Origin of the sequence: Asticcacaulis aquaticus (assembly GCF_028550415.1) — a bacterium.
Taxonomy (GTDB): domain Bacteria; phylum Pseudomonadota; class Alphaproteobacteria; order Caulobacterales; family Caulobacteraceae; genus Asticcacaulis; species Asticcacaulis aquaticus.
Window position 1 is genome coordinate 1 of record NZ_JAQQKX010000007.1, and the last position, 192,632, is coordinate 192,632.

175 protein-coding genes, 1 tRNA gene and 1 rRNA gene are annotated in these 192,632 nt (G+C 62.2%); 57 read left to right on the top strand and 120 right to left on the bottom strand.

The window, feature by feature from the left end; all coding sequences use genetic code 11:
- Positions 1-115: 115 nt before the first annotated feature.
- Both phhA and PQU92_RS09715 read right to left on the bottom strand, forming a co-directional pair.
- On the bottom strand, positions 116-982 hold the full coding sequence (phhA, locus tag PQU92_RS09710; RefSeq protein WP_272748022.1) for a phenylalanine 4-monooxygenase: 867 nt from the start codon (positions 980-982) through the stop codon (positions 116-118).
- Positions 983-984: 2 nt separating this feature from the next.
- A complete protein-coding gene (locus tag PQU92_RS09715; RefSeq protein WP_272748023.1) occupies positions 985-1,293 on the bottom strand; it encodes a 4a-hydroxytetrahydrobiopterin dehydratase in 309 nt (102 codons plus the stop codon).
- A 179-nt stretch (positions 1,294-1,472) separates the two neighbouring features.
- Here PQU92_RS09715 and PQU92_RS09720 point away from each other — a divergent pair, with 179 nt between their 5' ends.
- Together PQU92_RS09720 and PQU92_RS09725 are read left to right on the top strand one after the other, a co-directional pair.
- A complete protein-coding gene (locus tag PQU92_RS09720) occupies positions 1,473-1,787 on the top strand; it encodes a metalloregulator ArsR/SmtB family transcription factor (RefSeq protein ID WP_272748024.1) in 315 nt (104 codons plus the stop codon).
- Positions 1,780-2,757, top strand: a complete 978-nt coding sequence (locus PQU92_RS09725) for an SRPBCC domain-containing protein (protein ID WP_272748025.1) — start codon at positions 1,780-1,782, stop codon at positions 2,755-2,757. Before PQU92_RS09720 ends, PQU92_RS09725 begins: the two co-directional genes overlap by 8 nt.
- Before the next feature lie 132 nt (positions 2,758-2,889).
- On the opposite strand, the gene PQU92_RS09730 is transcribed toward PQU92_RS09725, so the two are convergent.
- From PQU92_RS09730 to PQU92_RS09740, 3 genes are all read right to left on the bottom strand, one after another.
- Positions 2,890-3,195: a winged helix-turn-helix domain-containing protein gene (locus tag PQU92_RS09730; protein ID WP_272748026.1), complete on the bottom strand. Its 306-nt coding sequence runs from the start codon at positions 3,193-3,195 to the stop codon at positions 2,890-2,892.
- A gap of 4 nt (positions 3,196-3,199) precedes the next feature.
- A complete protein-coding gene (locus PQU92_RS09735) occupies positions 3,200-3,808 on the bottom strand; it encodes a hypothetical protein (RefSeq protein ID WP_272748027.1) in 609 nt (202 codons plus the stop codon).
- A 97-nt stretch (positions 3,809-3,905) separates the two neighbouring features.
- On the bottom strand, positions 3,906-4,505 hold the full coding sequence (locus PQU92_RS09740; protein WP_272748028.1) for a hypothetical protein: 600 nt from the start codon (positions 4,503-4,505) through the stop codon (positions 3,906-3,908).
- Positions 4,506-4,677: 172 nt separating this feature from the next.
- Here PQU92_RS09740 and PQU92_RS09745 point away from each other — a divergent pair, with 172 nt between their 5' ends.
- Positions 4,678-6,861 (top strand): prolyl oligopeptidase family serine peptidase, encoded by a 2,184-nt coding sequence (locus PQU92_RS09745; protein ID WP_272748029.1) that lies wholly within the window; start codon positions 4,678-4,680, stop codon positions 6,859-6,861.
- 235 nt (positions 6,862-7,096) lie between these two features.
- Positions 7,097-7,492 carry an MliC family protein gene (locus PQU92_RS09750; protein WP_272748030.1) on the top strand — a complete coding sequence of 132 codons (396 nt, stop codon included), beginning with the start codon at positions 7,097-7,099 and terminating at the stop codon, positions 7,490-7,492.
- Positions 7,493-7,526: 34 nt separating this feature from the next.
- Here the strand turns inward: PQU92_RS09750 and PQU92_RS09755 are convergent, their stop codons facing one another.
- From PQU92_RS09755 to PQU92_RS09765, 3 genes are all read right to left on the bottom strand, one after another.
- Positions 7,527-8,747, bottom strand: coding sequence for a hypothetical protein (locus PQU92_RS09755; RefSeq protein WP_272748031.1), 1,221 nt, complete (start codon positions 8,745-8,747; stop codon positions 7,527-7,529).
- A 108-nt stretch (positions 8,748-8,855) separates the two neighbouring features.
- Positions 8,856-10,043 (bottom strand): hypothetical protein, encoded by a 1,188-nt coding sequence (locus tag PQU92_RS09760; RefSeq protein ID WP_272748032.1) that lies wholly within the window; start codon positions 10,041-10,043, stop codon positions 8,856-8,858.
- A gap of 52 nt (positions 10,044-10,095) precedes the next feature.
- Entirely contained in the window at positions 10,096-11,049 is a 954-nt protein-coding gene (locus tag PQU92_RS09765; RefSeq protein ID WP_272748033.1) for a response regulator, read from the bottom strand.
- Between the two features lie 141 nt (positions 11,050-11,190).
- Between PQU92_RS09765 and PQU92_RS09770 the strand changes: the two genes are divergently transcribed.
- The gene (locus tag PQU92_RS09770) at positions 11,191-11,613 is read left to right on the top strand and encodes a Tat pathway signal protein (RefSeq protein ID WP_272748034.1); all 423 of its coding nucleotides are present in this window, start codon (positions 11,191-11,193) and stop codon (positions 11,611-11,613) included.
- Positions 11,614-11,645: 32 nt separating this feature from the next.
- Here PQU92_RS09770 and PQU92_RS09775 read toward each other — a convergent pair whose 3' ends face one another.
- The 4 genes from PQU92_RS09775 to PQU92_RS09790 all read right to left on the bottom strand — a co-directional run bounded on the left by PQU92_RS09775 (position 11,646) and on the right by PQU92_RS09790 (position 15,313).
- Positions 11,646-13,250, bottom strand: coding sequence for a peptide chain release factor 3 (locus tag PQU92_RS09775; protein WP_272748035.1), 1,605 nt, complete (start codon positions 13,248-13,250; stop codon positions 11,646-11,648).
- Positions 13,251-13,546: 296 nt separating this feature from the next.
- Positions 13,547-14,230, bottom strand: coding sequence for a PAQR family membrane homeostasis protein TrhA (gene trhA, locus PQU92_RS09780; RefSeq protein ID WP_272748036.1), 684 nt, complete (start codon positions 14,228-14,230; stop codon positions 13,547-13,549).
- Between the two features lie 299 nt (positions 14,231-14,529).
- Positions 14,530-14,919, bottom strand: coding sequence for a hypothetical protein (locus tag PQU92_RS09785; protein WP_272748037.1), 390 nt, complete (start codon positions 14,917-14,919; stop codon positions 14,530-14,532).
- A 64-nt stretch (positions 14,920-14,983) separates the two neighbouring features.
- Positions 14,984-15,313 carry a DUF1491 family protein gene (locus tag PQU92_RS09790; RefSeq protein ID WP_272748038.1) on the bottom strand — a complete coding sequence of 110 codons (330 nt, stop codon included), beginning with the start codon at positions 15,311-15,313 and terminating at the stop codon, positions 14,984-14,986.
- Between the two features lie 178 nt (positions 15,314-15,491).
- Here PQU92_RS09790 and PQU92_RS09795 point away from each other — a divergent pair, with 178 nt between their 5' ends.
- Positions 15,492-16,424 (top strand): hypothetical protein, encoded by a 933-nt coding sequence (locus PQU92_RS09795; RefSeq protein WP_272748039.1) that lies wholly within the window; start codon positions 15,492-15,494, stop codon positions 16,422-16,424.
- Here PQU92_RS09795 and PQU92_RS09800 read toward each other — a convergent pair.
- Complete coding sequence (locus PQU92_RS09800; RefSeq protein WP_272748040.1) at positions 16,421-18,223, bottom strand: sensor histidine kinase; 1,803 nt, start codon at positions 18,221-18,223, stop codon at positions 16,421-16,423. The genes PQU92_RS09795 and PQU92_RS09800 overlap by 4 nt on opposite strands.
- Before the next feature lie 195 nt (positions 18,224-18,418).
- On the opposite strand from PQU92_RS09800, the gene PQU92_RS09805 reads away from it, so the two are divergent.
- Positions 18,419-19,240 (top strand): sensor histidine kinase, encoded by an 822-nt coding sequence (locus tag PQU92_RS09805; RefSeq protein ID WP_272748041.1) that lies wholly within the window; start codon positions 18,419-18,421, stop codon positions 19,238-19,240.
- Between the two features lie 38 nt (positions 19,241-19,278).
- Positions 19,279-19,692, top strand: a complete 414-nt coding sequence (locus PQU92_RS09810; protein WP_272748042.1) for a SufE family protein — start codon at positions 19,279-19,281, stop codon at positions 19,690-19,692.
- Between the two features lie 11 nt (positions 19,693-19,703).
- On the opposite strand, the gene PQU92_RS09815 is transcribed toward PQU92_RS09810, so the two are convergent.
- From PQU92_RS09815 to PQU92_RS09845, 7 genes are all read right to left on the bottom strand, one after another.
- Entirely contained in the window at positions 19,704-20,081 is a 378-nt protein-coding gene (locus tag PQU92_RS09815; protein WP_272748043.1) for a hypothetical protein, read from the bottom strand.
- A gap of 123 nt (positions 20,082-20,204) precedes the next feature.
- Positions 20,205-20,585 (bottom strand): helix-turn-helix domain-containing protein, encoded by a 381-nt coding sequence (locus PQU92_RS09820; RefSeq protein ID WP_272748044.1) that lies wholly within the window; start codon positions 20,583-20,585, stop codon positions 20,205-20,207.
- A gap of 206 nt (positions 20,586-20,791) precedes the next feature.
- Positions 20,792-21,298 (bottom strand): motility/cell cycle regulatory protein MopJ, encoded by a 507-nt coding sequence (mopJ, locus tag PQU92_RS09825; protein ID WP_272748045.1) that lies wholly within the window; start codon positions 21,296-21,298, stop codon positions 20,792-20,794.
- A 212-nt stretch (positions 21,299-21,510) separates the two neighbouring features.
- Entirely contained in the window at positions 21,511-21,939 is a 429-nt protein-coding gene (locus PQU92_RS09830; RefSeq protein ID WP_272748046.1) for a Ros/MucR family transcriptional regulator, read from the bottom strand.
- A 596-nt stretch (positions 21,940-22,535) separates the two neighbouring features.
- A complete protein-coding gene (locus tag PQU92_RS09835) occupies positions 22,536-24,983 on the bottom strand; it encodes an ABC transporter permease (protein ID WP_272748047.1) in 2,448 nt (815 codons plus the stop codon).
- Positions 24,983-25,663: an ABC transporter ATP-binding protein gene (locus PQU92_RS09840; protein ID WP_272748048.1), complete on the bottom strand. Its 681-nt coding sequence runs from the start codon at positions 25,661-25,663 to the stop codon at positions 24,983-24,985. Before PQU92_RS09840 ends, PQU92_RS09835 begins: the two co-directional genes overlap by 1 nt.
- Complete coding sequence (locus tag PQU92_RS09845) at positions 25,660-26,958, bottom strand: efflux RND transporter periplasmic adaptor subunit (RefSeq protein WP_272748049.1); 1,299 nt, start codon at positions 26,956-26,958, stop codon at positions 25,660-25,662. Before PQU92_RS09845 ends, PQU92_RS09840 begins: the two co-directional genes overlap by 4 nt.
- A 117-nt stretch (positions 26,959-27,075) precedes the next feature.
- Here PQU92_RS09845 and PQU92_RS09850 point away from each other — a divergent pair, with 117 nt between their 5' ends.
- Both PQU92_RS09850 and PQU92_RS09855 read left to right on the top strand, forming a co-directional pair.
- A complete protein-coding gene (locus PQU92_RS09850) occupies positions 27,076-27,624 on the top strand; it encodes a response regulator (RefSeq protein ID WP_023461766.1) in 549 nt (182 codons plus the stop codon).
- Positions 27,614-28,828: a sensor histidine kinase gene (locus PQU92_RS09855; RefSeq protein WP_272748050.1), complete on the top strand. Its 1,215-nt coding sequence runs from the start codon at positions 27,614-27,616 to the stop codon at positions 28,826-28,828. The genes PQU92_RS09850 and PQU92_RS09855 overlap by 11 nt, the downstream gene beginning before the upstream one ends.
- Here PQU92_RS09855 and PQU92_RS09860 read toward each other — a convergent pair.
- Positions 28,825-29,736, bottom strand: a complete 912-nt coding sequence (locus PQU92_RS09860; protein ID WP_272748051.1) for an SMP-30/gluconolactonase/LRE family protein — start codon at positions 29,734-29,736, stop codon at positions 28,825-28,827. The two genes, PQU92_RS09855 and PQU92_RS09860, sit on opposite strands and share 4 nt — an antisense overlap.
- Positions 29,737-29,788: 52 nt before the next feature.
- Entirely contained in the window at positions 29,789-31,273 is a 1,485-nt protein-coding gene (locus tag PQU92_RS09865) for an SEL1-like repeat protein (RefSeq protein WP_272748052.1), read from the bottom strand.
- A 198-nt stretch (positions 31,274-31,471) separates the two neighbouring features.
- Here PQU92_RS09865 and PQU92_RS09870 point away from each other — a divergent pair, with 198 nt between their 5' ends.
- The 6 genes from PQU92_RS09870 to PQU92_RS09895 all read left to right on the top strand — a co-directional run bounded on the left by PQU92_RS09870 (position 31,472) and on the right by PQU92_RS09895 (position 38,668).
- Positions 31,472-33,838 carry a glycoside hydrolase family 2 TIM barrel-domain containing protein gene (locus PQU92_RS09870; RefSeq protein WP_272748053.1) on the top strand — a complete coding sequence of 789 codons (2,367 nt, stop codon included), beginning with the start codon at positions 31,472-31,474 and terminating at the stop codon, positions 33,836-33,838.
- 50 nt (positions 33,839-33,888) lie between these two features.
- Positions 33,889-35,553, top strand: a complete 1,665-nt coding sequence (locus PQU92_RS09875; RefSeq protein ID WP_272748054.1) for a GH39 family glycosyl hydrolase — start codon at positions 33,889-33,891, stop codon at positions 35,551-35,553.
- Between the two features lie 27 nt (positions 35,554-35,580).
- A complete protein-coding gene (locus PQU92_RS09880; protein WP_272748055.1) occupies positions 35,581-36,360 on the top strand; it encodes an alpha/beta hydrolase in 780 nt (259 codons plus the stop codon).
- A gap of 7 nt (positions 36,361-36,367) precedes the next feature.
- Positions 36,368-37,567 carry a hypothetical protein gene (locus tag PQU92_RS09885; RefSeq protein WP_272748056.1) on the top strand — a complete coding sequence of 400 codons (1,200 nt, stop codon included), beginning with the start codon at positions 36,368-36,370 and terminating at the stop codon, positions 37,565-37,567.
- A 9-nt stretch (positions 37,568-37,576) separates the two neighbouring features.
- On the top strand, positions 37,577-38,353 hold the full coding sequence (locus PQU92_RS09890; RefSeq protein ID WP_272748057.1) for an SDR family NAD(P)-dependent oxidoreductase: 777 nt from the start codon (positions 37,577-37,579) through the stop codon (positions 38,351-38,353).
- Positions 38,354-38,431: 78 nt separating this feature from the next.
- Entirely contained in the window at positions 38,432-38,668 is a 237-nt protein-coding gene (locus PQU92_RS09895; protein ID WP_272748058.1) for a hypothetical protein, read from the top strand.
- 36 nt (positions 38,669-38,704) lie between these two features.
- On the opposite strand, the gene PQU92_RS09900 is transcribed toward PQU92_RS09895, so the two are convergent.
- The 4 genes from PQU92_RS09900 to aroA all read right to left on the bottom strand — a co-directional run bounded on the left by PQU92_RS09900 (position 38,705) and on the right by aroA (position 42,341).
- Positions 38,705-39,394, bottom strand: coding sequence for an ATP-binding cassette domain-containing protein (locus PQU92_RS09900; protein ID WP_272748059.1), 690 nt, complete (start codon positions 39,392-39,394; stop codon positions 38,705-38,707).
- On the bottom strand, positions 39,391-40,068 hold the full coding sequence (gene modB / locus PQU92_RS09905; RefSeq protein WP_272748060.1) for a molybdate ABC transporter permease subunit: 678 nt from the start codon (positions 40,066-40,068) through the stop codon (positions 39,391-39,393). The genes PQU92_RS09900 and modB overlap by 4 nt, the downstream gene beginning before the upstream one ends.
- Positions 40,065-40,808 (bottom strand): molybdate ABC transporter substrate-binding protein, encoded by a 744-nt coding sequence (gene modA / locus PQU92_RS09910; RefSeq protein WP_272748061.1) that lies wholly within the window; start codon positions 40,806-40,808, stop codon positions 40,065-40,067. The genes modB and modA overlap by 4 nt, the downstream gene beginning before the upstream one ends.
- 261 nt (positions 40,809-41,069) lie before the next feature.
- The gene (aroA, locus tag PQU92_RS09915) at positions 41,070-42,341 is read right to left on the bottom strand and encodes a 3-phosphoshikimate 1-carboxyvinyltransferase (protein ID WP_272748062.1); all 1,272 of its coding nucleotides are present in this window, start codon (positions 42,339-42,341) and stop codon (positions 41,070-41,072) included.
- A gap of 168 nt (positions 42,342-42,509) precedes the next feature.
- Here aroA and PQU92_RS09920 point away from each other — a divergent pair, with 168 nt between their 5' ends.
- From PQU92_RS09920 to PQU92_RS09940, 5 genes are read left to right on the top strand one after another with little or no spacing between them, the layout of a single operon-like run.
- On the top strand, positions 42,510-42,752 hold the full coding sequence (locus PQU92_RS09920) for a FeoA family protein (protein ID WP_272748063.1): 243 nt from the start codon (positions 42,510-42,512) through the stop codon (positions 42,750-42,752).
- A complete protein-coding gene (gene feoB / locus PQU92_RS09925) occupies positions 42,752-44,581 on the top strand; it encodes a ferrous iron transporter B (protein WP_272748064.1) in 1,830 nt (609 codons plus the stop codon). Before PQU92_RS09920 ends, feoB begins: the two co-directional genes overlap by 1 nt.
- A complete protein-coding gene (locus PQU92_RS09930; protein WP_272748065.1) occupies positions 44,578-44,787 on the top strand; it encodes a DUF6587 family protein in 210 nt (69 codons plus the stop codon). The genes feoB and PQU92_RS09930 overlap by 4 nt, the downstream gene beginning before the upstream one ends.
- Before the next feature lie 46 nt (positions 44,788-44,833).
- Positions 44,834-45,445 carry a plastocyanin/azurin family copper-binding protein gene (locus tag PQU92_RS09935; protein WP_272748066.1) on the top strand — a complete coding sequence of 204 codons (612 nt, stop codon included), beginning with the start codon at positions 44,834-44,836 and terminating at the stop codon, positions 45,443-45,445.
- Complete coding sequence (locus PQU92_RS09940) at positions 45,442-46,674, top strand: outer membrane beta-barrel protein (protein WP_272748067.1); 1,233 nt, start codon at positions 45,442-45,444, stop codon at positions 46,672-46,674. Before PQU92_RS09935 ends, PQU92_RS09940 begins: the two co-directional genes overlap by 4 nt.
- Here the strand turns inward: PQU92_RS09940 and PQU92_RS09945 are convergent.
- From PQU92_RS09945 to PQU92_RS09960, 4 genes are all read right to left on the bottom strand, one after another.
- Entirely contained in the window at positions 46,671-48,062 is a 1,392-nt protein-coding gene (locus PQU92_RS09945) for an efflux transporter outer membrane subunit (RefSeq protein WP_272748068.1), read from the bottom strand. The genes PQU92_RS09940 and PQU92_RS09945 overlap by 4 nt on opposite strands.
- Before the next feature lie 224 nt (positions 48,063-48,286).
- Positions 48,287-50,254, bottom strand: coding sequence for a MacB family efflux pump subunit (locus PQU92_RS09950; RefSeq protein ID WP_272748069.1), 1,968 nt, complete (start codon positions 50,252-50,254; stop codon positions 48,287-48,289).
- 12 nt (positions 50,255-50,266) lie between these two features.
- On the bottom strand, positions 50,267-51,472 hold the full coding sequence (locus PQU92_RS09955; RefSeq protein WP_272748070.1) for an efflux RND transporter periplasmic adaptor subunit: 1,206 nt from the start codon (positions 51,470-51,472) through the stop codon (positions 50,267-50,269).
- Positions 51,473-51,689: 217 nt separating this feature from the next.
- Positions 51,690-53,750 (bottom strand): PAS domain-containing hybrid sensor histidine kinase/response regulator, encoded by a 2,061-nt coding sequence (locus PQU92_RS09960; protein WP_272748071.1) that lies wholly within the window; start codon positions 53,748-53,750, stop codon positions 51,690-51,692.
- A gap of 475 nt (positions 53,751-54,225) precedes the next feature.
- On the opposite strand from PQU92_RS09960, the gene PQU92_RS09965 reads away from it, so the two are divergent.
- Together PQU92_RS09965 and PQU92_RS09970 are read left to right on the top strand one after the other, a co-directional pair.
- Complete coding sequence (locus tag PQU92_RS09965) at positions 54,226-56,115, top strand: putative bifunctional diguanylate cyclase/phosphodiesterase (RefSeq protein ID WP_272748072.1); 1,890 nt, start codon at positions 54,226-54,228, stop codon at positions 56,113-56,115.
- A 132-nt stretch (positions 56,116-56,247) separates the two neighbouring features.
- Positions 56,248-56,481, top strand: coding sequence for a hypothetical protein (locus tag PQU92_RS09970; protein ID WP_272748073.1), 234 nt, complete (start codon positions 56,248-56,250; stop codon positions 56,479-56,481).
- Here PQU92_RS09970 and fahA read toward each other — a convergent pair.
- The 6 genes from fahA to PQU92_RS10000 form a co-directional block, all read right to left on the bottom strand.
- Positions 56,478-57,743, bottom strand: coding sequence for a fumarylacetoacetase (gene fahA / locus PQU92_RS09975; RefSeq protein WP_272748074.1), 1,266 nt, complete (start codon positions 57,741-57,743; stop codon positions 56,478-56,480). The two genes, PQU92_RS09970 and fahA, sit on opposite strands and share 4 nt — an antisense overlap.
- Positions 57,740-59,176 (bottom strand): homogentisate 1,2-dioxygenase, encoded by a 1,437-nt coding sequence (gene hmgA, locus PQU92_RS09980; protein WP_272748075.1) that lies wholly within the window; start codon positions 59,174-59,176, stop codon positions 57,740-57,742. Before hmgA ends, fahA begins: the two co-directional genes overlap by 4 nt.
- A gap of 300 nt (positions 59,177-59,476) precedes the next feature.
- Positions 59,477-60,796 carry an NCS2 family permease gene (locus tag PQU92_RS09985; RefSeq protein ID WP_272748076.1) on the bottom strand — a complete coding sequence of 440 codons (1,320 nt, stop codon included), beginning with the start codon at positions 60,794-60,796 and terminating at the stop codon, positions 59,477-59,479.
- A 322-nt stretch (positions 60,797-61,118) separates the two neighbouring features.
- Positions 61,119-62,030 (bottom strand): 5'-methylthioadenosine/S-adenosylhomocysteine nucleosidase, encoded by a 912-nt coding sequence (locus PQU92_RS09990; RefSeq protein WP_272748077.1) that lies wholly within the window; start codon positions 62,028-62,030, stop codon positions 61,119-61,121.
- Between the two features lie 58 nt (positions 62,031-62,088).
- The gene (locus tag PQU92_RS09995; protein WP_272748078.1) at positions 62,089-64,068 is read right to left on the bottom strand and encodes a methyl-accepting chemotaxis protein; all 1,980 of its coding nucleotides are present in this window, start codon (positions 64,066-64,068) and stop codon (positions 62,089-62,091) included.
- 137 nt (positions 64,069-64,205) lie between these two features.
- A complete protein-coding gene (locus tag PQU92_RS10000) occupies positions 64,206-64,382 on the bottom strand; it encodes a hypothetical protein (protein WP_272748079.1) in 177 nt (58 codons plus the stop codon).
- Between the two features lie 227 nt (positions 64,383-64,609).
- On the opposite strand from PQU92_RS10000, the gene PQU92_RS10005 reads away from it, so the two are divergent.
- Positions 64,610-64,813 carry a hypothetical protein gene (locus PQU92_RS10005; RefSeq protein ID WP_272748080.1) on the top strand — a complete coding sequence of 68 codons (204 nt, stop codon included), beginning with the start codon at positions 64,610-64,612 and terminating at the stop codon, positions 64,811-64,813.
- Positions 64,814-64,899: 86 nt separating this feature from the next.
- Here the strand turns inward: PQU92_RS10005 and PQU92_RS10010 are convergent, their stop codons facing one another.
- On the bottom strand, positions 64,900-65,853 hold the full coding sequence (locus PQU92_RS10010) for an EF-hand domain-containing protein (RefSeq protein WP_272748081.1): 954 nt from the start codon (positions 65,851-65,853) through the stop codon (positions 64,900-64,902).
- Positions 65,854-66,296: 443 nt separating this feature from the next.
- Here PQU92_RS10010 and PQU92_RS10015 point away from each other — a divergent pair, with 443 nt between their 5' ends.
- Positions 66,297-67,052, top strand: a complete 756-nt coding sequence (locus PQU92_RS10015; protein WP_272748082.1) for an EF-hand domain-containing protein — start codon at positions 66,297-66,299, stop codon at positions 67,050-67,052.
- Between the two features lie 318 nt (positions 67,053-67,370).
- The gene (locus PQU92_RS10020) at positions 67,371-68,129 is read left to right on the top strand and encodes a prephenate dehydrogenase/arogenate dehydrogenase family protein (protein WP_272748083.1); all 759 of its coding nucleotides are present in this window, start codon (positions 67,371-67,373) and stop codon (positions 68,127-68,129) included.
- Positions 68,130-68,469: 340 nt separating this feature from the next.
- On the opposite strand, the gene PQU92_RS10025 is transcribed toward PQU92_RS10020, so the two are convergent.
- Positions 68,470-70,254 carry a cation:proton antiporter domain-containing protein gene (locus tag PQU92_RS10025; RefSeq protein ID WP_272748084.1) on the bottom strand — a complete coding sequence of 595 codons (1,785 nt, stop codon included), beginning with the start codon at positions 70,252-70,254 and terminating at the stop codon, positions 68,470-68,472.
- Positions 70,255-70,703: 449 nt separating this feature from the next.
- Here PQU92_RS10025 and PQU92_RS10030 point away from each other — a divergent pair, with 449 nt between their 5' ends.
- Positions 70,704-72,845, top strand: coding sequence for a M13 family metallopeptidase (locus tag PQU92_RS10030; RefSeq protein WP_272748085.1), 2,142 nt, complete (start codon positions 70,704-70,706; stop codon positions 72,843-72,845).
- A gap of 230 nt (positions 72,846-73,075) precedes the next feature.
- Here the strand turns inward: PQU92_RS10030 and PQU92_RS10035 are convergent, their stop codons facing one another.
- Positions 73,076-73,510 carry a helix-turn-helix domain-containing protein gene (locus tag PQU92_RS10035; protein WP_272748086.1) on the bottom strand — a complete coding sequence of 145 codons (435 nt, stop codon included), beginning with the start codon at positions 73,508-73,510 and terminating at the stop codon, positions 73,076-73,078.
- A 110-nt stretch (positions 73,511-73,620) separates the two neighbouring features.
- Positions 73,621-73,857: a hypothetical protein gene (locus PQU92_RS10040; RefSeq protein WP_272748087.1), complete on the bottom strand. Its 237-nt coding sequence runs from the start codon at positions 73,855-73,857 to the stop codon at positions 73,621-73,623.
- A 321-nt stretch (positions 73,858-74,178) separates the two neighbouring features.
- Here PQU92_RS10040 and PQU92_RS10045 point away from each other — a divergent pair, with 321 nt between their 5' ends.
- Entirely contained in the window at positions 74,179-74,805 is a 627-nt protein-coding gene (locus PQU92_RS10045; protein WP_272748088.1) for a TetR/AcrR family transcriptional regulator, read from the top strand.
- Between the two features lie 350 nt (positions 74,806-75,155).
- Here PQU92_RS10045 and hisS read toward each other — a convergent pair whose 3' ends face one another.
- The gene (gene hisS, locus PQU92_RS10050; protein ID WP_272748089.1) at positions 75,156-76,667 is read right to left on the bottom strand and encodes a histidine--tRNA ligase; all 1,512 of its coding nucleotides are present in this window, start codon (positions 76,665-76,667) and stop codon (positions 75,156-75,158) included.
- A gap of 112 nt (positions 76,668-76,779) precedes the next feature.
- Between hisS and PQU92_RS10055 the strand changes: the two genes are divergently transcribed.
- Positions 76,780-77,307 (top strand): hypothetical protein, encoded by a 528-nt coding sequence (locus tag PQU92_RS10055; RefSeq protein ID WP_272748090.1) that lies wholly within the window; start codon positions 76,780-76,782, stop codon positions 77,305-77,307.
- 34 nt (positions 77,308-77,341) lie between these two features.
- Here PQU92_RS10055 and PQU92_RS10060 read toward each other — a convergent pair whose 3' ends face one another.
- From PQU92_RS10060 to ubiG, 3 genes are all read right to left on the bottom strand, one after another.
- Positions 77,342-78,364 (bottom strand): DUF4167 domain-containing protein, encoded by a 1,023-nt coding sequence (locus PQU92_RS10060; RefSeq protein ID WP_272748091.1) that lies wholly within the window; start codon positions 78,362-78,364, stop codon positions 77,342-77,344.
- 377 nt (positions 78,365-78,741) lie between these two features.
- Positions 78,742-79,620, bottom strand: a complete 879-nt coding sequence (gene prmC / locus PQU92_RS10065) for a peptide chain release factor N(5)-glutamine methyltransferase (protein ID WP_272748092.1) — start codon at positions 79,618-79,620, stop codon at positions 78,742-78,744.
- 147 nt (positions 79,621-79,767) lie between these two features.
- On the bottom strand, positions 79,768-80,574 hold the full coding sequence (gene ubiG, locus PQU92_RS10070; protein ID WP_272748093.1) for a bifunctional 2-polyprenyl-6-hydroxyphenol methylase/3-demethylubiquinol 3-O-methyltransferase UbiG: 807 nt from the start codon (positions 80,572-80,574) through the stop codon (positions 79,768-79,770).
- A 146-nt stretch (positions 80,575-80,720) separates the two neighbouring features.
- Here ubiG and PQU92_RS10075 point away from each other — a divergent pair, with 146 nt between their 5' ends.
- The 7 genes from PQU92_RS10075 to groL all read left to right on the top strand — a co-directional run bounded on the left by PQU92_RS10075 (position 80,721) and on the right by groL (position 92,061).
- Positions 80,721-81,977, top strand: a complete 1,257-nt coding sequence (locus PQU92_RS10075; protein WP_272748094.1) for an aspartate kinase — start codon at positions 80,721-80,723, stop codon at positions 81,975-81,977.
- A gap of 152 nt (positions 81,978-82,129) precedes the next feature.
- Positions 82,130-83,815 (top strand): methyl-accepting chemotaxis protein, encoded by a 1,686-nt coding sequence (locus PQU92_RS10080; protein WP_272748095.1) that lies wholly within the window; start codon positions 82,130-82,132, stop codon positions 83,813-83,815.
- Positions 83,816-84,031: 216 nt separating this feature from the next.
- Positions 84,032-85,720, top strand: coding sequence for a methyl-accepting chemotaxis protein (locus PQU92_RS10085; protein ID WP_272748096.1), 1,689 nt, complete (start codon positions 84,032-84,034; stop codon positions 85,718-85,720).
- A 241-nt stretch (positions 85,721-85,961) separates the two neighbouring features.
- Complete coding sequence (locus tag PQU92_RS10090) at positions 85,962-87,440, top strand: methyl-accepting chemotaxis protein (protein ID WP_272748097.1); 1,479 nt, start codon at positions 85,962-85,964, stop codon at positions 87,438-87,440.
- 254 nt (positions 87,441-87,694) lie between these two features.
- The gene (gene ptsP, locus PQU92_RS10095; RefSeq protein ID WP_272748189.1) at positions 87,695-89,896 is read left to right on the top strand and encodes a phosphoenolpyruvate--protein phosphotransferase; all 2,202 of its coding nucleotides are present in this window, start codon (positions 87,695-87,697) and stop codon (positions 89,894-89,896) included.
- Between the two features lie 187 nt (positions 89,897-90,083).
- Positions 90,084-90,374, top strand: a complete 291-nt coding sequence (groES, locus tag PQU92_RS10100) for a co-chaperone GroES (RefSeq protein ID WP_023461702.1) — start codon at positions 90,084-90,086, stop codon at positions 90,372-90,374.
- A 43-nt stretch (positions 90,375-90,417) separates the two neighbouring features.
- Positions 90,418-92,061, top strand: coding sequence for a chaperonin GroEL (gene groL, locus PQU92_RS10105; protein ID WP_272748098.1), 1,644 nt, complete (start codon positions 90,418-90,420; stop codon positions 92,059-92,061).
- Positions 92,062-92,228: 167 nt separating this feature from the next.
- Here groL and PQU92_RS10110 read toward each other — a convergent pair whose 3' ends face one another.
- From PQU92_RS10110 to PQU92_RS10140, 8 genes are all read right to left on the bottom strand, one after another.
- The gene (locus PQU92_RS10110) at positions 92,229-92,612 is read right to left on the bottom strand and encodes a DUF3916 domain-containing protein (protein WP_272748099.1); all 384 of its coding nucleotides are present in this window, start codon (positions 92,610-92,612) and stop codon (positions 92,229-92,231) included.
- Between the two features lie 158 nt (positions 92,613-92,770).
- A complete protein-coding gene (locus tag PQU92_RS10115; protein ID WP_272748100.1) occupies positions 92,771-93,142 on the bottom strand; it encodes an endonuclease domain-containing protein in 372 nt (123 codons plus the stop codon).
- A 164-nt stretch (positions 93,143-93,306) separates the two neighbouring features.
- Positions 93,307-94,332, bottom strand: coding sequence for an alpha/beta fold hydrolase (locus tag PQU92_RS10120; protein WP_272748101.1), 1,026 nt, complete (start codon positions 94,330-94,332; stop codon positions 93,307-93,309).
- Positions 94,333-94,434: 102 nt separating this feature from the next.
- A complete protein-coding gene (locus PQU92_RS10125; RefSeq protein ID WP_272748102.1) occupies positions 94,435-94,995 on the bottom strand; it encodes a DUF3916 domain-containing protein in 561 nt (186 codons plus the stop codon).
- Positions 94,996-94,997: 2 nt separating this feature from the next.
- Complete coding sequence (locus tag PQU92_RS18885; RefSeq protein ID WP_368407102.1) at positions 94,998-95,273, bottom strand: type II toxin-antitoxin system RelE/ParE family toxin; 276 nt, start codon at positions 95,271-95,273, stop codon at positions 94,998-95,000.
- 9 nt (positions 95,274-95,282) lie between these two features.
- Complete coding sequence (gene relB / locus PQU92_RS10130) at positions 95,283-95,564, bottom strand: type II toxin-antitoxin system RelB family antitoxin (RefSeq protein WP_272748103.1); 282 nt, start codon at positions 95,562-95,564, stop codon at positions 95,283-95,285.
- 123 nt (positions 95,565-95,687) lie between these two features.
- Positions 95,688-96,164 (bottom strand): SRPBCC domain-containing protein, encoded by a 477-nt coding sequence (locus PQU92_RS10135; RefSeq protein ID WP_272748104.1) that lies wholly within the window; start codon positions 96,162-96,164, stop codon positions 95,688-95,690.
- Positions 96,161-96,505 (bottom strand): ArsR/SmtB family transcription factor, encoded by a 345-nt coding sequence (locus PQU92_RS10140; protein ID WP_272748105.1) that lies wholly within the window; start codon positions 96,503-96,505, stop codon positions 96,161-96,163. The genes PQU92_RS10135 and PQU92_RS10140 overlap by 4 nt, the downstream gene beginning before the upstream one ends.
- A gap of 194 nt (positions 96,506-96,699) precedes the next feature.
- Between PQU92_RS10140 and PQU92_RS10145 the strand changes: the two genes are divergently transcribed.
- Together PQU92_RS10145 and PQU92_RS10150 are read left to right on the top strand one after the other, a co-directional pair.
- Entirely contained in the window at positions 96,700-97,098 is a 399-nt protein-coding gene (locus PQU92_RS10145; protein ID WP_272748107.1) for a hypothetical protein, read from the top strand.
- A gap of 3 nt (positions 97,099-97,101) precedes the next feature.
- A complete protein-coding gene (locus PQU92_RS10150) occupies positions 97,102-97,650 on the top strand; it encodes a hypothetical protein (RefSeq protein WP_272748108.1) in 549 nt (182 codons plus the stop codon).
- Between the two features lie 78 nt (positions 97,651-97,728).
- Here the strand turns inward: PQU92_RS10150 and PQU92_RS10155 are convergent, their stop codons facing one another.
- Positions 97,729-99,579, bottom strand: a complete 1,851-nt coding sequence (locus PQU92_RS10155) for a polysaccharide lyase family protein (protein WP_272748109.1) — start codon at positions 99,577-99,579, stop codon at positions 97,729-97,731.
- A 130-nt stretch (positions 99,580-99,709) separates the two neighbouring features.
- Here PQU92_RS10155 and PQU92_RS10160 point away from each other — a divergent pair, with 130 nt between their 5' ends.
- Positions 99,710-100,084, top strand: coding sequence for a hypothetical protein (locus PQU92_RS10160; RefSeq protein WP_272748110.1), 375 nt, complete (start codon positions 99,710-99,712; stop codon positions 100,082-100,084).
- 34 nt (positions 100,085-100,118) lie between these two features.
- Here the strand turns inward: PQU92_RS10160 and PQU92_RS10165 are convergent, their stop codons facing one another.
- From PQU92_RS10165 to ppc, 9 genes are all read right to left on the bottom strand, one after another.
- Positions 100,119-101,711, bottom strand: a complete 1,593-nt coding sequence (locus tag PQU92_RS10165; protein WP_272748111.1) for a sodium/sugar symporter — start codon at positions 101,709-101,711, stop codon at positions 100,119-100,121.
- A 96-nt stretch (positions 101,712-101,807) separates the two neighbouring features.
- A complete protein-coding gene (locus PQU92_RS10170; protein WP_272748112.1) occupies positions 101,808-102,854 on the bottom strand; it encodes a LacI family DNA-binding transcriptional regulator in 1,047 nt (348 codons plus the stop codon).
- Positions 102,855-102,879: 25 nt separating this feature from the next.
- Complete coding sequence (locus PQU92_RS10175; protein WP_272748113.1) at positions 102,880-103,509, bottom strand: bifunctional 4-hydroxy-2-oxoglutarate aldolase/2-dehydro-3-deoxy-phosphogluconate aldolase; 630 nt, start codon at positions 103,507-103,509, stop codon at positions 102,880-102,882.
- Positions 103,510-103,570: 61 nt separating this feature from the next.
- Positions 103,571-104,545 carry a glucokinase gene (gene glk, locus PQU92_RS10180; RefSeq protein WP_272748114.1) on the bottom strand — a complete coding sequence of 325 codons (975 nt, stop codon included), beginning with the start codon at positions 104,543-104,545 and terminating at the stop codon, positions 103,571-103,573.
- A 1-nt stretch (position 104,546) separates the two neighbouring features.
- Positions 104,547-106,361: a phosphogluconate dehydratase gene (gene edd, locus PQU92_RS10185; RefSeq protein WP_272748115.1), complete on the bottom strand. Its 1,815-nt coding sequence runs from the start codon at positions 106,359-106,361 to the stop codon at positions 104,547-104,549.
- Between the two features lie 25 nt (positions 106,362-106,386).
- The gene (gene pgl, locus PQU92_RS10190) at positions 106,387-107,160 is read right to left on the bottom strand and encodes a 6-phosphogluconolactonase (protein ID WP_272748116.1); all 774 of its coding nucleotides are present in this window, start codon (positions 107,158-107,160) and stop codon (positions 106,387-106,389) included.
- Complete coding sequence (gene zwf / locus PQU92_RS10195) at positions 107,153-108,556, bottom strand: glucose-6-phosphate dehydrogenase (protein WP_438263819.1); 1,404 nt, start codon at positions 108,554-108,556, stop codon at positions 107,153-107,155. Before zwf ends, pgl begins: the two co-directional genes overlap by 8 nt.
- Before the next feature lie 356 nt (positions 108,557-108,912).
- On the bottom strand, positions 108,913-109,260 hold the full coding sequence (locus PQU92_RS10200) for an endonuclease domain-containing protein (protein WP_272748190.1): 348 nt from the start codon (positions 109,258-109,260) through the stop codon (positions 108,913-108,915).
- A gap of 195 nt (positions 109,261-109,455) precedes the next feature.
- The gene (gene ppc, locus PQU92_RS10205) at positions 109,456-112,128 is read right to left on the bottom strand and encodes a phosphoenolpyruvate carboxylase (RefSeq protein WP_272748118.1); all 2,673 of its coding nucleotides are present in this window, start codon (positions 112,126-112,128) and stop codon (positions 109,456-109,458) included.
- A gap of 434 nt (positions 112,129-112,562) precedes the next feature.
- On the opposite strand from ppc, the gene PQU92_RS10210 reads away from it, so the two are divergent.
- Complete coding sequence (locus PQU92_RS10210; protein WP_272748119.1) at positions 112,563-113,189, top strand: hypothetical protein; 627 nt, start codon at positions 112,563-112,565, stop codon at positions 113,187-113,189.
- Here PQU92_RS10210 and PQU92_RS10215 read toward each other — a convergent pair.
- Entirely contained in the window at positions 113,186-113,590 is a 405-nt protein-coding gene (locus PQU92_RS10215) for a group III truncated hemoglobin (protein WP_272748120.1), read from the bottom strand. The two genes, PQU92_RS10210 and PQU92_RS10215, sit on opposite strands and share 4 nt — an antisense overlap.
- 136 nt (positions 113,591-113,726) lie before the next feature.
- Between PQU92_RS10215 and PQU92_RS10220 the strand changes: the two genes are divergently transcribed.
- The 3 genes from PQU92_RS10220 to PQU92_RS10230 all read left to right on the top strand — a co-directional run bounded on the left by PQU92_RS10220 (position 113,727) and on the right by PQU92_RS10230 (position 115,835).
- Entirely contained in the window at positions 113,727-114,320 is a 594-nt protein-coding gene (locus PQU92_RS10220; protein WP_272748121.1) for a hypothetical protein, read from the top strand.
- 124 nt (positions 114,321-114,444) lie between these two features.
- A complete protein-coding gene (locus PQU92_RS10225) occupies positions 114,445-114,942 on the top strand; it encodes a hypothetical protein (RefSeq protein WP_272748122.1) in 498 nt (165 codons plus the stop codon).
- A 137-nt stretch (positions 114,943-115,079) separates the two neighbouring features.
- Positions 115,080-115,835, top strand: a complete 756-nt coding sequence (locus PQU92_RS10230) for a sensor histidine kinase (protein ID WP_272748123.1) — start codon at positions 115,080-115,082, stop codon at positions 115,833-115,835.
- Here PQU92_RS10230 and PQU92_RS10235 read toward each other — a convergent pair.
- The 30 genes from PQU92_RS10235 to PQU92_RS10380 all read right to left on the bottom strand — a co-directional run bounded on the left by PQU92_RS10235 (position 115,832) and on the right by PQU92_RS10380 (position 144,235).
- A complete protein-coding gene (locus PQU92_RS10235; protein WP_272748124.1) occupies positions 115,832-117,073 on the bottom strand; it encodes a dicarboxylate/amino acid:cation symporter in 1,242 nt (413 codons plus the stop codon). The genes PQU92_RS10230 and PQU92_RS10235 overlap by 4 nt on opposite strands.
- Positions 117,074-117,189: 116 nt before the next feature.
- Positions 117,190-118,428 (bottom strand): caspase family protein, encoded by a 1,239-nt coding sequence (locus PQU92_RS10240; protein ID WP_272748125.1) that lies wholly within the window; start codon positions 118,426-118,428, stop codon positions 117,190-117,192.
- A gap of 99 nt (positions 118,429-118,527) precedes the next feature.
- The gene (locus PQU92_RS10245) at positions 118,528-120,036 is read right to left on the bottom strand and encodes a Do family serine endopeptidase (RefSeq protein WP_272748126.1); all 1,509 of its coding nucleotides are present in this window, start codon (positions 120,034-120,036) and stop codon (positions 118,528-118,530) included.
- Positions 120,037-120,186: 150 nt separating this feature from the next.
- A complete protein-coding gene (locus tag PQU92_RS10250; RefSeq protein WP_272748127.1) occupies positions 120,187-120,834 on the bottom strand; it encodes a cytochrome c-type biogenesis protein in 648 nt (215 codons plus the stop codon).
- Positions 120,831-122,810 carry a heme lyase CcmF/NrfE family subunit gene (locus tag PQU92_RS10255; protein ID WP_272748128.1) on the bottom strand — a complete coding sequence of 660 codons (1,980 nt, stop codon included), beginning with the start codon at positions 122,808-122,810 and terminating at the stop codon, positions 120,831-120,833. The genes PQU92_RS10250 and PQU92_RS10255 overlap by 4 nt, the downstream gene beginning before the upstream one ends.
- Positions 122,807-123,304 (bottom strand): cytochrome c maturation protein CcmE, encoded by a 498-nt coding sequence (gene ccmE / locus PQU92_RS10260; RefSeq protein ID WP_272748129.1) that lies wholly within the window; start codon positions 123,302-123,304, stop codon positions 122,807-122,809. Before ccmE ends, PQU92_RS10255 begins: the two co-directional genes overlap by 4 nt.
- A gap of 169 nt (positions 123,305-123,473) precedes the next feature.
- Positions 123,474-124,547, bottom strand: coding sequence for a c-type cytochrome biogenesis protein CcmI (ccmI, locus tag PQU92_RS10265; protein ID WP_272748130.1), 1,074 nt, complete (start codon positions 124,545-124,547; stop codon positions 123,474-123,476).
- Between the two features lie 56 nt (positions 124,548-124,603).
- Entirely contained in the window at positions 124,604-125,968 is a 1,365-nt protein-coding gene (locus PQU92_RS10270; protein ID WP_272748131.1) for a hypothetical protein, read from the bottom strand.
- Between the two features lie 90 nt (positions 125,969-126,058).
- A complete protein-coding gene (locus PQU92_RS10275; RefSeq protein ID WP_272748132.1) occupies positions 126,059-127,483 on the bottom strand; it encodes an ATP-binding protein in 1,425 nt (474 codons plus the stop codon).
- Positions 127,484-127,663: 180 nt separating this feature from the next.
- Positions 127,664-128,344 carry a response regulator transcription factor gene (locus PQU92_RS10280; protein ID WP_023461668.1) on the bottom strand — a complete coding sequence of 227 codons (681 nt, stop codon included), beginning with the start codon at positions 128,342-128,344 and terminating at the stop codon, positions 127,664-127,666.
- A gap of 81 nt (positions 128,345-128,425) precedes the next feature.
- A complete protein-coding gene (locus PQU92_RS10285; RefSeq protein WP_272748133.1) occupies positions 128,426-128,797 on the bottom strand; it encodes a hypothetical protein in 372 nt (123 codons plus the stop codon).
- A 270-nt stretch (positions 128,798-129,067) separates the two neighbouring features.
- Positions 129,068-130,051, bottom strand: coding sequence for a DnaJ C-terminal domain-containing protein (locus PQU92_RS10290; protein WP_272748134.1), 984 nt, complete (start codon positions 130,049-130,051; stop codon positions 129,068-129,070).
- 59 nt (positions 130,052-130,110) lie between these two features.
- Complete coding sequence (locus PQU92_RS10295; protein WP_272748135.1) at positions 130,111-133,740, bottom strand: baseplate multidomain protein megatron; 3,630 nt, start codon at positions 133,738-133,740, stop codon at positions 130,111-130,113.
- Positions 133,741-133,860: 120 nt separating this feature from the next.
- The gene (locus PQU92_RS10300; protein ID WP_272748136.1) at positions 133,861-134,307 is read right to left on the bottom strand and encodes a C40 family peptidase; all 447 of its coding nucleotides are present in this window, start codon (positions 134,305-134,307) and stop codon (positions 133,861-133,863) included.
- The gene (locus PQU92_RS10305) at positions 134,300-134,953 is read right to left on the bottom strand and encodes a phage/gene transfer agent baseplate hub protein (RefSeq protein ID WP_272748137.1); all 654 of its coding nucleotides are present in this window, start codon (positions 134,951-134,953) and stop codon (positions 134,300-134,302) included. Before PQU92_RS10305 ends, PQU92_RS10300 begins: the two co-directional genes overlap by 8 nt.
- Before the next feature lie 189 nt (positions 134,954-135,142).
- Positions 135,143-135,754: a DUF2460 domain-containing protein gene (locus tag PQU92_RS10310; RefSeq protein WP_272748138.1), complete on the bottom strand. Its 612-nt coding sequence runs from the start codon at positions 135,752-135,754 to the stop codon at positions 135,143-135,145.
- A gap of 11 nt (positions 135,755-135,765) precedes the next feature.
- A complete protein-coding gene (locus tag PQU92_RS10315) occupies positions 135,766-136,284 on the bottom strand; it encodes a phage tail tape measure C-terminal domain-containing protein (protein WP_272748139.1) in 519 nt (172 codons plus the stop codon).
- On the bottom strand, positions 136,274-136,462 hold the full coding sequence (locus PQU92_RS10320) for a phage tail assembly chaperone (RefSeq protein ID WP_272748140.1): 189 nt from the start codon (positions 136,460-136,462) through the stop codon (positions 136,274-136,276). The genes PQU92_RS10315 and PQU92_RS10320 overlap by 11 nt, the downstream gene beginning before the upstream one ends.
- The gene (locus PQU92_RS10325) at positions 136,455-136,754 is read right to left on the bottom strand and encodes a GTA-gp10 family protein (protein ID WP_272748141.1); all 300 of its coding nucleotides are present in this window, start codon (positions 136,752-136,754) and stop codon (positions 136,455-136,457) included. The genes PQU92_RS10320 and PQU92_RS10325 overlap by 8 nt, the downstream gene beginning before the upstream one ends.
- The gene (locus PQU92_RS10330) at positions 136,744-137,151 is read right to left on the bottom strand and encodes a phage major tail protein, TP901-1 family (RefSeq protein WP_272748142.1); all 408 of its coding nucleotides are present in this window, start codon (positions 137,149-137,151) and stop codon (positions 136,744-136,746) included. Before PQU92_RS10330 ends, PQU92_RS10325 begins: the two co-directional genes overlap by 11 nt.
- Positions 137,152-137,262: 111 nt before the next feature.
- Positions 137,263-137,730: a DUF3168 domain-containing protein gene (locus tag PQU92_RS10335; protein WP_272748143.1), complete on the bottom strand. Its 468-nt coding sequence runs from the start codon at positions 137,728-137,730 to the stop codon at positions 137,263-137,265.
- Positions 137,730-138,053: a hypothetical protein gene (locus PQU92_RS10340; protein ID WP_272748144.1), complete on the bottom strand. Its 324-nt coding sequence runs from the start codon at positions 138,051-138,053 to the stop codon at positions 137,730-137,732. The genes PQU92_RS10335 and PQU92_RS10340 overlap by 1 nt, the downstream gene beginning before the upstream one ends.
- Complete coding sequence (locus PQU92_RS10345; protein ID WP_272748145.1) at positions 138,050-138,319, bottom strand: head-tail connector protein; 270 nt, start codon at positions 138,317-138,319, stop codon at positions 138,050-138,052. The genes PQU92_RS10340 and PQU92_RS10345 overlap by 4 nt, the downstream gene beginning before the upstream one ends.
- 192 nt (positions 138,320-138,511) lie before the next feature.
- Positions 138,512-139,720 (bottom strand): phage major capsid protein, encoded by a 1,209-nt coding sequence (locus tag PQU92_RS10350; RefSeq protein ID WP_272748146.1) that lies wholly within the window; start codon positions 139,718-139,720, stop codon positions 138,512-138,514.
- Between the two features lie 141 nt (positions 139,721-139,861).
- Positions 139,862-140,272 carry an HK97 family phage prohead protease gene (locus tag PQU92_RS10355; protein ID WP_272748147.1) on the bottom strand — a complete coding sequence of 137 codons (411 nt, stop codon included), beginning with the start codon at positions 140,270-140,272 and terminating at the stop codon, positions 139,862-139,864.
- The gene (locus tag PQU92_RS10360) at positions 140,269-140,493 is read right to left on the bottom strand and encodes a hypothetical protein (RefSeq protein ID WP_272748148.1); all 225 of its coding nucleotides are present in this window, start codon (positions 140,491-140,493) and stop codon (positions 140,269-140,271) included. Before PQU92_RS10360 ends, PQU92_RS10355 begins: the two co-directional genes overlap by 4 nt.
- Positions 140,486-141,673 (bottom strand): phage portal protein, encoded by a 1,188-nt coding sequence (locus PQU92_RS10365; protein WP_272748149.1) that lies wholly within the window; start codon positions 141,671-141,673, stop codon positions 140,486-140,488. The genes PQU92_RS10360 and PQU92_RS10365 overlap by 8 nt, the downstream gene beginning before the upstream one ends.
- Before the next feature lie 44 nt (positions 141,674-141,717).
- On the bottom strand, positions 141,718-142,905 hold the full coding sequence (locus tag PQU92_RS10370; RefSeq protein WP_272748150.1) for a DNA-packaging protein: 1,188 nt from the start codon (positions 142,903-142,905) through the stop codon (positions 141,718-141,720).
- A complete protein-coding gene (locus tag PQU92_RS10375) occupies positions 142,853-143,281 on the bottom strand; it encodes a hypothetical protein (protein ID WP_272748151.1) in 429 nt (142 codons plus the stop codon). Before PQU92_RS10375 ends, PQU92_RS10370 begins: the two co-directional genes overlap by 53 nt.
- Before the next feature lie 486 nt (positions 143,282-143,767).
- Positions 143,768-144,235: a YcgN family cysteine cluster protein gene (locus PQU92_RS10380; protein ID WP_303657355.1), complete on the bottom strand. Its 468-nt coding sequence runs from the start codon at positions 144,233-144,235 to the stop codon at positions 143,768-143,770.
- Between the two features lie 269 nt (positions 144,236-144,504).
- On the opposite strand from PQU92_RS10380, the gene PQU92_RS10385 reads away from it, so the two are divergent.
- Positions 144,505-146,337, top strand: a complete 1,833-nt coding sequence (locus PQU92_RS10385) for an ABC-F family ATP-binding cassette domain-containing protein (RefSeq protein ID WP_272748152.1) — start codon at positions 144,505-144,507, stop codon at positions 146,335-146,337.
- A 262-nt stretch (positions 146,338-146,599) separates the two neighbouring features.
- Here the strand turns inward: PQU92_RS10385 and PQU92_RS10390 are convergent, their stop codons facing one another.
- Both PQU92_RS10390 and PQU92_RS10395 read right to left on the bottom strand, forming a co-directional pair.
- Positions 146,600-147,130 (bottom strand): DUF2846 domain-containing protein, encoded by a 531-nt coding sequence (locus PQU92_RS10390; RefSeq protein ID WP_272748153.1) that lies wholly within the window; start codon positions 147,128-147,130, stop codon positions 146,600-146,602.
- 38 nt (positions 147,131-147,168) lie between these two features.
- Complete coding sequence (locus PQU92_RS10395; protein WP_272748154.1) at positions 147,169-147,795, bottom strand: hypothetical protein; 627 nt, start codon at positions 147,793-147,795, stop codon at positions 147,169-147,171.
- A 530-nt stretch (positions 147,796-148,325) separates the two neighbouring features.
- On the opposite strand from PQU92_RS10395, the gene PQU92_RS10400 reads away from it, so the two are divergent.
- A complete protein-coding gene (locus PQU92_RS10400; RefSeq protein WP_272748155.1) occupies positions 148,326-149,549 on the top strand; it encodes a hypothetical protein in 1,224 nt (407 codons plus the stop codon).
- 11 nt (positions 149,550-149,560) lie between these two features.
- Entirely contained in the window at positions 149,561-150,646 is a 1,086-nt protein-coding gene (locus PQU92_RS10405; protein ID WP_272748156.1) for a DUF2336 domain-containing protein, read from the top strand.
- 2 nt (positions 150,647-150,648) lie between these two features.
- Here PQU92_RS10405 and PQU92_RS10410 read toward each other — a convergent pair whose 3' ends face one another.
- The 4 genes from PQU92_RS10410 to PQU92_RS10425 form a co-directional block, all read right to left on the bottom strand.
- On the bottom strand, positions 150,649-151,113 hold the full coding sequence (locus tag PQU92_RS10410; RefSeq protein ID WP_272748157.1) for a hypothetical protein: 465 nt from the start codon (positions 151,111-151,113) through the stop codon (positions 150,649-150,651).
- Positions 151,114-151,358: 245 nt separating this feature from the next.
- On the bottom strand, positions 151,359-152,129 hold the full coding sequence (locus tag PQU92_RS10415) for a hypothetical protein (RefSeq protein ID WP_272748158.1): 771 nt from the start codon (positions 152,127-152,129) through the stop codon (positions 151,359-151,361).
- A 9-nt stretch (positions 152,130-152,138) separates the two neighbouring features.
- A complete protein-coding gene (locus PQU92_RS10420; protein WP_272748159.1) occupies positions 152,139-152,840 on the bottom strand; it encodes a hypothetical protein in 702 nt (233 codons plus the stop codon).
- 106 nt (positions 152,841-152,946) lie between these two features.
- The gene (locus tag PQU92_RS10425) at positions 152,947-154,971 is read right to left on the bottom strand and encodes a M3 family metallopeptidase (RefSeq protein ID WP_272748160.1); all 2,025 of its coding nucleotides are present in this window, start codon (positions 154,969-154,971) and stop codon (positions 152,947-152,949) included.
- 188 nt (positions 154,972-155,159) lie between these two features.
- Between PQU92_RS10425 and pelA the strand changes: the two genes are divergently transcribed.
- Together pelA and PQU92_RS10435 are read left to right on the top strand one after the other, a co-directional pair.
- A complete protein-coding gene (gene pelA / locus PQU92_RS10430) occupies positions 155,160-156,446 on the top strand; it encodes a pectate lyase (protein ID WP_272748161.1) in 1,287 nt (428 codons plus the stop codon).
- 80 nt (positions 156,447-156,526) lie between these two features.
- Positions 156,527-159,007 (top strand): prolyl oligopeptidase family serine peptidase, encoded by a 2,481-nt coding sequence (locus PQU92_RS10435; protein WP_368407103.1) that lies wholly within the window; start codon positions 156,527-156,529, stop codon positions 159,005-159,007.
- Here PQU92_RS10435 and PQU92_RS10440 read toward each other — a convergent pair.
- Positions 159,004-160,344: a hypothetical protein gene (locus PQU92_RS10440; RefSeq protein ID WP_272748162.1), complete on the bottom strand. Its 1,341-nt coding sequence runs from the start codon at positions 160,342-160,344 to the stop codon at positions 159,004-159,006. The two genes, PQU92_RS10435 and PQU92_RS10440, sit on opposite strands and share 4 nt — an antisense overlap.
- A gap of 217 nt (positions 160,345-160,561) precedes the next feature.
- Positions 160,562-161,443 (bottom strand): LysR family transcriptional regulator, encoded by an 882-nt coding sequence (locus tag PQU92_RS10445; RefSeq protein ID WP_272748163.1) that lies wholly within the window; start codon positions 161,441-161,443, stop codon positions 160,562-160,564.
- A gap of 283 nt (positions 161,444-161,726) precedes the next feature.
- On the opposite strand from PQU92_RS10445, the gene PQU92_RS10450 reads away from it, so the two are divergent.
- The 5 genes from PQU92_RS10450 to PQU92_RS10470 all read left to right on the top strand — a co-directional run bounded on the left by PQU92_RS10450 (position 161,727) and on the right by PQU92_RS10470 (position 168,299).
- Positions 161,727-163,331: a carboxyl transferase domain-containing protein gene (locus PQU92_RS10450; RefSeq protein WP_438263818.1), complete on the top strand. Its 1,605-nt coding sequence runs from the start codon at positions 161,727-161,729 to the stop codon at positions 163,329-163,331.
- A 2-nt stretch (positions 163,332-163,333) separates the two neighbouring features.
- Positions 163,334-164,110, top strand: a complete 777-nt coding sequence (locus tag PQU92_RS10455; protein WP_272748164.1) for an enoyl-CoA hydratase/isomerase family protein — start codon at positions 163,334-163,336, stop codon at positions 164,108-164,110.
- A gap of 171 nt (positions 164,111-164,281) precedes the next feature.
- Positions 164,282-166,045 (top strand): acetyl/propionyl/methylcrotonyl-CoA carboxylase subunit alpha, encoded by a 1,764-nt coding sequence (locus PQU92_RS10460; protein ID WP_272748165.1) that lies wholly within the window; start codon positions 164,282-164,284, stop codon positions 166,043-166,045.
- A 60-nt stretch (positions 166,046-166,105) separates the two neighbouring features.
- Positions 166,106-167,266 carry an isovaleryl-CoA dehydrogenase gene (locus PQU92_RS10465; RefSeq protein WP_272748166.1) on the top strand — a complete coding sequence of 387 codons (1,161 nt, stop codon included), beginning with the start codon at positions 166,106-166,108 and terminating at the stop codon, positions 167,264-167,266.
- Positions 167,267-167,399: 133 nt separating this feature from the next.
- Positions 167,400-168,299: a hydroxymethylglutaryl-CoA lyase gene (locus tag PQU92_RS10470; protein ID WP_272748167.1), complete on the top strand. Its 900-nt coding sequence runs from the start codon at positions 167,400-167,402 to the stop codon at positions 168,297-168,299.
- A gap of 35 nt (positions 168,300-168,334) precedes the next feature.
- Here the strand turns inward: PQU92_RS10470 and PQU92_RS10475 are convergent, their stop codons facing one another.
- The 7 genes from PQU92_RS10475 to PQU92_RS10505 form a co-directional block, all read right to left on the bottom strand.
- A complete protein-coding gene (locus tag PQU92_RS10475; RefSeq protein ID WP_272748168.1) occupies positions 168,335-169,105 on the bottom strand; it encodes a CAP domain-containing protein in 771 nt (256 codons plus the stop codon).
- Between the two features lie 141 nt (positions 169,106-169,246).
- On the bottom strand, positions 169,247-169,948 hold the full coding sequence (locus PQU92_RS10480; protein WP_272748169.1) for a CAP domain-containing protein: 702 nt from the start codon (positions 169,946-169,948) through the stop codon (positions 169,247-169,249).
- A 98-nt stretch (positions 169,949-170,046) separates the two neighbouring features.
- Positions 170,047-170,928 carry a 3-hydroxyisobutyrate dehydrogenase gene (gene mmsB, locus PQU92_RS10485; RefSeq protein ID WP_272748170.1) on the bottom strand — a complete coding sequence of 294 codons (882 nt, stop codon included), beginning with the start codon at positions 170,926-170,928 and terminating at the stop codon, positions 170,047-170,049.
- 193 nt (positions 170,929-171,121) lie between these two features.
- Positions 171,122-172,171, bottom strand: coding sequence for an enoyl-CoA hydratase/isomerase family protein (locus tag PQU92_RS10490; RefSeq protein ID WP_272748171.1), 1,050 nt, complete (start codon positions 172,169-172,171; stop codon positions 171,122-171,124).
- Between the two features lie 105 nt (positions 172,172-172,276).
- Positions 172,277-173,389 carry an acyl-CoA dehydrogenase family protein gene (locus PQU92_RS10495; RefSeq protein WP_272748172.1) on the bottom strand — a complete coding sequence of 371 codons (1,113 nt, stop codon included), beginning with the start codon at positions 173,387-173,389 and terminating at the stop codon, positions 172,277-172,279.
- Between the two features lie 177 nt (positions 173,390-173,566).
- The gene (locus PQU92_RS10500; RefSeq protein ID WP_272748173.1) at positions 173,567-174,607 is read right to left on the bottom strand and encodes a Glu/Leu/Phe/Val family dehydrogenase; all 1,041 of its coding nucleotides are present in this window, start codon (positions 174,605-174,607) and stop codon (positions 173,567-173,569) included.
- Positions 174,600-178,019, bottom strand: coding sequence for an indolepyruvate ferredoxin oxidoreductase family protein (locus PQU92_RS10505; RefSeq protein ID WP_272748174.1), 3,420 nt, complete (start codon positions 178,017-178,019; stop codon positions 174,600-174,602). Before PQU92_RS10505 ends, PQU92_RS10500 begins: the two co-directional genes overlap by 8 nt.
- Positions 178,020-178,194: 175 nt before the next feature.
- Between PQU92_RS10505 and PQU92_RS10510 the strand changes: the two genes are divergently transcribed.
- Complete coding sequence (locus tag PQU92_RS10510) at positions 178,195-178,674, top strand: Lrp/AsnC family transcriptional regulator (protein ID WP_272748175.1); 480 nt, start codon at positions 178,195-178,197, stop codon at positions 178,672-178,674.
- 128 nt (positions 178,675-178,802) lie between these two features.
- Here the strand turns inward: PQU92_RS10510 and PQU92_RS10515 are convergent, their stop codons facing one another.
- On the bottom strand, positions 178,803-179,909 hold the full coding sequence (locus PQU92_RS10515) for a CaiB/BaiF CoA transferase family protein (protein WP_272748176.1): 1,107 nt from the start codon (positions 179,907-179,909) through the stop codon (positions 178,803-178,805).
- Positions 179,910-180,017: 108 nt separating this feature from the next.
- Positions 180,018-181,181 carry an acyl-CoA dehydrogenase gene (locus tag PQU92_RS10520; RefSeq protein WP_272748177.1) on the bottom strand — a complete coding sequence of 388 codons (1,164 nt, stop codon included), beginning with the start codon at positions 181,179-181,181 and terminating at the stop codon, positions 180,018-180,020.
- A gap of 224 nt (positions 181,182-181,405) precedes the next feature.
- Between PQU92_RS10520 and hppD the strand changes: the two genes are divergently transcribed.
- The gene (gene hppD, locus PQU92_RS10525; protein ID WP_272748178.1) at positions 181,406-182,470 is read left to right on the top strand and encodes a 4-hydroxyphenylpyruvate dioxygenase; all 1,065 of its coding nucleotides are present in this window, start codon (positions 181,406-181,408) and stop codon (positions 182,468-182,470) included.
- Here the strand turns inward: hppD and PQU92_RS10530 are convergent.
- From PQU92_RS10530 to glpK, 4 genes are all read right to left on the bottom strand, one after another.
- On the bottom strand, positions 182,467-183,027 hold the full coding sequence (locus PQU92_RS10530; RefSeq protein WP_272748179.1) for a class I SAM-dependent methyltransferase: 561 nt from the start codon (positions 183,025-183,027) through the stop codon (positions 182,467-182,469). The genes hppD and PQU92_RS10530 overlap by 4 nt on opposite strands.
- A gap of 203 nt (positions 183,028-183,230) precedes the next feature.
- Positions 183,231-184,292, bottom strand: coding sequence for a potassium channel family protein (locus PQU92_RS10535; protein WP_272748180.1), 1,062 nt, complete (start codon positions 184,290-184,292; stop codon positions 183,231-183,233).
- Between the two features lie 83 nt (positions 184,293-184,375).
- Positions 184,376-185,857, bottom strand: coding sequence for a glycerol-3-phosphate dehydrogenase/oxidase (locus PQU92_RS10540; protein WP_272748181.1), 1,482 nt, complete (start codon positions 185,855-185,857; stop codon positions 184,376-184,378).
- Positions 185,850-187,334: a glycerol kinase GlpK gene (glpK, locus tag PQU92_RS10545; RefSeq protein ID WP_272748182.1), complete on the bottom strand. Its 1,485-nt coding sequence runs from the start codon at positions 187,332-187,334 to the stop codon at positions 185,850-185,852. The genes PQU92_RS10540 and glpK overlap by 8 nt, the downstream gene beginning before the upstream one ends.
- Before the next feature lie 113 nt (positions 187,335-187,447).
- Here glpK and PQU92_RS10550 point away from each other — a divergent pair, with 113 nt between their 5' ends.
- Together PQU92_RS10550 and PQU92_RS10555 are read left to right on the top strand one after the other, a co-directional pair.
- Entirely contained in the window at positions 187,448-187,987 is a 540-nt protein-coding gene (locus PQU92_RS10550; RefSeq protein WP_272748183.1) for an NADPH-dependent FMN reductase, read from the top strand.
- The gene (locus tag PQU92_RS10555; RefSeq protein ID WP_272748184.1) at positions 187,984-188,256 is read left to right on the top strand and encodes an Rdx family protein; all 273 of its coding nucleotides are present in this window, start codon (positions 187,984-187,986) and stop codon (positions 188,254-188,256) included. Before PQU92_RS10550 ends, PQU92_RS10555 begins: the two co-directional genes overlap by 4 nt.
- 22 nt (positions 188,257-188,278) lie before the next feature.
- Here PQU92_RS10555 and PQU92_RS10560 read toward each other — a convergent pair whose 3' ends face one another.
- The 6 genes from PQU92_RS10560 to rrf all read right to left on the bottom strand — a co-directional run.
- A complete protein-coding gene (locus tag PQU92_RS10560; protein WP_272748185.1) occupies positions 188,279-189,409 on the bottom strand; it encodes an ABC transporter permease in 1,131 nt (376 codons plus the stop codon).
- Positions 189,410-189,498: 89 nt separating this feature from the next.
- Positions 189,499-190,419: an ABC transporter ATP-binding protein gene (locus PQU92_RS10565; RefSeq protein WP_272748186.1), complete on the bottom strand. Its 921-nt coding sequence runs from the start codon at positions 190,417-190,419 to the stop codon at positions 189,499-189,501.
- Entirely contained in the window at positions 190,416-191,342 is a 927-nt protein-coding gene (locus PQU92_RS10570) for an HlyD family secretion protein (RefSeq protein ID WP_272748187.1), read from the bottom strand. The genes PQU92_RS10565 and PQU92_RS10570 overlap by 4 nt, the downstream gene beginning before the upstream one ends.
- On the bottom strand, positions 191,339-191,971 hold the full coding sequence (locus PQU92_RS10575) for a TetR/AcrR family transcriptional regulator (protein ID WP_272748188.1): 633 nt from the start codon (positions 191,969-191,971) through the stop codon (positions 191,339-191,341). The genes PQU92_RS10570 and PQU92_RS10575 overlap by 4 nt, the downstream gene beginning before the upstream one ends.
- A gap of 161 nt (positions 191,972-192,132) precedes the next feature.
- Positions 192,133-192,209, bottom strand: a tRNA-Met gene (locus PQU92_RS10580).
- A gap of 319 nt (positions 192,210-192,528) precedes the next feature.
- Positions 192,529-192,632, bottom strand: a 5S ribosomal RNA gene (gene rrf, locus PQU92_RS10585); the annotation flags it as partial.

A 192,632-nucleotide genomic window follows, 5' to 3' on the forward strand; every position in this document is an offset into this window, starting at 1 on the left:
TGCCGACCATTGCGCGTCACTAAGCCAGAACTCATGAGCCATAGCTTATCTCCTCGAATAAACGAAGAGAATCAATGTTTGCACCTTAAATCAATAGGATGATTAGGTTTTAAACCTAGAGCATATGATATTCCCCCGTACCCGCGTGAAACACGCGGTCGTCGGGCTCGATCCGACCCGGTGTCAGATCGGGCAAACCCTCAATCGCCGCATACACCGGGCCGAAATCGGTCTGCGCAAACTCCATCAGGGCATCTACCGAGGGCAGAACGAAATAACCCTCCTGAAAATCGTCGATGCGGTAGGTCGTGCGCATGACGCGCTTGAGATCAAATCCGATACGGTTCGGCGACGGGCTTTCCAGTGCAAACGCCGTCTCAGTAAAGGACGACAGAATCCCTGCCCCGAAGATACGCACGCCCTCCCCCTCCTCGACCAGTCCGAACTCGACCGTGTACCAGTAAAGCCGCGCCAGGCGGTCGAGTACCCCCAGCTTTTCGGCGCGCAAGCCGCCCTCACCATAGGCCTGCATGAAGTCAGCCATGGCCGGATTCATCATCATTGGCACATGCCCGAACAGGTCGTGAAAGACGTCAGGCTCCTGCAAATAATCGAGCTGATCCGGCGTGCGGATGAACTGCCCGGCGGGAAAGCGGCGATTGGCGAGGTGATTGAAGAAGACGTCGTTCGGCACCATCCCCGGCACGGCGACCACCGTCCAGCCGGTCCGTCGCTGCAACACCTCGCTCAATTCGTCGAAGTCGGGAATGGCGTCCGCCGTAATCGGCAACTGGCTCAGGCCATCCATATAGGCCGCGCAGGCCCGGCCCTTGATGCGCTGCATCTGCCGCTCGAACAGGGTGCGCCAGACGCCGTGTTCCGAAGCCGTATAGGCGGCCCAGTCCTGCGGGATCGTCCAGTCGGGCCGCTCCGGCACATAGCCGCCGACAATACCGTGTTTAGCCGCCGTCTGGTCCAACATGCCTAGTGTCCTTTGAACTGAATGGCCGCCGCGTCGATGGCTTCGGCCAGGGCGATGTCCTTGTCACTCAGGCCGCCGGTGTCGTGGGTCGTCAGACGGATCGACACCCTGTCGTAGACATTCGACCATTCGGGATGATGATCCATCACCTCGGCCACGCCCGCCACCTCGGTCATGAAGTCGAAGGCGGCGCTGAAATCAGCGAATTTCAGGTCGCGCAAAACCGCCTTGCCGTCGGCAATGCGCCATAACGGCAGGGTGTTGGCGAGGTCGGCGACCTGATCGGCGGTCAAGGGCACGGCTGAGGTCATAAACACTCCTTAGGAACCAAGTTTATCCCGCCTGAGACAAAACATATTCTTATTTCACGGCCGCGCAAAGCCTTACGCGGAACAGGATTTCGTTATCCCGGCGTGAAGCGGAAAATCTATTCGGGCGCCGAACTTCATTTTTAATTTGACTTAATTAAGTTATAACTTAATTATTAGGCATGGACAGTTTCACCGCCCTCGCCGATCCGACGCGCCGCCGGATCATCGAACATCTGGCCGCCGCGCCGCAACTACCGGCGGGCGATATCGCCGCGCGCTTCACTTTGTCGAAACCGGCGATTTCGCAGCACCTCAATGCGCTGAAAGCGGCCAATCTGGTGACGGTCGAGGTGCGCGGTCAGCAGCGCATATACCGCCTCAATCGCGAGGGACTGGATGAGATGGACCAATGGATCGCCCGCACCCGCGCCCACTGGACGCGGGCGCTGGATACGCTTGAAACCCTTTTGATGACGGAGAATCCGCATGAATGATTTTGTGCCCCGCCCTGAGGGCAAGCTGTTCGAGAATGGCACGCTGGTCTTCGAGCGCCTGCTACCCGGCCCGATCGAGCGCGTCTGGCGCTATGTGGCCGAGGGCGACCTGCGCAAAAAGTGGATCATGGCGGGTGACATGACGCGCACGGGGACGGCGACCATGACATTCGACCACACCTCTCTGTCCGGCGAAGTCGCGCCCGACCGCTTCGCCGCCATGCGTCAGCCGGTCAGTTTCGATGTCGAGGTACTGGAGGTCGATCCACCGCACCGCCTAACCTTTACCTGGCCGGAAGAGGCATCGACCGGCATCGTAACCATTGAACTGTCACCCATCGGCGACAAGGTGTTGTTGCGCCTGACGCACCGCCATCCGGACTTTGATCGCGCGGCGGCCTTCAACCATATGGGCGGCTGGCATACGCATCTGGGGCTTCTGGAGGATGCGCTCTCTAGTGCCAGACCGCGTCCGTTCTGGACCTATTTTGCGGGTGTCGAAGCCGACTATCTGAAAGCCTTCGGTGACAAGGATTTCAACACGGTTGCCGTCAGCGTCGAAAAGACATTCAAGGCTTCTGCCAATACCGTCTTTGCGGCATGGCTCGACCCCGCCCTGATCGCGAACTTCATCGTCGGACCCGACGTGCGCGACGAGCGCCTTATTCATGTCCAAACCGACCCGGTGGCAGGCGGTGCCTTCTCGTTCAAGGTCGAGCGTAACGGCGAAATCATCGACCATATCGGCCATTATTACGAGGTCGTTGCCCCTACCCGCCTGAGCTTCAGTTGGGGTATCGCCGGGGTCAGCGATCCGCGTGACAGCCGCGTCAGCATCGATATCGTGGCGACTTCCGAAGGTTGCCAGCTAACCCTGACACACGACATGGCCGCGCAATGGGCGGACTATGCCGAGCGGACGCAACAGGGCTGGACGTTCATGCTGGAGAAGTTGGGAGAGGCGATTTAAGTCCCCTCTCCCCGTTTACGGGGAGAGCCGGGCTCCCGGTGGCGGCTAGGGTGAGGGGCCACTTTCCTTTGTGTGACTCGCCCCTCATCCGACCTTTCAGGCCACCTTCTCCCCGCTCGCGGGGAGAAGGGATTAACCCGCATCGTCAATCAGTTTACGCATGGCCTCAAGATAGGCCACGAACGCCTTGCGCCCGCTTTCCGACAAGGTGATCGTGGTCAGCGGCTTCTTCCCTGCAAAGGTCTTTTCGACCGTCACATAGCCCGCCTCTTCCAGCTTGCGCACCTGAACCGAGAGGTTACCGTCGCTTGACTGGGTCTTGGCTTTGAGCGTGGTGAAATCCGCCGACCCGGCTGTCGACAGGTACGCCATGATCCCCAGCCTCAGGCGTCCGTGGATGACGTCATCCAGCGCCTCGATATTAAAGTCTTCAGGCATGGGATCAGCCCTTTTCGGCGCGCATCAGGATCAGGCCGGGGATGGTGGCGAACAGGGTAAGAGCCACCGCATAGGCCAGCATCTGCACCGCCTGATGGCCCAGCAGGCCCAGCACCGGCGCGCCGATCAGGCAACCAAAGGCCACCAGACGGAGCCAGCCCTGCCCCGACATGATCGAGGCCACCCACCAGCCGATACCGTAGAGCAGCAGGATCATCGGCGCGATCAGGGTCGTCAGGACTTCGATGGCCTTCATCTGGCTACCGACGGCGGTCAGGGTCAGAAACAGGGCGAAGATCGCCATGCCGACGCCGGACCATGCCGCAGAAATCGCGCGATTCATAGCGTTTTGACCGTATTTGCGACGCCCTTCGGCGATTTTCAGCCCACCCAGCACGGCATAGACGGCGACCGCGACGAACCACAGCAAGCTGATGAACCACGGATTGGGGATGGGCACGATACCCAGCATGATGCCGTAGTGGATCAGGGCGGCGGTCGAGAAGCAGACGCCGGCCCAGAACAGATTACCGCCGTTCATCACCGGCATACGGCTGCCGTCTTCGGCCAGCGATTTGAGATAGTCGAGTTGATCGTGCAGTTGCGAGGACATGGGATTTTCCTAACCGGATTCGAATAGATTTTTGCTTGGTCGCGATATTATTGCCAAAAACCCCGGAGAAGCATCTTGGCACTTTTTGGCATATCGTTTAGTTACGATTTTGCAGGATGAGAATAAGACCCGGCACCGCGGCCAGCCCAAAGAGCACGCCCGCATAGGCCAGCGACTGCCAGGCCTGACCGGCAAAGATGACAACCGCCAGCAGACCGGCAGCGGCCAAAAGACCGGCCACAGACAAACCGTTGAAGCCGCCATTCCCGCTCATGCGGGCGGCCATATGCCAGCCGAGTGCATAGAAAAGAAGGGCCACCGGCCCCGGCACGAACGGCATCAGAGCCGTCTGATGCAGATAGCCCAGCACCGACATGATGATCGTCACCGTGGCGAAGGCACTGAGGATGACCATGCCCCACGCCTTGCGAAAGCGCTTGACCTCCGGACGGGCGCGAAAGGCGGCAGGACTGCCGATCTTCAACACAAAGGCCGCCATGATGAAGGTGACCAGCGCCGCCATCCACATCATCCCGAACACCGGGCCGGGAATAGTCGCGTATCCGGCTTTGAAGGCGAATTGCACGACATTCATGCTGCCGAAGATCAGCCCGGCCCAGAACATGGGCGAACCATCGATGAGATTGGTGCGGGCCGGAGCCAGTGAGGCGGGCGCGGTAAGCGTGGCGGTGGACATGATCGATATTCCCTGAAAGAACCAATAGCCACGTTATGAATGAAGTACTTTATTTTGTAAAGTTCTTTATTATGGCCCTTTATTACAATTCCTTCATGTTCGTTCGCCGCCCCTTGCCAAGGGCCGCTACCCCGGTGTTAGTTTCATCCATTACCAACCGGGAAAGCCGTACATGCTCTCTTCTTTTTCGCGCCGCGCCTTGACCGCCGCCGCCTCGCTTCTCATCTTAGGGGCCCTGCCGCTCAGCACTCAGGCCCAGATGACGAACATCACGACGACCGCCAAACAGACCCCGACCAATCCGAATATCGCGAAGGCTGACGTCGCCGATCCGCGGCAGTATCTGGAAGAGGTCGAGGGCGAAAAGGCGCTGGCCTGGGTCAAGGCCCAGAACGAACGCAGCCTGGCCCACCTCACCGCCGATCCGCGGTTTGCGCAAAATCAGGCCGACATGCTGAAGATCGTCGAGGCGACCGATCGCATCCCCTCGCCGTCCTTCTCGAAGGGCGGTCACGTCGACAATTTCTGGCAGGACAAGGACCATGTGCGCGGCATCTGGCGGCGCATGAAGAAGGTAATGTATCTCGGCGGATCGAATAGCTGGGATACGATCCTTGATTTCGACGCTCTCGCTAAGGCCGAAGGCAAGAACTGGGTTTATAAGGGCGCCTCGTGCCTGCCGCCCGAAGAAACGCGTTGCCTGATCAACCTGTCGAACGGCGGCAAGGACGCCGTGACCGTGCGCGAATTCGACGTCAAAACCAAGACCTTCGTCGAGGGCGGCTTCTCGCTGCCCGAAGGCAAGCAGGTCGTGACGTGGAAGGACGCCGACACGCTTTATGTGGCGCGCGAATGGACGCCAGGCGAAGTGACTCCGTCGGGCTACGCCTTTGTGACCAAAGCCCTCAAGCGCGGTCAGACGCTCGATCAGGCCGTCGAAATCCATCGCGGCGACAAGTCCGACATGATGGCCTATCGCACCGTGATCCGCGACGTCGCCGGCAGGTACGTCATCGACATCGCCGAACGCCGCCCAACCTTCTTCGAGGTCGACACCACCTACTATACCGACAAGGGCGAGGTGAAACTGCCCCTGCCCCTGACCTCGGAAATGAACGCCTATTACAAAGGTCAAGCCGTCTTTTCGCTGAAGGATTCGTGGACCAGCGCCAAGGGCACCGTGTTCAAGGAGGGCTCTGTCATCGCGTTCGACCTGTTCGCCGCCTTGAAAGACCCGAAAAACCTCGAACCCGTCGTCGTCTTCGCGCCGAACGACCATCAGAGCGTTCAGGGCATGGGCCAGACGAAAAACCGCCTTGTGCTGCAAGTCCTGTCGAATGTCACCGGTCAGGTCATGGTCGTCAATTACGAAGGCGGTAAATGGTCGCTGACTCCGCTGCGCTTACCGGAAAACTCAACCCTCAGCCTGGGCTCGCTCGACGACGAAACCGATGAACTCTTCGTCTGGTCTTCCGGTTACCTGCAACCTTCCAGCCTCTACCTCGCCGACGCTGGCTGGGGCACCGTAACCAACCTCAAGGCCAGCCCGCAACGCTTCAATGCCGAAGGCCTCAAGGTCGAGCAGCACTGGGCGACCTCGAAGGACGGGACGAAGATCCCCTACTTCCTCGTCATGAAGAAAGACACCAAACTCGACGGCAATACGCCGACGCTGCTGTATGCTTACGGCGGGTTCGAAGTGTCGCTGACCCCGTCCTATTCGGGCGGCATCGGCAAGCTGTGGCTGGAAAAGGGCGGTGCCTATGTGCTGGCCAATATCCGCGGCGGCGGCGAATTCGGTCCCAAGTGGCACGAAGCCGGTCTGAAAACCCATCGTCAGGTCATCTATGACGACTTCCAGGCCGTGGCCGAAGACCTGATCAGGACGAAGGTCACCTCGCCGCGTCGCCTCGGTATCATGGGCGGCTCGAACGGCGGGCTTTTGATGGGCGTGCAACTGACCCAGCGGCCTGACCTGTGGAATGCCGTCGTGGTGCAGGTGCCACTGCTCGACATGATGCGCTTCCACACCCTGCTGGCCGGGGCCTCTTGGCAGGGCGAATACGGCCGTCCGGACGACGCCACCGAAGGCGCGTTCCTCAAGACGATCTCGCCCTATCACAACCTAAAGGCAGGCGTGAAATACCCTGAGCCGTTCTTCGTCACCTCGACCAAGGACGACCGCGTCCATCCGGGCCATGCGCGTAAGATGGCGGCGCTGATGGAGGATATGGGCCTGCCGTTCCTCTATTACGAGAACACCGATGGTGGTCACTCGGCGGCGGCCAACCTCAAGGAAACCGCCAAGCGGAACGCGCTGGAATATACGTATCTCGCGCAAAAGCTGATGGACTAATCCCCGTCAAACTTACCAAACAGAAACGGCGGCAGGATCACCTGCCGCCGTTTTCGTTACCGCCCTTTTTCCTGCCTACGAAGTGGGGAGCGGGGCACAGACTGTTAATATTGAGCAAGCCGCACCGTGATCGTTTCCTTATTTCCGGACTGATACGACTAAGCATCGTTTTTAGTCGCGCACTGTTTCCGAAAACCGGTTCCCACTTTTCGGCGTGCGCTTTCGGAGACCTCCCATGCGTAAAACCGCCGCCATCGCCCTTCTGGGGGCGCTTTCGTTCACCGCCCTTGCCGCCTGCTCCAAACCCGAAGCCCAGCAGGCCGTCGAAGAGGTTCAGGAAACCGCCGGGGAACTGGCGTCCGACGCCGGTCAGGCTATGTCGTCCACCGCCGCCGATTTTGCCACCTCCGACCCAATTGCCTATACCTGCGCCATGGGCACCTCGCTGTCGGTCGTCTTCTCGGACAAGACCGCCGAGGTCACCATCGTCAGCGATTCCAATCGCAAGGTGTCCCTGACCGAAACCCCGTCCAGCGACGGCACGCTCTATCAGGCCACGGGCTACAGCTTCAAAACCAAGGGCAACGATGCCTGGTGGGGAGCCAAGGAAGAGAGCTGCACGAAGTCGTAACTTGCCCCTCCCCTCTCCCCCAAGGAGAGGGAGTTTAAGCCGCCGGTATCTGGGCGCGCATGAAGCCCGAGGTCGTCATGTTGAACGTCGGGCGCTCCTCGAACAGGTGATTGAGCCCGCTTTCGAAATCCATCAGCACGTCGGCATATTCGATCGCCTTCATCGGCTTGCCGGTCTGGATCGCCTTGTTCATGCGGAAGGTCCAGAACGAGGAAATATGATCCAGCGTGCCGATGATTTCGCCCAGCTCTGTAAAAAGCCCCGACCCGTTGAGCAGAAAGCGCTTGAACGGGCCGGGCTTGCTGCGCGACACGAGGTCCGAATAGGCCGTGTCGTAGATTTTCAGCACCTCGTAGGCCTGGTTGAGCGCCTTGGCCATGCCCTTGGCAAGGCGAATCCGCGCCTGTTCCAGATAGTCCTTGACTCGGTCGTCGCGCATCCCCGTCGGCTGATAGGTCCCGATACCGGACAGGACGACACGAAGCTGGTCCTGTAGCTCCAGATAGCGCCACTTGTAATAGAGGAACCCGCGCCAGGCGAAGATGCCTTCGGTGAACTCGTGCTCGGTCATGCGGAAGGTCGTCTTGAGCGGCATCAGTTCGCGGTCCAGCTCGTCCGACAGGATCTTGTTGCCCAGCTTCATCGAAGCACCGGAATAGTGCTCGCCCAGCGCCGTATTGACCAGCCGCTCGATCTCGTTCGAGGTGAAGCGCATCATGCGCCCCAGATCGGCCGGTGACAGCGCCAGATAGATGCCGTCGGGCCGGAACCCCTGCCGCGCCAAAGTCTCGCGCACCAGAAACGGGTCGAGCGACGGCAGCCGATCCAGCAGGCGCAGGATTTTCATGTCGGGGTTCTTGTCGAAATCGTCGATCGACAGATATTGCCGCGCCAGATGCTCGAACCCCACCTGCCCGATATAGATGCTCGATGCCCCCAGCCGCAGGTCGAAGTGGTCGTAGGGCAAGATGATCTTGGTCACGGTGCGGCGGCTGCCGTGATAGAAGTGCCGCTCGTTCAGGCGCAGGGTGTGCTTGAGGATGATGCAGCGATTGAGCAGCGACGACTGGAAAAACGGGTTCTTGCCATAGTCGGCGTCCTTGTAATGGCGGCGATAGACGCGCGACAGGTTCAGCACGCGCCCGGTGGCCGCCGATTGATTCAGGTTGGCCAGATTACGATATTCGCGGATCACGCGCGTCTGGTGATCCGGCGGCAGGATTTTCGTAATATTGCGTTTGAAGCTGGTCGCCATGGGTAAACCCTAACCGAAATCCGATTACGGACCGTGAACGGATAGGGTTAATCAAGCGCATCCCAAAAAGTGTGCAGCGGTTTTTGGATCAGATGCGCGTCAGAAAAATTATTCGATCCCAGAGCCCAGAATCATCAGGCTGTCTTCGAAGTCCATCAGCACGTCGGCATATTCGATCGGCGACAGGCGCTGCTGCGTCGGACCACCGGCCATGCGGTAGCTCCAGAACGAGGCGATATGGCCGAGGATGCCGATGTTTTCGCCCAGCTCGAAGAACAGGTTCGGCCCGTCGAGCAGGAAGCGGCGGAACGGCCCGGCGTTTTCGCCTTCGACCAGCGCATGATACGCCTGATCGTAGATGTTCAGCGTGCGGCCCATATTGGAAATCGCGTGCACGATCCGGCGCGCCAGCCGGGGGCGGGCCTCCTTGAGATAATCGCGCACCGGCTCTTCCATGATCCCGGCGGGTTGATAGCTTGCCAGCCCGTCGAGGACGCGGCGCATCTCTTCCTGAAGCTCGATATGGCGCCATTTGAAATAGAGGAAGCCGCGCCACGAAAAGATGCCGTCGGAGAACTCCTCGTCGCTCATGCGCAGGGTGTGACGCAGCGGCCAGAGTTCCTTGTCCAGTTCGTTGGCCAGAATCTTGCCGGCCAGCTTCATGCCGGCCCCGCCGACCAGCGCGTCACCGAAGGCCGTCATGACCAGACGTTCGATCTCTTCGTTGGCGAAGCCGATCATGCGCTGCACGTCGTAAGGCGAGATTTTCAGGTAGCAGGCCCCCGGACGGAACCCATGCCGCGACAGGTGTTCACGCACCAGAAACGGATCGAGCGACGGCAACTGATCCAGCAGGCGCAGGATCTGGACGTCGATGTGCGACGAGACGTCGTCTATGTTGAAATGCGAACGGCAGAAGGCGTCGAATCCGATCTGGTTGACCATGATCGAGCGGCCGCCCAGCTTGAGGTCCAAGGGGTCGAACGGCATGATGATCTTGGTCGCGGTGCGCTTCAGACGCGAAAACAGGTCGCGTTCATTGGCGCGCAGGGTGTGCTTGATCAGGATGGCCTTGTTCAGCTGCGAGTCACGGAAGAACGGCTTCAGCGCATATTCCTTGTCGCGCGACGACGTGAGCGCGATGGCCGACAGGTTCAGCACCCGGCTGGTCGAGGCCGTTTCCCCCAGATTGGCCAGATTGCGCACGTCGCGGGAATTGTTGTTCTGCTTGTTCTGCTCACCGTGGCGCCCCTGTATCAGAGCCCGTGCCTGTTCATACGCTGCCACTGCATTCATCGCGATAGCCTTCCGGACGTATTCCGAAAAGGCCCCCCTTAGCGGATACGCGTTAAATTATGTATCGTGAGCGCGCTTCCGGTCCGATCAGATCGGCGTGCGCCCGGGTCTTGCGTTTCGTCACCAGGGTATCCAATTGCCGGATGATGGCCAAAGCCTCTGGCGTGTCCTCATTTCGCAAATCATTCAAACGCTTGATGGCGTCCAGATGCACGTCGAGGACTTCGGGATCGGTGTCGTCCCCGAAATATGACACATAATCCTTTAAAGAACGTGTAGCTTCGGCCACCAGTTTAAGGCGAAATGCGGTAGCCCTATGCTCGGCCGCCATGGCGCGTTCGACCATGTAATCGAGGGTTTCACGGTGCAGTCCGCCGCGCGCCGCCAGAAGCGCCCGCAGGCCTTCGAGCTCTACGGACAGAGTCTGCTGATACATTTCGCGGAACTGACTGTCGGCAGCGCGTTCGATATCGTCGCCGCGCTTGAGCAGGCCCTTATAGGTGCTGTCGTCGATCCGGCGGCGGCACGGCCCGACATAGCCGGACGAAACGACGAAGGGGCGCGGCTTGCGCAGGCACGAATTGACAGCCCGCAGGAGGCTTGAGGTCGAAAACGGCTTGACGACGAATTCGTCCGCCCCGGCATTGCGCGCCTCGGTCACGTCGCGCGATCTCTGGCGCGCCGTCAACATGACCACCGGCATCTTCGGATTGGGGAAGCGCTCGTCAGGCGTCACCGCCGCCCGTCTCAGCGAGCGGATAAGATCGACGCCCGACATGCCGGGCAGGCCCCAGTCGACGATCATCAGGTCGGGATTATGCGCATTGATCCGGTCGATAGCCTCTTCGGCATTGCGCGCCTGAATCAGGCGGATGTACCCCGCGCCCCGCATCAGTTCCAGAACCATGCGGCGCAGACCATCATTGTCCTCGACGACCAGCACGTTGATCGTCGCGGGATTAGCCTTGGGCAGCAGGGTAATGTCTGTACTCTGGGATTTTCGCATTCTGGCGGCTTGAACCTTTGTTGGGCACAGGTTACCGCCAAACACTTAACTCAGTATTTAAGCCAATGATTTTATATAGTTAATTCAGATTAAGCATAGGGATCAATTCATTATAAACGATAGTTTGCTAGGGTTTACGCCATGAACAGACGCGATTTTCTCCGACTTCAGATGGGCGGCTTCACGGCGGCCACCGCAGGCATCATGCTACCGCGTGCCGCCGAAGCCTCCGGCGCACCCAAGAAAAAGGGCGGCGGCGCCGACTTTACTCAGGTGCCGCTGATCACGGTCTTCACGCAGGGTCGCGGCGGCAAGCACGGCACCCTGAGCGTCGAGGTCGGGCTGGACGCGCAGAAGAACGAGAAGGTCATGGACATGATCTCGAAGTCGATGCCGCGTCTGCGCGACGCCTATTCCGGGCGTTTGCAGGCCTATGCGGCGGGCCTGAACCCGACGTCCCTGGTCGATCTCGACTACATCACCCGCGAATTGCAGAACGCGACGGATACGGTGCTCAGGCAAAAGGGCGCGAAGGTTCTGCTGGGCAGCGTCTTGCTGGCTTAATTCCTTCTCCCTTGCGGAGAGAGGGAAAGAATCTACCCCCGCTCTTTCGTCCTCAAAAACGACACGTCCGGATAGCGCTCGGCGACGTAGTTGATTTCCCACGCCGACTTGCCCAGAAACACCGGATACTCGTCGATATCCGTACCCATGGCACTCCGGTGCTTGCCCGCGAAGTCCTCGATCTTGGCCGCGTCGCCGCCCAGCCAGCGCGCTTCGGCATAGGGCGACGGCTCGAACACGCAATCCAGCCCGTATTCGTTGGCCAGACGGTCGGCCATGACCTCGAACTGAAGCTGGCCCACCGCACCGACGATGAAGTCCGAACCGATCGACGGGCGGAACAACTGCGTCACGCCCTCTTCGGCCAGCGATTCCAGCGCCTTTTTCAGATGCTTGGCCTTGAGCGGGTCCTTGACGCGCACCCGTTGCAGGATTTCCGGTGCGAAGTTCGGCAGGCCCGCAAAGCGCACCGCGCCCGATTCCGACAACGAGTCTCCGACGCGCAGGACACCGTGGTTCGGGATGCCGATCACGTCGCCACCAAACGCATCTTCGGCCAGTTCGCGGTCGGAGGCAAAGAACATGATCGGCGCGTTGACGCTCAGTTGTTTGCCGGTGTTCTGCACCTTCAGCTTCATGCCGCGCTGGAACTTGCCCGAGGTCAGCTTGAGCATCGCAATGCGGTCGCGGTGGTTCGGGTCCATATTGGCCTGTACCTTGAACACGAAGCCGGTGACTTCCTTTTCCGTCGGATCGACCAGGGTCTCGACCCCGGCCTTCGACGCCTTGACCTTTTTCGGCGCGGGCGCGAAGTCGCCGATGGCCTTGAGCAGTTGATTGACGCCGTAATGGCGCAGCGCCGAGCCGAAAATGACCGGCGTCATATGGCCTTCGAGGAAGCTCTCGACGTCGAACGGCTTGAACCCGCCCTCGATCAGTTCGGCGGTGTCTTTCAGTTCGGCCAGTTCACCGGCATCGAGCCAGCCCTTCGCCACGGCCTCATCGACGGGGGCCGGGTCTTCGTGACCCTGATCGTATTCGGCGCCTGAGTCGCGCCTGGTGAACGGATAGAACAGACCGCTGCCCAGCTCGATCATGCCGCGGAAGCGGTTACCCGACCCGGCAGGCCAGTAGAGCGGCGACGGATCGAGTTGCAGTTTCGACGCCACCTCGTCCAGCAAGGCCAGCGAATCCTCGGCTTCACGGTCCATCTTGTTGATGAAGGTGATGATCGGGATGTCGCGCAGGCGACAGACTTCGAACAGTTTCAGGGTCTGCGGCTCGATCCCCTTGGCGGCGTCGAGCACCATGATGGCGGCGTCGGCGGCGGTCAGGGTGCGGTAGGTGTCTTCGGAGAAGTCTTCGTGGCCCGGCGTGTCGAGCAGATTGAACATCTTGCCGTCATGCTCGAACGTCATCACCGAGGACGAGACCGAAATGCCGCGTTCCTTTTCGATCTTCATCCAGTCCGAGCGCGTGCGGCGGTTTTCACCCCGGGCGCGGACCTGACCGGCGGCGCGGATCGACCCGCCGGCCAGCAGCAGGTGCTCGGTCAGGGTCGTCTTACCGGCGTCCGGGTGCGAGATGATGGCGAAGGTACGGCGGCGCGGCGCCTCGGTGACGGGAGTGTTGCTCATGCCCGTGCGGATAAGGCTTTGCACAACAAAAGTCAAAGGCGGAGACGACGGCGATGTCCGCACACGCCCTGCTCACGATCCTGTTCGCGCTTGTAACCTGAGTTGATTGAGCAGTCGCGAAACAAACCTTGCTTTTCGTTGCAGCGCAAACTAAATTGAGGATGTTCGGCGCTTCGGCGCTGATTGCCCTTCCTGGGCGTTTCCTCCCTGTAAACTTGGCCGCGCCGCAATGCGCGGCCGTTTTTTTTGCGCTACAGGGCAAGCTGCATGATGCGTCATGGTTAGGCAGAGATAAATTACCGCCCGACCAGCACCACACCGACCAGTACCGCGACCCAATGCAGGGTCGCGCCGGTCAGGACATGGCCGTGCCAGATGGCGCGGCGGAACTTCAGCTTTTTCATCATGTAGAAGATGGTCCCGACGCTATAGACCACCCCGCCAAGCGCCAGCAGGATCATGGCGGCGGGCGGAACTTCGCGCAGCATCGGCTTGATGGCGATGACGATCAGCCAGCCGAGAATGATGTACAGCACGACCCAGAAACTCTTGCCCAATCCCGGCAAGAACAGCTTACCCGCCATGCCCAGTACGGCCAGCGACCACACGGCGATCGTCATGCCCCACGCCCAGGCGCCGTCGAGCGACTGCGTGGTGAACGGCGTATAGCTGGCGGCGATCATCAGGAAGATACCGGCGTGATCCAGTCGCCGCAGGAACGGCTGCAAGTTAGGTCTGGCGAAATTATAGGCCGTCGAAAAGGCCAGCATGGCGATCATGCCCAGCGCATAGATGGTGATGGCCGCGACCTTGCCCAGCAGGCCGTGATTGACCGCCAGCCCCAGCGCGACTCCGCCACCGAACAGGGCAAAGGCCAGCCCCGCCACGTGCACGATGAAATCGGCGTGGCGCGCCCACAGGGTGGGATAGTGCGGCAAAGGCGGCAGGGACGGCATGTTCATGGAAGCAAAATCGCGCATCTTGACGTAATCGTCAATTCAACATTGGTTGAGCTTTGTTGTAGCCGATTGCCGCAAGGGAAGCGCAAGGGCACTTTTGTGGATCGGTCTGCGCACGGCTTAACCGGCCAAAAGGCCCCCCACCGTCACGCCATCGCTAACGCTCGGCGCGCCACCTCCCCCACAAGTGGGGGAGTATGAAGGTAGCGCGCTCCGAACCAAAACCGGGAGATTTGAGTCGAGCAGCAGGAGCCTAGCGCCGCAGGTACACTTGTACCTGCAAGCGACGGCGACATACTGATCGGCCAAAGACCCCGGTTTTAAGCGGCGCGGCGGTGCCAGACGGCGTCGTCTACCTTGCTGTAGTCGAGTTCGCCCTTGACCTGTTGCTGGTACATCATGCCCATGGCCATTTCATTGAGCGACTTGAAATCGGCGGCGACCTCTTCGGCCTTGCCGCGATTGCCCTGATTGAAAAACTGGGCGGCGTTGACGCGCGGCAGTTTCATGTGGATCAGGTAACACAGGCGGCGGGCGCGTTCGGGATTGAGGCGGTGGGCCTGCGGGTTCTCGGCGAACATTTCCTTACCCAGCTGGGCGATGTAGTCGATGCTCAGGGCCTCGAAGCGCTGCGCATCCAGCGGGTGCATCATGCGCGCGGGTTCAATGTCGAGGACGATATCGTTGAGCAGGAAATACAAAACCAACACCTTCTGTGCGTTACTTGCCCTCACTTTCGCACAGAGGGTTTGAAATCCCGTTTAGGAACAGGGTTTACAAAAGCTGAATCTTTTCCGTCAGGAAATGGCGGCCTTCGGTATCTTCGATCTCGACAACCCACAGGTCGGAGTCGAAGCGCCGCTCGCGCTCTATATAGGTTTCAATGGCGTCGGGATCGTGCGAGGCAATGGGTTTGATCCATTGCGTTTCGTCACCGGCATTGGCCTGACGCAGGATAAAGGTCTCGCGATCGCGCAAATGGGTGATCTTGAGGACGACCGCTCCAGCCTGGGCGTCGCCGCGTTTCAGCACATAGGCGAAGGCTCCGGCCATTTCGGCCCGGCGGATCAGGGCGGACACCCATAGATCGGTCGACAGCAGCATTTTGTCGTTCTGCCTTTGCTGAATAAAAAGCAGAAAAATATCGACGGGCCGCCCCGAGATATTTTTCTTCGATATGAGCCATAAAAAAGTACCCGGCCCTGCCGGGCAACTTTTTTATGAACAAGCCTTAACCCTGTTTGCTCACGGCGATTTAAGCCTGTTTGTCTATAGTCGCGGCATGAAGAAATGTCGAACCCTGCTTGCGCTCCTGCTGATGACCGCCCTGAGCCACCCGGCGACGGCGCAGGACGTCTCGCTCGACACCATGGTCAAGCGTCAGTTCGTCACGGCGGCCAATACGCGCTGCCAGTGGTTTGACGGGCCGACCGCGCTCGCCCTGAAGGCCGGGATGCTGCAAACGCGCAACTCCGCCCTCAATCACGGTGTCGCGCCCGATATCGTCTATGGCGCACTCAGCAAAGCCAAGACCGCCGCCGCCCGGGCCGACTGCCGCAACCCGGCGCTTCTGGCCGAGGTCGAGACGATGAAGGGCGCCTATAAGGGGTTCGTCACCCATAACCGCCTGACCCTGCCCGGTCTGCGGGCCCAATGGCAAGCCGACCGCACTCAGATGCGCGACGAAAAATGGCGACTGGTCCAGTATCAGCAGACCGGCGATGTGGCCTTGGCCATAGGCCTCTACGGTACCCTCACGCGACAGACTCTGAGCGTCATGGTGCAGTTTCCCGATGGCCGTCAGCCCTATGCCGCGCGCCTGATCGTGCGCGATCCCTATTACCGGTCGAACGGCCTGATCAATCGCGAAGCCTACGCCGTGTCGGCCAGGATGCCCGCCGGGTTTTCGACCTACGACCTGAGCGTCCCGGCCATGCAGCGCCGTCAGACGAGCATCGCCCTGACCGATGCGCCGCGTGTCAATCTGGCCGGGTTTACGGTCGAGGGCAAATATGCCGGCCATCAGGCAAAGCGCGACACCGTGCGCTTCGACTTCCCCATGCGCACCACCACGGCCATCGCGCGGCTCGATCCGCGTGAGGATATCGTGGTAGCCTTCGACTTCGACACCGGCACGCAGTATGCGCGCTTCGAAGCGGGGGATTTCGTGCCGGGACTGGTCTTTGTGACCCTTCCGTCACCTTATGGAAACTAGCTTTTCGGCGGGCGGATCACGAAATCGCTGCCGCTGAGGTCGGGGGGCGTATAGAGCCGGTCTTCCAGAGGACGGGGCGTTTCGGGCGACACGGCGACCGGCGCTTCGGGCGCGACCGGCGGCGACACCGGCGGGCTAAGCGGCAGTTCCGGCTGATCCGAATGGGCGGCGATCGGCAGGAACAGGCTGACGCTGGTCCCCTTGCCCAGCTCGCTTTCCAGACTCATCCGCCCCTTGTGCAGCCCGGCCAGAGCCTGAACCAGCGACAGACCCAGCCCCGTCCCCAGCACGCGCTGTTCCATCGGCCCGGTCTGTTCGTAGGGCTTACCCAGACGTTGCAGGTCCTCGGCGGCGATGCCGATGCCGGTGTCGGTGATCTGAACGTCGATCCCGTCAGCACCGGCGTCGGACAGGATCAGGGTGACGCTGCCGCCACGCGGCGTGAACTTCACGGCGTTGGACAACAGGTTCAGACACATCTGCTTGAGGGCGCGCTTGTCGGCGGTGACTTCGACCGGCGTCGGCGGCAGGACCGAGCGCACCGCAACCCCCTTGTCGTGTGCCGCCGTGAAAATCAGGCGCAGCGCGCCCGAGACCGGTTCTCGGGCATCGAAGGTTTCAAGCGACAGGTCGTAACGCTGGGCTTCGATCTTCGACATGTCGAGCACGTCGTTGACGAGGTCGAGCACGTGCTGACCCGACTCCCAGATCAACTGCGCATATTCGGTGTATTTCTCCGACAACGGCCCGAACAGTTGCTGGCGCATGATGTCGGAGAAGCCGATGACGGCGTTGAGCGGGGTACGCAGTTCGTGGCTCATGCTGGCCAGGAAGCGCGACTTGCCCTGATTGAGATTCTCCGCCTCGAAGCGCGCGCTTTCCAGCGCCTCTTCGCGGGCATGGTGCAGCGACGCGTCGGCCAACACGCCGTACAACCGTCCGTCGCTGCCGCGGCGCAGGCTCAGGCGGACATAGTGTTCCAGCGCCGCATGCGGCATGAAGCCCGTCTCGGCGCGGCCATTGACCCTGGCCTCGTCGATGGCCTGCATCACCCCCAGCCGGTCGGGCACGTGGGCGCAGACGATAAGACCGTGCTTCATCAGGGTCGGCATGTCGAGGCCCAGCGGCGCTTCGCCGTGCGCCGAGATCAGGCGGCCATCGTCGCCCAGCGCCACGATCAGGTGCGGCTGCTCGCTCAGGATCTTGAGGAACCGCGCGCGGTCGTCCTCGGCCCCCCTGGCCATTTCGGTGCGCGCCCGAAGCGCCGGCAGGAGCGCCAGACCGAAGCCCGACACCAGAGTCACCACCGCCAGCGACGACAGCCAGAAGCTTTCGACCAGATCCGGCAGGTCGATCAGACGCGCCAGCGACAGCAGGATCGCAAACAGGGTCGTCGTCACCGAAAGGGTTGCCCCGAGCAGGATCAGACGGCGCTGGTTCAGCGCCACGGCGGCCGCCATGGGCGCGGCAGCCCACGCGGCCAGCGGCCCGAAGATGCCGCCCGTCAGGCCGATGGCGATGAGACAGGCCAGACCCCATATCCACACCAGCATCTGGCGCGCGCGATGTCCGTCACGCGTCAGGAGAAAGATCGAACTGACTCCCGGTAGGGCCGCGACGACCAGCGCCCCCAGCACCCGGGGCGATGCGGGCAGGAACAACAGGCCGAGCAGCGCGGCCAGCGTGACCGCCGACCAGCCGAGGTGCCAGACGATAACCCCCAGACGCACCCGGCGGCGGGGCGTGGCGGCCAGCGGCGAGGTGCGGCTGAGATCCTGAAAATACGACTTGAACGGCAAGGGCAATCCGATACGGAAAAGGCAATGGTGGTATTGTATCGGATAGGCCCTGTTATAGAAAGCTTATCGCGCAACAGGCGAACTATTACCGCTTTGACAGGCTGTCAAACCGCAAAGCGGTGAAAGAGACGGTTAATCGCTTTGTGATACCAAGATGTATTCGAGTATTATGAGGCTTGCCTCCGAAGGATAGCCATGTCCCTGCCCCACCTGAAGACCCCGGCCCCAAGGCCGTCTGCGGTCCATACCGGCAACGATCCCGCGGGCGGGGCCCGCATGGGGACCGAAGCCTCGGTGGCGGCGGCCTTTGGGGCGCCGGAGCCCGAAATGGGCAAGCGCGCCTTCATGCGCATGGTCAGCCATGAATTGCGCACCCCACTCAATTCGATCATCGGCTTTTCCGAAGTCCTGACCCACGAACTGTACGGCCCCATCGGCGCGCCGCAATACCTCGAATATGCCGGGATCATCCGCGACAGCGGCCGCAAGCTGCTCAGTCTGTTCAACGACGTACTGGAGATCGTGCGGCTGGAAAACGAAAGCGACGTCCTGACGCCCGAGATCGACGCCATCCTCCCCCATCTGCAGGACGCCGTCCGCCGTCATCGCCCCAAGGCCGAAGCCCGGGGTGTGAGGATCGACCTTGCCTTCGACGACGAGGATCTGTGCGCGCTATTCGATGCGCGGGGCTTTGCCAACTGCCTCGACCATCTACTGATGAACGCCATCGATTTCACACCGCAAGGACAGGCCGTGGACATCACCGTCCGCGCCACCGGTCATCAGGTCGATATACGCCTGTTCAATCCCGGCAAGGCCCCCGCCCCCGAGGACGTGCCGCGCCTGATGCGCCCGTTCGAGCAGGGCGCGACCGAAGCCAGCCGCACCCGCGAAGGGGCGGGGCTGGGCTGGGCCATCGTCCGCCTGAGTTGCAAGGCCATGGGCGGTGCCTTTGTCGTCGAGTCGGACCCCGATGCCGGTCTGACCGCGATCCTGCGTTTAAAGGCTGATTTTTAGGGTTGGGAATTACGACCTCCACCCTTATATAGCGCCGCATGACCGATAGTTTTGACGCGCGCCTGACCGACCTTCTCGAAGAGTTCGACCTGTTCGACGACTGGGAAGAGCGCTACCGCTACATCATCGATATGGGCCGCGCCCTCGCTCCGCTCAGCGACGCGGAAAAGACCGAGGCGACGCGCGTCCGCGGCTGCGCCTCTCAGGTGTGGCTGGTCATGGACGACGGCCCCGCCGGGACGCTGAATTTCCGCGGCGAATCCGACGCCCATATCGTCAAGGGCCTGATCGCCATTCTGGTCCGGCTGCTGAACGGCCTGCCGCGCGCGGACATCCGCGACTTTTCCATCCGCGACACCCTCACCCGTCTGGGCCTTGATGAAGCCTTGTCGTCGCAACGGACCAACGGCCTTATCTCAATGGTCGAACGGCTTAAGGCCTCTGCGTCGTAAGCGCTGCGCGGTTAGATCGCCCGCATCCGGATATCGGCCTCGATATCGCGCACCCGGACCGCCCGGCGGCGCGCCATGAGCCCCATGCTGGCGGCTACGGCCACCGCCGCACAGAACAGACCGAACTGCACCAGCCCCTCGACCTTGAAGACGTAATTGCCGCCGCTGGCCGCATAGCCGCTCAACAGAGCCACCGTGCCCGGCAAGGTGCCGACGGCGACGCCCAGCGCCGCCCAGACATATTCGGTGATATATTCGCGCCGCGTCTCACACAGGGCGTCCAGTTCCTCGTTCGACACGGTATGACGCGTCGGTTTGTCGAGGCCCGGCCGCACGGTCTGGGCTTTCATCGTGGTAACCGTTGCCGGTGCCGTCTTATCGTCGGCCATGATCTATCCTTACGCAAACGTCAGTATCTAAACAGGATTAATATCATCCCTCATGTCTCAGCAGGTCAATGTGTGAGAATCGCTTTGCGTCAGGGAGTCATATTTTAGCCATAGTCTCGCCATTCAGGCGAAATTGACCGACTTGACCTCCAGCGCTGCCGGCAGTCCCGCCAGCGCGGCCTCCAGACGATCGAGCGTCTGGTCGAAACGACGATCGTCGCGCAGATCCTCGATCACCCGGCAGGCGTGGCCCACAGTGGTGCGGTCGCGCCCGAAGGCCTCGCCCACCCGCGCCAGCGGCCATTGCCACGCCACATAGGCCAGGTACATCGCCGTCTGACGGGCGCGCGCCGCACGGGCATTATTGCGCGATGGACTGCGGATATCGTCCGAAGGCACGTCCAGAGCCAGCGCCACCAGTTCGATGACCAGACGGACGCGCAGGCGGTCCTCGACCGGTTGAACGACGGGGGGAACGACAGTGAGGCGGGCGGGCGCTTTCATGGGCTTGTCCTTTGCTGAGAATTTCAGAATGTTTCCGATTTGTTCTCATTTTGCCAAGACGCGACCATGAGGGGATAAGTTTCCTATGTAAAGTTATAAATAGGTATAAATTCCCATATTAAGGTACCCGAAGCCGTGCACAAATGGCACGTGCCGACGGCCTTCACCCTCAGGCAAAGCCGGACTGTCCTCGGTAAGGCGTATTCTTAAGCGGCGCGAATGCCCGACGGGCCGATCGCGTCGGGCCGTCCGATCAGAGCGTCATGCCCCAGAATCATGTCGACATTCACGCCATCGGTCGCCAGCGGCAGGCGCAGCCAGAACAGGCTGAGCCCCTTGGTGCCACGCCACGCCATCGAATGCAGGCCGACATTGGGCTTGCGGTGCTGAACCACGAAGCTCAGTTCCTCGGCCCAGTATTGCGCTTCTTGCGGCGTATAGATGTCGGCGATAGTGCGGCCCGTGATCTCCATACCATAGGCCTGATAGAGATCGGTGCCGGCCAGTCGCTGACGGAAGGCGCCGGGATTACTGGCCGGGTCGGCTTCCAGGACGTCGATGAGGGAGATGGTGGGCAGAAGGCGTCGGACGCCACAGGGATCTATGTCGGCGCGCGACGGCAGGCGTCCGCGTTGACGCAGACTCTTCCAGTACCGGAAGACCTCCTCGTGCGTGCGCAATGCGCCCAGCATTTCGGCTGCGATACCCGCCATATTACCCTGAAACCACGCCCCGTATGCGAATCACTAATCTTCACCTTCTCTTAAGGGGCGATTCCTTGGCAAGCAAAAAAGGGTTAACGACACCTTTACGAGTCAATTAGGCCACAGAAAAAACGCCCTGAACCGAAGGCTCAGGGCGTTTTATACTTTAGCGATTCTATTTGCAGCCCAGGCTTTAGCGCGCGGCTGGCGCGCGGGCTTTTTTAGGCTTTGGCACGCGGCTTGCGCGCGGCCTGGCGACCGCCCTGACCGAGACCCATCTGCTTGGCCAGATCCGAACGCGCCTTGGCATAGTTCGGGGCGACCATCGGGTAATCCTTGGGCAGGTTCCACTTGGCGCGGTATTCTTCGGGGCTCATATTGTACTTGGTGCGCAGGTGACGCTTGAGCGACTTGAACTTGCGGCCGTCTTCAAGGCAGACAATGAAGTCGTTCGAGATCGACTTCTTCACCGAAACGGCGGGCTCCTTCGGCGCTTCGGGGGCGGGCGCTTCGCCGAGGCCGATCGAATTGAGCGCCGCATAGACGTTCTGGATCAGGGCCGGCAGTTCGTTGGCGGAGATAGAATTGTTGCCGACATAGGCCGAAACGATTTCGACGGCCATTTCCGTAATTTCAGATTTGTTTTCCATTACATTACCTCTGAAGCAACGCTGGAAAACACACCCGAACAGCTACAGGTGATTTCCGCACAAACGTTGCAGAAAATCAAATTGCAGGACACTTAACGCCATCCCGCCACTACTCTTTTACGCTTGTCCGGCACGCCATAGACAAGGCCGTAAACCGAGCCATATCAGGCCTTGCGAAACGAAATACAGGCCGTTACCTCGCCCTATTCACCCCGCAAGTCTAATCGTGAGCCTTAACTACGGCAAGACTGAATAACATACAAGTCTAGGTGTGAAAATATTTTCAAACTATTAGAAAAGAGGCTTTTCATCAAATCAACATGACCACAGAGGCTTTTCTTTCTTGAGGCGAAAACATCGTAGAAAATGTGATCGCAAACCGTTACTGCGCAATGCTTTGGACCGGTTCGGACAGCAAGTATAGACGACCTGTTCATCACCCTGAAACAGACATCCGAAGGACAGGCCCCATATGCCGCCGGATTTGCTCACCCCCGCACAGGATATCCTTATCTGGCGCAACGTGATTCGTTCTGGAAATGACAATGCCCTCCCCATGGAATGGAGAGGGCATTGATAACGCTGAAACAGACACTCTATTCGTGTCGCAGGGCCTTGCCCGGCTCGACCGAGGCGCTGACCAGAGCCAGCCCACCGACCGTACCCAGCGCGATCAGCAAAGCCCCCGCCACCGCGCCGACGAAAAACCAGGGACTGATGGCGATGGCGTCGTCGAACTGCGATAACCAGTGACGCAGCGCCAGCCAGGCCAGCGGTATGGCCAAAAGGCTGGCCACGACCACCGGGCGCAGAAACTGCCCGATCAGCAGGCCGACCACCTTGCCGCGCGACGCCCCCAGCACCTTGCGCAGGCCGATTTCCCGCACCCGGCGCGACGTATTGAACGCCGCCATACCGTAAAGGCCGATGCAGCCGATCAGGGCTGCGATCCCCGCCCCGATGCTGAACAGGTTCGAGCGGTCGCGTTCCGGCTTATAGTATTTGTCGAGGTTGGCCGTGGCCGATACCCCCTCGAACGGCACGTCCGGGGCGATCCGACGCCAGACCTGTTGTAATTGCGCGCGCATCTGCGGTTCCGACACGCCCTCATAGCGCACGAAAGCGACCGGATTATTGTTCGGTTTTGCATCGAAGAGGTACAGCTTGGCCTGGATGGCATCCGTCGGGTGGTAGAAGCGCATGTCTTCGACCACGCCGACGATGCGCACCTGACGGTTGGCGAAGCGCGCGATCTGACCGATGGCGGCCTGAGGCGAGGCATAGTCCATGCGTTTGACCGTCAGGCGGCTGATGATGACATTGGTCACACGCCCTTCTTCACGGCTTTCGGCGTCCGTGCGCCACATCTGGTCGCCGCCATACCGCGCGTTGAACAGACGTCCGGCCACGAGCTTCGTTCCCAGCAACTGGAAATAGTCGGGCCCCACCACCGACCAGTTGACGGTCGGCGAGCCCGTGGCGCTGTCCGTCTGCCCGGGACGGACGATATTGCTGTTGCTGGTGCTCGACTGATCTCCCGGAATCGCGTTGCCGATGCTGGCCCGTTTGACATTCGGCAGGGCGCGGACCGCCGCCACATAGGCCTCACGCTGCGCTTCGCTGATCGCCGTGTAGCGCGTCGAATTGACAATCAGCAGGCCTTCGCGTGTGAACCCCAAATCGGCTTTTTGCATATGGTCGATTTGACGCATGAAACCCAGCATGAGCACGAAGGCAACGACGACGGTGGCGAACTGCATGATCACCAGCACCTCGCGCAGCCGTACCCCGGCACGACCACCGGCGGGGGTGCGGCTCGACGCCAGCACCTGCGCCGGCTTGAACGCCGACAGGGCGAAGGCCGGGTAGAGGGCGGCCACGAGCCCTGCCGCCATGACGACGGCCAGAACGCCCGCAACCCACGCGCCTTCGCTGACATAGTCGAGCTTAAGGTTCAGTCCGCCCACCGCATTGATGACCGGCAGGCTCAGTTCCACCAGCGAAAGGCCGATCAGAAAAGCCAGCAACAAGGTCAGGGCCGCTTCACCGAGAAACTGTAGTCGCAGGGCCCCCGGTTGCGCCCCCAGGGTCTTGCGCACCGCCACTTCGCGCGCCCGCAGTCCCGCACGGGCCGTCGCCAGATTGACGTAGTTGATCAGGGCCAACACCAGCGCCACGACACCGACCAGCCCCAGCGAGACGATGGCCGCCTTCTGTTTGGGGTCGATCAGGTGCGCATCGGCCAGCGGGACCAGATGCAGGGCCATGATCTTGCTGCCCTTGATGTCGTCGCCGAAGCGGTCGCCGACCTGCCGGTCGATGAACGCGGGGAACTGCTTCTGCAGGGCGGCGGCCTGCGCCGGATCGGCGAATTTGAAATAGGTGACGAGCTGGATCGAGCCCCACTTGTGCCAGTTGGCCTCCTCGCTCATCCGTTGCTTCGTCAGAAGGCGCATGAAGTCCAGCTTCATGTCGGTATTTTTAGGCAGGTCGCGCATCACCGCGCTGACCACGTAATTTTTACGCCCCTCCTCGTCGCTGAGGGTAATGGCGCGCCCGAGAACGTCGACGGTGCCGAAATATTTGCGCGCCTTTTCTTCCGAAATGACCACGCTGTCGGGTGACGCCAGCGCGGTCTTCGCATCGCCATGGCGTAGCGGAATGTTGAAGAAGCTGAGGAAATTGCCGTCGACCAGTTCGATCTGTTCGCCGTAAACCTCGGCGCCCTTGTGCACCGTGACGGCGTTACCCCAGTCACGCGTCCCTTCCAGATGCGGATAGGCGATCTTCATCTCATCGAGCAGCCCGCCCATCGAACCGATGAAGACATCGTTCGGCATACCGGGAAAGAAATACTGACCGCCGATGGCATAGGTGTCCTGGCGCGCGCTGCTCCACGATTCGTAACCAGTCTCGAAGCGATAGAGCAGGCTGAGCGCGATAAACACGGCGATGCCAAAGCTCAGGCCCAGCAGGTTCAGAAGCGCATAGAGCGGATGGCGCGTGAAAGAGCGGTAAAAGGCCGTAAAGGTCGAGCGCCCCATCACAGCACCTGCGCAACGGAAGCGACCAATTGGCCATCAAGGATGTCGATGCGGCGCGTGGCCTGATCGGCGTGGCTGGGCGAGTGCGTGACCATGATGATCGTCGCGCCCGCCGCATTCAGGCCCCGCAGGATGTCCATCACCTGCGCGCCGTTTTCGGTGTCCAGATTGCCGGTCGGCTCGTCGGCGAGGATCAGGTCTGGCTCGCCGACAATGGCGCGAGCAATCGCCGCGCGTTGCTGCTGACCGCCCGAAAGCTGATGCGGGAAGTGGCGCGCGCGGTGGGCGATGCCGACGCGGTCCATGGCCGATTCAATCGCCTGACGGCGCGAACCCTTGCGGCCTTCGCGATAGAGCAGACCGAGTTCGATATTCTCATAGATGGTCAGGTCGTCGACCAGATTGAAGCTCTGAAAGATGAAGCCCAGATGCTTCGCGCGGTGTTTGGCCAGCCCGGTTTCCGGTAGTTGCGCCAGATCGGTGCCGTCGAACAGATACTGCCCCGAAGTCGGTCGGTCGATGGTCCCCAGCGTGTTGAGCAGGGTCGACTTCCCGCAGCCCGAAGGCCCCATGATGGCGACGAATTCGCCACGCCGGATGGTCAGGCTGATGTCGTGCAAGGCCGTCGTTTCGATCTCATCGGAGCGATAGAGGCGGGAGACGTGTTTCAGTTCGATCATTGGTTTTGACCTTTGAGTATCAAATGTTCGGCTTTTTGAAGATTTTGCGTGCCGCCGACGACAATGCGTTCGCCTGCTTTCAGCCCGCTGAGGATTTCGACCTGTTCCGGATTGCGGCGGCCCACGGTCACGGCGCGACGCATGGCGGTGTCGCCCTTCGTATTCAGTACGAAGACCGACGCCCCGCCGGTATCGTTGAGCCACGCGCCCGCAGGCGCTAGGGTCGCCACCTGCGTCTTACCCAGCGACAGGCGGATATCGACAGCCTCCCCGCGTTTCAGATCGGAGGGTGGCGGACCGGTAAACTCCAGTTCGACCACAACGCGGCCATTGGTTACCTGCGGGAAGACCTTCGACAGGCGCACGGCAACCGGCTGATCGTGGATGCGGGCCTGCGCGGTCAGGCCGTTCGACAGACGCGACAGATAGAATTCATCGACCTCGGCGCGCAGCTTATAGGCCCCCTCCGAATCGACCTGCCCGATGGGGTCGCCTTCTTTCACCGCCTGACCGGGCTTGAGGGTGAAGGCCGTCAGCCGCCCTTGCGCCGGGGCGCTCAGGGTCAGGGCGCTTAAGCCCCGGCGGACCTCCTCGCGATTACGGCGCAGGTCGCCGCCGTTGTTGATCACCTGCTGGCGCTGGCTGGCGTAAAACTGCGCGTCGGGCGCCTGAGCGGAGCGGATCGAGGCCAGACGCCGGCGCTGATAAGCCACCTCGTCGGCATAGGGTTTGACGGCCGCGTCGTTGATGACGTTGCGGTCGCGCAGGGTCTCGCGCTTCTGCAATTCCTGCTCGGCCTTATTCAGCGCATAGGTCGTGTCGGCCAGCGCCTGTTCGCGGTTTTCCTGCGCCGTTTTCAGCGCCATAAGCTGATTATTGTTGTCGCTCAAACGCGCCGAAATGTCGGCTTCGCGGGCCGAAACCTCCAGCGTAAGGGACGGGTTGGCGAGGTAGGCCAAAGCTTGTCCCTGCACCACCGGATCGCCGTCGCTGATGGCAATCGACTCGACCCGACCGCTCGTTTCAGCAGTAATATAGGTCGTCTCCAGCGGGATGGCTTCGGCGCGCAGCGGCACGTAATCCTGATAGGGGGCGCGAACCACCTCACCTATATCCAGCGACGACGCCTCGACGTTCACCGTGCCAGATGCCGGGGTCAGGGTCATGATCGCAACGGCAATGACGGCCACGACGCCGAGCGCCGCGCCGATCTGGAACGGGCGGCGTTTGTACCATCTGGGCGCGACGCGACGATCCATTTGAGGTTTAGGAGAATTGAGGGCAGTATCAGTCATGTTAAAAGGCTAACACGCGCCTTTCAATTCATATAAATAATTCAATTTATTTGACTTTTGACGAATTTGCACCCAAAATCACACCATTGCCGCAGCCCAGAGTGTCCGATTTCGAACATGTCCTTGACCGCCCTTTTCCTCGATGATGATGCCGATATTCTCGCCTCGGCGGAGCTAGTTCTGGCGCGGCAGGGCTTTACCTTCCTCAAGGCCCAGACGCCCGACGAAGCGCGTGCCGTCCTCGATGCGCAACCCGTGGATATATTGCTGCTCGATCTCAACTATCGTCGCGGCGACACCTCGGGCGAGGCCGGTCTGGCTTTCCTTCAGGAACGTCTGGCGAAGACGCCCGACCTCGCCGTGGTCATCGTCACCGGCCATTCGGGTATGAGCATCGCCATTCAGGCCATGCGCATGGGGGCGCAGGATTTCGTCGTCAAGCCATGGAACAATGACCGCTTCCTCGCCTCGATTCGTGCCGCTATCGACACGCCGCGCCGGGTGCCGACCAATACGCCGCCCAAGGATCTTAATCTCGAACGCTCGGAACGCGACCTGATCAAGGCGGCGCTGGAGCGGCACCAGTTCAACATTTCATCGGCAGCCAAAGATCTTGGTCTGACACGGGCGGCGCTCTATCGGCGCATGGAAAAGCATGGACTATAGACGCCTCCTCCTCGCGCTCGGCGCCCAGATCGGGGTGTTCGTTTTTGGCGCCCTAAGCTGGTTGGCCCTGACGCACGGCCTGTTGGCCAGCGCCTTGCTGTGCGGCCTCGGCGCACTGGGGCTGGCGGTGCTGGGCCTCAGCCTGACCGCGTTAAACGTGACGCGCGAGCGTCTGCTCAACAGGCTTGCCCCCGGCTCGACCTTTCCGTCAGAGCTGAACCGCCGCCGGTTGCAATTGCTGCTCGATGAGACGCCCTCACCGCTGCTGCTGCAAACCGAAGACGGGCAACTGATCGCCGTCAACCGCGCCGCGCGCAGCCTGTTCGACGTCGCCTATGCCCTGCCCGTCGCCAGCCGCAAGGTGCTGCTGGGTGGAGATGGGGCGCTCACGGGTTTGGGGGGGCAAGTACGCTGGAAAGGCGCGACCTACGCGGTCCATCGTGCCGAGATGGTCGAACCGCAGCAGACCTCGCACCTCGCCGTCCTGACCGATATTTCCGCCGATGTGCGCGCCGCCGAAGCCACGGCGCTGCGCGACCTGTTGCGGGTGCTGAACCACGAACTGATGAACGCCCTGACGCCGGTCGCCTCGATGAGCCGGAGCGCGCTCGAACTGCTCGGCGACGATACGCCGGAGTCACGCGCGGCGGCGGCCAAGGCTTTGGAACGCGTGGTGGCGCGAACCGAGGGCCTGCACGATTTCATCAACGCCTACCGCGCCTTGACGCGCCTGCCGCCGCCGGTCATGCAGCCCGTGGTGCTCGACGAATGGCTCGATGTCCTGCGCGAAAGCTTCACCGCGCAATGGGCTGATAAGGGCGTCGTTTTCGACTGCGACAGCGTGACGGCCACCGTGCTAATGGATGAAGACCAGATGTGGCTGTGCGCCGGGAACTTGCTCAACAACGGGGCACAGGCGGCTTTGGAAGCCCCGAACCCGCGCGTGCGCCTGAGCGTGCGCGAGGTCGAGGGCACGGTTTGTCTCCGTATAGAGGATTCCGGCAAGGGCATCCCGACCGGCGACGCCGATCAGGTTTTCCTGCCCTTCTACACCACCAAAGCCACCGGCACCGGCGTGGGCCTGAGCCTCGCCAAACAGATCGTGCAGGGCCACGGCGGCGCACTGACCCTGAAAGCCGCCGTCCCCGGCGACCCGGACAGATTGCCGGGTGCCTGTTTCGAGTTCGGCTTAAAACAGGTTTAAACCCCGCGCGTATTCACATAGAGCGCAAACAGCGACTGTCCCGCCGTCATGAACAGGCGGTTTTTCGCCTTGCCCCCGAAACACAGATTGGCGCAGCGATTGGGCAGGTGGATATGGCCGATGGCCGTGCCGTCCGGCGCGAACACCCGCACCCCGTTCAGGCCCGGACCACCACCCCAGCCACACCACAGATTGCCGTCTTCGTCGCAGCGAAAACCGTCCGGCTGACCGCGTTCGCAATCGACAAAGGTGCGACCGTTGGTAAGCGTATCGCCTTCGACATCGAACACCCATATCAGCTTTTTGGTGCCCGACTGCGCAATATAGCACCGCGTCTCGTCCGGCGAGAAACAGATGCCGTTGGGTCGGTCGACATCGCCGGTCGCCACCGTCAATTCACCATCCGCCAAGCGATAGACACTCGTCGGCAGTTCTGCCTGAGCGCGGTAACCTTCATAATCGCTCAGAATCCCGAACGGCGGATCGGTGAACCACACCGAACCATCGCTTTTAACCGTCACATCGTTGGGCGAATTCAGCCGTTTGCCGTCGTAGTGGCTGGCGAGCGTCGTGATCGTCCCGTCATATTCCGTCCGCGTCACCGAGCGCGTCCCGTGCTGGCAGGTGATCAGTCGCCCCTGCCGGTCGCGCGTATGCCCATTGGCGAAGTCCGACGGCTGACGAAAGACCGATACCGCGCCGCTCGTTTCGTCCCAGCGCAACACCCGGTTATTGGGAATATCGCTCCACAGCAAATAGCGCCCGTCGCCGAACCACACCGGCCCCTCGGCCCAGCGTGTCCCCTCGTACAGCTTTTCGACCGCCGCCAGCGACAGACGGTAACGCTCGAACCGCGGATCGAGGATTTCGATCGACGGATCCGGGTAAATCTCCGAGGGCTGCCACATGTTTCGCTCCGATTCCGCCCCCTGCATATCCGGCAAGACCCGGCACACGCAACTAGGTTTTCGGCGCTATAATTTTAGCCAGTTCAGCCTTTTCGACCTCGGTCATCTGGGCCTCGATCTGCTTCCCGGCGACGGCGGCATTTGGATGTCCGGCGCGCCGGGCCACATCGAACCATAACCACGCCTTCACGGCATCCTTCGCGCCGCCCTCGCCTTTCGCATACATGACCGCCAGATTGAAAGCGGCTTCCGAATGACCGGTCTGGGCCGCCGTTTCGAACCATTTGCGCGCGACGACCTGATCCTTGGGCAGGAGCGCGTCGCCCTGATAGAACCAGCTGCCGATAGCGTTCTGAGCGTCGGCATCGCCACCAAGCGCCGCGTCCTTATAGTAGATCAGCGCCGTCTTCGCATCGGCCTTCACCCCATCGCCCGTATCGTAAAACACCGCCATCTGATACTGAGCACCTGCGTTGCCGCCGCGCGCCGCCAGAGCATAGAGTTCGCGCGCCTTGGCGGGGTCCGCCCGGACCTCACCTTCGCCGTCGTAAAGGATCTCGGCCCAGGCATATTGCGCCGGGGCATAGCCCAGCAGCGCCGCCGTTTCATAGTTTTTGACGGCCTTTTTCAGGTTTCTGGGCGCGCCGATCCCCTTATAGTAGAAATCGCCCGCCAGCTTGGTCGCCGGCACATAACCGATGGCGCTGGCCTGTTCCACATATCTGAGGCCGTTTTTAAAATCGCGCGGCACGCCGTCACCGGCCAGATAGATCTGCGCCAGCATCATGGCCGCCTCAGCGCGCGGGCTCATCGCCGTCGGGTTTTTCGGATCGAACGGCTCCTGCTGATGGATGGCCTTTTCCGCCACCTTGCGATACCAGCCGATGGCCTTGGCCATGTCGCGGGGGACGCCCTGCCCCTTGCGATACATGTCGCCCAGCATCAGACCGGCGATATCGTAACCAACCTTGCCATAGGCGGTTTCGAAACGCGCCCGGGCCTCCGGATATTGCTTCTGTTCATAGAAGGCGAAGGCTTCGCTGAGCGATTTATCGCGGCGGGCGATCTGATAGCGCGCCTGTTCACATGGCGTCAGCGGTGCGTCTTCATCACTGGGCGGTATGACGCCGCCACCGAAGGTCATGCCCTCTTCGGCCGAACCGCTATCCTGCGTGGTCTGCCCGTCCGTCGTCGCCCCTATCGTCTTCTCATCGAAGCGGCTCTTGCCGGTAAAATCATAAACATAGGCTTTTTCGAATGCCGTCATGGGACGCGGCTTATCGGGCGCCCAATCCTGAAACTCCCAGGCCGGATTGTCGTACCAGCCACATCCGTCCGAGGACGTGAAGAAGCTTTTCAGAGGTCGGTTGGCGTCGAAAATCGGAGCGGCCCGTTCCTTTTTGAGGAGGACAGTGACCTCGGTTACATCCTTGTCGTCATCCGTCGATTTGGCGGGTGCGTCTTTAGTCTGTGCCAGAACCGGCAAAGCCATAAAGCACGACAGCGCGCATACCGTCCCAAGCATTTTCCTGAACATGATGATCCCCTCCGGCGGTCGTCTTTTGCAACCCATCATAGTCATAACCCTGAGCCTGGAATTAATAAACCGAAAAACCCATTTCGTTTCAATTTCGAAAAATTATCCTACAAATGCCTCTTGTCCTCGACAGCTTTCGGCTTAAGCTGCGTTAAAAGACCAAAGCCGTGGCAAACGGCGGGCCGACAGGGAGTCAATATGCTGAAACGATACACCGTGGCCGTCGCCGCGCTGATGATGGCCGCTACCCACGCCATGGCCGCCGAAACCGTCGATTTCGATGCGAACTGGACCTTCGCCAAAGGCGATATCGAAGGCGCGGAAACCGTCAAAGGCGCGAATGCCGACTGGCAGAAAGTCAACCTGCCGCACGACTGGGCCATTGCCGGGCCGTTCGATAAAAACGCGGCGGCGACTGGCTCCGGCGGCTGGCTGCCGACGGGCGTCGCCTGGTATCGCAAGACCTTCACCCTGACGCCGGATCAAAAAGGCAAGCGCGTCTTCGTCGAGTTCGACGGCGTGATGGAGCGTTCGGGTGTATGGATCAACGGCATGCACGTCGGCCACCGCCCCAACGGCTATGCCAGTTTCCGTTACGAGATCACCGATCACCTGAAAGACGGCGACAACGTCATCGCCGTGCGCGCTGATACCTCCGCGCAACCCGCTTCGCGCTGGTATGCGGGCGGCGGCGTCTATCGCCATGTGCGTCTGATCACCTCGGGCGACGTCCATGTCGACACCTGGGGCTCCTACGTCACCACGCCGGCCATCGAGGCCAACCGCGCCACGGTGAAGATCGAAAGCGCCATCCTCAACCAGTCGAAACCCGACCGCACGGCGCATCTGGACATCACCCTCAAAGGCCCCGACGGCAAGGTCGCGGGGACGTTCAGGGGCGCGACGATGACCCTGCCTGCGGGGCGTTCGGTGAAGCTGAATGCCGAGGGAACCCTCGATAATCCGAAGCGCTGGGACATCGGTCAGGGCAATCTCTACACCGCCGAAATCAAGGTGGTTGCCGATAATGGGGAGGTGCTGGACACCGATCATCAGACCTTCGGCGTGCGTCAGATCGAGTTTCGCGCCGATAGCGGCTTCTGGATTAACGGCAAAAACGTCAAGCTGAAAGGCACCGCCATCCACGCCGACGGCGGCGCGTTCGGCATGGCCGTGCCGCTGAGCTTCTACGAACGCCGGCTCAAAGGCCTGCAAGCGCTCGGCGTCAACGCCATCCGCACCGCACACCATCCGTTCTCGCCGGAGTTCCTCGACCTCTGCGACCGCCTCGGCATCGTGGTGATGAACGAGGCCTTCGACATGTGGACCGTGGCCAAGAGCCCCAAGGACTACCATCTGTTTTTCACCGACTGGTCGTCGCTGGACGCGCGCGATTTCGCCAAGCGCGACCGCAACCACGCCTCGGTGGTCATCTGGTCGATCGGCAACGAGATCCACGACACGCCCTACCCCATCGTCGCCAAGTCGATCCTGACGCGCCTGCAAAACATCTTCCACGAAGAAGACCCGTCGCGTCCGGTGACCATGGCCCTGTTCCGTCCGAACACCAGCGGCGACTATCAGAACGGTCTGGCCGACCTGCTCGACGTGGTAGGGCAGAACTACCGCGAAAACGAACTGACTCAGGCCTCGAAAGACAAGCCAACGCGTAAGATCATCGGCACCGAAAACGGCAAGAACCGCTCGAACTGGCTGGCTGTCCGTGACTATAAGCCCTATGCCGGGATGTTCCTGTGGACGGGTGCCGATTACCTTGGTGAAGCCGACCGCGCGGGCTGGCCGTTCATCTCCAACCCGTCGGGGCTGGTCGACCGCACCGACGTGGTCAAACCCATAGGCTGGGAGCGCGCCTCTTGGTGGGCAGACAGGCCGGTGGTGAAGATCGGCCGCCGCGTCACCGAGGTCATCGATACGTCCGAGTTGCCGACCATGGTCGGTATCGCCATGCCGCAGCCCAAGGGCCCCGGCGTGCTCAATGACTGGACGCCCGATAAGGCCGACGCCCACAGTGAAAAGGTCGAGATCGTCGCCAATACGCCGACGGTCGAGCTGTTCCTCAACGGCAAATCGCTGGGCAAGAAACCGAAGAATGCCGACGACAGCGCCATCAAATACGACGTGCCGTTTACGGCCGGCACGATCAGCGTTGTCGGTTACGATGCCGCCGGTAAGGTCGTGGCGAAGGACGAACTGAAAACCGCCGGGGCACCGGTCGCGGTAAAGCTGGTCAGCGAGCAGACGGCGATTGCGCCGACCTTCGACGATATCGGTTATGTCCGCGTCGAGGTCGTCGATAAAAATGGCGTCCGCGTGCCGAACGCCGCGCAAAAGCTGACCGTCTCGGTCGAGGGCGCAGGGTCGCTGGCCGCTTTCGACAACGGCTCGCCAACGGATTCGACGGTGTTTTCATCGACGACGCGCAATGCGTGGAATGGTCGGGCGCTCGTCATGGTCCGCGCCACGCAAACCACCGGCAAGATCAAGGTCACCGTCTCCGGCGAGGGGATCAAACCTGCGTCGGTGACACTGGATGCGAAGAAGTAAAAGCGTATTTCCCCTCTCCCTAAAGGGAGAGGGAGTTAAAGGAAGCATAGATGCGCAAACTTCTCACCTTAACTGGGGCCCTCGTCGCCCTCGCCCTGCCTGCCGCCGCGCAGGAGTCCTTCCCCGTCACCATCACGGTCGATGCGGCGAAAACCACCGGGCCGCTCAAACCTGTCTGGCGCTTTTTCGGCGCCGACGAGCCCAACTACGCCACCATGAAGGACGGGCAGAAACTGCTTGGCCATCTGGGCGAACTGAAGCCGAAACAGGTCTATTTCCGCGCCCACAACCTGCTCAATACGGGCGACGGCACCGCCGCCTTCAAGTGGGGTTCGACCAACGCCTACACCGAGGACAAGGACGGCAAGCCCGTCTATAACTGGATGATCACCGACATGATCATCGACTCCTATCTGGATCGTGGTGTCAGGCCTTATCTCCAGATCGGTTTCATGCCCGAAGCCCTGTCCTCAGCCCCGAAAGACATGCCCTATCGGCATTCGTGGCGACCCGGCTTCAGGTACGAACTGATCGAGGGCGGCTGGAACTACCCGCCGAACGATTACAAAAAGTGGGAAGAGCTGGTCTATCAGTGGACCAAACACAACATCGAAAAATACGGCAGAGACGAAGTCCTGACCTGGTACTTCGAAGTGTGGAACGAGCCCAACGGCCCCTCCTACTGGAAGGGGACGCCTGAAGAATTCTACAAGACGCACGACTACGCCATCGCCGGTGTGAAACGCGCCCTGCCCGAAGCCAGGGTCGGCGGCCCCGACGTCGCAGGCTCCGGCGGCACCTTTATGGACGGCTTCCTGAAACACGTGGTGTCAGGCACCAACTACGCGACGGGTCAGACCGGCACGCCGACCGACTTCCTAGCCTTCCACGCCAAGGGCAGCCCGAAGTTTGTGGATGGTCACGTCCAGATGGGCATGTGGAACCACCTCAAGGTCGTCGATAACGGCTTCAAGAAGATCGCCGCGGTGCCGGAGCTGAAAAATGCCCCCATCGTCATCGGCGAGAGCGACCCGGAGGGCTGCGCCGCCTGTCCGGGCAAGGCCAACGGCTACCGCAACGGCACCATGTATTCGTCCTACACTGCGGCCTCGTTTGCGCGCATCTGGGAGTTGTCGGAGCGCCACAAGGTCAATCTGGAGGGCGTCCTGACCTGGGCCTTTACCTTCGAGGACCAGCCGTGGTTCGCCGGTTACCGGCAACTGGCCACCAATGGCATCGACCTGCCGGTGCTCAACGTCTTCCGCATGTACGCCAAGCTGGGGCCCGACGCGATTGCGGCCTCAAGCACGGGTCAGGTGCCGCTGGACGAGATGATCGAAAAGGTCACCGGCAAGAACGACGTCGGCGTCATGGCCACCAGAGATGGCACGAAAATCGCCGTCCTTGTCTGGCACTATAACGACAACGATCTGAGCGGCCCCGAGGCGAAGATCAACATCAAGCTGAACGGTCTGGGCAAGGCCAAAACGCGCACCGTGACGCAGTATCTCGTCGATCCGCAGACGGCCAATGCCTATACGACATGGCAGAAAATGGGATCGCCGCAATCGCCGGATCAGGATCAGTACAAGGTGCTTGAGGCCGCCTCTGTCATGCAACCGGTTGCCTTGCCCGCCCTGTCGGTTACAAAGGGCGCGGCGACGCTCGACCTGACGCTTGTGAGGCAGGGTGTCACCCTGCTGATCATCGAGTAAGGCGGCCGTGACCGCCGGGGGAATGTCATGAAACGTCTGATCTGCGCCACCTTGCTGGCCCTGTCGCTGACCGGCTGCGCGCCGGTGGTGCGCCAGCATATCTATTATCCGGAGCCGATGCCGTCCGCACTCGACTGGCGCGGGACGGAACCGCAGGCCGTCAGCGTCACCACCGCCGACGGCCTGACGATCAAGGGCTGGTACTACCCCGCCCGCGATAAGGCCAAGCCGCTGGTCGTCTTCTTTCACGGTAATGGCGGCAATGGTTATTATGCCGCGCGCATGACCGCGCCCCTGACGCAAAACGGCAGCGGGCTTCTGGTCGCCGACTATCGTGGCTATGGCGGCAATCCGGGCAAGCCCAGCGAGACGGGTCTGCGTCAGGACGCGAAGGCCTTCATCGATCTGGGGCGCACCCTGCAACCCGGCGCACCGCTCTATCTGTTCGGCCACTCGCTCGGCGGCGCGGTGGCGCTCGATGCGGCGACGCGTGAGGATATCGCGGGCGTCATTACGCTCGGCACCTTCAGTTCGCTGTCCGACATGGCCCCGGCCTATGCGCGCGCGATTCTGCCCGACCGCTTCGACAACCGGCGCAATGTCACGCAGATCAAGGCCCCTCTGCTGCTGATCCACGGCACGGCCGACCAGACCGTGCCGTTCAGCCAGGGCGAGGCCCTGCGCGACGCCGCCACGAAGGCCGGAACGCAGGTCCGATTCCTGAAACTTGACGGCGCGGGCCATCAGGTGGATTTCGTCAAACTCGCCCCGCTGGTCTGGGACACGCTCCAGCCAAAACCCAACTGAGGACACTATGCGCGCTCTCCTGTCAGCCCTGACCCTCTGCCTGCTGGCCACCACGTCGCACGCCGAGGTCGGCAAACGCTTCGCCCCCGAAAAGCGCATCACGGTCGACCGCGTCACCGGACGTACCCTGACGCTGCTGACCTCCGGTGCGGTCGGCGACGCCAAGATCTACCAGACCCATCCGTCGTGGGCGCAGGACGGCACGCACATCGTCTTCCGCTCCAGCGAACGCGCCGGGTCGCCGCAGATCTTTGCGGTCAATGAAATCACCGGCGACATCGTGCAACTGACCGACGGGTCGGGCGTCGATATCGGCTCGATCAATGTCGCGCGGTTGACCAACACCGTCTATTACCTGCGCCGCGACGGCGAGACCCTAACGCTCAAGGTCATCGACCTGACGGCGCTGCTGGCTGACTCCGCCGCCGGAAAGCTGAAGCCCGAAGGCTACGAAAAGGTCATCGGCACCCTGCCGGCGGGCTTCATCAATGCCGGTGGGTTTACGCTGGATGCCGACGAAAAATCCGCCTATTTCGGCTTCGATCAGAAAAAGGCGCCGCCCCGGCCGCAGGGCGGTCCCGTGCCGCAGGTGCCGGGTGGCATTCTGGCCATGGACCTCGCCACCGGCAAGACGCGCGAGGTGATCAAATCCGACTTCCGTATGGGCCACGTTCAGGCCAATCCGCTCAAGCCGGGTGAAATCCTCTATTGCTGGGAAACCGGCGGCGACGCACCTCAGCGCATGTGGATCGTCAATGCCGATGGCACCGGCAACCGCGAAGTGTTCAAGGAGGCCTCAGACGATTGGGTAACCCATGAACAGTTCGCCGACGCCGATCACGTCATCTTCAACCTGATGGGGCATACGCCGAAGCTGTCCGTGCGCCCGACCGGCCTGATGGTCGTCAATCTGCGCAACGGGACGGTCGAAAACCTCGGTCAGGTGCCGTTCACCTCGAAGGGCCGCAGCTTCTGGCACAACGGCGTCGCCTATGACGGCAGCTACGCCGCCGCCGACGACTTCAACGGCGACCTGTACCTGATCGATCGTAAGACCGGGGCGCGAACCCTGCTGTCGACCGGGCACTGGATGAAGCCCGACCACCTCCACCCCAGTTTCAGCGCCGACAATACGCGCCTTCTGGTGCAATCCGGCCTGCTCACCGACGGCAAGAAGCTGTCGCTGATCGTCGTTTCCATAAAATAAGAGATATACATGCTGACCGATCTTAAAGGTAAATCCGTCCTCGTTACCGGCGCCTCGTCGGGTATCGGCGCCGCCGTCGCCAAGGGCTTTGCCGCCTATGGCGCGCGCGTCGCCGTTCATTACTTCTCGAACGAAGCGGCGGCGAAGGCCGTCGTTGCCGAGATTGAGTCGGCGGGCAGCACGGCGGTACTGGTCAGGGCCGACCTGACCGATCCGAAAACCGCCAAAGGCATGGTCGCGGAAGCCGCTGAAAAGCTGGGCGCGCTCGACATCCTCGTCAACAATGCCGGCAGCCTGTGCGGCCGTCGCCTGTTCATGGACCTTGATGATGAGCTTTACGACAACGTGATGAACCTCAATGTCCGTTCGGTGATCAATGCCTCTCAGGCGGCTGTGCCGCTGCTGGATGCAGCTTCTAAAGATTCGGGGGGTGGCGGGGTCATCATCAATGTCGGCTCCATCGCCGGTAACGACGGCGGCGGGCCGGGCTCGGGTCACTATGCCTGCGCCAAGGCCTATGTGCACAACCTGACGCGCCACATGGCCCGCGACCTGGCCAAGCGCGGCATCCGCGTCAATGCCATAGCCCCCGGCGTCATCGGCACGCCGTTCCATGCGGCCACCCCCGCCGAACGCATGGAAGCGATGAAAAACTCGACCCAGATGGGCCGCATCGGCACGCCCGAAGACTGCGTCGGGACGGTGCTCTATCTCGCCTCGGGCCAGATGAGTGGCTACGTCACGGGCCAGATCGTCCACATCAACGGCGGGCAGTATATGCCGTGATTTGGGCCGTAACATATTGAGTCCTTACGGCGGACTCCCGATCATGGAACGCAACTTCAATCGCGTAAGGAGCGTTCCATGACCGACATGTTTAACGACGAAGACCGCGTCGAACACGCTGAAAAAGGCCTCGGCACGGTAAAGCACGATCCGGACGACACCGAACTGGTCGTGCCGCCGAAGGAAGAACGCAAGACCGGCCCGGACATGGTCTATGTCGTCTGGGACGACGACCGCTTCCCGGTCGGCAAGGTGCCCGTTGACGAACTTGAAAAGGTCCCCGACGCCACCGCCGCCATTTCAACGGGGGTGTAGAGACTTTCCCTTTCCCTCTCCCTCAGGGAGAGGGGGCTACCCTCCCAGCGCCTGTCGTGCCAGCGCCTCGATCTCCGCCTGCGACAAGCCCTCAAGCGACACTGCCGGGCGCTCGCTCAACCGCCCTTCCGACAGATACAACACCCGCTCCGTCAGGCGCGAGACCTCCAGCGGATCATGGCTGACATAGATCACCGGCACCCGCGCCCCGACCACGCGAATAAACGGCAGTATCTCCTGACGCGCAGTCTGATCGAGGCTCGACAAAGGCTCGTCCATCAGCAGCAGTTCCGGCCCCGACAATAGCGCCCTTGCCAGCGATACGCGTTGACGCTCACCACCGGACAGCTTCGACACCGCGCGCGGCAATAGAGGTGCGATCTTCAGCAGATCGATAATTTCCGCCCGATCCACGGCTTTAGTGGCCCGTTTCACCGCGAAATCGAGATTGCCCTGCACCGACAGATGCGTAAACAGCGACGGCTCCTGAAACACATAACCGACGCCGCGTTTATGAACGAGTTCGAACCGCGTGGCGTCCTGCCAGACGCGCCCGCTGACCGTGACCTCGCCCGTCAGCCGATCCAGCCCGGCCATAGCCCGCAACAGCGTTGTCTTGCCAGAGCCCGAACGCCCCATGATGGCGGTGATCCCCTCGCCCGGTGCGTTGAACGCCACATCGAGATCAAGATCGCCGACGCGACCGTTCAACGCTATCCGGATCATGGTCTGATCCCCGCCGTGCGGGCGCTGAACCGGCGGTCGATGATTAGCATGGTCATCAGCACAACGAACGAAAACGCCATCAGTCCCCCGGAAATCAGATGCGCCTCAGCCCAGTTCAGTTGTTCGACGGCCTGATAGATGCGGATCGAAATGACCTCGGTCTGACCGGGGATCGAGCCGCCGATCATCAGCACCACGCCGAATTCGCCTATCGTATGGGCAAAGACCAGAATGGCCGCCGTCAGAAAGCCGCGCCGCGCCTGCGGCAGGGCGACACTGATAAAGGCATCCCATTTTGACGCGCGAAGCGTGGCCGCGACCTCCATCGGGCGCGATCCCATCGCCTCGAACGCGTTGCGGATCGGCTGCACCGCAAACGGCAGCGAATAGACCAGAGACCCGATGACCAGACCGGTAAAGGTGAAGGCGAGCGTCCGCACCCCAAAGGGCTGCAACACCGCCATCAGAGGACTATTTGGCCCCAGCGCGACGAGCAGATAGAACCCCAGCACCGTCGGCGGCAAAACGATCGGCAGAGCCACCACAGCAGCCACCACGTCCTTGATCCAGCTTCCCTTTTGCGCCAACCACCACGCAATCGGCGTCGCTATGATCAGCAATACGGGCGTCGTCACGGCCGCCAGCAGAAGCGTGATCCAGATAGCCTCGATCATTTCAGATCGTAACCGGCGGCGCGGATGATTTTCACCGCTTCCGGCGATTTCAGGAACGCCAGATAGGCTTTGGCGGCAGGATTATTGGTCCCGGTCTTGAGCAGTACCACCTGCTGATCGATGGGCGTATAATAGCTCTGCGGCACCAGCCACGACGAACCTTTTGTTGTTTTCGCCTGCGGAAGGGCGATAAAACCTATCTCCGCCGCGCCGGTCGAGACGAAGGTAAAGGCCTGAGCGATATTGCCGCCCTTGACGATCTTGGGCTGGAGCCTGTCGTACAGCCCCATCTTTTTCAGCGTTTCGACCGCCGCCACGCCATAGGGGGCCGCTGCCGGATCGGCGATGGCCAGCTTGTCGAATGGGCCTTTGGCCAGGATCGCGCCCTTGGCGTCCACCCGGTTGTCGGCGCTCCACAGAACCAGCTTGCCATAGGCATAGACGAAACGCGACCCTGGCACGGTCAGACCGTCGGTCTCAAGCATCACCGGACGTTCGGCGTCGGCAGACAGGAACACTTCGAACGGCGCGCCATTGACGATCTGGGTATAGAACTGCCCCGACGCACCGAAGCTCTGGACGACCTTGTGGCCGGTCTTTTTCTCGAACGCGGTTGCGAGAATCTTGGCCGTGTCGGTGAAATTGGCAGCGACGGCGACCTTGACCTCGGCGGCGTGGGCTAATACCGGCGCGGCGAGAAGGGTCAGGGCGATGAGGAGCGAACGACGGACGGTTTGCATGCTGAAAACCTTAACCGCCCATTCTTCTAATCGCAAGCTACAGCTGCCAATCTTATACCTCCCCAACTTATTGGGGTATAGCGCCAGCGAAAGTATAGCTTTCGCAAGCGATGGGACCGCGCCTGAAAGGCGTGGTGGTGGGGGGTCTTGCTTTGAAAAAGCACGGGCGTGGTAACTTAAGTAAGATACCCCACCACCACATCTCACCGACTTCGTCGGCTCGTGCGCTCCTCCTCCCCGGCATAGCCGGGGAGGTATGATTTAGGCGGGATGCTTCAACTCCACACCCAAGCTTTCCAATACATCCCAGTACCCCGGGAAGGTCTTCGACACGCATTTCGGATTGTCGATGACGACACCCGACATCATCAGCCCGGCCAGCGCAAAGCACATGGCGATGCGGTGGTCGTTATGCGTATCGATAACCGCCTTCGTCATCGCACCGATCAAAGCCGGATCGGCATGGACGATCAGGTCATCGCCCTCTTCGTGCGCCAGACCGTCACGAATGGCGTTCAAACCCTGCGACAACGCGCTGACCCGGTCGCATTCCTTAACGCGCAGATTGGCGATCCCGACAAAGCGCACCGGCGTCTTGTTGAACGCCGCCAGCACGGCCAGAGTCGGTACGGCGTCCTGCATCTGCGAGCCGTCGATGACGGCAGGCATGTTCGGCCAGGTCATGATGACGTCGCGCGACTTCGCATCCGGCTGGGTCAGGGCCGTGGTGTCCATCTGGAAGGTGATTTCACCGCCCGTCAGCACCTCGGCGGCCCACAGATAGGTACACGACGACGCATCCGGCTCGACGAGGTAATCCGCCGCGACATAGCCCGTCGGTTCGACGCGCCATACACCCGCTTGCGGCATCGACACCTTGGCCCCAAAGGCTTCCATGCACCGCGTGGTCAGGTCGATATAGCCGCGGCCGCCAATGGCCTGATCGCCACGCAAGCGAACCTCGACCGGTTTTTCACCGCACGCCGCGAGGATCAGCAGGGCCGAGACGTATTGGCTCGACAGATTGGCGTCGATTTCGACCACATCACCGGAAAACCCGCCTTTCGCGTGAACCGTTACGGGCGGACAACCGGTCGGTGCCGACACCTCGACCCCCAGCCGCGTCAGGGCTTCGACCAGCGGCCCGATCGGGCGCTTACGCATATGCTCGTCACCATCGACCACGACCTCACCATCGGCCAGAGCGACCGCCGCGGTCAGAAAGCGCGTCGCCGTCCCGGCATTGCCGAGAAACAGCGGCTTGGCCGGGGCTTTCAGCTTGCCTGTCGAGCGCACCGTCAGGGTCGTTTCGTCTTCGTTGTCGATCCCCACCCCCATGTCGCGCAGCGCCGCCGCCATATAGACCGTGTCGTCGCTCGACAACACGCCCGACAGGCGGCTGTCGCCCTTGGCCAGCGCCGCCACCAGAAAGGCGCGATTGGTCAGGGATTTCGACCCCGGCAACACGACGCGGCCTTTCAACGGGCCTTTGACGGGGACGATTTCAAGCTGCGGGAAGGCATCGATATTCACAGGGCAGGCTCCTCACTCTTGCCCGCTCTCCTAAACGCCTGACGCCTATACGTAAAGTGGGGCCTATCCGTAAAGTGCGCAGGTGTTACGCCGAAAAACATTGTCAGGCCCGTCCCGATTTCGTAATAGCCTTTTTATAATCATTCTCACTTGCAACAAATCTGCGTCATGAAACTGAGCGAACTGCCCCTGCACCGGCCCGCCGTGGTCACCGAAGTGATCGACAGCGGCCCGGACGATCGCGTCGGACGTCGCTTGCGGGAACTCGGCTTTGTGACGGACGAGCCGGTCAAGGTCGTGGCGCGCGGCCCGCTGTTCGGTGAGCCCATCCTGATTCAGATCGGCTTTACCCGCTTCGCGTTGCGACGCGCCGAAGCCGCCCGCGTCCTCGTGCAGCAGGGGCAAGCATAATGTCCGGACTAATTATAGCGCTTGTCGGTAACCCCAATTGCGGCAAGACCGCCCTGTTCAACCAGCTCACCGGATCGCGGCAAAAGGTCGCCAACTTCGCCGGTGTGACCGTCGAGCGCAAGGAAGGCAGCTTTACCGCCCCGTCCGGCCGCACGGTTCAGGTGCTCGACCTGCCCGGTACCTACAGCCTCGATGCGCTAGGTCCCGACGAAGTGATCACCCGTGACGTCTGTCTGGGCAAGGTGGCGGGCGTCGCCCTGCCCGACGTCATCGTCTGCGTCGCCGATGCGACCAATCTGCGCCTGCACCTGCGTTTCGTGCTGGAAATCCGCCGTCTGGGCCGCCCGATGGTGCTGGCGCTCAACATGATGGACGCCGCCGCCAAGCGCGGTATCAAGATCGACCGCGAAGCCCTTGAAGCCAAGCTCGGCATTCCGGTCATCGAAACCGTCGCCGTCATGACCAAGGGCGCACGCGCCCTGATCGAGCATATCGACACGCAGGGCGTCGAAGCCCCGAAAGCCACCGAAGAGAAAGACCCGCACGTCGAGGTGCGCGAAATCCTCAGCGCCGCTGTCGTCATGCCGCGCTTTACGGCGAAAATCGACGATCAGCTCGACGGTATATTGCTCAACCCGTGGCTCGGCATCCCGATCCTTTTGGTCATCATGTTCGTCATGTTCCAGGCGGTGTTCGCCTGGTCGGGACCGTTGATGGACGGCATCGAAGGCGTCTTCGGCTGGGCGGCAGAAGCCGTGCGCGGCTACCTGCCCGAAGGTCTGCTGCAAAGCTTTATCGCCGACGCCCTGATCAGTGGGGTCGGTTCGGTGCTGGTCTTCCTGCCGCAGATCATCATCCTGTTCGCCTTCATTCTGGTCCTCGAAGAGTCCGGTTACCTGCCGCGCGCGGCGTTTCTGCTCGACACCCTGATGGGGGCGGCAGGGCTGACGGGCCGCGCCTTCATTCCGCTGCTGTCGTCCTTTGCCTGCGCCATCCCTGGCGTCATGGCGACGCGCTCGATCCACGATATCCGCGACCGCCTGACCACCATCATGATCGCGCCGCTGATGACCTGTTCGGCGCGTTGGCCGGTCTATATCCTGCTGGTCGGGGCCTTTGTGCCGGAGCGCACGGTGTGGGGTTTCGCCAGCTTCCGCGGCCTGATCATGCTGGCGCTGGTCTTTGCGGGTATCTTTTCCGCAATGATCGTCTCGTGGGTCATGAAGCTGATCCGCCGCGACAAGACCGACTCCGTCCTGATGATGGAACTGCCGTCCTACCGTCTGCCGAACCTGCGCAATCTGGGGCTGGGCCTGTGGGAGCGCGCGGGCATCTTCATGCGCCGCATCACCGGCGTCATCTTCGCCGCCAATACCCTGATCTGGGTGCTGGCCACCTTCCCCCGCGCTCCGGCCAATGCCACCCTGCCCGAAATCGACTACTCCTTTGCCGGCATGATCGGCCACGCCATGGAGCCTCTGTTCCGTCCGATCGGCTTCGGCTGGGAAATCTGCATCGCCCTGATCCCCGGCATGGCGGCCCGCGAAGTCGCCGTCTCGGCGCTCGGGACCGTCTATGCCATCGGCGGTTCGGAAGACGCCGTCGCTAATCAGCTTTCAGGCGTCATCGCCTCGCAGTGGTCGCTGGCCACGGCCCTGTCGCTGCTGGCCTGGTACGTATTTGCGCCGCAATGCCTGTCTACGCTGGCGGTCATCAAGCGCGAAACCAATTCCTGGCGCTTCGTTGGCCTGACCACGGCCTATCTGTTCGCCCTCGCCTATCTCGCTGCGTTTGCGACCTATACCGTAACGAAGATGATCACCGGATGACCTACGACCTGTTCCAGAACGCGTTCATCGCCGTCATCGTGGCCCTGGCCGCCGTGATGATGTTCCGCCGCCTGTTTCCGCAAACGGCACGTAAACTGACCGGTCGCAAGGCCGCCGCCCCGAAAGCGAGTGGTGGTTGCGATAGCGGATGTTCAAGCTGCAACGGCTGTTCAACGCTGAAATTCGACATCCCCAAGCCCGATTAACCCTGTTTTCAGGCCTGTGGATTATCCTGCGGGCATGAAAATAGTCATGTCCCTCCTGCCCATCCTGCTGGCCCCGGTGGCCTTTGCCGCCGACATGCCCGTCACCGTGCTCGACATCGCGGGCAAACCGGTCGCCGACACGGTCGTCACCTACACCCCGGATCAGGGCGCGACGATCGGTGCCGCCGACCGTAAGGGGCCGTTTGTCGTGGCGCAGGAAGACATGCAGTTCACGCCGAAAGTGCTGGTCATCCCGGCGGGCGCGACGGTCAATTTCCCCAATAACGACACCGTCTCACACCACGTCTATTCGTTTTCCCCTGCCAAAAAATTCCAGCTGCCGCTCTACGGCCACGGCATCAGCCGCAGCATGAAATTCGACAGCGAAGGCACGGTGGCCATCGGCTGCAACATCCACGATTCGATGCAGGCCTATATCCGCGTCGTGGGCACGCCCTATTTCACCAGGACCGACGCGAAGGGCCGCGCCGTGCTGAAAAACCTGCCCGACGGCAAGGGGCAGATTCTGGTCTGGCACCCTCTGAGCACGGCGAAGGACGGCGAAACGCTTCAGTCGATTGTCATCAATGCCGGCAGTCAACCGCTGACTTTCCGCCTCAAGCTACGCCGCATGAGTACGGCGGGCGGTGGCTATTGAAATACCTGATCGCGCTCCTCGGCCTGCTGGCAACACCGGCCTTCGCCGATACCAGCCTGTTTGCACGTGAAAACATCAAGGGCTGGATCGACCTGCGCGCCGTCTCGGCCAATGGCGAGAAAAGCTGGCTCGACGGCCATTACGGCAAGCTGCGCTACGGCGATCAGAGCAAGCTCAGTCTCGGCGAGGCGACCCTGATCTGGACGCCGCGTTTCACCGATACCCTGTCGGCCTATGTGCAGGTCGTCCACGTCCCCGAATGGGGGCATGAAACCGGCATCAACGAAGCCTATCTCAAATGGCGGCCGGTGCCGAAATCGGGCCTGCGCGTCTCGGCGCGTCTGGGGCAGATGTATCCGCCCGTCTCGCTGGAACACGAAGGCACGGGCTGGACGACGACCCACACCATCACCCCGTCGGCGATCAATGCCTGGGTGGGGGAAGAGGTTATCGTGCAGGGGGCCGAACTGAGCCTGAAACAAACCTTCGACGATCAGCAGATCGGCGTCACACTGGGCGTTTTCCGCGGCAACGATACGTCCGGCACCCTGCTCGCCTACCGTGGCTGGGCACTGCACGACCTGCGCTCGACGACCACCGCCAAGCCGCCTCTGCCCGTGGGGAATGCCGGGTGGTCGCAGACCTTCCGCCGTCAGTCACCCTTTACCAAGCCCCTGAAAGAGGTCGATGACCGGCAGGGCTATTATCTGCGCCTCGACTGGCGGCCGCCGGTGCCGGTGTCGCTGAATTTTACCTATTTCAACACCCACGGCAATCCGACCGACTTCGATAACGGACAATATGGCTGGGCGACGCGGTTCTTCAATTTTGGCGCCAAATACGAGGTGACCGAAACCACCGATATCCTGTCGCAGGTCATGGTTGGTAACACCAAATGGGGCCGGATGCGCACCGACGGCGTGCGCGCCATCGATGCCGACTACCGCTCGGCCTATGTCATGGTCTCGCACAGGTTCGATGATGGTGCCCGCCTGTCGCTGCGCGGGGAAACGTTCGAGACCGAGGACTATTCCGCCCCGTCGCTCGACAACAATAACGAGACCGGCCACGCCGTGACGCTGGCCTGGATGCGACCCGTCAATGCGCACCTCGATCTCAATACCGAGGTGCTGCACATCGATAGCGACCGTCCGGCCCGGGCCTATCAGGGTTTGCCCCCGCAGCAGGACCAGACGCAGGTTCAGGTCATGCTGAAGGTCAAATTTTAATTTGCCGTCTGCCGCGGACCACCGCCCAGCGCCTGATAAAGGGTCGCCTGATTGACCAGTTGCGTCAGGCGGTTGTTATCGACCGCCAGCCGCGCCGACCGCACGGCCTCCTGCGCATCGAGCCAAACCCTCAGCGCCACCGAACCCGCTTTGTAACGCACGGCATAGAGCTGCTCCGCCTTTTCAGCATTGGCCAGCGTCCGTTGCAGGCTGTCGCCCTGACGGATCAGTTGCGTGCGGTTGGACAGGGTCGTGTCGACGTCCGACAAAGCCTGCAACAGGGTCTGGCGGAACTCGACGACGGCAATCTCATAATCGGCCTTGGCCACCTTCACATTGGTATCGACCTGCCAGAAATTGAGAAACGGCAGGCTTAAGCCCACGCCCAGCGCACTCGACGGATTGGACAGGACGTTCGACAGTTCCGTCGATGACCCGCCGGTCGAACCGGTCAGCGACAACGACGGATAATAGGACGCTCGCGTCGCATCCACCCCGCGCAACGTCCCGCGCAGACGCATCTCGGCGGCGCGCAGGTCCGGGCGACGACCCAGCAGGTCGGCGGGCAAACCGGGCGCGACTTCCGGCAAAGTCGTGTCGGGCAGCGAGGCCGCTTCCTGATCTTCAGGCCATGGCTCACCGTTAAGCAACAGCGTCAGGGTGGCGCGGTATTCGACCAGTTGTTGTTCCAACTGGCTGATTTGGGAAAGCTGCGAATTGACGCTCTGTTCGGCCTCGGCCATCTCGACGCCGGACACGGCCCCGGCCTTGTATTGAACCTGAATCGTCTCATAAACCTTGCGCGCATAAGCGAGGCTATCCTGCGCATAGGCCAGTTGTTGCCGCGTCCAGGCGATACGCCAGTAGGCTTCCGCCGTGGTGCCGATCAGCGATAGGCGCGCCGCCGCGAGGTCTTCGGCGGTGGCCTGCGCCTCCCACTTCGCGGCATCGGTCGTGGCCGCCAGACGCCCCCACAGGTCGAGTTCGTAGCTGACGCCGAAGCTGGCGGAGTAGGTCGTGGCGTCACTTGAGCTTTGCACCGTGCCGTCGTCGCCGACATAGGACGAGCTGTTGTCACCCAGCGGCTTGCGCGCCGAAACGCTGCCGCTGAGGGAGGGGAACTGATCCTGACGTGCCGAACGGACGCGCAGATTGGCCTGCCGCACCCGCAAGGCAGAAGCCGCGAGGTTATTGTTTTTCGCCAGCACATTGTCAATCAGCACATTCAGCTTCGGATCGTTGAAGGTCTCCCACCAGCGGTCGGAGACGTTGTACGCGCCTTGGGTCGCGGCGTGCTGAAACGACGCGGGCGTGTTGACCTGCGGCGTCTCATAGGGCGTCGACAGGCAACCCGTCAGGGCGGTGGCCAAAAGGAGTATGCCAATCATCCTTCCCCGTTTACGGGGCCAAGAGACCTTAATCATCCTTCCCCGTTTACGGGGAAGGTGGCGCTGAGCGGAGCGAGGTGACGGAAGGGGGGAACCGTCGAAGAGACCGGCACCGCCATCCCCCGCTGAAACACCGCTTCCCCCTTCCACCGCTTCGCGGTCCCCCTTCCCCGTAAACGGGGAAGGATTTAAGGCAATCGAATTTACGAATTTCTCTAACATGACTAATCCCTCGAAAGCGCGGCGACGGGATCTAGCTTCGCCGCGCTACGGGCGGGCAGGAAGCCGAACACGACACCGATCAGGGTGGAACAGGCAAAGGCCGCAACAATCGAGCCCGTCGAATAGACCAGTCGGAAATCGCTGGAAAACTGCGCGAATACGACGCCGAACAACAGGGCGAACGCGATCCCCAGCACCCCGCCGATCAGGCAGACCAGAACGGCCTCGATCAGGAACTGCTGCATGATGTCGCCACGCCGGGCGCCGACCGCCATGCGCACCCCGATCTCGTTGGTCCGTTCGGTGACCGAGACCAGCATGATGTTCATCACCCCGATGCCGCCGACGATCAGCGAGATGATGGCGATGGCCGAAATCAGGATGGTCAGGGTCTGGGTCGTCGCGGTGATGGTCTGACGGATCTGGTCGGTATTGATGATGAAGAAGTCCTTGGTCCCGTGACGTTTGGTTAGCAGGCTGACGACGCCGTTTTCGGCGACCGCGCTTTCGGTATCGTCCTTCACCCGCACGGTAATCGAGCGCAGCGTCGTCGTCCCCAGCATCCGCGTATTGACCGCCGTATAGGGCAGATAGACGTTCATGCTGTCATTGCTGCCGCCGAAGCTGGAGGTCTGGGCCTTCAGTACGCCGATGATACGCGCCGGGGTCTTACCCAGCAGGATGACCTCGCCGATGGGCGAGCCCTGAAACTTCATCGTCTTGACGGTGGCCTGATCGATGACCACGTCCTGCGCCGAGGTCGCAATCGCCTCGTCGCCGAACAGACGGCCCCGCTCGATCTCCAGCCCTTTGACGCGGAAATAGGCCGAGCCGACGCCCTGCACGGTGCCGGTATTGGCGACCGAGCCGTATTTGACGGTGACCGAGGTGCGCACCAGCGGCGTCACGCTGTCGACATAGGATTGCGTCGCCAACGCGTCGGCATCCGACACCACCAGAGTCCGGATCGCGCCCGACCGCCGGTCGCCGAAGCCCGACCCCGGCATGATCTCCAGCGTATTGGTCCCGATGGACGAAATCTGCTCCAGCACCTTTTGCCGCGACCCGGCCCCCAGCGCCACGACACAGACCACCGAGGCGATGCCGATGATGATCCCCAGCATGGTCAGGAAGGTCCGCATCCGGTGGGCGTTCATCGCCAGCACCGCCATGCGGAAGGCCTCATTGAAACTGTCGGCCATGGCCGCGAAACCCGACCGACCGCGCGCCGTCTGCGGCGGCAAGGGCTCGCTGTCGGCCTCGCCCTGTCCGGCCCCTGCACGGTCGGCGATGATCTCGCCGTCCTTGATCTCTATGACGCGCTGGCAATGTTCGGCGACGGCCTTGTCGTGCGTGACGATGATGACCGTGTGGCCTTCGGCGTGCAGCCCTTTCAGGATGCGCATCACCTCTTCGCCGGATTTGGAATCGAGCGCGCCGGTGGGCTCATCGGCCAGGACGATCTCGCCACCGTTCATCAGGGCGCGCGCGATCGACACGCGCTGCTGCTGACCGCCGGACAATTGCCCGGGGCGGTGACCGGTACGCTCTTCCAGCCCCAGACGTTTCAGCAAGGCCTTGGCGCGTTCCTTACGGTCGTGCGGCGGCACCCCGGCATAGACCGCGGGAACCTCGACATTGCCGACGGCGCTCAAATCGCCGAGCAGGTGATAGCGCTGAAAGATGAACCCGAAATGCTCGCGGCGCAGTTCGGCCAACTCATCGGGCTCAAGGTCCGCCGTCGCGCGATCACCGACCTTGTAAACACCGCCGGTGGGCCGATCAAGGCAACCCAGTATGTTCATCAGGGTCGACTTACCCGAACCCGACTGCCCGACGATGGCGACCATTTCGCCCGCGCCGATTTCCAGATCGATGTCCTTGAGGACGGTGATGGTGCCTTCGCCGGCAGGAAATTCGCGGCGCAGCTTTTCCACCTTGAGGACGGGGGGAGTCCTGACATTATTCATGGTCAGCGCCCCTTACAGGCCGCCGCCCGGAGGGCCGCGTCGGCGCATATTGCCGGTGTCGCTCTTCGAGGCATCGAGCGCGCCATCGACCGTCACCACGCGCTCACCTACCTTGAGACCGGACTTGACCTCGACATTGGCGCCGTCATTGACGCCGGTCGTGATCTTGCGCGGGGCGACCTTGCCGTCCTTGTCCTGTACCTTGACCATATAACTGCCGTCGGGGGCCGCCTGCCCCAGCGCGGTGGCGGGGATGGTCATGACGTTCTTCGCGCCTTCGATGACGATATAGACCTGCGCCGTCATGAAGGTGCGCAACGTGCCGTCGGCATTATCGACGTCGAATTCGCCGTTGTAATAGATGGCCGAGGTCGCGTCCGCCGTGGTGACGCTATCGTTTTCCTTGATCGTTTCCGGCGCGGGCGCGATGGTCCGCAGGGTGGCGTAATAGCGCTTCTTCGGCTGGCCCAACGTGGTGAAATAGACCTCCATGCCGGGTTTCAGATTAACCACATCGGCCTCGGAGATTTCCGCCTTGATCGTCATGCGATCGAGTTGCCCCATCTTGACGATGGTCGGCGTCGTCTGATTGGCGTTGATCGTCTGGCCCTCCTTGGTGACGATGGCCAGCACCGTGCCGTCGATAGGGGCGGTGATCTGCGTATAGCCCAGATTGACCTGAGCGGTGTTCAGCGACACCTGCGCCTGCGCCAGTTGCGCATCATTGGCCTTCAACGCCGCCTGCGCGCTCTTATAGCTATTTTCCGCCGCCTCGAAATCGGCGCGCGACCCGGCATCGGCCTGATAAAGCGTGCGTTGCCGCTCATAGGTCAGTTTGGCGGCAGCCAGATCGGCCTCGACCTGCGCGCGCTGGGCCCGGACATTGGCAACCTCGGCCTGCTGGCTTTGCAAGGTATTGCGCTGGGTCTGCGAGTCGATCTCGGCAATCAGGTCGCCCTTTTTCACCTGCTGACCCAGTTGCACCGCCAGCCGTTCGACGCGGCCCGAGGTCTGAGCCCCGACGCTGATCAGGGTGTAGGGTTCCAGCGACCCGGTCGCCAGCACCGTGCGTTCGACATTGCCCATGGCGACCGGCGCGGTAATGACCGGCGGCGCCTTGGGCTTCGAAAAGAAAATGGCCTTAACGCCCCAGGCCGCCAACAGGACGGCCACGACAGCCAGTCCGATCCATAATGCTTTGCGGGTTTTGGGCGACATGCAAACGACCTTTTCCAATATCTTACGATCGGAGGCGTATCACACCCATCGGGACAACCCTGTGGCCGCACGCGACACATTACACACTCTATGAGGGAGTAAATAAGGTCATTTCACGACGTCGTGCAGAGCGGTGTAGAAATACCCATCCGGTTTTTCGGAAACGATCTGAACCCAATCCCCGTAAGGAATGAATGCGTTTATAGGGCGATATTAATCAGTTGCCGCCGAGGGTCCGGATCTTCTCCTGCAACTCGTCCGGATTGAACGGCTTGGGCAGATAATCGTCCATGCCGACCGCCAGACAGCGTTCGCGGTCCCCGGCCAGAGCATGGGCGGTAATGCCGATGATTGGCAGGTGCGCCCTGCCCGTCTGAGCCTCATACGCACGGATCATACGTGTGGCGTCCAGCCCGTTCAGTCCCGGCATCTGCACGTCCATCAGGGCGACGATATAGGTGCCGTTCTTGCTCTTTTCGAAGGCTTCCAGGCCGTTGCGCGCCACTTCGACGCGATACCCGAACGATTCCAGAAACGTCGACGCCACCAGAATATTCGGCTCGTAGTCTTCGACCAGAAGCACCGGCGGCTGTTTGCGGTGTCGCAGGGTATTTTCCAGCACCTCGGCGATCGACGGCAGGGCGACATCGTCGGGCAGGCTATCGGGCGCGATCTCCAGCGGCACACAGACGGTAAAGGTCGAGCCCTTGCCCTCGGTGCTGCTGAGCGAGATCGTGCCGCCCATGACCTCGGCCAGGGTCTTGGTGATGGCCAGCCCCAGTCCCGTCCCGCCGAATTTACGGTTGATGCTGGAATCTGCCTGCACAAACTTCTGGAAGATGGTGTCGATCTTGTCTTCGGCGATGCCGATGCCGGTATCGCTGACCGCGATGCAGATGGTCTCGACCTGAGGATTATCGGTCGGTTCGCAGGTAATGGCGACGTGGATGCCGCCTTCCTTGGTGAACTTGATGGCGTTGGAACAGAGATTGGCGATGATCTGGCGCAGACGCGTCGGATCACCAAGGAACATGTGATTTTCGGCGCAATGGCCTTCGCCGGTAAAGGTCAGACCCTTTTCGCGCACCGGGACCGCCATCATCGAGGCGACCTCCTGAATGAGCGCCGTCAGGCTGAAGGGGATGTGCTCCAGCTCGACCGTGCGCGCCTCGATTTTCGCAATATCGAGCAGGTCATTGATCAGACCCAAAAGCGAGTCCGCGCTCATCTGAAGCGTGCGGATATAGTCGCCCTGCTTGGCCGTCAGAGGCTGCGACTTGGCCAGAATCGCCGACAGACCGACAATGGCGTTCATCGGGGTGCGGATTTCATGGCTCATATTGGCCAGAAACTCCGACTTGGCCAGATTGGCGGACTCGGCCGCGCTCTGGGCCTTCGCCGCAATCTGCTCGGCCAGAACGCGTTCGGTCACATCGGCGCCTTCGACGAAAATGCCGGTTATGGCCCCTGACGCATCGGTAATCGGCTGATAGACGAAATCAAGATAGCGATCCTCGTAGGAACCATCGTCCTGCCACAGAGCAATCTTGGCACCGTTGGCGACGAAGGGCTTGCCCGTATTATAAACCTCATCCAGCAGGTTGACGAAGCCCTGTTCGAGGGTTTCCGGCAAACCTTCGGCGACAGTCTGGCCAATCACGTCGCGGTTGGCGATCAGTTGCCGATAGCGCGGATTGCAATATTCGAAGCGGTGTTCCGGCCCGCGCAGCAGGGTCATGAAGGTCGGCGCCTGCTCGAACAGTTCGGCCAGACGCTCGCGGTCGGCGCGCGCCTTGCGTTGCGCCAGAACGTTGCCGGTCGTTTCGACCACCGTGTCGACAATGCCGATAACCGTGCCGTTTTCGTCATAGAACGGGCTGTAGGAAAAGGTGAAATAGGCGTCTTCGGGCTCGGCGCCATAGCGCTTGAGCGGGATATGATAGTTCTCGAAAAACGCACCTTCACCCCCCAGCGCCTTTTCGGCGATCGGCCCCATCTGGTCCCAGACCTCGGCCCAGGTGATGTGAAACGGCTCGCCCAGCGACTCCGGCTTATCCCCGGTCAACGGGATATAGGCGTCGTTATAGATGGCAATCAGCTCCGGCCCCAGAAACAGGCAGACTGGAAAATGCGAGGACAGGCACAGATTGACCCCGACACGCATTGTCGCCGTCCAGCCGTCGATCGGCCCCAAAGGCGTCGAGGCCCAGTCGAAGGCGCGGATTTTTGCCGCCATCACGCCGCCTACGGCCGGAAAACGCCCCGCATCGCCCACCATTATCTGCGCTCCCGTCCACAGCCCATCCTACGGCTTATACGGAGGCAGCATAAGAAAGCGATGATATTCACCGAAGTGGCAGACCAAAAAAAAGGCCGCGCATTGCGGCGCGGCCAAGTCTACAGGGAGGAAACGCCCAGGAAGGGCAATCGACGTAAAAACGTCGAACAAGTTGAATTTAGTTTGCGACGCAGCAAAAGGCAACTCAAAAAGACAGCGCTATCATCAACTAAGGTTACAGCCTTGGCGGCGACCCGCAGATTTTGTGAGCGGAAGGCCTTTCGCAGTCGCAAAACAGAATGGCATTCATGGCCGTCGCATCGAAGGAGTTTCAACGGCTGCGCCTGCCCATATTCAACCGAAAGCTGTTTTCAGTCCTCACGGAAAACACTATGTTAACCTAGCATATTATACCTTACGCCGCCCGACCGACGGTCAGGCTTCGACGTAACAGACAGGGTATCGGGGATAGGTTTTGCTTACCGCACGCGCGTCAGACAGTCGGCCCGACGACGCCCATATCCGCGCCGGATTGACCGAAGCCGCGCGCCACAGCATGTGTCAGTTCCTGCTGTTTGCGATCGCCTATTTCCTGTTCAACACGCTGTTTTACCGCATCGCCGGCGATCCCGGCCTCATTCCCGGCCTGTCCCTGCTGACCCTGACGGCGTGTGTCGGTTTCTGGTTCTGTAACCGCACGGTGGCGTCAAGCCTGCGGCTGGAAATCACCGGCCATGTGCTGGGGCTTCTCTTTATCGCCAATGCCCTGCTCGATATTTTCCTGCAGTACCGGTCGATCAAGCTGATGTATCTGCTCCTGCTGCTGCCGGCCTTTGCCGTGTCGGGCGTGCGACCACGCGTGGTCGTCGTGACCTCTCTGGCGGCGGTGGCGGGCTTCCTGTGGGCGGCCTACAGCTTCGAGCGGCCGCAACTGGTCGACTGCGCCTGGGTTGCGGCGACGGGCCTGTTCATCGGCGTCGGCCTGTCCACCGTCATTCGCGCCAGTATGACCAAGGCCGTGCGCGCCCGTCTGTCGGCGGACCGCCATCGCGATGAAGCCCTGTCGCTGGCGACCTTCGATCCCCTGACCGGGCTGGCCAACCGCCGCGCCTTTCTCAAAACCCTCGATGCCCGCCTGATGAAAGGCGACGGCTTCTTTCTCGGCCTGGCCGATCTCGACGGTTTCAAGCCCATCAACGACATCTACGGCCACGCCGCCGGGGATCAGGTATTGATCGAGGTCGCCCGGCGTCTGCGCGATACCTGCGGCCCCGATGCGGTGATCGCCCGTCTGGGGGGCGACGAATTTGCCATCCTCCTGAGCGACATAGCCGATACCGCGGCGTGGCAATCGCGCGCCGACGCCCTGTGCGACGCCTTGTCCGCCCCCTATGCCATCGGGCACGAAACGGCGCACCTGTCGGCGTCGCTGGGCTTTACGCACCGCGTCCCCGACACCCCGGAGACGCCTTCGAAGCTGCTGGAGCGCGCCGACTACGCCCTTTACGAGGCCAAGGAACGCGGACGCGGCATCGCCATTCTTTTCGACGGCACGCACGAGGCGCTGATACGCTCGACCCAGGCCGTCGAGCAGGCCCTGCGCAATATCGACAGCGATCGCGAACTGACCCTCGCCTTCCAGCCGCAATACGACATCGTCGATAACCGCACAGTGGCCTTCGAAGCCCTCGCCCGCTGGCACAACGACAAGCTGGGGCAGGTGCCGCCGGATGTGTTCATCCGCGCCGCCGAACGGTCGGGCCTGATCACCCGCCTGACGCCGATCCTGCTCGACAAGGCCCTGAGCGCCGCCCGAACGTGGCCGCCGCACATGCGTCTGGCCTTCAATCTGTCGGCGCGCGACCTGCTGTCGCCGGTGGCCATGAACCGCATCGTCGAGGTCGTCGAAGCTTCCGGCGTCGCCCCGGCCCGCATCGAATTCGAAATTACCGAAACCGTAATGCTCAACGACTTTACCCAGGCCCATCGCGGGATTTCGCGGCTGCGCGATCTGGGGTGCCGCATGGCGCTCGACGACTTCGGCTCGGGCTACACCAATTTCAGCTATATCAACCGCGTCCGCGTCGATACGGTCAAGATCGACCGGTCGTTCGTCGTCGAACTGAGTCACAGCGATACGTCCAAGAAGATCATCAAGTCGATGATCGAACTGGCCGCCAATCTCGGCATGGATCATATCATCGAAGGCGTGGAAACCGTCGACGAATTGCGTCAGTTGCGCGCGGCGGGCGCCGTCCACGTTCAGGGTTATCTGTTCGGCAAACCCATGGCCCCGACGGCCATTGCTGCGTTCCTGCGCGAAGAACAGGAACGCGGTCTGATCGAGACCCTGAAATCCGTCTGATACAGGTTCCACCCCATGCGCCACAAACCTAGCCCCTTGGGATCATTGTCGTTTTCTTACAAATGACCCTCAGACCGGTACTGATATTTGCCCGCCGGCGTGTCAGGCTCAGCCCGACGAAAGGAGTCTTAGATGTCCCATTATCATGAAGACCCGCTGCACGCCGAGGGCGACGAAATGACCCGCGCCGGTCCGGAAGGTCCGGGCAATCTGCCGTCCCGCCGCCTGCCCTGGGGTGTGGTGTCGGTGGTGGCCGTCATCGCCGGTTTCCTGATCGCCTTCACCGCGCTCAACCACGAAAGCCCGACGGCCAAGGGGCCGGACGCAGCCTATGATGCGAACCGCGCCGAACAGGCCAGAAATTAGCCCACAACCTTGCCGCGGCATTCACCGAAACCTATCGAGGCAAAGCCGTCCCTCATCCCGCGCGCCCTGAGGATCACCTTGTCACCGTCCTGAAGGAAGGTCCGCGTCTCGCCGGTCGGTAAGACGACCGGCACCTTGCCACCATGGCTCGCCTCAAGCAAGCTGCCGTGCATACCGGCCTCCGGCCCCGAGAGTGTTCCCGTCCCCAGCAGATCGCCGGGCCTCAGATTGCAGCCGCCGACCGTGTGATGCGCGATCATCTGCGCCACGGTCCAGTACATGTGGCGGCTGTTCGATTGCGCCAATTTGTGCGGCGGCAAGCCCTGCGCGCGCATCTGCGCCGTCAGGAGCGAGACCTCCAGTTCGAGGTTAAGGCCGCCTTCGGCCTGATCATTTTCGCTCCACAGATAGGGCATGGGGGGCGGATCGTCCGCCTCACGCGCCGCCTGAGCCACGCGGAATGGCATCAGCGCTTCCGGCGTGATTACCCATGAAGACACCGTCGAGGCGAAGTTCTTGGCCAGAAACGGCCCCAGCGGCTGATATTCCCACGCCTGAATGTCACGCGCCGACCAGTCGTTGAGCAGGCAAAACCCGGCGACCTGATCCGCCGCCGCATAGATATCGACCGGCTGACCGAGATCGTTGCCCGGCCCGATCCACACCCCCAGCTCCAGTTCGTAATCCAGTCGCCTGGACGGACCAAAGACCGGCGTGTCGCTATCCGGCGCTTTGGTCTGGCCGTGCGGGCGGCGCACATCCACGCCCGACGCCACGACCGAAGAAGCCCGCCCGTGATAACCGATCGGGAGGTGCCTATAGTTCGGTAAGAGCGGATTATCAGGCCGGAACAGCGCGCCGACGTTCTGCGCGTGATGGATGCCGACATAGAAGTCCGTATAGTCGCCGATGTGAAACGGCAGGTGCAGGATACAGTCCGACGCCTTATGCAGACAAGTTTCCACCACCGCGCGATGCGGACTGCCCTCGCGCAGAATCTCCACCAGCCGCAGACGTAAGGCCTGACGCGGCCCTTTACCCAAGGCCATGAAGGCGTTGAGGGTTTGGCCTTCCGGCACAAGATCGAACAACGCCTTTGCCGCCGTCAGGTCGAGGATCAAGTCACCGATGGCGACCCCGGGACGCGGCGTATCACCCGCGCTGAAAATCCCCAGCGGCAGGTTCTGGATCGGAAAGTCCGGGTGTCCGTTGGCGGACTCGACCCAGCTTTTCAAGGCGATGTCGTGGGTGTGGTCGATCATGTCGCCCTCCCTTTCCCTCTCCCTGAGGGAGAGGGTGGCCTGTCAAGGCCGGGTGAGGGGGAACTGCCAGCAGGGGGCTCGGACTGAAACATTTCCCCCTCACCCTGCTCAAAGCCTATCGTCTTTGCGCTTCCCTCTCCCTCAGGGAGAGGGGAAAGGAAGTGCGGCTCCAACTTCTGCCCGTACAGCCCATACTCGACTTGCCGCATCGAACTCTTCCACGCCCATCGCGTCACCTGTTGCGGCAGTCGAGTCTCCAGCATGAAGGCCAGAGTCCCTTCCAGCTTCTGGGGTTTCAGGTCGGTATGGTTGGCCGCCGCAAAGACCTCGGCGTCCGGGCCGTGCGGGATCAGCCGGTTGTGCAGCGACGCCGCCCCCGGGGCGAAACCGTTCGGCTTGGCGTCGTACTGCCCGTGGATCAGGCCCATGAATTCGCTCATGATGTTCATATGATACCACGGTGGCCGGAAGCTATGTTCGGCGACCAGCCAGCGGTCAGGGAAGATCACCAAGTCGATATTGGCCGTTCCCGGCACCTCCGACGGCGACGTCAGAACGGTGAAGATCGACGGATCGGCGTGGTCGAACAGGATTGGCCCCATCGGACAGAACCTTCGCAGATCGTACCTATAGGGTGCGTGATTGCCATGCCACGCGACGACATCGAGTGGGCTATGCGCGAGATCGGTGGCCCACAGATCGCCACCCCATTTGACATACATCTTCGAGGGCGCTTCACGGTCCTCGAACGCCGCCTGCGGATAGAGAAAATCGCGCTCGTTGGCCAATCCGTTGGCCCCGATCGGCCCGCGTTCCGGCAACTGAAACGGCGCGCCGTAGTTCTCGCACAAATAGCCACGCACCGGGCCGTCGATCTCCAGCCGGAACTTGACGCCGCGCGGGATGACGACGATTTCGGCCGGTTCGGCCTCGATCAGCCCCATCTCGGTATGGAAACACAAATCCCCCTGCTGCGGCACGAAGAGCATCTCGGCATCGGCATTGTAGAAATAGGCGTCGTGCATCGACCGCGTTAGCGCATAAACCGACGCCGCCATGCCGTGCCCAGCCCCGGCATCGCCGCAAGTCGTCAGGGTGTGCACGCCTTGCGGAAACGCCACCTCACCATCGGGCAGCGGCAGCGGGTTCCAGCGCAGAGGCTGCGGCGGCACCTCGACTTCGCGCGCGGGGGCGGAGCGCCAATCACCGGTTTCGACCTTCTGAAACGCACCCCAATGGGACAGGGTTGGACGGATGCGATAGAGCCACGACCGGCGGTTCTGCGTGCGCGGCGCGGTGAACGGCGTACCGCTCAGTTGTTCGGCATAAAGGCCATAGGGACAGGTCTGCGGCGAGTTTTGCCCCTCCGGCAAGGCGCCGGGCAAGGCTTCGCTGGCGTGATGATTGCCGAAACCGGAGAGGTAGGCGGGCATGGACGTTTCCTGTTATTTTTGTCACAATTGTAACTAAAATAACGAAACGCTCAAGCGTCATTTCCGGTGTTCACGGGCAAGTGTATATTCATCCTTCCCCGTTTACGGGGCCAGAGAGCACTTAACATCCTTCCCCGTTTACGGGGAAGGTGGCGCTGAGCAAAGCGAAGTGACGGAAGGGGGGACCACAGATACCCCAAACACCATCGGTCCTCGTTGAAACGCCGCATCCCCCTTCCGACGTCCAAACGCTTCGCGCTTGTCCGCCACCTTCCCCGTAAACAGGGAAGGATGCAAGGCCTACCCCGCGCTCAGATAGATAAAGCGGAACACGAACAACCCCGCCAGCACCAGCAACATCCAGTCGCCCAGACGCGCCTGACCGCGCAGGAGCTTGATCACCGCATAGGCCGTGATCCCGAAGGCCAGACCATTGGCGATGGAAAAGGTGAGCGGAATCCCGATCAGGATCAGGAAGGCCGGAACCGAGACCAGCGGATCCTCCCACTCGATTTCGCGTAAGGGCGCCATCATCATCGCACCCACAATGATCAAAGCCGGAGCGGTCGCGGCGGCGGGGATGACCTGCGCATAGGGCGCGAAGAACATGACGATCAGGAACAACAACCCCGTCACCACGGCGGTCAGACCGGTGCGGCCGCCCTCGGACACGCCCGCCGCGCTTTCGATATAGGAGGTGACGGTCGAGGTCCCCATCACTGCCCCCGCCATTGAGGCAACCGAGTCGGTAAACAGGATGCGGTTGAGGCGCGGGATCGTGCCGTCGGGCTTCATCAGACCGGCTTTTTTCGACACCCCCACCAACGTCCCCACATTGTCGAAAAGGTCGACGAACAGGAAGACGAAGACGATCTCTAAGATACCGAACCCGGTCTTGCCAATATCGAGCGCTGCCGGAATATCGAGCGCGAAGGCCGTCGCCGTCAGGTCCGACAGATTATAGGGCTGCGGCGTGTAGGTCACCATACCCAGTCCCCAGCCGATAGCGGCGGTGGCCAGAATGCCGATCAGCACGGCGCCCTTGACGCGCCACGCATTGAGAATGGCGATGATCAGAAGCCCGCCCAAGGCCAGCGCCGGAACCGGCGATTTCAGATCGCCTAAGCCGACCGTCGTCGCGGGATTGGCGACGATGATCCCCGCTTCCTTGAGGCCGATAAAGGCGATGAACAGGCCGATCCCGCCCGCCACCGCAGCGAACAACGGTTTGGGGATGGCGTTGACGATCATCTGCCGCACGCCACCAAGCGTCAGCAGCAGGAAACAGACGCCGGACAGGAACACACAGCCGAGTGCCGTCTGCCACGGCAGGCCCATGCCCTTGACGACGGTGAAGGTGAAATAGGCGTTCAACCCCATGCCCGGCGCCATGGCCAGCGGGTAGTTGGCAACCAGCCCCATCAGGATCGAGGCAAACGCCGCCGACGCACAGGTCGCGGCGGCGACGGCGGCCAGCGGCATCCCCGTCTGCGACAGGATGGCCGGATTGACCAGCACGATATAGGCCATGGTCAGGAAGGTGGTGAACCCGGCCATGACCTCGGTGCGGACCGTGGTGCCCTGCGCCGTCAGACCGAAATACTTATCGAGAAACCCCATGATCGTCCCCACACGCAAACGCGGATATTAGCGCCCAAGGTTTGGTCTTCCGCAAGCTGAAAGTTCGGTATGCAACGAGGGCCCCCACCACCACATCTAGCGCTTCGCGCTTCGCGCTTCGCGCGTCGTGCGGTCCCCCTCCCCGACCTCATCAATTATGCTGAAACTTTTGCGCTGAGGTCAGGGAGGTATGAAAAGAGAGGTATTTCTGAATCATACCTCCCCAGCTTGCTGGGGAGGGGGACCGCACGAGCGAACGCAGTGAGTGAGATGTGGTGGTGGGGGCCCTTATTGTGCGCAATATGAGCCCCACGACAACTTACTAAGGCAGCGCCCGGATGAACCGGCACACCACCGCCGCCGAATTTTCCGCCGCCAGCGTCATGAATACCGCCATCTGATTGGCGTGCTCGTCGCCCCCCGCCAGATCAGACAAGCTGCGGAACACGATGAACGGCACGCCATTGGCAAAGGCGACCTGCGCCACTGCCGCACTTTCCATATCGGTGACGCGCGCGGTATATACCCGGTGCAGATAGTCGCGGTAATCGGCATTATCGACAAAGGCCGACGACGACACCCCCTCACCGCCGACATGCAGCTTCGGGCGGTGCGCAAGGCACTGGCCGTCCCGGGTGCACCACGCCAGTTCGCTCTGTTCCAGCTTTGCGGCCACCGCCAGCAGGGCCGGATCGGCATCGAACCAGACCTTCGGTTTGGCCGCCTCCGCCGCGCTGCCGACCACCACCGAATTGGGAATCATCATGCCATGGGCCGCCATACCGTCGGGCGCCCAGGTCAGCCAGTCCGGCCTGACATACCCCTTGTCGGTCTTGCGCCCCATGATCGTCTCCAGCGACTGGGCCCAGCGTGCGGGCACCACCACATCGCCGATATTGAGCGCCGGATCGATCCCCCCCGCTATGCCGGAAAAGACGATGCGTCCGACCTGAAACCGGTCGATCAGAATCTGCGTCGTCATGGCGGCATTGACCATCGACATGCCGGACATGGCCAGCACCACGGGCTTACCTTCCAGCGTCCCGGTCACATAGCTCATACCGTTGATGCTATAGGTCTTCGCCCCTTCAAGCCGCCCGATCAGAGCCTGCCATTCGGGTTCGAACGCCGACAGGACCGCGATGCGCGGCGTCGTATCCAGCCGCGAAGCCGCCTGTGCCTGTGTCATCATCATCCCCATCAAGACCAGCCAGAGGCTCAGTATGCGTGCCATCGCCAAACCTTTCGCAATCGCGAAACGCTAACCTGCGACCGCGCGCCCGGCAATCCCATTATGCAGCATAGACGCCGCTGGCCGCTTCCAAGAACCGCACGCCGATCTCGCCCTTGCCCCGACGGGCGATGCGGCAGCGGCGGCGGCCCGGCTCATCGACGACCTCCAGATCGAAGACCTCGGGCAGGTGCTGATGGTCGGCCAGAATCAGCTTGGCGCCGCTTTTCGACAGATTGCGCAGCGAGCAGTTGACCGAGCCGCCGTGCGGCAGGATCAGGCGCGCCGGCTTGGCCGTGCGCACGCGGGCGTCGAAGCGGCGCTCCTCCATGCCGATGATCCAGTCGTCGAGATTGCGCCCGATATCGGCCACGCCGCCGGCCGCCACGTGCATATTGGCGGAAATTTCCTGCGTCACGGCGCTCTGTTCCTGGATCGAACCCGTCGCCGTGTCAACGAAGCCCTGAACCTCGTCGATGGCGGCCGTGATCGATTCCAGCGCGCCGACGACCTGATCGGACAGGGTCTGCATCCCGGCGATTTCGCTGGAAATGCGCGTCGTGGCGGCGCTGGTCTGGGCCGCCAGCACCTTGACCTCGTTGGCGACGACGGCAAAGCCGCGACCGGCCTCACCGGCGCGCGCCGACTCGATGGTGGCGTTGAGCGCCAGCAGGTTGATCTGACCGGCGACCTGCGCGATCAGTTGCACCACGCCGTCCATAGATTGCGCCGCCTGACGCATTTCGCCGGTCGAACGCCCCGCCGCGCTGGTGCGTGCATGGATCTGGTCGACGGCCTCCTTGGTGCGCAGCATGCCGCTGGCGATATCGCTGACCGAGGCGTTCATTTCCTCGGCAGCGGCAGCGACGGTTTCGACATTGTTGAGCGTGTCTTCGGCGGCTTCGACGGCGCGTGAGCGGGCGCCCATGCTGGCGGTGATGTCGGTGGCGTATTTGACGACCTTGACCGGGCGGCCATTGGCGTCGAGGATCGGATTATAGGTCGCCTGAAGCCAGATCAGTTTCCCGCCCTTGCCGAAGCGCTGATAGATGGCCGACAGGGCTTCGCCGCGCCCCAACCGCTCCCAGAAGACGCGGTATTCGTCGCTGGTGGCGTAATGCTTCGCCACGAACAGACGGTGGTGCTGGTCCTTGATCTCGGGCAGGCGGTAACCGGTCGCGGTCAGGAAGTTCTCGTTGGCATCGATGATCGTGCCATCCAGACGGAACGAAATGACGGCCTGGGTCCGGTTGATGGCGGCGATCTGACCTTCGTAGTCGGCGTTGCGACGCTTTTCGGCGGTGACGTCGGTGGCGAACTTGACGACCTTCACTGGGCGGCCGCTGTCGTCGAGGATCGGGTTATAGGTGGCGCGAATCCATACTTCGCTATGCCCCTTGCCGATGCGACGGAATTCACCGGCCTGAAACTCGCCGCGACGCAGCGCCGCCCAGAAATCGGCATAGGCCGCCGAGGCCGCATCCTCAGGCGTCAGGAACATACGGTGATGATGGCCGGCGATCTCGCTCAGGCCATACCCCATGGCGCCGAGGAAATTGTCGTTGGCGTCGAGGATGGTGCCGTCCATATTGAACGAGATAACGGCCTGCGACCGCTGGATGGCGGCGATCTGACCGGCATCGCTGAGCGCGCGGTGCTTGTCGGCGGTGATATCGGAGGCGATCTTGACGATGCGCGTCACGCGACCGCGCGAATCTACTACCGGATTATAGGTCGCCTGCAACCAGATTTCGCGTTCGTTTTTCGCGACCCGGCGGAATTCGCCTTCCTTGAACTGCCCGGCGCGCAACGACGCCCAGAACGACCGGTAGGCATCGCCGTCGGCCTCGCCATCCGGCATGAACATGCGGTGCGGCTTGCCGATCACTTCGGCGGCACTGTAGCCCATGGTCTTGAGGAAATTGTCGTTGGCCTCAAGCAGCCGGCCATCGGTATCGAAACTGACCACCGCCATCGACTGATCGATCGCGCGTTGAAGCGCCGCATTGCGGTTGAACGAGGCAGGGGTCCACAGGGGCATGGGCGCGCTCCATACGCATACTACTTAGAGGTGTGGATAAGATTGCCCGGTTCGGTAAATTTACACTTAACCTGAACACCGTGGTGTAGGCCCTGCACAAAAAAAGCGGACCCGAAGGCCCGCATATGGGTTACCAACTACCGGTCCTGCTGGTTACCCGAATGGATTGTATTGATCTTCGTATTGGCCGACTGGCCCTTCTGATCCGGATTGACCGAGGTATCGGCGATGTGCGGATCGGCATTGGTCGCGTGAGCGTCCGACGGCCCGTTCGGGCTGCGACTGGCCGGAGGGATGGGCGGTAAATGGCTCATAGGGATACGCCTTTGACGAAACGGGAGCATAGCCGCGGCAGGCGTAAGCGCGCGATAAGGTCCCCGAGCCGAGACCTAAAGCTTTGATCGAAATCGGGTTTTATGACTCAGAGCCCAAATGAAAATAAAGAGGCAATAGGAAAGCGGTTCCAAAAAAGATTAACCTGTTATAAACAGGCCGCTCGTACCCTGAGATCACCTGTTCCCCCGTTGAGCGAGACGCGTATATGTCCTTTGCCCAAAAACTGCTGCTGCCGCGCAAGATCATGATCGCCGCCTGGGTCATGGTCGCCACCCTCTGGCTGGCCATCGCCGTCGAGCATTTCAGTGCCGTGCAGACCCTGCCCTTCGTCAAGACGGTCTTCTTCTATCTGCTGCTCGACTATGTGTGGGCCTCGCTGTCGCGCGAGTGGTCGAACAGCGAGTCCTGACGCCTAAGGCAGCCTCTGATACGGAAAAAGAGCGGGCCTTCTGTCCCGCTCTTTTTTAGTTTTCGACCCGTCTGCGGTCTTCGGGTTTACGCCGCCACCGAGGTCGTGGTGGTGGTCGTCTGGTCCGCGATGACGCTGGCCATGGACTGCATCCAGCGGCTGGTCAGGGCCGCGAACTTGGCAGCGGTCGCATCGCTGCCGGAAGTGCTATCAGAAGCGCTGTCGGCTTGTGTCGGTGCGCCTTGCGGCGGCGGCGGGCCATTGGCGCGCATCTGCTCATCGAAGCTCGACTTCTCCGTCTCGGTCACCGAACCGTCGCCATCGGAGTCCATGGCCGAGAACAGTTCTTCGATCTTGGACGTGTCGCCGCTTTCGTCGGTGCCGGACGCCGCCATCATTTCGTCTAGGCTGACCGTGCCGTCCTGATTGGTGTCCAGAGCGTCGAAGCTTTGAGCGCCGCCCCCCATACCGCCTGCGCCCTGAGGGCCGCCCGGACCGCCCGGCGGCGGGCCGTTGGCGCGCATCTGCTCATCGAAGCTCGACTTCTCCGACTCGGTCACCGAACCGTCGCCGTCAGCATCCATAGCCGAGAACAGTTCCTCGATCTTCGACGTGTCACCGCTTTCGTCGGTGCCGGACGCCGCCGTCATTTCGTCGAGGCTGACAGTGCCGTCTTCGTTGGTGTCGAGTTCGTCGAAGGTTTGCGGCGCGCTGCCGCCCTTCGCCCCGCCCATCGGCGGCGGCCCACTCTGACTTGCTTCCTGGGCCTGCAACATGCTGCCCATGGTCCCGGAGGCGATCTGGGTCTGGAGGTAACTTACGCTTTCCTCTTCGGTCACCGAACCATTGCTGTCGGTGTCCATGCTGGCGAAGCGCTTGGCCACCGACGCCGCGTCTTCGGTCTTGCCCGTCTTGCTGGTGGGGGCACCGGAGGTCATTTCCTCCAGCGTAATGCCGCCGTCGCTGTTGGCGTCGATTTTGGAAAAAATCTTCGCCTGCATTTGCGCCAAGGCGGCCGCAGATGTCGATCCGATCTGCATAATCCATCTCCTTTTACAAAGTTCGTCAACAGGACGAACCCCACATGAAGATGTTCTTATTGTTAATGATGTATTGAATTAACACTCATTTCTTAAATGAAACGAGAAAGACATATTTTAAACTTTAATCATGCCTGATTTAATTTACACTATATCATAAAAAATACAAATCAAGAGCTTTTTGCTTACCGGCAAAAATTGCCTTGCTTGGCGCGAGCGCAACATCCTTCCAATTTAAAGCCCATTTTTTTGTCGCGCATTTGATTCCAAAAACCGTTGCACACTTTTTGGAATGCGCTCTTTTTGTTTTCGCGCATTTGATTCCAAAAACCGTTGCACACTTTTCGGAATGCGCTCTATGTCATTGCCGCCATATTCCAACCATGTAAAAAGCACATATGGACTTCAAATAAGCGTCCAATATATCCGGCGGGAACCTCCTTATGACGACCAAAACCTTCTTCTGCGCCAGCCTTTTCGCTCTGGCTTTTGCGGCGCCCGTGCTGGCGCAGCCGGGGCCTCCGGGCGGCGGGCAGGGACGCCCGAACATGGGCCCGCCGCCGTCGGGCGAACAAGGCCCCAAGGCCGACGGCCACACGGTCGGTCAGGCGGTGTTTTTCAGCCCGTCGGGCGAAGTGTTCAAGGCCCCTCTGAAAGACCCCTACCCGACGGCGGTCTGGTTCGCCGCGGCGGACACGGATAAGGACGGCGCCTTGTCGCGCGACGAATTCATGAACGACGCCCTGCGCTTTTTCGCCATCGTCGACCGCGACGGCAAGAAGGTGATTACCTCACAGGACAACAGCCATTACGAAGCCGTTCTGGCGCCGGAAATCGCCGGTTTCAGCCCGCTGGTCGCCCAGCCGAAGAACCCGCGCCGCGCCGAGGACGAAGGCGACAAGGAGGCCGCCCAGAACCGCTACGTGAAACGCGTCGTCGGCGCCGCGCAGTTCAGCCTGATCAACGAACCGCAGCCGATCCGCAACGCCGACACCAATTTCGATTTCCGCATTACGGTCGACGAATGGATCAATGCGACCGGCCAGCGCTTCGACATGCTCGATGCCAATAAGGACGGCAAGCTGACCCTGGCCGAACTGCCCAAGACGCCGCTGCAGCGCGGTCTGGAGCAGCGCGCCGTCGAACGCGAGAAGGAAAAGAAGAAAGGCGGCGGACTGTTCGGCGGCAAAAGAGAATAGATTACCGCTTTCAACTTGAACTTTGCTTGCCGTCGATGCCGAACAACCGGTGTCGGCGGCACTTTATTTAGTAACAAAAGAAACGTCTTCCGATTTAAGAACGAATGCAACCGGTTTGTTTGCAAAAGCAACGACAGGTTCGTGCAAATTTTTGCCACGACACGCAAGATATTTGCAAAACCACCCTCATTTTCTGCAAATTCCATCTAATTATGCGCGGGTTTGGCGTTTAATGTCGCACACCTGTTTAGAACATGCTACTTCGCGTCCCTTCCAAAAAAGCTGGCCAAACAGCTATCTAAAAAGCGACGTGACGTGGTGAAAAAAGTTCACAAACTGGGTTTGTTCGGGTTAGGCGCCTTCGGCCGCCTCATCGTGCGTCATCTGGCGCCCTATTTCGACATCCTGGCTTATGATCCGTCCCCCGAAGCGAAAGCCTATGCCAAACGGCACAATGTCTCGCTGGTCTCGCTGGAAGAAGCCGCCGGCTGCAAGGTCGTGATCCTCGCCACGCCGATCCGTACGCTGAAGGAACTGGCGACGAAGATCGGGCCGCACGTGCCGCTGGACGGCCTTGTCATCGACGTCGGCTCGGTCAAGGTCAAGCCCGCGGCGTGGTTACAGGAGGCCCTGCCGCCGCAGGTTTCAATCCTGTGCACCCACCCCTTGTTCGGCCCGCAGTCGGCGAAATACGGCATCCACGGCATGGAAATCGTCGTTTGCCCGGTGCGCGTGCGTCACCTGAAACCCATCGTGCAGTTCTTCGAGCGGACGCTGGACCTCAAAGTCTCGCTGGCGACGCCGGAAATCCACGACCGCGCCCTGGCCGCCGTGCAGGGCCTGACGCACATGATCGCCAAGGTCCTGAGCGGCCTTGAGCCTCTGCCGCGCGTCCACACCACGCGTTCCTACGACCTGATGATGCAGGGCGTCGGCCTCGTGCAGGGTGACTCGGACGAACTGTTCATGTCGATCGAGCGCGACAATCCGTTTGCCGCCGAAATCCGCAAGCGCTTCTTTGCCGAGATCGACGGTCTGCGCGACCGGCTGGAAGCCCACAGCCACGCGGCGGATTAAGATTTTTTGACCACGAAAAGCACGAAAAACACTAAAAATTCATCGCGTTGAATCTTTGCGCGAAGCGCCTTAACATATGCACAGCCGCTAATGATTTAGGGCGCTTCGCGCAGGAATTTAAGCGCTCTCTTTTTAGTGTTTTTCGTGCTTTTCGTGGTCAAATCTTCTTATCTTATGAAGGCCCGATTGCGAGCAATTACATCAGCCGCTGACACAACTTTGTAGGACTCCTCAGGCGCTGCAAAAGCATGAGTCAATTCCACTTTCAATTGCTCGAAAGCCAATTCATCGACCTCGACATTCTTACAGACGGTTTTAGGCGTTTTACGTGACATAAAACCTATGCCTCCCCCGCCACCTTGCGTAACGTCGAGCGCAGGATACGCGGCACGTGGCCGTCCGGCGCGTATTTGAGCAGGTCCTTGCGGAACTCGTCGCGCTTTTCGTGGATCGAGGCCAGGACCAGCCCCATCGGCACCCCCAGATCGACCAGCGTGTTTTCCGCCAGTTGCAGCGACGCCTCGATGGTTTCCGGTACGGCGTCTGTGACCCCCAGACCGTAGAGCTTCTCCGCGTGGCGGGCGTCTCTGGCCCGCGCGATCAGACCGACATCGGTACGCACCGTGCGCACCGCCGCCACCACGTTATCGGTAAAGATGGCGTTCGACACGGTGATGACCACCGCCCGCACATTGTCCAGCCCCATACGCCTGAGCATTTCCGGATGCGAGGCGTCGCCGTACCAGGCTTCGACGCCTTCACGCCGGGCGCGCGAGGTCACCTTCGGATTGGCGTCGATCACCGCGAACGAAATATCGTGCCGCCGCAGCATATCGACCACCAGCTCTCCGACGCGGCCATAACCGACCACCAGCACGTCGACCTTTTCGGATACCTGAGACGGGGCTTCAGCGGGTGCTGCTTCGGCGGTCGCAGATTTGCGATTGACCTTGCCGCCCAGCATGGCCAGCGCCGGGACCATGAACATCGAGACGATGGCCGAGACGATCACCGCGTGGCCGAAACCGGAACTGACCAGATTACGCCCTATGGCCTCGTCGATGATGACGAAGGCGAATTCCCCGGCGGGTGCCAGCACGGCAGCAGCCTCCAGTGCGCCGCGCCAGCTCAGGCCGAAGCCGCGCGCGATCGGGGCTACGACCGCGATCTTGATGGCGATCAGGGCGAAGGCGAAACCCAGCACCAGCACCGGCTGGGCCATGACGATGGCGAAGTCGAGCCGCGCGCCCACCGTGACGAAGAACAGGCCGAGTAGCAGGCCCTTGAACGGCTCGACCATCATTTCGATTTCGCGACGGTACTCGGTTTCCGCCAGCAGCAGCCCGGCGATAAAGGCCCCTAAGCCCATGCTCAACCCGGCCCAGACGGCCAGTTGTCCGGATACCAGCACGACGAGGAAACAGGCAGCCATGAAGATTTCCGCGCTCTTGGCCAGCGCCGCCGAACGGAACAAAGGCCTGAGCAACAGGCGCCCGCCGATGACGATCAGGCCGATGGCGAGGATGGCGGGGATAAGCGCCAGCAGGCCGCTGATGCCGAAGGAATCCGTGCCCGAAGCCAGGACGATGACCGTGACCATGATCGGGGCGACGGCCAGATCCTGCGCCAGCAGAACGGCGAAGACGCTGCGCCCCGTCGCCGTATGCAGGCGCTTGCGTTCGGCCATGACCGGCATGACCATCGCCGTCGAGGACAGGGCCAGCCCCATCGCCACGGCCACCGCGCCGCCGACCCCGCGCCCCAGCAGCAGAAACAGCCCGGTCAGCACCGCGGCGCAGATGACGATTTGCAGCGCCCCCAGTCCGAAGACCATCCGCCGCATGGCCTTGAGGCGTTCCCAGGTCAGTTCCAGCCCGATGGCGAACAGCAGGAAGACGACCCCCAGCTCGGCGAGCTGATGCACGTCCTCGGTCTGGGAAATGGTGAACATCGATACGAAGGGCACGTGGTCTTCGAGCCGCCCCAGACCGAACGGCCCCAGAAGCGCGCCGACCAGCAGAAAGCCGAGCACCGGCGACACGCGAAAGCGATGGAAAAAGGGAACAAAAACCGCTGCGGCGATCAGAAAGGCGATACCCGACGAGCTGGTGCCTGACGTCGCCACGTGTGCGGCGGTTCCTTCCGGTAGCAAACCCATCGGCAACGCGAATATTCCTTATAAAATATGGTTGAAATTCCCCTATTCCGTAACCTGCGGCATAGCTTCTGATTATGAAAGAAATTTTATGAGACGAACGCAAAAAAATGCGTCATGGTGCCGCGTCGTTTCAAATGAGCCTATTTTTCACTGGGAACGACACCACTACTTTTACAGCCTGTATAAGCCGCCCTTAATACTCCCCTACTCTGTGGGGGAGGTGGATTTTTGAGCGTCAGCTCAAAAAGACGGTGGGGGGCCTTGCGAAGGATCAACCCGCACCGCGCGTTGAACGTCCCAAAGGCCCCCACCACCGCATCTAGCGCTTCGCGCGTCGTGCGGTCCCCCTCCCCGGTACACCGGGGAGGTATGAAAGGTGTCTCAACAGTTCCTTCATCACCAATTCCGGACAGACCATGCGTACACGTTTCCCACTGCTCGCTACCACCGCCCTGGCCCTCAGCCTCGTTACCCCCGCCCTTGCACACGCCGATGAGCGTCGCTGCCTCGACGAGATGTGCTTCTACCAAAGCCTGCCCACCGTCGATGCCCTGCTGTCGGGTGCCGGTGCGGATGGCACAGAACCGGGCGGCGTCAATTCGACGGTCGCGCGCACCTTCGGCACCTGGGGCGTCGACCTCAAGGGCATGGACACCTCCGTCAACCCCGGCGACGATTTCTTCCGCTACGTGAACGGCAAGGCCGTCGACGCCATCGTCATCCCCGACGATCGCACCTCGTGGGGGGCCTTTGCCGAGCTGCGCAACCTGTCGGACAACCGCCTGAAGGTCATTATCGACGATCTGTCGACGAAACAGGGCCTGACCGGCGACGAAAAGAAGATCGCCGACTTCTATAATTCGATGATGGACACGAAGGCGCGCAACGCGCTCGACGTCGCCCCCCTGGCCCCGACGCTGGCCAACATCCGCAATATCAAGACCAAGGGCGAGATGGCCGCCTATATGGGCCAGACTTCGGGCAAGTTCGGCGCCTCGATCTTCGGTCCGTCGATCAATGCCGACCAGAAGAACCCCGGCATCAACATCCTGTACGTGTCGCAATCAGGCCTCAGCCTGCCGGACCGCGACTACTATCTGAAGGACAGCTTCGCCGCCAAGAAGACGCTCTACGAAGCCTATGTCACCGACGTCCTGCGCATGGTCGGCTATCCGAACGCCGCTCAGGCGGCCAAGGACATCGTCGCCTTCGAAACGAAGATCGCCGAGGCCTCATGGTCGCGCATCGAAAACCGCGACGACAACAAGACCTACAACCCGATGACGATCAAGGAAATCGCCGCATCGTCGCCGGGCTTTGACTTCGTTACCTTCTTCAAGGCCTCGGGCCTCGACAAGGCCGAGAAGATCGTCGTGTCGCAAAACACCGCCTTCCCGAAGATCGCCAAGATCTACGCCGACACGCCGCTGGAAACGATCAAGGCGTGGCAGACCTTCAAGACCGTCGACGAAGCCGCGCCCTACCTGTCGGACCGTTTCTCGACGCGTCAGTGGGAGTTCCGTTCGCGCGACCTGAGCGGTGCCAAGGTGCAGCGTCCGCTGTGGAAGCGCGCCCTGTCGGTCACCGACGGCGCCATGGGCGAAGCGCTCGGCCGCGAATACGTCAACCGCTACTTCCCGGCGGAATCCAAGACCATGATGCAGGGCCTTGTCGCGGACCTGAAAACCGCCATGGGCAAGCGCATCGACGGTCTGACCTGGATGAGCGCAGAGACCAAGGCCAAGGCGCACGAGAAGCTGAACAAGTTCGGCGTCAAGATCGCCTATCCGGACAAGTGGAAGGACTATTCCAAGCTGGAGGTGAAGGCCGACGACCTGTACGGCAATATAGTCCGTAACTCGCAGTTCCGCTGGAACGAGCGTCTGGCCAAGCTCAACAAGCCGGTCGATCCGCTCGAATGGGGCATGACGCCGCAAACCGTCAATGCCTACTATTCGCCGACGCGTAACGAGATCGTCTTCCCCGCCGCCATCCTGCAACCGCCCTTCTTCGACCCGAAGGCCGATCCGGCGGTCAATTACGGCGCCATCGGCGGCGTCATCGGCCACGAAATCACCCACGGCTTCGACGATCAGGGCCGCAAATCGGACGGCGACGGCGTCCTGCGCGACTGGTGGACGGCAGAGGACGGCGCCAAGTTCGACGCTCAGGCCAAGATTTTCGGCGCGCAGTACGACACCTACGAGCCGCTTCCCGGCGCGCATGTGCAGGGCGGCCTGACCATGGGCGAGAACATCGCCGATCTGGGCGGCGTGCTGATGGGCCTCGAAGCCTACCGCCTGTCGCTCAAGGGCGCTGAGGCCCCGGTGCTCGACGGTATCACCGGCGATCAGCGCGTCTTCCTGGGCTTTGCACAGGTCTGGGCGACCAAGTACCGCGACGACGCCCTGCGCGCGCAGGTCGTTTCCGACCCGCATTCGCCGGGCATGTTCCGCGTCATCGGCCCGATGCGCAATATCGACGACTGGTACAAGGCCTTCAACGTCAAGGACGGCAAGTACTACCTGAAGCCGGAAGATCGCGTCCGCATCTGGTAAGATATCCATTATACCTCCCTGCCTTTGGCGGGGAGGGGGACCGCACGAACAGACGAAGTCGGTGAGATGTGGTGGTGGGGTGTCTTTCTCGGGCACAATATATCCGTAGAAAGAACACCCCACCCGTCATCGCTCCGCGATGCCACCCTCCCCGCACTGAAGTGCAGGGAGGTATAAGTAAAAAAGCCCTCCGGTTTGTGCCGGAGGGCTTTTTTCATTGCGGCGACAGATCAGTCTTCGTCCAGTTCCGCCAGCGACCGGACCAGTTCCAGCACCTTGCGGCGCTGCTTTGCCGACCGGATACGCGGAAAGGCCTCGGCCAGTTCAATGCCTTCGCCCGACATCAGGAACGCGTGCACGGCCTGTTCGCTATGCGATTCGCTGAACCCCTCGGTCTCGTTCGCGCCGAAGCCTTCGAAGTAATAGGCCACCGGCGTTTTCAGGACATGCGAAATCTCATAGAGCTTCGACGAACTGATGCGGTTGGTGCCGCGCTCGTATTTCTGGACCTGCTGGAAGGTCAGGCCGATCTGGTCGGCCAGCGCCTCCTGACTGAGGCCGAGAAATTTGCGGCGCATGCGCACACGGGCACCGACGTGGATATCAACGGGATTAGGCGCCTTGTCATCTACGGACACCGGCGCATTCTTAACAGGCGAATTCATTCTGTACTCATACCAATTTGCGACACATTACGCGTGCCTTACGGTTGCACTGCAAGTGCTACGCCGTTATACGCGAAAATGCCGATTCTGGATGACACAGATATGTGAATTCAGCGTTTATGCGATGAGGCGACACCGATCAGGCGCAGCACGATCCCCGTCGCCAGCACAGCCCCGCCGATTTCCGCCTGCACCAAATAGCGGTCCATATGACCGAACAGGTCGTTGGCGGGCGAAACGCCGTGCTGAAACCTGGCCAGCACCCCATAGACCATCAGTACCGGCGCCAGGGCCAGCCCACCGCCGGCCAGCATGATCGTACGCGCAGAATTTTGAAAACGAACCATGACAAACATCCTGTTTGTTTGAAGAACCGCGCCCTGAACAGCCCGCGCGTGTGGCTCAGAAAAGCGCATCCCCAAAAGTGTGCAGCGGTTTTGGGAATCAGATGCGCGACTAAGAAAGTTCGATTCGGGGAGTTGGGGCGAAACGGCTGGGAACCGTTTCGCCCTCCCCCTCGCTCCGGCCCCCCGGAGGATGAAAGCGTCTTTAACATGGGGACAACATATGTTATGAACGCCGTTCACAATTGTGATGTAGCGCACATTTGAACGACGTTCAATATAAAAATGAACATTGTTCAAAATATTTTTTTTTGAGCACCTGCCTTGACCGATACCCCCCCTGCCTCCGCCGCCAAATCGTCGACCATCAGCCGCCGCCGCGAAGCCCAGTTCGAAGCCCTGATGGAGGCTGCGGAAAAGCGCATCGTGGCCGAGGGGGTTGGCGCCCTGAAGGCCCGCGATCTGGCCGGCGATATCGGCATCGCGCTAGGCGGGCTCTATAATATCGTCGCCGATATGGACGATCTAATGCTGCGGCTGGCTCAACGGACCATGGGGCGGCTCGACGCGGCGCTGGAAGCCGGCGCGACCGTCACCGACGAGCCTGTGGCTCAGCTTCAGGCCATCGCTCTGGCCTATTACGACTTCGCGCGACAAAACCTGCAACTGTGGCGGGCCCTGTTCGAGATGCGCCTGAAAAACCCCGACCTGCCCGAATGGAACGTCGCCGCACAGCTGGGCCTGTTCCGCCACATGAACGGCCCGATGGCGCGCCTGATGCCGGACAAGTCGGAGATGGAACGGACTCTGGTCGCCCGGACCCTGTTTGCCGCCGTGCACGGCATCGCGGTTATCGGGCTGGAAGAACGCCTGATCGCCGTCCCGCCTCAGGCTCTGGCGGCGCAAATCCGCTGGCTGGTGCGCGCCGCGTGCAAGGACGTAGCGAGCTAAAAAATCAACCTTTAGGAAAATTGACAGATGCGTCAGAATTAACTCTGTTAATTCTGACGCATCTGAAATTAGAAAGGCCCGGCAATGGGGGATAATCACACTGCCGGGCCTCTTCTGTTTTATAGAGCGTTTCCTCCCCGAAACGCCGGGAACTGACTTCATCTCTCTGGCGAAGTTCCGTTCTCTTGAGACCAGAGAAAACAGCTTTTTGGTGGCTGTGTCAACGCCTTTTATCGCATTATGTCAAAAATAATCCGGGAGCTTGCGGTTATGTCAAAAAGCTGTAAAGACAGGCTTGATAATTGACAGCGATGTCATTCTTAAGGCAAGGTTAACCCTACGAAAGCCTTTTAACCATTTACGATAGATTTCAGATGGTTAATCGCCTCAGCGCGCGGCAGGGTCACCTGCCCTGGACGCGCTTCGCGCCATTCCTTGTTGTCGGAAATTTTACCGGCCAGTTCACGGCCCTGATCGAGATCCTTGATGGTTACGGTACCATTTGCCATCTCGTCGCCGCCCAGCATGACCACGGCGGGCGACAAACGACGGTCGGCGTATTTCATCTGCGCCTTCATGCCCGAACGGCCGAGATACACCTCGACGGCGAGTCCGGCGGCCCGGATGTCGGCGGCCAGCTTGAAATATTCGCCCATGTCGGCCTCGGAAAAGGCGATGATGACGATGGGGCCGCGCACGGGCTGCACCGCACCGGTTTCCGCCCCAGAATCTGCTAATGCCAGCGCCGCCGCCAGACGCGACACGCCGAACGAGAAGCCCGTCGCCGGAACGCGCTCACCGGTGAACCGCGCCACCAGGTCGTCGTAGCGCCCGCCGCCGCCGACCGAACCGAACTTGACGAGGTTGCCCTTTTCGTCGCGCGTCTCCATCAGCAGCTCGGCCTCGAACACCGCGCCGGTATAGTATTCCAGCCCGCGCACGATCGACGGATCGAACAGGGCTTCCGATTCGGCCACACCGAGACCGGCCAGCGCCGTCGAAATGCGCGACAGGTCTTCAAGCCCCGCCTGCCCTTCCGGCGAATTGGCCAGCACGGCGGCGAGTTTGTCCAGCACCGCACCGCGTTCGGCCTGACCGCCCGACGCGTCACGACCGGCAGCGACGAAGCTCAGCACGGCCGCAATGGCCGCGTCGTTGAGGCCCGCACCCTTGGTGAAATCGCCCGACTCGTCCTTGCGCCCGCCGCCGAGCAGCAGTTGCACGCCCTCAAGCCCCAGACGGTCCAGCTTGTCGATGGCGCGCAGGACGCCCATCTGCTGACCGGCGCTGTCGACGCCGAGCGACGCCAGAAGCCCGTTGAGCAGCTTGCGATTATTGATGCGCAGCACGGTCGGCAGGGCATTGGCCTTGAACCCCGCGACGGCCAGGGCGATGATTTCGGCATCGGCTTCCGGGCGATCCGTGCCCACCGTGTCGGCGTCGCACTGCATGAATTCGCGCAGGCGACCCGGCCCCGGCTTCTCATTGCGCCACACCGGCCCGAAGGCGTAGCGGCGGAAGGGCTTGGGCAGGGTCTCCCAGTTCTGCGCCGCGAACCGCGCCAACGGTGCCGTGTGGTCGTAACGCAGCGCCATCCACTGATCATCGTCGTCCTGCAGCGAGAAGACGCCGACGTTCGGGCGGTCGGCGTCGGGCAGGAACTTGCCCAGCGCGTCGGCATATTCAAACGCCGAGGTCTGCAGCGCCTCGAAGCCGAAGTCTTCATAGACCTTCGACACATTGGCGATCAGCTTGCGCTCGATAGCGATCTGCGACGCGCGCTTGTCGGCAAAGCCGCGCGGGGCCCGCGCTTCGGGGCGGAAATCGGTGAATTCGGCGGTGTTGGGGGCGTTTTCGGTCATGCTGCGCGATTAAAGCAAACGCGGGCGGGAGACAAGACCCACGACGGCGGCTTGCCAAAAAGCATAGTGACGATACTTTGCATCGCTAAGTTAATTTGGGGGAAGCGGGCCCATGTATGCGACCTTTACGGATCGGTTTACCCAGCGCCCGCAAGGTCGGTTGGAATTATGGCTGCCCGTCCTGATAATCATTGCCATGCTTCATGGACTGGGTTTGTGGCACGCTCAGGTCAACAGCCGGTACGAACTGGAACATGAGTCCACGTTTTGTCCCTCCCACCCTCTGTTTTTCCCCACCATTATATCTCCGCCGCGTCCTGTTGATGCCGCGATAGAGGTTCGTCCTCCCATAAGCGTCAAATCGTCTGTCGAGCCTTTACCCGCCCTGACCTTCCTGAAACGGCCCAATGATGCCGAGGCCCGGCAGGCGCTCGGGCAAACCACCCTGACAGGTTCGCAACGCGTGACCTTATTCTGCAAGGTGGAAAGCGACGGGCGTCTGTCCGCCTGTCGTTCGCTAACGCGGCCTGACGACCCCTTGGGCGATATCACCGCGCACCTGTTCGAACAGCACACGCAACTGGCCGCGCCATACCCGCCGTCACGGCAGGTCTTCGTGCATTACGACTGGAAGTCATAAAAAAAGCGCCCCGTTGCCAGAGCGCTTTCTTGTTTTAGGCCTCGTCGGCACCGACTTCCTGAGCCAGAGCGTCTTCCGGCTTCTTGCGGCGGGCGCGGGGCTTTTTCGGTGCCGCCTCCTCCGAAGCGGCTTCGGCGTCGACCGGCGCGCTGACCGGCGTCGGGGTGCGCAGAAAGGCCGGCAGGTGCGAATGATCGTCGGCCTCAGCGACCGGGGCGGTCCGGGCGCGCGGCGCGCGGGCAGGCTTCGGCGCCACCTCAACCGGCGCTTCGGCGGCAGGCGCAATCGGCGTGGCTTCCGGTGTCACGACGTCGAAACCGGCCACATTGACCTCAGCGGCGTCCGGTGCGGCGGCGCTAAACGGCTCGGTCGAGGCGATAACCTGTTCCTGCTCGTTCAGGCGTTGCAGACGGCGACGCTCATAGCGCTCGCGACGGCTTTCGCGGCGACCACCGCCCTCGCCTTCGCCACCCTCACGGGCCACGAATTCGCGCGGTTCGCGTTCCGGGCGGTCGTTATTATTGCGATCACGGTTGTTGCGGTCGTCGTTGTTACGGTCGCGGTTATTGCGCTCGTAGCGGTCGTTGTTGTTCCGGTCACGGTCGCGATTGCCGTTGTTGCGATCATTGCGCTCACCGTTGTTACGGTCGCGGTCGCGACGGTTCTCGTAACGCGGCTGATCGTCGCCGCCCTCGGCGTCCGGCTGTTCGCTGTCGGTCTCAGCCTGTTCCTGAACCGGTTCGCCGTCCAGTTCTTCGTCGAAGTCGAAGCCGGTCGAGAACGGATCGCGTTGCAGGAACTCCGCCACCGGGCGGTTCGGCTGCATCTGACGGATCAGGCGGAAATAGTGTTCGGCGTGCTGAAGATAGTTTTCGGCCAGAACCCGGTCGCCCGACGAATTGGCGTCGCGGGCCAGCTGCTGATACTTTTCGTAGATGGTCTGCGCATTACCGCGCACCTTCGTCGTATCGGGGCCGTTCGATTCGTAGGCGCGATTCGGGTTGTTATTCTGCTGATTGCCAGTGGGTTTGCGATTGCGGCTACGTTGCCGTTTCATACCCCGAAAATCTTTCATGTGATGTAACCGTATGCAGGCCCCGCCTCAAACGCGCGGGTGCGAATTAATTATGTTGCACAAGGCCGGAAGGCGTTTTGTCCGGTGCGGGCCTTGGAATCTGGAGGTGTGTTCTGAGCGTAAGCCGTTTTATGAGGTTTTTGCTGCGGATGCCTTTGCGGGCCTGTACCGGGCTGTAGCCCCCCTCACAGGCACTCAGGGTCTCTGCATCGAGCCTGAACAAACGCGTTCAAACACATCCTTTGGGGCGGACGTAACCGTCCGGCCGTCGAACCATAATTGCAGGAGACATACTAGTGTTAGCCGCAAACGCGCCGGTTTCCAAGCAAAATTTTCGCAAACCGGCGCGCCGAACCAAATTACAGACCAATCTTGGTGCCGACGACGATACGCGGCTGATCGGACAGGTCCTTATAGGTGACCACATTGAAGAAACCGGCCTTTTTCATCAGGCCTTCGACGGCGTCGGCCTGATCGTAGCCGATCTCGACCCATGCCCCGCCGCCCTTTTTCAGGATGCGGTAGAGGTCGGGGATCAGGTCCACATAGGCATCCAGCCCCGATTCGCCGCCATCGAGCGCCAGCATCGGGTCGTGGTCCTTGACTTCGGGTTCCAGCGTCGGGATGACGTGCGACTGGATATAGGGCGGGTTCGACGCCACGTAATCGAAGCTTTCGTCGTCCAGTCCCGACGCCCACGAGGTCCGCAGGAAGGCCGCCCGACTGCCTATACCCAGATTGGCGGCATTGTCGCGCGCCACGGCCAGCGCCTCTTCGGACACGTCGGTGCCGAGGCCCTTGGCGGCGGGACGCTCGCTAAGGATCGACAGCAGGATGGCGCCGGAGCCGACGCCGAGGTCGGCCACGGTAAAGGCCTGATCCGGAGTCGTCGTCTTGAGGATCATGTCGACCAGACACTCGGTTTCGGGCCGCGGCACCAGCACGTCGGGCGTCAGGTTGAGCAGCAGCTTCCAGAAGCCCTTGCGGCCGAGGATACGCGCCACGGGGACACGCTTTTCACGGCGGCTGAGATAGTCGTCGAGCGTGGCGTTCTGTTCCGGCGTGATCAGCTTGTACGGATCGGTGATGATGTCGGTGCGCGTAAAGCCGGTCGCGGCTTCGAGCAGCAGGCGCGCATCGATAGCGGGCGAGTCGATGTGGGCGGCCTTGAGACGCTTCTGCGCGCCGTTCCAGGCTTTGACGAGGGTCAGGTCGGTGGTGTTTGAGGTATCGGTCATGGCACTTCTAACCCCCTCTCCCCTGCGGGGAGAGGGTTGGGGTGAGGGGGAAACGGTTGCAGCAGGCCCCCTCACCCAGCGCTAAAGCGCCACCCTCTCCCCCCCCGAAAGTCGAGAATGGGGGAGAGGCGAAGGGACGCAAGGGAGCTACAATAAATCCCGTCTGGCGACGATCATATAGTTGACGCCGGTATCGTTTGAAAGGGCCCAGCGCGCAGTGATCGGGTTATAACTCACACCCACCGCCGGATCGGGGCTCACACCGGTGTCGCTTAGGAACCCTTCGATCTCTTCGGGTTTCAGGAACTTGTTCCAGTCATGCGTCCCCTTCGGCACCCATTGCAGGATATATTCCGCCGCCACAATACCCAGCGCATGGGCCTTCAAGGTTCGGTTCAGCGTCGCCACAAACAGCAGACCGCCCGGCTTGACCAGAGAGGCGCAGGTTTTCAGGAAGCTTTCCGGGTCGTTGACGTGCTCGATGACCTCCATGGTCAGAACGACGTCGAAACCGTCTTCGCCCGACGCCGCAAGCTGTTCGACCGTCTGCGCCATGTAGCGGATATCGAGCCCGCCCTGCGCCGCATGGGCCCTGGCCGTACCGATATTCTTTTCTGACGCGTCAAGGCCGGTGACCTCGAACCCCATACGTCGCATGGGTTCGGACAACAGCCCGCCGCCACAGCCGATATCGATCAGCCTCAAGCCTTCAAAGGGCTTCAACGCATAGGGATCGCGCTGGAAATGGTCCTGCACCGTCTCGCGGATAAAGCTGACGCGGGTCGGGTTGAATTTGTGCAGCGGTGCGAATTCGCCCTTCACGTCCCACCACTTGGCGGCCAGCGCCGAAAAGCGCGCCACGTCTTCGGCGTCGATACTCGGTCCGGCGGGCGCTTCCAGCAATTCAGTGTCATTTGTAACTGATTTTGCAGGTTTTTTTGCCGGATCGGCCATGAGACAGCTCCAAAATCGTATCTGAACGCCCGAAATAGCCCAAAAAGCGCCCTCCGTGTGCGATTTTTTCGCAAAAAAGCTTCACAGTCCGGTGCAGGAGCTTTAAAGCGGGCGCGATTTTAGTGCTTTAAGAAAGAGACACACAGATGACGCGCTTGGTGATGAAGTTCGGCGGCACCTCGATGGCCGACCTTGAACGCATCCGCAGGGCCGCCCGCCTGGTGGCCGCCGAAGCCGACGCCGGCCATAAGGTCGCGGTGGTCGTTTCGGCCATGTCGGGCAAGACGAACGAACTGGTGGCGTGGACCGACGGCGCCGGTAAGGCTTCCGGCAAAGCGATTGAAGGCGACGACGAATACGACGTGGTCGTGGCGTCGGGCGAGCAGGTGACCGCCGGTCTTTTGTCGATGACGCTCCGCAATATGGGCTACGACGCCGTGACCATGTTGGGCTGGCAGGTGCCGATCATCACCTCGGACGTGCATGGCAAGGCGCGCATTCTCGACATTCCGCCCGCCAAGCTTGAAACGGCACTCGATGCCGGTCAGATCGTCGTCGTTCCGGGCTTTCAGGGCGTCACCGAGTCGGGCCGCATCACGACGCTGGGCCGTGGCGGTTCGGACACGTCGGCTGTGGCCGTTGCCGCCGCCGTCAAGGCCATCCGGTGCGACATCTATACCGACGTGGACGGCGTCTATACGACTGACCCGCGCGTTGAATCCAAGGCCCGCCGCCTGAAAAAGATTTCCTTCGAGGAAATGCTGGAGATGGCGTCGCTAGGGGCCAAGGTCCTGCAAACCCGCTCGGTCGAGCTGGCCATGGGTCAGCGCGTGCCGGTGCGCGTACTCTCTTCTTTCGTCGAACCCGGCGAAAACGTTGATCAAGGCACCATCGTGTGCGACGAGGATGAAATCGTGGAAAAGCATATCGTTTCCGGCGTGGCCTTCAGCCGTGATGAAGCCAAGATCACCCTACTCGGCCTGCCGAACAAGATCGGCGTCTCCGCCGCCGTCTTCGCCAAGCTGGCCGAAGCCAATATCAATGTCGACATGATCGTGCAGTCGGAAAAGCGCTCGGGCGACTACGCCAACCAGCTTTTCACCGTCGGGCGTCGCGACGCCAAGGCCGCCGCCGATCTGATGCTGTCGGTCAAGGAAGAGATCGGCTTCGACGACATCAAGGTCGATGAAAACGTCGCCAAGGTCTCGATCGTCGGCGTCGGCATGCGCTCGCACACCGGCGTGGCCCAGACCATGTTCCAGGCCCTGTCGGAAAAGGGCATCAATATTCAGGTCATCTCGACCTCGGAAATCAAGATCTCGGTCCTTATCGACGAAGCCTATACCGAACTGGCCGTGCGCGCCCTGCACGCCGCCTATGGCCTCGACAAGATCGGCGCCTAAGTCGCATCTGACCGTCTAAACGAAACGCCGTCCTGTTCATTCAGGGCGGCGTTTTTGATTTACAGCGCATTAACCGTCCCCGCCTAAGCTACCGCTAACAAACAAAAATGCAGGGCCGTCCGTCTTATCGGACAAGGAAGCGGGAGTATTCCATGAATTTCGACCACTGGCCGCTCAGGGCCAAGATGGGCGCACTGGTCTCGGTCATGGGGCTGGTCGCCATCGGCGCCGTGCTGTTCGCGCTGATGCGCATGGGGCAGATCGACACGACCTATACCCGCATCGTCAACGGCCCGGACAAGGCCATGGTCTATCTGGCCCGCGCCACGCGGCAGATGGCGTGGACCGAACGCGCCATGTACAAGATGCTGGCCTCGACCACCCCCGACGATATCAAGGCGTCGGAAGAGGCCATGACCAAGGCCTTCGTCAAGTTCACCGAATATGCCGACCTGGCCGCCACCGCCCTGGCCGGACGTGCGACCGACATCCATACCCTGCGCGACACCTTCAACCACGCGGTCGAGACCACCTGCGCCCCCGTCATGGCACAGGCCCGCGCCGGTCAGCGCGAGACGGCGCTTGCGACCATGACCGCGACCTGCGGCCCGGCGATGAACGTCGCCATCGAACAGGCCAAGGTTATCTTAGAGGGCACCATCACCGCCACCGACGCTCAGGCCGCTGCCGCGACAGCCGCCGCGAAAGCGACCATGTGGACGACGCTGGCGATCATCCTCGCCGGGATGGGGGTGGTCCTGACCGGTGCCTTTGTGCTCATCCGCCGCAGCGTCGTCGATCCGGTGCGCGCGCTCAACGCCGCCATGAGCCGCCTCGGCGACGGCCACTACGACCTCGACATCCCCGGACGCCACCGCAGCGACGAGTTGGGGGCCATGGCCACGGCGCTCGACGGTCTGCGTCAGGGGCTGGCCGACGGCCACACGACGCGTCAGGCCGCCGAAACTGCCCGCAACGCCGAACTGAACCGCCTGAGCCGCGAACGCGGCATCGTCGAGCGCTTCAATGGCCGCATGATCGATCTGGCCGCAGGCTTTGTACGGGCGTCCGCCGAAATGTCCGAGGCCGCGCAATCCCTGTCGACTACCGCCGAAGAAACCGCCCGTCAGGCGCAGGTCGTGACCGGGGCGGCCGAAGCCGCCGCCGCCAACGTGCAGACTGCCGCCGCCGCGACCGAGGAAATGTCGGTTTCCGTCCGCGATATCAATCAGCAGGTCGGCCGCGCCGCCGTGGTGGTGGATGAGGCCTCCGCCGAGGCGAACCAGACCCATACCGAAATCCAGTCGCTCAGCGCCGCCGCCCAGCAGATCGGTGAGGTGGTTAGCCTGATCAACTCGATCGCCGCCCAGACCAACCTTCTGGCGCTCAACGCCACGATCGAGGCCGCCCGCGCGGGCGATGCAGGCAAGGGCTTTGCCGTCGTCGCCACAGAGGTCAAGTCGCTGGCGACCCAGACCGCGCGCGCCACCGAGGACATCGGGCGCAAGGTCGCCGAGATCCAGACCGCGACGCAACGCACCGTCGCCTCCATCGGACGCATCGTCGGCACGATCGAGGAAATCCGCTCCAATTCCGGCAATGTCGCCGCCGCCGTCGAGCAACAGGGCGCCGCGACGAACGAAATTGCCCAAAACACCAGCCGCGCCGCCGAAGGCACGCAGTCGGTAACCGAAAACATCCTCGGCGTCGGGCGCGCGGCGGAACAGACCGGCGCGGCCTCGTCGCAGCTCATGGCCCTGTCCGGCGACCTGTCGGCTCAGGCCCACGCGCTTCAGGCCGAAATGGACGGCTTTCTGCGCGACCTGAACGCCGCCTGACCAGAGCGATATGCCGAAAAGTGTCAGCGGTTTTCGGCTCCAATATCGCGACAAAGCTAGCCTGTGGAAAAATATGCGCGTGAAACCGATTGCACGACCGTTTCAGGCGTTGGTTTTTAAGTCACGGTTAACCGTGTTTTTCTATCCTGAATTGCGATAGGCGGTTTCTCCTGTGGATGAACCGTGACGCCACAGGCCAGCAGTTCGGAGTACCCCATGTCGTTCAACAATATCCCCATGATCGGCAAGGTGCTCTCCTTGCTTGCCCTGCTGGCCCTGCTCGGCATCGGCGCGGTGGCCTTCGCTGCCTTCCAGATGATGGACATCACGCAGAAATACGATGAAGCGCTACAGGGTCCCGCCCGCGCCAATGTCGCCCTCGCCCGCGCCGGGCGCCACGCGGTATGGACCTCGCGCTCGATCTTCAAGCTGGCCACCTCCGAAACGCCCGAGGGGCGCGCCGCCTCCGAAGCCGATGTCAAACAGGGGCACGCCAGCTTCAACACCGAAATGGACACGGCGCTGGCCGCCATGCCCGAACGCAAGGCCGAGATCGAAGCGCTGCGTCAGGCCTATCTCAACGTGATGGATACCGTGTGCTGGAAGACGGTCGATCTGGGCAAGGGCGGGCAATCCGCCGCGGCCCTGAGCCACATGAACGCCGAATGCGGCCCGCAGCTCCTGACCATCATCACCGGCATCTCGAAAATGGTCGACGAAACCGTCGCCGCCAACGAAGCCCTGGTCGCCCGTCTAAATGCTCAGGCCGACGAAGCTGTCACCCTGTCGATCGCCGTCGGGGCCATCGGCCTGATCGTGGTCATGGGCCTCGCCGTCTGGCTGACGCGCGGCAGTATTTCCGGCCCGCTGCGCCGCCTGACCGACACCATGTCGTCGATGGCGCACGGCAAGCTCGATATCGAGGTCGGCGGCGGTCAGCGCAAGGACGAACTGGGGGCCATGGCCCGCACGGTCGAAATCTTCCGGCAGGGACTGGCTGAGACCGAACGCCTGCGCGAAGAGGCGGCCGATACCGAAAAGGCCAATGCCCAGCGCCTGCGTACTGAGCGCAACGCCATCGCCGACCAGTTCCAGTCGAGCATGGGTGCCCTGGCCGAAGCCTTTGCCCGCTCGTCGGTCGAGGTGTCGGACGCCGCGCAATCCCTGTCGGCCACTGCCGAGGAAACCGCCCGTCAGGCGCAGGTCGTCTCCGGCGCTGCCGAGGAAGCCGCCGTCAACGTCCAGACGGTTGCCGCCGCCACCGAGGAAATGTCGGTCTCCGTCCGCGACATCAACGCTCAGGTCTCGCGCACCGGCACCGTCGTCGGCGAGGCGTCGGGCGAGGCCGGTCGCACCCACGCCGAGATCCAGTCGCTCAGTGCCGCCGCCAACCAGATCGGCGAGGTCGTCAGCCTGATCAACGACATCGCTTCGCAGACCAATCTGCTGGCGCTCAACGCCACCATCGAAGCCGCCCGCGCCGGTGACGCCGGCAAGGGCTTCGCCGTCGTGGCGTCGGAGGTCAAGACCCTGGCCACGCAAACCGCCCGCGCTACCGAGGACATCAGCCGCAAGGTCGGTGAAATCCAGACGGCGACGCAACGCACGGTCGCCTCCATTGCCCGCATCGTCGACACGATCGAGGAAATCCGCGCCAATTCCGGCAATGTCGCCGCCGCCGTCGAACAGCAGGGCGCGGCCACCGCCGAGATCGCCCAGAACACCAGCCGCGCGGCCTCGGGCGCGCAACAGGTGACCGAGAACATCTTCGGCGTCGGGCGCGCCGCCGAAATGACCGGCGCGGCCTCGACCCAGCTCATGGCCCTGTCCGGCAACCTGACCGAACAGGCCCAGGCCCTGAAAGGCGAGGTCGAAACCTTCGTCCGGCAACTGCGCAGCGCCTGAACCCGATAGCCAGTCGATTCGACCGGAAGGGCCTTGCGGCAGCGTTTATGCACCTTAACGGCGACAACCGTACAGTCTCGTATAGTGGAACGTGCATTTTACGAACGAAACCGGCAATTATGGTTAAAAAACACCGCAGAGGCGGCTTTTGTAAACATATCGTTCACCCTTTCCGCGGCAACTTGACATCCATTCGCAGTACAACACCGTACGCAACCACCGCACCGATGGATCGCACCCCATGCTGTTTGCCAATGCCGATATGGCCTCGACCCTCGCCGCCCTCAACGCGGCTCTGGCCGTGATCGAGTTCTCGCCGTCCGGCGACATCCTGACGGCCAATGACAATTTTCTCAGGACCATGGGCTATACGGCAGGAGAACTGCGCGGCCAGCACCACCGGCTGTTCTGTGATCCCGCTTTTGCCGCCTCAGACGCCTATCGCCGCTTCTGGGCCGATCTGGCCGCCGGTCGGCAGCAATCGGGGGAGTTCAAACGCTACGGCCGCGACGGATCGCCGGTCTGGCTGCAGGCCTCCTACACTCCGGTACGCGACCGTCAGGGGCGGGTGACCAAAATCCTCAAATGTGCCGCCGACATCACCGGGGCGAAATCGACCGCGCTGGACCATGCGGGGAAGATCGCCGCCATTTCACGCTCTCAGGCGATCATCGAATTCACCCCCGACGGCACGGTCCTGACGGCCAACGACAACTTCCTCAAAACCATGGGCTACCGCCTCGACGAGATCGCGGGCCAGCCGCACAGCCTGTTCTGCGAACCCGAATTCGTCCGCTCGCGCGACTATGCCGACCTGTGGCAGTCGCTGCGCGCCGGACAGTTCGTCGCGGGCACCTTCAAACGCATCGGCAAGGGCGGTCGCGAAGTCCATATCGAAGCCGCCTATAACCCGATCTTCGACGATACCGGGGCGGTGGTGAAGGTCGCCAAATTCGCCACCGACGTGACGGCTTCCGTGCAGCGCCGCCTGCGCAACGACGCCCTGAGCGGTGAGATCAACGACGATCTGGGCGGGGTGGTCGACCGCATCAGCGACGCCAGCCACATGGTGACCGGGGCGTCGGGCGCCTCAACCGAAACCGGGGCTATCGTCAATTCGGTCGCCGCCGCCGCCGAGGAACTGCGCCAGAGCGTGCAGGAAATCTCCGGCAGCATGGGGCAGGCCCGCGCCGCCGTGCAAAACGCCTTTACCCAGACGGAGAAGGTCAACCATTCCGCCGGGAACCTGACGCGCACCACCGAGTCCATGGGCAGCATCGTCACCTTCATTCAGGAAATCGCCTCTCAGATCAACCTGCTGGCGCTCAACGCCACCATCGAGTCGGCGCGCGCCGGTGAGGCTGGGCGCGGCTTCGCGGTCGTCGCCACCGAGGTCAAGTCGCTGGCCAACCAGTCCTCGGCCTCCTCGGCCCGCATCGCGCAGGAAATCTCGAACATGCAGGGCGTCGCCGACGAGGTGGTGAGCGCCCTGAGCGAGGTCACCACCCAGATGACCCTGGTGCTCGACAACGTCATCGCGGTGGCGTCGGCCATCGAGCAGCAAAGCACGGTGACGCAGGAAATCTCCGGCAACATGCACTCTGCGGTTACCGCCGTGCAGGAGATCGAGCAAAGCCTCGGCCACATCACCACGACGTTTGAGGCGATCACCCATGCCTCAGGCGAGGTGAAACGCCGGGTCGAAACGCTGGTGGCGTAAACCTTTCTTATACCTCCCCATCAAAGATGGGGAGGTATGAATTTCAGAGTCACTTCTGTTTATTTCTTCTATGTGAACCGTAAAGTCTTCGTGACTTGTCTTGCCCTTCCCGCCTCTATAGACAGCGCCTCATATAATTTCTTATTATGTAAGCGTATTTTCAAACGGCTGATGGGGAGCAAGATCAGGTGAGTCCAAGCCTCGTTCAGGGCGCGCGCGGACAGCGCGGCCTTCTGCGGCAAATCCGCGAGGTCATGGCCGACGGGTCCAGCGCACAGGCGCGTCTGGACGGCGTCGTCGCCATCATCGCCGGATCTATGGTCGCAGAAGTCTGCTCGATCTATCTGCGCCGCACCTCCGACGAACTGGAACTGTTCGCCACCGAAGGTCTGAACCGCGACGCCGTCCACAATACGCGCCTGCGCCTGACCGAAGGTCTGGTCGGTGAGGTCGCCCGCTCGGGTCAGCCGCTGAACCTCAACGACGCCCCGTCGCACCCCAGCTTCTCGTACCGTCCGGAAACCGGCGAAGACCCGTACAACTCCTTCCTCGGCGTGCCGCTGCTGCGCGGCGGGCGGACCATCGGCGTCCTCGTCGTGCAGAACATGGCCTTGCGCCAGTATCAGGACGAGGAGGTCGAGGACCTCCAGATCATCGCCATGGTTCTGGCCGAAATGGTCACCGCCGGCGATCTGGTCGGCGGCGCAGAACTGAAAGACATCGAACTGGCCCCGCAAAAGCCCGAGCGGCTCAAGGGGTCGAGCTTCGCCGACGGCATCGCCATCGGGGTCGTCATCCTGCACGAAGTGGCCGTGACGCCGGATCACCTGCTGTCGGACGACGCGGTGGCCGAAGAGGCGCGGATGCTGAAGGGCATCGGCGACCTGCGCGACCAGATCGACGAAATGTTCGAAGGCCAGCACGGTCTGTCCGGCCCGACCTTCGACGTGCTGGAAACCTACCGCATGTTCGCCCACGACCGCGGCTGGACGCGCAATCTGGTCGAGGCCGTGCGCTCGGGCCTGACCGCCGAAGCCGCCGTGGAACGCGTCCGCAACGAGCAACGCGCCCGCCTCAACAGCGCGCGCGACGCCTATATGCGTGAGCGCCTGCACGACCTCGAAGATCTGGGCAATCGATTGCTGCGCGTCCTGGCGGGCAAGAACACCATCGCGCGCGAAATCCCGGAAAACGCCATCCTCGTCGCGCGCGACCTCGGCCCCGCCGACCTGCTCGAATACGACCGCAAGCGCCTGAAAGGCATATTGCTCGAAGAAGGCTCTGCCGCCAACCACGCCGCCATCGTGGCGCGTGCCCTGCAAATCCCCTGCGTCGGGCGGCTCGACCGCCTGCGCGACAAGGTCAATCAGGGCGACGTCGTCGTGGTCGACGGCGAAACCGGCGAATCCTATCTGCGCCCGCGTCAGGACGTGCTGGAGGCGGCCAATGCCCGCATCGACATGCGCGCCGCCCGCCGCGCCGAGTTCGACAAGCTGAAGGACGTTCAGGCCGCTACCCGCGACGGCCACCGCATCTCGATGCTGATGAACGCCGGCCTTGAGTTCGATCTCGAACTGATGAGTGAAACCGGCGCCGAAGGCATCGGCCTGTTCCGCACCGAGTTCCAGTTCATGGTCTCCGAGGACCTGCCGCGCCTCAAGCGCCAGACGGAGCTCTATACCCGCGTCCTCGATCTGGCGGGGGACAAGCCGGTCACCTTCCGCACGCTCGATCTCGGCGGTGACAAGATCCTCCCCTATATGGAAACCGAGCGCGAGGAAAACCCGGCGCTGGGCTGGCGCGCCATCCGCATGGGCCTCGACCGCCCGGCCCTGCTGCGGATGCAGGTGCGCGCCCTGATCACCGCCGCCGCCGGGCGCGAACTGCGTATCATGTTTCCCATGGTCGCTTCGGTCGACGAATTCCGTCAGGCGCGCGAATATGTCGATGTCGAATGCGCCTGGGCCAAGCGCCGCGGACGTCCGCTGCCCAGCGTCCTGCGCGTCGGCGTGATGATCGAATGCCCGTCGCTGCTGTTCCACCTCGATGCCCTGCTGCCGATGGTCGATTTCGCCAGCGTCGGCACCAACGACCTGACGCAGTACCTGTTCGCCGCCGACCGCACCAATCCGCGCATGTCGGATCGCTACGACATCCTGTCGCCGCCGATGCTGCGCGCCCTGTCGATGATCCAGAAGGCCGCCGACGATTCCGGCACGCCGGTCTCGGTCTGCGGTGAAATCGCAGGCAAGCCGCTGGAGGCCTTCGTGCTGATCGCGCTGGGCTTCAACCGCCTGTCCATGCCGCCCGCCGGGATCGGTCAGGTCAAGCGGATGATCCTGTCGCTGGATCGCGAGACGGCGTCGAAGGCCATCCAGAAGATGATGAACACCTCCTACGGCTCGCTCCGCAGCGAAGTGCTGGCTTTGGCGCGCAAGCTGAATGTGAGATTGTAACGCCGTCCTCCCTACGCCGTGGGGAGGAGGGAGATCACCCCGCACCGCATCATAAAAATTTCGCGGAATAACAGCGGCCACAACCTTGACTCTCACGCCGCCCCGCCCTACCTCAGGGGCGCATTGGCACTCACCACGGGTGACTGCTAACACCGCATTTCAAAAACCGTAAACCGGAGATACCCCAATGAGCTTTCGTCCCCTGGGTGACCGCGTGCTGATCAAGCGCGTCGAAGAAGAAGCCAAGACCAAGGGCGGGATCATCATCCCCGACACCGCCAAGGAAAAGCCGCAGGAAGGCGAAGTCGTCGCCGTCGGCCCTGGCAACCGTAACGAAAAGGGCGAGCAAGTCGCCCTCGACGTCAAGGCCGGCGACCGCGTTCTGTTCGGCAAGTGGGGCGGCACCGAGGTCAAGCTTGACGGCGAAGACCTGCTGATCCTGAAAGAGTCCGACATTCTGGGCATCGTGACGCGCTAAGCGCTCCGTTCCCGACCCAGCAATCCTCAAGGAATAAAAGACAATGGCTGCTAAAGACGTACTGTTTTCCTCGGACGCGCGCGACAAGATCCTGCGCGGCGTCAACATCCTCGCCAACGCGGTGAAGGTGACCCTCGGCCCCAAGGGTCGTAACGTGATCCTCGAAAAGTCCTTCGGCGCCCCGCGCTCGACCAAGGACGGCGTCTCGGTCGCCAAGGAAATCGAACTGGCCGATAAGTTCGAAAACCTCGGCGCGCAACTGATCCGCGAAGTCGCCTCGAAGACCAACGACAAGGCCGGTGACGGCACCACCACCGCCACCGTTCTGGCCCAGGCCATCGCCGTCGAAGGCCTGAAGTCGGTCTCTTCGGGCCGCAACCCGATGGACCTGAAGCGCGGCATCGATAAGGCCGTCGCCATCGTCATCGCCGAAATCAAGGCCTCGTCGAAGCCGGTCACCTCGAACTCGGAAATCGCTCAGGTCGGCACCATCTCGGCCAACGGCGACACCGAAGTTGGTCAGATGATCGCTGACGCCATGGCCAAGGTCGGCAACGAAGGCGTCATCACCGTCGAAGAAGCCAAGACCGCTGAAACCGAGCTGGACGTCGTCGAAGGCATGCAGTTCGACCGCGGCTACCTGTCGCCCTACTTCGTCACCAACCCGGACAAGATGGAAGCGGTTCTCGAAGACCCGTACATCCTGATCTTCGACAAGAAGATCTCGACGCTCCAGCCGATCCTGCCGATCCTCGAAGCCGTCGTGCAGTCGGGCCGTCCGCTGCTGATCATCTCCGAAGACGTCGAAGGCGAAGCGCTGGCGACCCTCGTCGTCAACCGCCTGCGTGGCGGCCTGCGCGTCGCTGCCGTGAAGGCGCCGGGCTTCGGCGACCGCCGCAAGGCCATGCTGGAAGACATCGCCATCCTGACCGCCGGTCAGGTCATCTCCGAAGACATCGGCATCAAGCTTGAGACCGTGACCCTCGACATGCTGGGCCGCGCCAAGAAGGTGACGATCACCAAGGAAACCACCACCATCGTCGACGGCGTCGGTGAAAAGGCCGAAATCGAAGGCCGCGTCGCTCAGATCAAGCAACAGATCGAAGAGACGACGTCGGACTACGACAAGGAAAAGCTGCAAGAGCGTCTGGCCAAGCTGGCCGGCGGCGTCGCGGTCATCCGCGTCGGCGGCTCGACCGAAGTCGAAGTGAAGGAAAAGAAGGACCGCGTCGACGACGCCCTCAACGCGACCCGCGCGGCCGTGGACGAAGGCATCGTTCCGGGCGGCGGCACGGCGCTGCTGAAGGCCTCGAAGAAGCTGGCCGATGTGACCGGCGACAACGACGACCAGACCGCCGGTATCGCCATCGTGCGCCGCGCGCTTCAGGCGCCGATCCGTCAGATCTCGGAAAACGCCGGCGTCGAAGGCTCGATCGTCGTGGGTAAGATCCTGGAATCGGACGACGCCTCGTTCGGCTTCAACGCCCAGACCGAAAAGTACGTCGACCTGGTTGCTGACGGCGTCATCGACCCGGCCAAGGTGGTTCGCACCGCGCTGCAAGACGCCGCTTCGGTGTCGGGCCTGCTGATCACGACGGAAGCCGCCGTGGTCGAAAGCCCGAAGAAGGACGCAGCTCCGGCTATGCCCGGCGGCGGCATGGGCGGTATGGGCGGTATGGATTTCTAATCCACGCTTCACAGCCTCACAAACGGAAAGAGCGGGTCGCAAGGCCCGCTCTTTTTTGTTTCAGAGCACTTCGCTGTAGATCCAGACCTCTCGCGTCTTTTCATAAGGCGGATCAAACGTGTCATCACGCCAATAGGTACGGTAGCCGCGTTCTTCAAACTCTTCCGTTACACGCAGACCATAGGATTCAAAAGGCTCCGTGAGGGGGGCAAGGGTATCCACAGGTCATCAGGATTATGCCGCTCGGCAAACCTCTGCCAGTAGCTTTCATCGAAAAAGATATGCACGCCGCTATCGAACAGTTTCGGCAAGGTCAGGATAGCGGTGACCCGCGTGCCTTGTGCCGTGTCAGGCTTTTGGCTCCGCATATTGACGGCAGCCTTTAGAACCAGATCGATATAACGCCGCTGCGTATGCCGCGACGAATGCGGCAAATTGACCAGACTCCCGGTCACAGGTGTCTTCCAGCTATCGAAACCGGCTCCGCGCGGGTGAGTATCCGGCCATTTGTCCGCAAGGGTATCCGACCAGAGCTTCAGGTCCCGCAGCATGGTTTTCGTGCGACTGCTGTGCCGGTAGGACCGGCGTCTAGCGAACATATCTACATAGTGCTTATTCATAGTCATTTCATATCTCATACCTCCCCAACTTGTTGGGGAGGGGGACCGCACGAACGAACGCAGTGAGTGAGATGTGGTGGTGGGGGTTCTTACTTACTTGCCCGCAGCGCCGCTCGCTCTGACGCCAGCAGAATCACACCATCCGCAGCTGCATCCGGATCGCGATAAACGTCAGCCGCCGGGAGACGGTAAATTTCAAGTCCTTGGGCTCTGAGCCATCTTTCGCGGATGGCATCTTTTTCGGCTTGCGCATTTTCGCTATGAACCGCGCCATCTACCTCGATGACCAATCGCGCTTTGAAGCAATAGAAGTCGAGAATATAGGGCCCCATCGCGTGTTGGCGTTTAAAGGTCAAACCCTGTGTACGTGATTTCAATCGCTCCCAAAGCAGCCATTCAGGCTGTGTCAGAGCTTTACGCATTTGACGCGCCAAAGCTGTTTTGCGCGTAACCTCTATCATTGCGCTCCCCAAGCAAGAAACCCCACCACCGCATCTAGCGCTGCGCGCGTCGTGCGGTCCCCCTCCCCATCAAAGATGGGGAGGTATAGATTACGCCGAAACCAGCGCCTCCAATTGCGAGAACGGCTCGTCGAGGTCTCTGGTCGCGCCGGAAATCACGGACCCTACTTTGTACGCACGTCGGCAACCGTCTGTTCAATGGCGTCGATGACCGCCTTCGGCTGATTAATCTGGATATAGTGACGGCTGTCGGGAACCACGATATGGCGGCCCCGCCTTGACAGGGCGGCGAGCCTGGCATGCGCGGCTATCCACTTGTCCTCGTTTTGCTTATGCTGATCCGGAGTGTCCCCCGGCCTTAAGGGCATATTGCCATGCGTCAGGATAATCAGCGGCTTATCGCCGAATTGAGGGTTGAGGGCGTCAATTTGAGCCGTATTCACGGAGATCCAGCTTGGCGCTGACGGCGTCATGCTCTGAATCTCCGAAATTTTGGTGCTGATGGTCACGGGGTTCGCCTGCTGCAGTTTGTCCGTGCGCCGCAGGACGTCGTCAAGCGATCGGTTTTCACGCACACAGGCTTTGGCGGCATCCGTCTTCGGTTCCTGCAACTCGCCAGACTTCGCCAGAGCAAGGCACGCCGCTAAAGGTGCCCACGGCGGTGGGGGTTGATCCGTCGGATCCAAAGGCGCCGGCCACCTGCCCATGTCCGCATAAGACGGGTCGACCAGAACCATAGCCGCAACATCGGCGGGATATTTTCCCTGCAAACCTACGCCGTAAAGACCCGCAACCGAATGGCCGACATAGATAATCGGGCCGTCCGTTCCCATAGCCCTGAGCAACAGGTGGATGTCTCTGGCCGTCGCGTTGACGTCCGACGCGCCCGGCGGCGGATCGGAAAAGCCATAGCCGGCGCGATCATAACTGCAAGCCCGCGTTGTCTTGGCGACCTCACCCTGGACATAACGCCACGACGCCGTCGTATCACCGCTGCCTGCATCGAAGAGAACCGTCGGCGTGCCCTGACCGAGGCAGAACACATTAAGGCGGCGATGGCCGTCGATGACGACCAGGCGCTGCGGATGAGCATAATTTTCGGACTGGATCGCGGGTTGCTCGGCAAGAGCGCCTGCTGCCACGAAGCTCAATGTCAGCGCGACAAAAACCGACGTTTTCACTTTGCGCATTTTCCCCCCGGCTCAAATGTAAATCATCCCTAAGGATGATCTGTGTCTCCTGTTAATAACTTAATACTGACGTTATTAAATAACAAGGCCGCTCTTTTTTGTTCAGAGCACTTCGCTGTAAATCCAGACCTCTCGCGTCTTTTCGTAAGGCGGATCGAACGTGTCATCGCGCCAATAGGTACGGTAGCCGCGCGCCTCAAACCCTTCCGGTACACGCAGACCGTAGGATTTCAAAAGGCTGCGCGAGGGGGGCAAGGGTATCCACAGGTCATCCTGATGGTGCCGCTCGGCAAACCTCTGCCAGTAGCTTTCGTCGAAAAAAATATGCACGCCGCTATCGAACAGTTTCGGCAAGGTCAGGATAGCGGCGACCCGCGCGCCCTGTGCCGTGTCAGGCTTGTGGTTCCGCATATTGACGGCAGCCCTCAGGACCAGTTCGATATAGCGCCGCTGCGTATGCCGTGACGAATGCGGCAAATTGACCAGACTCCCGGCCACAGGCGTCTTCCAGCTATCGAAACCGGCTCCGCGAGGGTGAGTATCCGGCCATTTGTCCGCAAGGGTATCCGACCAGAGTTTCAGGTCCCGCAGCATGGTTTTTGTGCGCCACCGCCGGTAACGGGATAGATCGCCCGCAAATATTTCCATGTAACGCTTGGCCACTCCTAAAACCCTTTCATCCGCGCTGCATGTTTGAGGCGCAGGATTTCAATGCGGAGAGGCCGTGTTTTCACGTGATAAACAGCGATATAGTTGTGGTGGATTACCAACTCTCTTGTACCGGTTATCCGTCCGGTACGGCCTCTCCGCGGATAATTCCGTAACGCCTCGATCGAGGCTCTCAACTCCTGCCCAAAGCCGGTAGCGCGATCAGGATTGTCCTGAGCGATATACCGAACAAGTCCCAGAAGATCATCAACGGCTTGAGGCCGCCAGTCCACGACTAGTCGTCAGGCACCGCATTTCACGCCTGCGGCATGACGTGCGATTTCGGTATCCATCATAGCCATAACCTCGTCATGAGGAATACCGGGACGCGGGTCGTCCAGCGCGTCCTGAACCTGCTGACGGAACCATGCATCGTAATCCGAGGAGTCTGATTTTAGCTCCACATAGTCGCGCATCACATCACTGAGAACATCGGCCACAGAACGACCTTCGGCTTCGGCGACAGCACTGAATACCTCTTTCAGGTCTTCGTCGATCTGGAAGGTGAATTCGGCCTTACCCATGATGACTCCGCATTCAGGCGCGATATCAGGAAACTTACCTGACGCGATAAATATATCATACCCCTGTCATACGCCAAGAGGTCTGCGGTATGGTCCTTATCAAGATAAGCAGCGTAGCATAGCCTATACCGAAACCAACGCCTCCAACTGCGCGAACTGTTCGTCGAAGCCGCTGGTAGCGCCGGAAATCATCGCCTCGTCCAGCGCCTCTTTCGACGGATAGAGATCGTGCCAGACCACCACCGTCTGCTCGTCGCGGTCCTCGAAGGTCACCGTGGTGACGGCCCCCGCCTCTTCGCCACCTTCCTCGTTGGTCCAGACGATACGGGCGTTCGGCACCACGTCGAGATACCGACCGAAGAAGGCCATAGGTTCCGGCATCGACGGATGGCTGATGACCAAACGATAGGTGCCGCCGGTCCGCACGTCCATCTCGCACGACAGGATGGTCATGCCGAACGACTTCGGCGTCCACCAGCGCCGGAACAGTTCCGGATCGCTCCACGCCTTGAAGACGATATCAACCGGACCATTGACGGTCCGCGTCACCACGAATTCGCGCTCGGACGTGCGTTGGGTGGTCGTTTCCGGTGTCGTCATGTCGGGTTTCCTTGTTTCAGTTCCTGCACGATTGCATCCAGCGCGTCGAAGCGCTCGGTCCATATCCGGCGTTGTTGGTCGATCCATGCCGCCTCGGTTTCCAGCATACCCCGCCCCAGCCGACAGATGCGCACGCGCCCGACCTTCTCGGTCGTCACCAACCCCGCCGCTTCCAGCAGGCTGACGTGCTTCTTCATGCCCGTGAGCGTCATGTGAAAGCGGTCGGCCAGATCGCTGATCGACGCGTCCGCCCGGCCAAGCTGCTCCAGCACCCCACGGCGCGTGGGGTCCGACAGGGCGGCAAAGGACGCATCGAGGCGATGGGATATATACTGAACCATTAAGTTCAGTATTAGCGTAAAAAAGAGATGACGGCAAGACAAACCTTTCCCCATTCGACGACCGCACTACACATATCGCAAAAACGAAAGATCGCCCCTTTTGGAAGCGGTAAATTCTTAGCCCCAAGCGCCAAAGATTGACAAAAACCGCGTTCTGTAAATAACTGGTCACAAAGACATTTCAGGGGTCGATCATGAAGACAAAAATCTTTTCCGGTCTGGCGCTTGCAGGCGCAGCCCTCGCCATAGCGGGCATGGCCTTCGCACAGAGCGGCTATTCCAAGTGGTACTATCTGAACGGATCGAGCGGCGTCGACGTCTATTATTCCGTGCGCGTCGATCAAAGCGAAATCCGCGTCATGTGGAAGTGCGTCAATACCACCTCGACGGCTAAATCCTGTTCGGTCGGCGCCGGTCAGGAGAAAATCTACTTTTGTCGCGCCAACGGTAGCGGCGTCGGCTCGACCAATTCGCTGGGTGAACGCGCCACGGTCAATGCCAATGCGGAATACGTCTTCCCGTCGGACTTTGCCTGTCGCGGCCTTGGGGCGACCGAGGTCCAGCCGTCCGTGCGCATCTCGATCGAAAACTGAGTCATGAAAACACTTTTCTGTGCGGCGGCGCTTATCCTGACAGCCCCTGTCGTTCACGCTCAGGAGGCGATTCTTAAATGTGCGTGGGATGCGGCTGAAAACCCGCAACTCAGAATTAATGCCAGCACCGACTATTACCGTATTTCGCAAAATAGCTGGAAGCAGTGGAACCCGACGACCCGCACATGGACCGATAAGCCCTGCGTCAGCCTGTCGCCATTCGACAGTAATGGTCCCGGCATATACGCGGAACCTAATGTTTATAAACTCACCTGCGCGGTAGACATCACCGGGTCAGAATATGGTTTCACCCTGACCGGAGAAGCCATTTCATTCGCCGCCAGCGGCCATGTTGTCAGCAGCACCTCCGGCAACTATTTCATTCGCATCAATCGTATGGACGGCAGTGCGGCACAAAAAACCGTACAGGAACAAACGATCCCCTCCACGGGCAAATCGTCCTCCATGAACATCGTCGGCTATGGTAAATGCGAAAAATCTGTCGATCCGGCGACCATCGAGCCGCCGCCCGCGCCCAAGCCGATCATGTGATTGCCCATCTGTTTAGCCTCGCCGGAACACAAACTCTGTTCAGGATAACGGCGCGCCGGCCCTACCGGCTTCTGATACCTACTTCACCTCAAGCCGGATGGCGTCGTACATGACCTGACCGGGGGCGCCGGTGCCGGGGGCCTGATCGTCGTCGGCCGCCGCGTCCGACGCCGCCTTGACCAGCGCTGGATCGAAGACCTGACCGTCGGCGTGGCGGAACGTCAGGTCGTTATCGCCTTTCAGCAGCTTCGCGTCGAAGGTCAGGGTCACGAGGTTATAGTTCTGGTCCTGCATCCCGCCGCGATAGCCCGCCGTGCCGGTCTTGGGCAGGCGGATCGCCCCGATCTCCTGCCCATTGATCGCCACGCGCACATCCGTCAATTTTCCCTTCGCGGGCTGGGCGGAGGCAATCCCGATGGTCAGGGTCGCCTGCCCCGTCTGCGCCGGGGCGGTGAACCGCAGGTGCCATGAAGGCTCCTTCATATACCAGGACCATTGCGCGTAGTTCCAGTCGCGCGCCGCCACGCTCTTGCCCACAGTGAAGTCGACATCGTTGGGGAATTGCTGCGGGTAGAGGGTGAACATCTGATAGCCGCGCGACGCATCACCATTGCGGAACTCCGCCGCGCGCCGGTCGAAGCTCCCCAGTTGCCACAGGGTCTTGCCGTGCATCTCGCGCGCCCAGTTCAGCGTTCCGGCATCCTGCTCGCCTGCCTTTATGGTGACCGTCTTTCCGATGAAATCCGTCGGCTGATCGGCCCCCGTGACGCTCAGCGCATAGGTGCCCGGCGCGATGCCCTCGATGCGGAATTGCCCATCGGCTGAGATACTACCCCAGTAGTTATAGCCCTTGACGCTGTCCGGCCACGGCGTATTGACGTCGGACAGAATGACCTTTGCCCCGCCCGCCGCCGCGCCGTTCAAACGCACCTTGCCGGTCAGGCTACCGCGCGTTTTCGCATAGTCCGGCGCGGTGACGAAGCCATAGGGCCACTGCGCTTTTTCGGCGCTCAGTTGCCGGTCGATATCGGTCCACAGAGCCTGCGGCGACGCCCCCTGATTGGCGTAGATCAGGAACGGGCCGTAGACCTTCGACCATGTCTCACCGGCCTGCACATCGACCGATTTCGCGCCGAAATGCGCCGATTGCAGGACGCGCAGCAGCACGTCGTCGTGGACGGTCTGACCCTGCTTGATCGGCCCGCCATTGTGGTATTCCGGCGAAGGCTCCAACATCCAGATGCCGCGGCTTTTGTCGTTGCTCACCGCCAGCGTCCCATAGGCGGGCACCTCGCCCCAATAAACCGAATTGAGATATTTCGTCTTCACCGTCCCGTCGGCCAGCCGGAAGGTGGCGTCCATCAGCTTCGAGACCACCTCGGCGCGCGGAATGCGGATCAGGTTGTCGCGCGACACGCTCCACACGTTAAAGACATCCGGCGAGGTGCGGACAACAAACCGCGTCTGCCACAGCCGTGCCGCAGGCATATCCGCCGCATGACGGAAGACGACATAGGCATAGAGGCCGCTCAGACCGTCCTTCATGACGTAGTGACGCTCGGCGCGGAAGCCGAAATGCTCGGTCGGACCGCTGGTGACGGTCACATCGGCCTGAGCGGGTGTGGCGGCCAGCGCAACGGTCGTCTGGTCCGGCGACGGGCGGTAATAGCCCTTCTTCGGCGGCGTCGTGGTCGTAGGGCCGATGGCTTCGGCATTGGCGTCCCAGTAGATCTTCTGGCCCTTTTGCACCATCTCGACCGGCCCACCGCGCAGGTCTTTAAACGACACTACGTCGCCATTGGCGTCGATCACCGCCTCGATCAGCCCGTTATTCAGCTTGACGCGGCCATCGGTCTTCGTCGCCGTCACCTCCGCCAAAGCCACGGACGGCAGGAGACAACAGAGGGCGACAATCATCAGGCGTTTCATGGATTATCCTTTGCGTTGTCCGTCAAACGCCGAGGCGATGATGATCCGTCTCAGCCTGTCGAAACTTTAATGGGACAAAAAGCCTCGAATCTGCAAGAACGTTGTTCTTTTATCTCATAAGGGGGTTTGCATGATTTCGCGTTGGTTTCTGCGTCTGGCCGTCGTGTTCGGCCTCATCGGTATGGGCATGGGTGTCGCGATGGGCGCGACGCACGACTTCGTTCTGGCGCCGGTCCATGCCCATATCAATCTGGTCGGCTGGGTCGGCATGTTCCTCGCCGGACTGTTCTATGCCGCAAAGCCCGAAGCGGAGACGACACTGGCCAGGGTGCATCTGGTCGGCCTGACGCTCGGCCTGTGCCTGCTGGCACCAGGCATCGCCGGGGCGGTTCTGGGGATTGCCGCCCTGACGCCGCTGGCCATCGCCGGGTCGATCGTCACCTTCGCCTCGATGGCGCTGTTCGTGGGGATCGTCTTCCGCCACACCGGTCCGGCGAAGGCATAAAAAAAAGCGCCCCGCAAAGGGCGCTTTTTCATTTCTACCACAGCGTCACATAGAGCGCCGTCAGGATCAGGATTACCCCGACCCCCAGAATATTGAACGCCGTCGAGGTCTTGAAATTGACCCCTTCCAGCGTCAGGGTCGAGACCGGCTTTTTGTTCGGCACGATCAGCGATACCAGCACGCAGAGTGCTAGCGACGCCCCGAAGACCCAGCCGACGCGGTCCATGAACGGCACGTCCGGCAGGACGTACTTGGCCGCCGTCGACAGGATGACCGAGGCCGCCACGGCGACGAAGGCCCCCGCGGTCGAGCAGCGCTTCCAGAACATGCCCAGCGCGAAGATCACCACGATCCCCGGTGTGAAGAAGCCGGTGAATTCCTGAATGAACTGGAAGGCCTGATCGGTTTTGCCGAGCAGCGGCTGCGCCACCGCCATGGCCACGACCACCGCCACGACCGAGGCGATACGCCCGATGGTGACCAGCTTCGCATCAGGGATGTCCTTGCGCAGCGGCGCCACGACATCGAGCGTGAAGATGGTCGAGATCGAATTGATCTTCGACGCCAGCGACGCGACGATCGCCGCGACCAGCGCCGCGAAGACCAGACCCAGCAGACCGTTCGGCAGAAGCTGCATCATGGCCGGATAGGCGTGGTCGGCCTTGGGGATATCCGGCGCGAGGATGAGCGCGGCCAGCCCCGGAAACACGACGATGACCGGCATCAAGAGCTTGAGATAGGCGGCGAAGGCGATACCCTTCTGGGCTTCACCGATCGACTTGGCGGCCAGTGCGCGCTGGATGATGTACTGGTTGAAGCCCCAGTAGGAGATGTTCATGATCCACAGACCGCCGACCAGAACAGCGATGCCGGGCAGGTCCATATAGTGCGGGCTGTCCTTCGACAGGATCATGTCGAAATGCTCGGGGAACTTCGTATGGAGGGTTTGCAGACCGCCCATGACGCCCGCCTCGCCGCCGATCTTCGAGAACGAGATGAAGACGATGATCAGGCCACCGAGGATCAGCAGGGCCACCTGCACGATGTCAGTCAGGGCCACGGCCTTGAGACCGCCATTGATCTGATAGGCCAGGGCGAAGACGCCGATGGCGATGATGGCGTAGATCGGCTCGATACCGGTCACACCCGAAATCGCCGTCGCCCCCAGCCACAGGATCGAGGTCAGGTTCACAAACACATAAAGCACCAGCCAGAAGATGGCCATCAGGTACTTCACGCTGGGGCCGAACCGCTGCTGCAGGAAGCCCGGCATGGTCATGACGCCGTTCTGGATGAACACCGGCAGGAAGTATTTCCCCACGATGATCAGGGTGATCGCCGCCATCCATTCGTAGGAGGCGATGGCCAGACCGATGCGGAAACCCGACCCCGACATGCCGATGATCTGCTCGGCCGAGATATTGGCGGCGATCAGCGACGCCCCGATGGCCCACCACGGCAACTGATTGCCGGCGAGGAAATAGCCCTTGGACGAGACTTCTTCGTTGGTTTTACGGCGCGAAACGACCTGCGCCAGGATGAAGATGCCGACGATATAGGCCAGCACGATATAGATATCGAGATCGGCCAGTATGTTCTTGCCCTCGGGCAAAAGACTGGAAAGCATGGACGCCCCCTGAGGTTGCAGCGGTCTTTGCGCCGCCAATTATCACACAATTAACCGATATTGCCGGTTTGGCAATCGATTTAAAGTGGTGGAGCTTCAGAGTTTGCGCACCGACTGGCGCTCGATCAGGCGGAACGGCAGGATCTGCTGGGCGTCCGCCGCCCCCTCGCCCGTTTCGCGGCACAGGAGGATATCGGCGGCGGCATAGGCCAGCGCTTCGGCGGGGTGGCGGATCGTGGTCAGGGCGGGCCAGATGCGCATGGCACCGGGCACGTCGTCGAAGCCGCAGATCGAGATATCTTCGGGAATGCGCAGGCCCAGCTTGCGCGCGCTGGTCATCACCCCCAGCGCCATATAGTCGCTGGACGCGAAGATCGCCGTGGGCCGCGTCGGGGCCGAGAGGATGGCATCCCCGGCCTCGACGCCAGATTCATAAGAGAAATAACCCTGCCCGACGCGTTCCGGCGGCACGGTTAGTCCGGCCTCATCCATGGCGCGACGGAACCCCTCATGACGCAGATGGCTGGCCCCGTGGTCGGGGTGGCCGAGCACAAAGCCGATATCCGTATGGCCCTGCGTCAGCAGGTACTGCGTCATCTCGTAGGCGGCCTTGCTTTCGTTCATGGCGACCGTCGCCGACCGTTCGGGCGCGGTGACCGACGAGACGCGGACATAGGGCACGCCCGCCGCCTCGATGGCGTCCAGCACCACCGGCATGTCGCACAGCGGCGGCGTCAGTATGACCCCGTCCAGCCGGATCGTGCCCAGCAGGTTGGTAATGCGCTGCGCCAGATCCGGGGCCTGACTGTCCTGCGGTTCGATCAGCAGGTGATAGTTGGATTCGCGCGTCCGCCGGATGACGCCGCGCTGCATGTCGTTGATATAGTTGGCGTTCGGGTTATCGTAGAACAGGGCCAGCAGGAAGCTGCGCGACCCGGCCAGGGACCGGGCCAAAAGGTTCGGACGATAGCGCAGGCTGTCGGCGGCGGCCTGCACCTTGTCGCGGGTTTCCTGCCGCACGTTCGGTTCGTTGTTCATGACGCGCGAGACGGTCTTGATCGACACTCCAGCCAGACGCGCCACGTCATTGATCGTGGATGCGCCGCCGACGCCAGTGTGGGATCTGATACTGTCTTCCGCCATGCTCAGGCACCGGCCTCCAAAGGTCTTACGCGCTGAACTTGGCCACGGCGTCGGCCGCCAGCTTGGTGATCTCGGCCCAGTTGCCGTCCTTCATCGCCTTTTCCGGGGCGACCCACGATCCACCGACGCACAGGACGTTGTCGAGCGCCAGGAAGTCGGCGGCGTTGTTCAGGCCGATGCCGCCCGTCGGGCAGAACTTGACCTGCGGCAGCGGGCCGCCGATGCCCTTGAGCATGGGGATGCCGCCGGCCGGCACCGCCGGGAAGAACTTCAGGCGGGTGAAATCCCACTCCAGCGCCTTCATGACTTCCGAAGCGGTCGAAACCCCCGGCAACAGCGGCAGCGAATCCTGTTTGGCGAGGCTCTTGGTCAGGCCCGGCGACACGCCGAACTTCGCGCCCGCCTCGGCGGCCTTTTCGGCGTCCTTCGGCGTCAGCAGCGTACCGGCACCGACAATGGCCTCCGGGCGCTCTTTCGCGATGAGTTTGATGGCGTCCAGCGCGCAGTCGGTGCGCAGGGTGATTTCCAGTACCCGGATGCCGCCCGCGATCAGGGCGTCGGCCAGCGGCAGAGCCATCTCGATGTCGGGAATGACCATGACCGGCAGGACGGGACCGGTGGTCATGATGGTGTGAACGTCGAGCGGCTTGGACATGGTGGCATTTCCTTATGGGGTCAGCGCTCCCCGTTTAGCAGGGAGAAGTATTGCGTTGGGTCTAAGCCCTTATCTCCCGCTCCGTCAAGGCGTTTGCCGCCCCGACCAGCGCCGGATAGGGATGGGTGATGACCCGCGACGGTATCGACTCGACCAGAGTCGCCATCGGGGCCTTGGCCTCCATGCGGGCGCGAAAACGCCCCTCATCGAGATATTTGATCAGCTTGGGCGTAATGCCACCGGCGATATACATGCCACCAGTCGCCCCGTGCAGCAGCGCCAGATCGCCGCAGACCGAGCCCAGAATGTCGAAGAAGGTCTCGACCGTGTAGCGCGACCCCTGCGCATCCGGACCGTCCAGATTGGTGATCTGGGCCGGGGTGAGGTCGAGCGTCGGCTCGCCGCGAACGAAGGTGATCGCCTCGTAAAGATGGACCAGACCCGGGCCGGACAGAACCATTTCGATGGTCACCCGACCGTATTTCTTCGACAGGAACTTATGGATATCGCGCTCGAAATCGTTGACCGGCGCCCAGCTGGCGTGGCCACTTTCGGTCGACAGGCAGGTGCGCCCCTCCACCAGCACCGCTGCGCCGAAGCCGGTCCCCGCGCCCATCACCGAAAGGGTTTTGCTCTCACCTTCGCGCACCGTGCCCAGCAAATGGCAGTCGGCGTCAGTGAGGTGCGGCAGGGCATAGGCGATCGCCGCCAGATCATTGATCAGCCGCGTCGTCCGGGCCCCTGTGCGTTTCGCCAGCTCGACCTCCGATACCACCCAGTCGAGATTGGTGAAGTGGATCTCGCCATCGACCACGGGTCCGGCGACCGCCAGAACCGCAAAATCGAGGTCGGTCTGCCCCCCCGCCTGTTCGAAATAGGCGTCGATGACCGCGTAGAGATCGGGGTAGTCGTCGGTCTCGAAAACCTTGACCCCGCTTAGCGTCGCCGTACCGCCCGCCCGTTCGGCGATGGCGAAGCGCGCATTGGTGCCACCGATATCGCCGACCAGTCCGCGAAAGGTTTCAGGCCCGGTCATCTTACCAGAACACCGAACCGCCGGTGACGGCTTCGCCGACCAGACGCCGGAACGGGGCGAACAACTCGCGCCCCAGACCATCGGCTTCCGGCGGTCGCGGGGCCGGGTCGCGCGCCAAAAGTTCCGCCGCATCGCCAAGGAAGTTGAGCGCCCCGTTTTCGCAATCGACACGCACGATGTCGCCGCTGCGCAGTTTGGAAATAGGGCCGCCGTCGACGGCTTCGGGTGTCAGGTGGATGGCCGCCGTGACCTTGCCGCTGGCCCCCGACATGCGACCGTCGGACACCAGCGCCACCTTGCGCCCCTGATCGAGCATGGCGGACAGCGAGGGCGTCAAACTGTGCAGTTCGGGCATGCCGTTGGCCTTGGGGCCCTGGAACCGCACCACGCAGATGAAGTCGCCCTCAGGCAGGTTCCCGGCCTTGAAGGCGGCCAGAAAATCGTCCTGATCGTCGAAGACGGCGCATGGCCCTTCGACATATTGGTGCTCGGGCTTCACCGCCGAGACCTTGGTCACCGCGACGCCGAGATTGCCGGTCAGTTCGCGCAGGCCACCTTCGGGCGAGAACGGGTTCGACACCGGACGCAGGATGTTTTCATCGAGCGACCGCACCGGGCTGTCCTGCCAGATCAGCTTGCCGTCTTTCAGCGTCGGCTCCTGACCGTAGGCGCTCAAACCCTTGCCCCAGATGGTGTTGACGTCCTCGTGCAGCAGCCCCGCCGAGAGCAGTTCGCGGATCACGAAGCCAATGCCGCCCGCCGCGTGGAAGTGGTTCACATCCGCCGAACCGTTCGGATAGACGCGCGCCAGCAACGGCACGACCTTCGACAGGTCGTTGAAATCTTCGGGCGTCAAAAGGATACCCGCCGCCCGCGCCATAGCCGGCAGGTGCAGGGCGTGGTTGGTCGAACCGCCGGTGGCCAGCAGGCCCACCACGCCGTTGACAATGGCGCGCTCATCGATGACATCCGCCATGCCGATGGGGTCTTCAGACAGGGCCGAGGCCTTGGCCGCACGTTCGACAGCGGCGCGGGTCAGGGCGTCGCGCAGGTCGCCGCGTGGCGGCACGAAGGCCGCACCGGGGACGTGCAACCCCATCATCTCCATCAGCATCTGATTGGAATTGGCCGTGCCGTAGAAGGTGCAGGTGCCTTCGGCGTGGTACGACGCCATCTCAGCGGCCAGCAGGGCGTCGCGCCCGACCTCGCCCTTGGCATAGGCGGTGCGGACCTTGGCCTTTTCCGGATTGGGCAGGCCCGACGACATCGGCCCCGACGGCACGAAGATGACCGGCAGATGCCCGAAGGCCAGCGACCCCATGACGAGGCCCGGCACGATCTTGTCGCAGATGCCCAGACACAAAGCCGCATCAAACGCATCGTGGGTCAGGGCGATGGCCGTGCCCATGGCAATCACATCGCGCGAAAACAGCGAGAGTTCCATGCCCGGACGACCTTGCGTCACCCCGTCGCACATGGCGGGTACGCCACCCGCAACCTGCGACGTGGCCCCCGCATGACGGGCATAGTCGAGGATCTTTTCCGGATAACGGTAATAGGGGGCGTGCGCCGACAGCATGTCGTTGTACGAGGTCACCACGCCGATATTGGGTACCTTATCCAGCGCCAGAGCCAGCTTGTCGTTTTCCGTCATCGGCGCCGCGATGTGCGCATAGTTGGCGCAGGACAGTTTCTTGCGTCGCGGCTCGCGCAGCCGGTAACGGTCGACGCGCGCCATATATTCGGCACGGGTGGCTTTGGAGCGCGCGATGATGCGCTCGGTGACGGCTTTCAGGACGGGATTCAACTCGGTCATTTTTTTATATTTCCTCCCCTTGGTTTCAGGGGGCCCAGATTATATCGACAGGGCCGGGATATTGACTGAAGAACGCCCCTATCGGAGCCCACTGCGGATCAGGATTCGCGATGGCCGCAGCTAAAGCACTGAGCTTGGCCTGCCCGGTGATGTACAGCACGATGCGGCGCGAACGGTTGAGCGCCGGAACCGTCAGGGTGATGCGCGGTAGCTTCGGCTCGGCCCCAGTTTCGGAGGCCGCGACGGGTAGGACCAGCATATCGCTATCGTAAACCTCGTCGTTAATCGGGTGGCCCGGAAAGATCGAGGCGTAGTGTTTGTCCCCGCCCATACCAAGCAGGGTCAGGTCGAAAGACGGTACATCTTCGCTCAGGTTACGCAACATCGTTTCCGCTTTTTCGGAACAAATGGCTAGGTTGCTTATATCCTGAATCAGGCTGAGGAAGGTCATGCCTTTTTCAATCACCGTCGCTGCGGCCTCGGCCATCATCTTGCTGTTGGATGAGGCATCATCGAGCGGCACAAAGCGCTCATCGACCTGAGACAGGGTCACCTTGTCCCACGCCAGATCGAGCGTCGAAAGCTGTTCATACACCGGCTTGGGCGTGCCGCCCCCGGCCCCTATCCACAGCGCCTTGCCGCGCTCGGTTATGGCCGTAGAGAGCGCATTCTCAATGAGACGCAATACAACAAACACGGCACCGTCCGGGTCATCATAGACACGAACATTGACGGTCCCCGCAGGCCCTTCAAGCGGATAGACCCTGTTCCAGCGTGACTGAAGGATCTCCTCAGTCATTCCACACCCGCTTATCGCGCTCCAGCAGCATGTGCGCGCTGATCGGTCCGTTCGAGCCCGCCGGATAGAGCTGCGGTTTCGGATAGGCTTCGGCCCACGCCGCCGAAATGCCGTCGATCCACGTCCATGCGGCCTCGACCTCATCCCGACGCACGAAGGCCGCATTATTACCGTTCAGCGCATCGAGGATCAGGCGCTCATAGGCGATGCGGCGACGCGACGGCTTATCGCCGTTCGAATCGAAGGCATTGGTGAGCGACAGCGACAGATCGAGCGGTTGCAATTGCATCCCGTCGGCGCTCAGGCCGGGGGCCTTGTTCATGACGGTCAGCTTGATGTCTTCGTCGGGTTGCAGACGGATAACCAGCCGGTTCGGCTGCGCCGCCGCCCCGAAGATCGAGTGCGGCACGGCGCGGAACTGAATGACGATCTCGGTCGTCCGCGACGGCAACGCTTTACCCGTGCGCAGATAGAACGGCGTGCCGGACCAGCGCCAGTTGGCGACCTCGGCCTTGATGGCGACATAGGTTTCGGTATTGGACGGTGATCCTTTTTCGGCCTCGTAGCCGGCGACCTGATGGCCCTCGGCGAAGCCCGCGCCGTACTGACCGCGCGCCGTGACCTCCTTCACCACATCAGCGGTGATCGGTTTCAGCGAGCGCAACACCTTGACCTTTTCGTCGCGCAGGGCGTCGGAATTGAAGTTCGACGGCGGCTCCATGGCCAGCAGACAGACCAGTTGCAGCAGGTGGTTCTGCACCATGTCGCGCAGGGCGCCGTAGTCGTCGTAATAGCCGAGGCGGTCGCCGGTGCCGACGGTTTCCGACACGGTGACCTGAACGTGATCGATCGACTGCGCGTTCCACAGCGGCTCGAACACCGTATTGGCGAAGCGCAGCGCCAACAGGTTCTGCACCGTTTCCTTGCCCAGATAGTGGTCGATGCGGAAGGTGCGCGTCTCCTCGAACGCATGGGCGACCGAGTCGTTGATCACCTTCGACGAGGCCAGATCACGGCCCAGCGGCTTTTCGATAATGACGCGGTTCGGCGCGCGACTGAGGCCTGCGGTTTCCAGATGCTCGCAGATCGGCTTGAACAGGGTCGGCGATACCGACAGGAAATAGACGATATCGAGGGTGTCGATGTCGCCCAATTCGGCCTTGAGTTTGTTGCCCCATTCGGGGTCCGAGGCGTCGAGCGCCACGTGGCTGACGCGCTTCAGGAACCGGTCGAGCGTCCCGTCTTCGAGGTCTTTGTTGATGCGCTTTTCGATCGCGCCCTGAACCCGGCCGAGGAATTCCGTTTTGGCCACGGCTTCGCGGGCAACAGAGACGACGCGCAGATCGTCCGACAGGAACCCGTCCTGATCGAGCATGGCCAGAGACGGCCACAACATGCGCAAGGCCAGATCGCCGGTGCCGCCGACAAGGACGAACACGGGTTGACGCGCGGGAGACAGTTTCGATGGAGACACGTTTTGATTCCTGGATCGCTACCTTGTGACGCTTGACCTTATATGCCTTCCCTTAAGGAAATGCGATCATTCAACGCAACACTGACAACGCTGTCATAAGCCTTCCGCGTCACCGGGTCAAGCCGGTATTTTTATACGGTACGCAAACCTAGGCCCAACGATGTTAAAAGGCGATATAGAACCGGTTGGCGGCGGGAGGCAAGGCTAATCCCCACTTTACGCCCCCGGCGTGCCGGGGGAGGTGGATGCGAAACCTTGGGTTCGCAGACGGAGGGGGGCTAACGCAGGTCTTTTAACCGCTCCGCCGCCAACCGGTACACGCCGTCGGCCACCTCATCGGCATTACGATAGATATCCGACGCATTGATACGATAGGTCTCGATGCCTTGAGATTTCAGCCATTCGTCGCGGCGGACATCCTTTTCAGCAACATTTTCGAGACCATGCTGCTGACCATCGACCTCGACCGCAAGTTTGGCCTTAAAGCAATACATATCCAGCACATACGGACCCACCGCATATTGCCGTCGAAATACCGGACCACCGTCCTGACGCACCTTGAGCCGGTCCCACAGCATGAACTCCGGCGGTGTCAGTTTTCGACGGAGCGTTCTGGCAGAGTGTATTTCGGCGTCATCTACCCGAGCCCCCCCTCCGTCTTTTTAGCTTCGCTAAAAATCCACCTCCCCCGGCACGCCGGGGGAGTAGCAACTTCCCCTAACTTTACGCCCCCAGTTTACTGGGGGAGGTGGCGTTGAACGCAGTGAAACGACGGAGGGGGGCTAACTCAGCTTGCCAAACACTCCCCTACCATAATCAAATCACCCCGTGTTCCTGAGCGCCGACGCAATCCCGTTGACCGTCAATTGCATGGCCAGCTTGACCAGCTTGTGCTTGTTGCCATCGCGGCGCTTTTTCAGCAGCTTGACCTGCATCCGGTTCAACGTCTGCAACAGACCGTGCGAGCGCGCGATCGAACCGCGCAGCTGTTCGTGCGTCGAGAGCAGCGTGCCCGACTTGCGGATACGCTTGGCCAGCGCCGTCATCTCTTCGTGCTCGGTGCGGATGGTGGCGAAGATGCGCTTCGCCTCTTCCGGCTCCGCCGCCATGTCGGCATAGAGCGCGGCGATTTCCATATCGGACTTGGCCAGCGCCATTTCCATATTGGCCAGGAAGACCTCGAAGAAGTCCCACTCGTTGCACATGTCGATCAGGGTTTGATCGTCGACGCCCAGCTTTTTCACCGCCGCGTTGAAGCCGTAAAAGCCCGGCAGGACCATGCGCGACTGCGACCACGAAAAGACCCACGGAATGGCGCGCAGGTCCTCGATCTTGCCCGACGCCGTCCGCGAGGCGGGGCGCGAGCCGATCTTGAGGTCGGTCAGTTCCGCCACCGGCGTCGCCGTGCGGAAGAAGCTGAGGAAGTGCGGATCGTCATAGACCAGCCCGCGATAGGCCTCGAACGACGCCTGACACAACTGCTCCATCAGCGGCGTGTATTTCGCCTCGGCCTCGGCTTCGCGTTGTTCGTCCGCGGTCTTTTCCACGCTCGGCAGCGAGGCGAGGAAGACGGCGGCGGCAAAAGAATCGAGCGTCTTGCCCGCCGTGACCTTGTTGCCGAACTTGCGCGCGATCATTTCGCCCTGTTCGGTGACACGGATCTGACCGCCGACCGTCCCTTCGGGTTGCGCCAGAATGGCGGCGAACGACGGCCCGCCCCCGCGACCGACAGACCCACCGCGACCGTGGAACAGGCGCAGCGCCACGCCCTTCTGCTGACAGACGGCCTTGACCGCCGACGACGCCTTGTGCAGCGACCAGCGCGACGCCGTGTAGCCGCCGTCCTTGTTCGAGTCGGAATAGCCGAGCATGACCTCCTGAATCGCCGGGCGGCCCAGCAGCGAGCGCATGGCCGGCAGCCCCAGCCAGCGCTTCATGATGTCGGGCGCGGCCTCAAGGTCTTCGATGGTTTCGAACAAAGGCGCGACGTGGATCATGGTGTGCGGCGACGGCCCGCCATAGACGAGGCCCGCCTGCTTCATCAGGACCAGCGGTTCGAGGATGTCGGACACCGACTTGGCCATCGAAATGACGTAAGAGCCGATGGCGTCGGGACCGAAGGTGCGGATGACCTCGGCGGCGGCATCGACGATCTTGAGCTCGCGCCGCGTCTCGTCCGAATATTTGGCAAACGGCCAGCGCAGCAGACGGTCATTGGTCAGTTCGGCGACCAGGGCCGAGACGCGCTCGTTTTCCGACAGCGACGAATAGTCGAGCAGTTCCGACGACTGCGCGAACAGTTCGGCGATGACCCGCTCATGCACGGCCGAGTTCTGACGCATGTCGAGCGACAGCAGGTGGAAACCGCACGAGCGGGCGATCTGAATGGTGGTTTTCAGCGTCCGCCCGATCAGGCGCTTGCCGCCGTGCGCCACCAGCGAGTCGCGCATGATCAGCAGGTCGGCGATGAAATTGTCGGCGGTTTCATAGGCGCCAGCCAGCGGCGTCGCCAGCGGGTGCGGCACCTTGAGGATGTTCTGCGACGTGGCCGCCAGACGTGCCTTGATATAGGTGATGGCGCGGCGATAGGGTTCATCGACGCGGTGGACATTGGTTTCCGACGACTTGCGCGCCAGTTCCAGCAGCGCATCCGACACCGGCGCCAGTTCCTCCGACAGGGTCAGCTCCATATCCAGCTTGTCGAGCTGCTGGAAATAGAAGCCCAGCACCAGCTTGGCCTGACTGTGGAAGGCATAGTTCATCGTCGTGTCGTCGACGTGCGGGTGGCCGTCGCGGTCGCCGCCGATCCACGAGCCGAGCTTGAGCACCTTGGGCAGTTCGCCTTCGAGCTGAATTTCGCGGCCCCAGTCACCGTAAAGCTCGGTCAGGGCGGGCAGGATGGCACGGCGCACCGCCCCCAGCGAATTCTGGATTTCGTCAGCAACCGTGATGCGTTCGGGACGGTTGAGGCGCGTATTGAACAGCAGCGCCACGGCGCGATAGAGGTCTTCTTCCAGCGTCACCTTTTCCGAAGCGCGGGTCGAGTTTTCGAATTGCGAAAGGAACTGCGTGATGTCGTATTCGCGTTCGACGACCGAGGCGCGGCGCATTTCGGTCGGGTGAGCCGTAAAGACCGGAGAGGCGAGAATGCCGTTCAGGGTATCCTCGATCTCCTGCTGGCTATGGCCCTTGTCGCGGGCGATCTTGACGGCGTGCGCCAGCGTGATGGCCTCCTGCGTGCCGGGGAAGGTCTCGACGCGCTTGAGGTTGGCCACGTCCTCGGAAAGCACCGTTAGGGTCGACAGGCAGGTCAGGATGCGTGCGGCGTGGGCGGCCTCGGATTCGCTTAAGGAGTCGACATCGAACTCGGCGGTGCGCAGGGCGTCAATCTTGGTCAGGACCCCGGCCCGCCCGAATTCGGCCACGGCCTCATTCAGGAACCCCTCCAGCATGGCGGTGTTTTGCTTGACATGGTCGATCATGGCGTCCGTCATCGGCAGGCCCCTTACACTCTCGGCAGATCAGTTGTTTGGCTTGGGGGTCGCAGGCGCGGCCGCCGTCGCAGGCGGCAGGGACGGCGTCAGCCGGGTCACGCTGGCGCGCACCGGAGGCCTCCCTCAAGTCGGATATTCTCCAAACTAGCGCAAAATTTGTGCGCCGCAAGGCAAGTTTCCGCCCCATTTTGTCAGAGTTATTAATATTGCAAACAATTACAAATGCTTGCCGTGATACCGCTGTCAAAAAATTTTGCAGACAGTGTAAATACCTGACTTCACACAGGAAAAGCGGTTTTAATTGAAACCATAAAGTTAGCGCTACCATAACCCAGCATGGATTAAAGGCGACCCATTTACATTGAACGTCGTTCAAATAATTATTGAACAATGTTCAATATTGTGCTGCAATGGAAGTCTCACGGGAGGACGGGATGATGACCAATACAACCATAGCCGCGCTGGCGCTTTTGGCCTTTTTATCGACCACCGCCGGTCACGCTCAGGACCGCAGCGGTCCGGCGGCCAACATCGCGGACTGCGTCTGGGACCACGTCGCCGACAGCGACAAGACGATGTTTCTGGCGCACTATACCGGCAGGGGCGGCCTGCGCGAACGGATGAACCGGGCAACCGCCGGGCTTGGGCCGCGCGATGCCGCCCTTCAGGCCGCCTATGCCGAATGCGACGCCACGCCGGGGGTTCCCAAACCGTGGCGGACAGCGCTCATCGGCAGCCGCGCCATCCAGTACGGGGCCGCTCACCGGCTCATGGAAACCCGGCGGTTGAGCCGTGACGCCCTCGATGCCCTGTGGGACGACGCGCCCCCCGCGACGCGTGAGTGTTTTATGGCCAATGCAGCGAAAGTTTTCGGGCCCTCGCCCAAATCCTGTTCCGATCCGAAGGCCAGCACCTGGTTCGCCGACGCCTTGTCGCTTTCGCTCCAAAAGGCGGAAGACCGTGACGCCATCGCCGAGTTGCTGATTTTCATGAACGCCAAGGCGCAGGAAGACTGGGCGGTTACCCTGATCGGCGAATACCACCGACGTAATCCGGCTTAAGTCTGATCTTTCAAACTTTCATTCATCGCAATCGCCGCCTGAAACGATTGCCCGATGCGCCATGCCTTTTCGCGTAGCAATTCGGCGCGTGGGGCGTCGAACAGTTCCCCCGTCGTTTCGGCCCACAGATCGAGCCAGCGGTCGAAATGCGCAGCCCTGAGATTGAGCACGAAATGCTTGGGCAAGGGCCGCCCTTTGAACGGTTCCACCCCCGGCACCGGACCGTTGATCACCATGCCCCAGAACGCGGTCAGGGTCTCGAAATGCTCCGGCCAGTCGTGCACCGCGCGGTCGAACACCGGCCCCAGCAGGGCGTCGGCCCGCGCCTTGTCGTAGAACCGTTCGACGAGGGTGCGCAGGTCTTGCGGCGGGATGATGAAATCAGGCTTGGTCTCTGGCATGTGTTAAAACCGGTTAAGCATAGGCCCACACCAAATCCTAAAACCTTGCGGTTAGTCTGAGGGATGGCGTGGTATATCCGACCTATATAGTCAGGTTTTCAATCCACGCCATGCGTCAAATTGCACCGGAGTTGTCATGGCCAAGGCTGTCTTTCACCGTCACCAGCGCGTCTATGTCGAGCCGGTCGGGACCTGGGCCATCATCGATAAGGTTAATCCGGTCTGGGCCAAGGGCTTCGAGGAACCGGTGCGCGTGACCTACGACTGCGGGTTGGGGCGCGAATTCCGCGCCGAGGAACTGACCGCCGAAAGCGAAGTCGACCTGCAATCTGACGACGGCGCGGCCAGCCATCAATGGCGGCTGATGCGCGCGAAGAACAAGTGGCAGACGCCGGAAAATTGCGCCCACCACCCCTTCCCCGGCACCTATCCGATCGTGGTGACCGACCCCAATGACTGGGGCGGCTGGCGCGTGCCGGGTGCCGAATACGACCGCGACCCGGCCCTGATCGAGATGCAGGCCCGCCTGATCGCCGCCGCCCCGCGCTTCATGCGTCTGGCCAAGGACCTGACCGACTATGTGAAAAGCGAAGGCGACGACCTGCCCGACGCCCTGATCCGCATGGCCAAACGCTTCGATCAGTTGCGCAAGATCGTCGAGACCCAGGCTCCCGATGCCTATGCCAAGACGACGCCTCAGGACAGCGATTCCCCTGAAGGAAGCGCTTGATAAAAGCACGTCTTGATAAAATCTTTTTTTAATTTTTATCAAAGCCTTATAGGGGCGTGACTGGCTCCGCACTGCGCGCTTGTGTTCCACAGGGTAGGCTATAACGCTATAAGGAGCGTTCCCCATGCCCGATACCGATCTTACGACCAAGGTTCCGGAAACCGTCACCCCGACGGATCAGGATACGACGCCCGAAACGTCGGCGGCGCACAACGCCACGCCCGACGCCAAGGATGAGCCCGCATCGACCGAGGCCCTGATCATCGACATCGAAGATGCCCGCCACCTGCGCCAGGATCTGGCCGATCTTCTGGAAGGCGTCGAAACCGCGCATCTCAAGGCCGAGGTCAAGGCGCATATCTCCAAGCTCAACGCCTGGGCCACTCGCTATGTCGAGGGCCTAGACGCCGCCCAGCGCCTGTCGGAAACCGGCCTCGACATGCTGGAAGAGGCCCGCGCCCATATCAGCCTGCAACTGGATGAATATCTGCGCCTCGAAGGCGAAGGCGGTCAGGTATCGACGCCCGAACAGAACCGCCTGATCGACGAACTGAACCGGGCGCTGCGCCGCATCAACCGCCTGACCAAGGCGATGGACTCGCAGTTTTCGGACAATGCCTGAGCGCGCGCGGGGTCACACCGAAAAAGTGTGATCACGTGCGCTACCCTTTAGCCTATTTCGCTTGGCCTAACCCACCCGAACGCCTATAGACTAAACACTGTCAGGGCCAGAAAAGAGCCCCACAAAGGTAGAGACAGATGAACGCGTTTTCGGGGTCGGATATGGCGGCGAACGGTCAGGAACCTGACCATATCAAGGAATCGCTGTACCGTCAGATGCTGTCCGCTGTCTCGCACGATCTCAAGACTCCGCTGGCCACGATTATCGGCTCGCTCGAAGTCTATACGCTTCTGGAAGCCAAGCTGTCCGAAGAGAAGCGCCGCTCGCTGATCAATTCGGCCCTGTCCGAAGCCTATCGCCTCGACAAGTTCATCACCAATATCCTCGACATGGCCAAGCTGGAAAGCGACGCCGTGCGGCCGCGCGACGAGCCCGCCAATCTGACGCCGCTGATCAAGGACTCGATCACGCGTCTGGGGCCGCTCAAGGACAAGGGTGACATCCGCCTGCACGATCTGGGCGGGGCCGAGGCCTTCCAGACCGATACCGTGCTCCTCAGCCGCGTGATCGGCCTGATCATCGAAAACGCCCTGAAACATACCGGTAAGACGCCCGTGGTCGATATCGACTACGGCGGCACCGCCGACGAGGCCTTCGTCCATGTGCGCGACCACGGGCCCGGCATCCCGCCTGACAAGATTCGCGCCGTCTTCTCCAAATATACCCGGCTGCAAAAGCAGGATCAGACCAATGCCGGCACGGGGCTAGGCCTCAGCATCGCCGAACTGATCATGACCCTGCTGGGCGGCCGGATCGAGGTGAAGAACCATCTGGAAACCGGCGCCGTGTTTAGTCTGTTCGTGCCGCTGAAACGCGCCGAAGCGGCGGCTTAAGATTTTTTGATCAGCGCCGATTCCGGCTCGATCAGGCCGTTTTCACGCGCCACCAGAGTCGGGATCAGTATCTGCCCCGTCACATTGGTCGCCGTGCGCACCATGTCGATGATCCGGTCGATAGCGGCCAGAAGCGCGATGCCTTCCAGCGGCAGGCCCGCCGTCGACAGGGTCAGTGTCAGCATGACCGTCGCCACGCCCGGCACCCCCGCGGTCGCCAGCGACCCCAGCATGGCCGTCAGGGCGATGATGACGTAGTGGCTGGGCGTCAGGGTAATTCCGAAATAGTTGGCGACGAAGATCGAGGCGATGGCCGGATAAATCGCCCCGCAGCCGTCCATCTTCATATTGGCCCCCAGCGGCACCGCGAAGCCCGCATAGGCCGGATTGAGCTTCAATTTTTCAATCGCCGCATTCAGCGATACCGGCAGGGTGCCCAAAGACGAGCAGGTGAAAAACGCCGTCTGCTGCGCTTCGAACACGCCTTTATAGAAGGCGACGACGCTGAGGCCGTGCAGCTTGATCAGGATCGGGTAGACGACGAAGACGTGGATCAGACAGGCGAGATAGATGGCCCCGATAAAGCTCAGGAGCGGCGCAAGACTTTCCAGGCCATACGACCCGACGACCGAGGCGATCAGACCGAACACCCCGATCGGCGTCAGTTGAATGACCCAGCGCGTCAGCTTGAACATAAGCTGGCTGCCCTGCTCGACGATGTGGCGCAGGTTGCGGGTTTTTTCCCCGAGCGCGCTCAACCCGGCCCCGACAAACAGCGCCACGAAGACCACGCTCAGGACCTGTCCTTCGGCGAAGGCCTTGAGGATATTGGTGGGCACGATGCCGATGAGCACGTCCTGCACCGGCGGGATGACCTTCGGCGTCACCTCGGCCAGCGGCAGGCCGGTCAGGCCCCGCCCCGGTTCTATCAGGTGCCCGATGGCGAACCCCAGACCGACCGCCAGACCGGCGGTGATGATGAACCAGACGATGGTGACCACGCCCAGACGCACCGCTTTCCCGCCGCCGTTCTCACCGAGTGCGCCATCGCCCAGTCGCGCGATCGACGCCGCGATGGTGAAGAAGACCAACGGCACGACCAGCATCTTGATCAGACGCACGAACAGGTCACCGATCGGCTCGACATAGGGCACGGCCTGCTCACCGAAGACGACACCGATGCCGGTCCCCAGCGCAAACGCGACCAGAACACGCAACCAGAAGGGAATTTTGGACATGGATCGGCCTCGTAAATCTTGCATCGAACATAAGCCGAAATCGGTCCTGCGCAAACGACCTTTGCTAAGCCTGCCCGTTAGCGAAACTGTTGCAACGGCAACTTACTCGGGCGCTCTTATTTGGGCACCTGCCAGCGGATAGGAAAGCGCACGCGCTGGCCCGGCGGGAATTTCCCGGTATCGACCCTCGCCTTGGTCGTCAACGCCTTGTGCGCCGCCTCGGCAAAGCCCATCTCCACCGGCGCCTCCTGCACGGTCAGGCACTGACTCAAACGACCATCGGGTTGCACCACACATTCAACCACCGAACGGCCACCTATATCCTTGCGCAGAGCCTGAGACGGGTAGAAGTCGATCCAGTCGGGCACCCCGGCCACGTCGTTGAGCGTCGCCGTCATCACAGTACTCGTGCCGCCGGGTCCGGTACATTCGGTGCTTTTCTGCCGTTCGCGCGCCGTGGCGGCGAAGGCGCCTTGCGGGTAGCTGAGCAGATAGGCCTTGTAGTCGGCGCAGGATTTCGACCCGTCCCACACGGCCTTTTCCTTGTCCCAGTCGCTGGGGCCGGCGGGCGGTAACGGCAGGGGCGTCGGCCCGGCCACCGCGTCGCAGGAGGCCAGACATATCTGATCATAGAGCCGGTTATTCGACCACGGGCGCTGCTTGTTCTGGGTCTTTTTAGACACCAGGATCTGCACGCGGCTGAAGACCTGCGTCACGTCCTGCCCCGCACGACGGATTTCCTGCGCCAGGATCGGCGCATAGACCCCGACATCGGCCACGTCGCCCGTATCGGTGGCATAGGCGATCAGCGTGTTAGTCGAGGCGGTGACGGGCACCAGCCCCTTCGAGCCCGCCTTGCCGAAGGTCGGCGTCGTGCGACAGGCATCGATGACCATGATCACCGCCTTGGCCCCGGTGGCCGAGAACTGTTCATTAAGATCGGACAAGGGCACGCCGAATTCCGGCAGGTCAGACGCCGTGGTCAACTCCGAATCGACCCCCAGCAGATAGTTGTCATTGGCGTCGCTGGCCGGATCGCGCGACCCGTGGCCGGTATAGTAGATAAACGCCACCGCCCCCGGCGTCGCCGACACCTTGCGGCGGAATTCACGGAAGGTGGTGCTGAGGCCCTGCTTGGTCAGATTGCTGGCGCGGGTGACCGTGAACCCCACGGCGGTCAGGGACGCCGCGACCTCACCAGCTTCGGTGTCCGCCCCGGCCAGCGGCGACAGATTGCCGCGATAGGCGACCTGATCGATGACCAGGGCCAGCTTGACCTGCGCGAACGCAGGCGCGGCCATCATCATCAGGCACAGGCTCAGAACAACCGTAAAAGCGCTTATAAAACCCCTCATGCCGCGAGCATATAATACCGAACAACGGTTTGCCAAGCGGCTTAAACAAACATGCCCCGGACCTTGCGATCCGGGGCACGATCTTTAGGTCTGCCGAACCTATTTCAGGCTGAGCGGCAGCGGGATATTGCGGCCCGCACGGTTGACCAGAAGCAGGATCGACGGACGATTGGCCGTCTTCATGTCGGCGACAATCTTGTCGAAATCGGCACGGCTGGCCACCGGCAGGTTGTTGGCCCGCACGATCACGTCACCGGGCTTGAGCCCCTTCTTTGCACCGTCCGAAGTCGGTTCGATCGCGGTGATGACCACGCCGTTGACCTCCGGCTCGATGCTGAACTCCTTGCGCGCCGCCGGATCGATCGGCTTGACGCTGAGGCCTAGCACCGCCGGCGCCTTTTCGCCGTTCGGCGTCGTCTTGTCGCCTTCGCCGCCGTTGACACCCTTGGCCAGAATGTCTTCCGACGGACGCAGGGCCGCGACGATGGTCAGCTTGACCAGCTTGCCGTTACGCAGAACCTCGACCTCGACCTTTTCGCCCGGACGGACATTGGCCACGTTGCGGGTCAGGTCGGTGTGGATCTTCACCGGCTTACCGTTGACGGTCTTGACGATGTCACCCAGTTGCACGCCGCCCTTTTCGGCGGGGCCGCCCTTGGTAATATCCGAAATATAGGCGCCGTCCTTATCGGACAAGCTCAGGCTTTCGACATATTCGTCGGTGACGGGCAGGATGCCGACGCCGATATAGCCGCGCTCGACCTTGCCGCCCTGACGCAGCTTCTGCGTAATGGCGTAGGCGGTGTCGGCGGGGATGGCGAAACCGACCCCGGCATTGCCGCCCGACGGCGTGATGATCGCCGAATTGACGCCGATGACGCGACCATTGAGGTCGAAGGTCGGGCCGCCGGAATTGCCGCGATTGATGGCGGCGTCGATCTGCATGTAATCGACATAGCCCTGCGCGCCGTCCGGACGCCCGAAGGCCGAAACGATACCGGCGGTCGCCGTGCCGCTCAGGCCGAACGGGTTACCGACCGCGATGACCCAGTCGCCGACGCGCGGACGCTGCGTGGTCTCGAACTCGACATAGGGGAAGTTCTTGCCGTCCACCTTGAGCACGGCCAGATCGGTCGCCGGATCGCGCCCGATGACCGTCGCCTTGAGCTTCGATTCGTTGTTGAGGACGACGGTGATTTCGTCCGCGCCGTCGATGACGTGGTTGTTGGTCACCACATAGCCGTCGGCGGTGATGAAGAAGCCCGAACCGGCGCCGCGCACCTCCTGCTCGTCACCCTCGCCCTGGGCCGGGGGTTCGAAGCCCGGAATGATGGGGATGCCCGCAGGCATCTTGACCTTGCCCTTGGTCTCGATGGACACCACGGCCGGCGAGACGCGCTCGATGATGTCGGCAAACGACATGGGCGCGCCCGCAGGCGGCTTCATCGGCTTGACGGCGGCGGTCTTGATCAGGGTCGAACCGTCGTAGCCAGATTGCCCCATACCCGAAACGGCGGCACCGGCGACGGCGGCCCCCAGCATCAGGCCCCCGGCGATCCCGGCAACCATGCCCTTGTGCGTCTTAACGGAGGTCAAAAGCTTCCCCATGAGTCCAATCCTGAGATTATTGCGCCGTGCAGGCGTTACTGTAACCGTGAACATAGGCATTTTAGGACCGGAAACCAGAGTTTTCTCCGATCCTGTCCGATCTTTAATGTCCGCCTGTATCTAAACGGGTCTGTGCGGCAAAATCGTGGCTTACGATTGTGAGCCGTTATCGTCGTTCAGGAGACGATCAAGCCGCGCCTGCTCCTCAGGGGTCAATTCGGAAACGACTGTTTTTTCAGGCTTCTTATTCATCAGGGCAAAAACCAGACCGCCTGTTAGCAAAATCACCAGCGGCAGGCCCCACAGCAGCGCCGTCCCCGGCGCAAAACGGGGCCGGAAAAGGACATAATCGCCGTAGCGGGCGCGCATCGTGTCGCGGATCTGCGTATCGGTCAGGCCGTCGGCTATATGCAAGCGGATATCGCGGCGCATGTCGGCGGCGATATCGGCAGAGGAATCGGCAATGGATTCGTTCTGACAGACGACGCAGCGCACTTCGGAATAGAGATCGCGGGCGCGCTGATCCTGACGCGGATCGGGCATGGCTTCGCCCGGCAGCACGGCAGCGGCGATTTGCGTGAAGGCGAAGAGCGTGACGAGGAGTAATCTTACATACCTCCCCAACTTGTTGGGGAGGGGGACCGCACGAAGGCCGAAGGCCTGAGATGTGGTGGTGGGGGCTCTTGCTTTCTTAGGACAGTGGTCGTTGAAACGCCGCAAGATACCCCACCACCATTCGCTTCGCGAATGGTCCCCCTCCCCATCAGAGATGGGGAGGTATGATTTTTGAACCCTCATCCCTTGTTCCCCTTGCTGGCTACACCGACGCGCAGACGCCGGTCGAACAGCGACAACACGCCCCCCACCGCCATCAGCAACGGCCCGAAAAAGATCAGCCGCGCCCACGGATTATACAAAGCTCGTACCTGCCACCCCTGCGGCGACGGTTCGCCCAGCACGAAATACAAATCGTTCAACGGCCTGAAACACAGGGCCACTTCGGTCGTCACGGTCGACGACGCCGGATAGAACCGCCGCTCCGGCGTCGCTTCGCACACCGCGCCCCGCGCATTGCGGACCTTCAGGATACCGCGCTGGGCCTCGTAGTTCGGACCGGCGACGCGCGTCACGTCCGACAGCGTCACCTCATAGGCCCCGAGTTTGAGCTTCTGCCCTACGGCCAGATGATCGACGGCGGTCAGCTTGGTTTGCGTTTCGACCACCGCCCCCAGCACAAACAGGCCGAGCCCGATATGGGCCAGAACCATGCCGTGCGTCGCCAGCGGCAGGCCGCGGAATCGTCGCCACGCCTCGGCAAACGGCACGTTCAGCAGTTGCGTGCGCGACTGGATGACCTGCCATGAACCGAGGATGACCCAGCCGCCGAGCAAAAACCCGACACCGAGGCTCAGGGCGCTTTTAGCGCTCGCCTGACCCATCAGGGTCGCGCCGAGCAGGGCCAGCAAGAGGCTGATCCCGGCGGCGAGCATCAGGCGCTTCCATACGCTTTTCAGGTCGCCGCGCTTCCACGCCATCAGCGAGGCGAACGGCAGGATGAGCATGGCCGCGCCCATCGCCGGGATGAAGCTCAGGGCATAATAGGGCGCGCCGACCGAGATGGTCTTACCCGTCGTGGCCTCCATCAGCAGCGGATAGAGCGTCCCCAGACAGACGGTCGACAGGGCGACGAAAATCAGCAGGTTGTTGAGCACCAGAGCCGATTCACGGCTGACGCTGGCAAACACGCCACCCGAACTGAGGGAGCCTGCGCGCAGCACATAGAGCGTGAACCCGGCCCCGGCGGTGAGGAACAGGATAATCAGCAAGAGGATGCCGCGCTGCGGATCGACGGCAAAGGCGTGGACCGAGGTCAGAACCCCCGACCGAACGAGGAACGCCCCCATCATCGAAAACGTAAAGGCGAGCAGGGCCAGAAACACCGTCCACGATTTCAACGCGTCGCGCTTTTCCATGACGATGGCCGAGTGCAACAGCGCGGTCGCCGCCAGCCAGGGCATAAAGGACGCGTTCTCGACCGGGTCCCAGAACCACCAGCCGCCCCAGCCGAGTTCGTAATAGGCCCAGAACGCGCCCAACGTGATCCCGACCGTCAGGAACACCCACGCCAGAAGCGTCCACGGCCTGACCCAGCGGGCCCAGGCGCGATCGATCCGCCCTTCGATCAGGGCCGCCACGGCGAAGGAAAACACGACTGAGAACCCGACATAGCCAAGATAAAGCAGCGGCGGATGAAAGGCCAGCGCCGGGTCTTGCAGCATCGGATTGAGCGAGGCGCCCTCAAAAGGCACTTCGGGCAGACGGGCCAGCGGATTGGAGGAAAACAACGTAAAGCCGGTGAACAGCGCGCTCAAAAGCCCCTGAACCCCCAGCACCTTGTGCTTGAGACCGTCGGGCAGGTTGCGCCCATTGAGCGTTACCAGCGCCCCGAAGCTGAGCATGACCATGCACCACAGCAGCATCGAGCCTTCATGGCTGCCCCACGCGCCGGAAATCTTGTACAGCAGGGGTTTCAGGGTGTGCGAATGTTTGGCGACGTTCGACACCGAAAAGTCCGAGGTGATGAAGGCATAGAGCAGCGCCGCGAACGACAGGATCGCCGCGACCGCCGCCGCCAGCGACAGGCCTTCGCTGAACCGTGCGATCCCTCGCAGGGATTTGACGGCACCACCGGCGACGGTTAGCGCCTGAGCGAGCGACAGCACAAAGGCCAGCCCCAGACAGAAGGTGCCTAACTCGACGATCGCAAGACTCATTTTTGGGCCTCACCGAAGGGTTTCGAATCCGGCTTTTGTGCCGATTCCGGCCGCCATTCGCCCTGTGCTTTGATGGCCTTGACGACCTCTTTCGGCATGTAGGTCTCGTCGTGCTTGGCCAGAACGGTGCGCGCCTCGAAGCGGTCAGTACCCGACATCTGGCCTTCGCAGACCACCCCCTGCCCTTCGCGGAACAGGTCGGGCAGGTCGCCCTTGAAATGTACGGTCATTTCGGCCTTCTGGTCCCTGACGACGAAGGTCACTTCGCCATCAGTGCCCTTGACGACGCTCCCCGCCTTGACCAGCCCGCCCAGCCGCATCGTCCGGCCCGGCGTGACGTGCGCCTCATAGGCCTGAGCCGGGGTGTAGAAATAGACGACCTGATCCTTCATGGCGAACAGGGCCAGCGCCACGCCCGCGATAAGCACCGGCGCGGCGAACAGGAAGATCATCAGACGCCGGCGCGCCTTCATCGATTTGGGGAGTAGGGTCATGAGCATTCATACCCCCTCTCACTCATCTTTGCTTTTTTGGGGGAGAGGGCTGGGCGCGGGCCTGCGAGGCTGAGGGGGAAATGGTAGTCACGAGCGCGCGGAAACAGTTCCCCCTCACCCGGCCTGCCGGCCACCCTCTCCCTCAGGGAGAGGGGATAAAACGGAGCCCTCATTGCGCACCCACCGGGCGTTGCGCCGTCTCTAAAATCCGTTTGGCCACGTCCGGGCGATCGGCATAGATCCTGTCGATTTGAGCCAGCACGTGCCGTTCGCCCTCGACGTTTTTCAGCACCCGGTATGAGCGGAGCAAGCGCGCCCAGCCGTCCGGATCGTCCGGCGTCGCTTTCAGCCGCGCCTCAAGCCCCGCGACCATGCCGCCGATCTGGGATTGTGTCACCATGGCCGTCTGCGCCGCCTGATTGAGCGCGGCCACTTCCTGCGCGACCACCGCCCGGCGGCCATCGTCGGACGGTAACACGTTCAGCAACCGCTGGAAAAACCCGCGCGCGGCCTCGAATTGCCCGTCCGCTGCAGCGATCTTGCCGGAATAGAACAGGCCCGACAGGTCGTTCGGATCGCGCTTCAACGCCTCGGCAAAGGCCTCGCGGGCTTCGGCACCGCTCTCGCCCTTATTCATCAGCGTCAGGGCCTCGCCCATATTCGACCAGGCCTCAGGGTTTTCCGGTTGCAACTTGACCGCCCGCTGGAACGATACCGCGCCGTCGTAATTGTCGCCGGCCATGACCTGCATCCGCCCCAGCATCATCCAGAACTGCGGGTCGTTGCCATGCTCGGCCTGGCGACGTTTCAGCACCTCGGCCAGCGGCTTGGCCTCAAGCGTGTCGGGGTTGGTATTGGCCTGAGCGATCCAGCCGTTCAGCCTCTGCGCATAGGGCTGGTCCGGCACGCCCGGCCGTCCGACGACGAGATAGAGCGCCAGAGCCCCGCCCGCGATCAGAAACGCCCCGATCAGGCCAATCAGGCGGGTCACGCGCGGATCGGTCGATGGCGTTTCGCCTTCGCCAGCCCTCAATAGGGCGCGGGCCGCTTCGGTCTTTTCCTCGCGCGCCAGGTCGGCATCGAGGTGCCCCGCCGCGACACGACGATCAAGATCGGCAACGAAGCCCTCATAGACGCCGCGCGCCGTGTCCGTCGTCCCCGCCGAAGCGCGCCGCAGCCACAGAGCCGCCAGCCCCAGAAGGGCGGCGCTCAGCAGAGCCGCGATCAGTGAAAACAGGATCATACAGGGACGGGCGCGTGGTTACGTAAACACTACGGCTTAAGCCAGTTTACGCCGCGCTACGCAACATTTTTCGGTACGCGATAGACGTCGGCGGACGCGACACGTCGCCGCGCTATATTGGCCTTGTCCTCGCCGCACAGGGCCTGAATCAGATCGGTCACGCGCTCGAAACAGGCCATGACGGCGTGGGCGTCAAACGGATCGTCGGCCACGGCAATGCCCAGCACGATCTCGAAATAGCCGTCCATGATCGTTTCGCAGCCCTGAATGGTCCGCGTCAGCAGGCTGGCAAAGCCGCCGTGACTGGCGGTCGCACGGATATGGTTGAGGAAGGCGATGGTTTGCAGCGCGCCCTGAAACACCTCGTCCGACGCCCCTTTGAAATCCGGCACGTCGCGGGTGGCGCGGCCGAAAATGCGTTCGGTCTTCACCGGCAGGGCGGAGTCGATGGTCTTTTCGACGCCCTTCAGCCGGTCCTCGACCAGGGCGGCGATGGTCTGGTGCACCTTGGCGACACGCTTGCCCCAGGCCCCGTCGCGCGACAGCTCGATCGACTGTTCGAAACTGTGCAGGATGGTCAGGCACTGCGTCACCCACGCCCCGGCCTCGGACAGTTGCGCGGTTTCGCGGTTGCGCCGCCGCAGCAGGCCTTCCAGCACCTTGAGGCGCATTTCGGCGGCGTCGATCAGGCGCTCGCCGAACCCGGCCAGTTCGGATTCACTGAGGAAGCGGTCGTTCGGCCGGTCGGACACCGTCGCCACGAATTTCATGATCAGGGCGCCGTCGTCCAGATTGGCGAACAGGGCCTCAAGGAACCGAAGCCCGCCATCCTCCGACGTCTTGCCCGCATCCTTGAACATCAGGCGGATGGCGGTGGCCTTTTCGGTGTCGATGCGGCCCATCCAGTCGGGCAGACGCAGGACCGCCGAACGCAGCAGGCGGTGCAGGTCGAGGTAACAGGCGAATTCAGCCAGGGTGTCCGCGTCGTCTTCGTCGGCATTGGCTGGCAAAACCTCATCCGGCGTGTCGCGGATGATCGCGGCCCCCGCCGTCACCAGCCGATAAAACACAACCGGCGTTTCGTCATTGGCGCGCAGGCCGCGGGCCGCGACGCGGGCCTCGGCGAACAGCTGCGGCTCGGCGCGCTCCAGCGCCCGCCACAGGCGATTCAGCACCCAGTTCGGAAATTCGACGCCTTCAAGCCCGTCCTCACGCGCCTCGAACAGCGGCATGAAGGGCCGAAAGACCGCTTCCTTGATGTAATGGGATTCCAGCTCGGCGCTGACCAGACGACGCACGGCAGTCAGGCCCTCGTCCTGCGACAGGCTCAGGCTGTTCTCCAGAGGCCGCAGCAGCGCCACCGGCAGGGTCCGCACCAGACCCTTGACCTTCTCTATTCGCTGCTCAGGAAGTACGCCCATAAGACCCGCATATGCCGAAACTCAGATTCGTGAGTATGGGCCGGGGATAGTTAACATTCAATGACTGCGATTTTTCTGCAATAAATTGAATTAGCTGATGAAATTCGCCGGTAATATGACAACGCACTTCAGCCCGCCCAATGACGAGCGGTCGAAGCTCAGCTTGCCGCCATAGGCGCGCACCAGCTCGTCGACGATCGACAGGCCAAGGCCCGACCCCGGCGCCGATTCGTCGAGCCGCGCGCCGCGTTTCAGCACCTCGCCATAGCGTTCCGGTGGCATGCCTGGGCCATTGTCCTCGATCAGCAGCGTCATGCCCTGCGCCTCGTCGCTCAGGCTGGCGGTGACGCGGATCTTGCCCTTGCACCAGATGCAGGCGTTTTCCAGCAGGTTGCCGGCGATTTCCTGAAAATCCTGTTTTTCCCCCCGGAAGGCGAGATTTTCCGGCGCGCGCCAGTCGATGGTCACGTCCTTGTCGCGGAACACCTGCTCCAGCGTGACGGCCAGTTCGTCCAGCACCGGCTCGACCGGCGTGCGCTCGCCCATATTCTGGGCGCGGGCGGCGGCGCGGGCGCGGCGCAGGTGGTGGTCGACCTGCTCCTTCATCAGGGCGCTCTGTTTGCGGATCGTGTCGGCCAGAGGGTCGGGGTTATCGCCCGCAGTGGCCAGCAACACCGACAGCGGCGTTTTCAGCGCGTGGGCCAGGTTGCCGACGTGGGTCCGCTGCCGCTCGACCACGTCCTGCCCGTACTCCAGAAGCTTGTTGACCTCTTCGGTAACCGGGGCGATTTCAGCCGGATAGGTGCCGTGCAGGCGCGTTGTTTTCCCTTTGCGGATATCGTGCAGTTCATCGGTCAGGGCGAACAGCGGGCGCAGGCCGATGCGCACCTGAAGATAGATCGCGACCAGCGAGCCCAGCGCCAGCACGATCAGCGCCCCACCGGTGATCAGGGCGAACTGCCCCACATTACGGTCGAGCTGCGAGCGGTCTTCCCCGGCGATGAACAGCAGGTTGTGGTTCTGGATACGCAGATAGACGGCGGTCTGACGCAGGGGCTGACGGCGCGGGCCGATGCCATTGTAGAACTCGGCCTGACCCGACATCTTGTCGAGCTTCTTCGGCCCGTCCAGCGACCGCTCGACCAGCGAGCCGGACTTGTGCACCCCGATGACCCGGTCGTCATTGTCCAGTTCGATGATCTGCCAGTAGAGGCCGGAATAGATGTCGTCGGTGCGGATATTGTACAGTTCGGGGATCCTGATGCGCCCATCGGCGTCGAATTCGGTGTGCGTATAGAGGTTGCGCACGATATCGTTGATGCCGGCCTGAAAGCGCGTGACGCTGGCATAGTTGAAGAAGGCCGTCAGACCGGCGGAAATCAGGATCAGGGACACGATGAACCAGATCGCCGCCAGCCGGATCAGCCGCCCGGCCAGCGAGCCGCGGCCGTGACTCAGGGCGGGGAAGAAGCGCTTCAAATTGTGCAGGGCCGACGCCAAATCTGCTTCCTTCATACCTCCCCATCTCTGATGGGGAGGGGGACCGCACGACGCCGCGTTTACGCGGCTAGATGCGGTGGTGGGGGTTCTTGCTTTGGGAAGCGCGCGGATGTGGAAGCTTAAGAAAGATACCCCACCACCCCTTTGCTACGCAAAGCGGTCCCCCTCCCCAGCAAAGCTAGGGAGGAGTAGTTATCAGATCTCGCTCACTTCGTCGTGCAGCGGCTTTAACCGGTAACCCAGACCGCGCACGGTCTCGATCCGGTCGGTGCCGATCTTCTTGCGCAGGCGGCCCATAAAGACCTCGATGGTGTTGGAATCGCGGTCGAAATCCTGATCGTAAAGATGCTCGACCAGTTCCGTGCGCGAAATGACGCGGTTCTGATGCAGCATCATATAGTGCAGCAGGCGGTATTCCAGCGAGGTCAGGCGCAAAGGCTCGCCATTGACCGACGCCCGGGCGGCACGCGGATCGAGGCGCACCCCGCCGCAGACCAGCAGCGGCTGGGCATGACCGGCGGCGCGGCGGACCAGCGCCCGCAGGCGCGCCAGAAGTTCTTCGGTATGGAACGGCTTGGTCAGATAATCGTCGGCCCCGGCATCGAAGCCCGACACCTTGTCCGACCATGCGCCGCGCGCCGTCAGGATCAGGACCGGTGTCGTCTTGCCGTCGCGGCGCCAGCGCTCCAGCACCGACACGCCGTCGATCTTGGGCAGACCGAGGTCGAGGATCACGCAGTCATAGGGCTCGGTATCGCCGAGGAAGTGCGCCTCTTCGCCGTCAGGGGCGTGATCGACGACGTAACCGGCGTCCTGAAGCGAGGATTTGAGCTGACGCGACAGGTCGGGATCGTCTTCGGCAAGCAGAATGCGCATAGTGGAGTGTCTTTCCAGAGCGATATGCCGAAAAGTGTGAAGCGGTTTTCGGCTACAATATCGCGACAAACAAAATTCAGATTACATCCGGCTGACCGAGCACGAGCCCAGGTCGACGCGGTAGGAGACGATATTGGCGTCGATCTTGACCTTGACGATCACGGCATTGCCCGAGCGGCTGGCCGAAACATAGGTGCCACGGCTTTGCGAGACGACCATGTCGATAGCCTGATCGACGGAACAGCCTCTCTGCGCCATGACCATGGGTGCAGGTTGCTCACGATCCAGACGCAGACGGAACCCTTGACGGTCAGAATTTCTGGCAGGACCAAAACCGGCCTCGTGCGCCTCGGAGCGGATGTGCGTTTCACCGGCATCAAGCGACACGTTGGCGTTCGCGGCAACGGGCGCGCTCAGCAGGCAGACGGCAAGAAGGGGCAGGAACTGTTTCATAGCCACGTTTATAGAGTTACAGACCTGAACCTTAGCTGAACGAAACCGACAGACAATCGAAAAGTGCCAACTTATACCTCCCCAACTCGTTGGGGAGCCGGGCGGCCGGTGCCGGGGACCGCACGAGCGAACGCAGTGAGTGAGATGTGGTGGTGGGGTATCTTACTTACTGCACCGTCTGTTGAAATTAAGTAAGACACCCCACCACCGCTCGCTCCGCTCACGGTCCCCCTCCCCGCCAAAGGCAGGGAGGAATAATATTGTTTTCGGCTACTTCCGACGCGTCGCCGGGTGGCTGGGCGTATAGGGTTCGTCGCGGCGCCATTCCTCGGCATAGGCGACGAAATCCTCATCGACCTTGTCCGGCAGAGCCAGGACGATCTTGGCGAACAGATCGCCGCGTGCACTGGTCTTGCTGTCATACCCGCCGCGCCCTTTCAGGCGCAGCACCGCGCCGGAATTGGAGCCCTTGGCAATCGTCACATTGACCGGACCGTCGGGTGTGGGGGCCTGTACCTTGCCGCCCAGCACCGCGTCGGGGATCGAGACATAAAGATCCATGTGCAGATCGTTGCCTTCAGGCCGGAAAACCGGGTGCGGCCTGAGGCTCAGCTCGACAAGGGCATCGCCATGCGGCCCGCGCCCCGATGATGAGGCCGCCCCCTGCCCCTTGAGGCGCAGGGTCTGACCGTCCTTGGCACCCTTGGGGATATTGACGTCGACCGTGCGGCCGTCGGTGAACTGCACCCGGCGGGTATTGCCCGCGATCGTGTCCATCAGGTCAATGTCGAGCTTGATTTTCAGGTCGTGGCCTTTCGCCGCCTGACCGAAACCGCCGCCGGGATTGGCACCGCCCCCGAAACCGCCAAAACCGCCGCCGAAGCCACCGCCCGGATTGCCCTGACGACGACCACCGCTGCCGAAAATATCGAAAATATCGTCCAGATCGACGCCGTCGAAATTACCGCCCGCGCTACGGCCATAGCCGCCGGAAGCGCCGCCACCGCCACCGAACCCACGGTGGGTCTCGCGGCCGTCGGCATCCATCTGACCCGCATCGTATTTCTTGCGCTTGTCGGGGTCTTTGAGCAGGTCGAAGGCCCCCGACACGCGCTTGAAGCGGTCCTCGGCGGCCTTATTGTTGGGGTTGCGGTCGGGGTGCAGTTCCTTGGCCAGCTTGCGGAACGCCTTCTGGATATCGTCCGCGCTCGCGCTCCGCGGCACGCCCAATTCAGCATAAGGATCGCCAGCCAAGTTCTAAACCTCCACAGAAAAACACGCAGTTGACGGAGGTTTCCGGGCAAGTCAATGGGTTACAACCCATGAAGCCGCACCTCCAGCGGCAGACCATAGGCGGATGTAGTCGATTTCTGAACGATTTCAAGGCGGCTCTCTGCGTCAAACCCGCCCGGATAGTCGAGCGCCCGCAGATCGTCGCCATAGACGAACCGGCTCTCGGTCACCTCGATTTCGCGACGCAGAGCCTCGCCCTGATAAAAGCGCAGACGATAGACCTCCACTGCTTCGTCCACCGGCGGTTCAAGGTCCAGATGATCGCCGCCGTAACGCGCACAGCGTATCCAGCTTAGGCTCACCCCCTCGGCCTCGCGCCGCACCCGACCATGCACCGGCGCGCGCGGCCTGAGCGCCAGACCGGTCCAGGCGGCCTCCACGTCGATCGCCCCCTCCGCCGCGCCGCCGAAGCCGCTGCGCCCGGCCCGCCACAGACGCGGCAACCCCAGTTCGTCGTTCGACATCTCGGCGCGAGTAAAATCCGGCGGCAGATGAACGACCGCCGCACCATCGGCGACGGGCAAGGCCCGTGTGCCCCACTGCCCGCGCAGCAGTCCGCGCAACCGATAAAGACGCGGCCCCAGCGGCACGACCTCAGCGTATTGAATGATCTCCCATTCATCGCCCCTGACGCAGATGAAATTCTCCCCGCCCAGCACATCGGTCTCGGATCGCGATTGCGGGGCCTCGCCTTCGAGATAGATATCGAGAGACGCCTCGCGCAAACACACGCCCGACTGCCCCGCCGAAAGCGCCATGCGCGTCTCGCCGATGCCCGCCGCCTGACGGATTTGCCCGCGCAGACGCAGGGCACTCTCGCTGGCCCCGGCATAGATATCGATGCCCATAAACGGTGACGAAGACGCCACTACAATGGGTCGCGTATTGCTCTCATCAGCCCCGAAACACGGCAACTCCAGCAGGGTAAACCCGGTCAGGATCGGGGTGACGATGCCCTCCCCGCCGCCCGACGGTTCGCCCGACACCACCGCCCGCGACGGCGGCACGGGCGTCAGTAGCGCCGAAGGCCGTTCCGACAGGTCGATCCCGCTGATACGATAGTTTACGCCTTCGAACGCCACCGCATCGCCGATCTCGAAGCGCAAAATCTGCGCGGGCGACAGGTCGACACTGATGCTTTCGCGCACGCCTTGCGCCTGAGCCAGGGTATAGCCGGCAAAATCGCGCGCCTGCGCCGCCGTCAAAGCCAGCGACAGGTCGAGGCTCAGCGTGTCGCCACTCGCCGCATCCGACCTCGCATGAACCGCCTGCACCTGATAGTCGCGGTCGAGGTCGTAGCAGCGCAGGATCAGCGCGCCGGGCACTGCCATAAGGTCGCGCCGCGCCAGCACCGGATCGCGGTCTTGGAACGCCAGATCATCGCGCGACAGCTCCACCGCCATACTATCGGCGATCACCGTCAGCCCGTTCCGGTCGGCAATTTCCAGCCCCAGATAACTGAGCACCGGCTCAAGCGCCTGCGCCGCGCGCATCGGCTGTTCGATGACGTAGCCATCAATCTGGCCTGACGCCGCCGAGACATCGAGATCGGCCCCGGCCTGCTCAGCAATCGCGCTCAGCAGGTGTTTCGCCGAAGCCCCGCCCACGCGCCCGTTGAGCCAGTGCCCGGTGTGCCAGTTATCGCCGTCGCCCCACACCTCGGCTTTCTGTGGAAAGGCCGGATAAGGCCGCGCGTCCCAGCACCACACATCCATGCCGCTCAGCATCGGCGCGCCGTAAACCGTGCTGACCGGATTGTTGGACGGATCGCCATAGAACTCTGTCAGCGCCGTCAGGTAAGACCGCTGCGCCCGGTCGTCGCGCTCACCCGTCGAAAAGGGCGGCACGGCGCTTTCCGACGACTTTGGATCGAGAAACAGGTTCGGCGCGTTCGGCCCCTTGTCGATGGCGCCGCAGCCATATTCGATAAAGCGCACGGGCTTCGATTGCGGCACCCACGCCGTCGAGGTCGCCGAACGAACGCCACTGGGACGGTCGTGATGCGCATTCGCCCACCAGCTCCGCACGTCCTTGGGCCGGAACAGCCAGTCTTCGCCATGCGCGCTGTCGATAATCGGAGTACGGATTTGCGCCTCGCGATCTTCCGCCGACGCATAGTACCAGTCGAACCCCTCGCCGCAGCGTACCCGCGACCTCAGATAGGCCGCATCGTAGATCGAACTCGCTTCCTCCGCATCCAGATGATCGCCGTCGCGCCAGTCGGTTAGCGGCGCGTACCAGTCGATACCGACAAAATCGATATTGGCATCCGCCCACAGCGGATCGAGGTGGAAATGCACCTCACCAGCCGCCTGATGGCCGAAATATTCGCTCCAGTCGGCGGCGTAGGAAATCTGTGTGCTCGCCCCGACGATGGTGCGGACCTCGGCCGCCGAGGCCTGCAACTGCGTGACCGCGGGGTAGCTGCCGCCGAGGCGCGCCGTCGTCACCCCGCGCAGTTCGGAACCGAGCAGCACCGTATCGACGCCCCCGGCCTCGACGCCCAACGCCGCCAGATGTCTGACAAAGCGGTTGAGCCCCCACTCTCCGGTGAAAAACGTCGTCACATCTTCATCCGACGTGATCCGCCCGCGCCACGGAAAGCCTTCGCAGTCCATCAGGATAAACGGCACCAAGGTCACCGCATAGCCGCGCGCCTTCAGCGCCCTGATCGCCTCGACCACCGTCTGATCCGACGGCGTACCGCCATAGACCGGACGGTCGTCGATCGTGCTGATCAGATGCGCCTCGGTTCGGTTCAGCCCGGCCACGGACCAGTGCAGCGGCTTGGTCCGTTTGTCGTACTGTTCGACGCCGGGTTTAATCTGACACACCGCCGCGTCGAGGCTGTCGCCGAACCAGCTGACCACCAGATTGACGCGTTTGACGTTCGGCAATTGTGCCTGAAACCGATCGAGCGACACGAGAAAATCGGGTCGCCCATCGGCGCTGTTCTGCGTCTCCCAGCGCGCACCGCTGAGACCTTCGAGCACGGCATTGTGCGCGGTGGCATAGACGAACTCGCCCGCCCCGGGGATCAGGCATACGCCCTCGATCAGGGTTTCCAGACCGTCACCGGGCGCCCGTCTGAACACCTCGACCGACAGGCTGGGCGGGCGGTTGCCGAAGGTGGCCAGCGGCAGGTCTTCGAACACCAGATAGGCCAGACCGCGATAGGCCGGGGCCGAACCTTCGACGGCTTCGATCAGAGCGTCGGGCATCTGGTTGTCACCGCCGGTATAGAGCCGGTAGGCGAGCGCCGATTGATCGAGCAATTGCCCGTCGGCCCAGATGCGCCCGATGCCGTCGATGGGGCCTTCGCACAGACCCACCGCGAAGGACAGGCTGTAGGCGTAGGACTCGGTCTTCGGCGACGCTTTCGACGCGCGCGTGGTCGAGCGGTTTTCTTTCAGCCGCGCTGTCCACAGGATCGTGCCCGCCACGCGTCCGCGGCCATAGACCTGCTTGATCGACGCCCCCTGATCGGCGGCCGCGACGCGCACGCCGTCCAGCCGCGAGCCCAGCTGCCGGACAGGTGCCAAAGCGTTGACCACGGTGCGGTCGATGGCCTGCCCGATGGTCGAGCCAATAAACCCGCCGACGGGACCGCCGAGCGCACTGCCGATAGTCGATAAGATAACCTGTGCCATGAAAATCTTTCCTTCCCCCTCTCCCTGAGGGAGAGGGTCGGGGTGAGGGGGAAATGCCAGCCACGACTAACCAGTTCCCCCTCATCCGGGCTTTGCCCACCTTCTCCCCCTTCAAAAAAACTAAGAATGGGGAGAAGGAAACTTGAACGCCGCGACCACATGCCGACGCCACCATGTCCCCAGCCACGTCTCGACGACCGCGTGGCCCCAATAGGCATGGATCAGAGCCGCCCGTGGATCGGCCATATCGCCCGCACTCAGGATCGCGGCGTGCTTGGCCACCGCGCTGGGCCTCAGCCGAAACACCAGCACATCGCCTGCCTGCGCCTCGGTCACCGCGACCGGCGTCAAATAGCGCGCCAGCCCTTCCAACAAGACCTCACGCCCGCCGATTTCGGCCCAATCGCCGCTATAGGGCGGCAGGTCCCAGGGCTCATCGCCTTGCATCGCCCGCCACACCCCGCGCACCAGTCCCAGACAGTCGCAGCCGACGCCTTTGAGGCTCATCCGGTGCTGATAGGGTGTGCCGATCCAGCTTCGCGCCTCTTGCAAAACCGCGTCACACACGACCGGACCCCGCGCGCGAGCGCCCGTCCATCACGTCGCCGGAGCGCGGATAAAGCGTAACGAAATCCTCCCCCGGCAGGTCTGGGAAGCCGCGAAAATTGAGCGCATTGTCATGCACGTCGTGGCACGTTGCATAGCGCTTGTCGCACGGGCCGCTGCCTGACGCGCCACATCGGGCATCGCCGAACACCGCGTCGCACAGCGGTGTGAACCGCCGCCCGATGACGCGCTGAAGCTTCGCCGCCGCACCTTCGACATGGGCGATGAAACCGCTGCCCCGCGCTTCGATCCGCGCCAAAGTGCCCGTACCCATCGTCACATAGTCCCCGCCTTGCCAATCGACGACGAAGCTTTCGACCGTCGCGCCGTCATAGAACCCCGCGCGGATATCGGCGGGATCGAGCGCGTCAGCGGTCAGCACGCCAGACACCGAAGCGTCCGATGCTTCCATGCCGAGATCGACCGACGCCGCCCCTTGCGTCAGACCGGTCGAAGCCCGGCACACGACGCCGAGCACCGTCAGGTCGCGGTCGTGATCGGTAAAGCCCAGTCGCTCGCCATCGCTGCGCGTAAGGATCCACGCATGGCAGAGTCGGGCCGCGCCCTGTGTCAGAGCTGTATTTATTGATTCCGGAATATGTCGCATAATCGCCCCTTCATACCTCCCCAGCTTGCTGGGGAGGGGGACCGCACGAGCCACGAAGTGGTGAGATGTGGTGGTGGGGGTTCTTACTTACTTTCTTGCGACGGGGATTGTTGAATCTCCGCAAGATACCCCACCACCCCTTTGCTTCGCAAAGCGGTCCCCCTCCCCGGCATAGCCAGGGAGGTATAATTAAACTCGAATTTCCACCAGCGGCACGGCGGCCACGCGGCCCGCATCGAAGCCTTCCAGCGTCAGGTCCAGCCGGTCGGAATCGAACCGCACCGGCGTATCGAACTCGAACCCGGCGTGGACGGTCACGCCCACCGCCGGGGCGGTCTCAAACGTCACCAGACCCGTCGTGTGATCGACGCTGAACGCGGTCGTGACGACGCCGTTCAGCGCCACCTTCACCGTGTCCGCGACCGGCTTGGCGATCGTTCGCGTCACCCCGCCATAGGTTTTGGTCAGCTGCAACACCGTTCGCACACCGTCGCCCGTGCCGATCATCTGATCCACCGCCGCCACCGCCGCATTGACCGCACCGCTTTTGAAATCGGCGAAATCCTTGAAACGGAAGCCGTACAACGGCCCCTCACGCGCCTCGAAAAAGGCCAGCAACTCCGCCGCGTCGTGCAGCGAGCGCACCCCCGCCCCGATCAGATACCGGCGGCGGCCCTGCGCCCAGGGACTGACCCGTTGCTCAAAACCGGACGCCAGAGTCGTGATCTGCGTCCGGCGTTCGATCCCCGCCCCTGACCCGAAGGCCAGACGCACGGGAAAATTCACCTCGTGAAACATCATCGGCTCCCCAATCATCTGAGTGAAAGTCTGGCCGCCCGGTTGAGGGCCGCCGCGATCTGCGCTTCCGACCGCACGAGGCTGTCCGCTCCGCCCGCGATCGTCAGCGACACATTGACGGTTGGCCCGCTACCGCCACCGATCTCGCCCGAAGTTGCCGGACGGAACCATTCCGGCCCGCGCTCGCCGACCAGATACGAGCCGCCCGCCGTGACGTAGCCGCCATCGGCCCGCGCCCCGGAAAACGACGTCGCGGCGCCGTTCAGCATGTCGCCCAAAACGCTGGCCAGCGAACCACCGCCGGACGTACCGGCGGCTGCATTGACCGCATTGATGATCGCGGCGGCCAGTTCCGACAGGCTGATCTCGCCGTCCTTCGCCGCCCGGCTTAGCGACCGCGCCAGCGACGATCCGGCTTTCGAGAACGCCTGATCGATGGCGTCGGCGGAGTCCTGCGCCGGACCTTTGAGGGCCTGCAAGGCGATGGCCGCCTCGTTGATTTGGGCGGTCAGGCTGCCCAGTTCACTGTTCATCTTCGTCATCCGGAAAAAGGGTCATCAGGTCGCTTAAGGCACGCCGATCCAGCGGCAGAGCCTGTTCCGGCGGCGCGCTCAGCCACAACCATTCGCGCCAGCTTAGACGCCAGAACGCGTCCGGCGTCAGGCGCAGATCGACTACGCCCAGACGGAACATCGCGGGCCAGTCAGTCATGCGTGTTCATCGCCCGGAACGCCGCGACGATGGCTTCGATGGCCTCACTCAGACTGATGTGCAGAACCGGCAACTCGATCTCATCGAGCACCAGCGCTTTCAGCACCGCCCAGACGTCCTTCGCGCCCATGGTCGCCAGTTTCGCGGCCAGCGCCTCGAAGCCCGTCACGTCAAAATGGGTCTCAAGTTCAGCCAGGGCTTTCAGCGTGACGCACAGGCGCAGATCCTTGCCGCCGATACAGGCGACGACCTCGCCGCGTGCCTTGTTGATGAGGGGCGTCTCAGAGGGCATCGAACACCACCTCTCCCGCCGAGGCGAGCGTCAGAGCAAAGGTCGCCTCGGCGTCGTGATCGCCCGCATAGTCCAGCGAGGCGATCAGAAACGCGCCGGAAAACTGACCGAAATCGGGGACGATGATCTGCCAGTTTCGCGCCGTCTGGGCGAAGAAGGCTTCGCGCATGATGGCGTCCGACGCGGCGTCTTTGAAGACGCCGGAGCCGGAGACCGAAAGCGCCTTGACGCCCGCTCCGGCCATCAGCTCGCGCCAGCCGTTCGGACTTTGCGAGTCGGTGACATCGACGGTTTTTGCATTGAGCGACACGGTGCGCGCCCGAAGGCCCGCGACGGTGACGTAAGCCGTCCCGTCATGAATTTTCAGCAGCATGTCGCGGCCTTTTTGCAGGGCCATGGGAGTCTCCAATAATCCCCTCTCCCTGAGGGAGAGGGTTAGGGTGAGGGGGAAATGGTGGGCATACGAACGGTCCATGAGCTTGGGGAAACAGCTCCCCCTCACCCGGTGCTACGCACCACCCATCGCTGGCGAAAGCTGTACTTTCGCTGGCGCTATACCCTCAGGGAGAGGGGATTCAGTCACCACGCGCAGACGCAGGAGGCCATAGGTCGACCGCTTATCGGCGCTGCGGAACACGTCGAGATAGCTGACACGCACCGAAACCAGATGCTGATCGTCGAGATTCAGGGCTGCCTGATCGAGCACCACGCGCAATTCCGACGCGATGGCTCTCGCCTCTTCGGTGCCGGAAAAGCGCGACACCGCCATGAGGGTGATGACCTGTTCGGTGGCCGTATCCGCACCGCTTACGGCCTGCGCTTCGACGCGCGTCAAAGCCACATACGGAAAGACCGGATCGGGCGGCACTTCGTCGTAAATCCGCACATTGCTGCCGAGCCAGATTTTCAACGTGTCCTGCGCTTTGAGGTGCGCGATCAACGCCTTTTGCACGTCGCGTAAAGGATCGAGCGCCATCAGTGCACCCGCCCGAGACGCACGCGCACGGTCCCGTTCTGGTCTTCGTCGACAGACAAGACCGTCCAGTCTTGCGTGCGGATTTTGAGATAACCGCCGCGTTCGATGCCGGAGGCCGATCGACAGGTAAATTCCGCATACTGACGGATCAGGGTTTCCCCTTTCGATGCTTGCGATTCCTGCGACACGTCCGTTTGGAAATCGCCCCAGGCCGTGCCTTCATATTGCGGCATCTGGGTCGATCCTCCGTATACGGTTTCGGTGCAGATCAGACGGTAGATCTTCGCCGGGGTCTTCAGATCGGCGGCTTTCAGAGGATTCATAGCCGCACCTCGCGATAGGGGGCGATCCACGGCTCAAGGCCTTCAAGCGACACCTCGCCTTCGCCGCGCACGGCATAGGCCCGCGCGGTGAGATCAAGGACCGCCAGCCGCAACGGCGCGGCGGAATCCGCATCGAGCACGAGGCCCAGAGCGGTCTCCAGACGGGCCTTGGCGGCGGCCACCAGCGTGGCGATTAACGCGTCTTCGTCGTCGTGCGACACGCGCAGGAAGAGCTTCGCTTCGGTGAGCGAAACAGGGTCTGACATGGGGAAAAGCTCCATCATACCTCCCCAACTTGTTGGGGAGGGGGACCGCGCCCGAAGGGCGGGGTGGTGGGGATTATTGCTTACGTGCGATAGCGGGTATGGAAACAAAGTAAGATACCCCACCACCACATCTCACTTGCTTCGCAAGCTCGTGCGGTCCCCCTCCCCGACAAGTCAGGGAGGAGTGAGGTTTTAGCTTGCCGCGATCTTGAGCACCTTGATCGCATCGAAGTTCTGCACGCCGCCGCCGACGCGTTTCGTCGTGTAAAACAGCACGTACGGTTTTGCCGAATACGGGTCGCGCAACACGCTGAGGCCCGCGCGATCGACGATCAGATACCCCTTGGCGAAGTCGCCGAACGCCACCGGCAAATTACCCGCACCGACATCGGGCATGGCCTCGATCTCCTGCACCGGATAGCCGAGCAGGTGCGGCAATTGCCCGGCCTGAGTCGACGGCTGCCAGATATACTGACCGTCCGAGCCCTTGAACTTGCGGATCTTGGCCGCCGTCCGGCGGTTCATGACGAAGTGCGCGTTCGGGCGGTACTTGGCCTCGGTCGCGTAGGTCAGGTCGATCAGGGCATCGACCGGGCCGGAGGATGCAAAATCCGCCGCCGCACCCGACACGATATGGCCGATCTGCCCCCAGGTCGCCGAGGCATTGGCTGCGGTCGTGTAGTTGAGGAAGCCTTTCGGTTTGTTGGTGCCGTTGCCGTTGACGAAGGCCTCGGTTTCCTGCGCCGCGAAGCTGTCCTCGATCTCGCTGGCCAGCCACTCATCCAGATTGATAAAGCTGTCGTCGAGCAGGGCCTGGGTCGCGGCGGGAGACGCATAAAGCTCCGCCGCCGGGAATTCCAGCAGGGCCAGCGTCGCCGGATCGGTTTCCGGACGCGCGGCGGTCTCTGCGACCCAGCCGGCGACGACACCGGCGGTCGAGACCGGCTTTTTGAACGTCGCCGCGCCGACCGTGCGGACGGTGGCCAGCGAACGCATCGGTGAGACCTGCGCCAGACGGCGTTCGACGAAGCGTTCGGTCTCATAGGGCGCCAGGGCCCCGGACCCCGACGCGGTCGACAAACCGGCCTTCAGTTCCAGCGTCACGCGACCCGAGCGCATATAGCCGTCCCAGGCGGATTTCGCCTCAGTCAGGTCCGGTTGCGCGGCGGCGATATCGGGACGCGCCTTCTGGCTCAGCAGGCGGTCGAGACGCGCCTGAGCCGCATTGAGGTCGCGGTCGATGCGTTCGACCTTGTCATCGAGCAGCCGATCGCCCTGTTTCTTTTCCAGCGCGTCGAGGCGCTGATCATTGGCCGATTTGAAGGCCTCGAAAGCCGACAGGACTTCGTGCAGGGCGGTTTTGACCTCGGTTGAGGGGATGACGTGTTTCGTTTCGTTCATATGTTTTCTCCAGCTTTAAACCCCCTCTCCCCCATTCTTCACTATTGAAGTGGGAGAGGGCTGGGGTGAGGGGGAAATGTCAGACACTTAGTGCGGTGTGACAGTTCCCCCTCATCCGGCCCTATCGGGCCACCTTCTCCCTCAGGGAGAAGGAATGGTAAACCGCGCGCTGTTGAGCATCGGGAAAGTCACCAGCGACACCTCCCACAGCGCCACGGCGGTCAGAACGCGCAGCCGCCCGGTCTCGTCGAAACGGCTCTTTTCTGTGCGAAATCCGATGCTCAGACCGTCGATCACACCCGCCTCGCTCAGCGCCATGACCATGCGGCCTTCGGGGGTGGCGTCGATGATCCGGCCCCGGACGAACAGACCGGTCTCGTCCTCGACCACCTCGTCCCAGACGCCGATCGGCGCTGTGACCTTGTGCTGATAAAGCATCCGCACGCCTTCCGGCCCGGTGCGCAGCAGGCTGTCGCGAAAGGCCCCCGGCACCACGACATCGTCGTTCAGATCGCGCTCATAAAATCTGGACGCATAGCCCTCGATGATCATATGCGCGCCTCGTCCAGCTTGGTTTCGATCCGCGCCAGAGCGGCGCGTGTCGCCAGCGCCTGTTCCTCAAGACGCGCCAGTCGCTCGACCACCCCGGCCTGCTGCTGAAAGCGCGCCTCCAGCGTATCGAGTCTCGCCCCGGCGCGCCCGAACCACATCAAAGCCGCCGCCGATTGCAGGATGATCGTCATGATCACCCCGCCAGTGAAAATCTCACTCATAGGTATCTCCGTAGGCGGAAAGTTTCTCACTGAGCCCCGCCAGACGCCGCTTTTCGCTGGCGTCCATAAAGGTCGCCGCCTCCAGCCGTGCCCATAGGGCCTCGCGCTCCGCCGACAGGGCGGGCAGGCCGTCGATATCGGCAACAATCCGCGCGCCGGGGAACTTCGGACTGAGCCAGTTCGACAGCGACCGCGTCGTCTTTTCGACCAGCGGCAGGACCGTGTGACGCCAGAAGGCAGCATTGGCCTCGCGGTAATTGGCGTAGGCATTGTCGCCGGGAATCCCCAGCAATTGCGCCGGGATACCGAAGGCCAGAGCGATGTCGCGCGCGGCGGCGTGCTTGCCTTCGATGAAGTCCATATCGGCGGGCGACAGCGACATCGGCTTCCAGTCGAGTCCGCCCTCTAACAACAGAGGCCGCCCGGCATTGTCGATCCCGGCGTGGTCTTCGGTCAGTTGGCTTTTCAGCCGCTCGAACTGCTCCGCGCTCAGGCGATCAGACGCCTTGCCGCCATAGACCAGCGCCCCTGATGGTCGCGCCGCGTTATCGAGCAGGGCCTTGTTCCACGCCCCCGACGCATTGTGGACGTCGATGGCGAAGGCCGCGGCCTCCAGCGGCGAAAAGCCGTACCAGTCGTCGAGCGGATGCCACAGCTTCAGGTGCAGCACCTTCAGCCAGCCGGTACCGTCGCGGGCGATGCGCGTGGCGCGGCCATTGACGGTATAGTCATAGGCCTCGGGCCAGCCCTTGGCATTAGGCACGACCTGCACGCGCTCGGACCGGAGGGCCCACAGCTCGAACGGCGCACCGTCGATCTCGGCGGCTTCGATATAGGCGTTGCCCGCGGTTTGCAGCGACGCATAGAGCGCCTCGCGCAGATCGGCCCCGCCCTGTTCGGCGTTGGGGCGTTCGAGCAGCGCTGATAAAGGGTGCGCCGTGTCGTGCCGCCCGTCGCAATCGACGCGCAACGGCACCGACGCGGCGGCTTCGGCGATCATCCGCACGCAGCGATAGGCGACGGCGTTTTTCGCGAAGCCTTCGCGGGCGAGGGCCTCATATTCGCGCGGCGTCCACTGCGCCCGCCCCTGCCCCGTCAGAGCGATCAGGGCGCGGGTTTGCGAGTCCTTTGTTTCGGGCACAGTCCGTCGCTGCCCGAAAAAGGTGTTGAAAGAGAGCATATCGATCCTCGTTAAACCCCCTCTCCCTGAGGGAGAGGGAAAAGTCAGAGACGCCGCATCCGGGGCTCGGCTCTTCCCGTGATCATCAGCGCCGTGATCGCCCAGACCAGCGCATCGGCGCGGTCCGGCGAATGGCGCATCTCTTCGGTCCCCAGCCCCATCATCTCTTCTTCGAGGGCGACAAAGCGGCCCGTATGGACCACCCTGCCCTGTTCGTAGAGTGCGGCGACCGGCTCGGCGCGGGCGCGCTTGCCGACGCGGGCGTGGACCAACTCGACCGGCGCGTCGCATCCGGCGCTCAGCAACACCTGACGGACCATGTCGCCGCCCTGATTGGCCTCGGCGACCACGCGATGCGCGTCGTATTGCGCGATCTTCGCCGCCACCACGGCCGCCCAGCCCTGCGGCGTCGCCCCCGACAGGGTGGCGTCTTCGAGCACATAGGCCCGATTGTCGCGCCGTCCGGCGACCACGATCCCGCAGGCATCGCCCGTGCTGGACACCGGCGGATCGACCGCCACCACCACATCGTCAAAGGCGGGCGGGCGGTTGCCCAGACAGCGGCCGAGGTCTTCGGCCCGCCACAAAGCGCGGCGGTCGTCCTCGACCACCAGCCCCTCCAGTTCCTGCGCCGCCAGCCGCGTCCCGCCGTAGAGCCCTTTGAGCCCCTGCAGAAACGGATCGGCCAGATTGAAATAGTTGCCGGCGGTATTGGACCGCGTCATCACCGTGCCTTTTTCCGCCATCAGCGTCTTCAGCGCCCGTCCCGGCTTCGGCGTCGTCGTGACGCACAGTCGCGGTGCATTACCCAGTCGCAGCCCCATCCGTAACATCGCCAGAACCTCCGCCGGTTGCCGCCAGGCGCAGAACTCGTCCGCCCAGGCGTAATGAAATTGCGGGCCGCGCAAGCTCTCCGGGTCTTCCGCCGAATAGGCGTAGGCCACGGCCCCGTTCGGCCACCTCAACCGCTTGCGCGACACTTCGTAGGAGGGTCGGTTACCTTCATCGGCGATGGCCTTGAGGCCCGACGGCCCCTCGATCATCACCTCCCGCACATCGTGCAGCGTCGGCCCGACCAGAGCGAAACGCAGGCCCTTTTGGATCAAGGATTTGACCCACTCGGCCCCGGCGCGCGTCTTGCCCGCGCCGCGCCCGCCGAGAAACAGCCAGGTCAGCCACTCACCCGGCGGCGGCGTCTGGGCCTCGGTCGCGTAAAACGCCCACTCCGTCATCTTGGGCCGCCAGGTCGCGCTGTTCTGCTGCTTCCGCCAGAAGGAAATTTCTTCGTTGCTCAGCCATGCCAAAGAGCTTGCGTTCAAGCTTGAGTCCCCAGCTTTCGCGAGCGTCCGGATCGTCTCCAGATCCGTCGGTTTCGTCGGTTTCCATGTCGTTGTCTCCGTCATCGCCCACCATTTTGTGGATTTGCTCGGCCGCCTTGGCGACGACCAGAACGACCTTGGCCCTTTTTTCCAGCAGATTGAGCGCGTCCAGCGAATGTGCCTGCTCGGCATCTTTAATCAGGCTATCCGCCAGCGTCATAAGCTGGCTGATCTGCTTGGCGCGGATGGCCTTGAGGTCGGCAGGTTTGAAAGGCGTGTCGTTTTCCATGCCTCAACAATAAACCGGCACGGGCAGGCGGGGAGATTTGAGCGTGATAAAAACGCAACCCTCTGATCAGATTTATATAATTCTTATGTAAGGCGGGGACAGGCCCATGTCCCCCTTATGCATTGCAGTGCAAAAAACTGTCACAGAATTCGCCTATAACGGCGTCATTGGAACTTTATGGTGCTGGCGTATTAAGCATCGCTACTTAGTTTGCGTCTTTGCTTTAAGTGTTTCAAAAACAAAACAAGCCGCGGTTCGCCGCGGCTTTTTATTTGGGCCTTTTCATACCTCCCCAACTTGTTTGGGGAGGGGGACCGCACGACGCCGCGTTATCGCGGCTAGATGCGGTGGTGGGGGCCGTCTCGGTGGTAACACCACGCTCTTCGGGCCAGCCATTTTTGCGCGAGCTCTACGCGAGCCCCCCCTCCGTCTTTTTGCGTTCCGCAAAAATCCACCTCCCCCAGTAAACTGGGGGAGTAGAAACGACTATTCCTCGTTATCCGTCTTGTCTTCCAGCAGATCGAACGCGGCGAAATCGAGCGCGTCTTCGGGGTCGTCCAATGCGTCCTCAGAAATCGTCTGACCGCGCACCGACACCCCCGCACGGTGGACGCTTTCGCGGTCGCCCGTCAGCAGATAGTGCCAGCGCGGCAGGTCTTTCCCCTCGTGCAGGCGGCGATAGGCGCAGGACTGCGGCATCCATTCCAGCGCCTCGATATTGTGCGGCGTCAGCTTGATGCAGTCGGGGACATATTTGTGCCGTTGCGGATAGTTGGCGCAGGCGCAGGTCTGGCTGTCGAACAGCTTGCAGTGGACGCGCGTGGGGATGATCTCGCCGGTGTCCTCGTCCTCCAGCCGGATCAGGCAGCACAGACCGCAACCGTCGCAGAGCGATTCCCACTCAGGCACGGTCATTTCGGATAGGGTCTTGGTCTGCCAGAAGGGTTGGGTCATGGAAATTGCGGCACTCGTTGAAATAGTTCCCCCTCACCCGGCGCTTCGCACCACCCTCTCCCTCAAGGGAGAGGGAAAAGAAAGAAACCGCCTGTAATCCCCTCTCTCTTGAGGGAGAGGGTTAGGGTGAGGGGGAAAAGTCGGCTGCATACGCGAAATTCAAACACTTTGCAAAGAACCCTTAAACCGCTACATGCTCGCAAGATGTTTTTGCTGGTCGCATTTCTGTTGCGAAAAACCGGTTCCCACTTTTTCGCGAAATGCTCCCCATGAACGCACGCGCCCCCCAAAAAGCCCCGCTGATCGCCCTCAAAGACGTCCGTCTGATGGACGGGATGAACCCGCTGTTCGACGGTGTCGACCTGGCGCTGGACAAGGGCGTGCGCGCCTGCCTTGTCGGCAAGAACGGCGCGGGGAAATCGACCCTGATGCGGCTGATGGCCGGCTTGATCGACGCCGATTCCGGCGAGCGCGTGGTCATGCAGGGCCTGCGCTACGCCTATGTGCTTCAGGAGCCGGAACCCGTCGGCGAAACCGTGCTCGACTGGCTGGTCTCGGACGGCGCAGAATCCTACATGGCCGAGGCCGAGCTGTTCGCCTTCGGCCTGTCGCCCGATACGAAATGCGCCTCCTTGTCCGGCGGGGAAAAGCGCCGCGCCGCTCTGGCCAAGGCGTTTGCCGAAGAACCCGATCTGATCTTTCTCGACGAGCCGACCAACCACCTCGACATCTTCGCCATCGAAACGTTGGAAGATCAACTGCGTCAGTTCAAGGGCGCCGCCCTGATCGTCAGCCACGACCGGACCTTCCTTGAGCGCGTGACGCAGCGCTGCTACTGGCTCTACGACCGCAAGATCATGCGGCTGGACTCAGGCTATACGAATTTCGAAGCGTGGTCGGACAAGATCGTCGAGGAGCAGGCCGAATCCCTGCGCCGGTTAGAGAAGGCCATCGAGCGCGAAACCAAGACCTTCTACAGCTCGATCACCGCCCGCCGCACGCGCAACGAAGGCCGCGCCGCGCGGCTGAATGCCATGCGCGCCGACGCCGCCGAACGGGTGAAAAACCTCGGCAAGACGATGGAAATGAGCATCGATTCCGGCGGCACCTCGGGCAAGCTGGTCGCCGAACTGAAGCACGTCTCCAAGGGCTTCGGCGACAAGGTGCTGCTAAACGATTTTTCGACGCGCATCATCCGCGGCGACCGGCTGGCCATCGTCGGTCCGAACGGCGCGGGGAAGTCGACCCTGGTCAAGCTTCTGATCGGGCAGATCGAAGCCGACGCGGGCGAGATCAAGCTCGGCACCGCGCTCGAAGTCGCCTATCTCGATCAGGGCCGCGACACGCTGAAAGGCGACGAGACCCTGTGGGACGCGCTGGCCAATTCCGGCTCGGATCAGATCATGGTCCAGGGCAATCCGCGCCACGTCGCCGCCTACGCCAAGGACTTCCTGTTCCGCGACAATCAGTTGCGTCAGCCGGTCAAGTCGCTGTCGGGTGGGGAACGCAACCGTCTGCAACTGGCCCGCTCTCTGGCCAAGGCGACCAACCTGCTGGTGCTGGATGAGCCGACCAACGACCTCGACATGGACACGCTCGACCTGCTGGAGGACATGCTGTCGGATTACGACGGCACGCTGATCCTCGTGTCGCACGATCGCGATTTCGTCGACCGTCTGGCGACGTCGACCTTGGCCCTGAACGGCAAGGGTCGCGCGGTCGAAACCCCCGGCGGCTGGCAGGACTTCCTGCGCCAGAACCCGGACTTTTTCGAGGAACTGAGCCACAAGGCTCCGTCGGTAAAGGCGGTGAAATCCGCGCCCCAAAAAGGTGAAAAGCCGGTCGCCGCGCCGGTCAAGGCACCCGCGAAAAAGCTGAGCTACAAGGACCAGAAGCGCCTCGAAGACCTCAACGCCTTCATGCCGAAATGGCAGGCCGAGATCAAAAATACCGAGGCCGCCCTGAGCGATCCGAACCTCTACGTACGTGATCCGAAAAAGTTCGACGCCCTGATGAAGGCCTTGGATAAACTCCGCACGGACCTCGAAAACGGCGAGATGGAATGGCTTGAGCTTGAAGAAAAGCGCGAGGCCCTGAAGTAAGTTTAATTCATACCTCCCCGGTGTACCGGGGAGCCGGGCGGCCGGTGCCGGGGACCGCACGAGTTGGCTGTAAGCCAACGAGATGTGGTGGTGGGGGCCTGTGCGATCAGGGTATCACACTGATTGGGCCACAGATTTATTCGCGGTCTCTACGCGAGCCCCCACCGTCTTTTTTGCGTTCCGCAAAAAATCCACCTCCCCCGGCACGCCGGGGGAGTATGAATAAGCTTTCGGTCTTCGGCCCTGCGACCTGAACCTGACCCTACTTGCGGTCAGTCGCCTTGGCCTTGGTCAGCTTCAGTTTCTTTTCCTGAAACGCCTCTTCCGACGACGGCGTCAGGTTCGGACGCGCCGCCACGACGCCGACCCCGATCGACTGGATGACGTAGTAGGTTTCACCGGCCTCGACTTCCAGACGCAGCGTATCGCGGGCCTCGAACGAGATATTGTATTCGCGGGTGCCGGGCTCGGCCACATGGACGAAGTAGGTGCCGTTGGTCAGCTTGCCGATGCCCGTATCGCCTTCGCGAACCGAGAAGCTGACGGCCGCGCCGACAAAGCGCGACGGACGGAAGAAGACGATCTGCGCCTTGCCCTCGGGCGGAGCGCCGATCTCGTTCAGCTTGGCCGCAGCCTGAACCGACTCCGAAGCGGATGCGGACGAAGAAGAAGAAGAAGAAGAAGAAGAAGAAGAAGAAGAAGACGAGGCGCTCTCGTTGCTCTGGGCATAGGCCCCGGTCGCACCAAGCGCAAAGGTCAGGGCCAGAGCGGCGATGGTCTTAAGATGTTTCATGATAGTCCCCCTATAAGTTCAGGTCATTGGATAAGGATTTATTGCGAGGCCGCCGGTGTTTCGACGGGCGTCGTTGGCGTAAAGTCGGCCCCCAGCTTGGCCGTGGCCATCATGCCGACCTGCGCTTCCATATGGCCGCCGGTCACGGCCAGACCGAACACACCGACGACAATAGTGGCCGCCATGGCGCCGCTCACATTGTCCTGAGCACCCATTCTCATCTTCAAGGCGCGAATAGGGACCTGACGGCCTTCGAATTCGAGATAACGCGCCGCCAGAACCAACTTGCCCGGCTTGCCGCCCATACCGGGCTTACCGGTGTCGATGACCTCACCCTTACCCGGCGTACCTTCGGGAATGACGACCGTGCCGTTCCACAGCAGCGGTTCGGCCAGTTTGAGCGCGAACATGTCGCCGACCTTCGCCGTGCGGGTCGAGACCAGCTCGGTGATAACGACCACGATCGGCGTGCCGTTGGGGATAGTGATGGACTCGGGCTTTGGGGCCTCAAGCTTGGGCCCCTCAGGCTTCGGATCCGGCGCGGGCGTCTCGGTCGCCACGACGGCCGGAGTCCCGCCTTCCGGCGGCGCGGACTGCGCCCACAGCGCGGACGGTAACAGACACGCCAAACCTGCCAGAGTGACAGTGGTCAAGATCTTAAGCATATGAAATCATTCCCCCAATCGCCGCCCCCGGCGCATTTTCAGGAGTCATAACCGGACTTTGCGACTAAGGCAAACGATTTCGCGCGGCATCAGCCGGTCACCACCCCGGCGAGGCGAACATGCGCCAAACTCAACCGGGGATAAGAAGGACGTGACTTTCTGAGGTGGTTGTGATACCTCTAAACGGCAAGGCGAGAGGCTTTAGGGCCCCTCACCCCGCCGCTTAGAGTTTGAGTCTCACTTTACTGATAATCAATTTGCACGTGACAATCAGTTTTGTGAGACTCAACCTAGCGGAGACGCTGAAACGGAGTTTCATAGCGGTCTCCATTAAGCTGCCGGATGACATTACCCGGCAATTAAACATAACCCACGCCGCCATGGCTGCATACGAAATCTTTTCAATCAAAGATTGAGTCTGTGCTGCGGCATCCGGTCACCGTCAAAAAATCACTGTTCCATTAGGTCAATATTAAATCGTCTGCCTTAGGCTGGAAGGGTTGCAACACCTCCTTCCAGGGCCCAAGCCTATGATGAACCGCCTTCGCATGTCCTGTCTGACCGCCAGTCTGGCGGCGATAAGCCTTGCGCTGAGCGGCGCGGCGGCGGCCAAAGCCGCGTCCAGTGCGGCGTCCAATTCGGGCCAGTTGACCTGGTCGAACAAGCGCCCGCACCCCGAAAGCCTTGAACCCACCGAAGTTGAGACGCCGAAGCTGGATAAGACCCTGCCGAACGCCGCCACCGGCAATGACGGCTTCCAGATTCCCCCCTCGCCCTACGGTCAGGTCGGCAACCCCTATCGTCGCGAACTGACGTGGTCCAATAAAGGCAAAAGCGCGCCCCCGCAGGTCACGGCCGACCCCAAGGTCGAAGCGCGCGCCGAAGTGAAACCTCTGCCCCAGCCCGCACCGAAAGCCGAAAAGCCGCCGGTCGAACTGGCCTCGAACTGGACGCCTGCGCCCACGCCGCGCTTCGAGCCCAAGGCCCCGGAGCTGAAGCCCGACATTCGCCTGCAGGCCGCGCCCCAACCTAAGCCGGAACCGAAACCGGAACCCAAGGTGATGGCCGTTGCGCCGCCGGAGCCTTTCAAGGACCCGGTGAAGAATATCGATGCCCCGCTGCCCTTGCCGACGCCGAAACCGCCGGTCGTCACCGCAGAAAAGATCGATGCGCCCCCACCCAAGATAGAGCCCCAGACAGAACCTAAGGCGGAACCGAAGCCTCAGCCTAAACTGGCATCGGACGGCGGTTATCAACTGCCCCCCAACAGCAAATATGCCGGCAAGGTCGCCCCGGAGCTGGAAGGCAAGACCGCGCCCAAACCCGATCCGAAAGCCGTGGTGGCCGCTCAGAAAGAGGTCGCCAAACAGGCCGACGCGCCGAAGAAGGACGCGCCCCCCAAGGACGCCCCTAAGGACACCAAGGTCGCTGCCAAAACCGACGGCAAGGACCTGAAACTGGCCGCAACGCCCGAAGCCGCGCCTCTGGCTCAGGCCGTCGAGGACGAGGCCTACGTCCCCTTCGTTCCGGGCAGCCGTGCCACCAATGCCTCTCAGGCCCCGCGCTACTATTCCCTGCACCGCGCCTATGGTTACGAGCCCGATCCCGCCCCGCACGCCGGTGGTGAACTGGCGCTCGACCCGACCGCGGTCCAGACCAAGGACAAACCCAAGATACAGACGAAGGACGAGGCGCAAAAAGCGCCCGCCCCCGTCCAGGATACCGCTCAAAACACCGGCAAGAAATCCCAGTAAGGCGCCACAAAATGTCCGTAACGCTTACCCATCTGATCGAACTGGCTCAGGAACCGTCGTCGGCCAAACGCCGCGAATTGCTGCGTCAGGTGACCAACGTCTTCATGTCGCACCCCGAAGAAATCGCCGGGCCGGAAATGGCGCTGTACGACGAGGTGATGAGCCAGCTGTCGTCCGAGATGGAAATCGTCGTCCGCGCCGAAATCGCCCAGAAACTGTCTCAGGCCAAGGCCGCGCCTCTGGGTCTGCTGCGCCGCCTCGCCTCGGACGACATTTCGGTGGCCGAGCCGATCCTGACGCGGTCCAAGGCCCTGACCGAAAACGACCTGCTGCACGTCGTGCAGACCCAGGGCCAGGGCCACCTGCGCGCCGTGTCGCAACGCGAGGAAGTGCCGGAATCGGTATCCGGCGTCATCGTCGAACGCGGCGACGACACCACGGTCAACACGCTTCTGCGCAACGAAGGTGCGCGGCTGTCGCGGGCGACCAACGAAGCCGTCGTCCAGCGCGCGCAAACCAGCCCCGCCCTGCACGACGCCGTCGTCAACCGCAAGGACATGCCGGCGGACCTGATGAACGACATGTATTTCGTGGTCGAAGCCCGCCTGCGCGAACGCATCATGCAGGAAAACGCCAAGCTGGACCCGGCGGTGATCGAACAGGCCCTGTCGAAGAGCCGCAACACGGTCGCCATCGCCAACGGCTCCTTCCCGGCGGACTACGAGAAGATCTGCGCCGAGGTCGAGGCCTTGTCAGCCAATCAGAAGCTCACTCCGGCATTGCTGGCCAAATATATGCGCGACCCGAACCCGACCTGGTTCCTGTGCGCGCTGGCGACCATGGCCGATATCGACTTCCTGACGGCGAAGCACGTGGTCGAAAAGCGCGAAATCGACGCTCTGGCCATTGCGTGCAAGGCCGCCGATCTCGACAAGGCCCTGTTCCTGACCTACGCCATGATCATGCTGGCGACGCAGGAAAACGCCATGGGCCGCGCCTCCGAATATGGCCGCCTGTACGAGGCCCTGCCGAAGGAAACGGCGATGCGCACCATCCGCTTCTGGCGTATGCGCCGGGCGGAAGGCCACGCGGCGTAATCTCAGGCCTCCGCTTCCAAAGCCCTTCGGTCCTCGGCTAGTTTAACGAGATCGGCAAGGATGCTTTTATCGGTTCTCTGGGCCGCCGCATCGCCGTGGGACCGCGACAGGGCCCAATGAAACGCCAGTCGAGCCAGTTGAAGACAGTCTTTTGACCGAAAAGTTGTACCAAGTTCCCAGTACGCATTGGCAATCATCTGGTAAACGCCCTGAATTATAAAATCATCCTGAGGGGCCTGCGCCAGACCATACTGTGTATCGAAACGAAGACCGGCCATGGCCAGTTCAAGGTCGCCGCGTTCGATACCTGTGCGATAATAGTAAGCCCGGTTATTCGGCTTTTCCTCCAGTGCCAAAACCGCCGCATAAGCCTGATCTGATTTTGTAGGGAGTGGCAGCAAGGGCAGACTTTCCCCCTTGCGCAATTTCCATACCGTCGCTTCCTGGTAAAGGCGGTCGGCTTCCATTTGGGCTTCTGAAACTACCGGATGGAATATCTGACGATTTATACGCACGCCATTCGGATGTTTCGGAGGCCGTATAATCAGCAGCCCCAGAATGACTCAACCAACCAACCGGCATACGGCGTCAGGACGTCTGCACCCGTTTGAATGAACGCTATCGCCACAATAGCCATCTCCCCCCTATCCTTCTGCAACAATAAAATGGCAATAACGGAATGGCAATGCTGGCTATGGAGTCCACAAACGCCCTACTGCGCCGTTGCCATGCAGGCATAGGTGACAATGGTGATATTGGAGGTCGGCTTCGCTGTATAAGGCCCGCGCGTGACCGTCGCCGCCGTCAGGGTCGCTTTCGGCCCGGACTTCGCCAGCTTCGCATCGATAAAGGCCTGAGCCTCGGCCAGCCCCTGCGGCAGGTCCGACGGCGGCGTATAGTCCTTGATCTTTTCGCCGCACAGCGCAATCGGTGAGCCGGTACGGGCGGAGATTTCGCCCTCCTTCACCGCGTCCATCATCCGCATATAGTTGGGCAGGATGTTCAGCTTGCCGACATAGACATAACCGCCCGCGGGCACGTCGAACTGCGCCGTGTCGCGGTCGAAGCGCACCTGCCACAGGGACTGCACCGTCACCGCATAGATGACTGTTTTTCCGGCGGGGACGCTGACCACCCACCATTTGCGGCCCGTCGCCTCGTCGCGGTAGATGCGCGGAAACCCGTGCGGCAGATATTGCGACGACGCCGCATCCAGACGGCCCGGAACAACGTGGTAATCCGGCGCGTTGAGCTGCTCCCACTCCTTTTGCGTCTTCTTTTCAAGCAGGGCCGGATCGGCCTGATATTTGGCCGCGTTCTTGTCCTTGAGCAGATAGGCACGCACCGCGTCCTTAGAGAAGCGGTCCGGCTGCTCGACCTCCATCACCACGATGCCCTCGCCGTCGCGCGGCGTCGGCAGCTTCGGTTGCGCGGCGGCAACGCCCGCCACCAGACTCAAGACCATAACAATCAGAAAACGCATATTATCCCCCTACTTACCCGAATAATAACCGCGGCAGAGCTTGTTCACCCCGAACGCATCCCGGCCGGTAAAGAAGGTCGTCGGCCGCAACTCCGGCACGACGATCTCACGCGTCGGCTGCTTCAGATTGGCGACCAGCGTCGTCGCCTGCCCCAGCCCGTCGGGTGTTTCGGCAGGCAGGGTAAAATGCTCTAACTTGCGGTCGAACAGATAGATCATCGGCGCCTGACTCATCGCCAGAGCCAGACGGTTTTCCGACATCACGTCGTTGATTTCGCGAATATAGGGCTTGGGATCGAAACTACCGATGAAGTAGGTCTTGCCTTCCTCGACCGTAAAGCTGAGCGTACCGCTGTTGAAACAGACCCCCAGACGGTCGGTCATGAAGTCGTACAGCGCCACCTCACCGGCATTGACCTGCCCCACCAGAAAACGCTGCCGGGTCACGGGATCGTCGATCATGTACCAGGTCAGCCAGCCGGAAAACGGCGTCAGTTTGTTACCCTGCGTGGCGGAGTCGAAGCTGCCCGCCGTCAGGACGCCAACATTGGCGAAGGGCTTGCCTTCCTCGGGCCGCGTGATCATCAGGATGACCAGCGCCTTACCTTTTTTGAGATTGAACTGTTTTTCCGCTGGCGTTGCGGCCACCGCCGACAGGCTGGCGCACAACATGACAAGACCGGCCACAAAGGCCAACAGACGTTTCAGCATAGTCTCCCCCCGAAATACGGCGGCAACCTAACAGTCCTGACGTAAAATACAACCTGAAAACCCGGCCATAAACGACGTCCCGTACGTCGGAGGGAGGCGCAACACTCTACTTCGTCTGCAACGCCGTCTTGAACGCCTCAAGGCTCAAGGGCCGACCGAGGAAGTTCTGGATCAGCACATTGGCGTCCTGCGACCCGCCGGGTTCCAGCACCAGCTTGCGGTACTTCATGGCCACCGCCGGGTTGCGCATGCCCTGCGCCTTGAACTGCGTGAACAGGTCCAGTGCGATCGCCTTCGACCACACATAGGTGTAGTAGATCGCCGAATAGCCATCCAGATGCCCGAAGCCTGCATAGTCGTGCGCCTCACGCATGGCCGGATAGTTGGAATAGCGCTCGATCTGCGTCCAGTACATCTGGCTCAGGTCGAAGTCCGGCTTGCGGTTATAGAAGTTGAGCGACACCGCCGCCAGACCGAGCTGACGCTTCCATTTGCCCGGTTCGCCGAAGCGCCGCCCGGCGTTCATCTTGTCGACCAAGGCCTTGGGGATCGGCTCGCCCTTCGGGTTCGAGGCGAAGGTTTTCAGCGTGTCGTAATCCCACGTCCATTCTTCCAGCAGCTGCGACGGAGCTTCGATGAAGTCCCATTGCAGATTGCCCATCGACTGATTGGCGTACTGCGTATGGCCGGAATAGAGGCTGTGGATCAGGTGCCCGAACTCGTGCAGGAAGGTCTCGGCGTCCTCGTGATCCATCGGACCGGTGGCCGGGAAGTTGCAGATCAGCGCGCCGATCGGCGTTTGCTTGCCCTTGACGCCGGTGCGGATCGGGAACTGTGCCGCGTGGTTATACTTGCCCTCGCGCGGGTGCATGTCGAGGTAGAAACGGCCAATGAGGGCGCCACCCTTATCATGCAGTTCCCACGCGGTGACGCTCTTATCCCACACCGGGGTCGCCCACGGCTTGAACTCGGCCCCGAACAGGTCCGAGATCAGGCCGAAGATGCCTTTGCGCGTCTTGTCGTAGGTGAAATACTGCCGCACTTCCTCGGCATCGACGGCATATTTCTGGATCCGCAGCTTGTTGGCCATGTAGGAGCCGTCGTAACGCTCCAGCGTCGTGATCGTCGGATCGACGGTCTTCGCAAAAGCCAGAAGTTCGGCATAGTCGGCATCGGCGGCGGGCTTGGCAGCGACATTGACGTCCTCAAGGAACTGCGCGGCGCGTTGCGGCGAGCCGATCATCTTGTCGGCGGTGATCAGGGTCGCGTAGTCGGGATAGCCGAGCGTCGTGGCCAGTTCGTACCGCTTCTCCAGCAGGGATTTCAGCACGGCTTCGTTGGCCGGATAGCCGCGGTTGGCAAAGCCGGTGACGGCCTTTTTCCGCGTGGCGCGCACATCGGCAAAGTCCATCAGCGGGAAGATGTCGGGGTAATCATAGGTGACGTGGATCAGGCCGTCGGCCCCCGGCTTATGGGCGTCGAGATAGTCCTGCGGCAGGCCTTTGAGGTCTTCGGGCTTGAAGGTCAGATCGCCCTTGTCGTCGCGGATATTGGCGCCGAACTTGATGCCGATTTCGGTGATTTCGGTCTGGAGCTTGGTCACCTTGGCCCGTGTCGCGGCGTCTTTGTCGACCCCGGCCAGCTTGTAGTTGGTCAGCACCTTTTGCAGCGTAAACAGGGTCTTGGCATCCAGCCCCTTCTGCGGAATGGCCGACAGGCGGTCATAGATCGGCCGCGACAGCGAGATCGAGGTGCCGAGGTCCGACAGTTTCGGCAGGACGGCTTCGGCGGCGTCGCGCACGGCCTTGTCCGTCGCCGTCTGCGACAGGAGGTACATGTCGTTCAGGCCGTCGCCCAGAACCATGACCAGTGTGTCGAAGGCCGCGAAATCCCCGGCGATGGTCGCCGGTCCCTTGCGCGCTTCGAGGGCGACTTTCAGCTTCGTCGACAGGGCCAGCAAGGCATCGGCGCGCTTGGTGACGCTGGCCGCCGTCTGACCCGTCAGGGGGCGGATGGCGAGGAAGGCCAACACCTCCGCGTCCGGTCCGGCCTTGGTGGCGGCGAACGACGGCGCGGTGAAGAACGTAGCGGCCATAAGGCCCGCCATAAGCGAACGGCGCGAAGTGTGCATGGTAACTCCCAACCCTGAAAAGAATGGCCTGAAATGAACGAAAGCGAGGCTATGCCGAACTGTTTTCTTTGGCAACCATCCTGTGTGCCGCCTGAAACGTTCATGAATAAAACCGATTTTCACAAACGGATTTCATTCTCCGCGGCGTAATGCTACCGATACCACAACCATAAACAGGGATGATTTCGATGAACCGCCGCCACCTGCTCGCCAGCCTTGCGCTGATGCCCCTCCTGCCCGCCGTGGCGCAGGCGGCCAAAATCGGCACCAATACGCCGTTCCTGCCCCTGAGCGCCGAACGGATCGCCACCCTGCCCGCCGGGGAACGCGCCGCATGGACCGCCTATCTCAAACGCTCGAAAGACGCCATGGCCGCCGACAAGGCCGCCTTGCGCGCCGAACGCACCGGCCTGACGGAATTCCCCGCCGACCCTAAGGACGGCAACGGCAAGCCGACCATGCCGCTGGATAAACCCGACGCGTGGTATGCTTCCGACGAAGCGACAATCGTCACCGCCAATATCCTCAGCTTCCAGACGCCCGCCGGCGGCTGGGGCAAGAACCAGCCGCGCAACGCCCCACCGCGTCAGCGCGGTCAGGCCTATGTCATCGGCGAAGAACCGGTCAAACCGGCAGGCGATTTCGACATCCCCGCCGACCCGAAGTGGCACTATGTCGGCACCACCGACAATGGCGCGACGATCATGGAGACGCGTTTCCTCGCCCGTGTGGCCACCGCGACGGGCAATGCTGCCGCGAAAACCGCCGCCATCAAAGGTCTCAACTGGTTCCTGGAAGCGCAGTTTCCCAATGGCGGCTGGCCGCAGGTCTGGCCGCTGGAAGGCGGCTACCACGATGCTTTGACGCTCAACGACAATGCCATGATCTCGGTCGCCTCGATCGTCGGCGACGCCGGACGCGGTCAGGGCGATTTCGCCTTCCTGCCGAAGGATTTGCAGGCGCGACTGGCCGCTGCCGAGCAAAAAGCGCTGGCCGTCTTCCTGAAAACGCAGGTGGTCATCGACGGCCAGCCGACCCTGTGGGCCCCGCAATACGACGCCCTGACCCTGACGCCCTGTTCGGCGCGCAATTTCGAGATGCCTGCCCTGTCCTCGACCGACAGCGGCGCGGTCCTGTTGTACATGATGAAATATCCGGACCCGACGCCGGGCATGAAAACCGCGATCCGTACCGGCGTGGCGACCCTGCAACGCCTCGGCATTCCCGACATGGATTTCACCTATGTCGAGGCCATCGACGCCCGCCGCTTTATCGAAAAGCCCGGCGCCAGGCCGATCTGGGGCCGCTATCTCGACCTGAAGACGCTGAAACCGATCTTTGGCGACCGCGAAAAGAACATCTACGACTCGGTCGCCGACGTCGAAAAACAGGGCAAGAAGGGCTATGCCTGGTACAGCCGCAACCCGCAAAAGGCGCTGGATGCCTTTGTCGCCTGGCAGGTCCGATACGGGTAACCGGTCCGGCTATTGATACCGCCGCCGCGATATGCTTTCTTCGGCAACTATCGATTTGAGCGGATCAGGGAGCGGTTTTCATGCGGATCACAGACGGGCGGCGCGGCGGTATTTTATTACTGGCCTTTTCGGCTCTGGTGGCCTTTGCGCCTCTTCACGCGGCCGAAAGCGGCTATAAAACGCCGCCCGCCCCGATCGCGCAGATCCTCGACGCCGCCCCCACCCCTTCGGTTCTGGTCAGCCCCGACCGCAAGGTCATGGCCCAGCTGGGGCGCGAAAACCTGCCGTCGATCGCCGCCGTGTCCGAGCCGATCCTGCGGCTGGCCGGATACCGCCTCAATCCGCGCAATAACGGCCCGATCGAGGCGCGCGCCCTGTGGCTGAACGCCCTGTCGTTCGAAGACGTCGCGACGGGCAAGGTGCGCGAGGTCGCTCTGCCCAAGGGGACGCGTTTCCTGACGCCGCGCTGGTCCGCCGACGGATCGAAGCTGGCGTTTCTCGCCGATGCGAATGGCGGCCTTGAGCTGTGGGTCGCCGATGTCAAAACCGCCACGGCAACGAAACTGACCGGCGGCATCGTCAATGCGGCCTTCAGCGCCTCGTTCGACTGGACGCCCGACGGTCAGGCCCTGCTGATCCCGGCCATCGTCGCCGGGCGCGGCGCGCCGCCGGTGGAGGACACCACGCCGACCGGCCCCATCGTGCAGGAATCGAAGGGTCGCACCGCCGCCATCCGCACCTATCAGGACCTGCTGGCCAACGGCCACGACGAAGCCCTGTTCGACTACTATTTCACCTCGCAACTGACGCGTGTCGGGCTCGACGGGACGACTAAGACCATCGGTCAGCCCGCCATCTATGCCGGGATCGCCGCGTCGCCCGACGGCAAGTACCTGCTGACGACGAAGCTCAAGCGCCCCTACTCCTATCTGGTGCCCGCCGGGCGCTTCCCGACCGAGATCGCCGTGTCGACCATCGACGGTCAGCCGGTGAAGGTGCTGGCCGACCGGCCCCTGACCGACAACCTGCCGCCCGCCTTCGATGCGGTGCCGACCGGTGTGCGCTCGGTCTCGTGGCGTTCGGACGTGCCCGCGACTCTGGTCTGGGCCGAGGCGCAGGACGGCGGCAACCCCAAGGCCAAGGTCGCCGTCCACGACAGCCTGTTTACACTGAACGCCCCGTTCGACGGCACGCCCGTCAAACTGATCGACCTTGAGCAGCGCTATGCCGGGCTCGACTGGGGCCGCGCCGATGTGGCGCTGGTCACCAGCCGCTGGTTCGACACGCGCAACGAAAAGCTGTTCCTCATCGATCCGTCGAAGCCCGGCACGGGTAAGCTGATCCGCGACCGCAACTATCAGGACCGCTATAACGACCCCGGTTCGGTCGTCAGCCGCCGCACCAAAGACGGCGAAACGGTCCTGCACTTCACGCCGGACGGCACGTCGATCTTCGTCACCGGCGCCGGGGCCACAGCCGCGGGCGAATTCCCCTTCGTGGGTCAGATGTCGCTGGCCGACGGCAAGGTCACCCGCCTGTGGCAGTCCGCCGCGCCCTATTACGAAGCCCCGGTCGCCCTGGCCGACGAGGCGGGCAAGACCGTCATCACGCGCCGCGAAAGCCAGACCGACGCGCCGAACTACTTCATCCGTCCGGTCGCCGCCAATGGCAAGCCACGCGCCCTGACCGCCTTCCCCGATCGCGCCCCGCAATTCGCCGGTGTCAGCAAGCAGACCATCACCTATCAACGCGCCGATGGTGTGAAACTGTCCGGCACCCTGTATCTGCCCGCCGGGTACAACAAGGCGAAGGACGGCCCGCTGCCGCTGCTCATGTGGGCCTATCCGGAAGAGTTCACCGACGCGTCGGTCGCCGGTCAGACGGTCGACAGCGGCAACCGCTTCACGCGCCCGGGCGGCATCAGCCACCTGTTCCTGCTGACGCAGGGCTATGCGGTGCTCGACGGCCCCTCCATGCCGATCATCGGCAAGGACGGCGCCGAACCCAACGACACCTATGTCGAGCAACTGACCGCCAGCGCCAAGGCCGCGGTCGATGCCGTGGTGGCGATGGGCGTCGCCGACCGCAACCGCATCGCCGTGGGCGGCCACTCCTACGGGGCGTTCATGACGGCGAACCTTCTGGCGCACACCGACCTGTTCCGCGCCGGGATCGCGCGCTCGGGGGCCTATAACCGGACCCTGACGCCGTTCGGTTTCCAGTCGGAACAGCGCACCTACTGGGAGGCGACCAAGACCTATACGGAGATGAGCCCCTTCACCTATGTGCGCAATATCAAGGACCCGATCCTGCTGATCCACGGTGAGGCGGACGACAATTCCGGCACCTTCCCGATCCAGAGCGAGCGCTTCTATGCGGCGCTCAAAGGGGCCGGGGCCAATGTCCGTTACGTGGTCCTGCCGAACGAGGCGCACGGCTACCGCGCGCGGGAATCAACCCTGCACACCCTGTGGGAAATGACCGACTGGCTGGATAAATACGTCAAGAACGCCCCGCCACGCGAGGTGAAGGCCGACAGCACGAAGAAGGCGGGGAATTAACCCGCTGCGCGGACGCGGCTGAGGTTTTCCTCGGCCGTTGCCGCCAGCGCGATCAGGCCGTGCTCAAGGAAGATATCCTGCGCCGCCTCAAGCGCATAGGCCGCTTCGGCGCGTTCCATCATGAAGCCGGTGATGTCGCCGCGCGCCACATAGAGCCGCCCCAGATTGGTTTGCAGGATCGCCCAACCGACAGGGTCTTCGCCCGGCTTGACGACACGCAGTTCGGCCTTGAACGCCGTTTCGGCGGCGTCAAGTGACACGAGATCGCCCTTCAGCTCGGCCCGCCGCGCCAGACAGCCGGCGCGGTTATTGACGATCTGAGCGCGCAGGCTCAGTTCCTTCTGCAACGGCTTGTGCAGGGCTAGGTCATAGGCCTTCAGCGCCTGTTCCGACAGGCCGTCCTCGGTGATCAGCTCGGCCAGAGACTGCAAGGCCAGCGCGCGCGAATGCGTATTGACGACCCAGTCGAGCGGCGAATGCTCGTAGAACATCAGCTCCTCCTTCGGCGTCAGGGCGGCGATACCTTCGGAGATCATTTGCGGGGCGCCGTCGATCTGCCCCATCCAGACGTGGGCCATGGCCAGACGCTGCGACACGCGGCCGAAGGTCACCGGCTCATAGTCCGGATCGAGACGGGCCTTGACGGCGCTGAGGTCGCGGATCACCGCCCCCATCAGGCGGCTGTCGCCCCGGTCGAGGCCCACCAGCACCAGCAGGTCGGCGCGTTCGATGCGGGCATCGGCAGCGTGGATCTTGTCGCTGGCGGTCTTGGTCAGCCGCACCTGCGCGTCGAAGCGCTCGATGGCGCGGTCCAGATGCGCCATGGCCAGCAGCGCCGGTTCCAGCTCCTCGCCGACGCCCGATCGGACGGCCAGACGCGCCGCCAGACGCCCCTCGGCAAGCGTATAGGCGGCGATCAGGCCCGGCTCGCTATCCAGCGCCGCGCGGCCCGTGGCCAGCAGGGTCTCCGCCGATTTCAGCAATTCAGCCGTTTCAAACAGGTCGTAGCCCAGCACGCAGATTTCGGCCTGAACCAGCGCGGCGTGCGCGGCTTCATGGACGGTGCGGGCGGCTTTTCCGGCGGCTTCGGCGGCGGTCGTCGCCTTGCGCACGGCCAGAGTGTCGCCCGTGCGGCGGGCATATTCGCGCCAGATCAGCGCCGATTCGAGGTACGGATCGTAGCGGTTCTTGGTCGAGACGCGCCCGCCTTCGATATCGAGGCCACGCCCCTGACTGATCAGGAGTTCGAGATTCATCAGTTCATAGAGGCTGATATCGGGCTCGTGACGCCCGTTCTGACCCAGTATGCGCCTCAGTTCGCGACCGAATTCGAACATGCTACATTTCCACCGCGGAAAGTCACGAAACCGTCCCACAACGGAACGTCCGGCTTTCGTTGAGAGGCTCCGTTGCAACGGCGATGCCGCAACTTTTTCCCTCTCCTTGCGATTTTTTCCCTCTCCCTTGAGGGAGAGGGTCGGGATGCGCAGCAGACCGGGGTGAGGGGGAAAAGTATCACCGCGCTCGTATTCGGCAATTCCCACTCACCCTGCGCTACGCGCTTCCCTCTCCCTCAGGGAGAGGGACTTTCACATACCCCTCAAACGCTTTCCCCGCCTCGGTCAGATGCCCCGGCAGACTATAGCGGGGGGTGAACAGCGCAATCGTCCGCCGGTGCATAAACCCTTCCAGCCCGACCTTCGCCACGCCTTGCGCGGCAAAGCTTTCCGGCATCACCGTCGCCCCAATGCCCGCCGCGACCATGCTCAACGCGCGTTCGTCATTCGCCGTGCGATAGGCCAGCGGCGGACGCACATTGCGGTCGGTGAAATAGCGGCTGGTTTCCGACAGGACCTCGCAGCGCGAGCGCACGATCATCGGCTGATCCGCCAGATATTCCCCGCGCACCGAAGCCTTACCGGCCAGCGGATGCGTGTCGGCCACGGCCAGCACATAGCCTTCGTCATAGAGCGGGACAGACGCCCCATCCTCGACTCGGCGGATCGACAGGGCGTAGTCTATCCCGCGCTCATCGAAGCGGTTTTGCAGCTCCTGCTCGGTGCCGTCGAACAGGTCGAACCGGACGTCGGCACCCGTCGCGGCAAAGCCTTTCAGCAAGTTGGACACCCATGCCGACGGCAGGGTCTGCAACACCCCCAGCCGCAAAACCCTGGCCTGTGCGGACGCCGCCACCTCAGCCATCGCCAGATTGCATTCGTGCAGGATTGTCTTGGCACGTGGCAGGAACCGCGCCCCGGCGGAGGTCAGGAAGACGCGTTTATTGTTGCGCTCGAACAGGGTGACGCCGAGCTGTTCCTCAAGGCGCTTTATCCCCGCCGACAGCGACGGCTGCGTGATCAGGCACGCCGCGGCGGCCTTGGTAAAGGAGCCGGTCTCGACGACCGCAAGGAAGTAACGAAGGAGATATGGTTCCAAGGCATGCCTCAGTTCTTATACCTCCCCAACTTGTTGGGGAGGGGGACCGCACGAGCGAACGTAGTGAGTGAGATGTGGTGGTGGGGGTTCTTGCTTGCTTACGATAGCTTCCGCTGAACCTCCGCAAGATACCCCACCACCATTCGCTTCGCGAACGGTCCCCCTCCACGGCATAGCCAGGGAGGTATGGTTTAATCATAGTCAAAATCTATTCACTTCATTTTTATTATCGATTTTACCAATGGTCAAGCAAGGCGTAGGTTTCCCTTAAAGGAAACACCGGATGCGCCTCAACAGCCAGATCGATACGGAAAGCGCCGAATTCACCGCCAATGCCGAGCACATGCGCGGGCTGGTCGCCGACCTGCGCACCCTGACCGCAACCATCGCGCTGGGCGGTTCCGAAACCGCGCGGCAAAAGCACGTTTCGCGCGGCAAGCTGCTGCCGCGCGAACGCATCGACGCCTTGCTCGATCCGGGCTCTGCATTCCTCGAACTGTCGGCGCTGGCGGCGCATGAGGTCTATGACGACGCCGTGCCTGCCGCCGGGATCGTCACCGGTATCGGCCGCATCGAGGGCACCGAATGCGTCGTCGTCTGCAACGACGCGACGGTGAAGGGCGGCACCTACTATCCCCTCACCGTCAAGAAGCACCTGCGCGCGCAGGAAATCGCCCAGACCAACCACCTGCCCTGCGTCTATCTGGTCGACTCAGGCGGCGCCAACCTGCCCAATCAGGACGAGGTCTTCCCGGACAAGGACGACTTCGGCCGCATCTTCTTCAATCAGGCGCAGATGTCGGCCAAGGGCATCCCGCAGATCGCCGTGGTCATGGGCTCCTGCACCGCCGGCGGGGCCTATGTCCCGGCCATGTCGGACGAAAGCGTCATCGTCCGACATCAAGGCACCATCTTCCTCGCCGGACCACCCCTGGTGAAGGCCGCGACCGGTGAAGTCGTCTCCGCCGAAGACCTCGGTGGCGGCGATGTCCATGCCAAACTGTCCGGCGTGGTCGATCATTTGGCCGCCAACGACGCCGAAGCGCTGATGACCGCCCGGCGCATTGTGCGTAACCTCAATCGTCGCAAGCTGAACACGCTGGCCCTGCGCGAGCCGGTCGAACCGCTGTACGACGCCCGCGAGCTGTACGGCCTGATCCCGGTCGACAAACGCGTCCCAATCGACGCGAGAGAGATCATCGCCCGCATTGTCGATGGCTCGGACTTCGACGAATTCAAGGCCCTGTATGGCGAGACGCTTGTCTGCGGCTTTGCCCACATCCACGGCATGCCGGTCGGGATCGTCGCCAATAACGGCGTGCTGTTTTCCGAGAGCGCCGTCAAAGGCGCGCACTTCGTCGAACTGTGCTGCCAACGCGGCATCCCGCTCATCTTCCTGCAAAATATCACCGGCTTCATGGTGGGGCAAAAGTACGAAAACGAAGGTATCGCCCGCCACGGCGCCAAGATGGTCACGGCGGTCGCCTGCGCCAATGTGCCGAAGCTGACGGTGGTGTTCGGCGGCTCCTACGGGGCGGGCAATTACGGCATGTGCGGTCGGGCCTTCGATCCGCGTTTCCTGTGGATGTGGCCCAATGCGCGCATCTCGGTCATGGGCGGCGAACAGGCCGCCAATGTGCTGGCCACCGTCAAACGCGACGGCATCGAGGCCAAGAGCGGCACGTGGTCGGCGGACGACGAAGCCGCGTTCAAGACTCCGATCCGCGACACCTATGAGGCGCAGGGCCATCCCTACTACGCCTCGGCGCGGCTGTGGGACGACGGCGTGATCGACCCGGCCGATACGCGGCGCGTGCTGGCGCTGGGGCTTTCTGCGGCCTTGAACGCCCCCATCGAGCCGACCAAGTTCGGCGTGTTCAGGATGTAATCATGTCCACACTGACCCTCGACATTTCCGCGCAAGGCATAGCCCGCGTCACGCTCAACCGGCCCGACCGGCACAACGCCTTTGACGAGGCCATGATCGCCGATCTGAGCCAGACCTTTGCCGTCCTTTGCGACAATCCTGCCGTGCGCGTCGTCGTCCTGTCCGGTGCCGGTGAAAGCTTCTGCGCCGGGGGCGACCTCAACTGGATGAAGCGCGCTGCCGAGCGTTCGGAGGCCGAAAACCATGCCGATGCGCTGAAACTGGCGCAGATGCTTCATACGCTCAACACCTGTCCGAAGCCGCTGATTGGCCTGATCCACGGGACGTGTTTCGGCGGCGGGGTCGGTCTGGCGGCCTGTTGCGATATTGTGGTCGCCGCCCCCGACGCGCGGTTCGGCCTGACCGAGGTGCGGCTGGGCCTGACGCCCGCCACCATATCCCCGTTCGTGGTGGCCAAAATAGGCGTCTCGGCCGCCCGGCGCTATATGCTGACCGGTGAACGCTTCGACGCGGATGAGGCTCGCCGCATCGGCCTGATCCACAAGATCAACCCCGCGCTGGACGCCGCCGCCAAGCCTTTGATCGAGGCGTTTTTGCAAAGCGCACCGGGGGCCGTAGCCGACGCCAAGGCCCTGATCCGCGACGTCAGCGGGCGCGAGGTCGATGCGGCGGTGCTCGACCTGACGGCCTCGCGCATCGCCGCCCGCCGCGCATCGGACGAAGGCAAGGAAGGGATCGCGTCATTTCTGGAAAAACGGAAATCAGGGTGGGCGGGATGATATATGCTTCAATAATCCCCTCGCCCCTTTGGGGTATAGCGCCAGCGAAAGTACAGCTTTCGCCAGCGATGGGTGGCGCACAGCGCCGGGTGAGGGGGAGTCCCCCGCGCCGCCTGTTGGCCCCCTCACCCCGACCCTCTCCCCATTGGGGAGAGGGGGAAGTGACATCCCATGTTTCGTAAACTCCTCATTGCCAATCGCGGGGAAATCGCCTGCCGCATCATCCGCACCTGTCAGCGTCTCGGCATCCACACCGTCGCGGTCCATAGCGATGCTGACACCAGGGCCCTCTTCGTGCGCATGGCCGACGAAGCCTACAATATCGGTCCGCCCCCTTCGGCGCAAAGCTATCTGCGCGGCGACACCATCATCGCGGTCGCCCAGAAAACCGGCGCCGAAGCCATCCACCCCGGCTACGGTTTCCTGTCGGAAAACGCCGAATTCGCGGAAGCTTGCGCCGCCGCCGGGATCGTTTTCGTCGGCCCGACGCCCGAGGCGATCCGCGCCATGGCGCTCAAAGGCGCGGCGAAATCGCTGATGGAAACCGCCGGTGTACCGGTCACACCCGGCTATCACGGCGCGGCTCAGGACGAACAGACACTTCTGTCTCAGGCGCGCGAGATCGGCTACCCAGTCCTCATCAAGGCCGTAGCGGGCGGCGGCGGCAAGGGGATGCGTCGCGTCGATGACGATTCTATATTTATGGAATTATTAGCTTCCGCGCAGGCCGAAGGACGCTCGTCTTTTGGTGATGATCGCGTGCTGATCGAGAAATATATCGAAGTGCCGCGCCATATCGAGATCCAGTTGTTTGCGGACTCGCACGGCAATGTCGTTCACCTGTTCGAGCGCGACTGTTCGCTGCAACGCCGCCACCAGAAGGTCATCGAGGAAGCCCCGGCTCCCGGCCTGCCCGACGCCATGCGCGCGGCCATGGGTGACGCCGCCGTGCGCGCCGCCAAGGCCATCGGTTATCGGGGGGCGGGGACGATTGAGTTCATCGTGGACGTCTCCAAGGGTATCGATTCGGCGAAGTTCTATTTCATGGAAATGAACACGCGGCTTCAGGTCGAACACCCGGTCACCGAGATGATCACCGGTCTCGATCTGGTCGAATGGCAGTTGCGCGTGGCGGCGGGCGAACCGCTGCCGAAGACACAAAGCGACCTCACCCTGACCGGTCACGCCATCGAGGCGCGCCTCTATGCCGAAGACCCGGAAGCCGACTTTATGCCCGCGACCGGCCCCCTCACCCGCCTGTCGTTCCCGGCCACCGTGCGCGCCGACAGCGCCGTCGAACAAGGCGATGAGGTCAGCGTCTTTTACGACCCGATGATCAGCAAACTCATCGTCCATGGCCGCGACCGCGACGACGCCTTGACCAAGATGCGCGACGCCCTCATCCGCACGCGCGTCGAGGGTCTGCGCACCAATCTCGGCTTTCTGCGTCGTATTGTGTCGAACACGGATTTCCGCGCAGGCAACATCGATACCGGCTTTATCGGGCGGCATATCGAAAGCCTCACCGCGCCATGGCCAGATTTGGGGCTGGATACCGAAACCAGCGGCCCATCGCCGTGGAACGATCCGACCGGCTTCCGGCTCAACCTGCCGTCTGCAGCGCCGGTTGATCTCAGGCGCATGACGGTCACCACCGACGACCACAGCACCTCAGACGTCATCGCGCCCATGCCGGGGCTGGTCGTCGCGGTCCACGTCAGGGATGGCGACGTCGTCGAGAAAAACACGCCGCTGATCGTGCTCGAAGCCATGAAGATCCAGATGACGCTGAAGGCCCCGCGCGCCGGAACGGTGACGGGTCTGATGGTCTCGGTCGGGGATCAGGTAAAGGAAAAAACGGTGCTGGCAACCACCCTTCCCCCCTCACCCGGTCCTTCGGACCACCCTCTCCCTCAGGGAGAGGGAAATGTGTAGCCCCCTCTCCCTGAGGGAGAGGGTTGGGGTGAGGGGGAACTGTTTCCAAGGAAGACGCCCATGACCGACTTTCCGCATCTGACCTTCGCACACGGCGACGATATCGACGCCCTGCGCGACACGGTCGCCCGTTTCGCCGCCGCCGAAATCGCGCCGCTCGCGTCTGAGGCCGACCGCACGGATCAGTTCCCCATGTCGCTCTGGCGCGCCATGGGCGATCTCGGCGTGCTGGGCCTGACCGCGCCCGAAGACTATGGCGGCGCGGCCATGGGCTACCTTGCCCACACCATCGCCATGGAGGAAATCTCGCGCGCCTCGGCCAGCGTCGGCCTCTCCTACGGCGCGCACTCCAACCTCTGCGTCAACCAGATCACCCGCAACGGCACCGAGACGCAGAAGGCCAAATACCTGCCGAAACTGATCAGCGGCGAACACGTCGGCGCGCTGGCCATGTCCGAGCCCGGGGCCGGGTCCGACGTCATGTCGATGCAGCTTCGCGCCGAACGCAAGGGCGACCGCTACGTGCTCAACGGCTCGAAAATGTGGATCACCAACGGCCCCGACGCCGACGTGCTGGTCGTCTATGCCCGCACCGGCGAAGGCACGAAAGGCGTCACGGCGTTCCTGATCGAGAAGGGTTTCCCCGGCTTCTCCGTCGCGCAGAAGCTCGACAAGCTGGGGATGCGCGGCTCGCACACCGGCGAACTGGTTTTTGAGAATTGCGAAGTCCCCGCCGAGAATATCCTCGGTTCCGAAGGGCGCGGCGCAGGCGTCCTGATGTCGGGTCTCGACTACGAGCGCGTGGTGCTGTCCGGCGGCCCGCTGGGGATTATGCGGGCGTGTCTCGACGTGGTTATCCCCTATGTGCATGAGCGCAAGCAGTTCGGCCAGTCCATCGGTACGTTTCAACTGATGCAGGGCAAGCTGGCCGATATGTACGCCACCTGGGGCGCGTGCCGGGCCTATGTCTATGCGGTGGCGCAGGCCTGCGACCGGGGCGAGACGACGCGCAAGGATGCGGCGGCCTGCATCCTCTACGCGGCGGAAAAGGCGACCTGGATGGCGGGCGAAGCGATCCAGTGTCTGGGCGGCAACGGCTATGTCAATGAATATGCGACCGGGCGGCTGTGGCGCGACGCCAAGCTGTACGAGATCGGTGCAGGGACCAGCGAAATCAGGCGTATGCTGATCGGGCGCGAACTGTTCGAGGAGACGAAGTGATGGCTGTTCTAACCCCCTCTCCCCGTGGGGGAGAGGGCTGGGGTGAGGGGGGCGTGGCCCTGACGGTTTACCCCCTCACCCGGCCTTCGGCCACCCTCTCCCCCATGGGGCGAGGGGGTTTTGGTTCACGCGCATGACCCGTCCGTCTCACGTCACCCTCTACGAAGTCGGGCCGCGCGACGGCTTGCAGGCCGAGAAAACCGCCGTCTCGACCACCGACAAGATCGCCCTCATTGACCGCCTGTCGCAGACCGGTCTGCGCTTCATCGAAGTCGCCAGCTTCGTCTCGCCGAAATGGGTGCCGCAGATGGCCGATGCCTCGGACGTCTTAGCGGGCATCGCACGCCAGCCCTACGTCACCTACCCGGTCCTGACGCCGAACGCTCACGGCTATCAGGCCGCTATGGCTGCAAATGCCCAGAGCGTCGCCATCTTTGCCTCGGCGTCGGAGACCTTCAGCCGGAAGAACATCAACTGTTCGATCACTGAGAGCCTCGACCGGTTCGCGCCGGTGGCTGAAGCCGCGCGAAACGACGGCACGGCTTTGCGCGGCTATGTGTCGTGCGTCGCCTTTTGCCCCTATGAGGGCCGCATCGCGCCCGCCGCCGTGGCCGAGGTCGTGGCGCGTCTGGCCGATATGGGTTGCTATGAAATCAGCCTCGGCGACACCATCGGCCGCGCCACGCCCGCCGATACCGAACGCCTGCTGGAAACCGTCCTGAACCGCGTCGAAGCGGCGAAACTGGCCGTGCATTTCCACGATACCTACGGTCAGGCCCTGGCCAATATTCTGACGTCGCTCGACTACGGCATCGCGACGGTGGACGCCTCGGTCGGCGGCTTGGGCGGCTGTCCCTACGCACCGGGGGCCAGCGGCAATGTGGCGACCGAAGACGTGCTCTATATGCTGAACGGGATGGAGATAGAGACCGGCGTCGATCTCGACCGGATCATCGACGCGGCGTGGTTTATCTCGGACATACTGGGCCGCCAGCCGCGCTCGAAAACCGCTATCGCGCTGGGCAGGCTCTAATCATACCTCCCCGACAAGTCAGGGAGGTATGTAATCTATATTCCCGCCACCTTCATGTGGCGACCGAAGACCTGCGTCCAGTAATAGCGATAAGGCTGGGTTTCGGTGCCGACCGGCTGGTCGTCGGGATCGTAGATATAGCCGATACCGACCTCTTCATAGCCACAGTTGAGGATATTGGCGCGGTGGCCGGGACTGTTCATCCAGCCGGTGACGATTTCCGCCGGCGTCGGTTGTCCGGCACCGATATTCTCACCCAGAAGGGTGTAGATATAGCCCGTATCCTTGACGCGGTCCTTCAGCTTTATGCCGTCATTGCCGTAGTGGTAGAAGTAGTTCTGCTGCGACATCGACAGGCTCTGGCGCTGGGCCGCCTGCATCAGCTTTTCGTTGATCCTCACCTCGCCGCAGCCCGCCTTGGCGCGCTCGACATTGATCAAGGCGACCACCGTCACCGCCCGCTGGCGGGCATCGTCGTCGATCAGATAGGTGATGGCGTTGATCACCGGTCCCAACGGTTGGGGCGCCGGTTTTGGCGGCAGGGCGTCGGTCGACGAGGCGTCGACCTTCTTCGGCGGCTGGATCGTGGTCTTTCCCGGCGTCTTGCCGGCGGGCTTCTTGATCGGCGGCTTAACCGGCGCTTTGGGGGGCAGTTTGGGGGGCGCGACGGCTTCGGGGATCAGGTCCGGCAGGGCGGGCTGCGCCTGCCATTGCAGGGCGTCGACCAGGGCTTCGGCCTCGGTCCGCACGATCATTTCCTGCGCCGGGGCTATCCCCGCACCGGCGGCCCAAAGCACCGCAGCCATTAACATCAGCCGTTTCATAATGTCGCCCCGAAAGTCCCAAAAGAACCATAGGCGAATTTCACGGAACGCCGCTACCCCAAAATAGCATATGTCGGCATTTGTAAGACTCGAAAATCATCGCCTCCCCAACAGGAGGTAAGACTATCTGCCTGCGATCTTGATGTGACGCCCAAACACCTGCGTCCAGTAATATTTGTACGGCAGGGCCTGACCATCGATCGGCGTGTCGTCGGCCTGATAGACGAAGCCTATGCCTATGTCCTCATAGGCGCAGTTGAGGATATTGGCGCGGTGGCCGGGGCTGTGCATCCAGTTGTCGACGATCTGCGCCGGGGTGGCCTGACCGGCTCCGATATTCTCGCCCAGCAAGGTGTATAGATACCCCGAGTCATCGACACGGTTCTTCAGTTTCACCCCGTCGGCGGTATAGTGATAGAAATAGTCCTGCTGCGCCATCGACAGGCTCTGGCGCTGCGCCGCCTGCATCAGGTTCTCGCTGAGGGCCAGCGCCGGGCACCCGGCCCGACCGCGTTCGGCATTGACCATGTCCAGCACGCTGAGGGCATAGGCGCGGGCCTGATCGTCGATGGTGTAGGCGGTTTTCGGCGTCCGCAGGAGCGTGTCGCTCAGGGCGGGGCTTTTGACGACCGTATTGACGCGCCTGTATTTCTCTGTCGGGGATTTTTCGACTGGCGGCGCGGCCGTACCGAACAGAGCGGCCACCGCCGCATCGGCATTGGGGTCCAGCTTCTGAACCGTCTCACCCGCTAAAACCGGTCCCGCGCATATCAAAAGACCGGCCAAAAGACTGGCCATAAGCCCGCCCAAACGCTTTACTGTCATGAGTCTGTCCCGCCCGCGGCGGTGTCCATCTCCGCCGGGTCCGACCATGATTAGGCCGCAGAGATTAAGCCGTCCCTAAGAAACGTCTTTAAGCCGGCTTAACCGTGATCCCTGAGATAGGGCATCATGACCGAGAAATCCCGGGCGGCAAAACCGTCCGCGCACAGGGCCTCGTACATGGCCCGCGCCAGCGTCCCCAGCGGCGTATGCGCCCCATTATCCTCCGCGGCTCCGACCGCCAGATTGAGGTCCTTGAGCATCAGGGCCGCCGTAAACCCCGCCTGATAATCGCGATTGGCGGGCGACGACGGCAACGGACCGGGTACCGGACAATAGTCGGTCAGGGCCCAGTTGCGCCCGGACGCCTTCGAGGCGATGTCGAAAAAGACCTGAGCCTCCAGACCCAGCTTTTCGGCCAGACCGAAGGCCTCGCAGGTGCCGATCATGCTGATCCCCAGCAGCAGGTTGTTGCAGATCTTGGCCGCCTGACCGGCGCCGGAGGCTCCGGCATGGATCACCGCCTTGCCCATCGCCGACAGGAGCGGTTCGCCGCGCGCAAAGGCTTGCACCGTGCCGCCGCACATGAAGGTCAGGGCCCCCGCCTTCGCCGCCGCCACGCCGCCGGAGACCGGGGCGTCGAGCATGGCCAGACCGGCGTCCTGCGCGGCCTGAGCGACTTCACGCGCGGCACCGACATCGATGGTCGAGCAGTCGATCAGCAGGGCAGAGGCCGGTGCGGCGCGGCGGGCGATATCATGCACCTGACGGACGTGCGCGGCGGCGGGCAGCATGGTGATGACGGCCCCCGCCCCTTCGCAGGCCTCGGCGACGGACAGAGTGCGGATCGCCCCGGCCCCCTGCGCCTCGGCCACGGCGCTTTCATCGAGGTCGAAGGCGCGCACCGTGTGACCGGCCCGGACAAGGTTGACGGCCATGCCCGACCCCATATGGCCAAGCCCGATAAAGGCGACGGTGGTCATGAGCTACCCTTTCATACCTCCCCATCTTTGATGGGGAGGGGGACCGCACGAGCCGACGAAGTCGGTGAGATGTGGTGGTGGGGTCCTTGCTTACGTACAGTGGTAACCATTGAAACACCGTAAGACACCCCACCACCACTCGCTCCGCTCGCGGTCCCCCTCCCCGCCAAAGGCAGGGAGGTATAGATAAAAATCACGCGTACAATTCCCGCTCCAGCGGCCGGAATACCGCCTCGACGCTGGTCGCCGAGACACAGCCGATGGCGTGCGGATTCCATTGCGGCGAATGGTCCTTGTCCTCCAGCACGGCGCGCACCCCTTCGAGGAAATCGTGGCTCTGGCAGACGCGCGAGGCGATGCGGTATTCCATCTGCATCACGTCCTCGAACGTCTCCATCTGACGTCCTTCGCGCAGTTGCCTGAGCGTCACGCTCATCGAGAACGGCGAACGCGTCGCCATGACCTCGCCCTGATGCTGCGCCCAGTCGCTGTCCTCCAGCTTGAGCGCAATGGCGATATCGGCCAGAGTCGCCTTGCCGAAGATACGGTTGATCGCCTCTTCGTGCTCCGCATAGGACGGCGCACCGACAGGCCGGTCGTACCGGTGCAGGATATTGTCGATATCACCGCCCTTGAGCAATTCCGCTTTCAGGTCAGGTAGATCAGTGCTGGAAACATAATGGGTGGCAATGCCCGCCGCCTTGACCTCAGGTCCTTTCAGCCGCGCCCCGGTCAGGGCCAGCCACGTTCCCAGTTCCCCGTCAAGTCTTGGCAAAAACCAGCCGCCACCGACATCGGGAAACAGACCGATCCCGGTTTCCGGCATGGCGAACAGGGTATTGTCGGTGGCGATGCGGTGCGAACCGTGGACCGAGATACCAACGCCGCCGCCCATAGTCACCCCGTCCATCAGGGCGACGAAGGGTTTAGGGAAATTTTTGATCAGGGTGTTGAGCCGGTATTCGGTGCGGAAAAACGCCCGCGCCGCGACCCCGTCGCCACGCCCGGACACCGCCACGGCGCGGATATCACCCCCGGCGCAGAAACCGCGCCCGACGGCATGATCCAGAACGACATAGGCCACGCCCTCGTCATCGGCCCAGCGGCTGAGCGCCTCGGCCATGTCGCGGCACATGTCGGTGGTCAGGGCATTGAGCGCCTGGGGCCGGTTGAGCGTCAGCCGCCCGACGCCATTCTCAACCCGCACCAGAAGCGGTCTTTCCGCGACGATCACGCTGTCCATCCGTTGGTCTCCTGTCGTCCTTTATCGCTTTTTTATTGCGCAGCATTTTTGTGCAGCATTTTGACAGACAATCACAAAACGCGAGTCTTTGGAATCCCTTTTTAGTTAACCTATGAGGCTCCGCGCGATGATCACCCGCATGATTTCATTCGTCCCTTCAAGGATTTGATGCACCCTCAGATCGCGCACGATGCGTTCGACGCCATAGTCGTGCAGATAGCCGTAACCGCCGTGAATCTGCAGCGCGTCATTGGCAACCCTGAAGGCCGTATCGGTGACGAAGCGCTTGGCCATGGCGCACCATTTCGTCGCGTCCGCCGCGCCCTCGTCCAGCTTCTGAGCTGCCGCATAGAGCAGGGCGCGCGCCGCCTGAAGCTCGGTTTCCATGTCGGCCAGCCGGAACTGCGTCATCTGAAATTCATCCAGCCGTTTGCCGAATTGCTGACGATCGTGGGCATAACGCAGCGCCCGGTCGAGCGCATCCTGCGCCCCGCCCAGCGCGCAAGCGGCGATGTTCAGCCGCCCGCCGTCGAGCCCCTTCATGGCGAATTTGAAGCCCTCGCCTTCCGCACCGAGGCGGTTTTCAGCGGGAATACGCACACCGTCGAACATGACCTGCCGCGTCGGCTGGGCGTTCCAGCCCATCTTGTGCTCATTGGCCCCGAAACTGAGACCCGGCGTCGCTTTTTCGACCAGAAAGGCCGAAATTCCGGCGTCGGCCCGGGCCATGACGACGTACAGGTCCGACGCGCCCGCTCCGGAGATAAAGGCCTTGGAGCCGTTCAGGACATAGGCCTCGCCATCGCGCGTAGCCGTGGTTTTCATCGCCGCCGCGTCCGACCCAGAGCCCGGTTCGGTCAGGCAGTAGCTGGCGATCAGGTCCATGTTCACAAGCCGCGGGATCCACCGTGCTCGCTGATCCTCGCGGCCGAACGCATCGACCATCCAGGTGCACATATTGTGGATCGACAGAAAGGCCGCCGTGGCGATGCAACCCTGCGCCAGTTGCTCGAAAATCAGCACGCCGTCGTGCCGCGTCAGGCCGGAGCCGCCGTGGTCCTCACGCGTATAGATGGCCGCGAACCCCAGCGCCGCCGCTTCGCGCAGCGTATCGACGGGGAAATGCTTTTGCGCATCCCATTCCCCGGCGAAGGGCCTCAGACACTCAGCGGCAAAGGCCTGCGCGGTATCGATGATCAGTTGCTGTTCGTGGGTCATGTATCGCCTGTACTTTCCCTCGCCCCAATGGGGTATAGCGCCAGCGAAAGTATAGCTTTCGCCAGCGGTGGGTGGCTGAAGCGTAGCGAAAGCCGGGTGAGGGGGAGTCAAGCGCACCGTCTGCAGCCCCCTCACCCTGCGCTTCGCGCATCCCTCTCCCCATGGGGGCGAGGGAGATTAAACACGCACCATCTTGGCCCGCGCCAGAGTATCGGCCACGTCCTGCGTCAGCCGATGTTCCTTGCGCGCGCGGTCGAAAATATCGTGCAGACGCGGCCCGATGGCCTCGATCTGCGCGTCGATGGCAGCGGGGTCGTTCTGTTCGTGATACTCCGCCGAAACCGCGATGATACCCCCGGCATTGATGACGTAATCCGGCGCATAAAGCACACCGCGACGCTGCAATACGGCCCCGGCTTCGGCTGTCGACAGCTGGTTATTGGCGGCCCCGGCGACGATCCCGGCGCGCAGCCCTTCGGCCACCTCCGGCGTGATGATACCGCCCAGAGCGCACGGCGCGACGACATCGGCTTCGACGGTCAGGATGTCTTTGACATCAACGACTTCGGCACCGTAACGGTCGATCATCTCTTCGGTGCGCACCGCATTGATATCGGCGACGATCAGTTTCGCACCGCGCTCATAGAGTTCATCGCACAGATAACCGCCGACGTGACCGAGCCCCTGCACGGCAATGCGCAAACCGTCGAGGGAGTCACGATTCAGCCGCGCCTTGACCGCCGCCTCGATACCGATGCGCACCCCGCGCGCAGTGAACGGCGACGGATCGCCGCCGACCTGACCCTTGACCTTCGCCAGACCGGATACGTAACGGGTTTCGCGCGCCACGACCATCATGTCGGCCACGCCGACGCCAACGTCTTCGGCGGTGATATATTGCCCGCCGAGGCTATCGACCGCGCGACCGAAAGCGGCGAACACGGCCTCGCGGTTATGCGGCTCGACCGGCCCCATGATGACCGCTTTACCACCGCCGAAGGGCAGGTCGGCCATGGCGTTCTTGTAGCTCATGCCCCGCGACAGACGCAGGGCATCCGTCCGCGCCTCCGACGCCCCGGCATAGGTCCACAGACGGCAGCCACCCGCCGCCGGGCCGCGCGCGGTCGAATGGATGGCGATGATCGCCTTCAGGCCCGTCTCAGGGTCGTTGACATCGACGACCTTTTCGTGAGCGTCGAAAGCGGGCAGATCAAACATGGGTCGTTTCCTTTTTAGATTCAGCGGCATAAAAGGCCGCCAGTAGTTCAGCCCGCGTCGTGTCGTAGGTTTCGACGCTGGCCGCCTTGACGTGACCGAAGCCGCGTACCGTTTCCGGCAGACGCGCCAGAGCTACGGCAAGGCTGAGATTGTGCGGCGCGACGGTGCGCAGCATTTCGGGGATAAGCGTGAGATAGTCGTCACGCAAACGACGCTCCATCCGGCGCTCATCCGTGTAGCCGAACAGGTCGAACGCCGTACCGCGCAGCCCTTTCAGGCCCTTGAGCATGTTGAATGCGGTGAACATCCACGGGCCGAATTTGGCCTTGCGCGGCAAACCGGTCGACGGGTCTTTTGGCGCAAACAACGGCGGCGCAAGGAAGACCGAAACCTTGTCCGGATTTTCAAACTGCGCCGCCATCTGCGCCCTGAACGCCGGATCGCTATGCAGCCGCGCGACCTCGTACTCGTCCTTATAGGCCATCAGCTTGAAGGCATGACGCGCCACGGCCTCGGTCAAGGCATCGTGCCCGGCGGTCTTCACCTGCGTGACCAGCGCCGCATATTGCGCGGCATAAGCGGCGTTCTGATAAGCGGTCAGGTCGGCCACGCGGCGCGCCACAAAGCCGTCGAGATCAAACGCTTCCGACTTGGGTGCCTCCACCTTGAGCCGTCCCAGATGCAAGGCCCGCCCCAGCGCAAAGGCTTTGAGATTATTCGCCGATTCCGCGCCGTTCAGCACGATGGCACGCTCGATGGCCGAACGGCTCAGGGGGATGGCCTTCGCCTGCCACGCCGCCCCGAGCAGGATCATATGGCCATAGACCGCGTCGCCGAGATATGTCCGCGCCACACCGCCCGCATCCAGCGTCTCGACCGACCTGGCCGCGCGGCGCAGTTTCGCCGTCAGACCGAAGCGGTCGAACACCTTGTCGCGGTTGAGCGTAAATTCCGCCGTCGAGGTTAGGGCCCCGTTCAAAAACACCTTCGTCCGCTGCGTATCGAGCAGCGGCAGGGCCGATTTGCCCTGCGCCTGCACCATATCGGCGGCCAGCAGCACATCGGTCTCACCGGCGACAATGCGCGGAGCCAGATCACCCGTCCGCGACAACCGCACATGGGCATCGACGCCGCCGCCGCGCTGCGCCAGACCGGTCTGATCGGCGACCGACACGCGCAGCCCGTCCAGATGCGCCGCCATGCCCATCATGGCGCTCAGAGACGTGACGCCCAGACCACCGATCCCGGTCAGCAGCAGGTTGACCGGGGTCATCCCCACCACCGGCGGCAGGATATTCGGCAAGCCGCTGATCAGAGGTTCTATATCGGGGGCCGCGGCTTTTTTCAGTTCCGCGCCCTCGATGGAAACGAACGACGGGCAGAACCCTTTGACGCAGGCCGTGTCGATGTTGCAGGCCGACTGATCGATTTCGCGCTTGCGACCCAACTCGGTTTCCAACGGATTGATCGCCACGCAGTTCGACTTGACCTGACAATCGCCGCAGCCTTCGCACACCGCCGGATTGATGAAGACACGGGCTTTCGGTTTGAGGTCCAGGTTTCGTTTGCGGCGGCGACGCAGTTCGGTGGCGCAGGCCTGATCGAACAGCAGGACCGACACGCCTTTGAATTCACGGAGTTCTTTCTGCACGGCATCGATATCGTCGCGATGGTGGAACGACACGCCGCCGGGCATCTCACCGGCCCAGCGGTCCGGGTCGTTCGACACGACGGCAATGCGTTCGATCCCTTCGGCGCGCACCTGTTCGGCGACCATGACGGGGGTCAGTTGTCCGTCGACCGACTGCCCGCCGGTCATGGCGACGACGTCGTTATAGAGGATCTTATAGGTGATATTCAGCCGTGCGGCGACGGCCTGACGGATAGCCAGCAGCCCCGAATGGAAGTAGGTGCCGTCACCCAGATTGGTGAAGATATGCGGCTCATCGGTGAAGGGCGCCTGCCCCATCCAGGTCACGCCTTCGCCGCCCATATGGGTGCAGATTTCCGTCTGGCGCGGCATGAAGGTCACCATATAGTGGCAGCCGATCCCGGCCAGACCGCGCGAGCCTTCGGGGATGACGGTCGACGAATTGTGCGGGCATCCGGCGCAAAAAAACGGCGTGCGCACCGTGTCGGGTTTCACCGCGTCCTTCGTCGCCAAACGCGCCCGGAAAGCGTCGGCGCGGGCCTGACGCTCTGCCGTTTGCGCATATTTCGGCAGCAGGTCGTACAGGGCCAGCGCCACCTGAAGCGTGTCGAGTTCCAGCACGTCGGAGATCAACGACTCGCCATGCACATCGCGCTTACCGACGATGTGCGGACGGCGGCCATCGGGCAGGTCATATAGCGCGTTGCGAAGCTGGCTCTCGATGACGTCACGGCGTTCCTCGACCACCAGCAGCGTCTCCACTCCCTGCGCAAAGGCTTTCGCGCCCACAGCATCGAGCGGCCAGACCAGCCCCACCTTCCAGATCGACAGGCCGATGTCGCGGGCGGCGGCTTCATCGACCCCCAGCCCGTCTAGCGCCTCCATCACCTGCAAAAACGCCTTGCCGCTGGTGGCGATGCCGATGCGCTTTTTCGCCGTCGGCCACACGACCCGGTCGAAGCCGTTGACCCGCGCAAAGGCCTGCGCCGCCGGGACTTTATAATGGCGGTGGCGCGCTTCCTTGGCCGCGGGCGTGTCGCTGGCGCGGATGTGCAGCCCATCGGCGGGCATATCGAATTCCGGCGTCTGGATGGCGTAGTCCAGCGTCAGATCGACGGTACTTGAGGCATCCATCAGATCGGAGATCGTCTTCAGCGCCACCCACGATCCGCTGAAGCGTGACATGGCCAGACCTTTGACGCCAAATTCCAAGACTTCCTGAATAGTAGAAGGCATCAGCGTCGGCATTTCGGCGTCGATAAAGGCCAGTTCCGACTGGTTCGGCAGGGTCGAGGATTTGCAGGCATGGTCGTCGCCGACCACCGCCAGCACCCCACCTTTTTCTGAGACCCCGGCCATATTGGCGTGTTTCAACGCATCGCCGGAGCGATCGACGCCCGGCCCCTTACCGTACCAGATGCCGAAGACGCCCTCATACCGCGCCCCTTCGAACAGCGGCACGTGCTGCGTCCCCCAGACGGCGGTCGCCCCAAGGTCTTCGTTGATGGCCGGTTTAACGACGATGTTCAGCGGATCGAGGAAGGCTTTGGCCTGCGCCAGCTGCATGTCGTAATTGCCGAGTGGCGAACCGCGATAGCCGGAAATGAACCCCGCCGTATTGAGCCCCTCGCGCCGGTCGCGCCGCGCAATGACCATCGGCAAACGAACCAGGGCCTGCACCCCGCTCATGAAGGCGCGGCCTTCGTCGAGCGCGTACTTGTCGCTGAGTGAAACCTCCGGCCGATGGTGCATATCGTGCATAGGCGTTTCTCGATTCCTGCTAATTTTTTCGTTCAAGACGAAATTTTTTTGCAGGATATCGCGAAAGTGACAGAATGAATTTCCGCATTTCGTGCTATTAGAGGCAAATACAAAATGACATTCCGTCGCGACGAACGGTCGCGGAATGGGATGCTGGAAACACAGGAATCTATCTATGCACCGCCATTCGGACGGCAAAAGCCTCGACGACACCGACCGTAAGATCCTCAGATTGCTGCGCAGCAATTGCCGTCTGACGACGCAGGAAATCGCCGACAGCGTCGGTCTGTCCGCCACCCCCTGCTGGTCGCGCATCAAGCGCATGGAGGAGTCGGGGGTCATCACCGGCTACGTCGCCCTGCTCGATCCGGAGCTGGTCGGTCGCCCCGATACCGTGATCGTCGAGCTCAATATCGAACAGCACGACGACGAGAAAATCGAAGCCTTTTCCAAATATCTGCTGGGCATGCCCGAGGTCACCGACGCCTATCTGACCACCGGCGAATTCGACTATGTGATCATCGCGGCGGTCGACGGCACCGAAGGCTACGAGCAGTTTTTGCGCAAGAAGCTGCTGAAATTCGGCGGCATCCGCCACACGCGTTCGACCTTCTGTCTGCGGCGGTTAAAGCGCGAACCCTCACCGTCGGTATAGGTATAATCATATCCTCCCGCTGGCGGGGGGAACCCGGCGAAGCCGGAGGGGGGTGGCTGACGCCGCTATCCACCCCACCTTCCGGCCTTCGGCCTCCTTCCTCCCCGCCAGCGGGGAGGTATAAAGGCTCAGGTTCCGCGCTTGGGCGACGCCTTATCCGCTACCATACGCACCCCGTCGATGACGATGGGGGACGCCACGCCCGGCACGCCACCGACCTCGATCTTCATCCCGCGATGAACGATCTGAGTATCGTTGAACACGTCCTCAATCGTGTTGGTCGGCCCCGCCGGTACGCCCGCGGCTTCCAGCGCCTCAAGCAGGTCCGCCCGCGTCCGGTTCGCCAGAAACGGCGTCAGCTCCGCCTCAAGCTGATGGCGCGCGGCCACCCGTCCGGCATTGGTGAGAAAGCCTTCATGCTGCGCAATATAATCGGCTTCCAGCACGTCGCATAAGCGCCGGAATTGCTGGTCGTTGCCGACGGCGATGATGACGTGGCCGTCCTTGACCGCAAAGACCTGATAGGGCGCGATATTGGGATGCGCGTTGCCCATACGTGTCGGCGAGACGCCCGACGCCAGATAGTTCATGGCCTGATTGGCCAGCATCGACGTCGCCACATCGAACAGGGCCAGGTCGATATGACACCCCTCACCCGTTGCATCGCGCTGCCGCACCGCCGCCAGAATGGCCGTCGAGGCATAGACACCGGTGAACAGGTCGACCACGGCGACGCCGAACTTTTGCGGCGGACCGTCGGGCTCTCCGGTGATGTCCATCAGGCCGGACATCCCCTGAAGGATATAGTCGTACCCGGCCCGCGCCGCATAGGGACCGTCCTGCCCGAAGCCGGTGATCGACACATAGATCAGGCGCGGATTGACGGCTTTCAGGCGGTCGTAATCGAGACCATAGGCGGCCAGTCCGCCGACCTTGAAATTTTCGATCAGCACGTCGGATTGCGCGACCAGATCACGCACGGCGGCCTGACCGTCGGGGGTAGTGATGTCGATGGCGACGGAGGTCTTGCCGCGGTTGGCGGCGTGGAAATAGGCGGCATCCTCACCGATAAAGGGCGGGCCCCAGTGGCGCGTATCGTCACCCGTGCCCGGGCGTTCGACCTTGGTCACTTCGGCACCGAGATCGGCAAGGATCTGCCCTGCCCATGGTCCGGCCAGTATCCGCGCCAATTCGAGGATTTTCAGGCCGGAAAGGGGCTTGGCGGGCAGACTCATCATTCTTGCCTAACAAAAAAAGCCGGACCTAAGCGAAGGGCCGCCCCGAGCTTAGGTCCGACGATATGAACCACAAAAAAGTACCCGAAGGGCAACTTTTTTGTGAGGCTAATAAAACGCCTGCAAACCCGTTTGTGCGCGACCTAAAATAAGCGCATGGACATCGTGCGTCCCCTCATAGGTATTGACCGTCTCAAGGTTCTGCGCGTGGCGCATGACGTGGTACGCTTCATGGATGCCGTTGCCGCCGTGCATGTCCCGCGCCATCCGCGCGATCTCCAGCGCCTTGCCGCAATTGTTGCGCTTGATCAGGCTGATCATCTCAGGCGACATCTGCCCCGCATCGAACAATTGCCCGACACGCAGGGCCGCCTGAAGCCCCAGCGCGATCTCGGTCTGCATATCGGCCAGCTTCTTCTGGAACAGTTGCGTCTGCGCCAGAGGTCGCCCAAATTGCTGCCGGTCGAGACCGTATTGCCGCGCCCGGTGCCAGCACGCTTCGGCCGCGCCCATGACGCCCCACGCAATGCCATACCGCGCCCGATTGAGGCAGCCGAACGGCCCTTTCAGACCCTCGACACCGGGCAGGATCGCGTCCTCGCCGACCTCGACATTATCCATCACGATCTCGCCGGTGACCGAGGTGCGCAAGGACAGCTTGCCCTCGATTTTAGGCGCGCTGAGGCCCGGCAAACCCTTGTCCAGCACGAATCCCCGAATGACACCGTCGAGCTTGGCCCACACCACGAACACCTCGGCGATCGGCGCGTTGGTGATCCATGTTTTCGTGCCGTTCAGCACATAGCCACCGTCCACCCTGCGCGCCGTGGTCCGCATCGCCCCCGGATCGGACCCGGCCTCAGGCTCGGTCAGACCGAAGCAGCCGACCCACTCACCCGACGCCAGTTTCGGCAGGTATTTCGCCTTCTGCGCCTCAGAGCCATAGGCAAAGATCGGGTGCATGACCAGCGACGACTGCACACTCATCATCGAACGATAGCCGCTGTCGACGCGCTCGATTTCGCGTGCGATCAGGCCATAGGCGACATAGCTCGCGCCCGCCCCGCCATAGCTTTCCGGCAGGGTCGCCCCCAGCAGGCCGCGCGCCCCCATCTCCGTGAAAATGGCGCGGTCGGTGTGTTCCCTGGCATAGGCCTCGATCACGCGCGGCAAAAGCAAGCCTTGCGCATAGTCGTGCGCGGCATCGCGGATCAGGCGCTCGTCCTCGCTCAGTTGCGCGTCGATAAGAAAGGGATCAGCCCAGTTGAACATCTTAAACCCTGTCTGTTTATCGCATCATGCTGCGCCAAAATCCGGAGCCTGACCAGAGGCGATATAGCCCTCATCCCTTACCATTTTAACCACCTGAAATGGCACTGAATATTCAGGAAAAGTTGCGCGGGATACTTACGACGAGTTAATTGGACTTAACGATAGTTTTGTGACATTTCCCATTTCACACGCTTCTGTGCAAAAAGCGCGTGGTCGAGGGGAATATGCCGGTCAGTTGTCAGAATCCATTGGGGTTAGAGGGGTTCGCCTTTGTCGAATTCACCGCGCCCGACCCTGACGCGCAAGGACGGCAACTGGAGCGGCTGGGCTTTATCGAGACGCACCGCCATCCGGGCCAAAAGGTCAGCCTCTACCGGCAGGGCGACATCCATTTCATCCTCAATGCCGAGCCGTTCAGCCACGCCTCGGACTTCGCCACGCGGCACGGGCCTTCGGCCTGCGGCATGGGGTTCCGCGTCGCCGATGCCGCCCGCGCGCATCGTCTGGCACTTCAGCACGGCGCGACACCCGTTGAGGGCGTCTATACCCCGTTCGGCGACGACCTGCTGGCCCTGCAAGGCGTCGGCGGTACGCTGATCTATCTGATCGATGACTCGCAGTTTTCGGACGACGTCCTGTCCGGTTGGGTGCCATTGACCAACCCGCCGGTACGTCAGGTCCACGGCGCGGGTCTGACGCGCATCGACCACCTGACGCACGACCTGCCCGCCGGTCAGATGCAGGTGTGGGCCGATTTCTATACCCGCGTCTTCGGCTTCGAGTCGCAGCGCTATTTCGAGGTTGACGACCGCCTGATGGGGGTCGACAGCCAGACCCTGATCGCGCCCGACGGCCACATCCGCATCCCGTTGAACGAGAGCCGCAACGCCTTCAACGCGACCGAGGCCTTTCTGAGTGCTTATGGCGGCGAAGGCATCCAGCACATCGCGCTGGAAACGCGGGATATCTATGCGACCGTCGAAGGTCTCCGCGCGCGCGGCGTGGCGTTTCAGGCCGTGCCCGATCCCTATTACGAGATGCTCGACCGCCGCGTGCCGCACCACGACGAAGACGTGGCGCGGATGAAGGCCGACGGCATCCTGATCGACGGCAATGCCCGCCGCGACGGGATCTTGTTGCAGGTCTTCACCGAAAACACCTTCGGTCCGGTCTTTTTCGAGATCGTTCAGCGCAAGGGTGGCCATGCGGGCTTTGGCGGTAGCAACTCTCAGGCCCTGATGGAGGCGGCGGGGCTGGATCAGATGCGTAAAGGGTTGCTGCGGGTCTAACCTTTGCGGACAAAGCTATCATATACATGCGTCACATCGTCGAAACGGACGCGGGCGGGCTGACCGGCGAAGGGCTGCGGCGTGAAGGCCGCGTCGGTCAGAACGGCGGCGACCGGATCGTCGATCTTGTCGGTGTTCCAGCCGAGCAGCAACGGCGCGCCGGGTTTCAGGATATGGCTCAGGGCGTCCAGAGCCTTGACCTGCTGCGGTACGGAATCGACGCCGTAGCCGAGCACGCCGTTACAAATCACCCCATCAAACGCGATATCGGCAAACAGCGCCGCATCGCAGATATCCCCCGTCCGGTGATGGCCCTGACGTCCGAAGCGCTCGGCGCGCGGATCGATATCGGTGGTCCACACCTTCGCGCCCTTGGCTTCCAGCACGCTGTAATAGTCGCGCGTATAGCCCCGGCAGCCGATAAACAGGATCGAGCCGCCGACCTCGGCAAAGGCGGGGAGATAGGCGTCGCGCATCAGTTTGCGGTCGGGGAGCTGATGGATCGCCGCGCGCTTCGGCTGGAAGGTTTTGCTGATCCACTGCTGTAAGGCGTTCATATCGGCTCCCTGAGTTAGGCAGGAGCGTATAACAAAGGGGGAGTGTGTCAAACTTGTAATGTCCGCTTATCTTTCCCTCTCCCTGAGGGAGAGGGAAGTCCGAAGGGCAGGGTGAGGGGGAAATGGTAGAAGCGGACTCGGTATAGCGCTTGGTAACAGTTCCCCCTCACCCGGCTCACGCTTCGCTCCAGCCACCCTCTCCCTCAAGGGAGAGGGGATAAAGGCCGCGTCTGCGCGATCTCGACAATCACGTCCCCAGCCCTGAGCGCCTGCGCCTCGGGTTCCCAGTACCCGATCTGATGGTCGCCCCGGCAAATCCGCACACCCAACCCCGTGGTAATCGCACTCAGCGGCTTGCCCACCTCGGCTGACGTTACCACGCGGTCGCGCATGACGACCTTGCCGTCGGCCGAGGCCAGATCGCTAATGTAATCCACCACATGACGACCTTCGGCAGCGCGCGCCAGAAGATGCCCGCCGAACGAGACCGGATTGATGATGTGATCGGCCCCGGCCTGCCGGATCAGGCTCTCGTTTTCGACCGCCCGCACCGTGGCGCTTATCGAGACGTGCGGGTTCATCGCCCGCGCCGACAACACCACCAGGGCCGTCGTGTCGTCGCGCCCGGTCGAGACGATTACCGCTTGCGCCGTATCGATATTGGCCGCCGCCTGAGTCGAATTGTGCGTGGCGTCGCAATCGATCGTCGTCACCCCGCGCTCCAGCGCTGCAGCTATACGGTCGCCGTTATAGTCGACGACGACGATGCGCTCCGGCAGCATATTCTGACGCAGCAGTTCGTTGACCGCCGCCTCGCCGCTGGCGCCGTAGCCATAGACGATGATGTGTCCCTTGAGGCCCTTGCGGATCATGTGCGTGCGTATCCTCTCCCAGGTGCTTTTGACGACGAAGCTATAGGCGGTCCCCAAGAAAATCAGCCAGATGAACAGGCGGATCGGCGTCACGACGAAGGTGTCGAACAACCGCGCCTTGTCGGTCACCGGCACGATATCGCCATAGCCGACGGTCGAAACGGTCACGGCGGTAAAATAGACGACATCGACGAAGGACACCTCGCCGTCGGTATTGTCGCGCAGGCCCTCGCGGTCGCTGAGGTGCCCGATCAGGGCGATACCGATCAGCAGGAACACCAGCACCGCGCGCAGGACCAGCGACTGCCAGATCGGCAGCTTGCCCTTGCGATTCAGCGTGATCGCGGGGAGCACCTCGTCGGGAATGTCGATTTTGCGTGGCCTCAGCGCCATCCGTGCCTCGTCGGTTTCAGCCGGAGGCTATGGGGATTTTTATAAAAGCCCAAGGCGGAAGTGGAGTTACGCATCCCAGCTTATCAAACCACATACCCCGCGGCCAGTTCGCGGTACACCGCCACCTGCGCGGTCTGCCAGTCTGCGTCGCGGCCCAGTTCCCCGGCCATCAGTTCGGCCACGCGCGGGGCGGCGTCGACGCTGGCTTTCGCATCGAGCAGCAAAGCGCGTAAGCGGCGGCTGAGGACGTCCTCAAGCGTGCGGGCCTGCTCATAGCGCGCGGCGCGGATCACCTCGGCTTCGGTGTAGGTAAAGGCCGGATGCAGTTGCGTCTCGGCCCCCTCCAGCGCATCGCCGGTGTGCAGCGCCAAGGTCTCGGACACGCTCGCTTGCGGCACAAGGCCCACCACAGACGCCGCGCGATCGACCGCGTCCTGACCCATGCGACGATAGGTCGTCCACTTGCCGCCGGTCAGGGTCACAAGCCCGCTATCCGACACGATCAGGGCGTGTTCGCGCGATAGATCTTTCCCCGTCCCATCGCCCTTGACCAGAGGACGCAACCCCGCAAAGACGCTCAAAATATCCGCCCGCGTCGGCGCAACGGCGAAATAATCCGCTGCCGTGCGCAGGATGAACTCGACCTCGGTGTCCAGTGCGCGCGGCTCCAGAGCGGCTTCCGGCACCGGCGTGTCGGTGGTTCCAATCAGGGTCTTGCCATGCCACGGCACGGCAAACAGCACGCGCCCGTCCGAGGTCTTCGGCACCATCAACGCAAACCCGTTCGGCAAAAACCGACCATCAACGACGATATGGACGCCTTGACTGGGCGACAGCATCGACGCGGCGCTGACCTCGTCCATCCGCCGCACGCCGTCGGCAAAGACGCCGGTAGCATTGATCACTACCCTGCCCCGCGCGGTATAACCCTCTCCGGTTTCCGCATCCGTGAACATCACGCCGGTGACCTTGCCACCGGTCTTGACGAGGCCCGTCACTGGCGCGGCATTGAGCGCCACGCCGCCGTGCGTCTCGAACGTCCGCAGCAGGGAGACCGCCAGCCGTGCGTCGTCGAACTGCCCGTCGAAATAGAGGATGCCACCGACCAGCCCCGCGCGCTTCAGGGTCGGCATGTCGGCCAGCACGTCCTTGCGGCTCAGAAACCGGCTGGGGCGCAGGTTCAACCGCCCGGCAAGCGCATCGTACAACTTCAATCCCGCGCCATAGAAGGGCAGCCGCCAGCCCTGATAAGCGGCGATGACGAAGCCGAGATCGTGGACCAGATGCGGTGCGTTACGCTTCAGAATCCCCCGCTCGTGCAGGGACTCGCGCACCAGCGGGATATTGCCCTGCGCCAGATAGCGCACCCCGCCGTGGATCAGCTTGGTCGAGCGGCTCGACGTGCCCTTGGCGTAATCGTACGCCTCTAAAAGCAGGGTCTTGTAGCCCCGCGTTTGCGCCTCGACCGCCGTGCCGAGGCCCGACGCGCCACCGCCGATAACGATCACGTCCCAGTGCGTGTCGGCGGTCGCGGCGGCAACGATGGCGGGACGCGGATCAGACATCCGCCCACCCCTTGCTGCGCTCGACCGCCTTGCGCCACGTCGCCAGACGGCCAGCCCGTTCATCGTCCGACATGGCCGGTTCGAAGACGCGGTCGACCTGCCACAAGGCGCGCAGTTCCTCGGTGTCGGCCCAGTAACCGACCGCCAGACCGGCCAGATAGGCGGCCCCTAACGCCGTGGTCTCGGTCACCGTCGGGCGCACGACCGACACCCCTAAGATATCGGCCTGAAACTGCATCATCAGGTTGTTGGCCGAAGCCCCGCCATCCACACGCAACTCTTTCAAATCGCCCCCGTCACGCTGCATGGCTTCCAATACGTCCGCGCTTTGGAATGCAATGGCCTCCAGCGCCGCCCGCGCAATATGCCCCTTGGTCGTACCGCGCGTCAGGCCGATCAGCGTCCCCCGCGCATAGGCGTCCCAGTGCGGCGCACCCAAGCCCACAAAGGCCGGAACCAGACAGACGCCGTCGGTATCCGGCACCGTCGCGGCCAAAGCTTCGATTTCGCCGCTGGACCGGATGATGCCCAAGCCGTCGCGCAACCACTGCACCAAGGCTCCCGCGACAAACACCGAGCCTTCCAGCGCATAGGTCGTCGTGTCGCGCTGCCATGCTAACGTGGTCAGCAACTTATTCGCACTCGGCACGATCTCGCCGCCCGTATTCATCAGCATGAAACACCCCGTGCCATAGGTGTTCTTGGCCATACCGCGCGTGTGACAGACCTGCCCGAAGGTCGCCGCCTGCTGATCGCCCGCCATCCCGGCGATGGGGATGCGCGCCCCGAACAGGCCTTCGGCGGTGGTGCCATAAACCTCGCTATTGCTGCGCACCTCCGGCAGCAGGCTGCGCGGAATATCGAGCAGGCCGAGTAACTCGTCGTCCCAGTCGCCGGTGTGCAGATTATACAACAAGGTCCGGCCGGCGTTCGACGCATCGGTGATATGTAATTCGCCGCCGGTCAGGTTCCACACCAGCCAGCTATCGATGGTCCCAAACGCCAGTTCCCCGCGCTCCGCCTTCGCCCGCGCGCCGTCTACGTTGTCGAGCAGCCACCTGATCTTGGTGCCGCTGAAATAGGCATCAAGCAAAAGCCCGGTCTTGTGCTGAAACACCGCTTCGTGTCCCGCCGCGCGCAAGGCGTCGCATATCCCCGCCGTGCGCCGGTCCTGCCAGACGATGGCGTTGTGGATCGGCTGACCCGTCGCCCGGTCCCAGATGACCGTCGTTTCGCGCTGATTGGTGATGCCGATGGCGGCGATGTCCGAGGCGCGCAACCCCGCACCGGTGATCGCTTCCTGCGCCACGCCGACCTGCGTGCTCCAGATATCGCGCGCCTCGTGTTCGACCCAGCCGGGTTGAGGGAATATCTGCCGGAATTCTTTTTGCGCGATCTTTTTAATCCGGCCCTTCGCGTCGAAGACGATCGCGCGGCTGGACGTAGTGCCCTGATCGAGCGCAAGTATATAGGACATCGGCGTTTCCTTTTTTGGGGAAGGCTACAACCGTGCACGGCATCCGGCTACTTTTATTATTGCCCGCTGATGAGGCACGGCGCATGGTGCGCCCCACAAATATGGAGACTCCCATGCCCAAGATAGCGGTCCTGATCGGCAGTTTGCGCCGCGACTCGATCAATAAAAAATACGCCCATGCGCTGGAAAAGCTGGCCGGGGACCGGCTCGACTTCCATTATCTCGACGTCGACCTGCCGCTCTATAACGAAGACCTGTGGGAAAATCCGCCGGAAAAGGTCGTGCAACTGAAAGCCGATATCGAAGCCGCCGATGGCGTGCTGATCGTGACGCCGGAATATAACCGCTCGGTGCCGCCCTGTACCAAAAACGCCATCGACTGGGCGTCGCGCCCTTACGGGCATAATTCCTGGAAGGGCAAGCCGGTGGCGATTACCGGTGCCTCACCTGGCCGTCAGGGCACGGCGGTGTCGCAGTCGCAACTGCGCAGCACGCTGGTCATCTGCGAGACCGTCGTCATGGGCGGTCCGGAAGTCTATATGACCTTCACCCCGGACCTGCTGACCGACGACGGCACCTTTGCCAGCGAAGGGACGCAAAAATTCCTCAATGGCTTTATCGACGCCTTTGTCCGCTGGGTCGAGCGCCCGTGACCGCTAGAATTACGATCCTTTATTGCACGCAATGCCAGTGGCTTCTGCGCGCGGCATGGATGGCGCAGGAACTGCTCTCGACCTTCGGTTCCGATCTGGGGGAAGTCGCTCTGATCCCCGCCACTGGCGGTCGTTTTGAAATCCATGTCGATGAGACCCTGATCTGGGAGCGCGTCCGCGACGGTGGCTTTCCCGGTCCGAAAGAGCTGAAACAACGCGTGCGTGACGTGATTAGCCCGGAGCGCAATCTGGGGCACATCGATCGCTGACCGTGCTCTTAAGGAAAGTCTCTTAGTCGAGCGTCACACGGTAGCGCTTGAGCGCAATCAGGGTGGCGACGGCGGTAAACAGCAATAGCGGCCAGATATTGTGCCACACGGCGACAAAATCGGCGCCCTTGAGCATGATGCCCCTCACGGCCCGCAAAAAATGCGTCAGGGGAAACACCGAGCCGATCGCCTGCGCCCAGTCGGGCATGCCCCTGAACGGGAACATGAAGCCCGACAGCAGCATGGACGGCAGGAAGAAGAAAAAGGTCATCTGCATGGCCTGCATCTGGGTCCGCGCCATGGTCGAGAAGGTGAAGCCGACCGCAAGACTGGCGACGATAAACAGCGCTACGCACCCGAACAGCAGTACCGGCGACCCGATGAAAGGCACGCCGAAAACCCACGCCGCCGCCCCCAGAATGATGACGGTCTGGATCAGGCCGACACCGACATAGGGGATGATCTTGCCGACCATCACCTCCCACGGCCGCGCCGGCATGGCCAGCAGGTTTTCCAGCGTGCCGCGTTCCGATTCGCGCGTCATGGCCATGGACGTCATCATGATCATGGTCATGGTCAGGATGACGCCCAGAAGCCCCGGCACGATATTGTACTGAGTAATGCCTTCCGGATTATAGCGGCGGTGAACGACCACATTGACCGGTGCTGCTTCGGGCAACAAGGTCCCCCAGCCGCGCGTCAGGTCGTGGGTCAGTGCCTGACTGACGACCTGACCGATCTGCGCCACCGCGCCCGACGCCGCCGACGGGTCCGACGCATCGGCCTCGATCAGCAGGGAGGGCTTTTCGCCGCGCAGCAGGTCGCGCGTGAACCCGGCCGGGATATGGACGACGAAGGCCGCCTCGCCTGCCTGCAACAGGGCCTCGGCCTGCGCCTGATCGTGGACCTGCGCCTGAATGTCGAAATAGCTCGATTGCGCCATCCCGGCGACGATCGAGCGCACGACCGGGCTTTCGTCCTCCAGATAGAGCACGGTCGGCAGATGACGAGGATCGGCATTGATGGCAAAGCCGAACAGGGCCAGTTGCACGATGGGCACCATGACCATCATGCCGAAGGTCATCCGGTCGCGGCGCATCTGGATGAATTCCTTGGTCAGGATAGCGAGGATACGACGAAGGGGGGAGATCATGACTTATCCTCCGCCCGTCTGTTTTTTCGCTTGGGAAAAACAGACATAAATTCTGAAAATCGGGCGGCGTGTCCTTAGGGTTAGAGCGCTCATGACTTATCCTCCGCCCGCCCCATGAGGTGGATAAAGACATCTTCCAGACTGGGGCGCTCACTCTGCCAGCGCACGCCGTCACCCCGCTCGGCCTCGATCAACGCCTTCAGCTTCGCGGCATCCGAGCCGCTGACGTGCAGGGCCGAACCGAAATAGGCGACGTGTTCGGCACCGTCGCGACCCCGCAGACGGTCGGCCAGGGCCCGCACCCCCGGCCCTTCGGCAACATAGGTGTGCAGGCCGCTCTGATCGATGATCGACTGCACCGGCCCCTGCGTCATCAGCTTGCCATAGGCGATATAGACGATCTCGTCGCAGCGCTCGGCCTCATCCATATAATGCGTCGATACCAGCACCGTCAGACCTTCGGAGGCCAGCCGATGGATCTGATCCCAGAAGTCACGCCGCGCCTGCGGATCGACCCCCGCCGTCGGTTCGTCCAGCAGCAGCATGGCCGGATCGTGCAGCGTACAGGCCGCCAGGGCCAGCCTCTGTTTCCAGCCACCCGAAAGCGTACCGGCCAGTTGCGTCTGACGCGACGTCAGGCCCAGCGTCTCCAGCGTCCGGTCGACGACCTCACCTGCCTTACGGATCTCGTACAGGCGGGCGACGAATTCGAGGTTTTCACGGATGGTCAGGTCGTCCCAGAACGAGAACTTCTGCGTCATATAGCCGACCTGACGCTTGATTTTGCGGCTGTCGCGGCGGATGTCATAGCCGAGGCACGTCCCCTCGCCTTCATCGGCGCGCAAAAGCCCGCACAACATGCGGATGGTCGTCGTCTTGCCCGAGCCGTTCGGCCCCAGAAAGCCCCAGACCTGACCGCGCGGCATCCGGATATCGACATGGTCGACCGCCGTGCGCTTGCCGAAACGCTTGGTCAGGCCGCGCACATCGATGGCCAGTTCGGCCGTCACAGGGTAACGTCCACCGGCTGACCGGGCCGCAGCGCATCGGGCTTTTCCGGCGTGGCTTCGATGAGATAGACCAGTTTCTGCCGCTCGCGCACCGAATAGATGACCGGCGGGGTGAATTCAGCCTCCGTCGCGATATAACGCACCTTCGCCGTCTGGGCCGCACAGCCGTCGCAGGTCACACGAACGCTCTGGCCGATCTTCACGCGCGCCAGTTCGCCCTGCGGCACGTAGAAGCGGACGAATTCACGCCCCGTGACATACAGGCTGAGCACCGGTTGCCCCACCGCCACATACTCCCCCGGCTCGCGCAGCCTCTGGCCGACCCGCCCTTGCAGCCGCGCCCTGACCGCTCGCTCGTCGACCGTCCACTGCGCCTGCGCCGTGTCGGCGGCAGCCCCTTCGGCCTGAGCCTGCGCCGCCACCAGCTGATCGGCGCGACCGGCCTGCCGCTGCGCTGCGATCTGCCGGTCGATGGCCGCCACACTGGCCTCGGCCGCCTTGCGCGTGGCGCGCAGCGAATCCATCTTGGCCGGCGCGGCATAACCGCTGGCCGCCAGCTTGCCGTAGCGCGCTTCTTCGGACCGGGCGAGATCTAGGGAGGCCTGAGCCTGATCGCGTTCCTTGAGCAGCGGCGCAATATCGGCCTCGCGCGCCCCCTTGCTCATATCCTGCGCTGTGGCTCGCGCCGCGGCCTCGTGACTCTCCGCCCCGGTCAGGGCTTGCCGGGCCTGCGTAGCGTCCAGTGCAAACAGCGGCTGATCCAGCGCCACCGAAGCCCCGTCATCGACATAAACCGCCGACAACCAGCCCGACTGAGGCGCCGCGACTGCCGCGGCCTGGGCCTCGACATAGCCGGTAAAGCGGCCTTCATCCGCCTTCTCGCACCCCGCCAGCAATGGCAGGATCAACCACAGACGCTTCATGGCTTTTGCCCTCTCAGGAAGGTATCGACATGCGCCCTCAGATAGGCCCTGGCCGGAAATGGCGAGGCCGCGACCGGACCGAAGGTGAAATGCCACAGCATGGCCTTGACGAACGGCGCCAGAAACAGGTGCGCCGCCATCGCCGGATCGCCCTGACGGATTTCACCGCGCGCCATAGCCCGTCCGAACAGGCCCGACAGGGCGTCGAGCACCACACCGATGACCTCTTCATGGTAAAAGCGCGCCAGCTCGGGAAAGCGGGCGGCTTCCCGCACCAGCAATTTTGGATAGACGGGCAAGGTATCACTGTCGATCTTGCCGCCCGCAAACCCGGCCACTCGATACAGCAGCCAGCTCAGCGGCGCATTATAGTGGCGCAGGATGAACAATATCCGCTCCAGACGCGGCACGACATCGCGCCGCAACAGCGCCTCGAACAGCGCTTCCTTGGTCGGAAAATAGAGATAGATCGTCCCCTTCGACACACCAGCGCTTTTGGCAACCTCATCCATACGGGCATCGGTATAGCCATGGCGGTTGAACTGCGCATAGGCGGCATCGAGCAAGGCATCGCGACGGATATCCGGCGACAGACGACGAGGCTTACGGGGCGGCAAAGGCGTTGTCATTTTCAATTCACATTCTGACTGACCAGTCAGTACTACAATTTTAAACCGTTTTACGCAATGGGTACGGTGAATTCAATAGAGTGGCATCAGGCGATTCAGAGCCCTAAACGCAGAAAAGCCCGCATATGCGGGCTTCTAAGGTATTGTTTTGTCTGTATCAGTGGGTGCGGGGGCCAGATTTGAACTGACGACCTTCAGGTTATGAGCCTGACGAGCTACCGGGCTGCTCCACCCCGCGTCACCAAGAATACGGGCGTATGAGCGCAGCCCGGTTTTTTTATGCTTTGTCTGTTCGCTTTTGGGCTCACAGACGGGGCTGCTCCACCCCGCGACACCATATACTCACTTCAAAGTGTCCTCGGGCTATGCCCTGCGGTACTTTGAAGTGGATCTGTTTTGAGAAGATAAATCTCGGGGCGGCCCTTCGATTTCTCTTCGCTTTAAGGCTTTGGCTTCGCTGAGGAAGTCATGCCGGATATTAAAAAAGACCGGGCAGCTGAGTGCCGCGCGGTCTTTGATGGGGTGTGATTGAAGGGTTGTGGGCTTGTGTTTGATAGACCTGGCGACGACCTACTCTCCCGCGCCTTAAGACGAAGTACCATTGGCCCTGGCAGGCTTAACGACCGAGTTCGGAATGGGATCGGGTGGGGACCAACCGGCA

Coding starts and splice junctions, on each gene's coding strand:
- phhA (WP_272748022.1), bottom strand. CDS start 982: ATGTTGGACCAGACGGCGGCTAAACACGGTATTGTCGGCGGCTATGTG.
- PQU92_RS09715 (WP_272748023.1), bottom strand. CDS start 1,293: ATGACCTCAGCCGTGCCCTTGACCGCCGATCAGGTCGCCGACCTCGCC.
- PQU92_RS09720 (WP_272748024.1), top strand. CDS start 1,473: ATGGACAGTTTCACCGCCCTCGCCGATCCGACGCGCCGCCGGATCATC.
- PQU92_RS09725 (WP_272748025.1), top strand. CDS start 1,780: ATGAATGATTTTGTGCCCCGCCCTGAGGGCAAGCTGTTCGAGAATGGC.
- PQU92_RS09730 (WP_272748026.1), bottom strand. CDS start 3,195: ATGCCTGAAGACTTTAATATCGAGGCGCTGGATGACGTCATCCACGGA.
- PQU92_RS09735 (WP_272748027.1), bottom strand. CDS start 3,808: ATGTCCTCGCAACTGCACGATCAACTCGACTATCTCAAATCGCTGGCC.
- PQU92_RS09740 (WP_272748028.1), bottom strand. CDS start 4,505: ATGTCCACCGCCACGCTTACCGCGCCCGCCTCACTGGCTCCGGCCCGC.
- PQU92_RS09745 (WP_272748029.1), top strand. CDS start 4,678: ATGCTCTCTTCTTTTTCGCGCCGCGCCTTGACCGCCGCCGCCTCGCTT.
- PQU92_RS09750 (WP_272748030.1), top strand. CDS start 7,097: ATGCGTAAAACCGCCGCCATCGCCCTTCTGGGGGCGCTTTCGTTCACC.
- PQU92_RS09755 (WP_272748031.1), bottom strand. CDS start 8,747: ATGGCGACCAGCTTCAAACGCAATATTACGAAAATCCTGCCGCCGGAT.
- PQU92_RS09760 (WP_272748032.1), bottom strand. CDS start 10,043: ATGAATGCAGTGGCAGCGTATGAACAGGCACGGGCTCTGATACAGGGG.
- PQU92_RS09765 (WP_272748033.1), bottom strand. CDS start 11,049: ATGCGAAAATCCCAGAGTACAGACATTACCCTGCTGCCCAAGGCTAAT.
- PQU92_RS09770 (WP_272748034.1), top strand. CDS start 11,191: ATGAACAGACGCGATTTTCTCCGACTTCAGATGGGCGGCTTCACGGCG.
- PQU92_RS09775 (WP_272748035.1), bottom strand. CDS start 13,250: ATGAGCAACACTCCCGTCACCGAGGCGCCGCGCCGCCGTACCTTCGCC.
- trhA (WP_272748036.1), bottom strand. CDS start 14,230: ATGCGCGATTTTGCTTCCATGAACATGCCGTCCCTGCCGCCTTTGCCG.
- PQU92_RS09790 (WP_272748038.1), bottom strand. CDS start 15,313: ATGCTGCTGTCGACCGATCTATGGGTGTCCGCCCTGATCCGCCGGGCC.
- PQU92_RS09795 (WP_272748039.1), top strand. CDS start 15,492: ATGAAGAAATGTCGAACCCTGCTTGCGCTCCTGCTGATGACCGCCCTG.
- PQU92_RS09805 (WP_272748041.1), top strand. CDS start 18,419: ATGTCCCTGCCCCACCTGAAGACCCCGGCCCCAAGGCCGTCTGCGGTC.
- PQU92_RS09810 (WP_272748042.1), top strand. CDS start 19,279: ATGACCGATAGTTTTGACGCGCGCCTGACCGACCTTCTCGAAGAGTTC.
- PQU92_RS09815 (WP_272748043.1), bottom strand. CDS start 20,081: ATGGCCGACGATAAGACGGCACCGGCAACGGTTACCACGATGAAAGCC.
- PQU92_RS09820 (WP_272748044.1), bottom strand. CDS start 20,585: ATGAAAGCGCCCGCCCGCCTCACTGTCGTTCCCCCCGTCGTTCAACCG.
- mopJ (WP_272748045.1), bottom strand. CDS start 21,298: ATGGCGGGTATCGCAGCCGAAATGCTGGGCGCATTGCGCACGCACGAG.
- PQU92_RS09830 (WP_272748046.1), bottom strand. CDS start 21,939: ATGGAAAACAAATCTGAAATTACGGAAATGGCCGTCGAAATCGTTTCG.
- PQU92_RS09835 (WP_272748047.1), bottom strand. CDS start 24,983: ATGGGGCGCTCGACCTTTACGGCCTTTTACCGCTCTTTCACGCGCCAT.
- PQU92_RS09840 (WP_272748048.1), bottom strand. CDS start 25,663: ATGATCGAACTGAAACACGTCTCCCGCCTCTATCGCTCCGATGAGATC.
- PQU92_RS09845 (WP_272748049.1), bottom strand. CDS start 26,958: ATGACTGATACTGCCCTCAATTCTCCTAAACCTCAAATGGATCGTCGC.
- PQU92_RS09850 (WP_023461766.1), top strand. CDS start 27,076: ATGTCCTTGACCGCCCTTTTCCTCGATGATGATGCCGATATTCTCGCC.
- PQU92_RS09855 (WP_272748050.1), top strand. CDS start 27,614: ATGGACTATAGACGCCTCCTCCTCGCGCTCGGCGCCCAGATCGGGGTG.
- PQU92_RS09860 (WP_272748051.1), bottom strand. CDS start 29,736: ATGTGGCAGCCCTCGGAGATTTACCCGGATCCGTCGATCGAAATCCTC.
- PQU92_RS09865 (WP_272748052.1), bottom strand. CDS start 31,273: ATGTTCAGGAAAATGCTTGGGACGGTATGCGCGCTGTCGTGCTTTATG.
- PQU92_RS09870 (WP_272748053.1), top strand. CDS start 31,472: ATGCTGAAACGATACACCGTGGCCGTCGCCGCGCTGATGATGGCCGCT.
- PQU92_RS09875 (WP_272748054.1), top strand. CDS start 33,889: ATGCGCAAACTTCTCACCTTAACTGGGGCCCTCGTCGCCCTCGCCCTG.
- PQU92_RS09880 (WP_272748055.1), top strand. CDS start 35,581: ATGAAACGTCTGATCTGCGCCACCTTGCTGGCCCTGTCGCTGACCGGC.
- PQU92_RS09885 (WP_272748056.1), top strand. CDS start 36,368: ATGCGCGCTCTCCTGTCAGCCCTGACCCTCTGCCTGCTGGCCACCACG.
- PQU92_RS09890 (WP_272748057.1), top strand. CDS start 37,577: ATGCTGACCGATCTTAAAGGTAAATCCGTCCTCGTTACCGGCGCCTCG.
- PQU92_RS09895 (WP_272748058.1), top strand. CDS start 38,432: ATGACCGACATGTTTAACGACGAAGACCGCGTCGAACACGCTGAAAAA.
- PQU92_RS09900 (WP_272748059.1), bottom strand. CDS start 39,394: ATGATCCGGATAGCGTTGAACGGTCGCGTCGGCGATCTTGATCTCGAT.
- modB (WP_272748060.1), bottom strand. CDS start 40,068: ATGATCGAGGCTATCTGGATCACGCTTCTGCTGGCGGCCGTGACGACG.
- modA (WP_272748061.1), bottom strand. CDS start 40,808: ATGCAAACCGTCCGTCGTTCGCTCCTCATCGCCCTGACCCTTCTCGCC.
- PQU92_RS09920 (WP_272748063.1), top strand. CDS start 42,510: ATGAAACTGAGCGAACTGCCCCTGCACCGGCCCGCCGTGGTCACCGAA.
- feoB (WP_272748064.1), top strand. CDS start 42,752: ATGTCCGGACTAATTATAGCGCTTGTCGGTAACCCCAATTGCGGCAAG.
- PQU92_RS09930 (WP_272748065.1), top strand. CDS start 44,578: ATGACCTACGACCTGTTCCAGAACGCGTTCATCGCCGTCATCGTGGCC.
- PQU92_RS09935 (WP_272748066.1), top strand. CDS start 44,834: ATGTCCCTCCTGCCCATCCTGCTGGCCCCGGTGGCCTTTGCCGCCGAC.
- PQU92_RS09945 (WP_272748068.1), bottom strand. CDS start 48,062: ATGATTGGCATACTCCTTTTGGCCACCGCCCTGACGGGTTGCCTGTCG.
- PQU92_RS09950 (WP_272748069.1), bottom strand. CDS start 50,254: ATGAATAATGTCAGGACTCCCCCCGTCCTCAAGGTGGAAAAGCTGCGC.
- PQU92_RS09955 (WP_272748070.1), bottom strand. CDS start 51,472: ATGTCGCCCAAAACCCGCAAAGCATTATGGATCGGACTGGCTGTCGTG.
- PQU92_RS09960 (WP_272748071.1), bottom strand. CDS start 53,750: ATGGTGGGCGATGCGGGGCGTTTTCCGGCCGTAGGCGGCGTGATGGCG.
- PQU92_RS09970 (WP_272748073.1), top strand. CDS start 56,248: ATGTCCCATTATCATGAAGACCCGCTGCACGCCGAGGGCGACGAAATG.
- fahA (WP_272748074.1), bottom strand. CDS start 57,743: ATGATCGACCACACCCACGACATCGCCTTGAAAAGCTGGGTCGAGTCC.
- hmgA (WP_272748075.1), bottom strand. CDS start 59,176: ATGCCCGCCTACCTCTCCGGTTTCGGCAATCATCACGCCAGCGAAGCC.
- PQU92_RS09985 (WP_272748076.1), bottom strand. CDS start 60,796: ATGGGGTTTCTCGATAAGTATTTCGGTCTGACGGCGCAGGGCACCACG.
- PQU92_RS09990 (WP_272748077.1), bottom strand. CDS start 62,030: ATGGCACGCATACTGAGCCTCTGGCTGGTCTTGATGGGGATGATGATG.
- PQU92_RS09995 (WP_272748078.1), bottom strand. CDS start 64,068: ATGCCCCTGTGGACCCCTGCCTCGTTCAACCGCAATGCGGCGCTTCAA.
- PQU92_RS10000 (WP_272748079.1), bottom strand. CDS start 64,382: ATGAGCCATTTACCGCCCATCCCTCCGGCCAGTCGCAGCCCGAACGGG.
- PQU92_RS10005 (WP_272748080.1), top strand. CDS start 64,610: ATGTCCTTTGCCCAAAAACTGCTGCTGCCGCGCAAGATCATGATCGCC.
- PQU92_RS10010 (WP_272748081.1), bottom strand. CDS start 65,853: ATGCAGATCGGATCGACATCTGCGGCCGCCTTGGCGCAAATGCAGGCG.
- PQU92_RS10015 (WP_272748082.1), top strand. CDS start 66,297: ATGACGACCAAAACCTTCTTCTGCGCCAGCCTTTTCGCTCTGGCTTTT.
- PQU92_RS10030 (WP_272748085.1), top strand. CDS start 70,704: ATGCGTACACGTTTCCCACTGCTCGCTACCACCGCCCTGGCCCTCAGC.
- PQU92_RS10035 (WP_272748086.1), bottom strand. CDS start 73,510: ATGAATTCGCCTGTTAAGAATGCGCCGGTGTCCGTAGATGACAAGGCG.
- PQU92_RS10040 (WP_272748087.1), bottom strand. CDS start 73,857: ATGGTTCGTTTTCAAAATTCTGCGCGTACGATCATGCTGGCCGGCGGT.
- hisS (WP_272748089.1), bottom strand. CDS start 76,667: ATGACCGAAAACGCCCCCAACACCGCCGAATTCACCGATTTCCGCCCC.
- PQU92_RS10055 (WP_272748090.1), top strand. CDS start 76,780: ATGTATGCGACCTTTACGGATCGGTTTACCCAGCGCCCGCAAGGTCGG.
- PQU92_RS10060 (WP_272748091.1), bottom strand. CDS start 78,364: ATGAAACGGCAACGTAGCCGCAATCGCAAACCCACTGGCAATCAGCAG.
- prmC (WP_272748092.1), bottom strand. CDS start 79,620: ATGACCGATACCTCAAACACCACCGACCTGACCCTCGTCAAAGCCTGG.
- ubiG (WP_272748093.1), bottom strand. CDS start 80,574: ATGGCCGATCCGGCAAAAAAACCTGCAAAATCAGTTACAAATGACACT.
- PQU92_RS10075 (WP_272748094.1), top strand. CDS start 80,721: ATGACGCGCTTGGTGATGAAGTTCGGCGGCACCTCGATGGCCGACCTT.
- PQU92_RS10080 (WP_272748095.1), top strand. CDS start 82,130: ATGAATTTCGACCACTGGCCGCTCAGGGCCAAGATGGGCGCACTGGTC.
- PQU92_RS10085 (WP_272748096.1), top strand. CDS start 84,032: ATGTCGTTCAACAATATCCCCATGATCGGCAAGGTGCTCTCCTTGCTT.
- PQU92_RS10090 (WP_272748097.1), top strand. CDS start 85,962: ATGCTGTTTGCCAATGCCGATATGGCCTCGACCCTCGCCGCCCTCAAC.
- ptsP (WP_272748189.1), top strand. CDS start 87,695: ATGGCCGACGGGTCCAGCGCACAGGCGCGTCTGGACGGCGTCGTCGCC.
- groES (WP_023461702.1), top strand. CDS start 90,084: ATGAGCTTTCGTCCCCTGGGTGACCGCGTGCTGATCAAGCGCGTCGAA.
- groL (WP_272748098.1), top strand. CDS start 90,418: ATGGCTGCTAAAGACGTACTGTTTTCCTCGGACGCGCGCGACAAGATC.
- PQU92_RS10110 (WP_272748099.1), bottom strand. CDS start 92,612: ATGCTGCGGGACCTGAAGCTCTGGTCGGATACCCTTGCGGACAAATGG.
- PQU92_RS10115 (WP_272748100.1), bottom strand. CDS start 93,142: ATGATAGAGGTTACGCGCAAAACAGCTTTGGCGCGTCAAATGCGTAAA.
- PQU92_RS10120 (WP_272748101.1), bottom strand. CDS start 94,332: ATGCGCAAAGTGAAAACGTCGGTTTTTGTCGCGCTGACATTGAGCTTC.
- relB (WP_272748103.1), bottom strand. CDS start 95,564: ATGGGTAAGGCCGAATTCACCTTCCAGATCGACGAAGACCTGAAAGAG.
- PQU92_RS10135 (WP_272748104.1), bottom strand. CDS start 96,164: ATGACGACACCGGAAACGACCACCCAACGCACGTCCGAGCGCGAATTC.
- PQU92_RS10140 (WP_272748105.1), bottom strand. CDS start 96,505: ATGGTTCAGTATATATCCCATCGCCTCGATGCGTCCTTTGCCGCCCTG.
- PQU92_RS10145 (WP_272748107.1), top strand. CDS start 96,700: ATGAAGACAAAAATCTTTTCCGGTCTGGCGCTTGCAGGCGCAGCCCTC.
- PQU92_RS10150 (WP_272748108.1), top strand. CDS start 97,102: ATGAAAACACTTTTCTGTGCGGCGGCGCTTATCCTGACAGCCCCTGTC.
- PQU92_RS10155 (WP_272748109.1), bottom strand. CDS start 99,579: ATGAAACGCCTGATGATTGTCGCCCTCTGTTGTCTCCTGCCGTCCGTG.
- PQU92_RS10160 (WP_272748110.1), top strand. CDS start 99,710: ATGATTTCGCGTTGGTTTCTGCGTCTGGCCGTCGTGTTCGGCCTCATC.
- PQU92_RS10165 (WP_272748111.1), bottom strand. CDS start 101,711: ATGCTTTCCAGTCTTTTGCCCGAGGGCAAGAACATACTGGCCGATCTC.
- PQU92_RS10170 (WP_272748112.1), bottom strand. CDS start 102,854: ATGGCGGAAGACAGTATCAGATCCCACACTGGCGTCGGCGGCGCATCC.
- PQU92_RS10175 (WP_272748113.1), bottom strand. CDS start 103,509: ATGTCCAAGCCGCTCGACGTTCACACCATCATGACCACCGGTCCCGTC.
- glk (WP_272748114.1), bottom strand. CDS start 104,545: ATGACCGGGCCTGAAACCTTTCGCGGACTGGTCGGCGATATCGGTGGC.
- edd (WP_272748115.1), bottom strand. CDS start 106,361: ATGACCGAGTTGAATCCCGTCCTGAAAGCCGTCACCGAGCGCATCATC.
- pgl (WP_272748116.1), bottom strand. CDS start 107,160: ATGACTGAGGAGATCCTTCAGTCACGCTGGAACAGGGTCTATCCGCTT.
- zwf (WP_438263819.1), bottom strand. CDS start 108,556: ATGTTGTGGCCGTCTCTGGCCATGCTCGATCAGGACGGGTTCCTGTCG.
- ppc (WP_272748118.1), bottom strand. CDS start 112,128: ATGACGGACGCCATGATCGACCATGTCAAGCAAAACACCGCCATGCTG.
- PQU92_RS10210 (WP_272748119.1), top strand. CDS start 112,563: ATGATGACCAATACAACCATAGCCGCGCTGGCGCTTTTGGCCTTTTTA.
- PQU92_RS10215 (WP_272748120.1), bottom strand. CDS start 113,590: ATGCCAGAGACCAAGCCTGATTTCATCATCCCGCCGCAAGACCTGCGC.
- PQU92_RS10220 (WP_272748121.1), top strand. CDS start 113,727: ATGGCCAAGGCTGTCTTTCACCGTCACCAGCGCGTCTATGTCGAGCCG.
- PQU92_RS10225 (WP_272748122.1), top strand. CDS start 114,445: ATGCCCGATACCGATCTTACGACCAAGGTTCCGGAAACCGTCACCCCG.
- PQU92_RS10230 (WP_272748123.1), top strand. CDS start 115,080: ATGAACGCGTTTTCGGGGTCGGATATGGCGGCGAACGGTCAGGAACCT.
- PQU92_RS10235 (WP_272748124.1), bottom strand. CDS start 117,073: ATGTCCAAAATTCCCTTCTGGTTGCGTGTTCTGGTCGCGTTTGCGCTG.
- PQU92_RS10240 (WP_272748125.1), bottom strand. CDS start 118,428: ATGAGGGGTTTTATAAGCGCTTTTACGGTTGTTCTGAGCCTGTGCCTG.
- PQU92_RS10245 (WP_272748126.1), bottom strand. CDS start 120,036: ATGGGGAAGCTTTTGACCTCCGTTAAGACGCACAAGGGCATGGTTGCC.
- PQU92_RS10250 (WP_272748127.1), bottom strand. CDS start 120,834: ATGAGGGTTCAAAAATCATACCTCCCCATCTCTGATGGGGAGGGGGAC.
- PQU92_RS10255 (WP_272748128.1), bottom strand. CDS start 122,810: ATGAGTCTTGCGATCGTCGAGTTAGGCACCTTCTGTCTGGGGCTGGCC.
- ccmE (WP_272748129.1), bottom strand. CDS start 123,304: ATGACCCTACTCCCCAAATCGATGAAGGCGCGCCGGCGTCTGATGATC.
- ccmI (WP_272748130.1), bottom strand. CDS start 124,547: ATGATCCTGTTTTCACTGATCGCGGCTCTGCTGAGCGCCGCCCTTCTG.
- PQU92_RS10270 (WP_272748131.1), bottom strand. CDS start 125,968: ATGGGCGTACTTCCTGAGCAGCGAATAGAGAAGGTCAAGGGTCTGGTG.
- PQU92_RS10275 (WP_272748132.1), bottom strand. CDS start 127,483: ATGAAGGAAGCAGATTTGGCGTCGGCCCTGCACAATTTGAAGCGCTTC.
- PQU92_RS10280 (WP_023461668.1), bottom strand. CDS start 128,344: ATGCGCATTCTGCTTGCCGAAGACGATCCCGACCTGTCGCGTCAGCTC.
- PQU92_RS10285 (WP_272748133.1), bottom strand. CDS start 128,797: ATGAAACAGTTCCTGCCCCTTCTTGCCGTCTGCCTGCTGAGCGCGCCC.
- PQU92_RS10295 (WP_272748135.1), bottom strand. CDS start 133,740: ATGGCACAGGTTATCTTATCGACTATCGGCAGTGCGCTCGGCGGTCCC.
- PQU92_RS10305 (WP_272748137.1), bottom strand. CDS start 134,953: ATGCGACATATTCCGGAATCAATAAATACAGCTCTGACACAGGGCGCG.
- PQU92_RS10310 (WP_272748138.1), bottom strand. CDS start 135,754: ATGATGTTTCACGAGGTGAATTTTCCCGTGCGTCTGGCCTTCGGGTCA.
- PQU92_RS10315 (WP_272748139.1), bottom strand. CDS start 136,284: ATGAACAGTGAACTGGGCAGCCTGACCGCCCAAATCAACGAGGCGGCC.
- PQU92_RS10320 (WP_272748140.1), bottom strand. CDS start 136,462: ATGACTGACTGGCCCGCGATGTTCCGTCTGGGCGTAGTCGATCTGCGC.
- PQU92_RS10325 (WP_272748141.1), bottom strand. CDS start 136,754: ATGCCCTCTGAGACGCCCCTCATCAACAAGGCACGCGGCGAGGTCGTC.
- PQU92_RS10330 (WP_272748142.1), bottom strand. CDS start 137,151: ATGGCCCTGCAAAAAGGCCGCGACATGCTGCTGAAAATTCATGACGGG.
- PQU92_RS10335 (WP_272748143.1), bottom strand. CDS start 137,730: ATGGCGCTCGATCCTTTACGCGACGTGCAAAAGGCGTTGATCGCGCAC.
- PQU92_RS10340 (WP_272748144.1), bottom strand. CDS start 138,053: ATGAATCCTCTGAAAGCCGCCGATCTGAAGACCCCGGCGAAGATCTAC.
- PQU92_RS10345 (WP_272748145.1), bottom strand. CDS start 138,319: ATGTCAGACCCTGTTTCGCTCACCGAAGCGAAGCTCTTCCTGCGCGTG.
- PQU92_RS10350 (WP_272748146.1), bottom strand. CDS start 139,720: ATGAACGAAACGAAACACGTCATCCCCTCAACCGAGGTCAAAACCGCC.
- PQU92_RS10355 (WP_272748147.1), bottom strand. CDS start 140,272: ATGATCATCGAGGGCTATGCGTCCAGATTTTATGAGCGCGATCTGAAC.
- PQU92_RS10360 (WP_272748148.1), bottom strand. CDS start 140,493: ATGAGTGAGATTTTCACTGGCGGGGTGATCATGACGATCATCCTGCAA.
- PQU92_RS10365 (WP_272748149.1), bottom strand. CDS start 141,673: ATGCTCTCTTTCAACACCTTTTTCGGGCAGCGACGGACTGTGCCCGAA.
- PQU92_RS10370 (WP_272748150.1), bottom strand. CDS start 142,905: ATGACGGAGTGGGCGTTTTACGCGACCGAGGCCCAGACGCCGCCGCCG.
- PQU92_RS10375 (WP_272748151.1), bottom strand. CDS start 143,281: ATGGAAAACGACACGCCTTTCAAACCTGCCGACCTCAAGGCCATCCGC.
- PQU92_RS10380 (WP_303657355.1), bottom strand. CDS start 144,235: ATGACCCAACCCTTCTGGCAGACCAAGACCCTATCCGAAATGACCGTG.
- PQU92_RS10385 (WP_272748152.1), top strand. CDS start 144,505: ATGAACGCACGCGCCCCCCAAAAAGCCCCGCTGATCGCCCTCAAAGAC.
- PQU92_RS10390 (WP_272748153.1), bottom strand. CDS start 147,130: ATGAAACATCTTAAGACCATCGCCGCTCTGGCCCTGACCTTTGCGCTT.
- PQU92_RS10395 (WP_272748154.1), bottom strand. CDS start 147,795: ATGCTTAAGATCTTGACCACTGTCACTCTGGCAGGTTTGGCGTGTCTG.
- PQU92_RS10400 (WP_272748155.1), top strand. CDS start 148,326: ATGATGAACCGCCTTCGCATGTCCTGTCTGACCGCCAGTCTGGCGGCG.
- PQU92_RS10405 (WP_272748156.1), top strand. CDS start 149,561: ATGTCCGTAACGCTTACCCATCTGATCGAACTGGCTCAGGAACCGTCG.
- PQU92_RS10410 (WP_272748157.1), bottom strand. CDS start 151,113: ATGGAAGCCGACCGCCTTTACCAGGAAGCGACGGTATGGAAATTGCGC.
- PQU92_RS10415 (WP_272748158.1), bottom strand. CDS start 152,129: ATGCGTTTTCTGATTGTTATGGTCTTGAGTCTGGTGGCGGGCGTTGCC.
- PQU92_RS10420 (WP_272748159.1), bottom strand. CDS start 152,840: ATGCTGAAACGTCTGTTGGCCTTTGTGGCCGGTCTTGTCATGTTGTGC.
- PQU92_RS10425 (WP_272748160.1), bottom strand. CDS start 154,971: ATGCACACTTCGCGCCGTTCGCTTATGGCGGGCCTTATGGCCGCTACG.
- pelA (WP_272748161.1), top strand. CDS start 155,160: ATGAACCGCCGCCACCTGCTCGCCAGCCTTGCGCTGATGCCCCTCCTG.
- PQU92_RS10435 (WP_368407103.1), top strand. CDS start 156,527: ATGCGGATCACAGACGGGCGGCGCGGCGGTATTTTATTACTGGCCTTT.
- PQU92_RS10440 (WP_272748162.1), bottom strand. CDS start 160,344: ATGTTCGAATTCGGTCGCGAACTGAGGCGCATACTGGGTCAGAACGGG.
- PQU92_RS10450 (WP_438263818.1), top strand. CDS start 161,727: ATGCGCCTCAACAGCCAGATCGATACGGAAAGCGCCGAATTCACCGCC.
- PQU92_RS10455 (WP_272748164.1), top strand. CDS start 163,334: ATGTCCACACTGACCCTCGACATTTCCGCGCAAGGCATAGCCCGCGTC.
- PQU92_RS10460 (WP_272748165.1), top strand. CDS start 164,282: ATGTTTCGTAAACTCCTCATTGCCAATCGCGGGGAAATCGCCTGCCGC.
- PQU92_RS10465 (WP_272748166.1), top strand. CDS start 166,106: ATGACCGACTTTCCGCATCTGACCTTCGCACACGGCGACGATATCGAC.
- PQU92_RS10470 (WP_272748167.1), top strand. CDS start 167,400: ATGACCCGTCCGTCTCACGTCACCCTCTACGAAGTCGGGCCGCGCGAC.
- PQU92_RS10475 (WP_272748168.1), bottom strand. CDS start 169,105: ATGGCTGCGGTGCTTTGGGCCGCCGGTGCGGGGATAGCCCCGGCGCAG.
- PQU92_RS10480 (WP_272748169.1), bottom strand. CDS start 169,948: ATGACAGTAAAGCGTTTGGGCGGGCTTATGGCCAGTCTTTTGGCCGGT.
- mmsB (WP_272748170.1), bottom strand. CDS start 170,928: ATGACCACCGTCGCCTTTATCGGGCTTGGCCATATGGGGTCGGGCATG.
- PQU92_RS10490 (WP_272748171.1), bottom strand. CDS start 172,171: ATGGACAGCGTGATCGTCGCGGAAAGACCGCTTCTGGTGCGGGTTGAG.
- PQU92_RS10495 (WP_272748172.1), bottom strand. CDS start 173,389: ATGACCCACGAACAGCAACTGATCATCGATACCGCGCAGGCCTTTGCC.
- PQU92_RS10500 (WP_272748173.1), bottom strand. CDS start 174,607: ATGTTTGATCTGCCCGCTTTCGACGCTCACGAAAAGGTCGTCGATGTC.
- PQU92_RS10505 (WP_272748174.1), bottom strand. CDS start 178,019: ATGCACGATATGCACCATCGGCCGGAGGTTTCACTCAGCGACAAGTAC.
- PQU92_RS10510 (WP_272748175.1), top strand. CDS start 178,195: ATGCACCGCCATTCGGACGGCAAAAGCCTCGACGACACCGACCGTAAG.
- PQU92_RS10515 (WP_272748176.1), bottom strand. CDS start 179,909: ATGAGTCTGCCCGCCAAGCCCCTTTCCGGCCTGAAAATCCTCGAATTG.
- PQU92_RS10520 (WP_272748177.1), bottom strand. CDS start 181,181: ATGTTCAACTGGGCTGATCCCTTTCTTATCGACGCGCAACTGAGCGAG.
- hppD (WP_272748178.1), top strand. CDS start 181,406: ATGCCGGTCAGTTGTCAGAATCCATTGGGGTTAGAGGGGTTCGCCTTT.
- PQU92_RS10530 (WP_272748179.1), bottom strand. CDS start 183,027: ATGAACGCCTTACAGCAGTGGATCAGCAAAACCTTCCAGCCGAAGCGC.
- PQU92_RS10535 (WP_272748180.1), bottom strand. CDS start 184,292: ATGGCGCTGAGGCCACGCAAAATCGACATTCCCGACGAGGTGCTCCCC.
- PQU92_RS10540 (WP_272748181.1), bottom strand. CDS start 185,857: ATGTCTGATCCGCGTCCCGCCATCGTTGCCGCCGCGACCGCCGACACG.
- glpK (WP_272748182.1), bottom strand. CDS start 187,334: ATGTCCTATATACTTGCGCTCGATCAGGGCACTACGTCCAGCCGCGCG.
- PQU92_RS10550 (WP_272748183.1), top strand. CDS start 187,448: ATGCCCAAGATAGCGGTCCTGATCGGCAGTTTGCGCCGCGACTCGATC.
- PQU92_RS10560 (WP_272748185.1), bottom strand. CDS start 189,409: ATGATCTCCCCCCTTCGTCGTATCCTCGCTATCCTGACCAAGGAATTC.
- PQU92_RS10570 (WP_272748187.1), bottom strand. CDS start 191,342: ATGAAGCGTCTGTGGTTGATCCTGCCATTGCTGGCGGGGTGCGAGAAG.
- PQU92_RS10575 (WP_272748188.1), bottom strand. CDS start 191,971: ATGACAACGCCTTTGCCGCCCCGTAAGCCTCGTCGTCTGTCGCCGGAT.